This window comes from Corynebacterium atrinae, from assembly GCF_030408455.1.
In the GTDB taxonomy this organism is placed as follows: Bacteria; Actinomycetota; Actinomycetes; order Mycobacteriales; family Mycobacteriaceae; genus Corynebacterium; species Corynebacterium atrinae.
This window is the reverse complement of record NZ_CP046977.1, coordinates 281545-509586: the sequence shown is the minus strand read 5'-3', so window position 1 is coordinate 509586 and position 228042 is coordinate 281545. Positions and strand designations below refer to the sequence as shown.

Here is a 228042-nt window from a genome sequence, read left to right as displayed (position 1 = left end):
ATCGAGGAAGGAGTACTTCTCGTCCTGCTTCGCGGTGCCAGCCGAGCCGGACGGCAGGTACAAGGATGCGACGCGCACGCCTTCGTAGGTTCCTTCGATCCACCGGCCGGAATCGGGGAAGGAACCGAAACCCACGCGGACGTCGATAAGCGGGGAGCGAGAAAGGATTCCGACGCCCGCGCGGCCCTTCGCCGCGGCAGGCGCGCCCACGTAGTGCCAGCCGGAGTCCAGCGCCGGCTGCAAGGCGGCGATCGTCTCCTCGACGGTGGCGCGCACCTCCTGGAGCAGGACGACCTCGGACCGCGTCTGGTTGAGCCAGGCGTGCATGCCTGGGTTGTCCTCGTTGCGTTGTTTGACGGCGGCGCGGATGCCATTGACATTGACGGAGGTGATGGTCAGGCTCATTCCGATCACCTTAGTCGGGACGCCTCAGGCGGGTCGCAGGGATCCAGATGAGGATGGCCAGCACTGCGAGGACAGCACCGGCGATGGCGGGCGCGGAGTAGCCCCAACCAGCCGCGATGACCGCTCCGCCGAGGGCGGCACCGAAGGCGTTGGCCAGGTTGAGCGCCGAGTGGTTAAGCGAGGCGGCCAGCGTTTGAGCGTCCCCGGCGACGTCCATAAGGCGCAGCTGCAGGCTGGGAACGAGGCTGGCGCCGAAGAAGCCGACGAAGTTGAAGGCGAGGGTCCCGGGCACGATCCATGCGGAGGCCCAGGAGAAGATGAGCAGGATGACGCCGATCATGACGAGGGCGAAGAGGATGCCTCGGTCGAGGTTGCGATCGGCCAGGCGACCGCCGAACCAGTTTCCGGCCACGCTGCCCACGCCGTAGGCCATGAGCACCAACCACATCCAGGACACGTCCATCCCGGCGCGCTCGGTCATAGTCCAGGAGATGTAGGTGTAGACGGCGAACATGCCGCCAAAGCCGACGGTGCCCATCGCCAGGGTGAGCCACACTTGGCTGCGGCTCAGCGCGCCCAGTTCAGTACGAACGGAGGTGGTGGGCATCTGGGTCATGTGCGGCATGAGGAACCACAGGGCGGTGACGGTCATGGCCGCGAGGACGGCCACGAGGACGTAGGCGCTGGCCCAGCCGAAGGCCTGCCCGAGGGCCTGGGCGGCGGGAACACCGGCCACGGTGGCCACCGACAGGCCCATGCCGACGAAGGCGATGGCGCGGCCCCGCTGACCGGCGGGCGCCATCGACGCCGCTGAGAGGGCCGCCACGGAGAAGTACGCGCCGTGCGGCAGGCCCGCGATAAAGCGGGCGGCCAGCAGGGTGCCGTAACTATCAGAGACCGCCGCGAGGACATGGCCGAGGGTAAAGGCCGCCATGAGGATGAGCAGCAGGCGGCGGCGAGGAATGTATCCCGTCACCGCGGTGATAAGCGGGGCGCCGACGACCACGCCGAGGGCGTAGGCAGAGATGATGTGCCCGGCTTGGTTCTCGGCGATGCCGAAGTCTGCGGCGATGAGCGGCAGCAGGCCCATGGAGACGAACTCCGAGGTGCCGATGGCGAAGCCGCCGAGGGCCAAAGCAATCATGACGATGATGCGGCGGGGTTCGGATATCTCGGTTTGCCGGGGAATGGGCTGGCGGGTCACATGCACGGGGCGTCACCATACCCGTTCTTGAAATCTTCCAAAACTAGGTAAGGTCATACTATCTTTGCCTAGCCTTACCTATCCCCGCTATGAAAGGGGCGCCGTGCGCGCAGCCATTCCAGTCATCATCGTCGCCTCTGCCCTCACTCTGGCAGCATGCGGCTCCGCGTCGGAGTCCACCTCCTCCTCGGAGAATGCCGACGCCAAGACCACCGCCACCTCGGGTGAGTTCCCCGTCACCGTGGACCACGCCTTCGGCTCCACCACCATCGATTCCCAGCCGCAGCGCTTGGCCACGGTGGGCTGGGCCAACAACGAGGTACCCCTGTCGCTCGATGTGGTCCCCGTCGGCATGTCCAAGGCCACCTTCGGCGACGATGACGGAGACGGTATCCTCCCCTGGGTCGAGGAGAAGCTCGAGGAACTGGGCGGCGACACGCCGGTGCTGTTCGACGAGACCGATTCCATTCCCTTCGAGCAGATCGCCGACACTCAGCCCGACGTCATCCTTGCCGCGTACTCCGGCATCACCCAAGATGATTACGACAAACTGTCCAAGATCGCCCCCGTCGTCGCCTACCCGGGCATCCCGTGGGGCACCTCACTGGGAGAGATGATCACTCTCGACGCCGCCGGCCTCGGCATGGAAGATCAGGGCACAGAGCTCAACACCACCCTGGATACCGAGGTCGCCGATACCCTCAAACAGTTCCCCGACCTCAAGGAGGCGAAGGTCCTGTTCACCGCGTTCGGTGGCCAGAATGACTACTCGAAAATCGGTTTCTACGGCACCAAGGACCCGCGCGCGGGCTTCCTCGCCGACGCCGGAATCGGCGTGCCCCAGGTAGTCCAGGACGAAAGCGGGCAGGCCGAGAGCTTCTGGATCGAGCGCTCCGCCGAGGATGTCGAAGCCTTCAATGACGTCACCCTCATCATCTCCTACGGCTCCGATGATCCGGCGGAGAACGCCAAGACCCTGGCCGAGCTACAGGCCCATCCCCTACTCGGCCGCATCCCCGCGATCCGCGATGGCCATGTCGCATTCCTGGGCAACGGCCCCCTCGCGGCCTCCGCGAACCCTTCACCGCTGTCCATCCCGTGGGGCATCCAGGACTACTTCTCGCTGCTCAACGACACCCTGAAGTAAACCCTTGGACCGTTCACACCCGCGCCGCCTCCTCTTCACCCTCGCGCTCGTCCTCGGACTGTGCGCGATGGGTGTGGCCTCGGTGGCCTTCGGCATGCGCGATATTTCCTTCGCCGATGTCTGGGCCGCTCTCCAGGGCCACACCGACACCGTCGATCAAGCAGCCGCGTACCAGAGGATTCCGCGTACCATCCTCGCGATGATCATCGGGGCCGCATTGGCGGTATCGGGCACCACCATGCAGGCCATCACGCGCAACCCCCTCGCCGACCCCGGCATCTTCGGCGTCCTCGCTGGCGCGGCGCTGGCCGTGGTCATCGGCATCGCGTTTTTCGGGCTGAGCAACCAGATAGCAACATTCTTCGTCGCCATCATCGGCTCCGCCGTCGCCGCCATCTTCGTCTACACCGTGGGATCGCTCGGAGGGGCCGGGGCCACGCCGCTCACGCTCGCCCTCGCGGGTGCCGCGACGGCTGCCGCCGCCAGCTCACTGGTCAGCGCCATCCTCCTCCCCCGCGTGGACGTGATAAACCAGTTCCGGTTTTGGCAGATCGGAAACGTCGGTGGCGCAGACCTCGAGCAGATGGCCCTGGCCGCTCCCTTCCTCATCGTCGGTGTTCTGTTGTGTTGGGGCAGCGCGACGGGCCTCAACGCCCTCGCGCTCGGCGATGACATCGCCACCGGCCTCGGCGCCCGCACAGGAACCACGCGCCTAGTTTCCACCGTGGGAGCCGTCACCCTCTGCGGAGTGTCCACCGCCTTGGCCGGGCCCATCGGCTTCGTCGGGCTCATCATCCCGCACCTGTGCCGGCTGCTCGTGGGTACCGATCACCGCTGGCTCATGCCAATCACGGCGTTGGCGGGCGCGATCCTGCTCGTCGGCGCAGATACCCTCGGCCGGGTGGTCAACCGCCCCAGTGAGGTTGCGGTGGCGGTGCTCACCCCCATCATTGGCGCTCCATTGTTCATCTGGATCGTCCGCCGAACGAAGGCCCGCGAACTATGACCACTGCCGTTCGCGCTAGCCGCGCCGCCCACCGACGCTCCCACCTCCTCACCATTAGCGTTCTCAGCCTCATCCTCGCGTGCCTCGTCGCCACCGCCCTCATGGTCGGTGAGACCTTCTATCCCCCAGGCGATGTCATCGCCGTCATCCTCGGCGAGCGCGTGCCCGGCGCGTCCTACACCGTTGGCGAACTGCGACTGCCCCGCACTGCGCTCGCCGTCGTCGCGGGCGCGTCCTTCGGAGTCTCCGGCGTGGTGTTCCAAACAATGTTGCGCAATCAGCTCGCTTCCCCGGACATCATCGGTATCTCGTCCGGGGCGGGCGCGGCGGGTGTCGTGGGCATTGTCTTCTTCCACCTCAGCCAGGCGACGGTTTCCCTCCTGGCACTCGTGGCGTCCCTGCTGGTGGCCGGTCTCATCTATGCCCTGTCACTGCGCGGCGGCTTCGCGGGCACCCGGCTTATCCTCATCGGCATTGGCATCGCGGCCCTGCTCCAATCGGTGGTCACGTACACGCTCTCCCGCGCCGCGGCGTGGGATCTGCCCACGGCCACGCGCTGGCTCACCGGTTCCTTCAACGCCGCCAGTTGGACGTGGGTGGTGCCGGTGGCAATCACTGCCGGGCTGATGATCCCCCTCATTGTGGTGCTCAGCCACCGCCTCTCCGTCATGCGCATGGGCGATGACCTAGCGTCTGCGCTGGGTATCCCGGTGAAGGCCACCCGCATCACCATCATCGTCGCCGCCGTCGCCCTCATCGCCGTCGCTACCGCCGCGTGCGGCCCGATCGCGTTCGTCGCGTTCATGTCGGGCCCCATTGCCATGCGCCTGACACGATCGGGTTCCTCCCCCGTCGCGGCTGCCGCGCTCGTTGGCGCGCTGCTCGTCCTCGGGGCGGACCTGCTGGGCCAGTTCGCCTTGGGTACCCGTTACCCGGTTGGCGTCATCACCGGCATCCTCGGCGCGCCGTACCTCATCGTCCTGCTCATTCGTTCCCAGCGCACCGGAGGTGCCTCATGACCGCATCCCACTCCATGTCCGCCCGGGATCTCACCCTGGGCTACGGCACCCGCTAGGTCGCCGCAGACCTCAACGTGGACATCGCCCCCGGCGCGGTCACCGCGATCACGGCCCGAACGGCTGTGGAAAGTCCACCCTTCTGCGTGCGCTGTCCCGCCTGCTCAGCCCCGAGTCAGGGCAGGTGCTTATCGACGCCGCCCCGATCAGCACCATCCCCACCCGCGAGCTGGCCCGCATTCTGGGTCTGCTTCCGCAGACCCCCACCGCGCCCGACGGCATCACCGTCGCCGATCTCGTCGGCCGTGGCCGCACCCCGCACCAGGGGTTGTTCGGCCGCTGGAGCACCAAGGATTATGAGGTCGTCGCCGAGGCCCTCTCCGCCACGGGCTTGAGCGATCTCGCCGAGCGCAGCGTCGATGAGCTATCCGGCGGCCAGCGCCAGCGGGTGTGGGTTGCCATGGCGCTGGCCCAGGACACCGACATTTTGCTTCTCGACGAACCCACCACCTACCTCGACGTCGCCAACCAACTCGACATCCTCGACTTGTTGCTCGACCTCAACGCCCACCGCGGCACCACCATCGTCATGGTGTTGCACGACCTTAACCTCGCGGCCCGCTACTGCGATCACCTCATCGCCATGCGAGACGGGGCGATCATCGCCTCGGGTACCCCCGAGGAGGTCGTCACCGCAGAGACGGTGAAAAAGGTCTTCGCCCTCGATTCCCACGTCATGCCCGATCCCGTGTCTTCCCGCCCCATGGTCATGCCCATCGGCCGCCACCACATCCTGAGGTAAATCCCATGAGCTTCCTGCCCTTTGCCGTCCGCGTCCATGCTCTCGAGCGTCTCAGCCCCACCTTCCTGCGCCTGGTCTTGGAAGGCGCTACGCTCCACGACTTCACCATCAACGGCCCCATCCTGGACCAGCGCATCAAGTTCATCATCCCCACCGCTACCGGCCACCTGCCAACGCTGCCCACCGACGGCACCTGGTTCGACTACTGGCGCGGTCTCCCCGAGGACGAGCGCGGCCACATCCGCACCTACTCCGTGCGGGAACTCCAGGATGACCTGCTCACTGTCGACGTCGTCCTCCACCTCAAGGAGGGCGAGTCCGGCCCCGCCGCAACGTGGGCCGCCAACGCCGAGATCGGCGACGAACTCATCGTCATCGGCCCCGGGCCCGAAAGCGAGTACGGCGGCGGCATCGAGTTTTTCCCCGGCAACGCCACCGAGCTACGCCTCATCGGTGATGAGACGGCCGTCCCCGCGGTCGCCCGCATCCTCGAGGACCTGCCAGATGGTGCCCGCGGCGAAGTCCTCCTCGAAGTACCGGCCGCAGAGGACCACCTCCCACTCCAGGCCCCGCCCGGTATCCGCGTGACCTGGCTCGACCGCAACGAGGAGCCGTTCGGCGCACCCTTAACCCGCCACCTGCACATCGCGCTGGACAGCGGCGATTCGGACGAGGTGACGTGGGAGACCCCGACGTTTTCCGCAGCGGGTGAGCCCGTGGACGTCGATAAGCAGCCCGGCGAGGGCATCTACTACTGGATCGCCGGCGAGTCCGGCGTGGTGACGTCCCTGCGCCGACACTTGGTTAAGGAACGCGGCATTCCCCGCCATCAGGTGTGCTTCATGGGTTATTGGAAAGTGGGGTCCCCATGGGCACCTAGCTGGGCAGGTGACACGTATCGGCTACCAAACAGGTATCCTGGTGGATTGACTGTATCGCCAAAACTTCAAGGGAGACTCATGGCAAAGATCATCTGGACCCGTACCGACGAGGCACCGCTGCTGGCGACCTACTCGTTCAAGCCGGTGGTGGAGGCTTTCGTCGGCACCGCTGGTGTCGAGGTAGAAACCCGCGACATTTCCCTCGCCGGACGCATTATCGCCCAGTTCCCCAATCGCCTGACCGATGAACAGCGCATCGATGACGCGCTGGTCGAGCTGGGCGAGCTGGCCAAGACTCCGGAAGCCAACATTATCAAGCTTCCGAACATCTCCGCGTCGGTCCCGCAGCTCAAGGCCGCGATCGCCGAGCTGCAGGCCCAGGGCTATGATCTGCCGGATTACCCGGACAACCCGACCACGGATGAGGACAAGGATGTCCGCAAGCGCTACGACGCCGTCAAGGGTTCCGCCGTCAACCCCGTCCTGCGTGAGGGCAACTCTGACCGCCGCGCGCCGGAGGCAGTGAAGAACTTCGTCAAGAAGCACCCGCACCGCATGGGCACCTGGTCCGCCGATTCCAAGACCAACGTCGCCACCATGGACGCCGATGACTTCCGCCACAACGAGAAGTCCGTCATCATGCCGGCCGCCGACACCCTGACGTTCCAGCTGGTCGACGCCGCCGGTAACACCACCAAGCTCCGCGAGGACCTCGACGTCCTCGCCGGTGAGGTCGTCGATGGCACCGTCATGCGCGCTGCATCGCTGCAGCAGTTCCTCAACGAGCAGGTCGCCCGCGCCAAGGAAGAAGGCGTGCTCTTCTCCGTGCACCTCAAGGCCACGATGATGAAGGTCTCCGACCCCATCATCTTCGGCTACGTCGTCCGCACCTTCTTCGCCGACGTCTTTGATAAGTACGGCGATGAGCTCCTCGCCGCCGGTCTCAACGGCGAGAACGGCCTCGGTGCCATTTACTCCGGCCTCGACAGCCTGGAAAACGGCGCCGAGATCCGCGCCGCGTTCGACGCCGCTCTGGCCGCCGGTCCCGCGCTGGCCATGGTCAACTCCCACAAGGGCATCACCAACCTGCATGTTCCCTCCGATGTCATCGTCGACGCCTCCATGCCCGCCATGATCCGCACCTCCGGCCACATGTGGAACAAGGACGATCAGGAGCAGGACACCCTCGCGGTCATCCCCGATTCCTCCTACGCCGGCGTGTACCAGGCAGTCATCGAGGACTGCAAGGCCAACGGCGCCTTCGACCCGACCACCATGGGCACTGTCCCCAACGTCGGACTCATGGCGCAGAAGGCCGAGGAGTACGGCTCGCACGACAAGACCTTCAAGATCGAGACCGATGGCACCGTCCAGGTCCTCAACGCCGCCGGTGATGTTCTCATCGAGCACGAGGTTTCTGCCGGTGACATCTGGCGCGCCTGCCAGACCAAGGACGCCCCGATCCAGGACTGGGTCAAGCTCGCCGTCGACCGCGCCCGCATCTCCGGCATGCCCGCCATCTTCTGGCTGGACCCCGCCCGCGCGCACGACCGCAACCTCATCTCCCTGGTGGAGAAGTACCTCGGCGACCACGACACCGAGGGCTTGGACATCCAAATCCTCTCCCCGGAGGAGGCCACCAAGGTGTCCATCGAGCGCATCCGCCGCGGCGAGGACACCATCTCCGTCACCGGCAACGTGCTGCGCGATTACAACACCGACCTCTTCCCCATCCTCGAGCTGGGTACCTCCGCCAAGATGCTCTCCGTCGTGCCGCTCATGGCCGGTGGTGGCCTCTTCGAGACTGGTGCCGGTGGCTCCGCCCCGAAGCACGTCCAGCAGGTGCAGGAAGAAAACCACTTGCGCTGGGATTCCCTCGGCGAGTTCCTCGCCCTGGCTGAGTCCCTGCGCCACGTCGCCCGCACCGAGGACAACGCCCAGGCCGCCATTCTGGCCGACGCCCTGGACAAGGCCACGGAGAAGCTCCTCAACGAGGGCAAGTCCCCGTCCCGCAAGGTCGGCGAGATTGATAACCGCGGTTCCCACTTCTACCTGGCTTCCTACTGGGCCGAGGAGCTGGCCGCGCAGACCGAGGACGCCGCACTCGCGGAGGCCTTCGGCCCGATCGCTACCGCCCTCGCCGCCGACGCTGCAGTCATTGACCAGGAACTGATCGACAACCAAGGTCAGCCCGTTGACCTGGGTGGCTACTACCAGCCCAACGATGAGAAGACGAGTGATGTCATGCGCCCGTCCTCGAAGTTCAATGAGATCATTGACGGCCTGAAGTAAATCACACCAAGAAAGGCGCCCTTCGGGGCGCCTTTTTTATTCATACGGTGGCCTGGGCGTTTCCGAGAATTCTAGACAGCTCGGTTTGTTTGCCGCGTAGGGTGATTGCAACCAACCCGAAGGAAGCACACCATGACCAAGTACGACAACACCCAAGCCGCCGAGTGGGCATTTGATACCCGGGCTATCCACGCCGGATCCACGCTGGACGCCGATAACCGTTCACGCAACCAGCCGATCCACCTCACCTCCTCTTATGTCTTCGAATCCGCCGAGCACGCCAAGCAGCGTTTCGCCCTAGAAGACCTCGGCCCGGTGTATTCCCGCCTCACCAACCCGACGGTGGAGGCCTTGGAAAACCGCTTGGCGTCCCTCGAAGGCGGTGTGCACGCTGTGGCGTTCGCGTCCGGCCAGGCCGCGGAGACCGCCGCGATCCTTAACCTCGCAGGTGCGGGCGACCACATCGTGGCCTCCCCTCGCCTCTACGGCGGCACAGAGACCCTCTTCCAGGTCACGCTCAAGCGCCTGGGCATCGAGGTCAGCTTTGTAGAGAATCCCGACGATCCAGCCTCCTGGCAGGCCGCCGTCCGCCCGAATACCCGCGCATTCTTCGCCGAGACCTTTGGCAACCCCATCGCCGACGTCCTCGATATCCCGGCCGTCGCGGAGGTGGCCCACGCCAACCAAGTTCCGCTCATCGTCGACAACACCCTGGCCACCGCGGCCCTGGTCCGCCCGCTGGAGCTCGGTGCCGACATCGTCGTCGCCTCCTTGACCAAGTTCTACACCGGCAACGGCTCCGCCCTCGGTGGCATCCTCATCGACGGCGGCACCTTCGACTGGTCCACATTCGAGCAGTTCACTACCCCGGACCCCGCCTACCACGGACTCCGCTACGTGGATCTCGGCCCGGCCGCGTTCGGCCTCAAGGCCCGGGTGGGCTTGCTGCGCGACACCGGCGCGGCCCTGTCCGCCTTCAATGCGTGGACGACCCTGCAGGGTCTAGACACCCTCTCTCTCCGGGTGGAGCGCCACAACAGCAACGCCGCGGCCGTCGCAAAGTTCTTGTCCACTCACCCGCAGGTCGCCTCGGTCAACTACGCCGGCCTGGAAACCTCCCCGTGGTTCGCAGTCAAGGAAAAGCTCGGCCTCACCCACACCGGCTCGGTGCTCAGCTTCGACCTCACCGGCCCGACTGATGACCACACCCGCGCCTGGGCGTTCATCGACGCCCTCAAGCTGCACTCCAACCTCGCCAACGTCGGCGACGTCCGCTCCCTCGTCGTCCACCCCGCGACCACCACCCACTCCCAATCCGACGCCGCCGGGCTCAAGCGCGCCGGAGTCAGCCAGGCCACCGTGCGCCTGTCCGTGGGCATCGAAAACATCGATGACATCCTCGCCGACCTCGAGCGCGGTTTCCAGGCGGTAAGCTCGTGACCCTTCACCAGGTCACCATCGGCGATCTCCCCACGGAAGCCGGTGCGCTCATCCCTGATGTCACCATCGCCTACCAGCAATGGGGCACGCTGCGCATCAACGACGACGACACTAACAACCTCATCCTCGTCGAGCACGCCCTCACCGGCGACACCAACGTCGCCGACTGGTGGGGCCCGCTGCTTGGCCCGGGAAAGGCCCTGGACACTGATGCCTGGTGCATCATCTGCACCAACGTCATCGGCGGCTGTCAAGGCTCCACCGGCCCCGGATCGCCGCACCCCGACGGTGGTCGCTGGGGGTCGCGCTTCCCCGCCATCAGCATCCGCGACCAGGTCACGGCAGAAAAGATGCTTCTCGACGCCCTCAACATCACCCGAGTCCACGCCGTCCTCGGCGGCTCCATGGGCGGTGCCCGCACCCTTGAATGGGCGTTGATGTTCCCCGAGATGCTTGACACCGCCTGCGTCATGGCGGTCTCCGCCCGCGCCAGCGCCTGGCAGATCGGCATCCAATCCGCCCAGATCTCCGCCATCGTCCGCGACCCGCACTGGCACGGCGGCGACTTCTACGAGACGGGCACCTCCCCCGATGCTGGCCTCGCCGCCGCTCGCCGCATCGCCCACCTGACCTACCGCGGCGAACAGGAACTCGAAGAGCGCTTCGGCGCCCGCCCACAACCCGACGAAAACCCCCTGGGCCCCTACCGCGATCCCTCCCAACGCTTCGGAGTAGATAGCTACCTGCAATACCAGGGCCAAAAACTCGTCGAGCGCTTCGACGCCGGCAGCTACGTCACCCTCAGTGAAGCAATGAACCGCCACGACATCGGCCGCGGGCGAGGAGGCCTCAACAAAGCACTCGCCTCGTGCACCGTCCCCACGATGATCGTCGGCGTCGACACCGACATCCTCTACCCCTACCACCAGCAGGAACACCTCTCCCGCAACATCGGCAACCTTCTAGGAATCGCCCGGATCGTCTCCCCCGTCGGCCACGATGCCTTCCTCGCCGAGTTCCGACAAATGGATCGAATCCTTCGCCGCTTCCTCATCCTCAGCGTCCTCACCGAGGAAGAACACGAGGATGGCTACATCATCTAAAACGGTGTGGGCTAGCGAAATTCGGTGGTCACGGGCTCAAGTAGGAGGAGACAAGACTTTTCTTCATACTCTTTCACCTCCGCGGTGACGCGAAGTGCGTCCTTGACAGCCAAGGTGTCCGGGATATTGGGTCCAGTAAGCTTCAAATCTGAGACGATGTTCACATCTCGGAATTGAAACTCTGGCCCACTGAAGGACGACTCATCGTAGTCCCCTGCATTTATCAGGATGTCATAGCGAGTTTTGTAGTCGTCATGATTGTTCAACGCGCCGATGTACCCGTCAAATGCAATGGTCCTTCCTGCGTACTTGGAAGCAAAATCGGACACCGTTTCACTGCAGTAGTCCCGCACTTGCAGCAACTGAGCGAAATCTGCATTGTCTTCAACGGTGATAATCTCAACGGGTTCAGGGGCAAGAGGTTCTTCTTCGGGCTGAGGGATAGCTACCGCTGAACTCGAAGCAGAACCGGATTCGTTGTTGGGCTTATTACTATCGCCTTCCCCCATCACCCCCATGATCAAGGCAATGGCTAGCAACACTACGGCCATGCCGCCGAGCGCAGCCCACAGACGCCAGGATGTCTTTGGTTTTGGGCGGCGGAAGACCAACGTGGATCGCAGTCGCCCCTGCTCCTGGGAAACCAATTCCCAACCTTCCTGCTGCTTACTCTTGATCGCCTTTGCCTCGCCACCCCTGATCGCCTTGATCTCAGTGAGCTCGTACTGTGGTTCCTCGCTAGTCATGAGTTTTCCTGCCCTTTTGATAAGTGACGAGCCCTACGACTCTTGATGTGAAATCAGTACGGACCGGGCGGCATGACGCGACACGGATATGGCTGCACTAAAGGTTCTGCGAGGCGTTGCAACGCTTACATCTTTTATGTGATGTTACTTGCTTCCTTATGCGCAGTATCAACTATTTTTAGATTTCTGTCATTTCGACTAATTGAGCAAGAACGGCTGCTTGTGATGATCACATCCCGGAGAGCCCACTACTTTGCTACCCGCTAAGAATTGAAGGCCTGGTGGTATGTGAGAGTTTGACGCTCCAGTGGTGGTGCTGGTCATACGATCTCCGGGGGAGACTGTCCGCCGTCGATCACACAACGAACCACCATCAACTTGGGTCGAATTCTGCAAAACAAGATGGGCAACGAAGAACTACCCAGATTCGCATCTATAGGAGTCTCGCGATTTCTTCGTCCGCACCGGCAGAGGTCTCACTTTGACGCGCAAATCGTTCCGCAAGATCACGTCGGTCGCTATCACGTTGCTTCTCGAATTCCAACAGGTCACGCATCCGAATGCGCCGAACGCGCCCGACAGAGTAGAAGTCAATATCCCCACGGTCAAGAAGCTTGTACAGGTGAGTACGGCTCATCCCGAGCTTTTTGGCAGCTTGGTTTGGTGTGACTGACCCATCCTCGCCTACGGCAATGATGTCTTCATCCTCGCGGATAGATGCCACCAAGCTGAGCAACAGGTCACGAACACTGGAGGACACATCGGACTTCGCGAAGGCTTGAATCTCATCGAGATCTTCAGAAGTAAGGGCGGAAGTCGGCAAAGTCTGCATTTCCACTCCTTTTTGCGACTCTTCACATTATGGGGGTCGCCACTGAAGCACTTGCCATACCTGGCACAGATGACATAAATGACACTAGCGTGCTTTATTCTTGGTCACAAGAGTTACTCGGCACTGTTAATCCTCCCCGACCCCCTCCTCAGCAGTTCCTTTTCTGGCCAACCTGAGGTACTCATTTAGGCAATTAGGATTCCAGCGCATCGACTGAGGCCGATAGGAAGGCCATGGTTCCGCCGATGAGGAGGCAAAAGAAGGCGTCGAAACGCCGGGAGCGGACCGCGAATACTCCGAGGACGCGGGAGTCGCAGGTCAGGCGCAACAGGGCCAGCCACAGCATGGAGGCGCCGAGGACGAACGTGGCTCGGCGCCAGTGTTCGGTGGCGGCGAATACGGAAGCGACGATGACCCCCACGACGAAGAGGATCATGCCCGCCCACTGCACCACGCGGGGGATGCGGGAGGGGGGTAGGTCCAGGTCGTGGGGGTTGTCGAGGGCTCCCATCGGATTATTCACCGGCGAGTAGTTCCGCCCTCTCGACGACGTTGCGCACGAGGAACGCGCGGGTCAGGGGGCCGACACCACCGGGGTTCGGGGAGACGAAACCAGCTACCTCCCACACGTCGGGGTGGACATCACCGGCGAGTTTGCCGTCGAGGCGGGAGACGCCGACGTCGAGGATGGCGGCACCTGGTTTGACCATGTCGGCGGTGAGCATGTGGGGGACGCCGGCGGCAGCGACGATGACATCGGCCTCCCGCGTTTCTGCGGCAAGATCCTTCGTGCCGGTGTGACACAGGGTGACGGTGGAGTTTTCGGAGCGGCGGGTGAGCATGAGCCCGATGGGGCGGCCGACGGTGACCCCGCGGCCGATGACGACGACCTTGGCGCCGTTGAGCTCGACGTCGTAACGCTTGAGCAGGTGGATGGCACCGTTCGGGGTGCACGGCAGCGGCGCGGCTTCGTTGAGCACGAGCTTGCCCAGGTTCATCGGGTGCAGGCCATCGGCGTCCTTGTCGGGGTCGATGGCGGCGAGCACGGCGTTTTCATCGAGGTGCTTCGGCAGCGGGAGCTGGACGATGTAGCCCGTGCAGGCGGGATCATTGTTGAGCTCGTCGATGACGGCCAGCAGCTCTTCCTGCGTGATGTCCTCGGGCAGGTCCTTGCGGATGGAATTCACACCGATTTGTTCGCAATCGCGGTGCTTCATCTTCACATAGGAGTGGGAGGCGGGGTCGTCGCCCACGAGCACGGTCGCCAGGCCCGGCACGATTCCCTTCTCTTTGAGGGCGGCCACGCGCTTGGTCAGGCCGGCAAAGATCTCGTCGCGATAGAGCTGTCCATCAAGTTTCGTCGCAGTCACGCACCCCATCCTAGACTCATGGGCATGCCCATCCTGCACGTCATCTTCGATAATCCCGTCATTCCCCCGAATACGGGCAACGCGATTCGCATGTGCGCGGGCACCGGGGCACACCTGCATTTGGTGGAACCCCTGGGATTCGATCTCACGGAGAAGAATCTTCGCCGCGCAGGGTTGGACTATCACGATTTGGCGGATGTCACGGTCCATCCGGACCTTGACAGCTGCTTATCGACGCTCCCCTCCTCCCGCATCTTCGCCTTCACCACCACGTCAAGCACGTGGCACACGGCGATCGACTACCAGGAGGGTGATGCGTTGCTGTTCGGCACGGAGCCCACCGGGCTCCCCGCCGAACATCTAGCTCATCCCCGGATTACTGGTGAGGTGCGGATTCCCATGCTTCCGGGGCGTCGGTCGATGAATCTGTCGAACTCGGCGGCGGTGGCGACGTATGAAGCATGGCGTCAGCTGGGGTTTCCTGGCGGGGTGTAGGGAGCTTGCGCTGGCGCAGGGTATCCACGAGCGTCCGGCCATCCTCCGGGGTGAGGTCTTCACCGGCCATCATGACGGGGCCGGGAACGAGGTCGAAGCGGACGGTGCACAGGCCAAGGGCCTGCTGCAGCGGGCCGCGGGTGAGCGACAATTCCTGGATGTGGGCGGGGGCGACGACCTTGACTCGGCGGGCGAGGCGCCCGCTGTGGACCACGACGGCGTCGATAAGCACAGTGACAGCTTGTTGCTGCAGGTCGATGGGTGACACCCACCGGGCAGAAGGCGGCGACGTAAACGTCGGCGTGGTGGCGCCCTCCGGGCGGGCGGAGGCCTCGATCCGTTCCGGATCAAGCGGACTGACCAGTGCCAAGAGGGCGACGGCCTGCTCGCGGGAACCGACGGGCAGCAAAGTGCTGCTCGATTCCTGCTTGGTATCCACGCCGTAGCCGGCGACGGACACCTTGACGTACCACCAGCCGAAGAAGCGCCACAGGATCGGCTGATGGACTGTCACGCCGTGGATGCGGTGGAGCGGGATGGATTGGCGGCGGCGATCGGCCAGACCGTAGGAGAGGTTGAGGGTGTCGCCGTCGAGGAAGGCGGTGAACTTCCAGCTGCGGTCGATCTGGCCCCACACCGTGGGGAAGATACCGATGATGATCGGCACGGAGGCGGCCCAGGTCAGCGGACTGAGGAGGAAACCGATGATGACGGCGACCGCGCCGATCAGCGAGCCCTGGAGAGCGGCACCGGCCAGCGAGCGGGCGATGGGGATTTCGGGGATGAGGGGCGCGCCGACCTCCACGACCTCCTCCTGAACCGCTACCTCACCCTTGGCCCTAGCCAGCACCTCCACCCGCAGTTCCTCCGCTTCGGCGCGGGGCAGGAAGGCGATCTCAATGACGGAATCGCTGCCACCCGCGGTCTCCACTCGGACCGACGCGAGACCGAAGATCCGCGCGATAACCGATTCGACGACGTCGACAGCCTGGATCCGGTCATAGCGAGCAGTACGCAACTGGCGGCTCAGCACGCCCTTCTTCAGAGAAATCTCCTCATCGGTGAGCCGGAACCCGGTGGCCTTCCACCACACCTGCGACACGAGCCAGATGATCCCGCACAGAGCGATAAAACCGGCGACCCCGAGGAGAATGGGCAAGACGTTCCCATCAGTCAGCCACCCGTAGGCGATGCCAAGTATGGTCGCGTTGATATTGACGGCCGCGACGGCGATGGCAGCCAGGATGACCGTCCAAAACCGCAGCAGCGGAGTCAGGCGATGAACGTGACGGAACTCCTCGTTCACAGGCCGCTCATCCTCTCTCGGGCCTTGATGGCCAGGCGATCGCGCAAGGCATCCGCCACCTCGGCGGGCAACCCCTCGACCGAAGAATCAGAGGTGGCCGATGCCGTGTGCAGCTCCAGGGTCTTCATGCCTAACGGACGATCAATGGGTCCCGCGGTGACGTCGACAAACTGAATGCGGCCATAAGGCACGACGGTAAAGGTGTGCCACAACTTGCCCTTCGTGATCAGCAGCTCATCCTCCGTCTCCTGCCAACCCAACAGCTTGACCTGAGCGGGGATGAGCCACAACTGCCAGAGAAAGAACGCCACAAAAATCCCAGTCCCGATCCACAGCCACGGGCTCAGCAACCAGGCGGCGACGGCAAAACCGATCCCCAGCACAGCAATCCAGGGCAATCGGCTGAGATATCGGGCAGTTACCAGCTTGGGAGAAACGGGATTCATACCTCTCACCTTAACGATCCCTTAACTACAATGATCTCCCGTGACCGCGTTCGAGTACTTTCTGGCCAAGATCCCCACGGGGGCGACGATCGCTGTCGTCATCGCATTCATCTCCACACTGGTGACCCAGGATATGCCGCTGAACATTTTCAGCATCCTCTTCTTCCTGGTCACCTGGGCCACGCTGACCGTCATCGCCTCCGCGATCCTCATGGCCATTGAGCTGATTCGCGATCGGCTCTAGCGGAAGTCCCGCGAACCTCGGCTAAACCACTCCCCGATCGCCAGGGGCTCCAGCCGGTCCGCCACAACACTCGTCGCCCCGGTCGCGTTTTGCACAATTCCGCGCACCACCAGCACCTTCGAGGTCCGCGCGACTACGCGTTGCCGCTTCCACAGCCCCACCGAGACCATGACGTTCATCAACCCGGTCTCATCTTCCATGCCTAAAAACGTCAGTCCCGAGGCGGTCTGTGGTCGCTGTCGATGCGTGACCACGCCCGCGATGCGTACCCGCGTGCCATCCGGCACGCTGCGCAGGTCACAGGCCCGGAGGATGCCCGCCTCGGCTAGCTGATCGCGCACCATCGCCATCGGCTGCGTCTGCGGGGTCACCCCGGTGCTGCTGACATCGGCAACCAGGAGCTCCAGCGAACTCATCCCGGGCAACGCCGGGGCTTCGATGGCCGAGAGCCCCGGCAGCATTCCTTCCCGTTCGGTCGCCGCAATTCCGGCCTCCCACAATGCTTGCCGGCGGTCGATGCCAAAGCAGTCCAAGGCCCCGGCCCGTGCCAGGGCTTCGACGTGTGCCACCGTGAGATCGGCCCGGCGCGACAGGTCCGGGATGCTGGTGAAGGGGGCGGCGGCTTCGATGCGCGCAGCGGCTTCCTTCACGCCGTTGATGAGGTTGAGGCCCACCCGGATCTGGCCGTCCACCACCCGGGCGTGCTCGCCGGATTCGTTGACATCCACCGGCAGTACCTGCACCCCGTGTCGGCGGGCGTCCTGGATGAGCGACTGTGGGGAGTAGAAGCCCATCGGCTGGGCGCGGAGCAGGCCAACGCAGAACTCCGCCGGGTAGTGGTGTTTGAACCACGCCGAGAAGTACACCAGGGAGGCGAAGGATTGGGAATGTGATTCAGGGAAGCCGTAGGCGGCGAACGCGACGATCTTGTTCCAGAGTTTCTCCGCGACGGCCCCATCGATGCCGTTGGTTTCGTGCGCTCCCCGGAAGAAGCGATCGCGCAGCGCCGCCATCCGCTCCGGGGATCGCTTGGAGCCCATGGCGCGGCGCAACTCGTCGGCTTCGGCTCCGCTGAAACCGGCGGCGTCGACAGCCACTTGCATCAGCTGTTCCTGGAACAGCGGGATGCCCAGCGTCTTTCCTAGGGATTTCTCCAGCACGGGGTGGTCGTAGGTGATCTCTTCGAGGCCATCCCGGCGGCGCAGGTAGGGGTGGACGGATCCGCCTTGGATGGGGCCGGGGCGGATGAGTGCGACCTCCACGACGAGGTCGAAAAAGCAGCGGGGTTTGAGCCGCGGGAGGGTGGACAGCTGCGCGCGGGATTCGACCTGGAAGACTCCGACGGCGTCGGCACGGCAGAGCATGTCGTAGACCTCCGGTTCCGCCAGGTCCAGCTCCCACAGGTTGACGCGGCGGCCGCGTTGTTCTTCTACGAGGTCCATCATGTGGTGCAGGGCTTCGAGCATGCCCAGGCCAAGCAGGTCGAACTTGACCAGGCCGACGGAGGCGCAATCGTCTTTATCCCATTGCACGACTGAGCGCTTTTCCATCCGGGCCCATTCGACGGGGACAACGTCGGCGATAGGACGATCACAGATGACCATGCCGCCGGAGTGGATGCCCAGGTGCCGGGGTTGCCCCTTGAACTGGGCCGCCAGCTCCAGTACCTCCGGTGGCGGTTCGGCGGTGCCCTTGCTCCAGGCATCAGCGCTGCCTTGCGGGTACCCGAGGGCGCGGGCGGCGTCGCGAACAGACCCCTTGGTCCGGTAGGTGATGACGTTGGCCACCTGCGCCGCCTTGGTCCGCCCGTGGCGCTCATAAACGTACTGGATGACTTCCTCGCGCCTGCCCGATTCAATGTCGATGTCAATGTCGGGTGGGCCGTCCCGGTTGGGTGAGAGAAAACGTTCGAATAACAGCCCCGCGCTGACGGGTTCCGCGTTGGTGATGCCGAGTGCGAAACACACCGCCGAGTTCGCCGAGGAGCCGCGCCCCTGACAGAGGATACTGCGGTCGCGGCAGAAATCCACGAGGTCGGAGACGATGAGGAAATACCCGGGGAAGTTCAGCTGCTCGATCACGTCCAACTCATAATCGATCTGCCGCCGCGCCCGCTCCTGAATCTCTTCCGGGCGGGAGGCGTACCTGCGCTGCGCCCGCTCCCGCGTCATCTCCCGTAGCCAGGACATCTCGCTGTGCCCGTCTGGGGTGGGAAAGTCCGGCAGCTCCGGGGCGACGAGGTCGAGGGTGAAGGCGCACTCCTGGGCCACAGCGAGGGTTTCCGCCACCAGCGCCTCCCGCCCGGGGAGCAGGCGAAGCATCTGTTCCCCCGAGCGCATCCAGGGCGCACCCATGGGGTGCAAGTCCGGCTCGGCGTCGGGAAGCGAGAGCCGACGGGCCAACGAGCGTTTCGCCCCGGCCAGCCTGGAGTGGGCCCGGGTGGCAGCCGCCGGAACCGCAGTCGCTATCGCCCGGAGGTTGTTCCAGCGGTCGAGGAGTTCGTGGTGGTCAGCGTCTTCCGGGGTCATGGTGACGGCGTATTCCAGGACCACGTTCTCCGACCCAAAGGCGGCGAGCACTGCCTCGATGTCATCGGACCATTCCCATCCGAGCAGCACCAGGCCGTGCCCATCGAGGGCATCGGCCACGCCCTCCAGAGGAGGGTAGGACACCTCGCCTTTCACTCCGGTGATCATGTGCGCATCGCTGATCAGGTGGGATAAACGACGGTAGCCTTCGGGACTGCGGGCCAACACGGTGAGGATGCGATCCCCCATCGTCAGCTCGGCCCCGAAGACGGTGGGCAGGTTCACCGCAGCAGCGGCCTCGGCGAATTTTACTGCCCCGTAGAAGCCATCTCTATCCACCAATGCCACGGCGGACAGGCCAAGCTCGACAGCGCGGGCCACCAGCTCCTCCGGCTCGCTCGCCCCGCCGAGGAAGCTGTACGAAGAGACGGCGTGGAGTTCGGCGAAGGGGACGCGGGCGCGGCCAGCCGGGCGGCGGGGAGCCTCCGTGCCCAGGTGGTCGACGGGGACCGGCGTGGGCTCGTCGCGGCCGGAGAGAATACGCTCCAGCCGCGACCAGTTCAATGGTGCGCCGCCGTTGAATCGCATACCACAAAAATAGCGGAATCGAATGCCTGTACCAACCCCCTCTCCTATCCGCTGAATTCAAAGTAGACAGAGCTGTACGGGCGGTGCTAGGTTGTGCAATCAGCGTTATCACCACCCCAACTGTGTAAGGACTTCAACGACATGAACTTCCGTCGCATTTTCGCGGGCGCCGCCGCAGCCGTCATCGCTGCCACCGGACTCGTCGCCTGCTCCTCGTCCGACTCCGGCTCCGACTCGGCTTCCGGTTCCGACAACGCCCCCATCCGCGTTGGTACCACCGACGCCAGCTTGGGCGAGTGGGAGGTCTTCTCTGACCTGGCCCAGGAGGAAGGCATCAAGGTTGAGATCGTCAACTTCTCCGACTTCACCACCCCGAACGATGCCCTGGCCCAGGGTCAGATCGATGTCAATAAGTTCCAGCACCTGCTGTTTTTGAACAACTACAACGAGGGCACCGGCAACGACCTCGTCCCGATCTCCGCCACCGAGATCTACCCGCTGGCCCTGTACTGGAAGGACCATGACTCCCTCGATGGCATTGAGGGCCAGAACATCACCATCCCCAACGACCCGACCAACCAGGGCCGCGCCATCAACGTGCTCGTGCAGGCTGAGCTGATCACCCTCAAGGAAGAGGGTCTGCTCAACCCGACCCCCGCCGACATCGATCAGGGCGCCTCCAAGGTGACCGTCACCCCGGTGGACGCCGCACAGACCCCGACCTCATACCACGAGGGCTCCCCGGCGATCATCAACAACTCCTTCATCGAGCGCGCCGGCATCGATCCCCTGTCCTCCATCTTCCAGGATGACCCGTCCACGGAGCAGGCCGAGCCGTACATCAACGTCTTCGTCACCACCGCCGCCAAGGCCGACGATGAGAAGATCAACCGCCTCGCCGAGCTGTGGAAGGACCCGGCTGTTGCCGCGGCCGTGCAGAAGACCTCCGGCAACACTGCCGTCGCCGTCGATCGTGACCGCGCGCAGCTCGCCGAGATCATGGACCGTCTGGCAGCCAACAACTAAGACGCTCGTATCTCCATCCCTGCCCCGTCGTCTTTCCAGCGGCGGGGTTTCCCCCATCATGAAGGGCTGTAAAGAAGTGACAGCACCCACTAGTCGACCCACTAGTCGCGGTACGCGCATCGAGTTCCGCGGCGTCGAAAAGGTCTTCCACACCCCGAACAAGACCGAAGTCCGCGCCGTCGACGGCGTCACCCTCACCGTCGAGCCGGGCGAAATCCTCGGCGTCATCGGCTATTCCGGCGCCGGCAAGTCCACCCTCGTGCGCCTCATCAACGGCCTGGATAATGCCACCGCTGGCGAGTTGCTTCTCGACGGCACCGATGTCGTCGGCCTCCCCGAGGCCAAGCTGCGCTCCATCCGCCGCGGCATCGGCATGATCTTCCAGCAGTTCAACCTCTTCCACTCGCGCACCGCCGCCGGCAACATCGAGTACCCGCTCAAGCTGGCGGGCATGCCCAAGGCGGAGCGCAAGCAGCGCGTGGCGGAGCTCCTCGACTTCGTCGGACTGGGCGACCGGGGCGGTTCCTACCCGGAGCAGCTCTCGGGCGGCCAGAAACAGCGCGTCGGCATTGCCCGCGCCCTGGCCACCAAGCCCAGCCTGCTCCTGGCGGATGAGGCCACCTCGGCTCTCGACCCGGAGACCACCCAGGACGTGCTCAACCTGCTGCGCGAGATCAACCGTGAGCTGGGCATCACCATCGTCGTCATCACCCACGAGATGGAGGTCGTGCGCTACATCGCCGACAAGGTCGCGGTCATGGAGAACGGTCGAGTCGTCGAGTATGGCAGCGTCTACGAGGTCTTCTCGCAGCCGCAGACCGACGTCGCCGCCCGCTTCGTCTCCACCTCCCTGCGTAACACGCCGGACCGGGTGGAGGCGGAGGATCTCCTGGCTCACGACGGACGCCTGTTCACCATCGACCTCACCGAGGATTCCGGCTTCTTCGCCGCCGCGGCGAGGGCCAGGGAGGGTGGCGCCCGGATCGGTATCGTGCACGGCGGCGTGACCACGCTCCAGAAGCACTCCTTTGGCAAGGTGACGGTCCGCCTATCCGGACCCGATGAGGCCATCGAGGGCTTTTACACCGACCTCACCCGCACCACCGATATCCAGGAGATCAAGCGATGACCACCACCATTCTCGCCGCGAACTGGGACCGTTTGGGCGGTACCTTCCTCGAGGCGATCGTCGATACGCTCATTATGGTGTCGCTGACCATGGTGGTCGGTGGCCTCCTCGGCCTGCTGGTGGGCGTGCTGCTCTACACCACCCGTTCGGGCGCGGTGCTGCAGAACAAGCCGGTGTATTGGGTCCTCAACCTGCTGGTGAACTTCATCCGCCCGATCCCGTTCATCATCATGATCGCCATGTTCGCGCCACTGACGCTGTCGGTAGTGGGTACCACCATTGGCCGTTCGGCGGCCGTGTTCATCATGTGCATCGCCGCGACGTTCGCGGTGGCCCGCATCGTGGAGCAAAACCTCGTCGCCATCGATCCCGGTGTCATCGAGGCCGCGCGCGCCATGGGTGCCAGCCCGCTGCGGATCATCACCACGGTGATCCTGCCGGAGGCGCTCGGACCGCTCATCCTTGGCTACACCTTCATCTTCATCGCGGTGGTCGATATGTCCGCCATGGCCGGCTACGTCGGCGGCGGCGGTATCGGTGACTTCGCCATTGTCTACGGTTACCGCAACTACGACCTGGAAGTCACCTACGTGGCTGTCATCGTCATCGTGGTCATCGTCCAGATCGCTCAGCTGCTGGGCAACTGGATCTCTCGGAAGATCATGCGCCGCTAGGCTGACAAGCATGAAGATTGCGGCGTTCGACATCGACGGCACGATTTTGTTCCCCGAGGGGATCGCGCCCGATGTCCTCGCCGCCTTGCAGGAGTGGCAGGCCGCAGGCCACCTCGCGGTGGCCGCCACCGGCAAGTCGCGTTCCGCGCTCGATCATGCGTTGCGCCCCTACGGCTTCCGCTTCGATTACGACATCATCTACACCGGCGCCGTCGTCGCTGGCACCCCCTTCCGCGCCACGTTGCCGGTTGCGCTGGTGCGTCGGCTGATCGCCATGCTTATCGACGTCCCCGGGGTCATCGTCTTTGCCACCATGCTCGGCGAGCGCGATGCGCTCTTCACGCAGCTGCCCGCTGGGTCGGCGGACAGCACCATCATCCGCGATTACACGCGAATGGAGCTGGCCGATATCACCGATGCCCACGAATTCGTCGGCATCCCGCTGTTGGTCACCGAGGGCGACCTCCACGAACTCGCCCAGCGTGTGGCGGAGCAGTTCCCCGAGGTGGACGTGGTTACCAACCAAATGTTCGTGGATATCTTGCCCAAGGGCGCGTCCAAGGGCGACGGGCTGATAAACCTCCTGTCGCACCTGGGGCTTGCGCGTTCACAGGTCACCCTCTATACCTTCGGCGATTCCTGGAACGACCTCTCGATGCACGCCATCGCCGATCGCTCCTTCGCCTTCCCCTGGTCCCCCGCCGAGGTCATCGACACCGCCGATGAGGTCATTGATTCGGTTGCGGGGGCATTGCCTCAATTGCGCTAGCCACCCACACCGCGGAGGTCTTCGGGGCATCGCCACAGGAGGAGATGACGCCCGTTACCTCTTTCTTCTCTAGCTCCACCGCCCAGCGGCGACCATCGGCGTGGGTGACCACCACCGGGTCCCCCTCGACGACCGTGAGGTCGCCGTAGCTGAGTCGATCCAGCATCCCCGCCACCGCCACCTCGGCGACCTGCCCGCGCGGGCCATAAAGCCCGCACCCGCGGTTGCCAGGCTGGAACCATTCCCCCTTGATCGCCGCCGCCACCATCGCCGACGCCGCCTCCACATTGAGCCGCCCGAAACTATAACCCCAGGGCATGAGCAGGATGGAGGGGGCGAAGCGGTGGCCTTTGGTGTGCGAGGTCTCCCATACCCCGGGGAAACGGTCGGCCAACTCCGCGGCGAGGGGACGGCCCTTGACCGCGCAGCACACGTCGCGCTTGCCATGGGTGCACACCAACACCAACGGGTCCTCGACCGGCTGACCACCGTTGCGCCCGGGGCCAGAAAGATCGAGGTCGAGGATGGCCTCCGGCCCATCGACCGCCAACAGTTCGGTGCAGGCTTGTTCCACGAACACCAGGTACAGGCGATGCTTGTCCACCTGCCGCCCGTCCCGCCCCGGTTGGCGGATCAGCTGCAGGCCCGCGACCTTGCCCAGCTTCTTTTTCAGCTGCGCCGTCAGTTCCTCCCCGAATACCCCGCCGTCGAGGACGTCACGGCTCCACCCCTGCGGCCACTCCAAAATGACGTACACCCGTTCCGTTTTGGCGGAACCGGGTAGAGGCTCCCCCGTCACATCGGAGCAACGCTGCACTTCGTCCGCCGATTCAGTCTCATCCATGCCACCACAATAACGTTGTCCGGAGGGGGTGCCCTTTTACAACGATTCGTTCACGATCGCCCGTATCAACCGAATCTGACTTCACCCTTGCCCGTTCCTGAGTCTACGGTGAGTATATGACCGTGCTTCACCGCGTTTTCCGCGTTCCGCTGGCTGCCCTCGTGTGTCTGGGCTGCGTTGGCCTGGCCTCCTGCTCGACGGGCCAGCCCACTGACCCCTCGGGATCCTCAGCCACGCCAACGGATACCTTGGCAGCAGCCACCATGGGCACCGGCTCCGCACCTTCCGCCGACGCCGGGATCACCCCGCTCGGCAACGCTGACACCACGATGAAAACCCTCCGCCCCGAGGCCCCTTCCCAGCTGATGGTCTCCGGGGTGCGCGTGGGTAGCCACGAGGGCTTTGACCGGGTCGTCTTCGACCTCGTCGGCGACGGCGAACCCGGGTGGTTCATTGATTACACCACCGCCCCCGCCCAGCAGGGCTCCGGCAAGCCGATCACCTTCGAGGGCCCCATCGCCCTCAACGTCAACATTGATGGCACGACGTACCCCTTTGAACTAGGTAAAGAAGACCCGAACATCGGCACGGTCGCAGGTTCCGGCAACGTCACCCAGGTCATCTCCGAAGGCACCTTCGAGGGCCGCTCCCAGTTCATCATCGGGCTGAACAAGAAGCAGCCTTACTCCGTCCAGGTCTTGCAGGACCCGCACCGCCTGGTCATTGACATTCAGCCGTAGGCTGCCTCGATCCGCCACTCCCCGCCCGCCCAGACGAGCAGCCACGCTCGCGGGTAGTCCTCCTCGTCCGCCTGCCCCACCACCTGCAGGCGGGCGACTTTGTGTGGGGTGCTTCCCCACCAGCCGGTGTCCACGGGCCACGGCCCCGCCCAGGCGGCCACCCAGTAGCGGTGCCGCCCCCACCCCAGCGCATGGGGCGGGGAGCTGAGGAGGGCCTCGACGGTGACGCGGATGTCGCGCCCCTCGGCGTCGATAAGCCGGACCCGGGACGCCGGGTGAGCCAACCGCGCTGGCAGGGGCCCGGGGATGCGGCCCGGCCAGCTGCCGTCAGGCACCGGATCCCGGCTCTCCCCGTAGGGGACGAGATCAATGCGCTCCGCGACGCCGCGGCCACCGACGAGCCGGGGCTGCAGCACGGCATCGATCCCCAGGCTTGATTGCACCCGGCTGATCACCCGCTGGGCATTCTTCTTCTCCTCCGGCGCATAAGAATCGGGGTAGGCCGTCTCCAACGGTTCCAAGATGAGCGAGGCGATCGCCCCCGCCCCGCCCGCCGTGAGCCACCCGTCGAGCTGCCAGCGCACCCGGTCGGCGGTAGCGGCTTCGTCGAGCGCCTCGCGCGTGCGCCAGATGCGTTCGAGGCGGGTGCCATCGCTGAGCTCGGCGATGACGCGGAGCCGGAGGCAGCTCAGGCCGGCCGCCCGTAGGCGTTCGTGGAGCGTCGCGGCCAGCTGACGGGCAGCGAAGGCAGCCGCGTCGACCCGCTCGATGGGCTCCTCCGGGGTCACCGCCACCGAGAGATCCGCCGCCGGCAACTCAGGCGCCACCCGCCGATCCGGGAGGGCCTGAGCGATGCGGTGGCAGCGCATCCCAGCCGCACCAAAGCGGGTGGATACCGCCGTCGCGGGCAACGCCGCCAGCTCGCCCAAGGTGCGCACACCGAGATCCTGCAGCGCGGCGACAACCTCACCCTCGGGCAGGAGCGTGACGGGCTGGCCCGCGAGGAACTGCCTCGATCCCCCGACCGGCACCACCGCGCCGAGGCGCGCGGCGATGAGCGCGGTGGCGATCTCGTCCGCGACGCCGACGAAGGAATCGATGCCGCGACGCGCGGCGGCATCGATAAGCTTCTCCACAGCCGCCCCCTCCGAACCATGAAACCGCCCCGCCGCACCCACATCCACGAGGACCAACCCCGGGCGGAGCACCTCGATGGAGGAGGCGACATCATCCAGGCCAGCGGCAATGGACTCGAACATACGACCATCCCGATCCGGGTCCGCATCGAGGACAACGATCCCGGGACACAACGCCTGCGCCTGACGCACCCGCATGCCCCGGCGCACGCCCGGCACCGAGCAGACCTGCACGCGATGCTGGGCGGCGATGAGGATCTCCGGTGGCAGGCTTTCATCCTCGATCCGGGCCGCCTGCACGGGCCAATCGGGGAACCACAGCGCGGCGACCCGCATGTTCACACCGCCCGCAGCTCAGCGCGGCGCCCCACCGTCATGGTTCCCCGCGTCGGGCGATGCCCCTTGGCCTCAACCTCGACGTGGATATCTAACCCCTGGATCCGCCCCCGACCGAGACCAATGCCGCGAAAGGTGCTCACGGTGGCCCCGATTCGGGCGGCCGGGGAGGCGACCTGGAGTCCGACGAATACGAGGGCGGCCGAGCCCTCGCGGAGCTTAGCCAGCAGCGGGCGCGCCCGAGCCGGGGACAGCTGCCCCGTGGAATGCACGATGACCAGGTCCAAGCCCTCGACCAAGACCGCGGCCACCTCTAATGGGTCCACGCCCGGATCTGGCACGACGATGACGCGCTCCAGATTCCCCTGTTCGCTCACACCGGCGAGCGAGAGTTCCGGCCAGCCCACCACCCCGACGTGTCCACCGGTGGCGGTAGCATGCGAGATGAGTTCCACGACGAGCGCGGGACAATCCGCGATTTCGGTGACAGCCCGGCGGGCCAGGCCACCCTGCGGCAGTAGTCGGCCCAGCTCGGAGGGGACGCCAAGGAGTGCCGTCGGAACAAGCTTGGGGGCACCCATGCGGGAGCGCAGGAGCTCGATGCGCTCGCCGCGGCTCAGACCGGCCAGCTCCTCAGCTCCCACAGCATTCCGAACAGGTGTTCCATTCATAGGGACAAGTATGCGCCGGTTTCCCGGGTAACGTCAACTGGTAGCGTTGGCCAGCATGAACGCCTATTCCAACCTGCGCTCACACGTCACCCCGATCCCCACTCCGGCCATCGTCCGGCTGGGTACCTCACTCCTCATCGGGCTGGGCGTAGCCGTGTTGTCCACGCAACTACCCCGGGGGATTCAGGTTGCCGTCATGGTCGCGGCCATCGCCGCCGGCCTGTTGCTCATGTTCGGCCACCCCTACCGCCGGGAGATGAAGGAATTCCTGGAGAAGCACAATGCCGTGGTCAAGCCGCGCCTCACGCAGGTCATGCCACTATTTTTCGTCTGGCTCGCGCTCATGATCGTGCCGGTGTTCGCGCCGCTGCCCGTGTGGGGCACCGCGCTGATCTGGCTGGCCGTGTTCGGGTGGATGTACTGGGTGTTCCCGCATGTCGACGGCTCGCGGGCGCTGGCCTACGCCTAAAAGTTACGCCTAGAAGTACCCGCCTAGAATTCCTGCCCGGCCTCGCGGGCACGGCGCCCCATGGCGTTGAGCTTGATGTTCGCCCAGTTGTAGAAGGCGTGCATGCCGGAGAAGATCACGAGGATGAGCAGGAAGGATGGCAGCCACCACCCCCAGGAGAGGCCCGCCTGCCAGATGACCAGGCCGGTGAAAATCAGCGCCGCGATGAGCACGCGCCCGGGTTGGAAGGTGTAGCGACGGTCGTCGTCGCGGGCTAGTTTTTCGGCCATATTAATCAAGGTCCCGGGAGTGAGCCCAACGAGTGAGGGCGTGGCGGTTAGACTGCTGCGTCTTGCGCAGAATGTTCGAGGCGTGGGTTTCCACGGTTTTCACGGAGATGAACAGCTCCGTGCCGATCTCCCGGTAGGTGTAGCCGCGAGCCAACAGCCGCAGCACCTCCAGCTCCCGGCGGGTCAAGGCATCGACGACGGGGTCCTCGATGCGCTCGGGCTCGTCCGTGGGGTCTTCCACGACCTCGCCGCCGGCGAAGGCGTCGAGCACGAACCCGGCGAGGCGGGGCGAGAAGTACGCGTCACCGCCATGGACGCGTTTGATGGCTTCGGCCAGCTCCGCGCCGGAAATGTTCTTGGTCACGTACCCGCGCGCCCCGGCGCGGATGAGGGAGATGACGTCCTCGGCGGCATCGGACACGCTCAGCGCCAAGAAGGTGGTGTCGGCGGTGACCCCCTGCACGACGGCGATGCCGCCGCCGTCGGGCATATGGACGTCGAGAAGCACGACATCGGGGACGGTAGCATCGATTCCCTCGATGGCCTCCCTTACTGTGCCGGCATCGCCCACGATGTCGACCTTGCCGCCTAGCTCGGCGCGGACGCCGGAGCGGAACACGGAATGGTCATCGACCAGGAACACCTTCACCATGCCGTTCAGGATACCGGCAGCGCCAGGCTGAGGGAGACTTCCGTCCCCTCCCCGACCGCAGAGCGGATCCGCGCCGTCCCGCCGACCCGCTCCATGCGGGCATAGATGGACTCCCGGATGCCGTGGCGATCCTCCGGGAAAGCCTCCGGATCAAAGCCCGCCCCGCGGTCGCGCACGAAGATGGATAGCTCGCCGCCGAGCAGCTCAGCGTAGACATCAAGCGTATCGACGCCCGCGTGTTTCGCCGCGTTCACCATCGCCTCCCGCGCGGCGAGGATCACCGTCTGCGACTCATCCGTGATCTCCTGGTCCGTGCCCACCGTCACCGGGGCAATGCGGATGCCAAACAAGTCCTCAACCTCACCGCAGGCGGTTTCCACCGCGGCGAAAACGGACTGGGAGTTTTTCTCCTCCGCCTCGAACAGCCACTGACGCAGCTCCCGCTCCTGGCCACGCGCCAACCGCAGAACCTCCTCCGGGTCCTCGCTGCGCTTTTGGATGAGCGCCAAGGTCTGCAGGACCGAATCGTGCAGGCGGGAGGCAATCTCCGCCCGCTCCTCACTGGCCGCCTTCAACGCGCGCTCCTCCGCCAGGTTGTTCCACAACCGCAACAGGAGGGGCCCACCCAGGGCGAGGACGCCACCCAAGGTCAGCAGCACAGCCATGATCGCCGGGAGGAAACCCCCATTCTGTTCATCCAGGAACGACAAGATGAGCACGATGCCCGCAATCATCAGCCCCACGCCCAGGATGATGCTGATGTAACTGCGTCCCGAATTAATCCCCCGGTCATAGGCCTGCCAGGCCAGGAAAGCACCGAGCCCGGCGATGGCGAGGGGGATCAGCGCCCGGCCGGGAATGCCCGAGGCAAACCTCGCTGCAAAGAAGAACCCCACGACGGCGACGATGACGAACGAGAAGTTCACCCACCGGGGCACATTCATCCGGTGGGTCGGGGCGGGCACGTCGGGGGAGGACTTGCTCAGCAGCCAGATCCCGGCGTAGGCGAACAGCCCCACCCCGGAGAGGAAGGCACCCACGAAGAAGGCCAGGCGCACATAAAAGACATCCACCTTGAGGTGGCTCGCCAAACCCGATGCCACCCCCGCAATGACCCGCCCTTGTTGAGAGCGGGCATACACCGGGTACGGCCCGGCTGAGGGACGCTCCTGTGCGTAAGGCACCGTGGCGGAAGAAGTCATGTTTCCGATCTTGGCACGAGGGCCACCCCGATACATCGGGGCAGACCCTGAAATCTGGAAATCAGGGTGGCCCCCGATGTTTTTCGGCCAGCACAGCGCCCACAATGAAGCCATGAGCACCTCGACCGATACCTTCCGCCAGATGTGGGATACCCGCCCACCCCGTATCCCTTCCAGCCAAGGCGGCAACGCCAAGGTGGCCGGCGTCTGTGAGGGCATCGGCGTTCGCTACCAAATCGACCCGACGCTGGTGCGCATCGCTTTCGTCGCCGCCAGCTTAACCTTCGGTGGCGGCCTCGCTGCCTACGCCCTCGCGTGGCTGTGTATGCCCCGCTACGGCATGCACAACTCCCCCCTGCAGGCGGTCATCCGCCCCTCCGACCAGATCCCGGAGGCGGAGAAGGGGGAAAAGACCACCGGTTTCGTCCTCCTCGCAGTCCTGCTGCTTATCCCCGGCCTCATCTGGGGATCCAACGGAGTCGGCTCCTCCGCCTTGCTCGCCATCGCAGTGATGATCATGGCCTGGTGGGCCCTGTATCAGCGCACCCCGGTTCCCCCGGCTGGCCTGCTAGCGGACCCGCCGGTAGAGACCACGCCCATTGATCTCTCCTCCTATGAGCCCGCCGACGGCACCCCGTACCCGCCCGGGCGCACCACCCCTCCTGCTTGGGATCCGCTCGGGGCCGCCCCCTTCGCCTGGGATCTGCCGGAACCGGGCCCTGCTCCGCAGCAGAAGAAGAAAGCGCGCATCTGGCCGTGGGTCCTCGTCGGCATCGGTAGTGCCCTGGCCATCTCTGCGGCCATCGTGGTCGGCATCTTCGGCGCGGTCTTCTACGTCAACAACTCCACCGATGGCACCGGGGACACCACTCATGTCCCGGCCAACGAGACGGAACTGGCGAGCCAGTACGAGGGACTCGTCGGGCAGACCACGGTCGACCTGCGCCAGCTCTCTCCCCTGCAGGAGGCCCGCGATGTCACCATCGACGCCGGCGTCGGCCGGCTCAATGTCTACCTCCCCACGAACGTCCCGGTGGACCTCACGTGCGACACCGGCCTCGGCGAGATGGACTGCACCGACGGCCTGTATAACAAGGACGCAGAGGGGGAAACCCTGACGCTGACCGTCGAGGGCGCTATTGGTGAGGTGTTGGTGCACACCGGCAGCTAGTTAACGTGATGGGCTTCACATTCCCCCGGCTTCCCGCTAGGATTGAGAAAATTGTTCAACAATCCGCGCGATGACAGTGCGGGGGAATGGAGCGCGTCATGGTGTTCATCGACCTCAACGCCGACCTGGGAGAAACAACCGCCGGCAACCCCGTCGCCGACGACGCCTCCATGCTGGAGCTCGTCTCCAGCGCCAACGTCGCCTGCGGCTTCCACGCCGGTGACCCCCACGACATCTCCACCACCCTCTCTTCTGCCGCCGCCCGAGGTGTCAGCATCGGCGCCCACGTCGCCTACCGTGACATCCCCGGCTTCGGGCGCCGCTTCATCGACTACGCCCCCGCCGAGCTCACCGCCGAAATCCTTTATCAGATTGGCGCGCTCGACGCCCTCGCCCGGGCCCACGGCACCCACGTCAGCTACGTCAAACCCCACGGCGCCCTCTACAACGCCATCGTGCACCACGACACGCAGGCCAAGGCCGTCGTGGACGGCATCAAGGCCTTCGGCGGCGACCTCCCCGTTATGCTGCTCCCCGGCGGCGTCGCCATTGACCACGCCGAGCGCGCCGGGCTGCGGGTCATCCGAGAAGCCTTCGCCGACCGGAACTATCTCCCCGACGGCACCTTGGTCTCCCGCAAGGAGGCCAACGCGGTTCTCAGCGACTCAGAACAGGTAGCCAACCGCGTCATCGAGATCGCCCACACCGGCTCCCTCACCGCCGTCGACGGCTCCACCCTGCGCGTCGACGCAGAATCCGTCTGCATCCACGGCGACTCCCCCGGCTCCGTGCAGCTGGCCCGCGGCATCGTCTCCGCGCTCTCGGCAGCCGAGATCGACATCCGGAGCTTCCTGTGACCCCGATCGTGCACCGCGTGGGCACCCGGGCCGTCCTCGTCGAATTACCAGAGCTTATCGACGTCATGGCCTGGCACGCCTCCCTCAGCGCGCAGCCCCTGCCCGGACAAACAGAGGTCATCGCGGCCGCCACCACCGTCCTCGTGAAAACCTCCTCCCCCCGCTCCGCCCAACAGGCCGCCCTCACCCTGCGGGACTACACCCCCACGGTTGACGCGGAGCAGGGTGGGCAGGCCATCAGCATCGACGTGGTCTACGACGGCGAGGATCTCTCCGAGGTCGCCTCCCTCTTATCCATCTCCACCGAGGAGCTGATCACCCGCCACACCTCAGAGACCTGGCTCGCCGCCTTCGGTGGTTTCGCCCCCGGCTTTACCTATTGCGTCCCCACCGTCGGTGAGTGGGACGTTGCCCGGCGCGACTCCCCCCGCACGCAAGTCCCCGCCGGGGCCGTGGGCCTGGCCGGCAACTTCTCCGCCGTCTACCCACGTACCTCTCCGGGCGGGTGGCAGCTCATCGGCCACACCGACACCCCCATGTGGAATCCGGCGAACGATTCCCCCGCCCTGCTCTCACCAGGCGACACCGTCACCTACCGGGCGGTGCGGGAACGAGTAGCCGTGGCCCCCGCTCCCAGGCAGGAGGAGTCGTCGTCCCCTGCCCAGCCCGCGCTCACCGTCCTCTCCCCCGGCCTCCAGACCCTCTTCCAGGATCTCGGCCGCCCCGGCCACGGCGACATCGGCGTCAACTCCTCTGGTGCCGTCGACCGCGGCAGCGCCTGGACCGCCAACAGTCTGCTGGGCAATGATCGCCACGCGACCCTGCTGGAAAACATCGGCGGGTTAAGCCTCGAAGCCCTGGTCGATACCGTCCTGGCCGTCACCGGTGCCCACGCCGAAGTCACCATCACGGATGCCAACGGTGCTTCATCGGCTCGTTCGCTGGCCGCCCCGCTCCAGCTCACTGCCGGTTCCACCCTCACGGTGTCGCCGCCAACCGAGGGCATGCGCAACTACCTCGCCGTGCGCGGCGGATTCGTCGCCCCCGAGACCCTCGGATCCTCGTCCACCGATATTCTTTCCGGCCTCGGGCCGGCCCCCGTCAGCGAGGGCGAGACATTGAGTGTGGGTGATGCGGTGACCACGGCGGCCGTCGGCAAGCAATGCCCCAACCCCCTTCTCACCGGCGACATTCGCTGCGTCCGCGGGCCGCGCGCCGACTGGTTTAGCCGAGAGGAACAGCATCGATTCTCCACCATGGAATGGTCGGTGACCAGCCAATCCAACCGGGTGGGCGTGCGCCTCGACGCCCCCGAACCACTCACCCGCACCCGCGACGGCGAGCTGGCCAGCGAGGGCATGATCTCCGGCTCCATCCAGGTCCCACCCAACGGGCTGCCCGTCATCTTCCTCGCCGACCACCCCGTCACCGGCGGCTATCCGGTCATCGGCACCGTCGTCGCCGAGGACCTCGACATCGTCGCCCAGCTCTCCCCCGGCGCAACCGTCCGCTTCGTTTTCGTTGACCCCGACACCTTTACCGAGGACCCCTCATGACCCAGCTTGCCTCCGTCCTCATCGCCAATCGCGGCGAGATCGCCGTGCGCATCGCCCGCACCGCCCGCGACCTCGGCATCCGCTCCATCGCCGTCTACACCGAGGCCGATGCCGAATCCATGCACGCCGCCATCGCCGATGAGGCCTACGCCATCCCCTCCTACCTGGACATTCCCGCGCTTATCGACGTCGCTCTGCGCACCGGCGCCAGCTGCGTCCACCCCGGCTATGGGTTCCTGTCCGAAAACGCGGACTTCGCCCGCGCCGTGCAGGACGCCGGGCTGGTGTGGGTGGGCCCCTCACCGGAGGCCATCGAGACCCTGGGCAACAAGATCTCCGCCCGCGCACTCGCCCGCGAGGTCAACGCCCCGCTCGCCCCCGGCACCGAAGAGCCGATCAGCGACTGGCAGGACGCCCTCGCCTTCGCCGAAGAACACGGCCTGCCCATCGCCATCAAGGCCGCATTCGGACGCAGCCTCACCGTCGTCCGCGACGTGGGCGACATCGAGCACGCCTTCGCCTCCGCCAGCCGCGAAGCCCAGGCCGCGTTCGGGCGCAGCGAGTGCTTCGTGGAGAAGTTCCTCCCCCGTCCCCGCCACGTCGAGGCACAAGTGCTTGCCGACGCCCTCGGCAACATCATCGTCCTCAGCACCCGCGACTGCTCGGTGCAGCGCCGCTTCCACAAACTCATCGAGGAGGCCCCCGCGCCTTTCCTCAGCGAATGGCACAACTCCGAGATTATCGAAGGCGCCCGAGCCATCTGCCGCGCCGCTGATTACACCGGTGCCGGCACGGTGGAGTTCATCGTCGCCGCCGACGGAACGATCTCCTTCCTCGACTTCAACACCCGCATCCAGGTGGAACACCCCATCACGGAAGCCATCACCGGCATCGATATCGTCGCCGAGCAATTCCGCATCGCCGCCGGCCACCCCCTCTCCGTAATCGAGGACCCCGTCCCCACCGGCCACGCCTTCGAATTCCGCATCAACGCCGAAGACATCGCCCACGGCTTCGTCCCCAGCCCCGGCACCATCACCGCCTTCGAACCGCCCACCGGCCCGGGCCTGCGTATCGATTCCGGCGTGCGCACCGGTTCCCCCGTCTCCGGAACCTATGATTCCCTCCTGGCCAAGCTCATCGTCACCGGCCCCACCCGCGCTATCGCCTTGCTCCGCGCCCGCGACGCACTGAAAGAATTCTCCATCCGCGGCGTCCGGACCACCCTGCCCTTCCACCGGGACATGGTGGAACACCCCTCCTTTGCCGGCTCGGACCTCGCGGTCTACACCGACTGGGTCGACCACAACTACCAACCAGGACTATCCACCGACGTGGAGGATATTGCGTCACTGCACGAGGAGCGGATGTCCTTCGCCGTCGAAGTCAATGGCCGCCTCCACCAGGTAACCATCCCCGCTAGTTCCCTGATGGCCGAGGAGAATTAAACTCAAGTTCATGCGACCCCTCGTGGCCACAGAGCAGCTGCGGCACTCCATTTCCTCCGGGCAGTTCCAGCCCGGACACAAGCTCAACGAGACAGACCTCGCCGCCACCCTGGGGATCTCACGGAACACCCTCCGCGAGAGCTTTGCCACGCTCACCTCCCAAGGCATCCTCACCTACATCCCCAACCGGGGCGTATTCATCAGCTCCCCCACCCTCAGCCAGATGCGCGATATCTACATCAGCCGCGCCCACCTCGAACCCGCCGCCCTCCTCTGGGGCGACCACCTCGATGCAGCCGCCTTAGACGCCATCGTTTCCACCGCTGAGGCCGCCCTCACAGCGGGCGATTTCCGCGCCGTCGCCGACGCCAACCAGCTCTTCCACCGCCAGGTCGTCGACGCCTCCGGCTCCGACATCAGCAACGAATTCATGAGCCGCATCTTGGCCCTCATGCGACTCGCCTTCCTCGGGATCTCCGAGCACATGCCCGACTTCCACGCCGAATTCGTCGCCCAGAACCGACACGTCGCCGACCTCGTCGCCGCCGATGACCGCCCCCGTGCCGCCGACATTCTTCGTTCCTACCTGCTGGAGACCCGCGAACGCCTTGCCTCATTCCTCACCGAGGATCCGGTGTACGGCACCTAATGTCGGGGAACCCAAAACCCGCACTTCCTAACAACTCCGGGGTCAATCCGCCTTCCACACCCCCCAAGTTGTTAGGAAGTGCCGGTTTCGCCGACTCAGTGGGTTAAGGGGCTAGCCACCTACGCCCAGAGGGCGCTGATTCCGCTGAGGGAATTCCAACCCAGGAACACTGTGAGCAGCCAGGCGACGACACCGATGAGGAGGAGCCACGCCGGGTACTTGTAGCCGTTGAGGAGATCGCGGCGCATCCACGCAGCCCACAGGACAGCACCGAAGCCGAAGGGAAGGATGAGCCCATTGAAGGCACCCGCGAAAATGAGCAGGGTCTGGGGAGCCTGGTTGAGGATCAAGTAAGCGACTGCACACACCGCAATGAAGGCGACGGTGAGCAGAGAACGCACGCGGGGAGCAGTCTTCTGCGAGGTGACGAAGGTGATCGATGTGTACGACGCACCGATGACTGAGGTCAGGCCGGCGGCCCAGAGGACGACGCCGAAGACCCGGAGGCCGATCTCACCGGCGGCGGCCTGGAAGGCATCAGCCGCGATGTTGTTCCCCGACAGGGCTACTCCCCCGGCGACGACTCCGAGTATCGCCAGGAAGAGCAGGGTGCGCATGATGCCAGTGACGATGATGCCCAAGACAGACACCTGGGTGATTGCCTTGACGTTCTCAGGGCCGGTGGTACCCGAATCGATGAGCCGGTGAGCACCGGCGAAGGTGATGTAGCCACCGACGGTGCCGCCGATGAGGGTGGTGATGACGAGGAAATCGATCTCCTCCGGGAGGACGGTGTTGCGCAGCGCCTCGCCGACGGGCGGGGAAGAGACGACGGCAACGTAGAGCATGAGGAGGATCATGATGGCGCCGAGGCCGATGACGATGCGGTCGAGCGCGAGGCCGGCCTTCTTCGACAGGAAAATGAAGATGGCGATCGCAGCGGAGATGACGCCGCCGATCTTGGCGTCGATGCCAAGCATGGCATTCATGCCCAGGGCGGAGCCGCCGATGTTGCCGATATTGAAGACGAGTCCGCCGATGAATACCAAGCCACCGATGAACCACCCCAGGCCCGGAAGGATCGAGTTGCCGAGCTCGTTGGCGCGCAGGCCGGAGACGCCGAGGACGCGCCACACGTTGAGCTGAATGGCGATGTCGACGAGGATCGACGCGAGAATGGCGAACGCAAAGGCGGCGCCCATCCTGACGGTGAAGACGCTGGTCTGGGTGATGAAACCGGGACCGATGGCGCTGGTGGCCATGAGGAACATCGCGCCAATGGTGGCGCTGCGGGCAGCTCTCTTGCTCGCAGTGGGTGTGATTGACATCCAGTCACCTTTCCTTAAGTGATGCGAGTCACTTTAGGAGATTGTTCAACGATTTGCAATGCCCTAACGTCACGGGCCCCGCACCAGGAGTTGGTGCGAGGCCCGTGACGGCTGTGCCGTGGGATATTACTCCCACTCAATGGTTCCCGGCGGCTTGGAGGTGACGTCGAGAACGACGCGGTTGACCTCAGCGACCTCGTTAGTAATGCGGGTAGAAATGCGCTCCAAGACGTCATAAGGAATGCGCGACCAATCGGCCGTCATCGCGTCCTCGGAGGACACGGGGCGCAGCACGATGGGGTGACCGTAGGTCCGACCATCGCCCTGGACACCAACCGAACGAACATCAGCCAGCAGGACAACGGGGCACTGCCAGATCGAATCATCCAGACCGGCGGCGGTCAGCTCGGTGCGGGCAATAAGATCGGCGGCCCGGAGGGTTTCCAGGCGATCCTCGGTGACCTCACCAATGATGCGGATGCCCAGGCCAGGGCCCGGGAACGGCTGGCGACCGACGATCGCTTCGGGCAAGCCGAGCTCGCGGCCCACGGCACGGACCTCGTCCTTGAACAGCAGGCGCAGGGGCTCGACAAGCTCGAACTCGACGTCGTCCGGCAGGCCGCCGACGTTGTGGTGGCTCTTGATGTTCGCTGTGCCAGCGCCCCCGCCGGACTCGACGACATCCGGGTACAGGGTGCCCTGCACGAGGTAGTCGACCTGCTCACCTTCGAGGACCCCGGCGACGGCGCGCTCGAACGAACGAATGAACTCCGCGCCGATCGCCTTGCGCTTGGCCTCCGGCTCGGTGACCCCAGCGAGCTTGCTGAGGAACGCAGCGCGCTCGTCGACAGTGACCAAGCGGGCACCGGTGGCAGCGACGAAGTCATTTTCTACCTGCTCGCGCTCGCCCGCGCGCAACAGGCCGTGATCCACGAAGACACAGGTGAGACGATCACCGATCGCCCGCTGCACGAGTGCAGCGGCGACGGCGGAGTCCACTCCGCCGGAGAGACCACAGATGGCGCGGCCGTTGGGGCCGATCTGCTCCCGGACGGCGTCGATAAGCTGTTCCGCAATGTTTGCGGCGGTCCAGTCCGCCTCCAAACCGGCAACCTGGGTGAGGAAGCGGGTGAGCACCTGCTGGCCGTGCGGGGAATGCAGCACCTCGGGGTGGTACTGGACGCCAGCCATGCGCTTGTCCAGCGACTCAAAGGCCGCGACGGGAGCGCCCTCGGAGGTGGCCGTGACCTTAAAGCCCTCCGGGGCCTCAGTGACGGAATCGCCGTGGCTCATCCACACCTTGTGGGTATCCGCCAGGCCGGCGTGCAAGACACCCTCGGCCTCGACAGTGAGGTCGGTGCGGCCATATTCACGGGTACCGGTCTCCGCGACGGTGCCACCCAGGGCGGCAGTCATCGCCTGGAAGCCGTAGCAGATACCGAAGACCGGGAGCCCGAGCTCCAGGATCTCCGGATCGAGGCTCGGAGCTCCCTCGGCGTATACGGAGGACGGGCCGCCAGAGAGGATCAACGCGGCCGGGTTTTTAGCCTTGATCTCCTCAGCGGTAGCGGTGTGTGGAACAACCTCGGAATAAATGCGGGCCTCACGGACGCGCCGAGCAATGAGCTGGGCGTACTGGGCGCCGAAGTCCACAACAAGGACGGGGCGGGGGGTAGCTGAAGTCACGAAACTGATCCTACTCGACCGACAGATTGACCTTTTGGAAGGACTTCAGATCGGTGTAGCCGCACTTGGCCATCGACCGGCGCAAGCCACCAATGATGTTCTGCACGCCGAAAGGCTCGGTCGTGGGGCCGTGGAGAATAACTTCCAGGCTCGGCGGCTCCTTGTCTTCTACCTCGTAGGACTGCGGGGTCTGCACAATGCCCCGCGGGAAGCGTGGGTGAGCGGCCACCGCTGGCCAGAACGTGCCGCGGCCCGGGGCCTCCGCCGCCGGTGCCAGCGGGGTGCCCAGGACGACGGCGTCAGCGCCACACGCAATGGCCTTGGCGACGTCGCCGGAATTCTCGATCTCGCCATCGGCAATGATGTGCACGTAGCGGCCACCGGTCTCATCCAGGTACTCGCGGCGCGCGGCAGCCACGTCGGCAATGGCCGTGGCCATGGGGACCTCAATGCCCAAGGCAAACTCGTTGGTGTTCGTGCCACCACCGACGATGACCCCGGCGGCGCCGGTGCGCATGAGGTGCATGGCGGTGGTGTAATCCGCCACGCCGCCAGCAATGACGGGGACGTCGAGGGAACCAATGAACTCCTTGAGGTTGAGCGGCTCACCGCCCGTGGCGACGTGCTCGGCGGAGATCATCGTGCCCTGAATGACCAGGAGCTCGGCGCCAGCCTTAATCACCATCGGCGCGAGCTCGCGGGCGCGCTGCGGGCTGACGCGCACAGCGACGGTGGCCCCCGAGGCGCGGACCTCGCCGATGCGCTCGGCCAACAAGTCCTCATCGATCGGGGCCGAATGCAGCTTCTGCAGCAAGGCAATGGCCCGCGCACCGGTGAAATCAAGCTCATCGCCGGACATGACCGAGTCAACGACCTGGGAGATCGCGCCCTCTAGGTCAGCCTGGCGGCCCCACAGGCCCTCGGCGTTGATTACACCGAGGCCGCCCTGGCGATCCATTTCGATGACGAACTCCGGGCTGGCCAGAGAATCCGTCGGGTGGGACATGACGGGAATATTGAAGGAGTAGGCGTCAATATGCCACGAGGTGTCCACGTCCTGAGAGGAACGAGTTCGGCGCGAGGGCACAATGGCGACATTGTGCAGGTGGTAGGTACGGCGGGCCTCGCGGCCGACCCCGATCTCAACATAGTCGCGCACGAGGCGCTCCCTTCTTCGGGCGGGTATGACGGTTCCCTACTCTACTGCACGCCCGAAAAATCCTAGTGGTAGTTCGGGGCCTCCACTGTCTGGGTGATGTGGTGCGGGTGGGACTCCTTGAGGCCTGCGGTCGTGATCTGGACGAACTGCTTCGTCTGCAGTTCCGCGATCGTGCCGGACCCGGTGTAGCCCATGGCAGAGCGCAGTCCACCGACCAGCTGGTGGGTGATGGCGTCGATAGAACCGCGGAAGGGAACGCGACCTTCGATGCCTTCCGGCACGAGCTTGTCCTCGCTCCGGACGTCAGCCTGGAAGTAGCGGTCCTTGGAGTAGGAGCGCTTCTCGCCGGACAAGCCGCGGCCCTGCATGGCCCCCATCGAGCCCATGCCGCGGTAGCGCTTGTACTGCTTGCCGCCAGAGACCACGATGTCGCCGGGCGACTCCGTGGTGCCGGCGAGCATGGAGCCGAGCATGACGGTGCTGGCACCGGCGGCCAGGGCCTTAGCGATGTCGCCAGAGAACTGCATGCCGCCATCGGCGATAACCGGAACTCCGGCGCGGTGGGCGGGGACGCTGGCCTCCATGATGGCCGTGATCTGCGGGGCGCCCACACCGGCGACGACGCGGGTCGTGCAGATGGAACCCGGACCGATGCCAACCTTGATGGCGTCCGCCCCGGCGTCGATCATGGCCTGCGCAGCGGCGCGGGTGGCGAGGTTGCCTCCGACGACGTCGATTCGATCCCCAAATTCCCGCTTGACGCGGGAGACCATCTCGAGGACGCGGTTGTTGTGGGCGTGAGCGGAATCAACGACGAGGACGTCGACCCCGGCGTCCACCAGCAGACCCGCGCGCTCCCAGGACTCATCGCCCGTGCCGATACCGGCGGCCACGAGGAGGCGACCAGCCGAGTCTTTGGAGGCGTTGGGGTACTGCTCCGTCTTCACGAAGTCCTTGACGGTGATAAGGCCAACGAGGCGGCTGTTGTCATCAACAATGGGCAGCTTTTCTACCTTGTTGGCGCTGAGCAGCTCCAGCGCCTCCTCCTTGGTCACGCCTTCCTTGGCGACAACCAGGGGCATCGGCGTCATGACCTCCGCCACGCGACGATTGACATCGGCCTCAAAGCGCATATCGCGGTTCGTGCAAATGCCCACGAGAGTGCCGTTGTTATCCACGACCGGCAGACCAGAGATGCGGAAGCGTGCGCACAGCGCGTCGACGTCGGCGATGGTCATATCGGGGGAACAGGTCACCGGATCGGTGACCATGCCGGACTCGGAGCGCTTAACAATCTCCACCTGCTCGGCCTGTTCCTCGGCAGAGAGGTTGCGGTGGAGCACACCCAGACCACCCTGGCGGGCCATGGCGACCGCCATCCGCGCCTCGGTGACCGTATCCATCGCCGCAGAAATCACCGGGACACCGAGGCGAATGTTGCGGGTGAACTGAGTCGAGGTGTCTACTTCACTCGGAATAATGTTGGACTCTGCCGGGAGAAGCAGCACATCATCGAAGGTCAGGCCAAGCAGGGCCACCTTATTCGGATCGTCTCCCCCGGTGTGGACACGCTGATCAGTCATGAATGAATGCTCCTTTACGCACTGTCTGGCTTCCGCAATGCCTTCACTGTAGTGCCTTTTTCTTTTTCGGAGGTAGCCATAAGGAATTGCTCCGTGAAGCCCTCCGCAATAGTGTGGCCAGTGTGAACTACGACTCGCAAATGCCCCTGGACCCGTTCGCCGACGATCCCAACGATCCGGCGTCCTTCCTCGAGGCCGATGAGCCGGCGATCCCGCTCACCGAAGAAGAGCGCTCGCACATGCAATCCGATCTGGAGATGCTGCGCCGCGCCAAGGTCGTGCTTGCGCCGCGGGGAATCCTGGGAGTGTTCTACTTCTGCGAGGACTGCGAGGACCCGCACTACTACGACTGGAACATCATGGAGCAAAACCTCCTAGCCACGCTGGCTGGGGAGCTCCCGCCCGTCCACGAGCCTTCCGCACGCCCCGACATCAACGCATACGTGTCCTGGGACTACGCGGCCGGTTACCTCGACGGGGTCAACGACCGGAGGCTCTAAGGCTGCTGCGTTTGCGGCGGGGAGAGCGTGCCCGGCGCCGGGGTGGTGGTCACCGGGACCGTGGGCTCCGGGGTCGGCAGCGGGTTCTCCGTGATCGGCGGCGGCCCCTGAGTCACCGTGACCGTGGCGACGCTCGTCTCCGTCTCCACCTTCGTCTCCGTCACCGTGGTCGGTGCTGAAGGATCAGCCGACTTGGTGACGGTAGCGGTCACAGTGGTGTCATCCTTGGGCTGCTGCTCCGTCTCGCTCATCTCGCGGACCTGCTTACGGGCCTCCGAGATCAACTCGCGCGCACCATCCATGTCGCCCTGGGCTGCCCGGGAATCGACCTGCTCCAAGGTGCCAGCGAGTTCAATCACCGCAGCGCGATCGCTGAACAAGGTGCTGGAGATCCCCCACAGCGGGGAGCCGGGGGTGGCGTTGAAGATCGCCGTGCCGGAACCAGCAATAACCAAGGTGGCTGCGGCAGCTCCGATGAGGCCGGACAGCAGCGGGCGGGAGCGGCGCGCAGCGCGGCGCTCAGCCAAGGAGATGACCACGGGCTCCTCGTCCGCGCCCTCGATGAGGGGGGCCGGGGGCATCTGGCGTTCGACGTCATCGCGCAGGGCGAGGAACAGGGCGGCGAGTTCGTCTTCGCCGTCTGTGGGATCAATGCCGTGGGAGAGATCAGTGAGGAAGGCATCATCGTTGACCACCGGCTGTAGGTGGTCATTGATGTCGCCTGAGCTGGCGTCACGGAAGCGACGACTCATCACTCTTCTCCTCTATGGTCAAGATTCTTACGCAACGTGGCTAGCGCCCGGTGCTGTGCAACTCGCACGGCTCCCGGTGTGCTTCCTACGATCTCCGCGGTTTCTTCCGCAGAAAGCCCCACGAAGACTCGCAGGATCACAATGTCGCGAGCCTTATCACTTAATGAATCGAGAAGAAGGCGAACTCTGTTACTTCCATCCGCTACCAGTGCATACTCTTCGGGGGTGTCCCGGTCGGTAAAAGAGTCTGGCACGTCGTCGGTGGGGTGTGAATGGTCACGAGCCATAGCCCGATGTGCGTCCGCGACCTTGTTAAATGCGATTCCGTAGACGAAAGCCATGAATGGTCGGCCTTTGTCAACAAAATTGCCGATGGAGGTGGCGACAGCCAAGCAAATTTCCTGCGCGATATCCTCCGGCGTCGGCGAGCGACCGCCGCCCACGCGGGCGCGGGCGTAGCGCAGAACCATGGGATGAATGATCTTCATGATCCGCTGGAGCGCGCGGCGATCACCATCAATGGCCAACGGGACTAACCCCGCTAGTTCCTCTTCGGTATCGCTCACTTAAGTAGCCCTCCACAACAATTCACTCATTGCATCACTCGGATCCAACTTACCCCGTATTCGGCGGACAAGAATTCACGAATCATTAACCTACCCCATTTTGGCTGGTCATGAATGTTTCTTCTCCCAACTCCCCAAAAAAGCACCCGCTGGCCACAATTTGGCAACCAATTGTTCACCGACTGCCTAGACACTGCCAAAGGGCCACTGCTCCACAGTCGGCGCTACTGCATGTTCACTTTATTGAGGAGAAATAACACCATGGCTCAGCCGCATCTGCTTCCTGGACCGAACGCAGACTTCTGGGACTGGCAGCTCCAGGGCGCTTGCCGGGGCGAAGACTCAGAGGTCTTCTATCATCCGGACGGCGAGCGGGGACGTGCCCGCTCCCAGCGAGAGAGCAGAGCAAAGGTGATTTGCCATTCTTGCCCCGTCATCGCCGCTTGCCGCGAGCACGCCCTCGAGGTGGCTGAGCCCTACGGCATCTGGGGCGGCCTGTCCGAGGTGGAGCGCCTCACCGTGTTACGCACCCGCAGCAAGCGCCTGCGCATAGAAGTCAAGGTCTAAACAGCGAAAAAGCCCGGAAACACACGAGGTGTTTCCGGGCTTCGGCATGATGTCCAACGGCGCTTTAGTGGTGGTGACCCGCGTGGGCCTCCGCCTCCTCTGCCGGTTTGTTCACCACGGAAGCCTCGGTGGTGAGGACCATCCGGGCCACGGAGGCCGCGTTGACCACGGCCGAGTGGGTGACCTTCACCGGATCGATGATGCCCTGCTCGATGAGGTTGCCGTATTCCAGGGTGGCGGCGTTGAAGCCTTCCCCGTTTGGCAGCTCAGCGATCTTGGCCACGACGACGGCGCCGTCGACGCCAGCGTTGGAAGCAATCCAGTACGCGGGCTTGGTCAGTGCTCGGGCCACCGACAGGATGCCGGTGCGGGCCTCTCCCTCGAAGCCCTCAGCGAATGCCTTGAGCTCTTCGGCGATCTGCACGAGCGCGGAGCCACCTCCGGCGATGACACCCTCCTGCACCGCAGCGCGAGCGGCGTTGATGGCGTCTTCGACGCGGAGCTTGCGCTCGTTGACCTCGGTCTCGGTGGGGGCGCCGACGCGGATGACGGCGATGCCGCCGGACATCTTGGCTAGACGCTCCTCGGCCTTCTCTCGGTCCCAGGTGGAGTCGGTGGAGGCGATCTCTCGGCGGATCTGCTCGCGGCGGGCTTCCACCTCCTCGGCAGTGCCGGCACCGTCGACGATGACGGTCTCATCCTTGGTCACGGTCACGCGGCGGGCGCTGCCGAAGACCTCGGGCCCGGCTTCGCTGAGGGTGACGCCAACCTCGGGGTCGATGACCGTTGCGTTGGTCACCACTGCGAGATCGTCCATGAATGCTTTACGACGCTCGCCGAAGTACGGGGACTTCACCGCCACAGCCTTGATGGTCTTCCGGATGGAGTTGACCACCAGAGCCTGGAGCGGCTCGCCTTCGATGTCCTCGGCCACGATGAGGACGGACTTGTTCGACTCGACGACCTTCTCCAACAGCGGGAGGAAATCCGGCAGGGAGGAGATCTTGTTGCGCACGAGCAGCACCAGCGGATCTTCCAGCACTGCCTGCTGGGTGTCCACATCGGTGATGAAGTACGGGGACAGGAATCCCTTATCGAAGGTGATGCCCTCGGTCACGTCGAGGGAAGACTCGATGGACTGGGATTCTTCGACGGTGAGGACACCATCCTTGCCGACCTTGTCCATCGCTCCGGCAACCATCTCGCCGACGAGGGGGTCGCGGGAGGAGACGGTAGCCACGTTGGCGATCTCCGTGGAGGAGACGACCTCGGTAGCGCGGTCCTTGAGCAGCTCGACGGTCTTATCAGCCGCGACGGCGATGCCACGGTTGAGCTCGACCGGATTGGCACCGGCGGCAATGTTGCGCAGGCCTTCAGCGATGAGGGCCTGGGCGAGCAAGGTCGCGGTGGTGGTGCCGTCGCCGGCGGCGTCGTTGGTCTGGATGGCTACGGACTTGACCAGCTGAGCGCCGAGGTTTTCGAAGGGATTCTCGACGTCGATCTCGCGAGCGATGGTGACACCATCGTTGGTGACCAGCGGGCCACCGAAGGCCTTGTCGAGGACGACGTTGCGGCCCTTGGGGCCGAGGGTGACCTTCACGGCGTCTGCAAGCGTATCGACGCCGCGTTGGATGCCCTCGCGGGCCTCCTGATTAAAAGCAATGAGTTTCGCCATGTCGCGGGTTACTTTTCGACGACTGCGAGCAGGTCACGAGCGGACAGCAGCAGGAACTCTTCGCCGCCGTACTTCAGCTCGGTTCCGCCGTACTTGGAGAAGATGACGGTGTCACCCTCCTTGACGTCGATGGCGATGCGGGCGCCCTTTTCATCGGTGCGGCCCGGGCCGACGGCGATGACGGTGGCTTCCTGCGGCTTCTCCTTGGCGGAGTCCGGAAGGACCAGGCCGGAAGCGGTGGTGGTCTCGGCTTCGACGATCTGGACCAGGACCTTGTCTTCCAGCGGCTTGATGTTGACGTTTGCCACGATGATTCCTCCGTGTAGTGAAGTGAGTTGTATGTGCCGGTTGTGGTACGCAGCACAGCCGTCGTCGCGGGTGAACAACTGTGGGTCAAGACAACCTGACTGGCACTCTACCCTCGCGAGTGCCAGCCTTCAACAATCAGTCGCTGATACTGAACTCGCCGAGGTTAAGCACGGCCGCCCGCCAGAGGCCATACTCCTCAGGGTTGTCATCCCGGTAGTTCTTCACTGCGCGGATTCCGTCCTTGACGCGGCGGATATCCTCCAGCCCGATATCGTCCCCTTCGGCCCCGACAAAGATGACTGTTCCGGAAATGGCGCGGGCCGGATCAGCAAGGAAGGAACCCTCGCCCGTGGCAGCGGCCTGACGCCCGAGAGAGGCAACCGGGTTAGGCTCCGCACCATTGGCCTTGGCTTCCGGGTTGAACAAGGCCGCGTAGTCCGAACCATCCTCTTGGAAGGACACGGCGACGCGGTCCTCGTTCACTCCGCCGAGGAACTGCGCGGCCTGATCGAGCTCGAAGGTGACAGAGTTGTGGGTCAGGTCAGGGCGGACGAGAAAGCCGGTGATCATGATGGAAGGCTCCTAAGGCTAGTGGGCGCGGTCCCCTCCAGAAATAGCCTGTGCACTGGCTAAAAGCCCGCCGAAACCCAAGTGTTCACCGACTGGTTAGGCGCCGGTTACTTCGTCGGGAACATGGGAGAGGGTGAGGGTCGCGGTGGTCTCGCCACTCTGGAGGTCAATGACAAAGAGCTCCTTGGTGGCGGAGTCGGTGACGTAGGCGGTCTCCCCGTCGATTAGCAGCGTTGGGCGGGGGTCTTGCCACTCGAGGGATTCTTCCCACTCGCCCAGGACGGGGATGGTGCGGGCGACGGTGCCCGACTCGGCGTCGAGAATGTGGAGCGAGCCGTCAGTGCCGAGCACGACCGGGGTGCCGGACTCGCTCATGCCGAGGGAGCGGAAGGTGTAGCTGGTCCCCAGTTCGACGAGCTTGAGGTCACCGGTACGAGTGTCGATGAGCGTCACGCGCGTGGGGCGTTCCAGGTCGGCGTCCTTGTCCACCTTGTAGTCACCCAGCACGATCGGGGAGCTGGGCACGCTAGCCTGGTTGCCGATGCGGCCGTAGGCGTCAGGGGCAGCCACCTTGGATGTGGCGCCGTTCTTCCAGATCAATGCGCCGTCGGTGCAGCCGAAGAGCACCGCGTTGTGTGCCTCAGCAGCGCCGTGGGTGCCGGGACACTCGTGGAAGGCCTGGAGCTCCTTGCCGTTCACGTCGACGACCGCGATGCCGGTGCGGGTCTTCCCGTCGTCACCGACGGTGGTGACGAGGTAGTCATGGCCGGAGGGCACGGCGATCCCGTGGTGCGGGGTCAGAGTGAAGGCACTGGTGACGGGAAGGTCCGTCGCGGCGGTGTCGAGGGTGGTGACTTCGCCGGTGCCGTCGTCGAAAAGCACGACGTGTCCTTCGCCGGCAACTACGTGCCCGGGCTTGGAGGCTTTGATGACGCGGTCGGTGAGGGCGGGATCACCGGCGTAGTGGTGGAAATGGTCATCGTGCCCTTCGGACCATGCCCCCATATCGAGGACCTGAAAGCCTTCCGCGGTGGAGACGAAAACGTGGCGGTCATCGCCCGCGGGGTTGAGGCGCAGGTAGCCCTCGGCGTCGACGGTGGTGAGCTCGCGCGGTTCGGACCCCGGGGTGACATCGACGATGGTGACGCCGCCGTCGTGGGAGACGGCCAAGCGCTGGTGGGCTACGCGGACTTCGACGGGTTCCTTGGCGGCTGAGGTGGCAGTGGTGGCAGTGGTGGCGGTCGCGTCAGCGGTAGCCGGAGAGGAGGTGGATTCCCCCGAGGTGCAGCCAACGAGGAGAGCGGTAAGGGACAAGGTAGCTGCCGGAAGAAGGAGACGGCGCGTTGCGAGGATGGTGGTCATAGTGGGACACTAAACCCTAATGATACTCGTTTTCATAACCAGCACCCCCATGTGGGGATAATTTTCATTAACCCTCTACTAGTGGAATCTCCACCTCGAGGGAAGGATCGGTACCCACCGTCCAGGCGCTCGCGCCCGCGCCCTCGTGAATCAGCTGCGCCGCCAGAGCCGCGATCATCACCCCGTTGTCCGTGCACAAGGAAAAGCGCGGCACCCGCAGCTCAATTCCAGCCTCGGCGCAACGCTGCGCCGCCAACTCACGCAGCCGCGAGTTGGCCGCCACTCCCCCGCCCAGCAGCAACACGCGGGCCCCGACATCCTGGCAGGCGCGCACGGCTTTGAAGGTCAGCACATCGACCACTGCCTCTTGGAAGGAGGCGCAGACGTCCTCCACTGAGATCACCCGCCCCTCCCGCTCGGCGGCCTCGACGTAGCGAGCCACGGCCGTTTTCAACCCGGAGAAGGAGAAATCATGACGGGAGTCCGACTTCTTCATCAGGCCCCGCGGGAAAGCAATGGCCGCGGGATCGCCCAGGGCGGCCAGGCGGTCGATGACCGGACCGCCGGGATAGCCCAAGCCCAGGAGGCGGGCGACTTTGTCGTAGGCCTCCCCGGCGGCGTCGTCAAGCGTGGACCCCAACTCCCGCATGGGCTTGCCCACCGCATCCACCTCGAGCAGCTGGGTGTGCCCACCGGAGACGAGGAGCGCCACCGAATGCGGCAGCGGCTCGCCCTCCAAGTTGGCCACGGCGACGTGCCCCCCGAGGTGGTTGACGCCGTAGAAGGGGACTCCCCAGGCAGCGGCGTAGGCCTTCGCGGCCGACGCCCCGACGAGCAGGGCACCAGCCAAACCGGGGCCCACTGTCGCGGCCACGGCATCGGGCTTGCTCACGCCCGCCTCCGCCAGCGCCGCCCGCATGACGGGTCCCATCTCCTCCAAATGCGCGCGGGAGGCAATCTCGGGGACCACTCCCCCGAAACGCGCATGCTGCTGCATCGATGAGGCCACCGAGTCGGCGAGGATGCGCAGGGTGCCGTCCTCGGCGAGGTCAACAATGCCCACCCCGGTCTCGTCGCAACTGCTTTCCACTCCGAGGACGATCATCGGCGGCTACTCCTTGCGTTTCTCAACATCGTGTAGGCATCGGCGCCTGAGGGTTGGTAGTAGTTTCGGCGGATCCCCTGCCGGGCAAAGCCATACGCTTCGTAGAGGGCAATCGCCGGGTCGTTATCAGTTCGCACTTCCAGGAAAACGCGGCCAGCGTGGGCATCGGCGACGGCCATGAGCTCATCCATGAGCATCCTCGCCAGCCCTTGACGCTGGTGGGAGGGGTCGACCCCGATGGTGTGAATCTCAAACTCGGGATCACCCTCCGGACCCAACCGGGCCATCCCGGCATAAGCCCAAAGGCTGTCGCCCTCACTCACCCCCAGGTAGAGGGTGTGGGGCGCGGCAATCTCGCTGAGAAAGGCGTGTTCCGGCCACGGGTTGTCCCCCGGGAACAGGACCTCCTCCAACTCGGCACAGCGCCGCGAGTCGGCCGCGTCCAACAACCTCAGTTTCACAGTTCCACCTGCGGGATCGCCGGGGACTGCGGGCGCGGCTTCGGTTCCTTCGCGTCCGGTCGTCGCAGGTAGAGCGGCACCACCGGCGCCGGGTCGGCGCTGAGATCAGCCACTGCGACCAGCGAGGCCGCGTCGGGCACGAGGTCATGCTTATCGACGTCCACCTCTACCGCCGCGGACAGTGCAGCCGGCACCGACGCCACGTCGACCTCGTGCGGCAGGACGAGCTCGGCGGGAGCGATCACCTCGGGCCCGTGGGTGCGCTGGCCATCGATATAGGTGGCCCAGTAGATTTCCCGGCGGCGGGCATCGGTGGCCACGAGCGAGCGGCCTGCGGGCAGGCGCTGGGCGATGGCGTCGAGGGAACACACCCCATAGACGGGGATGCCGAGGGCATCTCCGAAGGCCTGCGCGGAGGCCATGCCGACGCGCAGGCCGGTGAAAGGACCCGGACCACAGCCGACGACGATGGCGTCGATGTCGGCGAAGGTCACGCGGGCGTCGATAAGCAATGCTTGAACGGTGGGCGTTAGTTGCTCATTGTGAGCCCGAGTGCCCGGCAGGGGGCGGTCGACGGTGTCGCCGGTGGCGGTGTTGACCAGTCCGGTGACGAGGTCAGGCGTGGAGGTATCGATCGCGAGAACAAGCACGGGTCTAACCTAGCAGCGTCCACGCGCCTTCTTGGCTCTTCATCAGCGGCAGGAGGGACTCGGCGGCGAAGGACGGCTGGGTGCGGATGGCACACAGGTCAACCTCAGAGCGGCTCATCTGATCGAAGACGACCTCGCCCTCCCGGGTGCCCAGCATGAGGTAGTTGGTGTCTTCAGCCACACCATTGGGGCCGAGGTTGAGCTCGGAAGCATCGACGCCGTACATCTGCATCAGGCCCTGTTCGGTGGAATAGGGGCAGACCACGGCGGCCACGACGTACTCCTTACCGTAGAGGTCAGCCGGGGACAGGCCGATCACGCTCAGGCCCTCCGCGTCCGCGTTGGCGACGGCCTTTTCCAAGGCACCGGAGGTAGTAAATTGCGACTCCGCCTTGGCCGGAGCCGTAGCGATGGCCAAGGCGAGGAAACCGATCCACGCGACGAGGATGACGATGATCAGATAAAGACCAGTTTTGGGCAGGCGCATGATAGCTACTCTCCTAGGTACGGCGGCTGAGACGTCTCCTAGGCTACTCGCCGCCTACAGCAACAGAAGCAGCAGCACCTGGCTGGCGATGATCTTTCCCACCATCGCGGTGGGATACACAGTGGCATAACCGCGGGTTGCCAGCTCGGTGCCAGTTTGGCCGTTGAGATAAGAAATGATCGCCGGGTTCGTCGTTGCACCAGCGGCCACGCCCATCGACTCGTCCCACGTCAATCGAAGCACCACCATGCAGATGACGGCGCAAAGCAGGGCGGAAACGAGGGTGATGGCGAAACCGGCGGCCATGTAGTTGAGCGAGGCCGGGTCGGTGAGCGCCTTTTTAAAGCCCGCTCCCGCCGTCGTACCCACACCTGCCAAGAAGAGCGCCAGGCCGAGCGTGCTGACGGTATTGCTGGCGTGGTAGGGCATGGTCCACGTGATCGGGCCCGTGCGATGGACGGCGCCGAGGATGAGGCCAGCGACGATGGGGCCGCCACCGAAACCGAGGGTGAGCACCGAATCGCCTGGCAGCGGAATCGGGATCGATCCCAGCAACAGACCAAACAGCAGGCCCAGGGCGAAGGGCAACAGGTCCGGGGCTGCGAGAGAGCGCTCGGAGTCGCCGAGGTAGTTGCGGACCTCATTCATGCGGTTAGGCGGGGCGACAACGCGGACGCGGTCGGAATAATTGAGCACGTCATCGGCGCCCGGAACCACGTCGGAGTCGCCGCGGCGGATGCGCGCAATATGGAAGCCGGCGTCAACGGTGTTGAGCTCGGAGAGCTTCCGGCCGACGATCCGCGGGTTCGACACGGTCAAGCGGCGATACACCAGGTCCGTGTCCTCGATGCTCACCTCAACGGCCTCGCCGAGGGTCTTCTGCGCCGTCTCGATGGCTTCCTCAGTGCCGTTGATGACGAGCACCATGCCCTCAAACAACTCATCCGTCGGCGACGCCAGCGAATGATCGTGCTCGCCGTGGACGATGCGGGTGGCGATGATGTCCGCGCCCGCCAGCACCGGCAACTGCGCCACGGTGCCACTGATGCCCGGGCCAATGCGCACGCCCTGCCAATCCAGCGGCGCAATGATGAGGCCCTCCTGGCGGGCCTCCTCGATGTGGTCGACCTTGAGCAGCTTCGCCCCGATCGCCGCCACCAAAATGGTGCCCAACACCGCACCGGGGTACGCCAGGGAATAGCCAATGACCGGCTCACCCGTCGCGGAAGGATCAATGTCCTCGAGCACGCCGACGATCGCGGCCATACCCGGGGTCGAGGTGAGCGCGCCAGTAAACATGCCCGCGCCGGTCGTGGCCTTCAGCCCCAGGACCTTGATGAGGGCGTAAGCGACGGCGACCAACGACGTCAGCAGCACAATCATGAACACCGTCAGCCGCCAGCCGCGCGTGCGGAACTCAGCGAAGAATTGCTCACCGGCGGTCAAACCGATCGCGTAGACGAACATGGCCAGACCCAGCTGGAAGACGAGTGGTGGGATCTGAATATTTGGGTCAATTGTCGACAGGGCCAACGCGACGAACAGCACGGCCGCTGCTCCCAGTGAGAGCCCAAAGACACGGACCTTCCCCAACGCCAAGCCCAACGCCAAAATGGCGACGAGAGCGATGAGGGGGTTAGCTGCGAGAAAGCTGAGCACAGTACTGTCCCATTCTGTGTATGCAGTTTGGCTACTTCATAGCCATTGAACTCCCCTAGATTGGAGTTGGGCAAGTGATTGAGATCTAGCCCAAAACTTGCACCCATTTCCAGCCGACGATACGAGCCTCCGATTCCGGGTCGCGGCGGACGGCGGTTTCACGGTCGATGGTGACGTGAAGGTAGCGATCAGAGATCTGTTCCACCAGGCCCCCGCCCCATTCCGCGACGACCACCGCGTCCTCCAAGTCCGTATCCAGATCCAAAGAATCAAGCTCCCCGGTGCCATCCTCGCCCAGGAGCCGGTAAGCATCGACGTGGATGAGGGTAGGCCCACCCACGGTCGAACGGTGCTCCCGGGCGATGACGAAGGTCGGCGACGTGACCCGGCCTTTCACCAGCAACCCCCGGGCCAGACCCTGGGTGAAGGTGGTCTTACCGGCCCCCAAGGGCCCATCCAGGATGACCACATCACCCGCCTGGAGAGTCCTCCCCAGTTGTTCGGCAAAGGCCTGGGTATCAGCGGCCGTGGCCAATTCGATGCTGCCCTCGCTGGGGAAACTCACAGCTCAATACCGCCTTCGTAGTCGCGGGTGGTGCGGCCGGTGGGCCGGCACACGATCTCGTAGTTAATCGTGTCGGTGGCGGCGGCGAGCTCGGTGGCGCTCATGCCCCCCTCGCCGAAGATCACGGCATGGTCCCCGGGCTGGACATTGAACTCATTGGGGCCAAGGTCCACCACGATCTGATCCATGCACACCCGGCCCACCTGCGAGTACAGCTTGCCACCAATGCCCACCTGGAGCTTGCCTTGCCAGGCGCGCGGCAAGCCATCGGCATAGCCCGCCGGAACCAGCGCCAGCCAGCCCGCCTCTTGCGCGGTCCACGTGTGGCCGTAGCTGACGGACTCGCCCGGTTGCACGGGATTGACCGCGATGACCTCAGCTGACCAGGTCATCGCCGGTTTCAGGTCATGCGTTAGCCCCTCGATGGGTTCGAGGCCATAGAGCGCCACGCCGACGCGCACCTGTTCGTGATGAAAATCCGGGCGCGTGAGGGTGCCGGGAGAATTGCAGAGGTGGTTGATCGGCAGCTCCAAGCCAAGGGAACGGCCCAACTCGATGGCTCGGAGCAACGCGGCAGCCTGCTGGTCATTGGCGGGGTTGAAAGGCTCGTCTGCGCACGCCAGGTGTGAAAAAACTCCGGTGACGTCGAGGTGCTCCGCCTCCCGCAACAGAGTAAACACCTCCGCCCAGTCCGCCTCGTCGACCCCGGAACGATGCAACCCGGTATCAACCTTGATGGCCACCTGCGCGGGGATCGCGGCATCCACCAACGCCTGGGCGTGCCGCAGCGACGGCACCCCCAGCTCAATGTTCACAGCGAGTGCCTCGGAAAACTCCTCCTGCGGGGACCAGATCCACACCAAAATCGGCTTATCGACGCCCCCCTCCCGCAGCTCCACCGCCTCCGCCAGGGTGGCTACCCCGAAGGCATCCGCCCCGTTCGCGCCCATGATCCCGGCCACCTCCAGCGCCCCGTGCCCGTAGCCATCGGCCTTGACCACGGCCATCAGCCGCACATCGTCGCCGATGAGGGTTTTGATGGTGCGGGTGTTGTGGGCGATGGCGTCCAGATCAATGCGGGTACTCAGAAGATCCATGGGTGACATTGTGCCACTGCTCTCAGCCCGGCTCTGCCCCGACCAACGCCCGCGTGAGCAACTCAGTGAGGTTCTCGGCCGTGACCGGGCAGGGATTCGACGCCGGGACGGCGGCGAGGGCCTGCTCGACGGCCGCGGGGATGCCGGCAGCGGTGAAGCCAATGTCGCTTAAGGCCCGCGGGGCGTCGAGACGCTTTCTTAAATCTTGCAGGCCCGCCAGGCCGCCGAAGGCCGCGTCCAGGCGTTCCGCGGCTGCGGGGGCGTTGAAGGCGAGGACGTAGGGCAGGACGATCGCGTGCGTCTGGGCGTGCGGCAGGTTGAAGGTGCCGCCAAGGATATGGCAGATCTTGTGGTGCATTCCCGCCCCCGCCGAAGCGAATGCCACCGCCGCGAGGTACGCGCCGTACAGCAGCTGATCGCGTCCGGCCAGGTCATACGGGTCGTGGTGGACCTGGGGCAGGCCGGCGGTTAAGGCCCGGGCCCCCTCCGTGGCTAGGGCGGCGTTGATCGGATCAGCGCGGGGAGCCCACAGCGAGTCGACGCAATGAGCCAGGGCGTTGAGGCCCGAGGCCACCGACAGCTCCACGGGCAACGAGACCGTCAGCGTGGAATCGTAGACAACGGCTGTGGGCAGCACCCGCGGGTCCTGGCCCGTGGTCTTGCGGCCCTGCTCCGTCATCCCCCACACGTCCGTGGCCTCGGACCCGGCGTAGGTGGTGGGCACCGCGATCAGCTCGATCCCGGTGGTCAGCGCCACGGCTTTCGCCGTTCCCACCGCCGAGCCGCCCCCGACGGCGACGAGCAGCTCAATGGAGTGTTGCTTGGCGACGTCCCGCGCCCGCTCCGCCACCTCCACCGGCACGTGCATGGCCACATCCTCGTGCCACACCGCGATGCTCAGATCGGCGAAGAGTTCGCGTGCCCGCCGCATCTCGCGGGGGCTGGCCACCACCATGACTTTCCGGCCGTCGATCTCGGCGGCCACGTATTCGGCTGCCTGATTCGCGCCAAAGAGCACCCGCTGCCCAAGGGTGTCGTGCCGGAAGGTCAATGGGGTGGCAGTCATAGCGGGTTACTCCACCGTCACCGACTTCGCCAGGTTGCGCGGCTTATCGATGTCCTCGTTACCGCAGGCCCGGGCGATATCCGCCGCCAGGTACTGCAACGGGATCGTGGCCAGGAGCGGCTGCATGATCGACGCGGACTCCGGGATAGTGATGAGCCAGTTGGCATAGGGCTCAACCGAGGTATCGCCCTCTTCGGCGATGACGATGGTCTTGGCACCACGTGCCCGGATCTCCTGGATATTGGAGACGATCTTCGAGTGCAACAGTTTCACACCCCGCGGAGACGGCACGACCACGACGACCGGCAGGTCATCCTCGATGAGCGCGATGGGGCCGTGCTTGAGCTCGCCCGCGGGGAAGCCCTCGGCGTGGATGTACGCCAGCTCCTTGAGCTTGAGCGCACCCTCCAATGCCACGGGGTATCCGACGTTGCGGCCCAGGAAGAGCATGGTGCGGACCTGGCCGAGGGCATCCGAAATATCGCGAATCGTGTCGCGGCACGCCAGCACCTCCTCGACCTTGCCGGGGATTTCCTCCAGCGCTTCCCAGATCTCGACGATCTCATCCGGGTACTTGGTGCCCTTGGCCTGCGCAAGGGCGAGGCCGACGATGTAGTTGGCAGCCACCTGGGCGAGGAACGCCTTGGTGGATGCGACGCCAATTTCCGGCCCAGCGTGGGTGTACAGCACCGCGTCAGACTCGCGCGGGATCTGCGACCCGTTGGTGTTGCACACCGCCAGGACCTTCGCACCCTGGGTTTTCGCGTGGCGCACGGCCTCCAGCGTGTCGGCAGTCTCACCGGACTGGGAGATAGCGAGGACCAACGTCCGCTCGTCGAGGACCGGATCGCGGTAGCGGAACTCGGAAGCCACCTCGATCTGCACGGGCACGCGCACCCAGTGCTCAATGGCGTACTTGGCCAGCAAGCCGGAGTGGTAGGCAGAGCCACAAGCCACGACGAAGACCTGGTTGATGGACTTCAAGTCATTCTCCGAAATGTTGGACTCATCCAACACGACGCGTCCATCCTGGAAGTGCCCCGCGAGAGTATCGCGAACCGCGGCCGGCTGCTCGTGGATCTCCTTCATCATGAAGGAATCAAAGCCACCCTTCTCGGCAGCAGCGAGGTCCCAGTCGATGGTGAAAGGCTTGCCCTCGGCGGCGGAACCATCGAAGTTGAGCACCTCGTAGCCATCAGCAGTGATGATGACAACGTTGTCCTGCTCCAGCTCCACCGCATTCTTGGTGAACTCGATGAACGCCGCGACGTCCGAACCGAGGAACATTTCGTTCTCTCCCACGCCGACAATGAGCGGGGTGGAACGCCGAGCGGCGATGATCTCATCCGGGTGATCGGCGTGCATGAACAGCAAGGTGAAGGCACCCTCGAGGCGAGCCAGCACGGCCAAGGCCGAGGCCCGGAAATCGCCCGAGGTCTCCCCCTCGTTGTAAGCGCGCGCCAGGAGGTGCGCCGCCACCTCCGAGTCCGTCTCCGACTTCAGCTCGATGCCCGCCGCCTCCAGCTCAGCGCGAAGGGGGGCAAAGTTTTCGATGATGCCGTTGTGAACAATCGCCACCCGACCGTCATAAGACATGTGCGGGTGCGCGTTCGCATCCGTGGGCCGACCATGCGTCGCCCACCGGGTGTGGCCAATCGCCGTGGTCCCCTCGAAGTTGTCCGCCCCGACTTCCGCGATCTTGTCTTCCAAGTTAGCGAGCTTGCCCGCCCGCTTGACCATGTTGATGACCTGGTCGCCTTCTGCATCGATTCCCGCCACAGCAATGCCTGAGGAGTCGTAGCCGCGGTATTCCATTCGGCGCAGTGCTTCTAGCGCCAGGTTAAGTCCTTGTCGATGTCCGACATATCCAACAATTCCACACATGACGATGACTGTAGCGGACAAGGGCAAACCGGCGGAGTTTTAAGGTCTTAGCGCTCCTCTTCCACTATCGTGGTGGGCGTGTCTGAGAATCTGAAAAAGCACCTGGCCCACCTGTCCAAGCGGGGCCCGCATCGCGTGCTCGTCGGTGACCTCAACTACGCCGGACTGCCGGGAAAGGTCTACACCCCCGCGGAGGGTAAGGGCGTTCCCGCGATCGCGTTCGGGCACGACTGGACCAAGTCGGTGAAAAACTACCACGCCACCCTGCGCCACCTCGCTAGCTGGGGCATCGTCGTCACCGCCCCGGACACCGAGCGGGGCCTGGCCCCCGATCATCGCGGCTTCTCCGCCGACCTGGAAACCTGCCTCCAGATTGCCGCCGGAGTCAAGCTCGGCCATGGCAAGGTCACCGTCTCCCCCGGCAAGCTCGGCGTGGCCGGGCACGGCATGGGCGCGGGCGCCGCAGTTCTCATGGCGGCCAACAACCCGACGGTCAAGGCAGTCGGCGCGCTGTATCCGGCCGTGACCACTCCCTCCTCGACGGAGGCCGCCCGCTTCGTCACAGCTCCCGGTTTGGTCATCGGCTCGGGCCGCAACGATCTTTTCGACGCCGGCAATCCCCCCAAGGTCGCCCTCAACTGGGGCGGCCCTGTCGCCTACCGGGAAATCAACAACGGCAACCAAGCCGGCTTCACCGAAGATGCCCTGTTCCAATTCAGCTTCGGACTCGGCCTGCCCCAGTACTCCGCGCAGGAAACCGCCCGCGGCCTGCTCACCGGCTTCCTCCTCCACGAGCTCGCCGGTGAAAAGAAATACTCCGGCTTCGCTGCTCCCCTGGCCGAGGCTAAGCACGTGCAGTCCTTCGATGGCGAGGAGCTCGCCGAGAAGGCCGCGATCTAAGAGCATTAGTTTTTCCGCAGCACCCCCTGAACCCGGCCGCGAGTGGCCGGCGTCCGAGGGGTGCTGTGCTGTTTCACTACCTGCTTGGGTGCCTCCACCGACTTCTCCACTCGCTCCTGCGCCCGAGCGAGCGCCTTTTCAAACTCCACCATCCGCTGCGCGGTGCGCTCCCGGAACTGACGCGAAAACTCTTCAAAATCCACTACCACTGCCCTGCCTTTCTAGCCCCGCCCGCCGCTGGTTGTTCCACTGGAGTGTTCTGCTTGGGCGGTGGCGGCGGCTCAGGGACCGCAGCGAGGTCCGGTGGCAGATTTTGCTTCGGTGGCGGCGGTGGCTCCGGGGTAGGTTCGGGCTCGGGAGCTGGCTCGGGTATGGGCTCGAGAGTGGGCGTCTCCTGGAGGCAATCAATGATCGCTTCCAGGCACAGCGCCAAGATGCCGATACCGATGAGTCCAAGGATGCCGGTGAAGTCTTCGCCCGACTCTTCCTCTTCTAGGTCCCCAGCGGGCTCCTCAGCGGGCTCCTCAACTCGCTCCTCGGCCGGCTTCTCACAGTCCCGGGCCGGAGCGCAGTCCTCCACCGCCTGCGGTGTCGTCGGCGGCGCTTCGACCGGTGGAACAGCCGTTGGCGGTGTTGACGGAGCCGGAGGAGTAGCAGGTGGTTCAACGGACTGAGGCGTCGTTGGGGGCGGTGCAGAGCCAGGTGCAGCTGGGGCAGGTGGCGGGCTGCTCGTGCCGCCACCGGACGTGCCTCCGCTTTCTCTCCCAGCGGCTGCCGGGGCCGTCGGTACCTCCTCGCAGGTAGCTATGGCAGTCTGGGGCGCGCCAGCGGGCTTCTCACAAACCAATTCGCAACGAGTGAGGAACTCGTCGAAACACTGGCACACGGCCTTATCGCGATCGCGGCACTGCTCGAGGACGGTGGCGCCAGCGGCGTCGATGAGTTCGGAACCTGCGGCAACGCACTCGGAGAACTCACGCGGGAAGGTGGCCGGGTCAATGCGAGAGAGAAACGAGCTCAACTGGGTGATGACGCCGGTGAGCGCGCTGAGGATCTCGGACACACTGAGGTCGGAGTTCCTTTGAATGTCGCTGAGGGCATCGCTCGCCTGCTCCGCCGACTCGCTCAGCTCTTTGGACTTCTGGCGATTGTTCCACCACTCCTGGATCTCCTCGCCGATCTTGGTGGCGATCGCGCCTGCCGCGACCTGGAATAGCAGTTTGCCTATCTCCGGGAGGATGCCCGAGCGCATTGTCGACGCCTCGCTTCCGCCCACCGCCTCCCGGGTATGGCCTAAAAGGGCCGTGGGGTCCAGCCCCTCAGTCGCGGCTAGGGCCTCACTAAGCTCGTCCTCCCCGATCCGTGGGCCCGCGTACAACCCGCGGGAGGATTGCCGCAATTGCCGGACCGCGGCGCCATAGCCGCCCGCCCTCATGCGCCGGCCCCCAGGTCGGCGGCACCGAGGGCGTCTGTGCTCCCGTAGACCCGCACCTGCGCGACGCTGGCTTCGGTGGTGGTCCGCACGGCGTCGATACACTGTGTCCCCGTGAGATGCACCCTCTGCAACGCATGGGCAATCGCCTGCCCCCGGTCGGCGAAGTCGCGCCCAGCGGCGGACACGGGGTAAGACGGCGATGTGGACACGTGCCGCTGGTGCTGCTCGTCCCCGTCTGCCCGCAGGCGCGATAACACAGCCAGCGCTTCCTGCAGGTCGAGATTGATCCCCGACATGAATAGACCCCCTCGTGAAAATCCTCAACTAAAATGTCATCAGTGTTGGACTCTCCGAAGGGGCCAAAGGTTCCCGCTCTTTCTAAACTGACGCCACCACGGCTGCCAGGCGGCCGGCCACCCGGCGGGCCTGCTCGCTGCCCCCGGCCTCGACCATGACGCGGAACAGTGCCTCAGTGCCCGAGGCGCGCAGAAGAACACGGCCGGACTCGCCCAGCTCCTCCTCGGCCGCGGCAATGGCCTCCAAAACTTGAGGGTGATCGACGATGACGGACTTGTCGGCGACGGGAACGTTGATGAGCACCTGTGGCAGGACCTTCATCACCGAGGCCAACTCGCCAAGGGTGCTGCCCGTCTCTGCCATGCGCTCCATGAGTTTGAGGCCGGTGAGAGTGCCGTCGCCGGTGGTGCAGTGATCGGGTAGCACGATGTGACCAGACTGCTCGCCGCCGAGGCTGTAGCCACCGCGGTTTAGCTCCTCCAGCACGTAGCGGTCACCGACCTGGGTCTCCAGCATCGGAATGCCCTGCTCCTTCATGGCAATCTTGAGGCCCAAGTTGCTCATGACGGTCGCCACCAAAGTGTTTTTGCGCAGCTCTGACTTCTCCTTCATGCCAACCGCCAGGATCGCCATGATCTGATCGCCATCAACCACGTTGCCCTCCGCGTCGACGGCGAGGCAGCGGTCAGCGTCACCATCGTGGGCCAAGCCTAGATGCGCCCCGTGCTCAAGGACCGCCTTCTGGGTCTGCTCAATGTGCGTCGAGCCCGAATTGTCGTTGATGTTGTAGGCGTTAGGCCGGTTGTGGATCGCGATGACCTCAGCGCCCGCAGCCGCATACGCCAGCGGGGCGACCTCAGAGGCTGCACCATTGGCACAGTCAACGACCACCTTGATACCCGACAGATCAGTCTGGGCAGAGTCGCGTAGGTGCGCCAGATAGCGGTCCTGCGCATCCGGGGACTCCTCGATGACGCGGCCCACGCCCGTTCCGGTGGGGCCGGTCTCCGGGAGGTGCTCCATCATGGCTTCGATCTCGTCCTCGACGGAATCGGGCAGCTTCTTGCCCCCGGCGGAGAAGAACTTGATGCCGTTATCGGGCATCGGGTTGTGGGACGCCGAGATCATGACACCGAGGTCGGCCCCATAGTCATCGGTGAGGAAAGCGACACCTGGGGTGGGGATCACGCCGACGCGGAGCACGTCCACGCCACAGGAAGCCAGTCCAGCGGCGAGTGCTGCAGCCAACATTTCGCCAGAGACGCGGGGGTCACGGCCGACGACGGCGATCGGACGCAGGTCGCTGGACTTACGATCCGAGGTGAGCACCTGAGCGGCCGCCGCCCCCAACTTCAACGCCATCGAGGCCGTAAGTTCCTTGTTCGCCAGCCCACGAACACCATCTGTGCCGAAAAGTCTTGTCATGCCGTCTATTATGCACTCCCCCACCAACGGCGAACGCCGCCCCGTCCGCAAGAAGCGGTAGGGGCGGCGTCGGCAAGCAAGCTGCGAAATTTAGCGCTTGGAGTACTGCGGGGCACGACGTGCCTTGTGCAGACCAGCCTTCTTGCGCTCGACTGCACGAGCGTCACGGGTGAGGTAACCGGCCTTCTTCAGGGCGGCACGATCAGCCGGGCTGTACAGGTTCAGGGCGCGGGCGATGGCCAGGCGCAGAGCGCCGGACTGGCCGGTCGGGCCGCCACCGGAAATGTTGGCCTTGATGTCGAACTGGCCCTCGCGCTCGAGGAGGGTCAGCGGACCAAGGATGTCCTGCTGGTGGAGCTTGTTCGGGAAGTACTCGTCCAGAGCACGGCCATTGCAGGTGATCTCACCGGTGCCAGCAACCACGCGGACGCGGGCGATGGCGCGCTTACGGCGACCAACGGTCTGGATCGGGCCTTCGAGAACGACCTCGGTGACAACCTCGGTCTCGTCGACGTCAACCTCGGGGGCGACGGCGTCGGCGATGGTGTAGTTGAACTCTTCGGTGGCAGCGGAGGCGGCTTCGATGTCGCCAGCCTCAACCACGGTCAGGTCCTCGTTCTGATTCTGGTCGGTCACTGTGCCACCTGCTTGATTTCGTAGGACTCGGGCTTCTGGCCGGCGTAGGGGTGCTCGGAGCCGGTGAAAACGTGGAGCTTCTTAGCGGAGGAGCGGGAAAGCTTGTTGTGCGGCATCATGCCGACGATTGCTTCCTCAACCACGCGGTCAGGGCGGGTATCCAGAGCCTTACCCAGGGTCATGGACTTCAGTCCACCCGGGTAGCCGGAGTGGCGGTAGCGCATCTCGCGCTCACGCTTGTTGGAGGAGATGTGAACCTTGTCGGCGTTGATGATGATGACGTGGTCACCGCAGTCAACGTTCGGTGCGAACTGGGGCTTGCCCTTGCCGCGCAGCAGGTCTGCCACGTGGGAAGCAAGTCGACCCAGCACCACGTCGGTGGCGTCGATGACGTACCACTTGCGGGTAATGTCACCGCTCTTCGGGTGGAAAGTAGACAAAATGACTCCTTGAAAGTCTGTCTGGGGCTGCCGGCCAGGTGCTGTGCGCGGGGATGAAGCCGCGGCGGCCGGTGGAGACCCGCGGATAATCCGCCGCCCTGACGGTTAAGTCGGGGCAGCACACACAGGGATTTAACTCTAGGTCACCGGGGCTCAGAACGCCAAAACCACCCGCCAAGGAATGACTCCTCGGCGGGTGGTGTGGTGGACAAAGGTCGCGCAGCGGTTAGCCCAACCGCTCGCGGTGCTGGACCCAGGGTGCGTCTGCCATGGTGAACGGGCCCAGCACGCGGTCTGCTATCCCCAGCTGGCGGCGGCTCGACGGTTGACGTCGCTCATCCGCTCATTGCCCTGGGAGACAGTGCGGGAGATGGTGGCGAGAATGGTGTTGAGCTCGGCGGCCGAACGATCCCAGCGGGCCTGCGCCTCCGCGTATGCGGCAGCCGATTCACCTTCCCACGTTGCGGCCATCGGCTGGATCTGCGACTTGAGATCATCCAGCAGGCCGTTGATGCGCCCGGAGGTGGCATTGATATCACCGGCGGCAGCCTCGATGGCCCCGAACTGGTACTTAATAGCATCCATAATCAGTGTGCTCCTTATCAATTCCTCTAAAGCGCCAATCCCTGACCGCCAACGTTGCTAAACGCCTGCGCGTTATCAGCTTCGGTGGAATCAAAGGACTGGGCGTTGTGGCGAATGTTGTCAGAAATGCTGGTCAGCGCCTCGCGCAGCTCGCGGGCAGAGTTGTTCCACCGCTGCATGAGCGAATCAAAGCTGACCTGGGCAGAGCCGGCCCAGTTGCCGCGGACCCCGTCCACGACGCCCTGCAGGCGACCCAATTCCCCCTGTACCTCATTGTTAGTGCTATCGACCCGGCCGGCCGTAGCCAGCATCACATCGGATTCTGTTCTGAACATGCTGCTCATAGTGTGGTTCGCCCCTCCTCGAACGTGGGTACTAGTTGATAGTGGCGCCAGGCTGTTCCCGGCGCTCCCCCGAAAGGCCATCATGCTTTCCTTTCACCTTTGTTGGACTCCGCTTTCCTCCACCCGGTTCCCCGATACAGAGAAGTTTTTAGTAATCCCGGAGCTCGAGGCTATCCAGGGCCATCCGACAGGCCGCTTCCTGCGGGATCGTCGCCTCGGCGCGGGAGTGACAACCCACACTGAACTGGTGCCCGGCCTCCACCCAGGTGTGCCACACCACTTCGGAGCCATCGCCGGGGTCTTCGCGATAGCGAGTCAGCTCTTGCCCACGCGACCCGCTTTGTGGTTCCAAAGCATGCAGGCTGCCATCCTCCGCCACCATCTCGTGCACCCGCGCCAGCACCGCCGCAGCGGGCACGGAATACACCGGATCGGCCGAGAGGTGGATGCGCAGCCCGGGATCCTCCCCCAGCGCCATCAACCCACCATCACGGTCTTCGAGGCGAAACCCACCCGGCGCGCTCAGGCGCAGCCCGGAATGTTCGAGGATCACCTGCTGGGGTGAGGGAGTGCTTATCGACGTCGCCGTGTCCGGCGCCGTCGTCCGCTGCGGGGAGGCTGTCGTGGAGGTTTCCGACATAGGCTCGGCCACCACGGGTATCGGCCCGCTGTCCAGCGCCCACCAGCTCAAGCCGCCGATCGCCAGGACCACCGCCGCGACAACGAAATGGAACGGGCTGACCACTACCCCACCGGGGAGGCGATGGCGGCCGCTGTCGCTGGAGGGCCGGATAACCATGAGCTCTTCCTCCCGGGGACCGGGAAGAGGGGTTTCCCGCAGCGCCTCGGTGGGGTAGGCCGCGACTCCTTTGTTGAGGAAGCTGTGGGTGAGCACTTCGGTGGCGGATTCGTCGGCGTCAATGACGATCTCCACCTCGGGCCATTGCAGGTTGCATAGTTCGCGAGCCTGGTCGAGGACGGCCGGGAGCGCCCACCCGTCGACGATGCCGGTGCCCGGTAAGTCGTAGCGGTAGACCGTGTCGGGCCCTTCGAAGATGGTCGCGCTATCGAGCACGGTGATGGTCAATGTGACGGGGACGGCCGGGGCGCTCATTCTGTTTCCTCCTCACTGATGGCCACGTGGGCGATGCCGACGGTGTCTCCCCGTACCTGCCAGGTGCCGCGGCCGGGCGGTTGGGCGAGAGGTTTGATGCCGAAGATCGCGCCTTCGTCTCGGTCGGCGTCGAGAAGCATGACGGCCGGGGTCTGGTCTCGAACGGCGGAGAGAAAGGGCCCGAACAGGGCTCGCCCGACACCGCCGGCTTTACGGGCGAGCACGAGGTGGAGGCCGATGTCGCGGGAGTGCGGCAACAACTCCAGCAGGGGGTGGAGGAGGTGATCGGCGACGAGGTCGAGGTCGTCGATAAGCACGAAGATGTCGGGACCGGTCCACCAGGACCGGGCGGAAAGGTCCTGCGGAGTGATGTCCGGGCCAGGCAGGCGGGAACGCAGCGTGGTCACGGTATCGTCCAGCGCGGACTTCGTCGCGGGCGAGGTCGCCGAGTAAGCGGCGAGCATATCCTCGTCGAGCGCGCCCAGGTGCGCGCGCCGATGATCGACCACCACCATTCGTGCCTGCTCTGGACCCAGCTGGCTGATGCCCTTTGCCACCGTGCGCAGCAGCGTCGATTTTCCTGATCCCTGCCCACCGATACACACCAAGTGGGGGCTGGTAGCAGGCGCCCAGGCCAGGGTTTCCAGGCGAGGACCACCGACTGCCAGGGGGATGCCCGTACCAGGGACGGGTGCGAGTTCAGCCAGACTGATGCGTTCGGGCAACACCTTCAGGGCGGGGACGGCCGTACCCGAGATGCTGGCGATATGCCCGAGGTCCTGGGAGGAACTCAAGGCGATGAGCATGTTCCGCGCGTCATCGGTTACCCCCCTGCCCGGCAGCGAGGGCAACTTTTGCTGGGCCTTGCGATCAATGAGGGAATCCATCGACTCTCCCAGTTTCAATTCAAAGCGGGTGGTGATGAGGTCACGGATGGCCGGGCGCAGGATGGTCCAGCGCGGGGTGGACACCACGAGGTGCACGCGGGCGGAGGCGCCGTCGGCGGCGATGCGCGTAATCGAGTCCACCAGATCCTCGAAGTCGCCGACCACGCTGTGCCAGCCATCGACCACGAGGAAGGTGTGGCGATCCTCAGGAGCATCCACGAAGCCGGTGACCTCATCGATGATTCGGCGGACTCGTTCCGGATCGTGTCTATTGGCCACGCCGGCCACGTGCGGCAGGAGGGAGAGGTTTCCCAGCGTTCCACCACCCAAGTCGAGGACGTAAAAGCGGATGGCGCCCGTCTCGTGGGTGGCCGCCAGCGATGCGACAACCGTTCGCAGCGCAGTGGACTTGCCGGTCTGTGGTCCGCCGCACACCGCGAGGTGCCCGCCGCCGGTGGAAAAATCAACCACCAGCGGGTCCTGGCGCTGGTGATAAGGCAGGTCAATGATGCCCACTGCAGCCGACAGGAATCCGACATCGTCCGCCACTCCGGCCAGCTCGATGGCTGGTGGCAAGGGTTCGAGCCAGATCTTTCGGCCGCGCTGGCCGCGGGCGGAAGCGGTGGCGCGGGCCTTGTCCACGACGGCGTCGAGAAGCGTCGTGGATTCGTCGAGCACCGTGGGAGTTTCCTCGTCTTCCGCGAACTGCTCCCACCCGGTGAACAGGGCGACACGGCGCTCTCGGTTGCCCGGCAGTGCGGAGACGTCCCGGCGCACCAGGGGGCCGGAGACGTAGGCCGCCTGGAAGCGGGTGATGTCCTCAGCGTCATGTTTGAGGTAACCCGCGCCAGGTGTGCTGGGTAGATGATGGGCATCCGTAATGCCTAAGACCTGGCGCGATTCCGCGGCCGAGAAGGTCTTCAAACCGATGCGATAGGACAAGTGCGAGTCCAGCCCGCGGAGACGTCCCTCTTCGAGGCGCTGGCTGGCCAGCAACAGGTGAACGTGCAGGGAACGCCCGAGTCGGCCGACCGCGACGAAGAGGTCGGCGAAGTCTGGGTGGGCGGCGAGGAGCTCCGAAAACTCATCCACCACGATGAACAGGGCCGGGAGTGGTTCGAGGTCGTCGCGCCCGTTTAGCCGTGCCGCGGTGTAGTCACTGACGTTGGCAAAGTTGCCCGCCGTACGCAGGACCTCCTGGCGCCGATTGAGCTCACCGGAGATCGCGTCATACATCCGCTCGACGAGAATCGCCTCGTCGGCGAGGTTGGTGATCACTGCCGAGGTATGCGGCAATGACTCGCAACCGAGGAACGTGGCGCCACCTTTGAAGTCAACGAGCACGAGGTTAAGTTCCTCCGGGCTGTGCGTCGCCGCCAGCGACACCACGAGGGTGCGCAACAGCTCCGACTTTCCGCTGCCCGTCGCGCCGATGCACAACCCGTGCGGCCCCATCCCGCCGTGCGCGGATTCTTTAAGATCCAACCGCACCGGCACCCCTTGCTCCGTCGTCCCAATTGGCACGACCAGCCGCTGCCGCGACTGCAGTCGCCCCGGCCACATCGTCTCCGGGGTGAGCTGATCGATGTCGGCCAGCCCAATGAGGGAGGTCAGGTCGCGTCCACTGCTTTTCGATGCCCCGTCCGGCCGTCGGTAGCGCGTCATGGCCCGCGCCATAATCGTCGCCTCCCCCACCCGGAGTCGGTCCGGCACCCCCAGCACTTCCACTCCGGCGGCGGTATGCGCGCTCAACTCGGTGGCCGATGCCGCCAGGGAAAAACCCTCGGCCTCCGCCCGCATACCCAGCGCCGTCGTGGCCCGCGATCCGACGTCGATGATGGTGGTCCAGGCGGGATCATCCAGGTAAGGCTCCGTACCGGTGGTGGTCACCGAACTGACAATGAGTATCCGGTGGGCGGCATTCTCCGGCTCACGGGTGTGTGGCAGCCACTTCACCCATTCCCACCCCTCACCGATGACCTCGATGCCAACACGTTCCGGCCCATGCGCGGTGACCAACTGCGCGACGATTGCCCGCGCCAACTCCTGCGAGGCTGGCCCGGAAATGCCTAAGAAGCGGAAGGCCTGCAGCTGGACTGCCACCGGCATGTTCGGGCACACACTCACCGCCCGCACCGTCGACCGCAAACTGACCGCGCACACCGGATCAAGGTCTTCGGCCGCCCCCGAATCCGCCACCTGCACCGGAGTGCACAAACTCGTGTCCCCGATGCCGATCCGCACTTCCAACTCATCCGCATCCCCGGCTCCCTTCTCCCACAGTCGCCGAGTGTCCACCCGCGACCACAATTCACTGGGATCGGGGTGCCGATGAAACTCGTGGGCACGTTGCTGCTCGGCATGAGCCAGGGCCTTGTCGCGCAAGGCACCTAGGTGCCGCAGGTACGTGCGCCTCGTCTCATCAACGTCGTCGCCTTGGGGAGGAGCGAACATCATCACCATGGACATGCCCATCATGAGCGGAAACAGCAACATCATCGGGTTCGCCCCAGCGCCGCCCATAACCATGAGACCAACCATGAGCGCCATTCCGGCAATCATCACGATGGGCATGAGGATCCGCACCAACGGCAACGGCCCCGGGCGATGCGCCGGTGGCACCGCCTCTGCCGCCAACGTGCCCTGCGGCAATGGCGGCGTCGGCTCCCGCTCCGCGAGCGTGAGTGGTTCGACAATGCGCTCCACATCAGTTCCCAGCATTATTCATCCCCCTCTACCGCCCGAGGCCCCCGGTCACCCCAACCAGGAACAGTCGCCGCCTCGCGCGGAATAGCAAGGCTGATCCTAAAACACACGGCCCAAACTCGCAGGACGAGTGCCAGCGGTGGACAGCCCTGGCAGCTTGAGTGATGATGAGGCGACGCCGCGGGGCACACGGGGGTGTGCTCGTACCGCGGCTCGCACTGTCATCTAGCAGCCATCCGGGGGAATGCTTTGTGAGCGTCGACCATATTCTTCGCCTGACCGTCCGTTTCCAGGTCGGGGCTTACCGGCGGGAAGCAGACCTGGCCTTGCCCGCCGGTTCCGCGTTAGCAGATCTCATCCCAGAGATCGTCTCCTTGTGCGGCGCCCCGCGGATCTCCCGGCCGTGGCTGGCGACCACCGCCGCTGGATTGCCCCTCGACCCGGCGATTCCCCTGCATCAGACCTCGCTGGATCATGGTTCGGTGGTGGTATTGAGCCCGCGCCACGAGATACCAGCCCCGGTGATCCGTGACGCCGCCGAGTCGCTTGCCGCCACTACCTCCGGCCCTCGTGCGGAAGGCACGGCGATTGCGGGGACCGTGGCCGGATGCCTCGGCGCAGCGGTTCTGGTATCCCAAGGGCAGCCGGTATCTCATGCCCTGGCGGCCGCAGCCGTCCTGGCGTTGGTCATGCTGTTGTGGCGACGAAATTCAGCGGCATTGTCCCTGGTCGCCATCGGATTCGCGACGGCTGCTGCCGCGGCTTTCGTCGGGGAGACTTCCGCTGACCCCTTTGACTACGCCACCTTGAGTTGGCAGGCATTTGCCGCAGGAGGGGCGTTGGTGCTCACCTTGCTGCTCACCACCTTCATCGGCGGTCCTGGTCCCCGGGTGGCCGCCGTGCTCCTTGCCCTGGTTGCGATGGCATGCATCGCCGCCTCAGCCGCATACCTGCCCTCCCCCGATGCCCCCGCAGCTTTCGTCGCGGCCAGCGGCATCCTTGGGATGGCTCTTATTCCCGGCCTTGCGGTCCGCACCGCGGGGCTGAAAATTCCCCGCCTGCCCACAGCCGGCCAAGACCTTCAGATCGCGGATTCCGTGCAGCCAGACGTCAACCTGCGTGCCGTCCGTGCTCTGCGTATTCACGAGGGTCTGGCGATCGGCACCGCGATGGGCGTGGTACCGGCGTTGCTATACCTCGGCAACCAGGGCGGGGGCTTCGTTCTCGGCTTATGCGTCGCCTCAGCGGGAGCCACGATTCTCCACGCCGGGCGTCACCACCAGGCCGCGGCGGTCTGGGCCTGGCTGAGCGTTGGGCTAGCGGCGCTGGTCGGCGCTTGTTTGGCGGTTAGCAGCTACCCGCTGCAGATTGCCATCGCTCTCGGCCTCGTCGCGGCGGCGTTAAGCGCACCGCTGTGGGCCGCCAAGGTCTCCGAGCTGGAGCCGACGACCGTGGTGTGGTGGGAGCGCGCCGAATCGCTCGCCGTAGCCGCTTCACTTCCGCTGGCCGCCCATCTAGCAGGGCTATTCCTCCTGATCAGGGGGCTGGGATGAGGCTAGCTTTCGCCCTCTTTCTCTTGGCGCTTTCTACCCCGGCCGTCGCTGAGGCCCAAGAGCCCTCGTCCCCCTGTGCCGTTCCCATCGCGGCCGCCGACGCCGAGCCAACGCCCCGCCCCGCCACTCACCGCATTGCCACGGGGGAAGGCGTCGCCGTCGCGATTATCGACACGGGCGTAGCAGCCCACCCCGAGCTCGGCGAGGTTGAAGCCGTCGCCGACCTCGTCGCACGCGCCACGCCCGATCCCCATTTCGATTGCGACGGGCACGGCACCATCGTCGCTGGCATCGTGCGCGATATCGCCCCCGGCGCGCGCATCCTCAGTATCCGCCAGTCCAGTGCGCACTACCGCACCGATCGCGCCGATACCTCGGGAACGCTCGCAGGCCTCGCCGAAGCGATCACCCGGGCGGTCGACTCCGGCGCCCGCGTCATCAACGTCTCCGTCGTCTCCTGCGTCCCCGCCCATCAGGCACCGCTTATCGACGCCCGCGTCCTCGACGAGGCCCTCCATCACGCCGAGTCCGCAGGAGTCATCGTCGTCGCCGCGGCCGGCAACTCAGGCGGCAACTGCCACCCGGGCTCAGTGGTCTACCCCGCACACTCCCCGACCGTGCTGGCCGTTGCTGCCACCCACTCCCACGAGCCGCATTCATCAGCCGAGTATTCCCTCCCCGGTGAGCTCAGCGCCCCAGGCATCGTTGCCGCCGGCCTGTCACCGAGTGGAGAAGGTCGCGCCTCGGGAATGACGACCGGGAACGGGCAGACCTCCGCTTTCGAAGGCACCAGCTTCGCCGCCCCGGTGGTCAGCGGGGCCGCCGCACTTCTGCGCGAGAGGTACCCCGACGACTCGGCCGCCGACATCCGGGATCGGCTCTGGCACGCGGCTGAACCCGGACTCGGAGTGGTGGACCCCCACCGGGTGCTCACCTACTTAGCGGGCCCTCCCCTGCTAACGGCCGCGCGTGATTTCGTGGTCAAGGACCCTGCCCCGCGCGAGATCCCGGCGCGAGAGCGAGCTCTGTCGGTGCTCAGCGTGGTGGCTGGCCTGTTACTCATAGGACTGATCGTCCGACGGCTCCACAATGGCAATTCGAGTTGACCCATTAATCGAGAAGCACGTTCTGGCTACTCGATTAACGGGTCTACTCATATCGCAGTTTTGGCTAGACCGATCAGCGGCCATAGCCAATCTCCGCCATAAAGGAGTCGGCGATGTTAATCATGCCGTTGGACCAGGCGATCATGAACAAGGTGATGAATACGACCCAGATGACGACGATGAGTGCGACCACCAAGCTCACCCGCGTCGTGGAGGATTGCCGGTGGAACCAGGCGAAGAAGCGATCATAGAGGTGCACGCCCTTGCTCAGTAGGTTGTGGGCCCACTTCTGTTCCAAGGAGAGGATGCCCACGCCGACGAAGGTGGTCAGCCAGCCCTGCCCCGGTAGGGGGATGGTGATGAGGCCGATGATGAGGATCGTCCAGCCCAGCACCAGCGTCAGGGGGCGAACGAGGTAGCCGTATTTACCCTCTTTGGTTCGGGCATGGGTGGCGGAGAGCTTCTCCACTCGCTCGGACACCATCTCTCGCATTGTTGCCATACTAAGTAAACGGACAATCTGTCCTGAGAGTTCCCCTACTAGTACGTCGCGGTGAGGGCGGTACTGTGGTCGAGGTCCGGGCCCTGGGGAAGCAACCGGAGGATGGCCCAGGGGGCGGGGCTGGGTTCCGGCAACCCGAGGGCCAGCAACGTCGCCGCATCTGGAACAGGGTGCCGGAGTCCTGTGGCATCAACGACGTGGAAGCCGTGGCCGGAATCGACGGCGATGGCTGCGCCAACGGTGCCAAAGTAGCGATCAGCGATACCCTCCCCCGAAAGCGCGACTCCGCCGTCGTCGCTGGCGAGACGGGTGTGGACTTGCCCATCGTCCGCAGCACACACCTCCACGTCCAAGGGATCGACCCAGACCGGGGCGATGCTCGGCAGGCCCTCGATGACCGGGGCGTCCGCGAAGTCGCCCAGGCTGCTGCGAGACTCGGAGGTGGCTGGGATACCCATGTCCCGCAAGATCCGGGCTTGGGCATCAGTCAGGGGTGTGATCGAGTCGCCGAAGCGCGCCCAGGTTTGGTGCTCGGCGGTAAGGACGGCATCGGGAAGCGGGGACGGCAGGCGCAGCGGGGTGAGCTCGGAGACAGCCCCCAGGACCAACGCCTCTGGCTCCCACCGCGGGGTGTCCGCAGTGATGCCCAGGGCACGGCGCATGACCCTGCCGTCCGGACTGTCAGGATGGGGCAGCTCGGCCCGTCCGTCGTTTGTCAGCAACCACTCTTTGCCCACTCCGATGGCCAGCACTGCGCGGTGGCCGCCGAGCGGCGAGGTCTCGACTCCGGCGAGGACGTCGATCCCCGATGGGCCAGCGCAGGCGGCCCAGGTTGGGGACGCGGGGGCGTCGGCAAGCAGGAGCGGGGCAGGGTGGATCCCCAGGGGCGCGCCGCGATCGTAGGAGGCAAGGATCTGCGCGCCGACGCGGGCCGGCTCCGCCGGGGTGCCCGCAATGAGCCGCGCGGAGGCGAGATTGGCCACGGAATGGACCGTGTCATCGACCCGCACGAATAGCGCGCCGTCGGCGGTTTGGAGGATCGGAGCCTCACCCGGATCGGCGGCGGGCCGCAACCAGGCGAGCAGGCCCGCCCCCACGCTGACGAGCACCACCGCCACGAACCCGAACATGAGGGCGCGGCGACGCGACCCCAGCGGATCGTGGATCATCCGGATATCGCCCAGCACCAGCCCGTGCTCGACGCGGCGCTGCAGGAACTTATGCCCGGAAACTTGCGCCCGGGTGGTGGGCACGACATGCGTCTTCACGCCAATTTCCCCCTCGATGGATCCCCCCGGATCCTCTCAGGGCGAAGCTTAAGGGCGGGTGGCAGGAATCTCAACCGGAGGGGCCCCGCCGGGTACCTCCACCGGGTTGTCGCCGCCGAGATCGGGCTTGGTCGGGCGGTGGAAAATGGGATTGCCGTTTTCATCCATTTTCAGCGGGGGAAGCTGCCACGGGGAGTTGCCCGGCTGACGCATCTGGGTGAGCTGCTCATCGGTGAAGGCTTGATTGACGGCGAAGATGAACACGTTCTCGTCGTGGTAGACGGGTGTCACACCGGGAGCGTGCCAGAGGCCCTCAATGAGGTCGAGGTTGGGAACCTGGAAGTCCCAGAAACTCCCCGGAGAGATGAAGTAGTACGTGAGGCCCAGGTTCTTCGCGGCGGTGTCAACGTCGTTGGTCTGGTCCGGGTCATTGTGGTTGCCCACCCCGAGAAGGTTGCCGTGCCAAAACGCCATCGACGTATCCGAATCCGGTGCGGCATCGGGCCACTGGTAGTGGCGGTTGAGCGAGGGGAGTGAGTTGTAGGCGTACATCCAACCGTGGCCGTCTGCGGGCTCGCCCATGATGAAACCGTCGTAGGCGTGGGGTTGCTGGGCCAGCCAATCAAAGGCGCGCAGATCGACGTCCGAGACCATGCGCTGATCTAGGCGCGGGGCCTGCGCGGCCCAAGCGGCGCCGTCCATCGCCCGGTCGGTGGTGGCCCAGGCGATGGTTCCGGCTCCGGCGCCAATACCTAGGACGATCGAGGCGATGGTCGAGCCGAGGGCGAACTTTTTCACCGGACCCAAAGTGATAAGGCGGATCACCGCAGCGATGCCAATGCCTGCCGCTGCGAAAGTGAACATGGCCACCGGCATGACCAGGCGGTGAGGCGTGGCGTAGTGGAGATTGCCGATTGTTCCGAGCCAGTCGCCCCAGGGCTCGCCGAAGGGCATGAGTGCGTTGGCGGTCATCCACACCGAGAGCACATAGAAGACGGGGGCCCAGAAGTTACGGCGCCAGAACACCAAGACCACGGCACCGATGCCGGCTGCGATGAGCAACGTCCGGACATCAAAATCGGGGAACATGTCCGTGTGTCGAGTCTGCATGAGGAACGAGCGGACCCAGGATTCGCCCCGGGTGACATTCTCCGTCGCGGTGAAGGCAGCCACTTCCTCCGTAGAATCCGAGCCCGATAGCAACTGCGGCAACAGCACGACCGTGCCAACGCCCCCGGCCAGCGCCAGCCAACCAATATCCTTCAGACGGATAAGTACGCGCCCGAGCGCTGTTTCCATGCGGCGGGAAGGCACCCACACGAGGTAGAGCAGCCACCATAGCGCGAGGCCCACGATGACGATGGTGACAGCCGCCGGGTGCATCTGAACCATGCCGCCGAGCGCCAGGGCGGCCGCGAACGCCGCCTGGGGCCGGTAGGGGACGTGCATGAATAGGGCGAGGACGATACCGGAGGCAACCACAGCCGCCAGATAGGGCCACGCGCCGACGTAGGTACCAATCCAATACAGGACCGGGGAGGCGAACACGCCGACGGCGCCCAGGCCCGCGCCGAGCTGCGCCGTGAGGCCGCGGTTGCCCACCATCTTCCACGCGATCATTGCCACCGACAGCGGCAGGAGAATACCCGGAATGATGACGTTGGCTACGTTCAGCGCTGCGATTGGAGTGAGGTTAGCCAGCTCGCCGGCCAGCGCCGCTCCCGCGTGCCACCCCGAGGGGTAATAGAGATTGGCCCCGGTTTCCAAGTTGCGCAACTCGCCCATGCGAGTGGGGTCGGCTATCCCGTCATTCATGATCCAGCGGATCATCGCCCCGTGCCAGTGCACATCCCAGCCCTGCGGAATGTTCTCCAGCTGGTGAGGCACCTCATCGAAGAAGTCGAAGCCGCGCCGGAAGAACAGGTACATGCCCGTCAATGCACCCGCAGCCGGCAGGATCCATCGGGGGTCGAGGATGCCCCCTTCACGGCTGGAGATGAGCAAGCGCTGCTTCACAGACACGTCTGCATCCCGCGTGCGGCGTTGGACGAGGAGGAAACCCACGCGCCACAGGACCGCTAAGGCAATAAAGCCAAGGAAGACCAAGAAGTAGGAACCAACATCAAACCGTTTGTCCCACTGGCCGAGCATCCACGCCGCCAGGCCGATGGTGCCGAAGGTGACCGGCACGGAGGAAGCCAGCGCCCATGGCAGCTTGAGTCCGGAAACCCAGCCCAGCAGGGCACCCGGCGCCGTGTAAAACACGAACGCGATGAGTACCACCTGGTACAGCTCCACCCTCGACCGCCTTTGCTCCCTGGGTTAGGCATGGCTTCGGCCATATGACACAACAAAGTGTAACGAACGGACCCGACATCACCTATCTGGCTCGCCTGTCAGAGAGCTTTGCGACGATCCCGGGTCACCGCCGCCCGCGCCGCCAGCTCGGCGTCATCCGGGTAGTCAACTCCCACCAGGCTCAGCCCCTTCGCCGCCGCCACCGGCACCCGGGAGGAACGAGCGGACTCGGCCAGCAATTCGCTGGCAAAAGCTGCTTCTCTACGCCCCTCCCCCACCGCCAAGCACGTGCCCACCAGTGAGCGCACCATCGACCAACAAAAGGCGTCTGCCGTGACGTGCGCTTCATAGAGCTGCGGCTCCCACGAGGTGGAGACATCGCGCCAGGTGAACTCTTGTAAGTCACGCACGGTCGTCGCGTGGGGCTTGGCTTTGCAAAAGGCGGCGAAGTCGTGCAGGCCCACGAGGAAATCTGCCGTGTCCTGCATGGTGTCTAGGTTCACGCCCTTTGGCCACACGGCGGTGTCTCGCGAGCGCGTGGGCAATGCCCCCCGCGGATGGGTGGTGACCCGATAAACATAGTGCCGACGAAGAGCGGAAAAACGGGCATCAAATCCCTCGGGGGCAAACTGACACCCGTGCACCCGGACATCCTCCGGCAGCATTCGCCCCAAGCGGCGCACGAGACGGGCCGGGTCACCGTCAATGGAACGCTGATCAAGGCTGCTCAGGGGCACATCAAGGTGGGCTACCTGCCCGGCAGCGTGGACACCCGCATCGGTGCGACCAGCGACGGTGAGGGCGGCGTCGATACGCAAGATGCGCGACAGCGCATCCTCCACCACCCCCTGGACCGTGCGAAGCTCAGCGCCATTCTGTGGCTGCTGCCGGGCCCAGCCGTGGAAGTCGGTGCCGTCGTAGGCGAGGTCGAAGCGCAGGCGAGTCGTGGCGGTATCCATGGTGATCAAGAGGATACCGCCCCCGGACTAGCGGTTGGTTTTACAGGTGCTGATACCGAAGACCCGGTAGAGCGGGCAGAAACCGACAGCGGCGGTAGCGCCCAGGATAATGGCCACAATAATTAGGAGAATCCCAAGGAAAGAACTGGGCTTCAAGACGGTGAACGCGAGTATGAGAGCGACGACGGCAAGGGCGGCGCGGATGCCGCGATCGACGCCGGATTCGTTGGTTTTCATGACGGCCTTCCTAGATTTTTGGGTTCTAACCTGGCGCTTTCCATCCTACCCCGGCCAAGGACGCTTGCCAGAAGATGTGAAAAGCGCCCCTCCCGCCGGGGCGGAAAGGGCGCTGCTCAGAGCGAGGGAATTACTTCTCCTCGACCTCAGCCTCTTCGGTGACCTCTTCGGTGGTGGTCTCCTCGACGGGAGCCTCCTCCTCAGCAGCCTGCTTGGAAGCGGCTGCGCGGGTGGCACGGGAAGCCTCGCTGCTCACGGTCTCCTCGAGAACGAGGGAGATCTGAGACATCGGGGCGTTGTCGCCGGAGCGGTTCTCAAGCTTGATGATGCGGGTGTAGCCACCCTCACGGTTCTCAAACTTCGGGGCCAGCTCGTTGAAGAGGTAAGCCACGACGTCCTTCTGCGGGACATCAGCAAGCACCTGGCGACGGGCGGCAACAGAGCCGTCCTTGGCCTTGGTGATCAGCTTCTCCACGTAGGGACGCAGGACCTTGGCCTTGGCGTCAGTGGTCTTGATTGCGCCGTGCTCGAACAGCTGAGCAGCGAGGTTAGACAGAATCTTCTTCTGGTGCTGCGCGGAGCCGCCGAGACGGGCGCCCTTCTTAGGGGTAGGCATGTGAGTACTCCTCGATTACGTATGTGGTGAGCGCGAACGGGCGCTTTACTCAGAATCTTCCGCGTCGTTGTCGACGAAATCGCCGGTCTCAGCGTCGTAGCCCTCCAGGGTGGAGGGATCGAAATCCTCAGGGGCATCCTTCAAAGTCAGACCCAAGCCAGCGAGCTTGATCTTCACTTCGTTGATGGACTTCTGGCCGAAGTTGCGGATATCCAGCAGGTCCGACTCGGTGCACTCTGCGAGCTCACCGACGGTGTGGATCTCCTGACGCTTCAGGCAGTTGTACGAACGAACAGAGAAGTTCAAGTCCTCGATCGGCATGCCGTAAGCAGCGATGTACTCGGTCTCCTGCGGGGAGGGGCCGATCTCGATGCCTTCAGCGGCGGTGTTGAGCTCACGGGCGAGGCCGAAGAGCTCGACGAGGGTCTTACCTGCCGAAGCGACAGCGTCGCGGGCAGTGATGGAGTTCTTCGTCTCAACATCGATGACAAGCTTGTCAAAGTCGGTGCGCTGCTCAACACGAGTCGCCTCGACCTTGTAGCTGACCTTGAGCACCGGGGAGTAGATCTGGTCGACCGGGATGCGGCCGATGTCTCCTCCACCAGCAGTGGTGGCAGCCGGAACGTAGCCGCGGCCACGCTCCACAATGAGTTCGATGTCGAGCTTGGCATGCTCATTGAGAGTCGCGATGTGCAGATCCGGGTTGTGGATCTCCACACCAGCCGGCGGCTGAATGTCGCCGGCGGTGACTGCTCCCGGGCCTTCCTTGCTCAGGTACATGACCACCGGCTCGTCGGAGTCAGAGGACAGGACCAGACCCTTGATGTTGAGGATGATCTCAGAGACATCCTCCTTGACCCCGTTGATCGTGGTGAACTCGTGGAGCACACCCTCGAACTTGACGGAGGTCACAGCAGCGCCCGGGATGGACGACAGCAGGGTACGACGCAGCGAGTTACCGAGGGTGTAGCCGAAACCCGGCTCCAGCGGCTCGATGACGAACCGGGAACGTGCGGAGTCGATGAACTCCTCGGTGAGCGTGGGACGCTGGGAAATAAGCATGAAACTCTCCTTTGTCGGCGTCCGCTATTTGACGCCGTTGGAAAAAGGGATGGTGATGAGGGTGAAGATTCCCGCTGACCGGCGGCAAGCCGGTCGTCGGAAGTATTACTTCGAGTAAAGCTCGACGATGAGCTGCTCCTGCAGCGGAACGTCGATCTGAGCGCGCTCGGGCAACTGGTGCACGAGGATGCGCAGGGTGGTCGGAACGACCTGCAGCCAGGCCGGGACGATGGCGTCGATGAGGTTGTCCTGAGCCTCTTCGAACCAGATCATCTTCCGGGACTTGTCGCGAACGTCAATGATGTCGTACTGGGACACCTGGAAGGACGGGACGTTGACCTTCTTGCCGTTCACGGTGAAGTGACCGTGAGAAACCAGCTGGCGGGCCTGGCGGCGGGTGCGAGCCAGACCTGCGCGGTAGATCACGTTGTCAAGGCGGGACTCGAGGAGAACCAACAGGTTCTCGCCGGTCTTGCCCGGACGACGGTTAGCTTCCGCGTAGTAGCGGCGGAACTGCTTCTCCAGCACGCCGTAGGTGAAGCGAGCCTTCTGCTTCTCCTGCAGCTGCAGGAGGTACTCAGACTCCTTGATGCGAGCACGGCCAGCCTGCCCGGGCGGGTAGGGGCGGCGCTCAAACGCCATATCTCCGCCGACGAGGTCGACGCGGAGGCGACGGGACTTACGGGTTGCGGGGCCGGTATAACGAGCCATAGTAAGTTACTGTTCCTTTCCCTGTTTAGACGCGGCGACGCTTCGGCGGACGGCAGCCGTTGTGCGGCTGGGGGGTCACGTCGGAGATCGAGGACACCTCGAGGCCGGCGGCCTGGAGGGAACGGATAGCGGTCTCGCGGCCCGAGCCCGGACCCTTGACGAAAACGTCAACCTTCTTCATACCGTGATCCATTGCCTTACGGGCAGCGGACTCAGCAGCCATCTGTGCGGCGAACGGGGTGGACTTACGGGAGCCCTTGAACCCGACGTGGCCGGAGGAGGCCCAAGAGATGACAGCACCGTGCGGGTCCGTGATGGACACGATGGTGTTGTTGAAGGTGGACTTGATGTAAGCGTGGCCCTGGGCCACGTTCTTCTTTACGACGCGACGGCCAGTGCGGCGTGCGCCAGAGCGTGTCTTCGGAGGCATGAGTTACTTCTTCTTTCCGGCGATCGTCTTCTTCGGACCCTTACGCGTACGAGCGTTGGTCTTGGTGCGCTGGCCGCGAACGGGCAGGCCACGACGGTGGCGCAGGCCCTGGTAGCAGCCGATTTCAATCTTGCGACGGATGTCAGCCTGGACCTCGCGGCGGAGGTCACCCTCGACCTTCCAGGTGGCTTCGATGACGTCACGGAGAGCGGCAACCTGATCATCGGACAGGTTGTCGGTGCGCAGATCGGGAGAGATTCCAGTCTCTTCGAGCAGCTTGGTGGCACGGGCGGGGCCGATGCCGTAGATGTAAGTGAGTGCGACTTCCATGCGCTTGTTGCGCGGGAGGTCAACACCAGCAAGACGTGCCATGTGGCAGTACCTTTCGGGTTGTTACGGTGGTTTTCTCCCCACCCGTCCCCGCCAAGCGATGCTTTGCCCGGACCGATGACCGGACGATGGATCGTGATTCGCGAGGCTTCAGCCACCGTGGCCGAAGGTAAGTGAGCGCGCAAAGTCGCAGTAAAGCGACCATTCGAGAACGCCGTGGGGTGAGAAGGCGATTGGTTCTTACTTGTAGCGGTAAACGATGCGACCGCGGGTCAGGTCGTACGGAGACAGCTCCACAACGACGCGATCCTCGGGGAGGATACGGATGTAGTGCTGGCGCATCTTCCCACTGATGTGAGCAAGAACCTTGTGTCCGTTGTCGAGCTCGACTCGGAACATTGCATTCGGCAGGGGCTCGACAATGCGACCCTCAACCTCGATGGCGCCTTCCTTAGCCATATCCTCCACATTCCTGGTGTCAATCAAGTGCGACACCTGCATATTTACATAACTACGAACGATGCATCGGCGAACGCCCACACACCAACTGGACACTGTACCTGCTGGAGCGGGAAATACCAAACCCCACCGACGTAGTCAAACCGCCGGTGGGGTTCATCGAGCTTCGAACGCGAGCGAGTATTAGTAGACGTAAACCTTGTCGCCGATGTTCAAGTCAGCGAAGAACTTGGCAGCATCCCGCTCGTTGAGGCGAATGCAGCCGTGGGAGAGGATATTGGGATCTCCCTGGTGGAAGGCGATGCCATTGTAGGTGAAGTACACCGCGTAAGGCATGGGGGCGTTGTTGAACTCACGAGAGATTTCGTGGCGGACCTTGCGGTTGACATAGAAGGTGCCACGCGGGGTTTCGTAGCCAATGCGGCCCGGCCCGTGAAAGACGTCGCCGTAGTAGACCTGTCCGTCACGTTGCAGCCAGGTGCGGCGGCCATTGAGGTCGATGCAGGCCTTAGCGTCCTTCGGACATGATCCGTAGTCAAAGGAGGGCACCGGGGCGGGCGCGGGCGCAGCGACCGGAGCGGGCGCGGGAGCGGTTCGCTCATCGATGAGACCGGGGAAGACACCATTCACGGCATTATCGACGCCGCCGCGGATGGCGTCGGCCGCCTCTGGCGGCAGCCCGTTCACCCCTTGGTGGATGCCATTGCGAGCGTTCCAGGCGGCGTCACGCGCACCGTCCGTTGCTTGCGACGAGGCGTCACTCAGTGGCTGCTGAGCGGAGGCAATGCCCGGAGCGGCGATGATTAAAGTTGCGGCGGTGGCCGCCGCGGCGAAGGCGCCGACAATCCGGCGACGAAGGGAGGAACGCATGGGTGGAGTATATGACACGGCGAAGTAGTTTCTCGACTCGAAGGGGTTGATGTTTCCCAATGTTTACCCTGGTAGTGCCCCATATGCACCGCCAGTCACACCTGTCACTTGCGTGGCGTGAGAATGCGCGGTCCAGCGCCCGTCGCCGCCACCGTATGCTCCCAATGCGAAGAAAAAGAGCCATCGAGGGTGACCACTGTCCAGTCATCATCGAGCACTTCGGATTCAATAGTTCCGAGAGTGAGCATCGGCTCGATCGCCAATACCGACCCCTCCTGGATGAGCGGGCCGCGGCCCGCCCGGCCCTCATTGGCTAGGTACGGTTCCTCATGCAGGTGGCGCCCGATCCCGTGCCCGCCGTAGCCGTCAACGATGCCGAGCTGCACCCCGAACTTCTTTTCCGCCTGCCGGGTCGCCAGCTCGAGCGCGTGGGAGACATCCGTGAGCCGATTGCCGGGGAGCATAGCCTTGATCCCCTCCATGAGTACCCACTCCGTGGCTTGATTGAGCTTATCGACGTCCCCGTCAACCTCACCCACTCCGAAAGACCAGGCCGAATCCCCGATCCAGCCATCGAGGGTGGCTCCACAATCAATGGAGACCAGGTCACCTTCCTTGAGGATGTCCTTCTTGTTCGGGATTCCATGAACAATAACCTCATTGAGGGAGGTACAGATCGAACCACTAAAGCCGTTGTACCCCAGGAAAGTGGGCACGGCACCGGCATCGCGGATAGTAGCCTCAGCAACTTGGTCCAGCTCGAAAGTACTCACCCCCGGCTTCGCCGCCGCCTTCACGGCCTGCAGAGTGGCAGCCACGATTTCCCCGGCCGCCTGCATGGCATCGAGTTCACCGGCCGTGCGAGCCACAATGGCCTTGCTCTTCTTGCGGAATCCCATTGCCTATCTCCTTAAAACTTTGGGCCCACAGGGAAAGGGGCCACTCCCCCTCAGTGAGCGTGACACTGAAAGGAAAGCGGCCCCCACCTTGGGCAGCGAGTCGTACTTACTTGCCTAGGGCTTCCAGGGCGCGAGCGTTAATCTCCTCGACCTCACCCTCAGCCTCGATATTGATGATCTCCTCGCCGTAGTGATCAATCAGCGGGGCAGTTTCATCGCGATAGACGCCAAGGCGAGTGCGGATCGTCTCCTCGTTGTCATCGGCGCGACCACGAGAGAGCATGCGCTCAACCACGACGTCCTCCGCAACCTGGAAGTTCAACACCCCGTCGAGCTTCTGGCCATGACGCTCAAGCAGCTCGGCGAGAATGTCAGCCTGCTCGACCGTGCGCGGGAAGCCATCGAGGAGGAAACCGTTAGCGGCATCCGACTCTGCGAGGCGTGACTCCACCATGCGAGCGGTCACGTCGGTCGGCACGAGCTTGCCGGCATCCATATAGCTCTTGGCCTCTACCCCCAGTGGGGTGCCTTCGCCAATATTCGCGCGGAACAGATCGCCGGTGGAGATGTGGGGCACGCCCAGCTTCTCGGAGAGGAGAGCGGCCTGGGTGCCTTTGCCCGCACCGGGGGGTCCGAGGAGTACAAGTCTCATTTGAGCAGTCCTTCGTAGTTGCTTTGGAGAAGCTGGGATTCAATCTGCTTCACAGTGGTCAGGGCGACAGACACCATAATGAGGATGGCCGTACCGCCAAATGCCGTCATTCCTGCGCTGGTTTGACCGACGCCGAGGTCGAGCGCAATGTTCGGCAGGACGGCGATAATTCCCAGGTAGGCGGCACCGACGAAAAGCAGGCGATTCATCACATAGCCGAGATACTCGGCGGTGGGTCGTCCCGGACGGATGCCCGGGATAAATCCACCGTACTTCTTCATGTTCTCCGCCTGATCGTTCGGGTCGTACTGCACTGAGACGTAGAAGTAGGAGAAGAAGATGATCAAGATGAAGTACAAGACAATGTACTGCCACGAAGACGGCGTCATCAAGTGAGCAATCACATTGCGCTGCCACCAGTTATCCGCCGGAGCCACCGAACCGGAGTTCACGATTTCCGTGATGAGCACCGGCATGTAGATCAGCGAGGAAGCGAAGATGACCGGGATAACGCCGGCCTGGTTGACCTTCAGCGGAAGGTAGGTCGACGTGCCACCATACTGGCGGCGCCCCACCATTCGTTTGGCGTACTGCACCGGGATGCGGCGCTGACCCTGCTCGACGAACACGACGCCGATGACCAAGAGAATGACAGCAGCGAGCACCAGGGCGAACACGACGCCGCCCGAAGTCTGCAGAATGCTCGCGCCGTCGGTAGGCAGGCGAGTAGCAATGCCGGCGAAGATGAGCAGGGACATGCCGTTGCCCACGCCCTTCTCGGTGATGAGCTCGCCGAGCCACATGACGAGCATGGCACCCGAAGTCATCACCGTGACCAAGATAATGAGGTCCCAGAGGCTGCGGTCAGCGACGAGGACTTGGATTCCCTGACCTAGCAGCTGCTCACGATCCGCCAGGGCGACGATGCCCGAGGACTGCAGCAACGCCAGCGCCAACGTTAGGTAACGCGTGTATTGCGTCATCTTCGTCTGGCCGGACTGGCCCTCCTTTTTCAACTCCTCGAAGTGAGGAATGACGACAGTAAGGAGCTGCACGATAATGGATGCCGTGATGTACGGCATGATGCCGATGGCGAAGATCGACAGCTGCAACAGCGCACCACCGGAGAACAGGTTGATTAGCGAGTACACGCTGCCCTGCTCCTGCGTCAGTTCGCGCAGCCGCCCGCTGATCGATGCATAATCCACTCCCGGAGAGGGAATCTGCGCACCGATGCGGTACAGGATGACCATCAGCACAGTGAAGATAATCTTCTTGCGCAGATCGATATCCTTGAATGCCTGGATAATGGCGGACACTAAGCCTCCTGGCCCCACATCCCTGACCACGAACGATCAGGGCACGCGAGGGTTTGACACAATTGACTTGATCAGCCTACCAGTGTGTTGGCGGCCGGTCTCGGACGTGGGGCGATTATATGACCTTTAGAACCGGAACAACCAGCCGAACAGCCACCGTTTGTCTCGAAGAATTCCCCAAATCCGATGTAGACGGCATGTCCAGCGTTTGCCGGCTGCCGTCGGCCTTGAACTTGTTGACCCCCACGAAAGTGAAGTCGGGTACAGTGTCGCGCTCGGCGAGCACGTTGGCGCGGTCGAGCTACTTCTAGCCTTCGTCGGAGGTATTGAAGACGGAAGCTCTCGCGGATAGTCAAGGGTGGGTAGGCCTCTGCCATCTCCCGGATGACGGGGGCGGCGTCGATAAGCACGGTGTTAGTGGCACTCCGGAGGAAGTTGCTGCTGCCATAGTCGAGCACGCAGAAGGTGACCTTGCGGTCGGCGCATAGGCGCGGACGATCAGGGTTTTGTGGGAGCCAGTATGCACGGACCGCGCAAAAGCCCCGGACGTTGCCACGGCCTGCGCAGAGGGGGTACACGTCAAGCCTGGCGCGTTGGCGAGGATGAAGGCGCTCAGGCCGCTGTGTAACAAAAGTGGGCGCAGGGCTCTTACACACAAAGGTCACCGCCATAAAAACTACTGCCCCATTCCGCACAGCGGAATGGGGCAGTAGTTCCTGACCTCAACGGCCAAGTCAACGAGGGCTTAAGCCTCGGTGACGGTGCCTCCGGCAGCCTCGATCTTCTCGACGGCGGACTTGGAGAACTTGGCAGCGGTGACGTTCAGCTTGACGCCGAGGTCGCCGTTGCCCAGAACCTTCACCGGCTGCTTCGGGCGCACGAGGCCCGCTGCAACGATGTCGGCAACAGTGACGTCGCCGCCCTGCGGGAAAGCCTTCTCCAGGTCGGAAACGTTAACAACCTGGAAGTAGACCTTGTTCGGGTTTTTGAAGCCCTTGAGCTTCGGCAGACGCATGTGCAGCGGCATCTGGCCACCCTCGAAAGCGGCCGAAACCTGCTTGCGAGCCTTGGTGCCCTTGGTACCGCGACCAGCGGTCTTACCCTTGGAAGCCTCGCCGCGGCCAACGCGGGTCTTCGGCGTGTTTGCGCCCTTTGCCGGACGCAGGTCGTGGAGCTTAATAATTTCGCTCATGTGTTACTACTCCCCTGCCACTTCTTCGACGGTGACCAGGTGGCGCACGACGTGGATCATGCCACGCACCGCGGGGGTGTCGGGGCGAACCACGGAGTGGCGGATGCGGCGAAGTCCGAGAGACTGCATGTTCTCACGCTGCTTCGGCTTGGTGCCAACCAGTCCCTTGATCTGGGTGATCTTCAGAGCCATAATTTACGCCTCCTGACCTGCGCGGGCGCGCAGCATACGAGCCGGAGCGACCTCCTCGAGGGTCTTGCCGCGGCGTGCGGCGACCTCTTCGGGGCGAACCAGCTGCTTCAGGCCGTCCACGGTGGCGTGGACGACGTTGATGGCGTTGTCGGAGCCGAGAGACTTCGACAGGATGTCCTGAACGCCAGCGCACTCAAGCACCGGGCGGGCAGCGCCACCAGCGATTACACCGGTACCCGGTGCAGCCGGGCGGAGCATCACGATGCCCGCTGCAGCCTCACCCTGAACCGGGTGGGTGATGGTGCCGCCGACCATCGGGACGCGGAAGAAGTTCTTACGAGCCTCTTCAGCACCCTTCTGGATCGCAGCCGGAACTTCCTTAGCCTTGCCGTAGCCAACGCCGACCATGCCCTGGCCGTCGCCCACGATCACGAGAGCGGTGAAGCTGAAGCGACGACCACCCTTGACGACCTTGGACACGCGGTTGATGGTGACAACGCGCTCCAGGTACTGGCTGCGCTCGTCCTGCTGCTGGTTACGACGATCGTCGCGACGTCCGCCGCGGCGATCATTCTTGTTGTTGTTGCTGTTGTCGTCGGCGGAGCGTCCGCCGTCACGCCGTTCACGTCCCGGCATTACGCGATCCTTCCGTTGATGTTCATGGAGTCGGTGATCATTAGAACTTCAGACCACCTTCACGTGCGGCATCAGCCAGAGCGGCAATGCGGCCGTGGTACTTGTAACCCGCACGGTCGAACACGACCGTCTCGATGCCAGCGGCCTTGGCGCGCTCAGCGATGAGCTGACCGACCTTGGCGCCCTTGGCCTTCTTGTCGCCCTCAACGGTGCGAACGTCCGGCTCCATGGTGGAGGCGGCGACCAGGGTGTGACCGGCATTGTCGTCGATCACCTGCACGTGCAGGTGACGGGAGGTGCGGTGCACGACCAGACGCGGCGCCTCGGGGGTGCCACGGAGGGTCTTGCGGATGCGGAAGTGACGGCGTGCGCGGGCCTCGCGGCGGCGGGACGAAATGTCCTTGCCAACCGGGGTGCGCTTGGAGTTCTCTGCAGTGTTGCTCATGCTTACTTACCCGTCTTTCCGACCTTGCGGCGGACCTGCTCGCCTTCGTAGCGGATGCCCTTGCCCTTGTAGGGGTCGTCCTTCCGCAGACGGCGAATGTTGGCGGCGATCTGCCCGACCTGCTGCTTGTCAATACCCGCGATGGAGAACTTGGTGGTGCCATCAACCGCAAAGGTGATGCCCTCCGGAGCCTCGATCAGAATCGGGTGGGAGTAGCCGAGGGCGAACTCAAGGTTCTTGCCCTTAGCCTGGACGCGGTAGCCCACGCCGAAGATCTCCATCTTGATGGTGTAGCCCTCGGTCACGCCGACAACCAGGTTGTTGACGAGAGAACGGGACAGACCGTGGAGTGCACGGTTCTTGCGGTTGTCATCCGGACGAGTAACGAGGATCTCGTTCTCCTCAACGGCAACGGAGATCGGGGCCGGGACCTCGAAAGACAGGGTGCCCTTCGGGCCCTTGACCTCGATGTTCTGGCCGTCGATCGTCGTGGTGACGCCGGACGGGATGGCAATCGGGTTTTTACCGATACGCGACATTAGTCAATCCTCCCTTTACCAGACGTAGGCGAGGACTTCTCCGCCTACGCCCTTCTCGGTTGCCTGACGGTCGGTCAGCAGACCCTGGGACGTGGAAATGATAGCCACGCCCAGGCCCCCGAGGACCTGCGGCAGATTGGTGGACTTGGCGTACACGCGCAGACCCGGCTTGGACACGCGGCGCAGACCAGCGATGGAGCGCTCACGAGACGGGCTGTACTTCAGCTCGAGGGAGAGGGTCTTGCCGACCCGAGCATCCTCGACGGAGTAGCCAGCAATGTAGCCCTCCTGCTTGAGGATCTCCGCGATGTTGATCTTCAGCTTGGAAGACGGCATCGACACGGTGTCGTGGTGCGCATGGTTTGCATTGCGCACGCGCGACAGCATGTCGGCGATAGGATCAGTCATGGTCATGTTAGGTGACCGGTACCTTTCTCGCTGCGGTTCCCTACCCACCGTGGTCGTTTGCCGGGTATTCCGTCGGGCCACTTCACGCTCCCCAAACTCAATAGCCTGGGGCGCTCGCTGCCACTTCCACCCGGTCGCCATGTTGGCGGGGGGCCTACAACAAAGTTGAATGATTTAGTTCTTGGCGGTTACGTGCACCTTTCTCAAGGCACACGAGTCCGACAAGCCAGGGTACCCGTCCAGACCCCCAGCTCAAAATCCCTCCTAGAATGGTCAGAATGAACGCGCACAAAGAAGAGAATCTCGCCTCCGCACACTCCTGGCTAATTGCGGCAGCGACCTCCCTCGACCTAGAACTTTCCCTGGTCAATGACCTCATGCGCGACATTCTCGATCTCACCCGCGACGTCGCCCATGGCCCCTCCCGGCCCGCCGCCCCGGTCACCGCTTTCCTGCTCGGATTGTCCGTCGGACGAGCGACCTCCGACCCCGAGGAGACCGTGACCCTCACGAAGTCCCAGGCGCACGCTCTCCAGATGATGCTGCAGGAACGGTCATAGTGGGAAGGCTTAACCGGACCTTCGCTGTCACCCGTGTCTCCGTCGGGCCTGATGGAGTTGACACCGACACCCGGGCTGACTACGTCACCGCCGAGGAACCTCTCGAGCTTCGCGTCGGCGGCCCCATACTCAATACCACGATGCGCACACCTGGCCACGACATCGAGATGGTACACGGTTTCCTTTACGGAGAAGGCATCATCCGTTCCGCCTCTGACGTCGCCACCGCCCGTTACTGTGCCGGTGCCACCGGCCCCGATGGCGCCAACACCTACAACGTCATCGAGGTCGATCTCGCCTCCAGCGTTCGTGCTCCCGGCCTCGAATCATTTCGCTTATCGACGACCACCTCTGCCTGCGGGGTCTGCGGATCTTCCTCCATCGAACAAATTCTGGGCAAGGTCGCCGCTCCCCCGCGCCGATTTCCCCTCGACCCCGCCGTCGTGGTCCAGCTTCCCGACCTGTTGCGGGATCAGCAGCAGCAATTCCGCCGTACCGGCGGAATCCACGCCGCGGGTGCGTTTACAAGGGACGGCGAGCTCATCGTAGCCCGCGAGGACATCGGCCGTCACAATGCCGCCGACAAAGTAATCGGCCATCTTCTTCTCCAGGGCCTACTCCCCGCTGATGACCTCATCCTGGTCATGAGCTCGCGTGCGTCCTTCGAACTGGCCCAGAAAGCCGTCATGGCTGGGTTCGGAGCGCTCGTCGCCGTCTCAGCTGCCAGCTCCCTCGCCGTGGACCTCGCCCGATCCGCCGGTTTGGCGCTGACCGGCTTCACCCGCGGCAATCGCTTCAACCTCTACGCGGGCGAACTCATCTCCGAGGCATAGAGAAGCACCGTCCCCGCCACAACCGACCCCACAGCCGGCGCCGGCTTCACACCCTCGGGCAAGGCCACCGCGATTGGCACCTTCGTATCGATGAGCAGATACCAAAAGCTCTTCCCCGTCAGTGCATTGGCGCGCAGCTCAACCTGACGGCATCGCCCGGACAGAAATGCGACGGCATTCGGTTGCTGGACACCACCCTGAAGCGAGATCAAGCCAGGCGAAATCAACTGCCCGACGGCGGCGGAATCATCCTCCGCCAGATATGCCTCTTCCGTGGGATACACCCGAAGGTCCTCCACACCTACCGCACTGAGGCGCAGCTCCTGCGCATGATGCGGTTCATCGCTAGCGTATTTCGCTGGGAACTCCACATTGGCCAACACCATGGCATCGCCCATATCCACCCGCGCGGTTGTATCACTTAAGCGCGTCACCTCGGCAGCTTCACTCACCGGACCAGAGACCCCCGCATGCAGGTACGGCTTGCTATCACGCAGACCCACGCTGATTCGGGCGCCCGAAGGATCCACGTAGACCGCGCACAATTGGTAGCCATCACCGCAGTCCTCCTCCCCCATCAGCTCTTGATCAAACACCAAGTCTGAAATCTCACCAGGTTGCTGATCAAATCCGACCGCCAGAAATTCGGGATACATGGCCTTCATCCTAAGTGAGTGCTCCCGACATCCTGATCGCGACCTGAACCCCGCCCCGGCGTGCAAAACACCAGGATGCCCCTCGCCTAGAGGCCTTCCCGTCGCGATCACGCCCGATCCCGACCCCCTGCTCACGACCCGAACCAACCCCAGCACCCAAACCCCCAGGTCGCGCAACCCCGCACACCGCAAAACAGCCTAAAAGTCGCGATCAGCCCGTCGCGATCACAACCCAAGCAGCAGAAAACGCCCCCACCGTCCCCCCAACCGGGGAACAATGAGGGCGTTTCAGACCGAACTGCCTACTTCTTGAAGGGGAAGCCGAGCTCGCGGAGCAGGGCACGACCTTCGTCGTTGTTGGAGGCGGTGGTGACGACAGTGATGTCCATGCCGCGGGGGCGATCGACCTTGTCGACATCGATCTCGTAGAACATGGTCTGCTCGTTGAGGCCGAAGGTGTAGTTGCCGTGGCCGTCGAACTGCTGGTCAGACAGACCGCGGAAGTCGCGGATACGGGGGAGGGCGACGGTCAGGAGACGGTCGAGGAACTCCCACATGCGGTCGCCACGGAGGGTGACGCGGGCGCCGATGGGCATACCTTCGCGGAGCTTGAAGTTCGCGATGGACTTCTTGGCGCGACGCAGCTGCGGCTTCTGGCCGGTGATGAGGGTGAGGTCCTCGAGAGCACCGTTGATCAGCTTGGAGTCGCGAGCTGCCTCGCCGACGCCCATGTTGACGACAACCTTGGTGACGCCGGGGATCTGCATGACGTTCTCGTAGGAGAACTCATCGTTGAGCTTGGTGCGGATTTCCTCGCGGTAGCGAGTCTTCAGACGCGGGGTGTAGTTCTCGCTCATGCTTAGATGTCCTTCCCGTTACGACGCGAGATACGGACTTTCTTGCCGTTCTCGTCGAAGCGGTAACCGACGCGGGTCGGGTTGCCGTCGGAGTCCAGGACCATCACGTTGGAGACGTGGATCGGTGCTTCCTGGGTAACAATTCCGCCGGACTCAGCGCCGCGCTCCGGTGCGGAGTTGGCGACGTGCTTCTTGATGCGGTTGACGCCCTCAACGAGGACCTTTTCCTTCTTCGGGAAAGCCTGAATGACCTTGCCCTTGGCGCCCTTGTCGGGGCCAGAGATGACGAGGACCATATCGCCCTTGTGGATCTTCAACTAAATCACCTCCGGTGCAAGCGACACGATCTTCATGAACTTCTTCTCGCGAAGCTCACGAGCAACTGGGCCGAAGATGCGGGTTCCGCGCGGCTCGTTGTCGGTCTTGATGATGACAGCCGCGTTCTCGTCGAAGCGGATGTAGGAGCCGTCTGCGCGACGGGTTTCCTTCTTGGTACGAACGATGACGGCCTTGACGATTTCGCCAGCCTTGACGTTGCCACCGGGAGTTGCCTCCTTGACGGTGGCGACGATGACGTCACCGATTCCGGCAAAGCGTCGGGTCGAGCCGCCGAGCACACGGATGCACAGGATTTCCCTGGCGCCGGTGTTATCGGCGATCTTCAGACGCGATTCCTGCTGAATCACTTTGGTCTCCTGACCTGGATTAATGTGCGCGAAGATTTCCGGCCTTGCACGCACCTGGTCTATTGTCTTGCTGTTTTCCTTGCTTATCGACGAACGCACCCCACCGGGTGGTCGAAGGGTCTCGGCGTCGCATTCGGAAATGCATGCGGCACCGACCAACTCGGTCAACCCGAGTATTCAACCACAGTCGCCGCTTCGATTCCAAACTCTTTCGCAGGGAGTCTGCCACAATGAATGGGTGAACAACTCATCGTTGGATTCTGTAGTCCACCTGCGTGAGACAGTGGCAGACGCGACCTTCGCCGTCGATGCCTCCGCAGAGGCCGAGGCGAGGGCGGTCATCGACCAAATCGACGACTATATTCTGCCGCGCCTGGCCAACATTGATGCGCCGTTGTTGGCGGTGGTGGGCGGCTCGACCGGGAGTGGCAAGTCGACGTTGGTGAACGCGATCGTCGGCAAGCAGGTGAGCCAGGCGGGAGTAATTCGCCCAACGACTCGGCAGCCGGTGTTGGTGGCAAATCCGGCGGATTCCGCCTGGTTCAACTCGAACCGGGTGCTCCCGGGGTTGGCGCGCGAGCAGGGCGAACCGGGGGCAAATCCGACTGCGACGTCGCTGCGGACGGTGTCGACCGATGCCATCAGCCCGGGGTTGGCGCTTCTCGACGCCCCCGATTTCGATTCCATCGATGACCGTAACCGGGCGCTCGCGTCCCAGCTGCTGGCGGCGGCGGACTTGTGGGTGTTTGTGACCACGCCGTCGCGCTATGCGGATCAGTTGGTGTGGAACTTCCTGCATGAGGCGGCGGGCCGCGATATTGAGGTCATTGTGATCCTCAATCGTGTGGATGAGGATTCGGTTCCCGTGGATCTGCGGCGCATGATGAGCGAGGCAGGTCTGGGCCGCGCGACCTTGTACACGGTGCCGGATGCTGGGCCGGTGGAGGGACTGCTGCCGGGGGAACTGGTGACGCAAATAAGCAAGCATTTGCATGAGTTGGCGGCGGATGCCGCTGCCCGGCGCGCCATGGCTGGCAAGACGGTGCTGGGCGCGGTCAATCGGGTGGGAATGCGCGTGGAGGAGCTGGCTTCAAAACGACAGCGCCAGGAAGAGTTCGGTGAGCAGCTGGCCGGGGTGTTCGATGGCAATTATCAACGCGCGGTGGAGCAGGTGATTGATGCCACGAGCGATGGCAATCTCCTGCGACAGGAGGTGGTGCAGCGCTGGCAGGATTTCGTCGGCACCTCGGATGCGTTCCGCACTATTGAGCGCTGGTATTCGATGGCGGTGGATCGGGTGGGAAGCTTCTTCACTGGTCGGCCGGCGCCGATCCGTGAGGTGGAGAAGGAGATCGAGGCCGGGTTGCACGCGGTGGTGGTCGATTCGGCCGAAACCGCCGCGGTGCGGTCGTGGTCCCACCTCGGCTCCGTCGCGCCTGAGTTGCGGGCGGCATCGTCCCCGGGGTTGGCCGCCGCCAGCCCGGATATCAACGACCAGGCTGCCGAGCTAGTGCGGGAGTGGCAGGCCGGGTTGGTCAGCTACATCCAGGACAATGCTGGGGATAAGCGGATGAAAGCGCGGATTATGTCGTTGAGCCTCAACGTCATCACCGTTGCGCTCATGTTGGTGGTGTTCGCCTCAACGGCGGGCCTGACCGGCGGGGAGATCGCGATTGCGGGCGGTTCCGCGGTGGTGGGACAGAAAATGCTGGAGACGGTCTTCGGTGAGGATAATGTGCGCCGGATGGCCAAGCGGGCCCGCGAGGACCTCAACGATCGCATCGATGTCCTCATGGCCGCCGAGCGGGCCCGCTACGACGAGGTCACGTCGCAGTTGACCGCCGGGGCAACGTCGGATGAGCTTCGCGATGCCGCCCACGCGGCCCAGAGCGACGTTCGCAGGCGGACGGGGGATGAAGGTCGTGTTTAAAAAGAAGAGCACTCTCAACCAGCGTCTCGACGCCCTCGCAAACGCCGCCGCCCTCGGCGCACCGTACCTCTCCCCCGCAGAGCACGAATCCCTCACCCGCATCTCCGCCGCAGCCGCCGAGCGGCGCGCGCTCTCGGGCGATCACACGGTGGTGGGCTTCTTCGGTGCGACTGGTTCCGGCAAGACGTCGCTGTTCAACGCTGTTGTCGGCGAGGACCTGGGTGTCACCGCTGCCCGCCGCCCCACCACGTCTTCTCCCCTAGCCGCGGTGTGGCAACCCGAGGGTTCGGAGGAACTCCTCGATTGGTTGGCCGTAGAGGACCGGCGCAACCGTCCCGGCGAGTTCAGCCCTGGAGCGGGCGGACTCATCCTGCTTGACCTGCCCGATTTCGACTCGGTTGAGCCACGGCACCGGGAGATCGCCACGCGGTTGGCGGGGCAGGTCGATGTGCTCGTGTGGGTCACCGACCCGGAGAAGTACGCCGATTCGATCATCCATGACCATTTCATCCGCCCACACGCCTCCCACAGCTCGGTGACATTGGCCGTGTTGAACAAATCAGACAAACTGAATCCCGATGACCGCCGCCGCGTGGCTTCGTCGCTGCAGCAATTGCTCGCCGATGATGGACTAAAAAAGGTCTCGGTTATCGCCACCTCCGCTCGCACCGGCCTCGGGGTCGATGACTTACGGCAGGCTATCGCCCGCGTCGCTTCCCGCCGCACCGCGCAACAGGCGCGCATTGAGGCGGATATCTCGACGTCGATAAGCCCGTGGGCGAATGCCCCAGGGCTGAAGAAGGTGCCGGATTCCGCGAAACGCGAGCTGGACACCCTGCTTTCCGACGCCGCCGGCACCGAGCAGCTCGCCGCCGTCACCGCCGCCGCCTACCGCAAGCGGCTCGGCCAAAAGACCGGATGGCTGCTGACGTCCTGGCTGCTGCGATTGCGCCCAGATCCCCTGCGGCGGCTTGGTCTCCGCGAGGAAGCAGACGACACCGGGGTGCATCGCACATCCCTGCCCAGCCTCGAGGCTTCCGGCCGAGCTGTGGCTAATCGCGGAGTGCGCGGCTACGCGGCCGCCGCCGCCGAGGGTCTGCCGGAAAGCTGGGCCGGGGCTATCGTCGACCGCACCGAGACGATCATTGACGAGCTACCTGAAAAGCTCGATCGCGCCGCCGCCCGCACCAAACTGCCCGCCCAACCCTCGGGTGCTTGGGGCGTGTTCACCGTCCTGCAGTGGCTGGCACTCCTCGGCGCCCTGGTCGGGGTCGGCTGGTATCTCCTGGCTGCTTTCCTCCCCGGTGCCCTGTACCCACTCATGGACGAGATCATCCCCGAAGTCGAAGGCTGGCCGATCCCCACCCTCCTCATTCTGGGTGGGATCTTGCTCGGGATAGTGCTGGGGCTCTTTACCTCCGTTTTTGGCTTGGCCATCGGCGGCGGAGTGAAGCGACGCACCCGCAAGGCCCTGCGTCGGGAAGTGGCGCAGATATCCACCCAGGAAGTTCAAACCCCGCTGCTGGACATTCGCCAGCGCTATGGGGAGTTCCTTTCCGCGATCAAAACTGCTGGTTATTCGTAGCGCAGTGCCTCGATCGGATCGAGCTTGGCTGCCTTATTCGCCGGGTAGTAGCCGAAGAATAGGCCGATGCCCAGGGAGAAGAACAAGGAGATGAAGACGCCGCTAATGGGCGGGTAGACGAAGGTACCCAACAGCTTCGCGCCGACCATGCCAAACGTTCCACCCAACACGATGCCGATCAGTCCGCCAATGAGGCACACGATCATGGACTCGACAACGAACTGGGTGCGGATGTGGCGTCGAGTAGCTCCCAACGCCTTACGCACACCGATCTCCCTTGTGCGTTCGGTGACGGTGATGAGCATGATGTTCATAACCCCGATACCTCCGACCAGCAGTGAAATGCCCGCGATCGCGGAGAGCGCGATACTCATGGTGCTGAGCATGGTGTTGAACTGCTCCAGCTCTTTCTTCATATCGGTGACCTTGGCCTGGTAGGCCGTGTTGTCCTCGTACCAGCGGTTGACAAAGGTCTGCAAGTCCTGCTTGATGGTGTCGGCATTTCCACCCGCATTCACCCGCACGCTGAGGCTGTCCCAGGTGCCGTTGAAATCCGAGACTCGTTCCTCGGCCAGGTACGGCACGTACAGGCTTGACGGGGTCGACCCCATGGATACCACTCCGCCGCTCTTGGGTTCCTCGTACACCCCGACCACGACGAAAGACGCAAAACCCTTGTCCGTCTCGAAGTCGAACTCCTTACCCAACGCCGCTTGCTCATCGCCCTGGAACAAGTCTTTCACCATGGTGGGAGAGATGATCGCCACGGGACGATCGCCCGTGATGTCCTCCTCCCGCAGCAGCCGTCCCTGACTGAGCTTGACGTTTTTCAGCGTTTGATAGTCCGCGTTGATGCCCTTGAGGCTGGTCCGAGAGGTCCGGCCCTCCCGGCTCGCATCACCGGAATGGGACGAGGTATCGCCGATGGACACGCCCTTGATGCGATCTTGGAATGCGACCTTGAGCTGTTCAACCATCTCCGCATTGATACGGTCGGCGGGATCCTGCGAGGTACTGCCGTAGTACATGCTGGTTTCTTCTTGCTCCGGCTCACCCGGCGCGGGGCGCGGCTGCACCTGAATGGTGAAGTCGTTGGCGCCGGCTTGATCCAGACTCGACAGCGTCTGCGCCCGCAGCGACTGACCCAACGTGAGGATGGTGATCACCGAAGCGATACCAATGATGACGCCCAACAAGGTGAGCAACGAGCGCATCTTGTTGGAGCGCAGGCTGGTCATGGCCAGACCGATGGATTCCCACAAGCTCATGTCAGTGGCCTCCGTCAGTGTCAACGATGACGCCATCGCGCATGGTAACTACCCGGCTGGTCTCTTGGGCCAGCTCCGGGTTGTGAGTAATGAAGACGATGGTCTTGCCATGCTCCTGATTGAGCTCGTGGAATAGGTCCATGACCATGCGCCCGGTGGCGGAGTCGAGGGCGCCCGTGGGCTCATCCGCGAGAATGAGGTCGGGGTTGTTCGCCAGCGCCCGGGCGATTGCGACGCGCTGTTTCTGTCCGCCCGAAAGCTCGTTGGGCAGGTGGTTCATGCGGTCTTTCATGCCCACCATCTCGAGCAGTTCCTCGGCCCGGCGGTTTCTTTCGCGCCCGGACATCCCGGCGTACATCATCGGCATGGCGACGTTGCGAATCGCATCGATGCGGCCAATGAGGTTGAAGTTCTGAAACACGAATCCGATGTTTTGGCTGCGGTAGCGGGCCAACCGATCTTCATCCGCCTCAAGCACGTCGGTGCCGCTGAAAATGTAGGAACCTTCGGTGGGTCGGTCGAGCAGGCCAATGATGTTCATCAGCGTGGACTTTCCAGAGCCGGAAGTACCCACGACGGAGACGAACTCTCCTGGGTCGGTGTAGAAATCGCAACCGTGCAGGACCGTTAGTTCGGCCGGGGTGCCAATGTTGAAGGTCTTGACGATGCCCCGCATGTCAATGACGCGCTCCGGCGCGATGACGCTACTCAGTTGCGTCATTGACCGCGACCTTCTGCCCCTCGTACTGCAGGTAGTTGGAAGGCTGGTTAATGACCCGCTCGCCCTCCTTCAAGGTCCCGCCGGTGACGGCCACGTCGATCTCGTTGGAAGCGCCGAGGGTGACCTCGCGACGCTCCACGACGTACTGGCCCGAGTCCTCGGCGAGGACGAGGACGTACTTCTTGCCCGATTCCTCGATGACGGCATCCCGGGGGACGGCGAGTTTTCCGGTCTCGCGTTCGGTGATGATCTGTGCCTTGGCGGAGCCGCCGATGCGCAGCCCTTCAGTTTTGCCAGTCACCTCAATTTCCACGGGGAAAGCGGCCTTACGGTTAGCGGTGTCCTTGACGGCTCCTTCCGCGGTGCCGCCCGGAGTCGCGGCCACCGGGGAGACGAAGCGAACCTTGCCTTGGAACTCCTTTGTCCCGGTGGTGGGAGTAGTGAAGGTGACCGGCTTTCCAACCGTGACTTGTGGGACATCTACTTCCTTGACCTCAGTTTTGATGATCAGGGCACCCTCGTCCGCGACGGTGAGCAAGGTACCGGCGGCCGGCTTTCCCTTTTCGGCAACGACGGAGGTGACGATGCCGCCCATGGGAGTGCGCACCTCCCGGTTGGAGATGTCCACCAACAGCTGGTTACTCCCCTGAGAGGAAGCGGCCTTGGCGGCCTGTGCCCCGCGCCACGCCTGATCGACGGCAGAGGCATGGGTATCCAACTGCTGCTGTGCCCCGAGGCGGGCCGACTCGAGGGCGATGGCCGCCTCCTTTTTGGCCTCGAAGGCTTGCCCGACGGCCCGCTGCGAGGTGGCCAGCTCCGTATCGACGTTGCCCAGAGTTACCTCGTAGGCTCGTTGATTCTGATCAAGGACCTGGGCCGCGCCGTGCAGGCGATTGACGGAGTCAATTGCCGAGACCACGGTGCCGGCCGCTGCACCAGTGTTATCCGTGGGACTAGTTGCCGTGCCGCCCGGTTTGGAGCCTGCGAGGGTATCGGCAGCGGTGATGCCGCTGCGTACAGCATCCAACGCCGCCGAGATGAGTTGCGTGCGGGAGTTTTCCACTGCGTTGCCCTGCTCACGAATGGCGGTGTCGGTGCCATCGGCACGATGCTTGGCTTTGGCGTCGAAGGCAGCCACGGAATCGACGTACTGGCCATCCGCTGTGCGCAGGGCGGCTTCGGCAGAGATGATCTGCTGGTTCAGCCCCTCATCCAGCCCGGTCTTGTACTGCTGATACTGCTGCTGGGCCTGTTCAACCTGGGTCAGCGCGGCGGCATCGCTCGTCGCCTGCTGGGCACGCTGCGTGTCCAACTCCCGTTGTTGGGCGGAGACATCGATGTGGGCGAGGACTTGCTCCGCATTGACGCGGTCCCCGACCTTGACATCCAGTTGCTCCACCGAGCCGCTCAGGTGCGTTGATAGCACGACGGTGCGCAGGGGGTCGACCGTGCCGCTCACCATCACTCGGCTGACGACGTCTTCTTTCTTCGCCACCCGATAGTCCTGCGACGCCAGCGTCACCGCTGGCCCCTTGGGGAGAAAAAAGAAGATGAGGCCGGCGATCAAGATGACCCCGATCGCTATGGACGGGATGAGGACACGGCGGCTCATAGAACTTTCTCCAGGTTTGTGCGGGCTCAACGTCCTAGCCCTTTAAGTCGTGACGATGTTGACCATCGTTTTCTTTATTGTGATGCCCCCAAACCTAACACGCGACAATTAAGCATGGGCACACTTTTTCCTGGGTAAAGGCTAGGAATAATTCACTTGGCCTATCAGAGTTCACGGGGTCGAGCATAAGAGCACCCGACTTGTCAAGAATGAATGCCCACTTATGTATATGTTTAGGACCCCGAGGGTACTTGCCCGGAGGGCCATCGGGTAACTTTCTTCCCAGAGAAGTTATATACAACCGACCTACCTCCACGACTGGGAGGCGTCAATCCGATGGAGAGTTCGCAAATGTACGCCCAAGGCGGTACCCAAACAGAGGCCTCCCTCACGTCCGCTCGCCGAGCAATACAGCGCTGCTCAACTTTGCCCGTCTTCACCGGCGACACACTTGCGATTTCCATCGCCTTGCTCGCAATTTTCCCCTCGTTCTTCAACGAGCTGACCGCTGGCACTCCTCGGATCACCCCGTGGGCACACATGTCATTCATTTTCGTGGCCTGGCTGTTTGCCCTGGCCATCACAGGTTCTTACGCCCCCCGCACTTCACGGACGGCCTTCGAGCCCTTCAAAAGAGTTGCGCGCACCTCACTGATAACCTTGGGCGCCTTCGCCATCGTCGATGTGGTGTTCCTCAATGCCCTCCCGCCGGCATTGTTCTACTTCACCCTCCCCTTAGGAATTCTGCTAATCTTCGCGTTTCGCCTGGTAACCCACAGAATCAGTAACAAACGGGCCGGGAACAAGGAGACCTACGTGGTCCTGGGGGAAGATGGCAAGGACGATCCCGCCCTCGCCTTGCTGACGGGCTCTTTCCATGGCGATGTGGACATTTCCGGGCATATCTACACACCTGCCGCACTGGCCGCTCCTTCGCCAATCGATTACGTGCTCCAAGAAGTACGTAATAGTGACGCGGGCGGGCTGCTGTTGTCCCCCAATTCGGGTCTAAGCCTTACGCAGATTCAATCTCTGCGCTGGGCTCTGGAAGCGGCGAACAAGAAGATGTCCTTCCTCTTGCCCGTCCACGGCGTCGCGGCCCAGAGAATGCAGATCCAGGCCGGGATCGGACCGACGATCGTTGACCTGGCACCTGCCCAATACTCAGGCTGGTACTTCCAAACCAAGCGTTTGTTGGATGTCGTCCTCGCCGGGTTCGGCATCTTCCTCCTCACCCCGTTGTTGCTGGTGATCTCGCTCATCGTCAAGCTGGGGGATGGTGGTCCGGTCTTCTTTACACAGGTGCGGGTGGGCATGAATGGCAAGAAGTTCACCATGTACAAGTTCCGCACCATGCGGATCGACGCGGAAGAAGCCCTCAAGGACATGCTCGCGCGGATGGAGATGCCGCAAGATTCAGGCAACAAAGTCCTGTTTAAGTTGAAGGACGATCCCCGAATCACCAAGGTCGGAGGGTTCCTTCGGCAGTACAGCCTCGACGAGTTACCGCAGCTCTTCAACGCCTTCCGCGGCGACATGACGCTCATCGGACCACGCCCACCTCTGCCGAAGGAGGTGGCCGGCTATGAAAAGCACGTGCTCCGCAAGTTCATGGTCAAGCCCGGTTTGACCGGTCTCTGGCAGACGATGGGGCGATCCAATCTGTCCTGGGAGGATTCCGTGTACCTAGATCTTTACTACGCGGAAAACTGCAGCCCCCGCCTCGACCTTAAGATCCTGCTGCGGACTTTCAAGGCCGTGCTGTCTAAGGACGGTGCCTTCTAACTTCCAGGCAGATGGGGGTGGGCTCGACCCGCAGGGCCTGCAGCCTCCCCACGTACTCGCGCTGCTTTAGCAGGATACTCACGGCGTCGATAGTGTATCGGCGGAGCAGGCGGCGCGGCTCGTGGAGAATCCTCCACAGCCACCCAAGTCGGAACTTATGTACCCACGCCGGAAAGTACTGTTCCTTGCGGGAGAATTGGTCGATCCAGCCCCCTGAGGTGCAGATGACCGCCTCAGGGAAACGACGATGGAACTCAACGGCTACCTCGTCCTGCAGGCCAGCGCCAAGTCCGAGCACGATGACATCGGGGGAAAATTCCTCCAATTCCTCGGGATTAAAACGCAGCGAGCTGAGTTGCTCGTACCCATCCCATGCGCGCACCCGGTGCCTCGTACCCAGTCGGGCGGCGGCTTTCGCTGCAACACCCGGCGCGGCACCGATGAGCGCAATGGCGCTGTCCGCGGGAAGCACGTCGCGGAAGAGGATAGGCAGGACGAGGTCTGCCGATGTCCTACCCAAGTCGTAGCCCGCTCTTCGCATGAGCAGTTGCAGGAGCGTCCCGTCGATCCCAATGCAGCTAACCTGGCTGAGCGCTCCCCAGTCGGCGTGCTGGATGGACCAGTGGTTTAACCAGGTAGCAACCGTTCCGGGCCGGGCAACCCGGTGTGCCATAGCGGTAGCTTCAGTGTTCACTCGCCAACTACCTCCGCTGACAGCTCGAAGGTGACCGAGGGGGTGGAGCGGTATCCCAGGTGCGTTTCCACCGCAATGCGGTTGGTTCCGGGCTGAAGATCTGCGATCGGAATCCTGATGATGAGTGGATCAGCAATGGCGGCCGCTGTGTTGACGGTGCCTTCCGTAAACGTGTTGTGGGTGATTGGTCCCGCCTTGAGGCGCTTCCGCCCCACTTCCTCACCGTTGATGCGAACGAGGACGCCATCGTCAGCCCGGACCGTGATCTGCAGATATCCTCCCGCAGGGAGGGCTGAGGTGTCGATGTCGACATCCCGCACGAAGTAGGCGGTAGGTGCACGCTCTGCCACGGGGACGTCGATAAGCGTGGCGACGCCCGCGTGTCCCCAACCAAGCGGGGCAGCCCCCTGCGTCCAGGCAGTCACATCGGCGTCCGTATCCCAGCCGACAGGGGGTTCTGCCAGGTCATAGCGGTAGTACCAGTCCGAACCTTCCGCAATGCGGAAGGTAGCTGGTTCCGGAACCTCCGGTTCTTCGGGATCCACGGGGTCCACGGGGTCCGGGACCTCGGGAGCCGGCGCGAAGTCCGTGATGATGAGATTCGCGTCGAAGGACATATTGGGGCTGGTCCGATAGTTGAGGTGGGTCTCAGCAGCGAGGACGTTTGTTCCCGTCTTGAGGAGGGAGGAAGGAATCTCAATACGAGTACGAGCTGCCTGGGCTGCACCCGTCGAGATCGCCGCATGCGCGCGCGTGTCCGGATAGACCGGCCCGTCCGCCATTCGAGTGCGGTGAATTTCCTGGCCGTTGAGGTAAATCACCGCGCCGTCATCAGCGACATAGTCCAAGGTGGCGGTGGTGAAAGCCTTCGGGTCGGCGACCGAAAAATCATGGGCGAACCAGGCGGTGATGGGGCGGGTCGAGCCCGCAGGAGGAGTCAGCGTGGTCGCCATACCCGTCGCACCGTAGCCGATGGGAACAGCGCCTTCGGGCCAGGAATCAAAGCCCAACTCCACGTTCCAGCCGGTAGCGGGCGTCCCCTGATCGTAAGAATAATGCCAGGTCGCACCCTGATCAATGAGGATCGGGGAGCTTGGGTCAACTTCGCCTGCATCCGGTGCCTTAAACACGCTTGTCGACGCCGAGCGGTTCCCGGCGGCATCCACCGCCCGGACGAAGAAGCGGTTCTCACCGCCACGGGGCACGGTGGCCGATCCACCCGCAATGCTGCCATTGCTCGGGACGGTGGCCACCACCCGGTCGTCGCGAAGCACCTCGTAGCTGGTGCTATCGCTGACTCCACTCCAGCGGATGTTAACTGTGTCGGCGTTTCCGCCGTCAGCCCAAACTCGAGACGGGGTTTCAGGTGCGACGACATCCCTGGCGGGGTATCGCACCCAGCCGCCGTTCCATTGCGACCTATCCAGCGAGGTGTTCGATCCGACGAAGTCGCCGCCAACCCACAGGGCACCGTCGGAGGCGACGAAAAGACTCCACGCACCGGCATTGTTCGATTTGAGCAGGTACGGAGAGAATTCTCCTAGTTGCTTACCCGTCTGGGCATCCCAGGCGCCAACCCACTGAATGTTGTCCACACGGGACCAATCCCGGTTCATGGTCGGCCAGTAATAGGCATCTTGGTAGGTGTTCTGCGAGCAATGGCAGCCAGCATAGGTGACACTTCCATCAGAAGCGATCGCCTGGAAATCTCCACCAATCTGCTTGGTGATCGACCCCGAAACCCTATCGAGGGTGGCAGAGTTATAGCCAAACAAAGCATGCTCGGACCCGCCGATAAAGAGCAGCTGCCCGGTATCTTCGATTGCCTGTTGGTAGTTGGTTCGTTCCGAAGCGCTGCCCTGGAAAACCCAGTTGGTGGCCGGAAGCGCCCCTGGTTCCGTGGACAACACCGTCGCCTTCATGGCAACGTTGCTCGCCGACTTAGTAAAGTAACCCGCCGCGTAAAAGCGATCCCCTGCGGACGAGGTATCAATGTCGACCACAGTGCCGTTGAACTCGGGGTTCCAGTACCGGTCGGGGCTGCCATCGAGACGCACGCGCGCCGCTGCGCGCGAATAGGAAGTGCTCACGGTGGCAGATGACAGGTGGGTGAAGTTTCCGCCGATGTAAACGAACTCCCCACCCAAGGCAAGCGACGTGACGCTAACGATGCCCGAGCTCAGTCGACTGGTGATGTCCAGGGTCCAACTCTCGTCGATCGCCCCGGTGGTGGGGTCCACGACCACCGTGCCGCTGTGGCTTTGGCCATTGACGTTTTTGAAGTCACCGCCGACCAACAAACGCCCGTCTGGCAAGGCTTGGAGGGCTTTCACTTGATTATCAAACTCGACGTTGAATCCCTCACGCAGTTCACCCGTGGTCGAATCGAAGGCCGCTAGCGCCGTGCGCGGCACCAGCCGGCTGGCGTTTCGTTGCTCAGCGTGAGTGAAGTTTCCACCCACGAACACCGTGCCGTCGATCTCCGCGAAGGCCTGGACGGTCGCATTACCTTCGGTCGTGCGGCCATTGAGGTTGCCGCTCACACCCCAGCTGGTGGGAGAAGCGAAGTTGGATGACATGGCCCGCTGCTCAGAGGCCGGCGTGCCGCCATCATCGATCCGGGTGAAGTTCTCCTCGGAGGAGATTCGCGGACGTACATACAGCTCCGCGAAGGGTATCGGCGAGTACCCATTTTGAGACCACAGGAAGTTGTTTGCACTAGTGTTTCCGCCGTAGGCGTTGACGCCGTAGCCGAAGCCCCAGTTGTATCCCCGGTTCGCGGTCACCGATAGATCAACTCGGTTCCACGAACTATCAAAACCGAAACTCGTCTGGAACTGACCGCCGGCACGCCAAATTCCGTTGTTGATTCGGTAGGCAGCCACGGGATCTTCCGTGGGCAATGCCCACGACCACGTCGTCATCCTCGTTGGACGAAGATCGAGTGCCTGCCAACGGTTACCAGTGGTGTCGGTTGCCCGCACCACTCGCATCCCCTCCTGCAGCTGGTTGACGTTTGTACCGGACAGCAGCCCATCGATCGTCGCGGATGGCAATTGGACAGGCGAGAAATCCTCCGGGCTACGGCCTCTGGAGAGGAGCCTTTCTGGGTTGCCCTTTCCGTCAGCGAACTTCTCCCAGCCTTCACGTCCCTGTCCGATGAGGACCCAGCCGCCGCCGTCCATGTCCTGATCGCAATAGAACTGCTGCGGAGCCTGCATGGTCGGAGTCAAAAGCCAATAGGAGCCACTCGGCTGGCTGGGGAACTTCTGCTTAATCTCCCAGCAGGATCCAGCGGCAGTGTCCATTGTGCGCCCATCACGCTTGACCACCTCCAGCGTGCGAGGCTGCGGAATGCCGGGGTTCACGGCCTCCTGTGAAAGGGCCGGGACGGAGAAGCTAGAAGCAACGAGTGCGATGAGCACAACACAGACTGCGAGGAGGCGAAACATGCGCAGCGAGGAGAAGGTATTCATGTGTAGATGAGGTCGCCTTTGCGAAAGGATGCACCATCTCAGATGGGGCAAGTGTGTCGATCATTCTTGTACTGACATTTTGACGCATGAAGCCGGAAAATACGCACTTCCGGCTGTGCGATGTCACCCCCGGAAAAGCACCCCGGGGACTAGCCCCGAGAACGCAGCATGGACATCAGGCTCTCCAGCCGCAACGACCGCCGGGCGAACCAACAGGTGCCCAGGAACAGCATCGCCCCTATCACCGCCGCCACGAACAAAGTCCCCACCGAGCGCCCCCAAACATTGCTGATGATTAAGGCGGGTACCGCGCACGTGATCGCGACCAAGGCCAAGGGCCGAATCACCTCCCACAACGGGGCACGGATACCAAGGAAGTAGTGGACCTCCCAGGCGGCCAGGCCGGCGTCGAAAAGCATGCTGAAGGCCCACACTGCCGCTGCACCCTCAATCCCCCACTCGGGCACCACCACAAGGTTTCCCACGACGTTGATGGTCAAGACCATGACTTTGTTGATCGCTGCCCATCCGCTTCGGCCGCTCATGATGAGCAGCGAGTGGATATTGCCCGCCAGAAACGTCACCATGATGCCGATGGCAAGGATGGTCAAGGCAGTAGACCCTTGAGGGAAATCGGGGCCCAGTAGGCCCAAGAATACTGGGGAAAAGATTGCCAGCAGGACGTAGATGGGTGAGGCGATGAGCACGAGCCAGATGGTCGCCGTGACGTACAGGTCGCGCACCGCGTCTGTTTTGCCCTGGTGCAGGAGGGAGGAAAAGCGCGGCGACACCACGACCCGCAAAGCCGCATCCACGATCAGCCCGGCCTGAATGAATCGCGCCGCACCACCGTAGATCCCGGCTGCCTCGTCGCTGAGCAGCCAGCCGATAATGAGAACATCCACCCAAATGATGGCCTGTTCCAAACCGGCCGACGCCGTGCGGGGAGCCGCGAAGCCGGTGATCTGCCGCAGCTGATCCCGGGATGGGAGTACCCGGCCCGGAGTGCCGTTCTCCTCGCGCCGCACGTGTCCGGCGATCATGACCGCAACCACCAGGACCATGAGAGCGAGTGGCAGGGCCCACGCCACCGACACCACCACGACCGAGCCGGTGGCCACAGCGGCTATGGCAACCAAGGGCGGACGCAAGGCCGGGATAGCAATGTTGCTCACCAGCACGTACTCCTTGACCGACCCCAAGGCCCGCAAGATCGCCGCGGCGATGATGACGACCGCACCGAATGGGATGAACACCGCCAACGCCCGCACAGATGCCGAGACGGGGTTGTCAGGGCCGGGCCACAACACCGGCGCCACAAACTGGAGCGCAACGGCGAGCGACACGCTGATGACCCCGGCGATGAGGAGGAAGGCCATGATGGTCGAACGTATCCGGCCAACATCATCGAGCCGAACCCGGGGAAGCAAGTAGATGGCCGTGGAATCCAGCCCCACCTTGGCGAACGCGAGGACCACCGCGAACACACCCGTGGCCTGGAAGATGACTCCGGCGCCTTCGGCGCCCATGAGCTGCGTGATGACGATGGTGAGCAGGAAACCCAGCAGCGCACTGCACGCCGACCCGATGAAGCTCAGGCTCCCGCCTCGGGCTAACTCTCGTCGATTTTCGCGGTTAGTAGCATCCGAACGGACGTCTCCACTTTCCTGATCTGACATGTGCTTACTTCGCCCCCATGACATTATCTAGCCCCGTGGCCACGGAAGTTGCCGGTGTTTGACCAAATTCAAGCACCCTGCTACCCCTGGCGTGTTGTTCAGCGTCCCCGGGTGACAATACAATCAAGTCACCATTAGAACCGACCTTGTCCCACCCAAAGCTTGGAGTCTTCATGCTGCCACAACGCTTATCTGCGGCCCTTCCCGAGAATGGTCGGGCGATTCGCGCGTTCCTCATTGCTGGGATTATCTCCGCCACCGCCTTGGGCTTGAGCGCATGTGATGACAAGCTGAGTTCTGCCTTGTCCTCCTCCGGTTCTTCCTCCGAGTCTAGCGAGGCGGTCGAGCCGTCCCTTGACCCGGCGGAGACACCCACCAGCGCCGTGGAAACCTCCACCCTGGTGGCCCCGACTCCCACGACGCCAGAAGGGATCGACCGAGAACTGGTGGAAAAGACCCTGCAAACCTCGTGGTCGAGCTTCGAGGACCCCGAGGCGGCATTAGACATGTCGGCGCTGCTCACTGGGGTCGCCCTCGAAGACTTTGAGAACCAGCGCCAAGAATGGGCAGTCACCGAGCTGCACCAGGTTGGCAGGGCAGAGATCGTCTCCACCGACATCGAACCAACGGATGATCCCACTGCCGTGGTTGCCCGCGTCTGCGTGGATTCCTCCGGCGTCGAGGTGCGGGACGAAAACGACAACGTGGTCAATGCCGACATCCCGAGAGAAGAGCAACGTTCTCTCATGCTCACCACCTTCCGCCTCGAAGACGGGACGTGGAAGATGGCCGAACGGGCATTCCCGGACGATCCCCGCTGCTAATCACGGTATCGGGGCGCATCGCCAGAGCCACCGCAACTAGCGAGACCATGATGCCGGTCATCATCCCGTAAAACACCGTCTCGACGGCCGTGGCCAGGATGATTCCGCCGAGAACCGCACCAACGACGTCTCGACGGCGAAGGACGACGACACATGCGGCCAGAAGGAACCCGACGAACAACGCGGCGCCGACGAAGCCGTGGGAGTACAGCACCGTCCACAGCTGTCCCTGAGTACCCAGCGATGGGAGCCATGACTGATCGGCCGGGCGGGGCGCACCATACCCAAAGAGCGGGGATTGGAGCACAGCGTCGAAGGTGTCGGTGTACAGAGACTGGCGATCAACCAGGGAATAGGTAGTTTCCACCCGATTGAGCAGCGCCACACCCAACGGGGATATGAGCCACACCAATCCCGCGATGGCCGTTGCCGAAACGGTGAGGGCGGCGATGAAGAACTGCCCACGGCGCACGGTTTGGAGCAAGACCCACAAAGCAACGACGCCCAGCCCGATGAACATTCCGCGGTTGAGGGTGCTCAACGCTGGAATAACGCTGCCGAGGATAACGATCAGGGTGATCCAGCGATAGCGCGTGTGCCACATGAGCCAGAGATGCAGCACAGCCAGCGGAAGAACGAGGGAGTAGACGTTGCCCCACGTGTTGGCGTAGAGGAAAGGTGCCACAGGTCGGACGGCTTGGTCGATCCAGGCCGAGGGGTTCCAATGCGACATGCGGCGAATGATCATCTGCTCGACGAGCTCGTTGCGGGCCAATGCCTCCGGCATGATCCACGACATGGGGGTGCGGATGATGGCTTGGGGGAAAGCGAGCGCCGCATAGCCAACGGCGCTCATCCCGCCGAGGAACCACACCATCGCCCCAGTAACCTTGTGCAACGGCAACGAATGCCGCGCGTTGAAGGTGTGGACAGCCAACAGTCCAGCCGAGGCGTACAGAAGCAACCGATACACAGCGCCAGCGAGCCGTCCGACGTTGTCATTCATCACAAGGGTAACTGCCACCCAGGCGGTGAAAAGGACCCACAGGAACAGCAGCGGAGGCACCTTGATGCCTCTAACTCCGATCCACGACAAGCAAATGATAAATCCAGCGATGATCCAGATGAAGTCGCCGACACCAAGGGCCCACCACAGGATGTACGCGGCAAACGGCAGGACCACGGGTGCTGCCGGCAAGGTCTGAGCAGTTCTCACTCTCATCGCTGACTTCCCACCTGTGATAGAGCGTGACGTCCACGCGACTGCAGGTAAAGCGGAATCCCGACTAAGAATCCCTGCACCTCTTTGCGGCTGAGGACCGAAGGAACATCGTCTTCGCTACCGCTCATGCGATCCGTCCCTGGCCGCACCCTGGCCAGGATGGCGGGAATGCGCCGGAGCAGTGTGACGAGCTCCGTCGGGTGATGGAGGAGAGACTTAAACAGGAGGGCGGCCATGCCGGTACCGTCGCCGAACGTCTGCTGTTCCAGTCCTGCCAGATCTCGTCGGTGCACGTGGTGGACGACGGAGTCGGGGGTGTACACAATGGCAAAACCAGCCCGCATGACGCGCGCGAAGGCATCAAGATCCTCGCCGCCACGGGTGGGAGATCCGGCACCCAGGCACTCATCGAAAGTGCGTAGTGCTTGCAGGGCTGCGCGACTGAAGGCCATTGACACCCCAGCACCGACGCGGGCAGTCGCCAATGGGTACAGGGGTCCTCCGTCGCCGGCTTGTCCCAAGCGCGCGCACTCGGGTGAAATCGGCCGCACGGACCACACGACGGGCTCGAGTCCGTGGGGGAATCCCCCGCGAGATTCGAAAAACCGTTGGGAGGGGCTCTGCAACTCCGCCGCGAAAGCGGGTCCCGTGACGGCCCCTACCTCGCCCGATGGTGCGGAGGCGAAGACATCAAGCATGGAAGACAGCCAGTTCGGATTCACCAGGGCATCATCGTCGGTAAAGGCCACCACTTCACTGCCCTCGGCAGCGTGCAAGCCTCGATTTCGGGCGGCGGAGAGACCTCGGCGCGGTTCGTTCACGATTCGCAGGCGCGGATCGTCCAGGCCGGCGAGGAGTCGGCGCACATCACCCGAAACCGGATCGTTGTCAACAACTATGACCTCGAAAGCTCCATGCGTCTGCGCCAGCACCGCCTTCACGGCCAAGGGGAGCAAAGGGTTCTTCCCCATCGTGCACACAACAACACTCGCCTGGGTGTTTTTCCCGGCTCCGACGGTCCATCCACGGTGTGGTATCCCCTGCGGGGTCTGGTCCAAAGCCTGCTCGACGAACCCCCCAGCCCCGTTGAGTCTGAAGTGCGCCAACGTCATGCCTTGTTCACGGACGAGGATCTCCGCCCGTGGGTCCGCCTCATCGCCGGAGAGCACCGTCACGGCCTGGGTATCGCGCTCCACGACTGCCACGAGGCTTCGCCGCGGATCCACGTGGACCGCCCCCACAGTGTCTCCGAGAATGGAGGGTGAGTTGTCCATCACTACCTCGTGGCTGCTGCCGGGCGCCCAGCACGTTCGTCTACGACGATGGCACCAACCAAGTGGGTTCCCATTCCATCGAGGTCATCGACGAGGCCAAGAAGCTCAGTCTTCTTCCAAGTCGGTGGCAAAACGAGCACAGCTTGCGACTCGCTTCCCAGCTCACGCAGGAGAGTTGCTCGGTCAACTCGAAGATCGAGCTGACGAGTTTCGCCCGCCGCTGCCAGTGCCTGGGCTGCTGCTTCGGCATCAGAGTTGTCTTCGTCGACCAAGACCAACAACGGTGCAGAATCGCCATTGCCGTGATGGGCAATGGTGGCTGCCGCATCCCATCGATGGACCTCCCCGTAGGGCGCCTGCGGACGCAGCAATCGAACGTTGAGCAGACTGCGGATATCATCCGCGTGAGATGCTCCACCGTCGAAAGCGTGACGCAGGGCGGCCATGACGAGGCCGAGGAACAGGCCGGCGAGGAGCCCAAGGGCGATTACGCGCCACATCACTGGTGAAGTCTTCACCTCGTTACTCGACGCTGGGGTGATCACTTCACCTGGCCACGTGTTGATGTCGCTCCACGTCGCCCTTTGTTGCTGGAGGGCTGCGATGGTGGTGTCGATAGTCGCGATACTCACGCTGGGTGCGACACCATTGGTGCTTTCACCCTGGGCAATCCGATTTTTCTCTGCTACATTCTTGGCGATTTTCTCGTCAATGTTCTCGACCATAGATTGGGCTCTGTCGGTCACCTGGTTGCTTCGGGTCACGAGGAAGGCGCGCGCCAAGGCATCGGCGCCCTCAATGGCTCGCAGGCGATCGTGCGCCGAATACGACAGGTCCAGGACGGTGCTTTCCGGATCCCCCGACAAGCTGAGGCCGGATCGCAGCTCGGAGGCGCGCCATCCCTCGCCGAGCTCCTCCAGCGCGCCTTCCGTCGTCAGCGAGGACGATGCCAGTTGACGTTCGGTCGGCATGTCCACCAGGTTGGCGGCTGATCGTCCCTGCGCGACTGGTTCAGTTCCCAGCGCCGCGATGCTGACCCGCGCGGTCGCGGTGTAGGTAGTCGGCGTGATCAGGAGGTAAGCAATACACATCACCAGCCCCATGACCGTTCCGAGGAGAATCCACTTTTTCCGCCGACGCAGAATCGCCGACACAATGTTGAAGTCCATCGATCCGTCGAACTGCCCTTGATGGGGATGGCTGTCTATTGTTGCCATTTTCTTGTTGCTCCTTTAGCGCGGTGAGGTGTCAATCGTTGGTTGAGTATTGTCGGGCCCACTCAATCCTGCGATTGAGCCGCCTGCGCAGAACTGGTTGCGATGCCCGCGGGAGTTCCGCGATAGCGGCGCCGACGAGCTGGTCAAACTGCTGAAGCTGCGGTTCTTTGTCATCCGGTGGCAGCTGAGCAATGGCGACTAGCCGTTTCAGACGAACGCCGGTGATCGTCTCGCTCAGATCCGCGAAAGCTTCCGCCTGGAGGGGATTTGACCAGGACTTGCGGTACCAGTCAGGGCTCGCTGTGCTTTGCTGAGGGTGTGAGCGGTAAACATAGGAATTGAGGGCCAAGCGGCGCATCGCCAGCCCATGGCTGGCCATCCTCATCCACAGGTCATAGTCTTCGGCCGGCACGTCACGGTATCCCCCACTCACCGTAAATGCTTCTCGACGGGCCACGATCGTCGGATGTGACGCGGGATTCCTGAGCAGGAGGTGCACGGGGAAGGCGCGAGGGCTAATAGCACTGGGCACGCCCGGAATGATCACCTTCCCTCGGTTGAGCATCATTTGAGAGAACACCACATCGATGCCACTTTTCAGTGCTTGATAGGAGGTGGAGAACCTCCACGGCAAGTTGATGTCATCGGCATCCATCCGCGACACAAGCTGCGAGTCGGTCTCCTCGAGCATCCAGTTCAGCGCCTTGCCCAGCCCGCCGGAGGGCGGCCGACTCACTACCTTCAGTCGTGGGTCCACGACCCCTCGTCGGGTTCCGGCTTTGACCGCGACCTCAGCGGTGTTGTCCGTCGAGCCATCATCGAGCACGAAAAGTTCGGCATCGCGGGGCAGCCCGCGCAGCGTGGAGCGAACGGCAGTTCTGATGTGGTTCGACGCATTGAGCGCGGGGAGCAAGACAGTCATGTGGGGCACGTCTTACCCCTGACTCGATGCATTATCGAGGGCGGTGAGGTCACGGAAGCGACGCCGCAATGAAATAGCGGAATGAGCCGCCGCAATGGCCGCGAGCACCGGGTAGACCACCGCGAACAGGGGCGAGACGCCCCAGAGGATGAAGGACCAGCACAGAGTTCCCGGATCGGTCGGCAGCAGCACCCACGAGCGGAGGTCTCCTCCGCGAGTCTGCGGGCGGCCGGCCTTCTTTACGAAGGCCTCCGCCAAGATCTGGCTGAGGAATTGTCCGCTGGTGATCAGCGAGTAGGCCAGGGCAACGAGGGCCAGCCACCAGCTGTCCGGACGGTACACCATGACAGCCACGGCCGTAACGAGGTGGATCGCCGGGGAACGGAAGGCATCAACGACGTGATCGATCCACTCCCCCGCCTTGGAGGAACGCCCCGACAGGCGCGCCAGCTGGCCGTCCGCCGAGTCGAAGAGGTAGCCCGCCGCCAGCAGGGCAGCGACAGGAAGACCCAGCCACGCGGCGGGTGGGACTACCAGCAAAAGGACCATTCCCGCCAGCGAAAGGGCGGCTGACATGGCGGTGACCATGTTGGGCGTCCACCCCGAGGCGTAACCGACGGCTGCAACGACCCGGGCTCCTCGTCGGTTGACCCACCGCGTGTATGCCGGGACACCCTGGCCCGTTTTCTGTGCACCGTCGAGGGATGACCGAGCCCACTCGTAGCGGGCCCGCCAGCTTCCATCAGCGTGGTCGTTCATCGAACCTCCTCCGCGTCTTTGAGGAGGAAGTTCCGCAGGATTGAGGACGACGTGGAGGGGGTATACGGCAGATACACCACTTGGGCCCCGACTTCAGCCAGCTCCCGCTCGAGGCGTTCACCCTTGTCGGTGCCTTTCCAATCGTCACCTTTGAAGAGGACATCAAAGTGGCGGCGCTGCCAGGCGAGTCGCTTGTCTTGGTCCAGGTCCTCCACGACCTCATCGACGAAGCGCAGGCTTTCGACCAGCTTCATCCGCTCGGCATGGGGGATAACCGGCATTCGCCCCTTCATCCTCTGGAGAGACTCGTCTGTCGCTACCCCCACGACGAGGTGTGTACAGCGATCGCGAGCCGCGATGAGGATATTGATATGCCCCACGTGCAGCATGTCGAAGCCTCCCGGCACGTAGCCGACGACGGCACGCCCTTGTGCTTCTTGCCCTGTCGGCATGAAACAACTCCCTAACTAATTTTCGGCGAAACAAACTCTAAAATGTGCATAAGTGAAGCTATTGCTTTCCCACCCCCACCGCGATGGAGGCCAAACGTCACAGGAAAATTCGCAATGGCCGCTGGGAAAAGGGTGCTGGCCAGCTAGTCAACAATTGTCAATACCCACTCACTACATGTGCATACTTCTGCCATCCTAGTGCGAAGCTTGACGGAGAAAAAAATTCACCCACACCTGACGCCAGAGGGACGAATGATTCTAGGGAGGCGTCGAAAAGCAAAAATGCCCTGCACCCTCCCCGAAACGGGGAGGACACAGGGCAGGTTGCCGGAGTGAACTACATGAACAGACCGGCGGCCTTCACGGCCGTCTGGAAAAGACCGTAGAACAACGAGGCACCAATGAACAGCGCCAGGATCATGGAGATTGTGGTGTGCAGAGGTCCGGAGTTGCCGCCAGTGCGTCCAGCTTCCTTGGCCTCTACTTCCGCGTCGACGACGGCCTGACGGTCGGCATCGATCTTGGCCTGAACCACCGCCTCGTCTTCGAAGTGTTCCTTGCTCACGGGACGGACGAGAGAGTTTGCGACGAAGCCCACGGCCAGGACACCGGCCATGATGTAGAGGCTGAGCTGATAGAGGTCCGGGCCTTCGAGTCCCTTAGAGGCCTGAGACTCGACGACCATGTTGACGATCAGCGGTCCCGCGATACCAGCAGCCGACCATGCGGTGAGCAAGCGTCCATGGATGGCACCGACCTGGTAGACGCCGAACATGTCACGCAGGTACGCCGGAATGGTGGCGAAGCCGCCGCCGTAGAAAGAGAGAATGATTAGCGCGGCGACGACGAAAAGGAAAATCGACGTGGAACCCATAGTCGCGATGAGCAGATACATGAGCAGGCCCACTCCGAGGTAGACCATGTAGATGTTCTTGCGCCCAATCCAGTCGGACACCGTCGACCAGACGAAGCGACCACCCATGTTGGTCAGCGAGAGCAGGCCAACGAAACCTGCGGCAGCACCTGCGGCGATCTGTGGGAAATAGTCACTGATCATGGGGGCAGCGTTTTCCAAGATGCCGATACCCGCCGTGACGTTGGTAAACAGGACGACCCACAGGAGCCAGAACTGACGCGTGCGAACCGCATTATTAGCCGAAACGCTGCCCTTGGTCTGCATCGCCTTGGGCTTGGAGGTGGACTTATGGAAGCCCTTGGGGCTCCAATCCGGGTGCGGCAGGCGAATGGCATAGGCACCGAGGGAAATGACCACCAGATAAAGCACAGCCAGGGTGAGGAAGGTCTGCGACAAACCGTCGGACAGCTGGGAGGTCTCGTTGCCGCCACCGAAGTGAGCCATGAGCATGTTGGAAGTGGGGCTGGCGATAAGCGCGCCACCACCAAAGCCCATGATGGCCAGCCCAGTAGCCAGGCCCGGGCGGTCCGGGAACCACTTCATCAAAGTGGAGACGGGGGAAATATAGCCAATGCCGAGGCCAATACCCCCGATGAGGCCATAGCCCACATACACCAACCACAAGTGGCCGGTGGAAATACCCAGAGTGGCGACGAAGAAGCCCGTGACCCAGAAGGCGCCCGAGGTGGCCATGGATACCCGCGGCCCAACGCGCTCCACCCAGGTGCCTGCAACTGCCGACGACAGTCCGAGCATGCCGATCGCGAGTGAGAAAATCCACCCTACGGCGACCTCCCGGACCTGAAAGTGGTCCATGAGGGGCAGCTTGAACACGCTGAACGCATACACCTGGCCGATGGACAGGTGGATGGCCAACGCCGCCGGTGGAATGAGCCACCGATTAAATTCCTTGGGTGCGATGATCGCACTGCGGGACATAAAAGACATAAATGAGCCTTACGGTCAAAATGGCGCTAAGAATGTGGTCCCGGTCATACTAGCTGGAAAGTCTGCGTTATGTACAACTTTCTGCACGTCACCCTTGAATCGCCGCAGCCCCGCCGCAACCGAAACGGTTGGGGCGGGGCCGGGGACGAAACCTAGCCGTCGATAAGCAAGTTGTGCTTACTTGGCCTTCTCGACGATCTCCAGGAGGCGGAAGTGCTTGTCCTTGGAGAGCGGACGGGTCTCCTCGATGCGGACGCGGTCGCCGATGCCGGCTTCCTCGTTCTCATCGTGGGCCTTTACCTTGGAGTTGGAGCGGATGGTCTTGCCGTAGAGGGCGTGCTGCTTGCGGTCCTCCAGCTCGACGACGATCGTCTTCTGCATCTTGTCAGAGACGACGTAGCCGGTGCGGACCTTGCGGATGCCCTTTTCCTTCTTATCGTTCACAGTTGCCTCACTCATGATTAAGCCTCAGCTCCCGGGACGACGGACAGGCCCAGCTCACGCTCGCGGATAACAGTGTAAATGCGGGCGATGTCGCGCTTGACCGTGCGAAGGCGGCGGTTGTTGGTCAGCTGACCGGTGGCAAGCTGGAAGCGCAGGTTGAACAGCTCTTCCTTGGCCTCGGACAGGCGAGTCTCGAGCTCAGTGGCGTCGAGCTCGCGGTACTCGAAAGCAGGGGTACCGGTTGCCATTAGAACTGGTCCTCCTTCTTGATGATGCGAACCTTGCAGGGCAGCTTCTGGCCGGCACGGCGCAGAGCCTCGAGGGCGGTTGCCTCGTCGGGGTAGCTCATCTCGAAGAGAACGCGACCCGGCTTGACGTTGGCGACCCACTTCTCGACGGGGCCCTTACCGGAGCCCATACGCACGCCGAGCGGCTTCTGGGTCAACGGACGGTCCGGGAAAATGTTGATCCAGACCTTGCCACCACGCTTGACGTGGCGGTTGATGGCGATACGAGCGGACTCGATCTGACGGTTGGTGACGTAGGCCGGCTCGAGAGCCTGGATGCCGTAGTCACCGAAGGTGATGCGGTTGCCGCCCTTGGAGATGCCCGTACGGTGCGGACGGTGCTGGCGACGGTACTTCACGCGCTTGGGGATAAGCATTCTTAACCCTCCTGCTTCTGCTCGGCGCGCTGGCGACGCTGGCCGCCACGGCGCGGACGGCCGCCACGCTCGTTGCGGTCACCGCGGCCACGGCGCTCGGCCGGGGCGTTGATCTCAGACTCGCGACGACCGCCGACGACGTCACCCTTGTAGATCCACACCTTGACGCCGATGCGTCCGAAGGTGGTGTGGGCCTCGTGGGTGCCGTAGTCGATCTCGGCGCGCAGAGTGTGCAGCGGAACGCGACCCTCGTGGTAGCGCTCGGTGCGGGACATCTCGGCGCCGCCGAGACGACCGGAGCACACGACCTTGATGCCCTTGACCTGCGGCTGGCGCATGGCGGACTGGATGGCCTTACGCATGGCGCGACGGAATGCGACACGGTTGACCAGCTGCTCGGCGATGGACTGAGCCACCAGAGCTGCGTTGGCGTCGATGTTCTTGACCTCGAGGATGTTGAGGGCAACCATCTTGCCGGTGAGCTTTTCCAGCTCACGGCGGATACGGTCGGCCTCAGCGCCGCGGCGGCCAATCACGATGCCCGGGCGGGCGGTGTGAATGTCGACGCGGACCCGGTCGCGGGTGCGCTCGATGACGACGTCGGCGATGCCGGCGCGGTCGAGGCCCTTGGACAGGAATTCGCGGATCTTGATGTCCTCGGCGAGGTAATCAGCGTACTGCTTCTCGGCGAACCAGTGGGACTTCCAGTCGGAAGTGATGCCCAGCCGGAGGCCGTGAGGATGAATCTTCTGGCCCACTACTTGGCCCCTTCCTTCTGGCTCTCAACCACAACGGTGATGTGGCTGGAACGCTTACGGATCTGGAAAGCACGGCCCTGTGCGCGCGGCTGGAAACGACGCATGGTCGGTCCCTCGTTAGCGTAAGCCTCGGAGATGACCAGGGTGCGCGGGTCCAGGCCGAAGTTGTTCTCTGCGTTGGCAGCCGCGGAGGCGACAACCTTGGCCACCGGTTTAGCGGCGTCCTGCGGAGCGTACTTCAGAATGGCAAGAGCCTCGGCGACAGACTTACCGCGAACCAAATCGAGAACGCGGCGTGCCTTCATCGGGGAGGTACGGACGTACTTGGCCGTCGCGCGTGCGGAGGTGATGGTGTCACTCATCGCTATCGACGTCCCTTCTTGTCGTCCTTGATGTGACCCTTGAAGGTCTTGGTGGGTGCGAATTCACCGAGCTTGTGGCCGACCATAGAGTCGTCCACGAACACCGGCACGTGCTTGCGACCGTCGTGAACGGCGAAAGTGTGACCGATGAAGTCCGGCAGAATGGTGGAACGGCGGGACCAGGTCTTGATGACCTGCTTCGTGCCGGCCTCGTTCTGAGCATCGACCTTGTTGAGGAGGTGCTCATCGACGAACGGGCCCTTCTTAAGGCTGCGTGGCATATCGTTTTACCTCCTCTTAGCGCTTCTTGTTGGACCGGCGACGACGCACGATCATGTTGTTGGAGTAGCGGTTCGGGTTGCGGGTGCGGCCTTCCTTCTGGCCCCACGGCGACACCGGGTGGCGGCCACCCGAAGTCTTGCCCTCGCCACCGCCGTGCGGGTGATCGACCGGGTTCATGACAACACCACGGACGGTCGGGCGGACGCCCTTCCAACGCATACGGCCAGCCTTGCCCCAGCGGATGTTGATCTGATCGGCGTTGCCGACCTCACCAACGGTCGCGCGGCAGCGGATGTCGACGCGGCGGATCTCGGTGGAGGGCATACGCAGAACAGCGTAGGTGCCTTCCTTACCAAGAAGCTGGATGGAAGAACCAGCAGAACGAGCGAGCTTGGCGCCGGCGCCCGGCTTCAGCTCGACGTTGTGGATGGTCGTACCGGTCGGGATGTTGCGCAGCGGCAGGTTGTTGCCGACCTTGATGTCGGCGTTGGCGCCGGACTCAATGATCGTGCCCTGCTTCAGGCCCTTCGGGGCGATGATGTAGCGCTTCTCGCCATCGAAGTAGTGCAGCAGCGCAATGTTGGCGGTGCGGTTCGGGTCGTACTCGATGTGAGCGACCTTGGCCAGCACGCCGTCCTTGTCGTTGCGACGGAAGTCGATGACGCGGTAGCGACGCTTGTGCCCGCCACCCTTGTGCCGGGTGGTGATGTGACCGTGGGAGTTACGTCCACCGGTCTTGTGGATCGGGCGCAGCAGAGACTTTTCCGGGGTCGAGCGAGTGATCTCGTCGAACATGGAAACGGAGCTCTGACGGCGACCCGGAGTTGTCGGCTTGTATTTACGAATAGCCATAATGTGTCCTTTTCTCTCGACGCCTTAAGCGGCGGAGCCGCCGAAGATGTCGATGGAGTCGCTGCCCTCACGGAGGGTCACGTAGGCGCGCTTCGTTGCCTTGCGCTGGCCGTAGCCGGTGCGGGTGCGCTTGCGCTTGCCCTCGCGGTTGACGGTGTTGACGGAAGCAACCTTGACGCCGAAGATCTGCTCGACAGCAATCTTGATCTGGGTCTTGTTGGAAGTCGGGTTGACGAGGAACGTGTACACGTCCTGCTCCATCAAACGGTACGACTTCTCGGACAGAACCGGAGCGACGATGATGTCACGCGGGTTGGCGATCTTAGCCATTAGTTCTCCTCCTTGTCCGCAACCTTGTTGCGGTTGATGAGGGCATGCAGAGCCTCAACGGAGAACACAACGTCGTCGGAGTACAGCACGTCGTAGGTGTTCAGCTGGCTGGCATCCAGGATGTGGACACCGGGCAGGTTGTTGGCGCTGCGACGGGCGTTGAGGTCCTCGCGACCAACCACAAACAGGATGTTGCGGCGATCGGTGAGGCGCTCGAAGAAGGCGCGAGCCGACTTAGTCGACGGGGTCTGGCCGGGAACGAGCTCGGTGATCACGTGAATGCGATCGTTGCGTGCGCGGTCGGACAGAGCGCCGCAGAGTGCGGCAGCCTTCATCTTCTTGGGGGTGCGCTGGCTGTAGTCGCGCGGCTTGGGGCCGTGCGAGATGCCGCCGCCGGTGAAGTGCGGTGCGCGGATCGAACCCTGACGGGCGCGACCGGTACCCTTCTGGCGGAACGGCTTGCGGCCACCGCCACGGACCTCTGCGCGGGTCTTCGTGGAGTGGGTGCCCTGGCGGGCGCCTGCGAGCTGGGCGTTGACGACCTGGTGCATCAGAGCGATGGACACCTCGCGGTCGAAAATCTCGGCCGGCAGCTCCACCTGGCCATCAGTCTTACCTTCAGCGGTGTGGACGTCGAGCTTCAGATTGGTCATGCGTGTGCACCGCCCTTCACTGCGGTCTTAACGGTAACGATGCCGCCGCGCGCACCCGGGATAGCACCCTTGATGAGCAGCAGGTTCGCATCGGCGTCAATCTTTTGAACCTTGAGGTTCTGGGTGGTGACGCGGTCATTACCCATGCGGCCAGCCATACGCTTGCCCTTGAAGATACGGCCCGGGGTCGCGGCAGCACCGATGCCACCCACGCGACGGTGAGCAGCCTGGTTACCGTGAGCGGCACCCTGACCGGCAAAGCCGTGGCGCTTCATGCCGCCGGCGAAGCCCTTACCCTTGGAAGTGCCGGTGACGTCGACGAAGGTAACACCCTCGAAGATGTCAACGGTGACGTCCTGTCCAACCTCGTAGCCGGAGACATCGTCCATGCGAATCTCAGCCACGTGGCGGCGGGGGGTAACGCCAGCCTTCTTGAAGTGACCTGCGGCAGGCTTGTTTGCCTTGCGCGGGTCGATCTCGCCGAAAGCAATCTGGATGGCGGTGTAGCCATCAGTTTCCTTGGTGCGAATCTGGGTCACAACGCACGGCCCAGCCTCAACGACGGTCACCGGAATAACGCGGTTCTCCTCGTCGAAGACCTGGGTCATACCGAGCTTGGTGCCCAGGATTCCCTTGATCTCGTTTTCACTCATTATTTATTCTCCGCTGCCAAGTTTGTCGTCGATCACTGAATATTCACGTCGACGCTGGCCGGAAGGTCGATGCGCATGAGGGCATCAACAGTCTTCGGCGTCGGGTCGAGGATGTCGATCAGGCGCTTGTGAGTGCGCATCTCGAAGTGCTCGCGAGAATCCTTGTACTTGTGGGGAGAACGAATAACGGCGTACACGTTCTTTTCGGTGGGCAACGGCACCGGGCCAACGACGCGGGCACCCGTACGGGTGACAGTCTCGACGATCTTCTTCGCCGATGCGTCAATTGCCTCATGGTCGTAGGCCTTAAGCCGAATGCGGATCTTTTGTCCGGCCACGCTTATCCTCTTCCTCGCTTGTCCCACATCACATTTCGGAGCGGTGGGAATTCGCTTCTCGATTTCTCTATAACGTTGTCCGGGCTTAGGGCCTGGGCGCAACGCCAGTTTCTTGACTGCCATGACTAGCCGGGAGGATTCCAGGACGTGAACAAATCAACGCGTGGAAGTGCTCCTGACGGGGTACAAGACCCGTGGCCAAGAAGGAAGGGATCACATCGCGATAAGCGTGGGGCCCTTGCGTACTGCCGCTGTTTATTTGCCATGCCCCTTCTCCGGTCCTCGCGCTCGGGTATGCCAGACCTTGACGGTGACTTTGACCCGATTGCGAAGCCTTCCCAGCCAGTCGGTTCAAGACTGTCTGACGAAGGTGTCATGTTTGCCCTACCAGCAGAGATGTCCGCCAGACCTGCGCCTGGGACATCACCGTGTTAAAGCAACCCATGTATTAAAGCACGCCAGAGCCCAGAAACACAATCGGTCTACTATAGGAATCACGCATTGCCACCTACTGTTGCAGGAGTCACAAAATGTCAGAGAACAATGAGCTGGATCCATTCGAGAACGCCGCCGAGTCAGCTGGGTCAGTAGAAGGCACCAGCCGCGGCGTCACCCGCATCGAGGATGTTGTGGTTGGCAAGATCGCCGGACTGGCTGCCCGCGAGGTGTCCGGCGTGTACGCGCTCGGCGGCGGAGCGGCCCGCATGGTCGGCGCCATCCGCGAGTCTTTCGCCGGTTCCGCTTCGAACATCCAACAAGGCGTCTCGGTGGAGGTTGGAGAGCGCCAGGCGGCGGTCGACGTTGCCATCGTCGCCGAGTATGGCGTGGCAATTCATGAGCTCGCTGATGCCATTCGCCGCAACATCATCAACTCCGTGGAACGCATGACGGGCCTGGAAGTCACTGAAGTAAACGTAACGGTGCATGATGTCCACCTGGATCTGGGCGAAGACGAAGAACCCGGATCCCCTGCTCCGTCTGAGATTGCCCCGCGGGTCCAATAGTCGTGTCTCCCCTCCCCGATCCCATTCCCCAGGACGTCGCCGTGTCTGTCGCCGCGCAACTGGTGACCATCCCCGGCGTTGCGGGTTTGTCGGCCGGCCGGTTCGGCGAGGTGGCGTTGTTATACCCTCGGCACCGCGTCGAAGGCCTGAGCTTGAAGGGCTCGACTGTGTCCATTCATCTCGTCCTCGATCTCACCGCCGGTCGAGCAGTGCGAGAGATCGCGGAGGATGTCCGCCGCCTCACTGCCGCCGCCCTTCCCGGCTTAACCATCGACGTATATTTCTCTGACGCGCAGGAGTCATCATGAGCAACCACACCCTCACCGGCCTCGTTCTTGGCATCGCGATCGCCTTCGCTGTGATCTTTGGTGGCTGGCTCGGCCTCATTTATGTGCTCGTTTTCGGGGCGGTCGGCGCCGCTATCGGCGCACAATTGGATGGCCGCATTGACCTTTCGGCCATTTTCACCCGCGGAAGTCGGGGCTAGCATGACGCTGACCATCACCGATCGGGCTGTGGCCCGCATCGTCGCTATGGCGGCCGCTTCTGTGCCTGGTACCACCTCACTCGAGCGCGGCTTGGATCGGTTGGCTGGCCGCACGTACCCGCGCTATGACGTCGAAGTAGATGAGTATTCCAATTCCTGCAGTGTCGAGGCATTCATCGCCGTGACGTGGCCCTCGCCGGTCACGCTCGTCGCCGAAGCCGTCCGCACCACGATCACCGAATGGGTCCAGGCCCTCACCGGGCTGGCTGTCACGCGGGTCAATGTCGTCGTTGGTCCGGTCGTCCCGGGCGCGCGTATCTCACCAGAGCTTATCGACGCCCACCCTGCTCACCCCACGCCCCGCCCCGTCACCGTCGCCCCGCTTCGCGTGGCTTCCCCGTCGGTTCCTGCCCCGTGCCCCTTGCGTCCTATTACTGTGACCCCGTTGTTGGAGAAGAGGGGCCCTCGTGTCAGCTGATACTCCTCGTGCTACTCCCCTCGCCCGCTATGTCGCTGTTGTGATCGGCCTGCTCCTCATCGCGGTGGCCGTGGTGTGCGGCCGAGAGCTTTACTTGCGCACCGCCGACAATGCTCAAGGTCACAGCTGGGTTGACCCTGTCGTGATGACGATCGGCAATGCCACCTTCCAACCCTGGATGCTCCCGGTCGCCATCGTGGCGCTCGTGGTTGGCGTGGCGATGCTGTGGATTTCCATCCGCCCCCGCACGAAGACCCACCTGGCAATTGACGAAGCGACCGGAATCTGGTTGCGCCCCGTTGATGTGGCCCGCTACCTCAGCGCCGCGGCTCGTTCAGTTCCAGGAGTCGGCAGCGCTCACACGCGGGTTGATCGTTCCAAGGTCCACGTCACCTACAGCGCTCACCCGGGCTCAGACCCGGACGTGGAATCAGCCGCCCGCAGCGCCCTGAACAAGCTCGGCCTGCAACTGGATCTTCGAGTGCACCAGAACTCCGCCCAGCACGAGGGGGGCGAGCGACGATGAATCCTCGCATCGCACTTGTCGACCGGATCTTGGTTTTCCTGCTCGGCGTGGTCATCGTATTGGGGGGTCTGTGGGCAATCGGGTTGTTCTTCAACGTGCCGCTGGCCCAGGGACTCGCCGATAACATCAACTTCGCCGCCTGGCGCTCGGCCCCGGATCAACGCTGGTTCAACGCCGTCCTCACGCTCATACTGGTGTTCTCCGCGGCCTTCGGCGGGTGGCTCATCGCGCTCAATCTACGCCGCTACCGGGTGTCCCGGGTCTACTCACCTTCCTCCTCCCCTGCGGGGGACATCGAAATCAATCTCGCGACCTTGGCCACGGCCATCGCCCATGAACTAGAGGCCGATTCCCGCATCGACTCGGTAGACCACGTTGTGTCCAGGAACTTCGGCCAGACCATCATGACGTTGACGGTATGGACCACACCCTCCGTCGACATGGCAGAGCTGAGCTCCCACCTGCGCTCCACAGAAGGAGATCTCCGGGCGGCTCTCCCCGGCATTGACGTCATTACTCGCTACCGAGTTCACCTTCGCCCACCTCGCTAGCCAAGGCAACTGTTCAGGTCCGTAGCTAGGGCGACTCCAGCCAAGTGATAGAGCAGCTGCCCTAAAGGCTGGGGTCGCGATCAGGAAGTCGGGATCAACAAAAATTCTCTAGAATGTGGAACTGGATTTTCCACGACCTGCAAAAACACTAGATACTATCTTTGATTCTAGAGAATTTTTGTAGGCCGGCTCAGCAGGCGGCCGGAGCCTGAAGGAGATGAACCTCCGCGACCTCGCCCATCGTGACGGGGGCTGCTCCGCCGGGCCGCTGCACGAGGAGCGTTGAGCCGTCGACGGCGAGGTGCTCCCAGGTGAGCTCCTCCCGATGGAGCTCCCGCCGGCCGGAAGAAAACAAGCGCAGGCGATGATCCACTACGACGGTGTCGCCGTTGCTCAGTATCACCAGGTAGGACACATCGCCTAAACTCCGTCGGGTCAGTCCATCCAAGGACAAAGGCACGTCGGCGAGCAAGGTGCACGAGACGAGTACTCCCAGACGGTGGTCGATGCCCTCGGCATCGGTGATCACCAGGGGCTGTCCAACGAAGGCTGGCCGGATTGCCGAGTAGGACCAGATGCCGGGCTGGGCAACGCGACCCGAACGGCGAGTGATCACCTGCGACGGACCGACGGTGACGCGAAAATCGGGGGATTCAGTGACCAGGAGGTAGGGGGAGGTGACGCGGGCGTCGACAAGCGGGAGCCGGCCGGGCTGCACCCTTTCCATCTCCTGCAGGACGGTGAGCAACTGCTCATCGGTGCTGCCCCAGCCGACGCCTTCGTTGGCCAGCATGGCGAACAGTGTCGGGAGGGACAGGTCCGGTTGGCCTTCCCAAGTGCGGCGGAGGGCCTCGAGGATGAAGGGAATGCGTGAGGGATCTTGCAAGGGGCTAGTGTACGAGCGCGTCGCGGGAGCTGAGCGTGCCGGAGCCGGGCACAGGTTCCGCGAGGTCATTGCCTAGGGCGACGATCCGATTGTTGCCGTCGACGTGGACGATGTGCGGAGTGTAGGCGCGGGCCTCCTCCGTGGTGGCCTGCAGGTAAGAAATGAGGATAACAAGGTCACCGGGGTGCACGAGGTGGGCCGCGGCGCCGTTGATGCAGATCTCGCCGGTCCCCCGCGGCCCGGTGATGACGTAGGTTTCCAGGCGGGCACCGTTGGTGACATCGACGACGGAGACTTTCTCGCCCTCGATGAGATCGGCGGCGTCGAGCAGGTCGGCGTCCACGGTGATGGACCCGACATAGTTGAGGTCAGCCTGCGTGACTGTAGCGCGGTGGATCTTCGACCCAAGGATTGTTCGCAGCATGGCTAAGAAGATACCGCCTTGCTACAGAAAACCGAAAAGGGGCCCAGAGGATAATTCCTCCAGACCCCTTCAAGGGTTTTAGATCAAGAAGTGACTACTTGATGATCTTGGTGACGCGGCCAGCGCCGACGGTGCGGGAGCCCTCGCGGATAGCGAAGCGCAGGCCCTCGTCCATAGCGACCGGCTGGATCAGGGTGACGGACATGTCGACGTTGTCGCCGGGCATGACCATCTCGGTGCCCTCCGGCAGCTTCACGACGCCGGTGACGTCGGTGGTGCGGAAGTAGAACTGCGGGCGGTAGTTATCGAAGAACGGGGTGTGGCGGCCGCCCTCGTCCTTGGACAGAACATAGACGGAACCCTCGAACTCGGTGTGCGGGGTGTAAGCGCCCGGCTTGATGATGACCTGGCCACGCTCAACGTCCTCGCGCTTGATGCCGCGGAGCAGCAGACCACAGTTGTCGCCAGCCTCGGTGTAGTCGAGCAGCTTACGGAACATCTCGATACCGGTGACGGTGGTGGTGGTGGACTTCTCCTTGATGCCGATGATCTCGACATCCTCGTTGACGCGGAGGGAGCCGCGCTCAACACGACCGGTAACGACGGTGCCGCGGCCGGTGATGGTGAAGATGTCCTCGATCGGCATCAGGAACGGCTTGTCGGTCTCGCGCTCCGGATCCGGGATGGAGTCATCGCAGGCCTGCATGAGCTCGAGGATCTGCTTGGTCCACTTCTCGTCGCCCTCCAGGGCCTTCAGAGCGGAGATCTGGATGATGGGGGCGTCCTCATCGTAGTCCTGCTCAGCCAGAAGCTCGCGGACCTCCATCTCGACGAGCTCAATCATGTCTTCGTCGACGTCAGGAGAGTCACACTTGTTCAGGGCGACGAGGATGTAAGGAACACCAACCTGGCGAGCCAGCAGCACGTGCTCGCGGGTCTGCGGCATCGGGCCGTCGGTAGCGGCGACGACGAGGATAGCGCCGTCCATCTGAGCAGCGCCGGTGATCATGTTCTTGATGTAGTCGGCGTGGCCCGGAGCGTCGACGTGCGCGTAGTGGCGCTTCTCGGTCTGGTACTCAACGTGGGAGATGTTAATCGTGATACCACGCTCCTTCTCCTCCGGTGCCTTATCAATGGCGTCGAAGGCGAAGGCCTCGTTGAGGTCCGGGTATGCGTCGGCCAGAACCTTGGTGATGGCGGCGGTGGTGGTGGTCTTGCCGTGGTCAACGTGACCGATGGTGCCGATGTTGACGTGGGGCTTCGTACGCTCGAATTTCGCCTTTGCCACTGTATGTCCTCCTGGACTTCATGGTGGCTACGACCTTCGCAGCCACGGTGGTTGACAGTCTCCATCAGGCACGACGCTAATTCGGCGTCGCACCAGATGGTCTCACAATGTGCCAGTTACACGATCCTAGGTTTATACCGCTGTTTTTTCAAACTGCGGCCGGTTGACCCGAGGATCTCCCGCGGGGTAACGGCCGGCTCAATGTTCACATAGTGAGCATTCAGCGCGACCGCTACCCACGCAGTGGGTGTCGGTGCTGCCGTGACTGCTTGTCGACGCCGCGGCACGGCGGCGTCGATAAGCGAAATCCAGTCACGGCTTCGCGACTATCTGCCGGTGTTAGTTACCGGTGCGCTCAGAGATGATCGCCTCAGAGACGCTGTTGGGGACCTCGGCGTAGGAGTCGAAGACCATGGTGTAGTTCGCACGACCCTGGGTCTTGGAACGCAGGTCGCCGACGTAGCCGAACATCTCGGACAGCGGAACCTTGGCCTTGACGACCTTGGCGCCGGAACGATCGTCCATGGAGTTGACCTGGCCACGGCGAGAGTTGATATCGCCGATGACCTCGCCCATGTACTCCTCCGGCGTGACAACCTCAACGGCCATCAGCGGCTCGAGCAGGACCGGCTTTGCCTTGGCAACAGCCTCCTTGAGAGCCTGGGAGCCAGCGACCTTGAAGGCCATTTCCGAAGAGTCAACTTCGTGGTACTGGCCGTCCAGCAGGGTGGCCTTGATGTTGACCAGCGGGAAGCCTGCGAGGTAGCCGTACTGCATGGCGTCCTGGATGCCGGCGTCAACGGAAGGAATGTACTCGCGCGGAACGCGACCACCGGTGACGGCATTCTCGAACTTGTACAGTGCGGACTCGCCCTCTGCCAGCTCGTCCTCGGCCGGAGCGTAGGGCTCCAGGGAGATGATGACCTTAGCGAACTGGCCGGAGCCACCCGTCTGCTTCTTGTGGGTGTACTCGAGCTTCTCGACGGGCTTGCGGATCGTCTCGCGGTAAGCAACCTGCGGGGCACCGACGTTAGCCTCAACCTTGTACTCACGCTTCATGCGATCAACGAGGACGTCGAGGTGGAGCTCGCCCATGCCGCCGATGACGGTCTGGCCGGACTCATCGTCCAGTTCGACGGTGAAGGTCGGGTCTTCTTCAGACAGCTTCTGAATAGCGACGCCGAGCTTCTCCTGGTCGGACTTGGTCTTCGGCTCGATGGACACCTTGATCACGGGGTCCGGGAAGTCCATGGACTCCAGGATGATCGGAGCATCCTGAGCGGACAGGGTGTCACCGGTGGTGGTGTCCTTCAGGCCAATGAAGGCGTAGATGTTGCCAGCGAGAGCCTCTTCGACCGGGTTCTCCTTGTTGGCGTGCATCTGGAAGAGCTTGCCGATGCGCTCCTTCTTGTCCTTGGTGGAGTTGAGCACCTGGTTACCCGGCTCAACGCGACCCGAGTAGACACGGACGAAGGTCAGCTTGCCGAAGAACGGGTGAGCTGCGATCTTGAAGGCCAGTGCCGAGAAGGGCTCGTCGACGGAAGGCTTACGGGTGATGATCTCAGCGTCGTCGCCTAGTGCGTGGCCTTCGACCTCGCCCACGTCAAGCGGGTTCGGCAGGTAGGCAACAACGGCGTCGAGCAGCGGCTGGACACCCTTGTTGCGGTAAGCGGTGCCACAGAACACCGGGTAGACCTCGGAGTTGACGACCATCTTGCGGATGGCGCCCTGGATCTCTTCCTTGGTCAGCTCTTCGCCGCCGAAGTACTTGTCCATGAGGGCATCGTCGGACTCAGCAACCGTCTCGAGCAGCTTCTCGCGGTACTCTGCAGCGCGCTCCTGCAGGTCGGCCGGGATCTCCTCGATGGTGGCTTCGGTTCCGATCTCGGTAACGCCACGCCAGGTCAAAGCCTGCATGTCGATGAGGTCGACGACGCCGTCGAAGTCATCCTCAGCGCCGATCGGCAGCTGCATGACCAACGGCTTAGCGCCGAGGCGATCGACGATGGTGTCGACGGTGTAGTAGAAGTCAGCGCCCAGCTTGTCCATCTTGTTGACGAAGCAGATACGCGGGACATCGTACTTAGCAGCCTGACGCCAGACCTGCTCAGACTGCGGCTCAACGCCTTCCTTGCCGTCGAAGACAGCGACTGCGCCGTCGAGGACACGGAGGGAACGCTCAACCTCGACGGTGAAGTCGACGTGGCCGGGGGTGTCAATGATGTTGATCTGGTTGTTCTTCCAGAAACAGGTGACGGCGGCGGAGGTGATCGTGATGCCACGCTCCTTCTCCTGCTCCATCCAGTCAGTGGTGGAGGCACCGTCGTGGGTCTCGCCAACCTTGCGGTTGATACCCGTGTAGAACAGGATGCGCTCGGTGGTGGTGGTCTTACCAGCATCGATGTGGGCCATGATGCCGATGTTGCGGACCTTGTTTAGGTCCTTAAGCACTTCTTGTGCCACGTTCTTACCCCAACTTGTAAATATGGACGCCCTTGGCTTCTACGCCAATAACGCCGTCGGTGGATAGTTCTCGTTTAATACTGCCACTAAATGGCTGCCTAGGCAGCCCTAGAAGGTCATACACCGAAGGCCCAGGCGATTACTTGCTTTACGACGCCCCGCCTGCCGCACGTTGTGCGGCAGGGTTCGGCGTGAAAAGCACGGTCGCGTGGGCCATAAGTGTTGGACTCGACTACCAGCGGTAGTGGGCGAAGGCGCGGTTGGCCTCGGCCATCTTGTGGGTGTCCTCGCGACGCTTCACGGAAGCACCGAGACCGTTGGACGCATCCAGGATCTCGTTGGCCAGACGATCCACCATGGTGTTCTCGCGGCGCTGGCGGGTGAAGGTGACAAGCCAACGCAGTGCCAGGGTGTTGGAGCGGCCCGGACGGACCTCAACGGGAACCTGGTAGGTGGCGCCACCGACGCGGCGGGAGCGAACCTCGAGGTCCGGGCGGATGTTGCCCAGGGCCTTCTCCAGGGTGCCAACCGGATCGGTGCCGGTCTTCTCACGGCAAGCCTCGAGAGCACCGTAGACGATGCGCTCTGCGGTGGACTTCTTGCCGTCCAGCAGAACCTTGTTCACGAGCTGGGTGACAACCTCGGACTTGTAAACCGGGTCCTTGACGACGGGGCGCTTCGGAGCTGCATTCTTACGCATTGTTTACTTCTCCTTCTTGGCGCCGTAGCGGGAACGGGCCTGCTTGCGATCCTTGACACCCTGGGTGTCGAGGGTGCCGCGGACGATCTTGTAGCGCACACCCGGGAGGTCCTTCACACGACCGCCGCGAACGAGCACCATGGAGTGCTCCTGCAGGTTGTGACCCTCGCCCGGAATGTAGGCGGAAACCTCGATGCCGGTGGTCAGGCGCACACGGGCGACCTTACGCAGAGCGGAGTTCGGCTTCTTAGGAGTGGTGGTGTACACACGGGTGCACACGCCACGACGCTGGGGGGAACCCTTCAGAGCTGCGGTCGAAACCTTGCTCGTCTTATCGTGGCGGCCCTTGCGGACCAGCTGCTGAATAGTAGGCATGAACCGTCTTTCTTTGATGATCGAAGTGATGTCCGGCCGGACATCACCGACCGCGAAAACTCTAAAAGATCTGTACTAGCCCAAGTTTTCCGCTTCCCGCCGCTTGGTGGCGCCCGATGATCCAGGTGCCGTAAACGTGCGAAAACCAGTCAGCCGCTCTCGCTGGCTTACTGGGAGGAATTCTCAAGCTCCCACAGTGGAGACGTGGGACTGATCGCTAACCCTACCTGAGGGAGTGGCCACGGCCCAAATCCCGGGTTTTGGCAGACTGGGAGCCATGAAGACTGCAGGAAAAATACTCGGCGCACTCCTCGCGTTTGCCCTCCTGCTTGGACTGAGTTACTGGGGCATTCTCTCCTACAACCTCCGCCACTACGCCATACCGTCGGAAGCTGGCGACGTGGTGAGCACCGACCGAGATTCCATCCTCCGTGCCCACGGCGGCGAGGCGGTTGATGGGGACTATCTACGCGGCATCCATTACGCCCCCGCGCAGCCTCAACATGCCGGGACCATCATCACCTTCGGCGGTTCGGAGGGTAGTGCCGCAGATTTCCAGGCTCGAGCCCTGAGCGAGCAGGGCTACCACACCCTGGCCCTGTATTTCTTTGGCCAAGACGGCCAACAGCCCACCCTGTCACAGGTCCCACTCGACTTCTTCGATGAGGCGCTGTCCTGGATCGGTGAGCGGGAGGAGCTAACTGCCGGGCCACTGACGGTCATCGGGACATCGAAAGGTGCGGAGCTGACGGCAAACCTAGCCGCCCGCTATCCCGAGATCGACAACATCGTGCTGTACACGCCCGGCGATCACACGTACTCCGGCCTTAGCTTCGATAGCCGGGAACAAGCCAGCAGCTTCACCTGGCGGGGCTCCGAAATACCCTTCGCCGCCTTCCCTTCCGATTTCCGCATCATGGCGCCCATGATGTTCCGGATGGCCCTCGGCCTACCCGTGTCCTACCTGCCCACGTATGAGGCCGCGGCTGCCTCGGCCGACCCGTCCAGCGTCATAGACCTGTCCGGCTTCTCGGGGCACGGCCTGCTCTTCGCCGGCGACCAGGATGCGATGTGGCAGGCAGCGACAGCTGCCCGCAACCTCGCGAACACCAACCCCCGCCTGGAGGCGGTGATCTACCCCAGCGCGGGCCACTTGTTCTCTGAGGATATTGCCGCGACGATCGGCCCCAGTTGGAAAACCATGCTGGGCGGCACCATCGAGGGCAACCGGCAGGCCAGCCGCGACTCGGGCGCCTTGTTGCGCGAGCGCCTTGCCGAGTGGCACTCCTCCCCCACTCAGGGGTAGGGCCCGCGCATGGAAGGGCCCCGCAAGATGCTCCTCCCTTCCCCCTAGACACCACCGCGCTACCCACAACATGTAGTGCCCCAGCGGACAATCGCGAGCAGATGTTGCACCTATCGCCGCGGTCACATTTACTTACAGATCTGTAATTCCAACTTATGGTTGATGCCGTGTCTTCCCATCGCATCGACCCCTCCGCCCTCATCGAGAACTACCTCGACCGCTCCGACTGGCGCGTCAACGCCAACGCCAACCAGGACTATTCCCTCGGCGGAATGATCCTCAACTCCGCTGGCGCGATCACCGCTAACTACTGGTTGGACAATGTCTTCTCCCCCGCCGCTGGCCGCGCGCACCGCGAGGGGGACCTCCACATTCATGATCTCGACATGCTGTCTGGCTATTGCGCCGGCTGGTCCCTGCGCCAGTTGCTGGAAGAAGGGTTCGGCGGGGTTCCCGGCACTACCTCATCGCTTCCGCCCCGGCATTTCACCTCGGCGCTTGGGCAGATCGTCAACTTCTTCGGCACCCTGCAAAACGAATGGGCCGGCGCGCAAGCATTCTCCTCCTTCGATACCTACCTCGCGCCGTTCATCCGGCTTGATTCCCTCACGTTCGAGCAGGTGCGCCAGTTCCTTCAGGAGTTCGTGTTCAACCTCAACGTCCCGTCCCGCTGGGGCACGCAGACCCCCTTCACCAACCTCACCTTCGATTGGGTCTGCCCACCGGACCTGCGAGATCAGGTTCCCTTCATCGGCAACGAGCCGGTTGGCTTCACCTACGGGGATCTCCAAGCCGAGATGGACCTCATCAACCGGGCGTTCATCGAGGTCATGGGCGAAGGCGACGCCGAGGGTCGCCCGTTCACCTTCCCCATCCCCACCTACAACATCACGCCCGACTTCGACTGGGATAGCCCCAATGCACAGGCGCTATTCGACATGACGGCCCGTTACGGACTCCCCTACTTCCAGAACTTCCTCAACTCCGATCTCGATCCCGGCATGATCCGGTCGATGTGCTGCCGGCTCCAACTCGATCTGCGCGAGCTGCTCAAGCGGGGCAACGGGCTCTTCGGTTCCGCCGAACTCACGGGCTCCATCGGGGTGGTCACCCTCAACTGCGCCCGCCTGGGCTACGTCCACGCGGGGGACGAAGCCGCCTTGTTGGCGGCGGCGACGGAGCTGGTGCGACTGGGCGTCGATACGCTTGAGCGACGGCGAGCTTTCGTGGCCGAGGCCCTCGACCGCGGCCTCTACCCGTACACGAAGCGCTGGCTGCCCAACCTGGACAATCATTTCTCCACCATCGGCGTCAATGGTTGCAATGAGATGATCCGCAACTTTACTTCCGGCGCCTACGATCTCACCGATCCGCAGGGGCACGCACAAGTCGCGCGCCTGCTCGATCACCTCAATGCCCTGCTGGTCACGGCCCAGGAGGAGACTGGACATCTCTACAACCTGGAGGCCACCCCCGCCGAAGGCGCGACCTACCGCCTGGCCAAGGAGGACCGCAAGCGCTTCCCCGACATCGTGCAGGCCGGATCGGACGAGGAGCCCTACTACACCAACTCCTCGCAGCTCCCCGTCGCGCACACTCCTGATCCCTTCGCCGCCCTCGCCGCCCAGGAGGACTTGCAGGCCAAGTACACCGGCGGCACCGTCCTCCACCTTTACATGGGCGCAGCCATGAGCTCGGGCGAAGCCTGCGCGGCGCTGGTGCGACGCTCCCTGGAGACCTTCCGTCTGCCCTACCTCACCATCACGCCGACGTTTAGCATCTGCCAAGACCACGGCTACCTCTCCGGCGAGCACCCCGCCTGCCCCTCCTGCGGTGAGCCCACCGAAATGTGGACCCGCGTGATGGGCTACTTCCGGCCGGTCCAAAGCTTCAACATCGGCAAGAAGGGCGAGTTCCGTGAGCGCGTCTACTTCCGCGAGTGACTTGCCGATCGCCGGGCTCATCCCCTTCTCGGCCACCGATTGGCCCGGCCGCCTCACGGCGACAGTGTTCACCCAAGGGTGCCCGCTGCGCTGCACCTACTGCCACAATCCACAACTTCAACAATTCCGTCCCGGCACCGTCTCCTGGCACGACGTCACCCAGCTTCTCGACGCCCGCCGTGGCCTCCTCGACGCCCTCGTCATCTCCGGCGGGGAACCCGTCAGTTCCCCAGCGTTGCCCTCCGCCATCCGCTCCGCGCATGCGCTGGGCTTCCCGGTAGGCCTGCACACCAGCGGCTACTCACCCAGCCGCCTGCGGCGCCTGCTGGCCGACCCCGAGACCACGCCCGACTGGATCGGCCTGGACATCAAGGGACTGCCGCCCGATCTACCGCCAGTGGTCGGCTGCACCCCGCGGGCGGCGGAAGCGATGTGGGAGTCCCTGGCGGTGGTGGCGGCGTCAGGTGTGGAGGCGCAGGTCCGGACCACGGTCTGGCCCGGGTCCGAGCTGGAGGCGCATCTGCCGAACCTGCAGGAACGCGTCGCCGACTTCGGCGCGGCACTGGTCGTCCAATGGGCCCGCGGTTGCGATGCCTCCGGGTTCTACCTAAACAAGACCGTAGTATCGATGGCATGACCGACAATCCGCACATCCGCGCCAGCGACGACGAGCGCAACCGGGTCATCGCCGCGCTCTCCGAGGCTTTCGCCCAAGGCCGCATCGATTACGCGGAGCTCGACGAACGCACCGAGCAGGTGTGGCGGTGCCTCTACCGCGAAGACCTAATCACTCCGCTGCAGGATCTCTTCCCCGATCCCACGGTGGTCCTCGAATCTGCTGTTCCCGCCGTCATACCCCAACGGGCCATCTCCCCGGCGTCCACCCAGGTCACCGACGAATCTGGCGGCAGCGAAATGTCGCTGTCCATGATGGGCGGCAGCGAAAAGTCCGGTGACTGGCTGTGTGCACCTCGGCACACCTCTCTCACCGTCATGGGCGGCAACTACCTCGACCTCCGCTCAGCCCGACTGGCATCTCGGGAAACTGAGATCGTCGCCGTCGCCGTGATGGGCGGAATCAAGATCGTCGTGCCCGAGGATGTCCGCGTCATCAGCAGCGGCCTAGGCATCATGGGCGGATTCGGCATCACCACGAGCAAAGACGTGACCACCCGAATGAACGACCTCCCCGCCGATGCACCTGTCATCCGCGTCTCTGGCGTCGGCCTCATGGGTGGGGTGGAAATCGTCCGCGAACCCAGGAAAGCCACGTAGCCACCGTTCGTGCGGCCCGCCCGAATAGTCCAAAACCCGCACTTCCTAACAACTCCGGGGTGAATCCCCCTTCGAAACCGCCCAAGTTGTTAGGAAGTGCCGGTTTCGCCGACTCAGTGGGCGTGCAACGAAAAGGCCCCACGGCCCCCTCCCGAAGGAGTGGAACCGTGGGGCCTTAAGCAGACCGAATGCAGGCTATGCCAGAAGCCTGCGACTTCCTAGAGCTGGAAATCCTCGTCCAGCGGCACGGATGCGCCGGTGAACTCGGCGTAGCCGTCATCACCGTAGATCGAGTCCCCGTAGGTGGGGATCGAGTAAGCGGCGTTGCGGGCAGCCTCGGTCGGCTTGACGGAGATGTTGCGGTAGCGGGAGATACCGGTACCGGCCGGGATCAGCTTACCGATGATCACGTTCTCCTTCAGGCCGATGAGCTGGTCGGAGCGACGGTTGATCGCAGCGTCGGTCAGGACACGAGTGGTCTCCTGGAACGATGCGGCGGACAGCCAAGACTCCGTAGCCAGCGAGGCCTTGGTGATGCCCATGATCTGGTCGCGCAGCTCGGCGGGCTGGCCGTCCTCGGCGCGGATCGCGGCGTTGACGCGACGTGCCTCGGACAGGTCAACCAGGGTGCCCGGCAGGAAGTCGGTGGAGCCGGCTTCGATGACGGTACCGCGGCGCAGCATCTGGCGAATGATGATCTCGATGTGCTTGTCGTGGATGGCCACACCCTGGGTGCGGTAGACGGCCTGCACTTCGTCGATAAGGTGCTTTTCGACGCCGCGACGACGCAGCACCCGCAGAACATCGTGCGGGTCGGCGGGTCCGCGCAGGATGCGCTCGCCCAGCTTGAGGTGGTCACCATCGCGCAGGGTGCGCTCGATGAACACGCCAGCGTTGTTCTCCATGGCGACGCGGATCTGGGCGAGGCCCTGTCGCTTGGACAGCTTCTCGTAGACCTTCTCCTCGGAACCATCGTCGGAGGTCAGCGTCAACCGGTAGAAATTGCCGTCATCCTCGAGGTGGACCGTGCCGTCGAACTCCGCAATCGGGGAGGCGTTCTTGGGCACGCGGGCCTCGAACAGCTCCTGGACACGCGGGAGGCCGCCGGTGATGTCACCACCGACACCACCCTGGTGGAAGGTACGCATGGTCAGCTGGGTACCGGGCTCGCCGATCGATTGGGCGGCGACAATGCCGACTGCTTCGCCGATATCAACGAGGTGACCCGATGCCATGGACTTGCCGTAGCACTTGGCGCAGACGCCGGTAGGCGTCTGGCAGGTGAGGACGGAACGGACCTTGACCTCGGTGACACCGTTGAGCACGAGCTCGTCGATACGCGCTTCGGTCAGCTCGTCGCCAGCGGCGTAGAGCTGCTCGCCGTCGGCACCGTTGACCTCGGTAGCCAGGACTCGACCGGAGACGGACGTCTCGACCAAGGGGTGGCGGGCGAAGCCGGTGACGGTACCTTCGGCGTCCTTGACCTCGATGGCGACCGGGACGCGAACGCCCTGGCGGGTGCCACAGTCGTCCTCGCGGACGATGACGTCCTGAGCCACGTCGACGAGACGACGGGTCAGGTAGCCGGAGTCTGCGGTACGCAGCGCGGTATCGGCCAGGCCCTTTCGGGAACCGTGCGAGTTGTTGAAGTACTCGAGAACGGAGAGGCCTTCGCGGAAGGAGGTCTTGATCGGTCGGGTGATGTAGTCACCCTTGGAATTCACGACCATGCCCTTCATGCCAGCCAGGGTCCAGATCTGACGCATGTTGCCGGCGGCACCGGACTTCACGATCATCGGAATCGGGTTGTCGTCGGGGTAGAGCTCCTCGACGGCCTTACCCACCTGGTTGGTTGCGTCCTGCCACAGCTCGACTAGGCGGTCGTAGCGGTCGCGTTCACGCAAAGCACCCTTGACCCAGTACTTGTCCTCGATCTCGCGGGCCTCGGCCTCGTAACGCTCGAGGATTTCCTCCTTGTTGGGGAGGACGAGAACGTCGGACATGGCGATGGTGACGCCGGAACGGGTGGCCCAGTAGAAGCCAGCGTCCTTCATCTTGTCCATCGTCTGGGCGACGGTGATCATCGGGTAGGTGGCTGCGAGGTCGTTGATGACGTCGCCGAGCAGGATGTTGCCGGCACCGCCACCCTTACGGACCATGACGCCCTCAAGGTAGGGGTAGTTCCACGGCAGGAGCTCGTTGAACATGACGCGACCAAGAGTGGTCTCCGCCATCCAGGTCTGACCCTGCTCCCAACCGTCGGGGAACTGCTCAGCCTCGATGTCAGCCGGGGGACGCAGGTGCGAGATCCGGACGTGGATCGGAGCCTGCAGACCTAGGACACCCAGGTCGCGAGCCATGATGGCCTCGGCGTAGGACGAGTAGACGCCCTGCTCCGGACCGTTCTCATCGGCCGGCTTGTAGGCGCCCTGGCCACCGATCTCGTTCTCGGACTTACCCATGGTCAGGAAGTACAGACCCGTGACCATGTCCAGGCGCGGCATAGCCAAGGGCTTGCCGGAGGCCGGGGACAGGATGTTGTTCGAGGCGAGCATGAGCACGCGAGCTTCGGCCTGGGCCTCGGCGGACAGCGGCAGGTGGACTGCCATCTGGTCACCGTCGAAGTCGGCGTTGAAGGCTTCACACGCGAGCGGGTGCAGCTGAATGGCCTTACCCTCGACGAGCTTCGGCTCGAAGGCCTGGATGCCCAGGCGGTGCAGGGTAGGTGCACGGTTGAGCATGACGGGGTGCTCGGAGATGGCCTCTTCGAGCACGTCCCACACCTCGGGACGCTGACGCTCGACCATGCGCTTAGCGGACTTGATGTTCTGCGCGTACTCGTTTTCCACCAGTCGCTTCATCACGAACGGCTTGAACAGCTCGAGAGCCATGAGCTTCGGCAGACCACACTCGTGCAGCTTGAGCTGCGGGCCAACGATAATGACCGAACGGCCAGAGTAGTCGACTCGCTTACCCAGCAGGTTCTGACGAAAACGACCCTGCTTACCCTTGAGCAGGTCAGACAGCGACTTCAGCGGGCGGTTGCCCGGTCCGGTGACCGGGCGGCCGCGACGACCGTTGTCAAAGAGGGCGTCGACAGACTCCTGCAGCATGCGCTTCTCGTTGTTCACGATGATCTCGGGGGCACCGAGATCGATCATGCGCTTGAGGCGGTTGTTGCGGTTGATCACGCGACGGTAGAGGTCGTTGAGGTCGGAGGTGGCGAAACGTCCACCATCAAGCTGGACCATCGGGCGCAGCTCCGGCGGGATCACCGGAACGCAATCGAGGACCATGCCAGCGGGGTCGTTGCCAGAGCGCTGGAACGCGGCAACGACCTTGAGGCGCTTGAGGGCGCGCATCTTCTTCTGGCCCTTGCCCTCGTTGATGATCGTGCGCAGCTCCTCGGCCTCGGCGTCGAGGTCGAAGTTGCGGATGAGCGTCTGGATAGCCTCAGCACCCATGCCGCCGGTGAAGTACTCCTCGTAACGGTCGACGAGTTCTTCGTACACGGTCTCATCGATGATCATCTGCTTGGGAGCAAGCTTGATGAAGGTCTGCCAGATCTCCTCAAGGCGGTCGATCTCGCGCTCCGCGCGCTCGCGGATGTGCTGCATCTCCTTGTCGGCGGCGGACTGCACCTTGCGACGGGCGTCGGCCTTGGCACCGGCGGCCTCGAGCTCAGCGAGGTCCTCCTCCAACTTGGCAGCGCGCTCAGCGATCTCAGCCTCGGCGTCAGCCTCGACGTCCTTCTTCTCCAGCAGCATGTCTGCCTCGAGGGTGGACTGATCGTTGTGGCGAGCTTCCTCGTCAACGGAGGTGATGATGTTGGCAGCGAAGTAGATGATTCGCTCCAGGTCCTTCGGAGCCAGGTCCAGAAGGTAACCCAGGCGCGAAGGAACACCCTTGAAGTACCAGATGTGCGTGACCGGGGCGGCCAGCTCGATGTGGCCCATGCGCTCACGACGGACCTTGGACTTGGTCACCTCGACGCCACAGCGCTCACAGATGATGCCCTTGTAACGGACACGCTTGTACTTACCGCAGGCACACTCCCAGTCGCGGGTAGGGCCGAAGATGCGCTCGCAGAAGAGGCCGTCCTTCTCCGGCTTGAGGGTGCGGTAGTTAATGGTCTCCGGCTTCTTGACCTCGCCCTTGGACCAGCGGCGAATGTCGTCGGCAGTGGCCAGGCCGATGCGGAGCTCTTCGAAGAGGTTTACGTCGAACACGTAACTCCCTTTCCCCTCCCGGCTGGGAGGGATTGAATGGCGAATATCGTCGATTGTGGTCTGTTAGCTGACGTCAGCGTCGGAGCGCTCGTCGTGGGACAGGTTGATGCCCAGCGAGGATCCAGCGGAGTCGAGCTCGTCGTCATCAGAACCAGACAGTTCCATCGGGGTGCCGTCGGCGGAGAGAACCTCCACGTTGAGGCACAGGGACTGCAGCTCCTTGAGGAGAACCTTGAAGGACTCGGGAATACCCGGGTCCGGGATGTTCTCACCCTTAACGATCGCTTCGTAGACCTTGACACGGCCGACAACGTCATCGGACTTGATGGTCAGAAGCTCCTGCAGCGTGTAGGCAGCACCATATGCCTGCATTGCCCACACCTCCATCTCACCGAAGCGCTGGCCACCGAACTGGGCCTTACCGCCGAGCGGCTGCTGGGTGATCATGGAGTACGGGCCGGTAGAGCGGGCGTGGATCTTCTCGTCCACCAGGTGGTGGAGCTTGAGGAGGTACATGTAGCCCACCGAAACGGGGTACGGGAACGGTTCGCCGGAGCGACCGTCGAGAAGCATCGTCTTACCGGTCTCGTCGACCATGACGTCGCCGTCACGGTTCGGGCGGGAGTTAGCCAGCAGGCCGGAGAGCTCTTCGTTGGTGGCACCGTCGAAGACGGGGGTCGCGGTGAGCGACCCAGCGGGGACGTCGTAAAGCTCCTCGGGGAGGGTCTTGATGAGCTCGGCGTTCTTCGGATCCTCAGGATCGACGGACCAGCCGGCTGCTGCCAACCAACCGAGGTGGATCTCCAGGACCTGGCCGATGTTCATACGACGCGGGACACCGTGGGTGTTCAAGATGATGTCGACGGGGGTTCCGTCGGCCATGAACGGCATGTCCTCCGGCGGGAGGATCTTGCCCACGACGCCCTTGTTGCCGTGGCGGCCGGCGAGCTTATCGCCGTCCTGGATCTTGCGCTTCTGGGCCACGTAGACGCGGATCATCTCGTTGACACCCGGAGCCAGATCGTCGTCGTCCTCGCGGGCGAAGCGACGCACACCAATGACCTTGCCGTTTTCGCCGTGCGGCACCTTCATGGAGGTGTCGCGGACCTCGCGGGCCTTCTCGCCGAAGATGGCGCGAAGCAAACGCTCCTCCGGGGTCAGTTCGGTCTCACCCTTCGGGGTGACCTTGCCGACGAGGATGTCGCCAGCGCGAACGTCGGCGCCGATGCGGACGATGCCGCGGTCGTCGAGGTCGCGCAGGACATCTTCGGAGACGTTCGGGATCTCACGGGTGATCTCCTCGGCACCGAGCTTGGTGTCGCGGGCATCGATCTCGTGCTCCTCGATGTGGATGGAAGTGAGGATGTCCTCTTCCACCACACGCTGGTTGAGGATGATCGCGTCCTCGTAGTTGTGGCCTTCCCACGGCATGAACGCAACCAGGAGGTTGCGGCCGAGGGACATTTCACCGTTGTGGGTACCGGGGCCGTCGGCGATAACCTGACCGGCCTCGACGCGATCGCCCATGTTGACCAGAGGGGTCTGGTTGTAGCTCGTGCCCTGGTTGGTGCGCTCGAACTTGCGCAGCAGGTAGGTGTCGCGGATGCCCTCATCGTCCATGATGGTGATGACGTCAGCCGAGACATTCTCCACCACGCCAGCCTTCGGGGTGATGACCATATCGCCAGCATCGTAAGCAGCGCGCTTTTCCATGCCGGTGCCCACGTACGGGGCCTCGGCGCGGACCAGCGGCACAGCCTGACGCTGCATGTTCGCACCCATGAGGGCACGGTTAGCATCGTCGTGCTCGAGGAACGGAATCATCGCGGTAGCGACGGAGACCATCTGGCGCGGGGACACGTCAATGTAGTCCACACCGTAACCGTCGGTGACCACGCCGATGGCGCCGTCCTTGAGGCGAACCTCAATGCGGTCAGCGGTGATGACGCCGTCAGCGTCGCGCTCGATGGAGGCCTGCGCAATGGCGTAGCGATCCTCCTCGTCGGCGGTGAGGTACTCGACAATGTCGGTCACTCGGCCGTCAACGACCTTCAGGTACGGGGTCTCAATGAAACCGAAAGCATTCACCCGGGCGTAGGACGCGAGCGAACCGATGAGGCCAATGTTCGGGCCTTCCGGGGTCTCAATCGGGCACATGCGGCCGTAGTGAGACGGGTGAACGTCGCGGACCTCAATGCCGGCGCGCTCACGGGAGAGACCACCCGGGCCCAGTGCGGACAGACGACGCTTGTGGGTCAGGCCCGACAGCGAGTTGTTCTGGTCCATGAACTGGGACAGCTGGGAGGTACCAAAGAACTCACGGATCGCGGCCGAGACCGGACGGACGTTGATCAGCGAGGTCGGGGTGATCGACTCAGCGTCCTGCGTGGTCATGCGCTCGCGGACGACGCGCTCCATGCGGGACAGGCCAACGCGGACCTGGTTTTGAATCAGCTCACCGACGGTGCGCAGACGACGGTTACCAAAGTGGTCAATGTCGTCGGTCTCCACCGGAATGATCTCGCCGGTCGGGGAGGTCATGGAACGCTCGCCGACGTGCAGGCGAACGAGGTACTCCAGGGTGGTGGCAATGTCCTCTTCGGTCAGCGTCATCAGACCGTCGTGGTCGCCGCCGAGGCCGAGCTTGCGGTTGACCTTGTAGCGGCCCACCTTGGCCAAGTCGTAGCGCTTCGCACGGAAGAAAGAGTTGTCCAGCAGGGAACGAGCAAGGTCGCGCGTGGGCTGCTCGCCCGGACGCTGCTTGCGGTAGATCTCCAGCAAAGCCTCATCGGTGTTGGCCACACCATCAGACTCGAGGGTGGACATCATGATCTCGGAGAAACCGAATCGCTCCTGAATCTGCTCAGTGGTCCAACCAAGGGCCTTGAGCAGCACCGTCACCGGCTGGCGACGCTTACGGTCAATACGGACACCTACGGTGTCTCGCTTATCGACGTCGAATTCGAGCCACGCACCGCGGGAAGGAATCACCTTCACAGAGTGCAGCGGTCGCTCCGTGGACTTATCAATCGTCTGGTCGAAGTAGACGCCCGGGGAACGGACGAGCTGAGAGACCACGACACGCTCGGTGCCGTTGACGATGAACGTGCCCTTCGGCGTCATCATCGGGAAATCACCAATGAACACCGTCTGAGACTTGATCTCTTGGGTTTCATTGTTAATGAACTCTGCCGTCACATACAGCGGCGCAGAGTAGTTAATATCTTTGTCCTTGCACTCATCAATAGAGTTCTTCACCGGCTCGAAGCGCGGCTCAGACAGCGACAACGACATATTCTCGGAGTAGTCCTGAATCGGCGACAACTCGTCAAGAATATCCTCGAGTCCACTGGTCAAGCGGGCTTCCGGCCCACGCTCCTCCTGATGGCGGGCACGCCACTCGGGCGTGCCAATCAGCCACGCGAAGGATTCACGCTGCAGGTCAAGAAGACCCGGAACTTCGATGGGCGCGGAGATCTTAGCGAAAGAATATCGCTTCGGGGCTCCGGGAATGTCGGTCACTGACTTGGTCTGGCGGGAGACTGCCAAGATGGGTCCTTCCAGCACCTCACGCGGGTGGCGACTGCTCTGGCTAACAATCGTCGAATCCGCTGGTAAAATTAGCATTCGGTCTGCTGTGGAATGGCCGCCCCCAGGTAGCACAAAATCACCTTGTCAAATCGACTTTTTCAAGCGACTCGATCAAGGTTGAGATGCCTACCAGAGACGAATTCCAGCGCAACGAAGTAGCCTATACCATCATCCACGACTTGTAAAGCGCTAATTTTCAGCCGTGTCGTGAGGGCTATCGGAAGAATTCAGCGGGGACTCTAGCAGAGCCCGGCCATCAACACGATTTACGCGCGGGCGCGTCGCGCCCGGAAGGCCCCCAACAAACCGGCGAGCACTAGGATGGCGCCGACCGCCACGACCCCCCAACGCACAGCCGCGGCGACGCCACGGTCTTTTACCTTTGCCGCCTCGGCGAGGTGATCGTCGATCTGCGCCTGGGACATGGAGCCGTCGAAAAGCAGCACCTGCTGGCGCTTCTCTCCATCGGCGGTTCCGTAATAATCATCGACATCTTCCCGGATTTCCACGACCAACCCGGAGACCTTATCCACCAAGAAGTCCCGCGTGACCGAATGGAAGAGGAAGCCGCGCGGATCCCCCTCCTCTCCCTCGAAAGTGGTCGTGTTCAACGGCGACGCGAACGACTGGGCCACCATCTCCCGCTCAATATCCTGGCGATAGCGGTAGACCGTCCGCCCATTCATCTCCAGCTCCTCGGCGAAAGCTGCCGGACGGGTCGCGCGAAGGGTGGGATCGAAAACTTCATAGGTCGTCTGCTTGGCCTGGGAGGGGAACTTCAGCCAGTAGCCATCAATCGTGACCTCACTGACCGGGCTCGCCAGCTGATCACTGAGCACCGCCGGGCCCTCCACCGCGCCGGTGAGACGATCAACGCTCAACGTCCACACCTCCGCACTGATCAACCGATCAAGATCACCCTGCTGGCTATCCCGCATGAGCGTCTCCCCCACCCGAAGCGACGCCATATTCTCATCAGAAGGATTCTGAATATCCATGTGCAACTGACGAGTCACCGGCGCATCCACCACCCGACCTTCCGGATCAGCCACCAACCTCGACTCCGCCGACGCATCAGTCAACGTCCACGTACTCCCACCCGAGTTCAACGACATCCGAGCATCCAGGTGAACAAACCGCGGCGCAATCAACCCAGCCACGACGAGGGCAACTCCCAAGCCGAACAGCAGGACCGAGACAAGACGCGATTTTCCAAGCATGCCCGTTAGGTTACCTGGCAGTCCACGGCTAGCGAGCACTCTCCGTGTTGATCGTGTTGATATGGAGGCTTTAGAAGCCGACGTGACGGTGGCGTCACCATTGCGGGTGGTTACGGAGACGATGTGATTGCTGAAATCCGACGTTGCAACACTGATGTCAATTGGATACTCCGCGCTGAGCAGACGCAGGTGCACTTCTCCATCGTCCCCATCAACAGAGACCTGATTGAGGAATTCGCAGAACACCAGGTCGACACTCCGTGAGCTGCCTGTCTTGACTCTCTTAGCTTAAGCCGTCGGACCATACGTGCGAGAACTTCTTCGTGGCCCAGGCGCACGTGGACCTGGCCTAGGTCAAAGCTTCTTCGCTAGCTCTAAAGGGACGAAATTAAGCATCAACGACTTAGCCAGAAACTACCGAAAGCGCAATCAGCCGCCGCAATATAAATGAAAAACCTGCTATCACCACTCCGGTTGAACAAATGGGAATCAGTAGTCCGAGCAAGTAGGAGCCATCCATGAACGACAAGGTGTAAAAGAAGACCGAAAAGCCCACACATATGTATGCCAAGTCGAACCAAAATACCTTAATTGGCACCAACAGGAGCGGCAGTCCCATGATAGGCCCAGTCATCCCACCCGCTATTAGAAACATTCCAACGCGACCCACGCCTGGCACACCTTCGGCCCCGAAGATGTACATCGCCACCCCGATCAGAAACGCACAAAGCTCAGGAAGTGGAAGATTTAGGCCGAATATTATTGAAATAGGATCGGATGGACCTACTCCATTTTTATCAACCATCGCTAACTCCAATTCGACTAGATACTATTTCGGCCGACCTGATTGGGCTATTCCGGGAGAAGCTTCCCCACCCTTTGTGGCGAACAGAAAGACGAATAGAAAACTGTGGAGGCTTGACATGTTCCGAACATGGAATTGTACGGAGCTACATCGAGGATGCTGTAGTACTTTTCAGGTTGATAGTACCTGACGCAGATCAATTTGGTGCGCCCCTGGCCGAGCCTTGAGGCCGAGGGCTTCGAGTACACCACGCACATCACCAGGTACAGACGCCCCAGCATGATCACCCAGACCACCGCCATCGTCATAATCACTACCGTCAGATGCTCGCGACAGGAGTCCTGCTTGCGGTGGTAGATCGCGATACCTTTTGGGTTTGACCGGCACTGGTTCGCCGAGCCTTACTGACCCGCTCCCGGATGCCGGCATGGGCAGCTAGGGCCGCGGGTATGTTGTCCCAGAACTCGTTGGTGGCGTCTTAGACCGGCTATCGCACCTCTGAAGATAATTACCCTTAACTCGCGACTGGGCTGTTGGCTGTCTATCCGATGTCCAATCCCCTACGAGGCCGAGGGCTTGGCAGACCTCTTCCAAACCAGGTTCTTCACATAACGGTCCATCATCACCGCCAGCTCGGCGAAAACAAACGCCAACCCAAGGGGAATGAGAAGTGGCGTGAGGATGCCATCGGCACGGTGACAACATAGTAGATGCCCACAGCAGCCGTGACAGCACCAATAATTGCCAGGCTCACTAAAAGCCAGGTCGGAGCCCAAAAAGTCACGATGCTCAGCACGCCAGCTATTCCGAATAACAGCGAGGCGATCATTGCTAGTGCCAGCATGTCCTCATCGACGAATCCAAAGTAGCGAGACAACGCCAACAAAATACAGAAGATCCAAAGCGTAAAAAATACAATGGCAGGAAAATTCAGCCCTCGCCCCACATTGGAGCTCATTCCCTGTGGCTCAACGGGATGTCTAGCTTCGTCCATGGCAAGTTCTCATTTCAGTCAAAGAGCAAGTTGCGGCATTCTATCCCAACACAGGGCTTCCTCGGGCCTTTCTGACCAGCAGATGTCACCTAGACCAGGCACGAAGACAGCGGTCTAACATCACAGCCAGCTCGGCTATAACAACTCCCACCCCTAGCGGGATGAGAGCTGGCGTGAGGATGCCCTCGGGCGCCTCAATGCGATAGTAGATTCCGACAGCGGCAGTAATCGCTCCGACGAATATCAGCCCCACCAAAAGCCAGGTCGGAGCCCTGAACGTCAGGACGCTGACGACGGTGGCAACCCCGAAGAGCGCAAGAAGAATGATCGCCAATGCCAAGGTGTCATCATTGATGAGTCCGAAGGTGTAGGTCCATGCCAACACAACTGAAGCAAACCAGAGTGTGAGAAATACTCGAGCAGGAATATTCCTGCGCCCACCCGCAAGAGGATCCCCTGTCAATTGTCCACCGAACTGCTTAGCTCCGCGCAAGTTAACGGGCTTCCGCCCGGCGACCAACCATGTACACGAGCCAGGCGACGACGAAGCCGACGATGAGGAAGCCAACAAATGAGGGCCAACTGTCGTGGCGCAGGCCAAGGAAGATGCCGTTGGCCAATCCGAGGAAGAATATGACTAGGGCTTTGATGAGCGGTCCGTTTGATGTCTGTTTGTCGGCCATGGTGGGTTCCTCTGGCGGTTACGCTGTCGATGTGGGGTGTGAGTCTTTGCACCATCGTGGCACAGAATCACCACTGATCGCGACGCCCCCCTCGCGACTTTTAGGTTGCCCAAGAAATCCGACCTGGGCTTTCACCGCCGCCGCAGCCCCGAAACAGGGTTCCGGTCGGGATCAGGGGGTCGGGATCACATGGCGGAGAAGCAGGCAACGCAAAACCCCCGTGCGCTGCTGTGAAGCAGTGCACGGGGGCGTCGAAAAGCAAGGGAATTACTTGAGGGTGACCTTTGCGCCAGCCTCTTCCAGCTTTGCCTTGGCAGCTTCAGCGTCTTCCTTGGAAGCGCCCTCGAGGACAGCCTTCGGTGCGCCCTCGACGAGCTCCTTAGCTTCCTTCAGGCCCAGGCCGGAGACGAGCTCGCGGACAGCCTTGATGACGCCGATCTTCTTGGCGCCGGCATCCTCGAGGATGACGTCGAACTCGGACTGCTCTTCAGCAGCGGCAGCCTCGCCGCCAGCGGCACCTGCAGCAGCAACGGCGACCGGTGCAGCAGCGGTAACCTCGAAGACCTCTTCGAATTCCTTGACGAACTCGGAGAGCTCGATCAGGGTCATCTCCTTGAAAGCCTCAATGAGCTCGTCCTTGGTGAGCTTAGCCATGATGGCCATCCTTTCTGTGAACCCTTCCGGGTCCGATAAAAATTGTGGGGTTGTGGGTGCGCAGGAACCTGCGACTTAAGCTTCCTTCTTCTCTGCGAGCGCAGCGCCGAGGCGTGCGACCTGAGAAGCGGGAGCGTTGAACAGGCCTGCGGCCTTTGCCAGGTTGCCCTTCATGGCACCAGCCAGCTTCGCGAGAGTGGTCTCCCGGTTGTCCAGCTCGGCGATGGCCTTCACCTGGTCGGCAGACAGTGCGTTGCCGTCCATGTAGCCACCCTTGACGATGAACGCCTTGTTCTCATCGGCGAACTTCTTCATCACCTTTGCGGCGTCGACTGCCTCGCCCTTGATGAAGGCAACGGCGGTCGGGCCGGTGAGTTGATCGTCAAGACCCTCGATGCCCTTTTCCTGGGCAGCGAGCTTGATCAGGGTGTTCTTGGCGACGGAGTACTGGACGTCGAAGCCGAGAGCGCCGCGCAGCTCAGAGATCTGCGCAACGGTCAGGCCACGGTACTCGGTGAGGACCACAGAGGATGCCTCGTCGAACTTAGCCTTGAGCTCTGCGAGCTCGGCCTGGTTCTTAGCGTTTGCCATTACTTCGCCTCCTTCCAATTACGTGTCGTGTTGATCCGCCGGAGCTTCATCCCTGGGCTAACCATGGAAAAAGCCCCGTGCAAGAGCACAGGGCGCGTCTTCCCCGCGAGGAGGTAAGAGGCTCGAAAGTGTCTCCTGCGTAGGCCGTCCCAGTCGCCTGGGCTCCTTCGATCCTTTCGGATGACCGACGGTCTTCGGTGAAACTTGAGCTCGGCTTTTCAGGGCCGTTCAAACTTCGGTGGTTGACATTAGTGGACCGCCCGGGGTTTAACAAATCGCCCTGCGGTGCCTGACACGTTTCGGGGGATTGTGCATATTTGCCCTTACATTGCGGTGGCAATGTTATTACGGTGAGAGGGAAGGCTTGTCGGATCTGAAAGGGTTTCCCCTGCGCTATGTCATTTCGTAACAAAGTGGTCTACCAGATTTATCCGAAGTCCTTTCAGGACTCGGACGGCGATGGGGTCGGTGACCTGCGCGGATTGATCCAGCGCGTCCCTTACATCGCTGAGCTTGGCCCGGACATGGTCTGGTTCAACCCCTTCTTCGTCTCGCCGCAGCGCGACAATGGCTACGACGTCGCCGACTACCGGGCGATTGACCCCAGCATGGGGACGATGGAGGACTTGCAGGAGCTTATTAGCGCCCTGGCAGCCCACAACATCGGCGTCATGTTCGACATGGTGTTCAACCACTCCTCCACCGAGCACGAGTGGTTCCAGCGCGCCCTAGCGGGCGAGCAGAAATACCGCGATTACTACATCATTCGCCCGCCCGGGCTCGATGGTGGCCTGCCCAACAATTGGGAGTCGAAGTTCGGTGGTGATGCCTGGGCCCCGTTCGGCGATACCGGCGACTACTACCTGCACCTTTTCGATGTCACCCAGGCTGATTTGAACTGGCGCAACCCGGATGTGCGGAAGGAAATGGCGGACATCGTCAATTTCTGGACGGATAGGGGTGTCACGGGCTTCCGCTTCGACGTGATCAATCTCATTTCCAAGGACGAGGACATGGGTTCCTCCCCCGCGGGCGTTGATCCCCGCGTCATGTACACCGATGGCGAGCATGTCGACGAATGGCTCCACGAACTCAACGAGGCCTCCTTCGGCGCGATCCCGGAGCACATCACCGTCGGCGAGATGTCATCGACGACCATCGACCGCTGCGTGTCTTACTCGCGCCCCGATAACCGCGAGCTCGACATGGTCTTCAGCTTCCACCACCTCAAGGTGGATTACCCCGAGGGCCAGAAGTGGGCGCTGGCTCCCTTCGAGCCGATGGCCTTGGCCCACAAGCTCAACGAATGGGCCGAAGGGATGCAGGAGGGCGGCGGCTGGAACGCGCTGTTCCTCAATAATCACGATCAGCCCCGCGCCCTCGACCGCTTCGGCGACGCCCACACGTGGCGCGTCGAATCCGCCACCATGCTGGCCACGATGATCAACCTCCTGCGCGGCACGCCCTTCATCTACATGGGCGAAGAGATCGGCATGACCGATCCCGAGTACGCCGGCATCGGGTCCTACGTCGACGTTGAGGCCCGCAATGCGTTCAGCTTGCTTGTCGACGCCGGCGCCACCTCCGACGATGCCTTCGCCATCGTCGCCGCCCGGGCGCGCGACAACTCGCGCACCCCCATGCAGTGGGACAACTCCCCCGGTGCTGGTTTTACCACCGGCACCCCCTGGCTCATGCCCACCAACCAGGACCGCATCAACGTGCGCGACGAGCTCGCCGAGGGCCGCATTTTCCGCCATTACCAAGAACTTTTCCGCCTCCGGCGCGAGATTCCCGATATCGCCGACGGCTCCTACCAGGCTTGGAATCTGGACCACGATCACGTCTACGCCTACTTGCGCGATTCCGTGTTTGTGGCCTGCAACCTTACCCAGGAGCCGACGAGCATCGAGCTACCCGCAGATTTCCTTCATTCCCGCATCCTCATCGACAACTACCCCGGAGATCTATCGACTACCGACTCCCTGACCCTCAATCTACTGCCCTACCAGGCTCTGGCCTTGATTAAAGGAGAATCATGAGCGAGACAGTTTCAGTTCTGTCCCCCATTAAGGGAACAATCATTCCCATTGACGATGTCCCTGATCCCGTCTTCGCTAAGAAGACCATGGGTGAGGGCTTCGGCATCCAAGACACCCCCGGAGGGGACGTCGTCGCTCCCGTAAGCGGAACAGTCGTCATGGTGGCCAAGACCGGCCACGCCATTGGCATCAAGACTGCCGACGGCATGCAGTTCCTCGTCCACCTCGGCATCGACACCGTTGAGTTGGAGGGCCGTCCCTTCACGATCAGCGTGGCCAAGGGCGATGAGGTCACCGCCGGTGACAAGGTCGCCACCATGGACGTTGACACCATCCTTGAGGCTGGCAAGTCCACGACCACCGTCGTCATCATCACCAACACGAAGAAGAAGCTCGACCACCTCGATGTGACCACCGGCCCCGCCGACCTGGGCACCGAAGTGGCGCAGGCCTTCCCGCTCGTGGCGGACGCCGCCGCTCCGGCGGCGACGGACGTGGCAACGCAGGGCACCGCGGACGTCGATACGCAACGACCCGCCAACCTCACCGGATTCGACGCCACCGCCTGGGACATCATCGACGGGATCGGCGGAGCCGAGAACGTCCGCAGCGTGACGCACTGCATCACCCGCGTCCGCTTCTACCTCAAGGACGAATCCAAGGCCGACGACGCCCACGTGGCGGACCTCGACGGCGTCATCGACGTGGTCAAGGCCGGCGGCCAGTACCAGGTGGTCATCGGACCCGACGTCGAAGATGTCTACAACGCCATCACCGCGCAGATCGGCGGCGGCGACGCCCCCATCGACGACGGCGGCGAGGAACGGGAAAAGCCCACCACCGCCATCGGCTGGGTGAAGTACGGATTCTCCGAGCTCATCGGCGTAATCACCGGCTCGATGATCCCGATCATCGGCCTGCTGGCCGCCTCCGGCATCATCAAGGGCATCCTGTCCCTGCTGCTCACCTTCGACGTCATCACCAACACGTCGAACACGTTCCAGATCATCAACGCGATGAGCGACGCGGTGTTCTTCTTCCTCCCGATCTTCGTCGGCTTCACCGCCGCCCGCAGACTCGGGGCCGATCCCATCATCGTCTCCATCATCGGTGGCGTGCTCTGTTACCCCGCGCTCGTCGAGATGGCCTCCGTCGAGGGCGAAAACTCCGTCCTCGGCATGTCGCTCAACTCGGACTTCTTCGGCATCCCGCTGCACATGGCCAGCTACACCTACTCGATCTTCCCGATCATCGTCGCCGCCTGGCTGGCCAGCATCGTCGAACCGTGGCTGCGCAAGGTCATCCCGAACACCGTGCGCATGATCTTCCTGCCGCTCGCCGAGGTCATCATCGTCTCCCTGGCCATCATCTTGGTGCTGGGCCCAATCGTCATGTTCGTCTCCACGGGCATCGCCAGCCTCATCCAGGGGCTGTACGACCTCTCCCCGACCATCTCGGGCACCTTCATCGGCGGCTTCTACCAGTCGCTGGTCATCTTCGGTCTCCACTGGGCCGTCATCCCGCTGGTCGCCCAGGACATCGCCTCCCAGGGCAACTCCTACCTCAACGCCATCATCTCCGCGACGATGGTCGCCCAGGGTGGCGCGGTCCTCGCCGTGTTCCTCAAGACCAAGCTGGACAAGATCAAGGCCATCTCCGGCCCGGCCGCCATCTCCGCATTCTGTGGTGTCACCGAGCCCGCCATGTACGGTGTCAACCTCAAGTACGGCCGCGTGTTCATCATGGCCTCCATCGGCGGTGCCTGCGGTGGTCTGCTCACCGGCCTGTTCAACGTGAACATGTGGGGCTTCACCGGCTCGCTCATCGGGTTCACGTCCTTCGTTAACCCCGACGGCCTGGACTTCAGCTTCTGGGGCTTCCTCATCGCCTCGAGCGTGGCACTGGGTGTGTCCTTCGTCCTCACCTGGTTCTTCGGCTTCAAGGATTCCGACGTCGAGGCCGTCCGCGAGGTGAAGAAGGTCCGCCTCGGACGCCGCGACCCCGTGGCCAAGTAACAGTAATCTGCCTCCAGGGCCGGCTCCGCGGAGCCGGCCCTTCGGCGATTCTTTTTACGTCCCCTTGACGTTGAGCACCTGGCGCAGCCGGTGCCGCACCGTCACCAGGGGCTCGGCATCCACCATGACCTGGTCGATGTCCTTGTAGGCATCGGGGATCTCATCCACCCAGGCATTACCCGGGCGGTAGACGATGCCGGTCATCCGCTCCGCCAAGTCCTCGGCGGTGTACGCGGCTCGCGCCTGCGTCCGGGACAGCCGACGCCCCGCTCCGTGCGGCGCGCTGGCCAGGGATGGCGGGTAGCCCCGACCGTCCACGACGTAGGAGGCGGTGCCCATCGATCCGGGGATCAACGCAGAGTCCCCTTCCGCGGCTCGGACCGCACCCTTGCGGGTCACCCACACGTTGTGGCCGTAGTGGTCCTCCTTGACGGTGTAGTTGTGGTGGCAGTTGATGCGTTCCTGCTCCACCACCTCTGCGCCGAGGAAATCGGCCAGCGCCGCGCGGAAGCGATCCATCATCTCTTCCCGGTTGAGCCACGCGAAGCGCTGCGCCCACGCCAGGTCCGCCAGGTAGGAATCGAACTCGGGGGTCCCGGCTACGAGGTAGGCCAGGTCCGCGTTCGGCAGGCGGATCCAGTGCTTAGCGCAGTGCTCCTGAGCGGCCCGGATGTGCTGCTGCGCGATCTTGTTGCCTACGCCTCGAGAGCCGGAATGCAGGAACATCCACACGGTGTCTTCCTCGTCGAGGCAGAGCTCGATGAAGTGGTTGCCGCCGCCCAGCGATCCGAGCTGCTGGCGCCACTTCGGGGAGTGCGCCAGGTCGACGCCCGTCGCCTCCGCCAAGGCGGACAGCTCCCGGGTACGCACGTCAGCGGTCGTGCCCGCCAGGGCCCAATCGTTGTAGTTGCCCGGGGACAGCGGGATCGTAGCCTCGATGGCGTCGCGGAGTTGGGTGAGATCCCGTCCCTCCAGATCGGCGGCGGTGAACGTCGTGCGGACGCCGATCATTCCGCAGCCGATGTCCACGCCGACCGCCGCCGGGATCACGGCGTCGATCGTGCCGAACACGGTGCCCACCGCGGAGCCCATTCCGACGTGCGCGTCGGGCATGAGAGCAACGTGCGGGTACACGAAGGGAAGAGAAGCCAGGGCCTTAGCCTGGTCGATGGTGCCCTGCTCGATCACCGTCGCGAAGATCTCTACCTTCGGACGACGGGTGTGCAGATTGCGCAGGGTCGGCGCCTTGGAGCGCCTTCGGGGAGACATAGTGCTCCTCCTTGTCATGTCTGAAAAATGGGACAGAGCGGACAAGGCGAGAGCCGTAAAAAAGGGCCACCGCGATACGAGGGTCCGCCCTGCATGGTCAGGGCCGGCGAACATCCTCGCTATCGGGGGCTAATAGAAGCCGCGGAGAACTCAATCACCGATAGGAGGGCTCGCCTGTTGAGACTGCAAAAAAATCATGCGGTCATATGACATAGCGGCTCCTCCTTCGGATTATTGGTCGTTGTTGTTCGGGCCTGAGGAAAGACCTTAAAGTAGCCAACGAGAGCCTGTCAAGGCTGGCAAGCAAAAAGAAAACCCCGTGGGTACCGCACAGCGGTACCCACGGGGTCGTCGATAAGCAGCAGGCGATTAGGCCTCGCCGGTCCAGTTCTTCTGCACCGACGGGTCAACCGGGATGCCCGGGCCGGAGGTGGAAGACAGGGTGATCTTCTTCATGTAGATACCCTTCGCGGAGGACGGCTTGATGCGCTGCAGCTCCTCGATGAGGGCGCCGTAGTTCTCAGCCAGAGCCTTCTCGTCGAAGGACGCCTTGCCGATGGCGGCGTGCAGGTTCGCAGCCTTATCCACGCGGAAGGAGATCTTACCGCCCTTAACCTCGGAGATTGCCTTGGCAACATCGTTGGTGACGGTACCGGTCTTCGGGTTCGGCATGAGGCCACGGGGGCCGAGGACGCGAGCCACGCGGCCAACCTTGGCCATCTGATCCGGGGTAGCGATGGCGACATCGAAGTTGATGTTGCCCTCGTTGATCTGCTCGATCAGCTCATCGGTGCCAACAACGTCAGCGCCAGCAGCCTCAGCCTCAGTGGCCTTCTCGCCAGCGGCGAAAACGGCAACGCGGACGGTCTTACCCGTGCCGTGCGGCAGGGAGACGGTGCCACGAACCAGCTGATCAGCCTTACGCGGGTCAACGCCGAGGCGGACAGCAACCTCAACGGAAGCGTCGTAGTTCTTGGAGGAGGTCTCCTTGACCAGCTTGGTGGCCTCGATCGGAGCGTAGAGACGACCCTTGTCGACCAGCTCAGCGGCGGCCTTGTACGCCTTAGACTTCTTGCTCATTGTGCAATTCCTGTTCTTTAAGGAGTTGGGTGGTCAACGGGCCGGAGCTGGCCCTGCCACGTGTTATGGGTGAGGGATTAACCCTCGACCTCGATGCCCATGGAACGGGCGGTGCCGGCAACGATCTTGGCAGCAGCCTCGATGTCACGAGCGTTGAGGTCTTCCTTCTTGGTCTCCGCGATCTCCTTGACCTGGGCCATGGTGACCTTGCCCACCTTCTGGGTGTGCGGAACGCCGGAGCCCTTCTGCAGGCCAGCGGCCTTGAGCAGCAGCTTGGCAGCAGGCGGGGTCTTCAGCTTGAATTCGAAGCTGCGGTCCTCGTAGACAGTGATCTCGACGGGGACGACGTTGCCGCGCTGGGACTCAGTGGCAGCGTTGTAAGCCTTGCAGAACTCCATGATGTTGACACCATGAGCACCGAGAGCCGGGCCGACCGGAGGAGCCGGGTTAGCAGCACCTGCATCGATCTGCAGCTTGATCAGGCCAGTGACCTTCTTCTTCTTGGGAGCCATCGAATTACCTTCTTCCGTGTTACCGGGTGACCGCCACGATGATGACAGTTCCCGTCCGGATGCCGAGCCCCGCTACCAGCATCAATCACACTGGGTCTTCACGTATCCCGGCCACCGGGGATGTTGAGTTAATGGGCGTGTAAAAACCTTGCGGCACACGCGGAGGACAATCCTACGGCACCCAAGGTCAGCACCCCAAATCCGGCTTAGTTAACCTTCTCGATCTGATCAGCGGTGAGCTCCACCGGAGTCTCCCGGCCGAAGATCGACACCAGCGCCTGGATCTTGCCAGTCGAATGATCAATCTCGGAGATGGTTGCCGACACCGACGCCAAGGCACCCGTCAGGATAGTGACGGCCTCGCCCACCTCGAAGTCGATGGAGTGCGCCGGCTTCGCCTGCTCCTCCGGCATCGCGATAACCATCTCGCCGTCCGCATTGGTCGCCGCGACCTCCCCTTCCAGGGTCGGCTCCTTCGGCATCAAGAACTTTGCGACGTCCCGGTGCTTCACCGGAGTCGCGTTCCCCTCGTTGCCCACGAAGCTGGTCACACCCGGGGTATCACGAACCACCGACCATGCGGCGTCATTGAGCTCCATGCGGACCAGAACGTAACCCGGCAGCAACTTGCGCTTGACGGTCTTGCGCTTGCCGTCCTTGATCTCCACGACCTGCTCGATCGGAACAACGACGTCGTAGATAAACTCCTCGACCTCCAGGGTCTGAGCGCGCATATCAAGGTTCGTCTTCACCTTGTTCTCATACCCCGAGTAGCACTGAATGATGTACCACTGGCCCGGCTGCTTCTTCAGCTCACGGGTGTACTCACGCAGACGCGTCTTGTACGCCGCCTCCGCGTCCTCTTCATCGGTATCGCCCAAAGCAGCAGCCGCTGCGGCCAGCGTGTCTTCCTCCTGCTGCGCGGCCACCTGCTCGGCCTCAGTCTGCTCCACCTCCGGCACGACCATCTCTTCGGTCTCAACTACGGCTTCAGTGGCGTTCTCGTCGCTCATTCAAATACTCCCAGGTTGAGGATGTCCCATTGCGGCCATCCTAACGAATAATCCCGCCTTACCCTGGCGGGTCCGGCGGGAAGAAAAGCTTGATGTGACTAACTGTACCTAAGGGGAGAGAATCTTCTCAACTCCGGCCCCCGCGAGGAAGTCCACGCCAGAGACCAACACCGTCACCACAATGAGGAAGGCAAACACCACCAACGTGTACGTCACCATCTGACGAGCAGTCGGCCAAATGACCTTCCGCACCTCCGACACGACCTCCGGGAGGAAAGACGTAACGCCGCCACCAGTCTTAGCGCCATCGTTCGAAGCTGGCTTGGCGGCGTTCTTCGCCTCAAAAGAAGAGGTGGTAGTCGTCCCTGCGCCGCTGCCAGCCAGCTGACGCTTGCCCGTCGGGCGGGCTGCCCCAGCGCCGGTCGGGTTCGACAGTTCTTCAGCCACAGCTCTCCTCAAAAAATGCTTACTGGTGTTACAGGTGTTTAGGACCTACCAGAGCCTACCAGAGACCCCGGAATCAGGAACAAGCAAAGAAGGGCTGGCACTGAGCATTACTCAGTGTCAGCCCTTCTTCCAAGTGCAGGGGCGACAGGACTCGAACCTGCAACCTACGGTTTTGGAGACCGTTGCTCTACCAATTGAACTACGCCCCTTGGTCGTCTGCCTTCACAGCAGCACGGTTGTGACCTTACCAGAACGCAAATTCCAGCGTGATCGTGGGAGTGACCTCCCTGGTAGCGATGGCGAGAATTGAACTCGCGACACAGCGATTATGAGTCGCTTGCTCTACCACTGAGCTACACCGCCAGATGGCCGTCGCTTCCACCCCTGGGCCACAGGCGGACAACCGCGGGATAAAAACAACAGAGCCCCCTGTCAGAATCGAACTGACGACCTTTTCCTTACCATGGAAACGCTCTGCCGACTGAGCTAAGGGGGCACAGCCTCTGTGGAATTATGGACTCGATTTCTCTTGCCCGCTCCGTTGAAGCCTCACAAAGGTTAACCCGACTGATAATAGTTACACAAATCGCCAGGTTAAGGTCAGTTTTCGCCACTTCAACTTAGCCTGCTTGAGAGCACTCAATCGGAGCCTTGAGCACCATAGTGCGCCACCTCGATGAGGTTGCCGTCCGGGTCCAGCGCATACAAGGACGTGATCGGCCCCACAGCGCCCGACCGCTGAATGGGGCCCTCGTGGACCTCAATTCCGGCCGCCTCCCACGCCGCCAGCGACTCCTCCACCGTCAGTTCTGTGACGAAGCAGATGTCCAGGGCACCGGGAGTATCCACCTTCGCCGTTCCCCATTCGGGCGCGCCCTGGGGCCGCAGGTTGATTTTCTGCTGGCCAAACACCAGAGCAGTCCGCCCCTCGCAGTACTGCTGCACCTGCATTCCCAGCGCCCGCTGGAACCAGGCGGCCGTCACGTCAACATCGGCGCAATTGAGAACCAGGTGATCAATCCTGCTGACGTTCATCTGCATGCCTCCACCCTACGTTTCCAGCCTGATCGCGACGCCCTCCTCGCGACTTTTAGCCGCTCCCAGAATTACGACCTGGGCTTTCGCTGCCGCCACGGCCCTGAAATGGTGTTCCGGTCGCGATCAGGGCGTCGCGATCAGGGCCAAGTAGCAAAATTTTCCTCGACACCACGCCTGCGCACAAGTGCGATATGACTTCGCCCATTAATCGAGTATCCGCTCTCCATCACTCGACTGACGCGTCAGCTCAAATCGCACTTGTGCACCCACCCACCTGGCCCGGCTGACACACGGCGAAGAGAAACCCAAAACCCGCACTTCCTAACAACTCCGGGGTCAATCGCCCCTCCAACTCCCCCGAGTTGTTAGGAAGTGCGGGTTTTCATCGACTCAGTGGGTATCCAACAGGGATGGCCTACCCGGCACGCAGCAGAAAACCCACCGACCGGATTTCTCCAGACGATGGGTTTTCTTGTGGTGCCAGGTAGAAGATTCGAACTTCTGTAGGCAATGCCGACGGATTTACAGTCCGCTCCCTTTGGCCGCTCGGGCAACCTGGCGCGCACCAGAAGGTGCGTTGAATACTCTACTATGCCGCACCACTACCGAGGCAAATCGGCAGCTCAGCCCATAAAACCGGGCACTATCCTACCCGGCGCATGGTGTAGGTGGTGAGCAGTTTTAAGGCTTCGGTTGCGCGCCCTTCGGGCAGGCGGGCTATCTGCGTCTCCGCTTCAACCAGGTAGCTTTGGACATCCGCCAGGGCCCGCGCACGCCCAGTGGATTGTTCTAACAGGGACAGCGCCAGGGCTACATCCTCATCCGTGGTCAGCGGCCCAACGAGCAGCGCGCGCAGTTGCTCCCCCACCGGAGTATCTTCGGCGAGCGCGTAGAGCACAGGGAGGGTGAACACGCCTTCACGCAGGTCGGTGCCGGGGGTCTTTCCGGATTCGGCGCGGTCGGAGAAGATATCGATGATGTCGTCGACGATCTGGAAGATCATGCCGATCGCACCGCCGAGCCTGGTCAGCGCGTCGACGTGTTCCTCAGACGCCCCGCCATGAACGGCCCCCAGATGCCCGGCTGAAGCGATGAGCACTCCGGTCTTTTCCTCGATGACCTTCATGTAGTGCTCGATCGGGTCACCGTCCTCGGCGCCGATGGTCTCCCGCATCTGCCCCGTGACCAGGTCTTGGAAGGTCTGCGCGAAGTGGGCAACGGTGGCCACGTCAAGCTCGCTCATGAGGCGGGAGGCGTGGGCGAAGAGAATGTCGCCGGCGAGGATGGCCACGGAATTCGTCCAGCGAGAGTTCGCCGATGGCACGCCGCGGCGCAGTTCGGCCTCATCCATCACGTCATCGTGATAGAGGGTGGCTAGGTGCACCAGTTCGAGGACGGTCGCGGCCTTCACCACATTCCTCGAGCCTGCTTCCGGGCCGTATTCGGAGGCCAGCAGCGCCATCATCGGCCGGAAGCGTTTGCCACCAGCCTTGGTCAGGTGCATCACCTTGTCGACGAGGAAATCTTCGCCCTTCGCCAGCTCGACGTCCAGCAGTTCTTCCACAGCCGCAAGGCCGAGGGAGATGCGCTGGTTGAGCTCGGCGTCACCCAGGTCCACGTGCCCGACGGTACGGGGCTGATGGGTAGTGCCGTGGGTCATTGTCGAGTGTCCTTGCGCGCGTGTCAGAGGGTTAGAAATAATCGCACTCAACCGTAGTCCAAAGTGGCCGCCCGCCATACTCCGGGGTGGGGCGACATGCCACAATGGGGTGCGTGATTGACTGTGACGTCCTTGTTGTCGGCGCGGGCCCGGCGGGCTCCGCAGCTGCGATTCACGCCGCGGAGGCTGGGCACGAGGTCGTGCTCATCGACTCCGCTTCGTTCCCCCGCGACAAAACCTGCGGCGATGGGCTCACCCCCCGCGCCATCCATCAGCTCTCCCGCCTCGGGCTATCCGAGCAGGTCACCGGCACCTATCGCAACAACGGCCTCAAGCTGCACGGCTTCGGCGGCTCCGTCACAGCACCGTGGCCTGAAGGCCACTACGGCACGGTTGGCTCGGCCATGCCTCGCCTGCTTTTCGACGCCCTCCTCGCCCGCACCGCCGTCGACCGCGGCGCCGACCTGTGGGAGGGTGCCACGGCGGTCGCCGCGCAACGCGCGGCCGACGGTGCGGTGGAGATGGTGACGGTGAGGCACGGGGGCGTCGATAAGCAGGTGCACCCACGGTGGATCATTGTCGCGGACGGGGTGCGCTCCACCTTCGGCAAACTGCTCGGCCGACAGTGGCACAAAGGCGAGGTCTACGGCATCGCGGCGCGCTCCTACTGCGACACCCCGCAATCGGCGGAACCGTGGATCCACTCCCACGTCGAACTCCGCGATGAAGCCGGCGTGGTCCAGCCCGGATACGGATGGATCTTCCCGCTTGGCGACGGCCGCGTCAACCTCGGCGCCGGCGCCCTCTCCACCGATGCGCGCCCCGCCAAAGTGAACACCAAAAAACTCCTCGCGCACTACGCCGCCCAACAGCGCGACGCTTGGCAACTCGGCCCCGAGCAATCCGTCGCCTCCGCGCTCCTGCCGCTCGGCGGGGCCGTGTCTAACGTCGCCGGACCCAACTGGATGTTCATCGGTGACGCCGCTGCCTGCGTCAACCCCCTCAACGGTGAAGGCATCGACTACGGCCTCGAAACCGCCGAACTCGCCGTCGACCTCCTCGGCCCCGAGCCGCTCACGCACGCCTGGCCCGACCTGCTTCGGGAGAACTACGGCGACGCCTTCCTCCTCGCCCGCACCGCCGCCCGCTTGCTGACGTACCCGCGGTTCCTCCCCCTCGTCGGCCCACTCGGCCTGCGCGGCCCCATTGGCGCGATGGTCATGCCGGCGGCGGCGCGCCTGATGGGCAACTTGGTCACCGACGAGGACCGTGACCTCATTGCCCGCGCCTGGCGCCTGGCTGGCTGGGGAGTGTCGAAGGCGCGGCGGGACTCCCCGCTGTGGTCGGGCAGCGAAAACGGCGTTCGCTAACAACTCCGCGCCCTCGCGACCGCCCGGGAGCCTTAAGTTGTTAGCGAATGCGGCTTTAGCGCCGAGTGCATCGCCACGATGCCGAGGCTCAGGTTCTGCCATCCCGCCTCCGACCAGCCGTTGGCATTGATGCGCCGGGCGAGTTCTTCCTGCCCCGGCCACTCCCGAATGGATTCCGCCAGGTAGATGTAGGCCTCCGGGTTAGAGGACACCGCGCGGGCAATCGGCGGGATGAGCCGCATGAGGTATTCCTTGTACACCGTGGAGAACACGGGGACCACCGGGGTGGAGAACTCGGCGATGGTGAGCCGGCCTCCCGGCTTGGTCACCCGCGACATCTCCCGCAGGGCGGCCTCATGATCCTGGATGTTGCGCAGGCCGTAGGAAATGGTGACGGCGTCGAAGGAGTTGTCCTCGAAGGGGAGATTCATGCCGTCGCCGACGACCTTGGGCACGTTCCGATCGCGCCCCGCGGCCAGCATCCCCTGGGAGAAATCGCAGGCCACGCACCATGCTCCGGATTTGGAGAGCTCGACGGTAGACACAGCGGTCCCCGCAGCCAAGTCAAGGACTCTCTCCCCCGGCTGCAGGTTGAGCCGTTCGCGGGTGCGGCGGCGCCAGCGGCGGTCCTGCCCGAAGGAGAGGACCGTGTTGGTCAGGTCGTACTTCTCACCGACGGCGTCGAACATGGACGCCACATCGAAGGGGTTTTTGTCTAGGTCTGCCTTAGCCACACTGTGAGTCTAGGCGAGAGCCTGCTTTAAGCCACTCGCGCGCCGAGTGCCTTCGCTGCCCAGAGGGGAAGTTCGGGGCGGGGGCCGAAGAAGGTGAGGGGGACGCGCTGGGATTCCTCGAGGACTTCTCCGTAGTAGCCCATGAGCTGGTCGCAGAGCGATTCCCAGGTCTTGGAGCGCACCGAGATTCGGGCGTTGAGCCGGAGTTGATCGTGGCGTTGCGGGTGAAGGAGCCACTCGGCGGCAGCGGGAAGGTCAGTGCTGAAGGTGTCGACGTCGAGAAGCAGGCCGTTGTAGCGCTCCTGGATGAGGTCGACGGGCCCGCCAGCGCGGGGGCCAATGGTGGGGACGCCGGAGGCTTGGGCTTCTTGGATGGCCTGGCAGAAGGTTTCAAATTCGCCGGTATGCACGAAAAGGTCGAGGGAGGCGTAGGCCTGGGCCAGCTCCTCTCCCCCGAGCGCGCCGGTGAAGATGGCGCCGGGCATAAGGGACTCCAGCTCGCCGCGGGAGGGGCCATCGCCGATGATGACCAGTTGGATGTCGCGACGGTTGGCCAGTGCTGCAAGACGGTGGACTCCCTTTTCCGAGGCGAGGCGCCCGACGAAGCCGACGATCTTCCGGCGCCCGCTGGGATCCCACTGACGGCGCAGCTGAGAGGACCTCTTCTGGGGATCGAAGCGCAAGGCGTCGACGCCGCGACCCCAGTGGCGGACATGCTGGATGCCGTGTTTGCGCAGATCAGCGATGGTGAGAGAGGAGGGCGCGAGGGTGCGCTGGCAGGTGTTGTGGATCGTGCGGGTCCAGTCCCAGGCGGCCGCAGCGAGGGGGCTCAGGTGGTACTTGGTGGCGAAGCCAGCGATGTCAGTTTGGTAGACGGCGACGGCGGGCACGCGGAGTTGGCGGGCGGCGAAGGCTCCGGCGGCCCCGAGGACGAAGGGGCTGGCCAGGTGGACAATGTCGGGGCGGAAGGCGCGGAGTTCGTCGGCGACGGTGGTGTTGGGGATGCCCACGGGGAGGGAATCGATGAGGGGGATGCGGACGGTGGGCACGCGGATGATCTCGAAGCCGAGGTACTCGCCGATCTCTTCCTGGAAGTCTCGGGCGCCCGGGGCGATGACCACCGCTTCGTGGCCTTCCCGGTGGAGGTGTTCCAAAACGCGGAGGACGGAATTGGTAACACCGTTGACGTTGGGCAGGAAGGACTCGGCAACTATCGCGACACGCATGCGGCTATCGTTCCTTCCTCAGGCAACGTCGTCTTGAGCGGAGCGTTGACACTTGGCTAACTTTTGGTGAACCGGGGTCGGGTGAAAAAGCTCACCGCCCACCACAATAGTCCGGCAATAAGTACAGAGACCACGGCCAAGCTGAGCGCGGGGATGATGGAGAGGGTCCAGCGGCGGCCCTCAACTTTGACGAGGTCGGGGTCGGCGGTGGAGTAGTTCACCCAGACTCGCTGCCCCTCCCCCAGGCCGGTTGGGTAGAGCAGCCCGGTCGGCGGCGAGTGGTAGATGCCCTCGCTGTCGCGGAAATCGACGGTCGTGCGGAAGGTGGACACGCCGGTCACGGTGGCTAGTGCTCGGCCGGGGTTGGCGTCGATGGCACGGTCGTCGAGCCAGGCCCCGGCCACGAGGCTGGTGCTTCCGAGGAGCGCGGCGATGAACAGCGCCATAACCAGTTGGCGCAGTCGGCGGCGAAGGGTCGCCCTCACAGCCCGACCTGGAGCGCGGCGTGCAGGGCGCGGCGGGAGGCGCGCGTGGTGCGCGCCTCGATGACGCTCAACCCGGAGGGGGTTTCGGTGGTGTCGAGGAGGGCGTCGATAAGCTCTTGGGTGGTGGAGGCCAGGCGGTGGTTGACGCCGTAACCGGCGCAAAGATCGCTTATCGACGCCCCGTGGGGCGTACCGAAGGCACGCTCAAAGTCAGCGCGGAGCGGCTCGGCGCCGATCTCCAAGGTTTCGAAGATGCCGCAGCCATCGTCGTTGGCCACGACGATGGTGAGGTTCTCCGGGTGTGGCTCGGTGGGGCCGATGAGCAGGCCGCCGACGTCGTGGAGAAACGTGACGTCGCCGATGAGGGCGACGGTGCGGGGCGCGCGGGGCTCATCGGGGTGCGCGGCCTGGGTAGCCAGGGCGACGCCGATGGCCTGGGAAACGGTGCCGTCGATACCGGCGGCGCCGCGGGGGGCGTACGTGGTGACGCCATCGAAGGGCAGGCCCACGAAGGAAGCATCGCGGACGGGGTTTGACGCGCCGAGGACCAGGTGGTCATCCGTGCCGAGGGTGTCGGCGACGGCGGCGGCCGCGTGCAGCCCGGTGAAGCCGTGTTCGGGGTCCTCCAGGGCGGTGCGGACGGCGTCGGCAGCGAGATCGGAGGCCGCCTCGCAGATCTTCAGCCACTGCTTGCTCGGCTGCCCGGTGACCTTGACGGTGGTGCCGCGGTGCGAATTGGGGCGCGGATCGGTGAAGTCCGGGGTGCGGCTTAAGGTGATGAGCTCGATGTCCGGGTCGCTCATGATCGCCAGGACGTCGCGGTGCATGGTCGGGTGGCCGACCACGATGACCTGCTCGGGCTTGGTCTGCACTACATAGTCGTTGGCGCTGACCTGGGTCTTGCGGAAGATGGCGGCCGCCAGCGGGTGGATGGGGCGATAGGGCGCAGGGGCGGTCGGCTCGGCGAAGGTGGGGACGTCGTCGAGGCCGTCGACGGCCCAGGCCTCATCGCCGGCGATGACGAGGGTGTTCCGGCTGAGATCCACCGCCACTTCCCCGTGGTCAACCGGGGCGGGCATGGGGGCACGGTGCAGGGTCCAACTCTGGGCCGGTTCGGGGAGCTGGTCGCCCACGAGCGGATTGTCCAGCTCGACGTTGACGTGGACCTGGCCCCGCGAGGTGAAGGCCGCTGCCAGGTCGGGGATGTCCTCGCCCTGGGCGATGGTGATCGTGTCGGCATAGACGCCGAATAAGCCCACCTGGTCGATGGTCTGGCTCGCACCGGTCCCCTGCAGGCGGCGAGGTCGATCCGCGCTGATCACGGCGAGCGGCACGTGGGCATAGTGGGCCTCGATCATCGCGGGCAGGGCGTTGGCCACGGCGGTCCCGGAGGTCATGACCACGCCCACGTGGCGGCCCTGGACCCGGGCCATCCCGAGCGCCAAGAAGGCTGCCGAGCGCTCGTCCAGGCGGACGTGGACCCTGATGTCCGGGCGGGCCAGCAGAGCCAGGCTGAGCGGGGAGTTCCTCGATCCGGGGCAGACAACGACGTCGCTGAGGTGGCGGGATAGTTGCTCGGCGACCCGCTGGGCCAGTTCCATGGACGGAGGATTGATCGACATGGTGGTCTAGTCTACTGAGCTGGCGTGGGCTCGGCCTGACCGCCGGTGAGCGAATCAATCCAGCCGCCGATGTCGGGGAGCTGGGAAGGGATCGCGGTGGGGAGGACGCGCGAGGTCTCCGTCACCGTGGAGGTTTGGGTCTGGGTGACCACGCTGGTCACCGTCACCGGGGGCGGGGTGGTGGGAACGGTGGCTCTTTCCTCGGCAAGGTTTCCGGCCGCGGAGCGCCAGAGGAAGAAGAAGGCCACGGCGGCGAGAATGGCAAGGCCGAATAGGATGCCCAGCAGCATCGAGGTGCCGCCGCGTTGCGGGGCCGGGGCGCTCGGGGCGGGGGCCTCGTACTGAGGGTACTGAGGGGCCGGAGGCTCGTAGTGGTAATCCGGGTCGTGTTCTCCGGGGAAGTATTGGCGCGGCCGCTCCTGCCCAGCAGAGGAGCCAGAGGATGAGCCCGTGGGGCCTAGGTAGCGGGTCTCGTCATCGGGGTTGCGCGGAGTCATAGGGCCAGGTTACAGGTACTGGTGGGCCTCTCGGAGGCGCTCGAACCACCAGTCGCGGCGTTTCACAGGGACCGCCAAGGCTGCGAGGCGGTCGGTCTCAGGGTTGACGGGGGCGACGGAGAGGTGGCCGTCGATCATGGGGCGGGGCGGGGCAACGTCCTCGACGAAGAGCTGTTGGGTGGCTAGGCCGGCGGCAGGGGGTGGGACGTCCATCTCATCATCGTCGTTGAGGAGGGGCAAGGCGGCGACGGCGGCCAGGCCGGCGTTCATGCCGACGGCGGTGTCGAGGGCGGAGGCGACGGTGATGTCCATGTGTCGGGCGCGCAGATCGCGAGCCAGGTCCAGCACCCGGCGCACCCCTCCGAGCGGGGCGACTTTCACCACGGCGACATCCGCGGCCTGCAGCGAGGCCACCAGGTAGGGGTCGTCGGCGCGGCGGATGGATTCGTCGGCTGCGACGCGGGCGAAGATCCCGGAGCGCATGAGTTCGCGCCGCACCTGGGCGAGTTCTTCCACCGTGGCGCAGGGTTGTTCGAGGTAGTCGAGGGGGCCAAGGGCGCGGGCGGCTTCGATGGCTTGGGACACGCTCCAGCCTCGGTTGGCGTCGACGCGGATGACGGCGCCGGGCCGGGCGTCGCGGGCGGCGGCCACGCGGGCAACATCGTCGGCTAACGTTTGCCCAGCCTCCGCGACTTTGACCTTGACCACGCGGCAACCGGGAAAGCGCTCCAACACTGCTGCCACCTCCCCGGCTGGCACAGCGGGGATGGTGGCATTGACCTCCACCGACGAGCGGACGGGCGCAGGGAAGCCGTCGTAGGCGGCTTCCAGCCCGGCGCGCAGCCACGCGGCGGACTCTTGTGGCCCGTAGTCGAGGAAGGGGGCGAATTCGCCCCAGCCGGCGGGGCCGTCGATAAGCAGTGCTTCCCGGGTGTCGACGCCGCGGAACCGCACTGCCATGGGCAGGGCGACGACGTGGGCGCGGTCGAGGATGTCATCGATGTGCATGGCTCAAGAGTAGGTGGGCGGGCCGTAGGCTAGGGGCATGGCTTACAGCACAGACAATCCTTTCGACGCCGCGCAGTGGGAGCCCGTGGAGGGTTTCGAGGATCTCAGTGACGTGACGTATCACCGCCACGTCGGCGGGACTCGTAAAGATGGCATCGTGCGGATCGCTTTCGATCGGCCGGAGGTGCGCAATGCGTTCCGGCCGCACACGGTGGATGAGTTGTATCGCACGCTCGATCACGCGCGGCGGACTCCGGACGTGGGCGTGGTGCTCATTACCGGTAATGGGCCGAGCACCAAGGACGGCGGGTGGGCGTTTTGTTCGGGGGGTGACCAGCGGATTCGGGGTCGGTCGGGGTATCGGTACGCGTCCGGGGAGACGGCCGATACCGTCGACGAGTCCCGCACGAAGGTCGAGGGCGGGCGGCTGCACATCCTTGAGGTGCAGCGGCTCATCCGCACGATGCCGAAGGTGGTCATCGCCGTGGTGAATGGGTGGGCGGCTGGCGGCGGGCATTCGCTGCATGTCATCTGTGATCTCACCATCGCTTCCCGCCAGGAGGCCCGCTTCAAGCAGACCGACGCCGATGTGGGGTCCTTCGATGCCGGTTATGGCTCCGTCTACCTAGCCAAGCAGGTCGGCCAAAAGTTCGCGCGGGAGATCTTCTTCCTCGGCCGCACCTATGATGCCGAGACGATGCAGCGGATGGGCGCGGTCAACATTGTTGCCGATCACGCCGAGCTGGAAAACGAGGCCATCCAGGTCGCCCGGGAGATCAACGGCAAGTCCCCCACGGCGCAGCGAATGCTCAAGTTCGCTTTCAACCTCACCGACGATGGCCTCATGGGCCAGCAGGTTTTCGCGGGCGAGGCCACCCGCCTGGCGTACATGACCGACGAGGCCGTCGAGGGCAAGGAGGCTTTCCTGCACAAGCGCGAGCCCGATTGGTCGGAGTACCCGTTCTACTACTAGCCGCCCATTAGGATGTAGCTCCGTGACTCGCGTTCTTCAACCCCTGCTTATCGACGCCGCCGCCCCCGCCGCCGCGCTCCCCGCGCTGGAGGAGGCCATCGCCGGTCAGCGGGCCCTGCTGCCGGTCCCGTTGCAGGACCCGGCCCGCACGGCGTTGCTGAAGGATTCCCAAGGCGCGGGGCAGGCCATCGCGGAGGACATCGCCGTGGTGGTGGGCACGTCCGGGTCGACGGGCACCCCCAAGGGTGCCCAGCTCACCCCCTTGAATCTGGTGGCCAGCGCCGATGCCACGCACCAATTCCTGGGCGGCGAGGGCCAGTGGGTGTTGGCGATGCCGGCCCATCACATCGCGGGCCTGCAGGTGCTGGTGCGTTCCCTGGTCGCCGGGTGGGATCCCATCTGTGTGGATCTGAGCACCGGGTTCCACATCGGCGGTTTCGCCCGGGCGGCCGCGCAGGTGCGGGGGCAGGCGTACACGGCGCTCACTCCCCTGCAGTTGGCCAAGGCGATGGATTCTTTGCAGGGCATCGAGGCGCTGCGGGTCTTCGACGCGATCCTCATCGGCGGCGCGCCGCTCAACCCGCAGCTCGCACGGGCGGCGGCCGACATGCAGATCACGCTGGTGACTACCTACGGCTCGTCGGAGACCTCCGGCGGCTGCGTCTACGATGGCCGCCCGCTGCCCGGCGCGCAGGTCCGCGTCACACAGGGCCGGATCTACTTAGGCGGGCCGATGGTCGCCCGCGGGTATCGCAATCACCCGGGCCACCCGGCGTTCGCGGAGGAGGGCTGGTTCGCCACCTCCGATGCCGGAAAGCTTATCGACGGCCGCCTCACCGTCACCGGTCGCCTCGACGCCGTCATCGATTCCGGTGGGCTAAAACTCCACCCGGAGGTGCTGGAGCAGGCGATGCTGCGGATCCCCGGGGTGACGGGAGCCTGTGTCATCGGGGTACCGCACCCCCGGCTGGGGCAGGCGATCGTGGCGGCGTACTCGGGGTCAGCGTCCGTGGCGGAGGTGCTTGACGGGCTGGATGACCTGCCCCGCTGGCAGCTGCCGAAGGAACTTCGGCAGGTTGCTGCCCTGCCGCTGGTGGGGCCGGGGAAGGTGGACCGACGAGGCGTCGAGAAGCTCTTTTAATCTTCTTCCGCCGAGGCCGCGACCAGCAAGGCGACATCCTCCGGCGTGTACACCCGGGCGATTTGCTCGTCGTTGCCGCCCATGAGGGTGTTACCGATGACCAGCGCGCCGCCCTGCGTGCTGGGCACGACCGCGAAATTACGGGGATGCGCATACACCTGGCGGATGGGGTGGCCCGAGCGCAGCGCGCAGACGTGCAACCACACGTCATCCGCGCGGGGCGCGAGCTGCTGGAACTGATCCCCCTGCTCCACGACGTGGGAAATGAACGAGCTGGGATACAGCACGCCGGAGACACCCGTGGCGAAGTGGAGGAAAGACGCGCGGCTGGTATCGGCGGCGGTCCACTTGACGTAGGGCAGCAGGCGACCGTGCCGAAGCTCGATGCGATGCGCGCGGTAGGCGATGACCACATCGTTGCGCAGCTCACCGATGAACAGCAGGCGCTGGAGGAACCACTCCGGGTAGATCATGTCGTCATCGACGGTGACCACGCGGGTATCGGTGCCAGCAACCGCGCGGAACTGATTCCAATACTTGGTGTGCGGCCCATAGTTTCCATCCGAACAGCGCACCTGCAGGCCCCGCTTGACCAGCCGTTTCAGGCCAGCGGGCAGCTCCTTATCGAAGTCCCCCTGGTCCAACCACAGCACGATCGGTGCCTGGGCATCACCGCGGGCAATGGATTCCACCGTGAAGTGCGCGCGCTTGAGGCGATCCCCATGCGAGGTCAGCGAGATAAGCACATCGCCGCCCTGGGGGATGCGCTCCCGCGAGAAACGGTTACGCCAGGCCAGGGGGATCATCCGCAGAAGTGTAAACAGGAAACTCACCGCTTGGCCCACCACATAAGACACCCACATCGCTGCGGTCACCCCCATTTATCGTCGGTGGAGAAACTCGTTCCCACCCTACGTTGATACCGGGCCCCCGGATAGGCAAAAGCTGGGCCGATCAAGGACAATGGGGCACATGCTCGAAGATCATCACTCGCCAACAGCCACGCCGCGGGATTGGTGGCAGGCCGCCCGCCCGCACACCTGGCCCAACGCCTTCGCCCCCGTCATCGTCGGTTCGGGTGCGGCGGCCTACGCCGGTGGATTTTCGTGGTGGCGAGCCCTCCTCGCGCTCATCGTGGCCTGGGCGCTGATCGTCGGGGTCAACTACGCCAACGACTATTCCGACGGCATCCGCGGGACTGACGAGGACCGGACCGGGCCGACCCGCCTCACGGGAGGGCGCCTGGCGAAGCCGCAGCATGTCAAGATCGCCGCGTTCCTCGCCTTCGGCGTCGCAGGCGTGGCCGGCATCGCGCTATCGCTGTCCAGCGCCTGGTGGCTCATCCTCGTCGGCGCGCTCTGCATCGCCGGGGCGTGGTTCTACACCGGCGGCAAGAACCCCTACGGCTACCAGGGCCTCGGCGAGGTGGCGGTGTTCATCTTCTTCGGCCTGGTCGCCGTGCTGGGCACCGAATACACCCAATCCGGCTCCGTGAGCTGGATCGGCGTGGCCTGCGCCGTCGCCATCGGGGCGATCTCCTCCTCGGTGAACCTGGCCAACAATCTCCGCGACATCCCCACCGATACCGCATCCGGAAAAATCACCCTTGCCGTGCGCCTCGGCGACCGGAAGACCCGCTACCTCTACACCGCGCTGGCGCTGACCCCATTCCTCATGTCCGTGGCGATGGCGGCGGAACTGCTTCCCCTCCTCCTGGCCATCCTCGCCCTCCCCCTGGCGCTCAGCGGAATCATCCTCGCCCTGCGCGGCGCCCGCGGAATGGAGCTCATTCCCCTCATCAAATCCACCGGTCAGGCCATGCTCATGTGGGCCGTCATCACCGCCGTCGTCCTGGCCTTGAACTCCTAATGACGGGCGTGATCACGGGCTTCGCCATCATCCTGGCGGTCATCGCCACCGGTGCCCTGCTCGCGCGCTTCGGCGTGATCAAAGACGACCGGGAGCGCCTCGTGCTCAACCGGGTGGCGTTCTACGCCGCGTCCCCGGCTCTGCTGTTCACCTCCGTGGCTAACTCCGATGCATCGACCTTAGTATCGCCGGTCATTGCGGTCATTGGCTTATCGACGATCGCGACATCCGCCGTCTATCTCGCCGCTTCAGCGGCGTTCTTTCGGCAGGACGTGCCTACGACGACGATGGGGGCGGCGTCGGCAAGCTATTTCAATTCCGTCAACATCGGCCTACCCGTGAGCGTCTACGTGCTCGGGGAGGCTACCTACGTGGTGCCGGTGTTGGTGCTCCAGATGGTGGTGTTTACCCCGTTCGTGCTCGCCGGGCTGGGGTCGGCGGATGCCGGTGGCCGATCATTGGCGGCAAAGATCGGGGCATCGATGCGCTCGGCGCTGTTCTCCCCCATCGTGCTCGGTTCCCTGCTGGGGCTCCTCGTCGCGGTGGTGGGCGTCGAGATCCCGACCCCCGTGATGACACCGCTGGTGATCCTGGGCGGAGCCTCGATCCCCATGATCCTCATCAGCTTCGGCGCCTCCCTCCGCAACACCGCTCCGCTGAAGACTCCTGCGGACCGGCCGGGCACGTTGGTAGCCACCAGCCTCAAGCTCGTGGGCATGCCCGTGCTCGCCTGGCTCATCGGCCTTGGCCTCGGGCTGGATGACACGCAGCTCTACGCCGCCGTCATCCTGGCAGCTCTGCCGACTGCGCAGAACGTCTACAACTACGCGGCGACGTACCAACGCGGAATGATCATGGCGCGCGACACCGTCTTCCTCACCACCTTCGGGTCACTGCCCGTCATGCTGGCGATCGCGCTGCTCTTCGGGCGTTAGCGGGATTCGAGTTCCCGCTTCACCCATTCCTTGCGGGCCTTACGCTCCTGCGTACGCGCCGCCACCGACGCCGTGGCCTCAATGCGCATGCCTTTGAAAATCAACATGGAGAGCGGGAAAGCTACCAGCAATGCCAGCAGCGCCGACATCATCAGCGGCACCGGGGCATCAATTAGCCACGCTGCGAGCTGGATGACCACCGTGAGGCCCAAGAAAAGCAGCAAACGCGCCCCGCCGTATTTGAGCAGGGCCATGTTGGCACGCCGCGAGACCTCCGGGTCAAGCGCAGGGGGCTGGTTCGAGTTTTCCTGGTCAGTCACACCCAAGAGCTTACTCAACGATCCTGGGGCGGCAGGCAGCCCCCAATCGTGGCACCGTAGAGTGGAGAACAAAGAAGGAGGAACTCATGGGTCGTCTACTACTGCTCCTGCTCATCGTTGCCGCCGTCATTTTGGTGTGGCGGGCATTCGGACCCTCCACCTGGAAGCGCAATCAAGTCGCGGCACCGCCCCGCCAAATCAAGGGCCCGGACGATGACGAAGAGTTCCTGTGGAACATCGAGAAGAACCGCTTCAAACGCCGCCGCGCGCAAGAGGCCGCCTCCAAGGAGGAAGAAGAGCGGATGAAGCGCGCCCGGGAACGCTACCTAGAGCATGAGGACGAGTCGCCGGAAGCGGGCGACAAAAAAGGCAGCGGCGATGAACCCGGGGACCAGCCGGAAGAGAAATAGCCTGACTTAGTAAACTGCGGTGCCGTTGTTGACGAAGGTCAGGCGAAGACCTAACTCCTTGGCCACAGCGGCCACGATTTCCCAACGAACACCCGCGCCACCATGCTCGATCGTGTGCAAAGTCGAACGAGAAACACCCGCTGCCTTGGCCACTTCTTGCTGAAGTCGGCCCGAGGAGCGTCGCTTCTCTGCCAAGACAGCACCCAAAGCTATCAACTCTGGGTCATCGCCCGCCGGTTTGCCGATCTTCTTCCGGGGTACGGATTTTCCAGTCATCCACTCCTCCTTAGAGGTACATGCGTTTCGACAACCTAATGGCCAGCGGCGATACGCCACCTATTGTGGGTACCTTTTATAACTCTGAGCGTAGACCTCTCTGATACTTTTTGTCTGAAAAGTTTTAACCCGTTCTACGCTTGCAGCCCACCAGCCTCTTTTAGTGCTGCCAATAGCACCGGAATATGGCTGCGCTCCTGGTCAGACACCGCGGTCAGCAGCGTTACGATGTTGGCGCTCAGGCTCGCCACGAAGGTTTCGGCCGCCCCGGAGTCTTTGAGTTCCCGCCGGTAACGTTGAGTGAACTCTTCGTAGGTGATCTCACTGCGGTGATAAGCCGATCGCAGTTCGCGGGAGGGAGTCAGCTCTTTTTCCCACAGATCCAGATGGGCCCGCACCTTCGACATCCCCCGCGGCCACAACCGATCCACCAGCACCCGCAACCCGTCGTTGCTACTGGGGGCTTCGTAGATTCGCCTAACCCGAAATTCAGTCATGAGGCCATGCTAATGATCACGGGAGGAAAGGACACAGAACTCGTTTCCCTCCGGGTCAGCGAGAACAGCCCAGGTCACTGCACTCTCGTCCTGTCCAACATTGACCCGCGTAGCACCCAGCCGCAGCAGCCGATCGATCTCCGCCTGCCGATCCTGCGAGGTATGCGGTGCCAAATCGAAGTGGAGGCGATTCTTCGTAGCCTTGACCTCAGGAACCGGTACGAACACCCAGCCCTGGCCTTGCTGCCGCCAGGTGGAGACGTCAGCGATCGGCTCCTCACTCAGATGGGGCGGAACGATGACTGCTTCCTCGGGAGTGTCATAAACCAGCTTCCACTCCAACGCCTCAGCCCACCAGCGGGCAAGCGCCTGCGGGTCGAGACAATCGATGACGACGGAGTACCACTTCAGTGCCATGGTTCAGACTGTGACACACGAAGCTGTGCCGGACAAGGGCTAATTCAACCCAGCGTAGGAGTGCAGCCCGGAGACGACCATGTTGATGAAGAAGAGGTTAAAGACCATCGTGGCCAGGGCGAGAATGTTGATCCAGGCTGCCTTGTGGTCTCGCCAACCCGCCGTCGCACGGGCGTGGAGGTAGGCGGCGTAGAGGATCCACGTGATGAAGGAGACTGTTTCCTTCGGGTCCCAGCCCCAGAATCGACCCCACGCGGCTTCGGCCCAGATGGCGCCGAGCACGACGCCGAGTCCGAAGATGGGGAGGGTGAAGATGGCGGACTTGTAGGCCAGTGCGTCGAGCTTCTTGGCACTAGGCAGGGGCTTGGCCAGCGCGCCGAAAAAGCCGCGTTCTTGACCACGGGGCTGCCAGATGCGCAGCAGGTAGAGCAAGGAGGCGATACCGGAGAGCATGCCGATCGAGGCGCCGATGGAGACGGTGGACACGTGGATCGGGAACCAGAAGGACTGCAGGGCCGGTACGACTGGAGCGGCATCGGAGTAGAGCTTGGTGCCACCGAAGAACATGAGGGCCAGAACGGGAACCAGCAGCCAGGGCCAGACGATGCGCCACTCTTTGCGCTGGATGACGATCGCGGCGCCGACCATGGTGAAACCGGTGATGACGAGGACGTACTCGTAGAGGTTGCCGAAGGGGAAGCGATCGGTGGCCAGGCCACGCATGACGGCGGAGGCGACGTGAACGACGACACCAAGCCACACGAGTGACTGGGTCATGCCACCCCACTTGTTGGCGGCGGCTTCGCGGCGATGGAGCTCATCCTCGGTGATGGTCTCCGCGGTATTTTCAGCGCTCGCCTCGGCAGAATCGGAGCCTCCGGCCCCTACCGAGACCAGCTGCTTAGATTCGACGTTGCTCAGCACCCGGCGGGCATCAACGACGCTGAGCATCTTCACGTAGTAGACCATGGACAGCACGAGGGCGCCCAGGTAGATGATGAGCGCCGTGATGAACGCGGTGTCGGAAAAACTAGCGAGAGTCTGATTGACAGGCATGGACTCTTAAACACCCTCACAGTCGGTGGAGCTAGGCAGATACCTTTGTGAGGCTACCGCACCCCACTAATGGGTTCCAACCCTTGACCGAGACATTGATCCATCTTTTGATGGGCTACCCCCACCGGGGTTAGTCGCGGTCGTCGTACAGCCCATCCTCATCGTCCAACTCATCGGGATCGGGCAGGCCAAGAAGCTCGCGGTGGATCGTGTCGAACTCGCTACCCCAGCCGGCGCGGTCGGTTCGCGCCAGGCCGCCGAGCTCGACGAGCGTGGTGCCATCGGCGGCCGGGCGCAGGCGCACCCAGATGCGGCGGCGCTTGATCACCAGGGAACCGACGAGGGAAATCAGCATGATCGACGCGGTCACCAGCACCCACGGCTGGAAAGGATCGCGGGAGATTTGGTAGTTCGCGAATTCGCTGGCGCCGTCGAAAGTAACCACGGTGCCATCATCAAGCGTGACGGATTCCCCCTGGGTGAGGTTCACGCGCTCAATCTTTTGTAGCTGGCCCGAGTGCAAGAGCGAGGGGTCGAGGCTGAAGATGGACTGGGCGCGGCCGGTGTCCAGGCCGGCGTCGCCACGGTAGACATCGATGGCCACGGCCGGATCGCGCATTGCTGGGTACTGGGAGGTGAGCAATTCACCCTTTTCACCATCCCATTGCGCGGTGGGGGCAAACAATCCCTGGATGGCGATCTGGTTCTGGCGGCGCTCGTAGAGGTCGGGGTACATACCGGCGGGGGGATCGAAACGCATGACGCCGGAGGAGAGGAAGAAGGTCGGATCATCGGGGCGCCACTGGATGGTCTGGGTGCGGGATTCGCCGTCCGGCCAGGTGACGGTGAAGGTCGGGGCGTAGCCGTGGCCCTGGAGATAGATGCGGTCGCCGTCGATGCGCAGCGGGTGGTTGACCTTCAGCTGGTAGTCCTGCCACTGATCCTTCGGGGTGAGGATGTCATCTCCGGCGGCCCAGGAGATGTTCGAGGTGAACATTTCGGCCTGGCCATTGGGGAGGTAGTCCGCGGAGAAGTCGTGGGCGTCGAAGCAGAAGGTGGTCAGTCCGGTGCCGTCGAACAGCGCACCGGCGCGGAAGGAGTCGAAGTTGGCGGTGGAGGTGTTGCAGAACTCCGTGTTTTGGGTAATCTCCGGGGTCTCGTAGTTGCCAGATTCGGTGACCACGATGACTTGGCCCTCGTAGTAGACGAGGCGACCGGCGGCGATGGTGATGAGCATGCCGACCAAGCCGAGGTGGAAGAGCAGGTTGGCGGCCTCGCGGGCGTAGCCCCGCTCGGCGGCGAGGGAAAAGGCGCCAGCCCGGTCTTCCGACGGCTGGTATTCCGAGACGTGCCATTTCTTCAGCAGGCGACGGGCATCGGCGGCCACTTCGTCGAGGGGCTTGTCGGATACGCCGGAGGCGTGCAGGGGCAGGCGGTGAAGGTTCTTCGGCGCCCGGGTGGGCGGGGTGTTCATGGCCTTCCAGTGATCCCAGGTGCGCGGGAGGATGCAGCCGACGAGGGAAATCGTGAGGAGGACGAAGATGGCAACGAACCAGACGGAGGAGAAGACGTCGAAAAGCTGCAGCTTGTCGTAGATCTCAGCGAGGCGGCCGTTGTTGGCGATGTACTCGGTGACGTTCTCCTCGTTGAGGCTGCGCTGCGGCAGGAGGGCACCGGGAATGGCGGCGATGGCCAGGAGGAACAGCAGGACCAGGGCGGTGCGCATGCTGGTGAGCCAGTGCCAGGCCTTGTTGAGGTAGGTGACGACGATCCGCATCGGTTTGTCTTCCATTCCTAGATTGGTTGTTGATCCGCCATGCGGCTAGATCAAGGTTGCGCCGTACTCCACGGTCCACTGCCGCACCCAGTTGATGAACTCCGCCCACGCGCCGGTCACCAGGGCCAGCCCGACGAGGATCATGAGCACGCCGCCGGTGATCTGGATGGCGCGCGAATGCTTGCTCAGCCATCCGATGGTGCGCATCGCCCGGGCCGAGCCCAGCGCTACGAGCAGGAAGGGTAGCCCCAGCCCAAGGCAGTAGCCGATGATGAGGATGACACCCCGGGCAGCAGTCATGCCTTCGGTGCCGGCGGATACGGAGATGATGGCCGCCAGCGTCGGCCCCAGGCACGGGGTCCAGCCGAGGGCGAACACTCCGCCCAGCAGCGGGGCGCCCAGCCACGTGGTCCAGCGTTTCGGCGCCATGCGCGTATCGCGCTGGAGCACGGGCACCAGGCCCATGAAGACGATGCCCATGAGGATGGTGATCACGCCTCCGACCCGCATGAGGGTCTCAGCGTTGAGCGTCAGCGCACTGATCGCCCCGAATACCGTCACCGTGGCCAGCACAAACACCACGGTGAATCCGAGGATGAACAACAATGCGGCACTGGCCACCGCCCATTGCCTTTTCTTAGCGACGACCGGCCCATGTCGGCCGTCCATGGTCATCTCACCGCCAACGATGCCCGCCAAGTAGGACATGTACCCAGGCACGAGGGGAACGACGCAGGGCGAGGCGAATGACACCAGTCCCGCCGCCGCGGCGGCGAGGATACCGAGCAACAGTGGGCCGGAGGCGGCGGCGTCGGCAAATTGTTGTCCCAGACCCTGGGCCAGTACCACGTCGACCACTAGGACTCCTGGGCCAAGGGAAGGGCGACGTCGAGAATATCGGTGGAGGTGACCTCCCGGAGGAAGACGGCGGCCGGGCGGTGTTGCTTATCCAGCACGATCGTCGTCGGAATGACGGACGCCGGCACGCCACCGAGGACGGCCGCGGTCCTAAACGGCGGATCATAGATCGACGGGTAGGTCAGGCCGTTGTCGGTGAGGAAGTCCTGCGCAATGGTCTGGTTGTAGTCGCGCACGTTGATGCCCAGGACGGTGCCGCCCACCTTCTGCAGCTCCTCGTGGGCAACCTGGAGGTCATCAGCCTCGGAACGGCAGGGGGCACACCACTGCCCCCACGCGTTAAGGACGACGACCTCGCCAGCGAAATCATCGAGGCTGATCTCCTGGCCCTCCTGGGTGAGGGACTCGCCGGTGAAGCTCGGCAACGGCGCCCGCTCGGACTCCGGGTAGAAGATCTCTACCTGGCCGCCGGGCGAGTGGAATTGGAAGGTACCACCGACGGCGACGGCATTCTTCGCGGCATCACCATCGGCGGTGCAGGCGCTCAGGGTCAAGGCCGCGGCAAGAACCACGGATACGGTTTTCAGGCGCATCCCGGTCAGATGTCCTTCGCCGGAGTGGAATAGAAAATGTCGGTGATCTCCGCGCCATCGAACACCAAGGAGGTGACGGAGGCGAGGTCGCATTCCCGCCCGGCATGGGCCAACGGCAGCTCCCGAGCGGCACGCTGCACCATGACGATGGGAAGCTGATGGCTAATGAGGATGGCCTCGTGCCCCTCCGCCTGAGCGCGCGCCCGCTCGACGGCCTTCATCATCCGCTCGGCGATATCCACGTAGGCCTCGCCCCAGCTCGGCTCGATGGGGTTGAGCATGAGCGGCCAGCGGACCGGGTTCCACAACTGGGAGCGCCAGCCCTTGGTGCGCAGGCCCTCGAAACGGTTGCCCGCCTCGACGATCCCGTCCACCGTGTCCACCTCGAGCCCAGTGATCTCGGCGAAGGGCTCGGAGGTTTCCTGTGCCCGCTGCAAGGGCGAGGCACCCAGGTAGGTGACGTCGTGGCCCTCGAAGGAGCGGGCCGTGCGGGCAGCTTGGGAGCGGCCCCGCGAGGACAGGTGGTAGCCGGGGATCGTTCCGTACAGGATCTTGTCGGGATTATGGACCTCGCCGTGGCGTACGAGGTGGACGATCGTGGTGCTCATGAAGGTTCCTTTAAGCAGTTGCTGCGGCGGCGGCCTGCGAGGCGGGGACGAGGGCGCTCTCAATCCTCTTGAAATCATCGTCGGTGAGGGCGGTGGACACAAACCACGTTTCATACACGCTCGGCGGGGCGTAGACCCCGTGGTCCAGCAGCGCGTGGAAGAAGGGCGGGAAGCGGAACGTGTCTGCTGCCTTCATCTCATCGAAGTTGTGCCCCTCGCCCTCGGCGAAACGGATGGAGAGCATCGTGGCGGCGCGCTGGATGTGGTGGGCCACGCCCTCCTTATTCAGGGCGCTGGAAATGAGCCCGGCCAGGCGGTCGGCGTTGGCGGTGAGCACCGGGTAGATGTCCTCGCTGGCCAGGCGCAGGGAGGCCATACCGGCGGCCATCGCCACCGGGTTTCCGGAGAGGGTGCCCGCTTGGTACACGGGGCCGTTGGGGGCGAGGTGCTCCATGATGTCGCGACGCCCACCGAAGGCCGCGGCAGGCAGGCCGCCGGAGACGACCTTGCCGAAGGTGGTGAGGTCACCGGCCACGCCATCGACGCCGAACCAGCCGGAGTAGGAGGTGCGGAAGCCGGTCATCACTTCGTCGAGGATGAGGAGGGCGCCGTTGGCGTGGGCCAGTTCCTTCAGCGCCGCATTGAAGCCGTCGCGCGGGGCGACAGCGCCCATGTTGCCGGCGGAGGCCTCGGCGATGATGCAGGCGATCTCACCCGGGTTCTCGTCGAAGGCGCGACGCACGGCGGCGAGGTCGTTGTAGGGAACGACGATGGTGTCGGCGGCCGACGCCCCGGTCACCCCCGGGGAGTCAGGTAGCGCGAAGGTGGCAACGCCGGACCCGGCAGCGGCGAGGAGGGCGTCGACGTGCCCGTGGTAGCAGCCGTCAAACTTGATGATCTTGGCGCGGCCGGTAAAACCCCGGGCCAGGCGCACGGCCGACATGGTGGCCTCGGTGCCGGAGTTGACCAGGCGCACCTCTTCGACGCTGGTCCGGTCCACGATCATCTGCGCCAATTCGGTCTCAGCGTTGGTGGGGGCACCGAAGGAAAGGCCCTTGGTCACCGCCTGCTGCACGGCCTCAACGACCTCGGGGTGGGCGTTGCCGTGGATCATCGGGCCCCAGGAGCACACCAGGTCCACGTATTCGTTGCCGTCGACATCCCGCAAACGCGACCCGGAGGCCGACTCGATGAAGCGGGTTTGGCCGCCGACCGATCCGAAGGCCCGCACCGGGGAATTCACGCCGCCGGGGATGAGGGCGCGGGCGCGCTCAAACGACCGGGCAGACGCGGTGGTGTGGGCGGAGGTCACATCGGCGGTAGTCATGGGAACCCATTGTAGGGGGTACGGCGGGGTAGTCCATAGGGTGGGGGTTACCCCACCACCTTCAGGCCAATAATGCCGCCCACGACCATGAGCAGGAAGAGCACCTTGAGCACGCTGATCGCCTCCTGACCAGTGGAAAAAGAGTACAGCACAGCCAGCGTGGCCCCGACTCCCACCCACACCGCATAAGCGGTTCCCAGGGGGAGGTTCTTTAGCGACCAGGCCAGCCCGCCCATGGAGATAACCAGGGCAACAACGAACACGAGGGAGGGGATGAGACGGCTGAACCCCGCTGACTTATCCAAGGCCACGGCCCAGACAGCTTCGAATGCCCCGGAGACGAGCAGAACAATCCACGACATAGTCACGACACAATCTTTCTGGCCGTCTTGTCGCGACTCCGGGTACGGCTCCCTCGTCCGGGCCCCACCAGGCGGGGCTAGATATCCGGTCAGCCTAGCAAACGGGCGACGGTCGCGCGGGCGTCGGCGATGACCGCCGGGACCCCCACTCCCCCAGCCCAGGCCCCGGTGACCTCGACCCCCGGGACTGAGGCCAGCTCGGAACGCACGGCCTGCACGGTGGCCAGGTGGGTCTCGTCGTAGCGGGGCAAGCCGCCGAACCAGCGCTGGACGTAGATCTCCGCCAGCCCGGCCTCGCGGCCGTCGAAACCAGTAACCGTCTGCAGGTCATCCAGGGCCCAGTCGACGAGGTCGTCTTCGTCGGCGCGCACGATCTCATCGTCGCCGAAGCGGCCGAAGCTGGCGCGCACGAAGGCACCGCCCCGTTCACTCAGGTGGGGCCATTTCTTCGACGACAGGGTAAAAGCCTTGGCCCGCACACCGGGCTCATCGGCGGCGACGAGCACGCCGGAGTTGTCCGGCAGGCCCTCGGCGGAATCGAACTTCATGCCCACGACGACGGAGGAGGCCAGCTTGATGGACTTCAGCGCCGCCGACGCCTCCGGGGACAGCGAACGCAGCAGCATCGCGGTCGTCGGCGCCGGAGTGGCAAAGACGACGCGGTCGTAGGTGCCTTCGCCCGCCCCAGTGATGGTGAAGCCGCCCACTCCGCGGGTCACGCCCGAGACGAAGGCATCAAGGTGAATGTCGGCGCCAGATGCCTCGGCAAGGGCCTCATAGACAACCGCGTACCCGCCGTCGAAGGAGGCGAACACTGGCTTCGGGTCACCACTGCGAGCCGGGCGCTGGGATTCCACCCGCGCCACCGCCCCCGACAACGTGACCTTCTCACCAGCCTCAGCCAGTGCGTCGAAGGCCAACGCCAACTGCGGCACCGTCGCACGCACGCCCAGGTCATCGGCGAGGCAGGAGTACACCCCACCGAGCAGGGAGGACACCACGCGGTCAACGACCTCGTCGCCATAGCGCTCGCGGATCAAAGCACCCAAGTTGAGGTCCCCGCCGACCGGCCAGGTGATGCTGTCCTGGTCCCCTTCGGCGTCGATACGCGAGGCGGTCTCCGCCGAGACCAGATGGGCGATCGGCTCGGAGCTAGACGGAATGCCCATGACGCCGACGGCGGGCAGTGCCCGCGTCTGGCCGCCGGAATAGACGAGCGAGCGCAGGTCCGAGGGGTAGCGCAGCAGCTCACCCAACCCCAGGCCTTCGAAGTAGTCGGTCGCATCCGAGCGGAAGGCGAGGTAGGCCTCGGCGCCCATGTCCGTCGGCCCGGAGGCGAAGGGCACGGTGAACAGCTTGCCGCCAATGCGGTCCTCGGCCTCGAAGACATCGATGGCGGCGTCGGCGTCCGCGCGGCGGATCTCGGTAGCAGTGACGAGGCCGGCGAGACCGGCTCCGATGATGGCGTAGCGCACTAGTTTTCTCCGTGAACGATGGCGACGGCCTCGGTGATGGCCTCCGCCGGGGTGGTGGGCAAGACGCCGTGGCCGAGGTTGAAAATGTGGCCGGTGGCATCACCTGCGGCAATGGCGGCGGCCGCCTCGGACTTAATGCGCGCGACCTCCCGCTCCACCACGCTACGCCCAGCGAACAGCATCGCCGGGTCCAGGTTGCCCTGCAGCACCTTCGGCCCGCTCACCGCGTTGATCCGCGCGGCGGCCTGGTCCAGCGGGACTCGCCAATCCACTCCCATGACCTCGGAACCGGCCTCGCTCATGGCACCAAGCAGCTCGCCGGTACCCACGCCGAAGTGGATGCGGGGAATGCCGGCGTCCTCGATAGCGGCAAGGATCTCGGTGGAATACGGCAGCACGAACTCGCGATAATCGCGCTCGGTGAGGAACCCCGCCCAGGAATCGAACAGCTGCATGGCGTCAATTCCGGCGTCGATCTGCAGCTGCAGGAAGCGAATGATCGTCGGCGTCAGGCGACGCATGAGGGCGTGCCACGTCTCGGGCTCGCTGTGCATCATGGCCTTCGTCTTCTCGTGGTTCTTACTCGGCCCACCCTCCACTAGGTAGCTGGCCAGCGTAAACGGCGCCCCCACGAAACCGATGAGGGCCTGCGAGTCAGTCAGCTCGTCGAGGATGATCTCGATCCCGGCACTCACTTCCGGCACGTCCGCCTCCAGGATGGCCAGCTTATCGACGTCCGCGCGGCTCCGGATGGCACTATCCATCACCGGTCCGCGGCCCGCCACAATGTTCACCCCGACGCCGGCCGCTTTCAGCGGCACGACGATGTCGGAGAACAAGATCGCCGCGTCAACATCGTGACGGCGCACCGGCTGCATGGTGATCTCCGCCAACAGCTCCGGCATGAAACAAGAATCGAGCATGTCGATGCCCTCCCGAACCTGCCGGTATTCCGGCAGGGAACGGCCGGCCTGGCGCATGAACCAGACGGGGGTGCGGGTGGGGGTGCGGCCGGGGACAGCGGCGTCGAGAAGCGGGGCGTCGATGAGGGTGCGGCGAGTCATAGCGTCCATTGTGGTCCATAAGTTGGATACGGCCTAAACGGACGCATTCCCAACTAGCGGCGGAACACTCGCGCCCGGTTCGAGCGCGCCTCAATAATGAGGGAGGAGCCCAGCATGAGGACCGTCGCCGCCATCGGATGAAGCACGCCAGCGATCGAGGCCAGCACAGCCAGGCCGTTGTAGGTCCAGGCGAACACGATGTTGCGGTCAATGATCCGGCAGATACGCCGACAGTGAACGATGAGCTGCGGGATCGCCGTGACATCCGGGCGCAGGACAATCGCGTCGACGTCTGGGTGTTCGGAATGCGCGATGCGATCAACCTGGGCATCCGTTCCCATGAGGATGCCCACGTCCGCCACCCGCAGGGAACTGAGCACCGACGCATCCCCCACCATGCCGACTGTCGCCCCGCGGGTATGCACCGAGCGCACTGCCTGGGCCTTCTTGCCCGGAGCAATGCCCGCGAGAACGTGGTCGATGCCAATGCGGTCGGCAATGCGGCGCGCCACGGGGTAGGTATCGCGGGACAGCATCATCGTTTCAATCCCCATGTCGCTCAGGTCATGGATTGCTTCCTCGGCGTCATCCTTGACCGTATCGCGCAGGGTAATCACGCCCCGATCACGTCCTTTCCAGCGCACGACCAATGGCGTACCGCCGGAGACTGCCGCCGCTGCCAGACGCCCCTGGAGCTGAGACATGTTGAGCGGTCGCCACAACCGGGCCTCCATCGGCTGCATACTCACGTGCCCGCTGTCGTCGGTAACTGGCAGCTCGATGTGTCCGCGGAAGTCTCCCTCGGGCCCGATCTCAAAGTGGCTGACGTCGATCCAGTGGGGGACTTCCTCACCGCCGGTACCGAAGTCGCGGGCCTCGCGTGCCGCCCGGACCAAGGCGCGGGAGACGGGATGATCGGATTCCATGGCCAGAGCCCCGGCCACGCGCAGCACCAGTTCGGGGTTTTCTCCCCGGTCGGCGGTGACCGTCTCCACGGTCATGCCGGTCTCCGCCAGCGTGCCTACTCGGTTGAAGATCACCGTGTCGATGTTTTCAATCACCCGCACGATGCTTCCATCGCGAATAAGCACGCCGTTGCGGGCGGCGGATTCAATACCGTTGCGGATAGCCAAGGCTGGCGACAAAGCAATTGCGACCGGCGCGACCGAAGCAAGCACCGCCAGGGACGTGGCGAAGGCCGCGTTGAAGTTGCCGGCGATGAGCACCCACAACAAGAAATCGAGGACGGCGATACCGAAAGCAGCGGGGATCAGCATTGCGGCGGTACGAGTAGACAGCAACGTTGATTGGATCTGCTTCTGGTTCGCGGCGAAGACCCAGCGGCGAATAGCGGTCAGGCGAGTGCCGTGCCCGGTGTATGCAGCACGCACCTTAATGCGCCCCCGCAGGTTCTTCGTCCCGGCGTAGACGTAGGAATTAACCTTGACGTCCTGAATATCGGCCGGACCCGAGCCGAACAAGCCCGGCGACGCCATGCAGGACCCGCCCACGACCTGGCCGTCGACCGGAATGATCTGGCCCTCTTCGACGCTGATGTCGTCGCCAACATTCACTTCCTGCAGCGGAATCTTCTCTTTGGTTACCCCGGCCACGCCGCCGTCGCCACTGGTGGCTTTCTTCTGCACCACCTCAACCAGTTCATGGGGGCTGGGCCGGCGGGCATCCAGCTCATCGAGCAGGCTGACGCGGCTACGCATGGTGAGCAACCGCCCGACCAGCAACAGCACCGTCATGCCGCAGGCGACGTCGAGGAAGAGCTCACCGTCGACAATGCGGTTGTGGTCGAAGGCGAACCACGACGGCGTCGTCCGCCAGCCGAGATCACCCGCCGGGGTGAAAACCAGCATGACCATCGACCACATCGTGGCGGCGATTATCGCGACCGAGCTCGCAGCGTCCAGCGCGGTCAGACCGCGACGCACTCCGCCAGCCATGGCCCGGTGGAAGGGCCACGCGCCCCACGTCACCACCGGCAACGCCAACCCCAGAGTCACCCACTGCCAGCCATCGAATTGCAGGGACTGGAAGTACGTGAGCAACAGCACCGGCAAGGTGAGCACAAGTGTGATGAACAGCCGGGTGGGTGTGAGCAGATCACGGGCGGTGAACAAAATGTCCTGGCGCCCTTTGGCCTCCGGATCGCGCAGGCTTTCCTGGGAGCTATTCAAGAACCCGGCGCGCCGCGCCCGTTCTTGGATACGTGCCTCTTGCTCCAGATGTCGGCGGAACTTCCACGACATGGATGAACGACGGCGCTTGGGGCGAACCTCAGCCCGTTGGGTCAGCGGCCCTTCCCCCGAGTGGGAGTGCATAATCCGGCGGCGCAAGGAGCTGTCGGTGAGCACGGCCCCCACTCCAAAGCTCTCGATGACGAGGATCAGGTCGTTGGGGTCCACCGTATCGGGAGCGGTCACCCACGCGGTGGCGTTGGGGTAGACCAAGCGGGCGCGCACCCCGTGGATTTGCTCAAGCGCGGCTTCGATGTCGGCGATGTCGGGGGCATTGTCCAAGCCCGTGAGGTCGAAGGCGTAGGACACTTTGGGTCGCTCGGAGGGATCGGCGGGCTGGGTGCGCTCCTCATCGATGTCGTTGAAGCCGGCTGCCCGGGCAGCGGTCCTCGCCTCAGCGATCGCCGAGGAGACGACATCGTCATAGCGGTTATTCATGATTCGAAGACTAGTAGTTCCGGCCGTTGGCGCGGGCAAAGTAGCGATTGGATGCCGGGCGGAACACCAAGAAGGCGGCCACGGCGAGGAGGATAACGATGACAATCATGGCTAGCCCGCCGACCTGGATGGCGAAGGCGGCGACGTTGCAGAAAACGGCCAAAGCGATGACGACGATGAGGACGCGGCGCGAGACGAGGCCCGCGGACTTCAGCTGCGCAGCCAGGGCGGCCACGAGCACTCCGGCGACGACGTTGAAAATGGCCACGAAACGAACATTGCGGTGGAAAGCTTCAATGACCTCGGGTGCGGCTCCGGCCCGATCCTCGACGGGCAATGCGAACATCACCAGACCCGAGAAAGTCATGAAAATGGCCGCCGCGACGCACACCCAGTAACCCCAGCGCAGCACGGGTGGCCAGGACCCATCAGCGGGATCGGAGGCACCGTCGCTTCGCAGGCGCCGGTTCGGATCATCCGGCGAACGATACATTCCAGGGAACATGCTGGGCATACTCGTATCTCAGCTCCTGTCTTTGGCCACGGGCAGTTCGCGAGTCCACTTCAGGGTGTCTTCCTTGAACGTCAGGAACACTCCCATGACGGCGGCGACACCCACGAGGATCTGCACGATTCCATCTACGACATACAGTGCCACGGGTACATTCGTCCCGCCAGGTGTGACCATGAACAGCATCATCACGCGGAACCCGAAGTAGAACCCGAAGACCAGCAGCATCCGGCGGGCCGTCCCGGCGAAGCGGGAGCGCCGCCACAGGGCGAAGATCATCCACGTGAGCAGGCCCATGATTGCCAGACTCAGCGCTCCCATGAACAGCACCGAGCCGTAGGCCGCCAGACGTACGCCGGTGTCCCCGATGGACTCCAACCGCTGCGGGTCCGTCTGCTCCTTGGCCGCGGCGATGAGCGCGGAGGGATCAATGAAGGAGATGGTCACATTGAGGATCTGGTGGAGAACCTCCCCACCTACAGCGAAGGCGAACAACCACACCATGAGCCGCACCGACTCCGGCGGCATGGTCTTCTCGGTCTTCTCAGTCTTCTCAGTGTCAGACATGAAGGGCCCGGGCAGCGTCGGTGGCAAAGTAGGTGAGGATCTGGTCGGCACCGGCCCGCTTAATAGAGGTCAATGATTCCATCATCACTGCCTCCAGGTTGATCCACCCATTGCGACCGGCGGCCTGAATCATCGAGTATTCGCCGGATACCTGGTACGCGGCGACTGGCACCGGGGAGGCGTCCGCCACCGCGCGCAACACATCGAGGTACGGCAGGGCTGGCTTGACCATGACGAAGTCGGCGCCCTCATCGATGTCGAGTTCCACCTCAAGCAGAGACTCACGCAAGTTGGCGGGATCCTGCTGGTAGGTGCGGCGATCGCCCTCCAAGGATGAGCCGACGGCCTCGCGGAAGGGCCCGTAGAAGGCGGAGGCGTATTTGGCGGAATAGGCCATGATGGACACATCCTCGTGCCCGGCACCATCCAGCGCCTCCCGAATCGCCAGGACCTGGCCGTCCATCATCCCCGAAGGGGAAACGATGTGCGCCCCGGCGTCGGCCTGGGCCACCGCCATCCGCTGATACCGGGTCAGCGTTGCATCATTATCGACGACCACCCGTCCCCACCGGTCCTGCGACAGCACGCCGCAGTGCCCGTGGTCGGTGAACTCGTCCAGGCACGTATCGGCCATGATGAGCAGATCATCGCCGAACTCCGCCCGCAGCTCGCGGAGAGCGCGATTGAGGATGCCCTCCTGCTTCCACGCCGGCGAACCCTCCGCGTCCTTATCCGCATCGAGCGGGACGCCGAAGAGGTCAACGCAGCGCACCCCGGCGTCGAGCGCCTCGTGGGCCGCGGCCTTCAAGGAATCAAACGTGTGCTGTTGGACGCCCGGCATGGAAGAAATGTCCCGGGGTGCGTCGATGCCGTCGGCGATGAACATCGGCAAGATGAGGTCCGCGGGACGCAAGGTTGTCTCAGCTACGAATTCCCGCATCGCCGGATTCAGCCGCAAGCGGCGGGGGCGGCGCGCGGGGGCGGGAACGTGCAGGGGGGCAGAATGCTGGTCAGTCACAGCGAGGGCTGAACCTTTCCGGAAGGCGAGTACTTAGACCGCCATCATAGTGCCCGGCGCAAATCAGTCCTTGTCTACTGCCACTGGCTTGCGACGTGCGCGGCGCTTCTTCTTCGGCGGTGGCAACTGCCCCGCCGCACGGAGGTTGGCCACGTGGTTGGCCAGGGCGTCGACAAGATCGGGCACCTCGGCGGTAGCGGGAACTATGTCGACCCGCAGGCCCATCTCCTTCGCAGTGGCCTCCGTCATGGGACCAATGCAGGCGATGATGGTGCGCTGATGCGGCTTACCGGCGATGCCCACCAGGTTCTTCACCGTCGACGACGACGTAAAGCACACGGCGTCAAAGCCGCCCGACTTGATCATTTCGCGGATCTCCGCCGACGGCGGAGCGGCCCGGACTGTCCGGTAGGCGACGACATCGTCGACTTCCCACCCGGCCTCCACCAGGCCGTCGACAAGCACATCGGTGGCGATGTCGGCCCGGGGCAGCAGGACGCGACCCACCGGATCAAGCTCCTCGACATAGTCGGGGAAGACTTCGACCAATCCGGCTGCGTTTTGCTTCGTCGACGGCGGCAGCAGCTCTGGCGTCATACCCAGCTCGCGGATGGCGTCGGCAGTTTTGGAACCGACGGCGGCCAAATGAACGCCAGCGAAGGAGCGGGCGTCGAGGCCGAACTCATTGATCTTCTCCCACACCGCGGACACCGCGTTGACGGAGGTGAACACGATCCACTGGTACCGGCCTTCAACGATGCCCTTGATCGCGCGTTCCATCTGCGCGGGGTTGCGCGGCGGTTCGACAGAGATCGTCGGCACGGACTGCGGAATGGCGCCGTATGAGGACAGGCGCGCGCTCATCGACGCAGCCTGCTCCTTGGTGCGCGGCACCAACACGCGCCAGCCGTACAGCGGGCGGTTTTCCCACCAGGAGTACTTCGTGCGGTCGTCCACTCCCTTACCGAGGGTGACCACCAGCTGGCCACCCAGCTCAACGTCGAGGCGGCCCAAGGTACCCAACGTCGCATCGTGGGTGCGCTGCAAGCGGGTGGTGCCGTTGACGGTGACTGAGACCGGAGTGTCCGGGCTCATGCCGCGGGAAATGAACTCCGTGGCAATCGTGCTCAAGTTCTCATCGGCCGCCTGCAGCACCAGCGGCTGCGGGGCACTGGCCAGCTGATCCCAGTCGACGTTGTTCTCCGTGACATCGGTTTCGGTGTAGGTCGAGCCCAACGCGATACCCGCAAAAGAGGGCACCGTGGACGGCAGAGACATGCCCGGCACCACCTGAAACTCCAGGCCAAGGCCAGCGACAGCGGCGATCTCCGCCATCGTCTGATCCCGGGTCAACGGGTTACCGGTGACGAGGCGGATGACATCACCTTGTTCCTCGGCGAGGGCATCACGCAACTGCGCGGCCACCTCATCGGGGGTAGATCCAACGGGCTCACGAATATCGGCGGCGGTGGGCTCGGCGGGACGCGCGGGACGGCGGCGAGCCCCGGCTTCCTTGGCCTCAGCACAGATGCGCTCGTATTCCCGCTCCGCGGCATCCAGCTTCTCCTGAGGCACTGGCAGAGCAGCAGCCACGACCTCACGCACGCCTGGGAGGACAGCTGCATCTGTGACGGCAATGATCGCCGAAGAAAGCACCTCGCGGGCACGGATAGTGAGCAGATCGGGGTTGCCAGGGCCAGCGCCAACGAAGACGACCTTTCCCGGCTGGGAGGTCTGGGGAGCCATGCTCATACGGATCTTTTCTACAGTCGATGGTTAGTATCACAACAGGTCAAGACACAAATGCGCGCCCATCGCTGCGACCGCCATTCCCATAAAGGGGGCCATATCGCATGCGGGGCGTCCACCGTGTGGTATCTACACCTTAAATTAATAAGGCCAGATTACGAAAACACCCGACTCAGAGGAAACGCCCGAGTTGCTTGGCGTACTCCTCCGCTTGGGTCGTCGAGATGATAATCCGGCTGATCGTCCCGGAACTCAAATCAATGACCACACCGGGGCCGGTGCCATGACACACGGAAAGGACGCTGGCGCGGGAGCCATCGCGGGTGACAAAGGTGCCGGTATCGGTCACCCCTTTGACGCGGGTGCCGGGGGCGTGTCGGTGTCGCTCGAGAGCGGTAGCGAAGGCGAGCGCATCATCCACCACGCGCACCCCGGAGATAGCCCGGGCGGGCACGGTGAGGTGAGAGCGGTGGGCTGCAATCTTTTCCCACCAGTTGAGGGTGACGGTGACCTGACGTTCGTCGATCTGTAGTTCGGCCATAATCCGGTAGAGCTTACCTCGCCATGACCTCGGCGGCGCCGTCCTCGATGAGCTGGCGGGCAATCTGCTCCCCCAGCTCGACCGGGTCGGTCCCGGAGGCACTGTGCTTAAGCTGTGCCGATCCGTCGAGAGCGAACACCCCAGCGGTGAGGGTGATGGTCTCGCCCTCCAAAGTGGAATGTGCCGCGACGGGGGCGGTGCAGCCCGCCTCCAGTCGATTGAGGACGATGCGTTCGGCGATCGCACAAGTGTAGGCGGCGGCGTCGATAAGCGAATCGATGGCGCGGCGGGCCTCCTCGTCGTCGGCGCGGCACTCGATGGCCAACGCGCCCTGCGCGGGGGCCGGGAGGATGACCTCGGGGCTGAAGACTTCCGTTGCGCGGTAGCCCTGCTCGACGCGGGAGAGCCCGGCGTAGGCCAGGACGACGGCATCGAGCTCGCCGGAGGTGACCTTGCCCATGCGCGTATCAATGTTGCCCCGTAGGGGCAGGATCTCCAGGTCAGGGCGGTGCGCGCGGAGCTGGGAGATGCGGCGGGGCGCGGAGGTGCCCACCTTTGCCCCCTCCGGGAGGGTGGCGAGGGTGAGGCCATCGCGCGCGATGAGGGCCTCGCGGGCGTCGGCACGCACCGGGACGATGAGGTGGAAGCGCTCATCGGGGGCCGTCGGCAAGTCCTTGAAGGAATGCACCGCAATGTCGCACTCGCCGGCCACCATGGCCTCGCGCAGCGCCTGCGTGAACACGCCAACCCCGATGCGCTCCACGGGCGCCATATTGACGTCGCCGGCCGTGGTCACGATGTGCAACTCGGCGTCGAAGCCATGGGCAGCCAACGCCTCACGCACGTGGCCGGACTGGGTGGTGGCCAGCTTCGAGCCGCGCGTACCGATCTTCAGGGTCATTTCTGTTCCTTCTCGTTGATTCCGACCTTGCCTTCCGGCAGGTCAGCGACATCAATTGCCACCGCTGGCCCATCCGCGGCCAAGCCAAACAACTCCTGCAAGGCAGACTCATAGGACACGACACCGGACTCGGCGGCCAACTTCTTCACCCGCACCGTCGGCTGGTGCAGCAGCTTATCGACGACCCGCCGCACCGTCCGCGTCACCTCCTCAAACTCCGGAGAATCAATCGCCGGAGTCCGCGCCCGCAGGCGCTCCAACTCCGTGTCCACCAATTCGGAAGCGTGCTTGCGCAATGCGGCCACCGCCGGCACCACATCACGAACCCGCTGTTCAGAGCTATAAGCGTGTAGCTCCTCGGCGACGATCCCCAGCGCCTCCTGATGTCCCGTCGCGTGATCGCCGCGCCCCGACATTGTCTTGTGCAGCCGCTCAATGTTGACGAGGTGCACGCCCTGCAACTGCGCCGTGTCGTCGTCGATATCGCGGGGCATCGACAGGTCAATGAGAGTGAGATTATCCACCCGATCGCGGGGAATATCCGCCGGGGTAATGGTGAAATCATCCGCACCCGTCGCCGATACCGCCAGGTCAACCCGCGACAGCACCGCCGCCCGATCCGCGAAATCCACCACCTCGGCCGGCACGCCGGCCTCCCGCGAATGCTCGGCGAGACGCTCCGCCCGCGATCGCGTGCGGTTGGCGATAATCAGCTTATCGACGCCCAGCTTCCCCAGGTGCGTAGCCGCCAGCGAGGCCATCGCCCCCGCACCCAGGACCAAGGCGGTGCGTCCGGTCAGCTGATCAGTGCCCAGGTGCTCCAGCGCCTCATCCACCGCGACCGACACCATCGACGCCCCGGCGTCATCAATATCGGTCTCAGAATGCACCCGCTTGCCGGTATGCAACGCCGACTGGGCCAACGAATGCAACGCCGGACCGACCGTCCCTTTCTCACTGGCCTCCTGGTACGCCGTGCGCACTTGGCCAATAATCTGCTGCTCCCCCACCACCATGGAATCCAACCCCGAAGCCACGACCATCATGTGCTCCGCGGCGGCGTCGGCGTAGCGAACATAGAGGTAGCCACGCAGAGTATCGATATCCACATCCGAGATCTCGTGCAACACCTCCACGACATCCTGCACCCCAGAATGGAAGGAATTAGTGACCGAGTAAATCTCCAGCCGGTTACACGTGGAGACGATCATCGCCTCGCTGAGCGCAGGGCAATTAATGAGCTTGGTGGTGGTATCTTCCCGCACCGTCTCGTCCATGCTCAGTCGCTCGAGCAACGCCACCGGCGCCGATCGGTGCGACATTCCCACGACGAGCACACTCACGTTAACCTTCACCGCTTTCGACCTGGATCACAATTTCATACCCCGGGGCGTGGCTGGGCGCGCACCTCGGGGCGGATCAAACAAAAGGATACCCCCGAGTGAAGAAAAGTCCGTATCTACCCCCGAGCTAGTGGGCCAAAGCCTCCGCCAGCTCCCCATTGTCCACTTCCCAACAGGCGAATTCCTCACCATCAACCACCACCACCGGCACCCGATCACCAAATTCCATCGCCAGCTCGCGATCATGATCAACGTTACGCACCACCAAGCCCACACCCGCCGCCGCCACGACCGGCGCAATCTGCTTCTCCACCCGCGCGCACGAACCACATGATGTCCGCACCATAAGCTCCACCACCTGCGCCACAGCCCGACTCCACTTCTTCCCAGCTTCTTGCCCAGCGCTGCGAATGCAACGCGCCTACGATGGACACGATACAGAGCAGGCCCCGCACCCCAAGGAAGGCACGAACACCGCCGTGACCCCGCCTAACAGCGAACCAGTTTTCCCCGGTTCCCCGCGAGAATTCCTCGCCAGCTGGAGCGCCACGCGCGGCAACCTCCGCCGCTTCCTCGAAGAACGAGCCCTCCCACCACTGGGCGAAGAACACCAACGCGCCGCCGGCGAAGCCTCCGCCGCCGCCGCCGTCCAAGAAACCTTCGGCATCGAGCTCGACGCATTTTCCTCCGGCGTCGATTCCGTCTCCGGGTCGATCGAGGCCGCTGGCGGCTTCCACATCAACCTGCCCGACCCGGACATCCCCCAAGACGTCGGCGCCGCCGCCTTCTTCGACGTTGACAACACGCTCATCCAAGGCTCTTCGCTAGTCGTCTTCGCTCTCGGCCTGGCACGCAAACGCTACTTCCACCTCCAGGAAGTGCTGCCCATCGCTTGGAAGCAGATTAAGTTCCGAGTCACCGGCTCCGAAAACGCTAACGACGTCGCCGCCGGTCGTACCCAAGCTCTGGAGTTCATCAAAGGCAAAAGCGTCGCCGAGCTCGTCGAGCTTTGCGAAGAGATCGTGGACAGCACCATGATCGACAAGACTTGGCCCGGTACCCGGGACCTCGCCGAAATGCACCTGGCCGCAGGGCACCAAGTGTGGCTCGTCTCCGCCACCCCCGTGCAACTCGCTCAGATCCTGGCCAAACGCTTCGGCTTCACCGGCGCCCTGGGTACCGTCGCCGAGGTGGTGGATGGCAAATTCACCGGACGCCTCGTCGGAGACATCCTCCACGGCCCCGGCAAAATGCACGCCGTGGCAGCCCTAGCCGCCATCGAACAGCTCGATCTAACCCGTTGCACCGCCTACTCGGACTCCATCAACGACATTCCCATGCTGTCGATGGTCGGCACCGCCGTCGCCATTAATCCCGACGCGAAGCTTCGCAAAGAGGCCGGAAAGCATGGCTGGCAGGTACGCGACTACCGCAGCCTTCGCCGCGCCGTCCGCACCTTCGGCCTGCCCGCCCTCGCCACCGCCGCATTCAGCCTGAGCAGCTGGCGAATCTTCCACGGCCGCCGACTAAAGCCAGAATAAGCGACACCGCCTTCTGTTTCCCCAGTGCGGGGAGACGGAAGGCGGTGTAACTACGAGGCTTACTTGCCCAATTTACGACGCTGAACGCGAGTACGGCGCAGCATCTTGCGGTGCTTCTTCTTGGACATGCGCTTGCGGCGCTTCTTGATGACAGAACCCATGGGGTTTCCTCATTTCGGATTGATGTACGTACATGACCTGCCGACTTTTCCACGGACCCCTTTTGGGAGGTCGCAGCGACCGAGGTGCACGCTCGGCGCAAATAGATCGTCGGCACGAATGCGATTCATCATACCGACAGGGCCTAGTAGGGCCAAAAACCGCGTTCGCTAACAAGATAGCCACGTGTCGCTCCAGGAAAGGGTCGAAGTTGTTAGCGAACGCCGGTTTCAAGGGCAACCGGCCCCACCGCTGGGCAAAAGCCGCGTTCGCTAACAACTTGACCCGATTCCGGGCTGGAAAAACCCAGAGTTGTTAACGAACGCCGGTTTCGAGCACCACCAGGCCAAGGCGACGGCGGCGCCCCACCCTCCGGAGAGAGTCGAGCGCCGCCGACGATGGAGCGGGGATCTGGGCCTAACCAGCCTCGTAGTACGAAGACTCGAGGTAGTCCTTGACCGCTTGCTCGTGCACTCGGAAAGAACGCCCGACGCGTACGGCGGGCAGTTCACCGGAGTGAACGAGCCGGTAGACGGTCATCTTGGATACGCGCATGATCTCCGCGACCTCGGCGACAGTCTGGAACGATCCCTTGTCTGCATTAGCCATAATTTATCTAACCCTTCAAGCAGGTGGCGCGCTGCAGGCTTCCCCTCCCGCAGTTCGGTCACGCACGTGCTTGAACTAGCTTAGCGTGAATTGTGTGACTGTTGCGACTTAAGTGCCAGAAAATTCTTCGAGATCCCCCTGCCGGGACACGTTCTTCCCCGAACCCAAATCAGCGGAACGCTGGGCGCACGCCTCCGTTGCCCGGAAGAAAGCACCGCGAATTCCGGATTCCTCCAGCTCACGCAGCGCGGCGACGGTGGTGCCCGCCGGCGAGGAGACGTTCGCCCGCAAGGTCGCCGGATCGACCCCAGATTCCGCGAGCATGACCCCCGCGCCAGCCGCGGTGGTGGTGACGAGCTTTTCGGCGATGTCCCTGGTGAGGCCGAGGGAAACGCCAGCGTCGATTAGCGCCTCGGCAACGAGGAAGAAGTAGGCGGGCGAGGAGCCAGCCAACGCAGTGACGGCATCCATGTCAGATTCCTCGACGGGGACGACCTCACCGACGGTGCCTAACAGGTTAGTGACTTCGGCCAGCTGCTCATCGCTAACGAAGCGGCCGGTAGCGACGGCGTTCATGCCACGTCCGACCAGCATGGGGGTGTTCGGCATGACCCGGACGACGGGGGTGCCTGCGACGGAGGCGTCTTCCATTGCGGCGAGGGGAATGCCCGCGGCCATGGAGACCAGGACGGTGGTGGCGTCGTTGTCTTCAAGGGTGTCGGAGATCTCGCCAATGAGAGAGGTGATGTCCTTTGGCTTCACGCAGAGGAAGACGACTCCCGCACCTTCCACCGCCTGGCGGTTATCCGTTAGGTCACGCACCCCGTACTTTTCGCGGAGTTCCACGCCGCGCTCAGGGCGTCGATTGGTGACGGTGATGGTCTGCGGGTCGGCGCCAGCGTTGATGAGGCCGGAGATCAAGGCCTCGCCGATTTTGCCGCCGCCAAGGACTGCGAGATTTCTCATGGCCTCCACCCTGCCACACGCTGGAGCGCCACCCAAGGACACCGGGCAGGCCACCTGAAGAGAAACAAAACACATGAGAAAGTGCCGTCTCACCTTTGTTCCCAATTAGCTTTTTCTCAGTAACTTATTCATTTGCAGTTAGCTAACAACGGCATCGACCGCCATTGCATACAGCCAACTGCCAGCTACCCGGCTCTTCTTTACTTATTCTGCCACCTTCCCTCCCAGCTCATTCCAGCTTTTTTACAACTTGAGTTTCCATACTCGCTGATATCAACACCTCGTACTCGCTATTGAAAGGAACTCATTCCCATGACTTCGCCCGCGATGATGATCTTCGTAGATCTGATGGCAATTCTGGTTCTGGTGTTTGGCATTTACTTTCCCCGCCATCGCCGAAGTGACTTGGCGGTCGCCTTTTTGGGCGTCAACATTGGCGTTCTGGCGGTTTCTCAAATCCTGGCAACCTCCTCTGTGGGGGCAGGCTTGGGTCTGGGACTGTTTGGAGTGCTCTCCATCATCCGGCTCCGCTCCTCCGAAATCAGCCAGCGGGAGGTGGCTTATTACTTCGCGTCCCTGGCCATCGGTTTGATCTCGGGCCTGGCCACCGTGTCATTGCTCAGCACCACCATGATTGCGCTCATCATCGCGGTCATCGCGGTGGCCGATACCTCGCTAGTAAATAGGCGGGGCGTGCAGCGGCAGCAGATTCAGCTCGATCGGGCCATTGCCCAGGAGCGCGAGTTGCGCGCCGAGATCGAGAACCTCACTGGCCAGCAGGTACTGACGGTGAGTGTGCTCAAGCTCGACCTGGTCAATGACCTCACCCTCGTCGAGGTCGGCCTCCAGCCCCGCGCGCACTCCACTACCCCGGTGGAAAATCCCCTGCGTGAGGCCATCGATGCCTAGCTTTTACTCCGCACTCGCCCCGATCAGCCTCGAGGAGCTGGTGTCCGAGGCCGAGATGCTCACCCGGGTAGACCGCAAATACGTCCTCCACCGCCGCGAACTCGACGCCGCCCTCGGCGGCTTGGATCCCCGCACTCGGGTCTTGCGTATCGACGGCCGCGTCCCCCAGCCGTACCGTTCCACCTACTTCGACACTCCGGACTTGCGGAGCTTCCACATGGCGGCACACCCGCGGCGTCGGAAGTTCAAAGTTCGCACACGAACCTACCTCGCATCCCGGACCTCCTTCCTCGAGGTCAAGGCCGTGGGTCCCCGCGGGGTCACCGTTAAAGAGCGGATCGCCTGCGACTTTGACGACGCCATGCAGGCGCGACTGAGCGACGAGTCGGCGGCCTGGCTGGAAGGCCGCCTACTGGCGGCCGGCCAGCCGCCGGACACCGGCGCGCAGCTGGCACCGGACCACCTTGCTCATGGCGGATGGAACGGGACGGGCGACCGTCGATACGCAGCTTGATTGGGCCAGTCGCGATAGCTACCTCGAGCGGCCTGACATGGCCGTGGTGGAAACCAAGTCGGGCTCCCGCCCCTCCGAGGTCGACCGGCTGCTCTGGGCATCCGGCCACCGCCCGGCGCGAATATCCAAGTTCGGCACCGGCATGTCCGCCCTCAACAGCTCGCTGCCCCGCAACCGGTGGAACCGCGTGCTCAACAACTACTTTTCTTAAGGAACAACCACCATGAAAATCACGAAACCTGCCCTCACTGCCGCCGTCCTCGGCTTGAGCTTGTCCATTGCCGCGTGCTCCCCCGGCGCCGGGAGCACCGGAGCGACGACCACGCCGACCGCCACCGCAACCTCCGGTTCCTTCAGTACCGTCAACCCGCCGACGGCCACGGAGGCGCTAGCCGAGAACCACGACGCATCCACCTTTAACGAGTGGGACGCCGCGGATGCCCAGGACCTCAGCGGCAGCGACATTCAGATCACCAGCGGCGGCGTGTACCGGCTGAGCGGCGACATCGAATCCGTGTCCATCGATGCCCCCGACGCCCAGGTCGTCCTCCTGCTCAATGACGCCACAATTGCGAAGGGCATCACCGCGACCAACGCCGAAGATGTGGCCATCGATTCCACCGGTACCAACACCGTCACTGGCCCCATCGACATCGCCGCCGACCTCACGTTGTCCGGCTCCGGCACCCTCGACGTCACGGCGGAAGGCGAAGGCAACGATGGCATCACCGCCAATGACGACCTCGCGGTCCTGTCGGGCACCTACCGCGTCAAGGCCGCCGATGATGGCATCCAGGGCAACGATGCGCTCGTGATCAAGGGCGGAAGCCTCACCGTCGAGTCCGGGGGCGATGGCCTGAAGTCCGACAAGGACGACGACCCGACCAAGGGGTACGTGGACATCCAGGGCGGCACCCTCACCGTGACCTCTCAGGGAGATGCCATCGACGCGTCCACCGACCTCATCGTCAGCGACGGTGACCTCACGCTGACGGCGGGTGGCGGGGCGTCGGCAGGCAAGACCGATACCTCCGCCAAGGGTCTGAAGGCGGGCACCTACGTCATCGTCGAAGGTGGCAACACCACGATCGACTCGGGCGACGACGCCGTCCACTCCAAGGGCGCGCTGCGGCTGAGCGGCGGCGAGATCACCGCAAAGACCGGCGACGATGGCGTCCACGCCGAGGTCGCCGCGGTACTCGACGGCGCCACCCTCACTATCGCCGAATCCAACGAGGGCATCGAGGCCGGACTGATCACTATCTCCGGCGGAGACATCAACGTCACCTCGACCGACGATGGCGTCAACGGCTCCGGTTCCACCACCGCCGAAGCCGGGCTCGCCGCCACTTCGGAAGAAACCACGTCCGCGACGCAATCCAACCAGCCGCCCATGGGCAGCACCGGAGAGCAGGTGACCATTACCGGCGGCACCCTCACGGTCAACGCGGGTGGCGACGGCCTCGATTCCAACGGCGACCTCCACATCAGCGGCGGCACCACCACCGTGTGGGGTCCGACGGACAACGGCAACGGAACCTTGGACACGGAAGGTGAGTTCACCCTCACTGGCGGCGAGCTCATCGCCGTCGGCTCCAACGGCATGCCCGTCAACCCGACGTCCACCGACGGCCAAGGGTGGATTGCCGCCACCGCCAGCGGCCGGGCAGGCGATGAGATCATCGTGAAGGACTCCTCCGGGGCCACCATCGCGACCTTCACCGCCGTCAAGGACTTCGGCTTGGTCCAATACTCGAGCGCGGCGATCGCTAACGGTGAGCAGTACACGGTGACGGTCAATGGCACCGACACTGCCGTCACCGCAGGTCAAGGCGTTGCAGGTGCAGGCCCCGGTGGCATGGGTGGCGGCATGATGCCCGGGAACGGTCAGCCCCCGGCGCGGCCGATGGGTTAGCCGGGAACCGGTTGATCGCGACGCCCTCCTCCCGACTTTTAGCCGAGCCGGGAAACGCGACCTGGGCTTTTAGCTCCGACCTCACCTCGCGAGCGCGTTCCGGTCGCGATCAGCCGGTCGCGATCACACAAAAAACTGCTCCCCCTCGCACGGAGGGGGAGCAGTTGTCTGTGTGTGCTTAAAGCATCACGATGAGCAGCGGCCCAAAGGTCATGACCAGGCCAACCACGGCCGCCAGGAACATCGACAACCCATCGTTGGAGGTACGTAGCGCCCGCACCACGCCCACCATGACGCCGGTGACCACGATGGCGAGAGCGGCGACAATCGGCCGGCTCAGGTTTTCCCACAGCAGCTCGAAGCCCTTGAACACCACGACCCCCAGGACGACGCCAATGACCGCCATGAGAATAATGCCGGTCATCGAGGTCTTCTCCTCGACTTCGGCCTCAGTCTCTTCCACGACCTCTAGCTCAGCCTCCGGCTCCGGCTCGTCCTCGACAGCAATCGCCGGGATCTCGCCGGTGGCGGCCTCCTCTTCGACGATCACGGACTGCTTAGCGACGTCCGCGTCCGCATCGTCCGCATCAATCTTCTGGAAGATGACAGTCTGGTCGGTCGCGGGGGTCGGAACCTGCGGTTCCACCACCTCGGTAGCTTCCGTGACCTCGACCTCTGGCTCTACCTCAGGCTCTGACTCCGGCGGATCGATCGGCACGGAGGAATGCTTCGACTCGGCCGGCTTCTCCTTGACCGCGGGGATGGAACCGGTCAGCTCAGCGACCGAAATACCACCATCTTCGAGGCTCCGGCGCCGACGACGACGCGGCACGTCGGTCGCAGGACCCTCCTTGGCCGCGCGCGCAAGCAGCTCGGCGACGGTTAGTTGTTTGTCGCTCATGGTCACATCCTATCCTGGTCAGCCGAAATTCCCAGGTCCTCCTGGGTAAGTCCCTTATCAATTCGGCGCAAGATGACGCCTTCCCGCAACGCCCAGGGGCAGATCTCGATCTTTTCCAACCCGAGGGCCCGCATGCTGGCCTCCGCGACCAAAGCGCCAGCGACAATTTGATGCGAACGATCCGAGCTGATGCCTTCCAGCTCAGCCCGGTCAGCAGCAGTCATGCGGGAGATAAAGGCGATGAGTTGGCGCAGACCTGGTGCGGTGAGCGTGCGTTTGACGTAGGGGCCCTCTGCACTCGGGGCCGCACCGGTGAGGCGGGCCAGCGTGCGGAAAGTCTTCGAGGTGCCGACGGCGACCCCGGCGGTTCCGTAGACCCGGATCTGGCGGGCAGCATCGACCAGCTCGGCGTCGATGTAGTCGCGCAGAAGGTTGATCCGCTTGCGTTCCGGCGGATCGGTATCGAACCACTGGTGGGTCAGGCGCCCCGCGCCCAGGTCGAGGGAGACGGCCACGTCTGGGGTCTCATCCGAGCCGGTGGACAGTTCGAGGGAACCTCCGCCGATATCGAGGTTGGTGATGCGCCCCGCGGACCAGCCGTACCAGCGGCGAACCGCCAGGAACGTGAGTCGGGCTTCGTCTTCCCCGGAAAGAACTTCCAGTCGGACGCCGGTTTCCTTCTCCACGTGATCGAGCACGTCATCGGAATTGGTCGCGGAACGCACGGCCGAGGTGGCAAACGGCATGATTTCCTTGCACCCGAGAGTGCTTGCCAGTTCCGCCGCCTCTCCGACCGCTTTGGTCAGTTTGCGCAGACCTTTATCGTCGATAGCGTCGTCGCCGTCGATGAGTTCCACGAGTCGCAGCGTCGTCTTCCAGTCACTCATGGGGGTAGGGTGACCGCCATTGCGGGCATCCACTGCCACGAGGTGGACAGTGTTGCTGCCCACATCCAATACACCTAGTCGCACATGTATCAGGGTAGACGGTCTAACCTGTTCAAGTGTGAACCGCCCGCGTCCGACCCAGGTTTTTCTGGGTTTCCCAGAATCCTCCCCCGCCGGCCGCCAAATCTTGGCTGGCCGCGAAGTCGCCCCTGATTTTCCTCGCGAGTGGTTTGAGTTTTATAACCCCGAGGACCCGCAGCACATTTTTCAGATTGACCTTACGTGGCTGGAGTCTCGCTGGAGCTGCCAGTTCGGTACTGAACTCTGCCCCGGTATCGATGCCGCGAAGCCGGATGTGGGCTGTTGTGTCCATGGCGCCTACCTCGCCGATGAGACCGATCGAGACCAGTTGTATAACGCCGTCTCCGAAATGCCCGCCCATTACTGGCAACACCGCCCCGTCGAGGTGGACGGTTTCCTCCGCGAGGCCGATCCGGTGCAGTTGGAGCCGTGGCTGGTGTGGGACGAACTTGATGATGACAATGGTGAACCCGAGCCCGCTTTGAAGACCAAAATCGTCGACGGGGCGTGTTTGTTTGCCAACCGGCAAGGTTGGCCGACTGGACCCGGATGTGCCATCCACCAGTGGGCGGTGGCGGAGGGACGTGACCTGACCGTCGAAAAGCCGGAAGTGTGCTGGCAGGTACCCCTGCACCGCGACGAGGCCTACGAGGACCGCACGGACGGCGTCGAGATCCTCCGCACCGTCATCGGGGAGTATCACCGTCGCACGTGGGGCGGTGGCGGCGAGGACTTTGATTGGTACTGCACCGAGGACTCCTCTTGCCACACGAGCCCGGTACCCATGTGGCAGTCCTACGAAAACGAGCTGGTGGCGCTCATGGGCCGGGCATCTTTCGACGTGTTGGCGGAGCATTGCCAGCGCCGGGCTGCCGCCGGCTTCCGGTCCGCTCCACACCCGTGCAGTACGGCGTGAGCAGACACTCTAGTGCCACGATGCTGAAAGTTTCGTGGCGGTCAGCTGTCACCTACCGGGGTCGCATGGTGCTGACTTTCATCTCCGTGGTGCTGGGCACTGCTTTCATCTCTGGATCGCTCTTGCTCACCAACGCGATGGAACGCTCCTTTGACTCGATCATCGACGCCGGAGTCGATGGGGTGGACATCGGCTTGGTCGGCAGCTCCACCTCACAACAGGGTGTGCCTTTCGAGGTCATCGCCGAGATTCAATCCTGGCCCGAGGTCCGGGCCATCAACATCGTCGGGGACGGGCCCGGAACCCCAGGCGGTATCCGCGCCGCGGGGAACTCCGGGATCATTGTGATCCCGCCGAACGGCATACCCATGCAGGCGGGGTCGTCCGGCGCCCACCCGGCCGCGGTGTACCCCGAAGACCAGGTCGTCGGGCCCAGTCCCGAACTCATCGCCGGGGAGCTACCCCGCAAAGGGTATGAGGTCCTGCTCAATTCCTCCGCCGCCGACCGGGCGCACGTCAGCGTGGGCGAGTGGCTGCAGGTAATCACCCCCAGGGAGCATCTGCGCGTGAAAGTGTCGGGAATTTTCGATTCCTCCCGTGACACGGCCGGGTGGATCAGCGTCATGTTCACCTCCGACCGTTACCTGCAATTGTTCACGGAACTCGATCACGCCTCGCAAGTGGTCATTTCGACGCAACCGGGCGTGGACCCGATGGTGGTGCGCAACCGGATCGGATTGGCCTGGCGGGACCTCACTCCCCTGCTGCCCGAGCAGATTGTCGAGCACATCAGCGGCGCCGTCCTCCAACAGATGGAGTTCGTCCGCTACGTGCTGGTTATCTTCGGGGCCGTAGCTCTGCTCGTGGGTGCTTTCAACATCACCAACACCTTCGCGATGGTCGTCGGCCAGCGCACCCGCGAGTTCGCCCTCTTGCGTTCCATCGGTGTTTCCACCGTTCAGGTGGCCTATTCCGTTCTCACCGAGGCGTTCCTCGTCGGCCTCGTGGGATCTTTTGTCGGTATCTCAGCGGCTTTCATCTTCGTCGCTGGGCTCTTGGCCGCCTTCAATTACGTCGGCGGGGAGCTCGCCTCCATCGACTTCACCTGGACGAACGAGGCCATCGCCTTGCCGCTAGCTTTTGGCGTCATCATCACGATGGCATCCGCCCTGGCCCCTGCCCGCCGGGCCGGGATGCTTCCCCCGGTCCAAGCTTTCGACCTTTCCGACGCCCGCCGTACCCGAGCACCGCGCCTGCGACTCCTCATCGCCGGAGTTTTGATGTCCCTCGGAGCAGTGCTGGTGGCGGGTTCGGCGCTGATTAATTCCGTCAACGAGGTTGCTCCCGACGTCGAACAACGTCTAGCTTTCACCGGCATCGGCGTGGTCATCGTTTTCCTCGCCATTCCGCTCATCGGCCCCACCCTCGTGGTTGCCGCGGGCCAAACTCTCGGCCGAGCACTGACGGTCCCCCTGGGTGCGGTGGGCACTCTGGCACGTCGAAACGCAGTTCGCAATCCCCGACGCTCGGCATCCTCCGCGCTAGCCCTGGCGCTGGGAGTCGGCCTCGTCGCCTGCGTTGGCACCATCGGCGCGACCACGCGGGCCAGCGTCTTCGGCATGCTCGAATCCAACGTCTCCGTCCCCGTCGTCCTCGACAGTCTCGGCGGAAACAACTTTTCGACGCAGGCCGGTACCTCTACCCTCGGGTTGCCAGAACAAACCACATCCCTAGTCATGGCGACCCCGGGCGTGGCACGCGCGGGCACCCTCATGTCCGCGCCCTTACAGGTGGATAACTGGGACAACCTCACCACCACCGTCGTCGATGATGACTTCTCCCAGTACATCGACGTCGGGCTCATTTCGGGGAGCATGAACAACGCCCTGGAAGGTGCCGCCATCTCGGCGGAGTATGCCTCCCAGGCCGACCTCGGGGTCGGCGACCTCATTGGGATCAATGCCTTCCAGGGCGACTTCTACACCGAAATGTTCATCCCCATCACCGGCGTCTACACCGACTATTCCACTTTGGGCCACATCACGGTGAGCCTCGCTGCAGCGGCGAAGGTGCTGGACAACCTGGACTCAAGCCTGCATCGACAAGCAATCTTTGTGACCGGTGACGGATCGGTGTCCGATGCCCAATTGCGGGACAACCTGGCGGCGGCGACCGCGTCGCTGTTGGTGGTTCAGGTGAAGACGAAGGCGGAATACGGCAACACGCTGGGAACCCAGATCAACCAACTACTTCTCATCATTTACGCCCTGTTGGCGCTGGCTGTCATCATCGCGACGTTGGGCATCATCAACACGCTGTTGCTGTCCGTGGCGGAACGAACCCGCGAGCTCGGCATGCTCCGCGCCGTCGGCGTGCAGCGGCACCAGCTGAGGAAAATCATTCAGATCGAATCCCTCATCATTTCCATCCACGGCGCGGCCGTCGGCATCGTGCTGGGTACCGCCGCAGGGTGGTCCGCAGTGCGGGTGCTGGGCTCCAAGGGAATGGCGAGCCCCGAAATCCCCTGGGTGCAGATCATGATCATGGTCGCGGCCTCCGTGCTGGTCGGAGTGATCGCCGCACTCATCCCGGCGATCAAAGCCTCCCGCACCCCGCCCCTGGAAGCGATCGAGCGCTAAGCCTCGAACTTGTACCCCAGGCCACGCACGGTCACGAGGTGCTGGGGTCGGGACGGTTCTTCCTCGATCTTGGAACGCAGCCGCTTGACGTGGACGTCGAGTGTCTTGGTATCACCGACGTAGTCGGCACCCCAGATCCGGTCGATGAGCTGGCCGCGGGTGAGCACGCGGCCGGCGTTGCGCAGCAGGTATTCCAGGAGGTCGAACTCCTTGAGCGGCATGGGCACCGGCTCACCGGCGACGGTCACCGTGTGTCGCTGCACGTCCATGCGCACCCGACCACCCTCGAGGATTCGCTCCTCGAGTTCGTCGAAGCCACCGTTGTCCGAGTCCGTTCCGCGGCGCAGGACGGCGCGGATGCGGGCGATGAGCTCGCGGGAAGAATAAGGCTTGGTCACGTAATCATCTGCGCCGAGTTCAAGGCCGACGACCTTGTCGATCTCGGAGTCGCGGGCCGTGACCATGATGACGGGTACCGAGGACGTCGAACGCAGCTGCTTGCACACGTCGGTGCCGGACATGCCCGGCAGCATGAGGTCGAGCAGGACGATGTCGATGTCGTTTTTGTCGAACTCCACCAACGCGGTCGGACCGTCACCAGCGGTGATGACGTCGAATCCCTCCTTGCGGAGGAGAAAAGCCAAGGGATCGGCGAGCGATTCCTCATCTTCGACAATGAGAATGGTCGTCGTCATGTTGCTTTGTCCTTTCGACGTGTGGCCACCCGCGACACCGCCTGGCGAAGCGGGCCGTTGGCCGCCGGATTCTCTTCTTCCCCTACTTCGGCCGGCACGTCCGGGGAAGGATCAGGGCGGTAGATCGGCAGTTCAAGGGTGAAGGTGGAGCCGGTACCGGGCCGGGACCATAGTTTGATGTTACCGCTGTGGTTGGCCACCACGTGCTTGACGATGGCCAAACCTAGCCCCGTCCCTCCGGTGGAACGCGAACGCGCCTTGTCCACGCGGAAGAAACGCTCGAACACGCGCTTTTGGTCCTCCGGGGACATGCCGATGCCCCGGTCGGTGACGCGGATGAGCACGACGTCATCGCTCGTGACCTTTTGGGACACGGAGACCGGGACGGAATGGGGCGAGTAGTTAATGGCGTTGGAAATGAGGTTGGACACGGCGGTGACCAGCAGAGACTTGTCACCCAGGACGAGGACACCGGAGTCCGCGCCCTTGGTCAACGTGATGTCCGCGGTATCGGCGGCGACCTGGTTGCGGGCGAAGGCCTCCGCGATGACATCGTCGATGAGGACCGGCTCCATCTCCGGCAGGGCCTCCGCGCCTTGGAGTTTGGAGAGTGAAATGAGCTCGTTGATCATGTCCGCCATGCGGTGGGCCTCACGGTGCAAGCGAGTACCGAAGTACTCCACCTGCTCCTGGTCGTCGACGGCCTCCATGAGGGCCTCGGCTAGCAGAGCCATGCCACCGACGGGGGTTTTCAGTTCGTGGGAGACGTTCGCGACGAAGTCGCGGCGGGCGGATTCCATCCGCACGTTTTCGCTCTCGTCGCTGCCGTAGACGATGACGAAGCGATCGTCGACAAGCGTCAGGGGTTTGATCAACGCGCGCACGGAGGACACGCGGTTGCCGGTTCGCCGCTTCGGCACGGAAATGTCGAGATTGCGGGGTTCCTTGTCCGCGTAGACCTCTTCGGCGACCCGCCACACGGTGGCGTTGACGGTGCGATCGTGGACGAGATTCATCTCGTGCGCGCGGGCGTTGGAGAGGATGACCTCTCCACCCCGGTCCAGCACGGCCAGACCGGTGGGGGAACCCTGAATAGCCAGGTGAAGCACTTGGCTGACGGTGGTGACCTGATTGTCCTCCAGCGTGGCCGAGGAGCGGTAGCGCTGCAGGCGCTTACGACCCCAGATCAAGGCCGGAAGGGCGACGCCGGTGACGGCGACGCCCAACAGGAACGAGAGAACAGCGGACACGCGCTAGTGGCTACTTACCACCCTGTGCCGCAACTGCTGCGGCACCGGCCGCAGCGGCCTCGGGATCAAGGTAGGTACCGCCGGGGTTGAGGACGGTGCCGTCAGCGGACAGTTCGTAGACCAGCGGAATACCGGTGGGGATGTTCAGAGCCGCGATGTCCTCATCCGAGATGTTGTCGAGGTGCTTGACCAGCGCGCGCAGGGAGTTGCCGTGCGCCGCGATGAGGACGGTCTCGCCCGCCTTGACCCGGGGGAGGATCTCCTCGGTGTAGTACGGGATGAAGCGATCGACGACGTCCTTGAGGCACTCAGTGCGCGGCACGGCCGGCAGGTCTGCGTAGCGCACGTCCTGGGACTGCGAGTACTCAGAGTCATCGGCCAGCTCCGGCGGCGGAGTGTCGTAGGAACGGCGCCAGGACATGAACTGCTCCTCGCCGTACTTGTCCTTGGTCTCGGCCTTGTTCAGGCCCTGCAGTGCGCCGTAGTGGCGTTCGTTGAGGCGCCAGTCGCGGACGACGGGAATCCAGTGGCGATCAGCGTGATCGAGGGCGATGTTCGCCGTGCGGATCGCACGACGCAGCAGCGAGGTGTACAGCACGTCGGGCAGCAGGCCCGCTTCCTTGAGGAGCTCGCCGCCGCGCTTGGCTTCGTCCTCTCCCTTGGTGGTCAGGTCGACGTCAACCCAGCCGGTGAATTGGTTGGACTCGTTCCACTGGCTCTGGCCGTGGCGTAGGAGAATCAGCTTTCCGTTACTCATGTCCCCCAATATGCCACTTTTGGGGCCGTAGCGCTGGTGGAAGAGATACAGCGCACGAATTTTCTCGGAGAGTTACGCTCCGGCGCGGCGCGGATAGCAGCCGCTGTGATCGATGCTGAGGGCCTCGTTGTAGACGGCCGCCAATTGTGACGCCGTGGATGCCCAGGAGAAATTCGCGGCGTGGGCGACGGCTTCCTCGGCCATCCGCATCCGGGTGTCGTCATCGTCGAGGAGCGCGCCGAGGGCATCGGCCCATTCTTCTGTCCCGTGGCCGTCGACAAGCACTCCGGTCTCGCCCTCCGCGACGGCGATGGGCAGGCCGCCGACGCGGGCGGCGACCACCGGGGTGCCGCAGGCTTGGGCCTCCATGGCGACGAGGCCGAAGGACTCGTTGTAGCTGGGGACCGCGACGATGTCCGCCGCCTGGTAGATGGTCACCAGCTCTGAGGGCGGGCGCGGCTCGAGGAAGCGGATGCGGCGAGCGATGCCGAGGTCGCGCGCCAGGTCGGCGTAGATCTCGGTGCTTGCCGACGCCCCCGAGGCACCACCACAGATGATGACGCGCAGGTTGCGCTCGGGGTTGCGGTTCATCAACTCTGCGGCCGCCCGGATGAGCACCTGGGGGCCTTTGAACTGCTGTAAACGCCCGACGAAGGCGATGACTTGCGCGTGGAGGGGGATGCCCAGTTGGCGGCGGGACAGCTCGGTGTTGCGTTCGGTTCCCGGGGTGAACAGCTCCGTGTCGGTCCCGGGCGGGACGACAACGACTCGCTCGCGGTTAGCGTCATAATGGCCGACGAGGTCATTGGTCTCCTCGTGGGTATTAACCACCAGGAAGTCAGCGTTGTCCACCAGCTGCTGCTCACAGATGCGGCGGGCCTCTGACTCCGGGGAATCATCTTCGCTCCGGTGGGCATTCTTCACGGCGGCCAGGGTGTGAGAGGTGTGCACGAACGGAACCTCCCACAGATCGGCGAGAAGCCAGCCGACCTGGCCCGATAGCCAGTAGTGGGAATGGATGAGGTCATACTCGACCGGGTGACACTTTTTAAACTGCACGATGCCGCCCGCGAACGCCGCTAGCTGGGTGGGCAGGGCCTCTTTTGCTAGGCCGTCGTAGGGGCCGGCGACGATGTTGATAACGCGCAGGCCCGGCGCGACCTCGACGATTTCCCCCTGGCTCGGGCGGGTCGCCCGGGTGAAGATATCTACCTCGACTCCCTGGCGCGCGAGCTGGAGGGCCGTGTTGAGGACGTAGACGTTCATGCCTCCCGCGTCGCCCACTCCGGGCTGCTGCAGCGGGGAGGTGTGCATGGAGATCATGGCAACTCGCATGATCTTCATAGTAGAGGCCCAACAGGAGTGGCAGGGCACTCGTTATACTGGTTTTCACCTCATAACCAATTGAAGGGAACTTTTCTATGTCGGCATACGAGGACAAGGCTTGGCTTAAGTATTACGACGAGTGGACGCCCCACTCGCTGGAGTACGACGACACCACCCTGTTGGATGTCTACGACAACAATCTCGCGCTCAACGCAGACAAGTCAGCCACCTGGTTCTTCGGCCGCAGCCAGACCTACGGGGAGCTCGATCGCCAGGTCCGCCGCGCTGCCGCTGGCCTGCGCGCCTTTGGCGTTCGCCCGGGCGACAAAGTTGCCATCATCCTCCCGAACTGCCCGCAGCACATCGCCGCGTTCTACGCGGTGCTCAAGCTCGGTGCGACCGTCGTGGAGCACAATCCTCTCTACACCGCGCATGAGCTCAAGGCACCCTTCGCCGACCATGGTGCCCGTGTGGCCATCGCGTGGGACAAGGCTGCTCCGACGTTGGAGAAGCTGCGCGGAAGCACCGCACTGGAGACCATCATCTCGGTGAACATGGTCGAGGCGATGCCCAAGTTCAAGCAGTTGGCCCTGAGCCTGCCGCTGAAGAAGATCCGCGAATCCCGCGATGCGCTGACGGCGCCTGCCCCCAACACGGTGCCGTGGGAGGCCCTTATTGGTTCGGCCATCGGCGGCGACGGTGAGGACATCGTCTCAGAGCCGAGCGTGACCAAAGACACCACTGCCCTCATCCTCTACACCTCCGGCACGACGGGCACCCCGAAGGGAGCGCAGCTCTCGCACGGCAACCTCTTTGCCAACTGCCTGCAAGGTAAGAACTGGGTGCCGGGCCTCGGCGAAGAGGACGAGCGGATGCTCGCTGCCCTGCCAATGTTCCACGCCTATGGCCTCACCATGGTGGGCACCCTCGCCTTCTACGTCGGCGGCGAAATGGTCCTGCTCCCGGCACCCAGGGTGCCGTTGATCATGGACGTGATGAAGAAGCACACCCCGACCTGGGTGCCGGGTGTGCCGACGCTCTACGAGAAGATCGTCGAGGCCGCCGAGGCCGAGGACATCAGCATCACCGGCGTTCGCAATTCCTTCTGTGGCGCCGCGACCCTGCCGGTGTCCACGGTGGAGAAGTGGGAGCGCCTCACCGGCGGCCTGCTCGTCGAGGGCTACGGCCTCACCGAGACGTCCCCGATCATCGTCGGTAACCCGATGAACAAGAACCGCCGCCCGGGCTATGTGGGTATCCCCTTCCCGGACACGGAGATCCGGATCGCCAACCCCGAGAACCTCGACGAGACTCAGCCTGATGGCACCGAGGGCGAGATCCTAGTCAAGGGTCCGCAGGTCTTTTCCGGCTACCTCAACCAGCCGGAAGCCACCGAAGCCAGCTTCCACGATGGGTGGTACCGCACCGGTGACGTGGGAGTGATGGAAGAGGACGGCTTCATCCGCCTCGTTGCCCGCATCAAGGAAGTCATCATCACCGGTGGCTTCAACGTCTACCCCATTGAGGTGGAGGAGGCCATGCGCGAGCACCCCGACATTATCGATCTGGCGGTCGTCGGTCGTCCCCGCGCCGATGGCTCCGAGGATGTCGTCGCTTGTGTCACCCTCAGCGAAGGTGCCGCCCTGGACCCGGAGGGCCTCAAGGACTTCGCCCGCGAGCGCCTCACGCGCTACAAGGTCCCGCGCACCTTCTATCACTTCGAGGATCTGGCCCGCGACCAGCTGGGCAAGATTCGCCGCCGCGAGGTCCAGCAGGATCTGCTGAAGCTGCTGAACCGCTAACGCGCCTCGGTAGGCGCACGCCCCAACCCCACTGCCCGCACTAGTCGGCAGTGGGGTTGTCTCGTTCCGCGAAGACCTCCCGGGCGACGAAGGTGGCGTTGAGGGCGCGGGGAAAGCCTGCATAGACGGCGGCGTGGAGGAGCGCCTCGACGATCTCTTCGCGGCCGATGCCGACGTTGAGGGCGGCCCCAATGTGAACGCGCAGTTGTGGTTCGCATCCGCCGAGGGCAGTGAGCACGCCCAGGGTCACGAGCTGACGACTGCGGGGGTCGAGGCCCGGGCGGTCGTAGATGTCACCGAAGGCAAAGGCCGCGATGTGGTGGCCGAGGGCGGGGCTGATGTCGGCCAGGGAATCGATGACGGCATCCCCGAGGTGTCCATCGATGCGGGAGAGTACGTCGAGACCTTTCCGGCGGCGGGCGAGGTTGTCAGCGGAGTCGATGGAGTCGATGTCGTGCTGGGGCGTGGTCATGGCTGGGGGCCTTCCTCGTAGGTGGCGAGTTTGAATTCCGTGGCGGCCAAGGCGAGTTGTAGCTGGGCGATCTGGTCGCGGAGGGTGTCTCGGTGCTGACGCAGCAAGCGGACGCGGTCGGGAATGGTGCCCTCGCCGGCATCGACAAGCTCGACGTAGCGCGTGAGATCCCGGATGCTCATGCCCGAGGTGCGCATCCTGGTCAGGAACACCAGGCGGCGCACAGTCGCGGCGTCGAAGCGGCGGTGTCCGGCGCGATCCCTCGGGATGGACACCAGGCCCGCTCGCTCGTAATAACGGAGAGTGTGGGCACTGACACCGAGATGATCGGCGGTCTCTGCAATGCTCCAGGCCGCTGACCCATCGGGGCGCGTTAGGCCCTGTAGCGCGTCAAGGTTGACGCCTCCCGGCGGATCGATGGCCAGCCGGAGTGCGTGTTCCAGGACCCGCTTGTCTCTCATGCTCCCCACGGTAGAGGTGTGAGCGCACTCAAAGGCAAGCCCCGCCCCCACACCACGAAGTGTCAGGAATCACAGACACCAGATCCCGCAGGTTAGGCCCCCAAATCTAACTACCCTCCCGCCCCGGACGTAGACCAGAAACCAACGCAAGCGTAGGTTACTAACTCGTAAGTTACGGATAGGTAACTATTCCCCACGAGAGGTCCATCTACATGTCTTTGACACCCCTGCTCTCCCTGCGTCAGCCCGCGGTCTTGTTTGCGGGACAGGGCTCCAACTGGCAACTCGCTCTCAGCCACGCGCACTACGAAGGCCGCCTTACCAGCCTCCTCATGAGTGCCCGCGCGCTCACCGGACCCGTTGCCCGGCAGATCGCCTCCACCGTGCCCGGCGCATTCGCCCGGCTCGAAGAACTGGCGCAGCACCTGGCCACCTCCGACACTCCGCCGGAGCCGAGCGAGCTCGATGCCTACCCGGCGGTGTCCGTTCCGGGCATCGTGTTGGGCCAAATCATCGCCCTGGACCAGCTCAAGGAGTTGGGCCTCGACCTCGACCAGGTCGAGCTTGTGGGTCATTCACAGGGCAGCCTCGGCGTCGTCGCCGCACGCCACCCCGAGCACGCTCTCGCCTTCGCGCTCCTGCTGGGCACCGCCGCGAGCCAGGAAGTCGGGTCGAGTGACCACCGCCCCCGCATGCTGAGTGTGCGGGGGGTGGACCGCGCGGTCGTCGAGAAGCATGCGGCCGGCGCGGAGCTGGCCGTGACCAACGGCCCGCGCCACTTCGTCCTCACCGGGACTCCGGAGCAGCTGGCCGCCGCCCAGCGTGAGATCAGCGCCGCTGTCGATGAAGCTAACTCCAGCCTCGCGGCTCGCGAGCGCGGCGGCGACGAGATCACCCCGCGTTTCGACGAACTGCCCGTAGCCGGGTTCTTCCACCACTCCGCCATGCAGGCCGCCGCCGACCGCGCCGCCGCCTGGGCGAAGGAATGTGGGCTTGACCTGGGAGATACCACCCCGCAGGAGCTGGCTGATGCCATCCTCGTGCAGCCGCACGACTGGCCCAATGAGGTCGCCAGCCTGCGAGCCAAGGGTGTCACCGAGGTCCTGAGCCTCGACCGTTCCCTGTCCACCATCACCGCCAAGTTGCTGGCCGGTTCCGGCATTGCCATCGTGCCCGCCACCACCCCGGCCGAGCGTGACCTCCTGGGCACTCCGGGAGCGACGCTGCCCACTGCGGCCGACTACTCCGACTTCGCGCCGCGACTGATCACCTTGCCCACCGGCGAGACCGTCACGCAGACGCGCTTTTCCACCCTCACCGGCCTATCCCCGGTCATGCTCGGCGGCATGACGCCGACCACCGTGGACCCGGGCATCGTCGCCGCGGCCGCCAACGCCGGCTTCTGGGCCGAGATGGGCGGCGGCGGCCAGTACTCGGAGGAGGTGTTCAACCGGAACAAGGACGGGCTGGTCGAGCAGCTCGAGCCGGGCCGTTCCGCGCAGTTCAACTCCATGTTCTTCGATCGCTACATGTGGAACCTGCAGTTCGGCGTCACCCGTATCGTGTCCAAAGCCCGGGCCGCCGGTGCGGCGATCAATGGTGTCACCGTTTCCGCGGGCATCCCGGAGGTGGAGGAGGCCACCGAGCTCATCGCGCAGCTGCACGATGACGGCTTCCCCTACGTGTCCTTCAAGCCGGGCACCTCGAAGCAGATTCGTGATGCCCTGGCCATCGCCGATGCGAACCCGAACACGGACATCATCATCCAGGTCGAAGACGGCCACTCCGGCGGGCACCACTCCTGGGTCGACCTGGGCGACATGCTCGTGGACACCTACGCGGAGGTCCGCCAGCGCCCCAACGCCTACCTCGCCGTCGGCGGCGGCATCCACTCCCCGGAGCGCGCCACCGAGTACCTCACCGGTTCCTGGGCGCACGGTTACGGCCTGCCGTCGATGCCGGTCGACGCCGTCATCCTCGGCACCGTCGCCATGGCCACCAAGGAAGCAACGACGACGCCGCAGGTCAAGCAGCTCCTCGTCAACACCCCCGGCATCAGCCCGGACGACAACAAGGGGTGGGTCGGCCGCCTCCAGTGCGCCGGTGGCGTCACCTCCGGGCAGTCGCATCTGCTCGCCGACATGCACGAGGTGGACAACGATTTCGCCGCCGCCTCTCGCCTCATCACCTCCCTCGACATCGAGGAGTACGCCGAACACCGCGATGAGCTCATCGCGGCGCTGAACAAGACCTCCAAGCCGTACTTCGGCGACGTCGATACGATGACGTATGCCCAGTGGCTGCAGCGCTTTGTCGACCTGGCCTTCCCGTGGAAGGACCCGACCTGGCCGGATCGTTTCCTCGATCTGCTCCACCGCGTCGAGGCTCGCCTGCACCCGGTCGATCACGGCGAGATCCCCACGTTGTTCGACAGCATTGACGATTGCGAGGACGCCCAGGGCTGCGTGGATAAGCTCGTGGCGGCATATCCGCAGGCAGTGGAGCTGACCGTCACCCCGCGCGATGCCGCGTGGTTCGTCGGCCTCAACCGCAAGCACCACAAGCCCATGCCGTGGGTGACTGCCATCGACGGCGATCTGAAGACCTGGTTCGGCCTGGATTCCCTGTGGCAGGCCCAGGACGAGCGCTACCCGGCCGAGGCCGTCCGCGTCATCCCCGGCCCCGTGTCCGTCGCCGGTATCAAGCGCGTCGACGAGCCCGTCGCCGAGTTGCTGGCCCGCTTCGAAGCGGACTGCACCACGTCGCTTATCGACGCCGCCGTCACCCCCACCGCCCGCTTCTCCCGCTTGGCGGAAGCCGCGGACGCCGCGGAGTTCCTCCGCGCCGCCCCCACCATCCAGTGGCACGGCCACCTCATCGACAACCCTGCCCACGTGTTGCCGGACAGCGCCACCGAGCTCGTGGATACCGACGAAGGCTGGGTCATCCGCGTCCACTCCGATTCTTATTGGGATGAGCTGCCCGCCGAGCAGCGCCCCTTCTACGTCGAGCACGTCGATATCCCCCTCGACCTGCCGTCCTCCACCGCCACCGGTGCGAGCCCCGTCGTCTCCGACGAACGCCTGCCGAAGGCCGTGTTTGACCTGCTCGCCGGTGTCGCCGGGGTCGGTTCCACCTCCGAGACCGGCGATGAGATCACCGATCTCCCCGTCGCCGATGCAGATGGCACCATTCATTACTCCTTTACCCTGCCGGCCTCCCTGCTGCCCGCCCACTCGGCGGTCAGTGGCGCCGCGCTCGGCTCCGTCGCGGCCGGCACTCCCGATGCTCTCGTCGGCCCCTGCTGGCCCGCCATTTACGCCGCGCTGGGCACCGGCCGCCTCGCCGATGGCTACCCCGTCATCGAGGGCCTGCTCAATGCCGTCCACCTCGACCACGTTATTGACCTGCGCGTCCCGCTCGAGGAGCTTGCCGACGGCCGCCGCATCGACGTCGAATCCCGCTGCGCCTCCATCGCGGAATCCGCCTCCGGGCGCATCGTCACCGTCGAACTCACCCTCTACTCCGAGGGCGAGATCGTGGCCACGCAGATGCAGCGCTTCGCCATCCGCGGCCGCGCCAACGGCACCGACATGCCCGTGCCCGCCCCCGAGTGGGGCGGCGGGAAGTCCGCCACCAAGGTCGAGGCCACGGCCCGCTCCTTCGTCGACCGCGCCATCGTCCACGCTCCTTCCGACATGACCCCCTTCGCGCTGGTCTCGGGCGATTACAACCCGATCCACACCTCCACCAACGCCGCCGGGCTCGTCGGCCTGGAGGCCCCGCTGGTCCACGGCATGTGGCTCTCGGCTACTGCCCAGCACCTCGCGGGCCGCCACGGCCGCGTCGTCGGCTGGACCTACTCCATGTTCGGCATGGTCCAGCTCGATGATGCCGTCGAGATCACCGTCGAGCGCGTCGGCCGCAAGGGCATTCACCGTGCCCTCGAAGTCACCTGCCGGATCGACGGCGAGGTCGTCTCCCGCGGTCAGGCTCTCCTGGCTCAGCCCCGCACTGCCTACGTCTACCCCGGCCAGGGCATCCAGGCCGCTGGCATGGGCCGCGGCGACCGCGACTCCTCCCCCGCCGCCCGCGAGGTGTGGCGTCGAGCCGATCAGCACACCCGCGCCACCCTGGGCTTCTCCATCCGCCACATCGTCGATGACAACCCCACGGTGCTGAACGTGCGCGGGACGACCTTCCGCCACCCGAAGGGCGTGCTCAACCTCACCCAGTTCACCCAGGTCGCGCTCGCCGTCGTCGCCTACGCGCAGACCGAACGCCTGCGGGAGAACAACGCCATCGGCTCCGATGCGATGTACGCCGGACACTCGCTCGGCGAGTACACCGCCCTGGCCTCCCTGGCCAACATCTTCGCCCTGGAAGACGTCATCGATATCGTCTACTCGCGCGGCTCTGCCATGCACGGCCTGGTCCCCCGCGACGAGGCGGGACGCTCCAACTACGGCATGGGTGCCTTGCGCCCCAACATGATCGGCGTCGCCGCCGAGGACGTGGAGGATTACCTCGCCGGGGTCGCCGCGGAGACCGGCGAATACCTCGAGATCGTCAACTACAACATCGCTGGCCAGCAATACTCCATCGCCGGCACGATCAAGGGCCTGGCGGCACTGTCCGAGCACGCCAACTCGATCACCCCCCGCGCTTATGTCACGGTGCCGGGCATCGATGTGCCCTTCCACTCTCGGGTCCTGCGCCCGGGTGTCCCGGCCTTCGCCGCCAAGCTCGACGAGCTGCTGCCTACCACCGTGGACCTGGACGCGCTCATCGGCCGCTACGTGCCCAACCTCGTCGCCCGCCCCTTCGAGCTGACGCAGTCCTTCGTCGACTCCATCCTTGAGGTCGTCCCGTCCGAGCGCCTCCAGGGCATCGACGTGGCAATCGCGGATGAGCAGACCCTCGCCCGCGATTTGCTCATTGAGCTGCTGAGCTGGCAGTTCGCCTCCCCGGTGCGTTGGATCGAGACCCAGGCCCTGCTCATCAGCGAGGTCGAGCAGATCATCGAGGTCGGCCTCGCCGCCTCCCCGACGCTGACCAACCTCGCCTCCCGCACGATGGACATCCTGGGCTCTCATCGCCCGGTGTTCAACGTGGAACGCGACCAAGATGCCGTCATGCTCAATGACGTGCAGCAGCCCCCGGCGGTGGAAGAAGTCGCCGAGGAAACTGTGGAGACTGCGCCGGTGGAGAGCGCCCCCGAGCAAGCAGCCGCTGCACCAGCCCCGGCCTCCGTGGCCAGTGGTGGCAGCGCACAGGATGCCCCCGACCTGCCGTTCAGTGCCGGCGAGGCCATCATGGTGCTCTTCGCCTTCCAGAACAAGATCCGCCCGGATCAGATCAACGGGTCCGACACCGTCGAGGAGCTGACCAACGGCGTGTCCTCGCGCCGCAACCAGCTGCTCATGGACATGTCCGCCGAGCTGGGTGTTCCGGCCATCGATGGCGCGGCCGATGCCGACGTGACCACCCTGCGTGAGCGCGTGCGCACCGCCGCCCCCGGCTACGCCCCCTTCGGCACCGTCCTGGGCGAGGCCGTCACCGCCCGCCTGCGCCAGCTCACCGGCGCCTCCGGTTACAAGCCCGCCCACGTCGCCGAGCGCGTCACCGGCACGTGGGGTCTACCCGCCGGCTGGGTTGGCCACGTTGAGGCGGAGATCCTCCTCGGCTCCCGTGAGGGCGACTCCGTTCGCGGCGGCTCCCTGTCCACCATCCCCACGTCCGCATCGTCGAAGGCGGAGGTTGATGCGCTTATCGACGCCGCCGTCCAGGCCGTCGCCGCCACCCACGGCGTCTCCGTGTCGCTGAGCGCCGGTGGCTCCGGTGGGGGCGCTGGCTCCGTCGTCGACTCGGCCGCGCTCAACGCCTACGCCGACTCGGTGACCGGCCCCGAGGGCATCCTCGCCGCGCTGGCTCGCACCACCCTGAATCAGTTGGGCATTATCGACGAGGTCGCCGAGGTGGCTGTCTCCGACACCACGCTCCTCGACACCGTCGAAGCCGAGCTCGGCGCCGGCTGGCTCAAGACCGTCACCCCCACCTTCGACGCCACCCGCGCCGTGCTTTTCGACGACCGCTGGGCATCCGCCCGCGAGGACCTCGCCCGGGTCGCCCTGGGCGAACTCGCGCTCACCCCCGCCCGCTTCGCGGGAACCGGTGAGGTCATTGCGGAGCAGGCCACCTGGTGGGCCGCCAACGGCGGCGCCGACCCGGCGCTGCTGCGCGAGATTGCTCGCGCGGCCGTCGATAAGCCGGAACAGCGCTACCTGGGCGAGGTTGCCCTGGTGACCGGCGCGGCGCCCGGGTCGATCGCCGCTGCCCTCGTCGAGGGCCTGTTGGCCGGCGGCGCGACCGTCATCATGACGGCCTCCAACGTCAGCCAAGCGCGCAAGGAATTCGCGCGCCAGCTCTTCGCCCGCCACGCCTCCGTGGACGCGGCCCTGTGGTTGGTGCCCGCGAACCTCTCCAGCTACCGCGACGTCGATGCGCTCATCGAGTGGATCGGCAACGAGCAGCGCGAATCCGTGGGCAACGAGGTGAAGATCCTCAAGCCGGCGCTCACGCCGACCCTGGCGTTCCCCTTCGCCGCCCCGAGCGTCTCCGGTTCCCTCGCCGACGCGGGCGCGGCCGCCGAGAACCAAACCCGCCTCCTGCTGTGGAGCCTCGAGCGCACCATCGCCGGGCTCTCCCAGCTGGCGCAGAACGACCCCGGCTTCCCGGATACCCGCTGCCACGTCGTCCTGCCCGGCTCCCCCAACCGAGGCATGTTCGGCGGCGACGGAGCCTACGGCGAGGTCAAGGCCGCTCTCGATGCCATCCTGGCCAAGTGGTCCGCCGAAGCTGGCTGGCCTGAGGGTGTCACCCTCGCCCAGGCGAAGATCGGCTGGGTGTCCGGCACCTCGCTCATGGGCGGCAATGACGTCCTCGTCCCCGCCGCCGAGAAGGCCGGTATTCACGTGTGGTCGCCCGAGGAGATCTCCTCCGAGCTGCTCGACCTCGCCTCCCCCGAGGCGAAACAGCAGGCCGCGCAGGCCCCCATCGAGGCCGACCTCACCGGCGGGCTCGGTTCCTCCGCAGTGTCCATGTCCGCCCTGGCGGAGGCCGCCCGCGCCGATGCCGAGTCCGCAGTCCTGGGCACCGATGCCGAGGCCGACACCACCATCAACGCCCTGCCCAACGCCGCTCATCCCACCCAGCCGGGTGAGGTTACCGTCGGCGAGGTCACCCGCGACCTCGACGACATGATCGTCATGGTCGGCCTCGGCGAGGTCTCCTCCTGGGGCTCGGGCCGCACCCGCGCGCAGGCCGAATACGGCATCCAGCGCGACGGCAGCGTCGACCTCACCGCCGCCGGAGTCCTGGAACTGGCGTGGATGACCGGCCTCATCTCCTGGGCCGAGGATCCCCGCCCGGGCTGGTACGACGCCTCCGGCGCCGAAGTCCCCGAGGACGAGGTCTACGAGCGCTTCCGCGACGAGGTTGTCGCCCGTTCCGGCATCCGCCGCCTGAGCGATAAGTACTTCCTCACCGATGGCGGGTCCATCGACGTCACCGAGGTCTTCCTGGACAAGGACATCACCTTCACCGTCCCCTCCGAGGCCGAGGCCCGCGACATTGAAACCGCCGATCCCGACAAGACGCGCGTCGCGCTTATCGACGGCGAGTGGACCGTCACCCGCGTCAAGGGTGCCACCGCACGCGTCCCCCGCAAGGCCACCCTGACCCGCTCCGTCGCCGGTCAGATGCCGGAGGGCTTCGACCCGGCACGCTGGGGCATCCCCGCCTCCATGATCGAAGGTCTGGACCGCATTGCGGTGTGGAACCTCGTCACCGCCATCGACGCGTTCATTTCCGCCGGGTTCACCCCCGCCGAGCTGCTGCGCGCCGTCCACCCGGGTGACGTGGCGTCGACCCAGGGCACCGGCATCGGTGGCATGGAGTCCCTGCACAAGGTGTTCGTGTCCCGGTTCCTCGGGCAGGAGCGCCCCTCCGACATCCTGCAGGAGGCACTGCCCAACGTCGTGGCCGCGCACGTCATGCAGTCGCTCGTGGGTGGCTACGGCTCGATGATCCACCCGGTCGCCGCCTGCGCTACCGCCGCCGTCTCTATTGAGGAGGGCGTGGACAAGATCGCGCTGGGCAAGGCTGACTTCGTGGTCGCCGGTGGCATCGACGACGTTCAGGTCGAATCCCTCACCGGCTTCGGCGACATGAACGCCACCGCCGAGACCGCCGCCATGACGGCGAAGGGTATTAGCGACCGCTTCATCTCCCGGGCCAACGACCGCCGCCGCGGCGGCTTCCTCGAGGCCGAGGGCGGTGGCACGGTGCTGCTGGCCCGGGCGTCCGTCGCCGCGGAGCTGGGCCTGCCGGTCCTCGCCGTGGTGGCCCATGCCGCCTCCTATGGCGATGGCGCTCACACGTCGATCCCGGCCCCGGGCCTCGGCGCCCTGGGTGCCGCCCGTGGCCGCGAGAACTCCCGCCTGGCACGCTCCCTGCGCTCGCTGGGTCTGACCCCGGATGATGTGCGGGTGGTGTCCAAGCACGACACCTCCACCAACGCCAACGACCCGAACGAGTCGGAGCTGCATTCCCGCCTGTGGGAGGCCGTGGGCCGCACGGAAGGCAACCCGCTGTTCGTCGTCTCGCAGAAGTCGCTCACCGGTCACGCGAAGGCTGGCGCGGCGCTCTTCCAGATGGGTGGACTGGTGGACATCCTGCGCACCGGCAGCCTGCCGGCCAACGCGGCCCTGGATTGCGTCGATCCGCTCATCGCCCCGAAGGCCCGCCCGCTAGTGTGGTTGCGCTCCCCGCTCGCACTCGGTGAAGGTGCCGTCAAGGCTGGTGTCCTCACGTCCCTGGGCTTCGGCCACGTCGGTGCCGTCGTGGTGCTCGCGCACCCGGCAGTGTTCGAGGCCGCCCTCGCGCGCTCTGGCGGCGACGTCGCGGCCTGGCGCGAACACGCCACCACCCGTCTCCGCGCCGGAGCGCAGCACTTCGAGGCCGGCATGATCGGTCGTGCGGAACTGTTTACCCAGGTGGAGGGCCGTCGCCTCCCGACCGTGGGTGAGCACGAAGCCGAGATCGCCTTGCTGCTCGACGAAAATGCCCGTCTGGGCGAGGACGGGGTGTACCCGAGGGTCTAACAGCCCGCTCTCGCCATGGCCTCGCGGATCGTCGAGGCAGACGCTGCCACCAGCGTCTGCTCCTCGGCGGTGATCCGCGGGGCCAATCGCGTGCGCACTCCACCCGCACCGATGACGCAGGGCAGGGACAGGGCGACGTCGGAAAGCCCGTACTGGCCGGTCAGGGGCAGGGTGACGGGGTATACGCTGCGTTCGTCGAGCAGCACGGCGCGGGTCAGCAGGACGGCGGATTGGGCGACGCCCGCATTCGTCCACCCTTTGGCGTTGAAGACCTCGTAGGCGGAGGAGACGACGGCCTCGGCCAGCTCTCCGAGTTGATAGGGCTCGCCGAGGCCGAGCTCCTCCGGTGGCATGCCGGACACGTTGACCTGGCTGAGCGCCGGGACCGCCGAAAGGCCGTGTTCGCCGAGCATGACCCCCGTGACTGAGCTGGGGTCAATGCCGTGGCGGTCCGCGATGAGCCGGCGCATGCGGGCCGAATCGAGCATCGTGCCCGTGCCAAAGACCCGGCCGTCCGCGAAGCCGAATTCCGTGGCCGCGATGTACGCGAGGGTATCCACCGGATTGGTGATGATAATGACCACCGGCTCCGTGGTCACCGCCGCGATGTCCCCCATCACCTGGCGGATGACCTGCGAATTATGCTCGGTGAGCAGGGTGCGGTCGGGCGGGCCGTCGGGACTATCGGGATCGGGGATGATCGAGGGCCCCGCCGCAATTGATGATGACGTCCGCGCCCGCGCAATCCGCATACGTCCCGGCGTGGATCCGGGTGTTAGTGCGGCTGAGCAGCGCCGTCGCGTGATGCTGGTCTAGCGCCTCGCCGTGGGCGACCCCCTCGTCAACGTCGATGACGGCGATGTCGCGAAAGAGCCCGGAGGAGGCGGCGTCGGCCAGGACGTAGCTGCCGACGTGCCCGGCGCCGATAACAACGAGTGAATTACCCATGCGGGCTAGTCTATTGCGACCCCAACCCACACCGGCTCTGGCACCAAGATGACCTGGAAGGCCGCCTGCACCCCATCTCGAACCTCACGTGCCAACGCCACCACGTCCGCCGTGGTCGCCGACCCCCGGTTGGTCAACGCGAGGGTGTGTTTGGTGGACAACCTCGCCGGAGCGCCCTCGCCGGGGAAACCCTTGCCAAAGCCCGCGCGGTCAATGAGCCACGCCGCCGAGAGCTTGACCTTGGCGGAATGCTCACCTCCCGCGGGGAAACGCGGCATACGCTCGGCGTCCTCGGCCCCCCGCACCTCGCGCACCCGGGCCTGGACCTCATCCGCCAGTGCCACGGGGACAATGGGGTTGGTGAAGAAAGAACCCGCGGACCACGTGTCGTGGTCCGCCGGGTCGATGACCATGCCTTTCCCGTGCCGCAGCTCCAGGACTGCCGCACGGACATCGGCGACCGGGTGGCGTTCCCCAGCCTCCGTCGCACCGAGGCGGCGCGCGAGCTCCCCATAACGCAACGGACCCGAGAGACCGTCGGTGGACAGCTGCAGCTCAATGGCCAGAACGACGGCGCGGTTGCTGAACTTTAGATTGGAATAGCGATAAGCCAACTCCAAGGAGGAAGCAGGCACCCACTCCATTTCGCCCGTCGTGCGATCGAGGAGAAGGACCTGAACCAGGACATCGGAAATTTCAGCCCCATACGCGCCGACGTTTTGCACTGGCGTCGCCCCGGCCGAGCCCGGGATCCCCGACAGACACTCGATGCCGCCGAATCCCGCCTCGACGGACGCGAGGACGACGTCGTCCCACACCGCGCCCGCCCCGGCGCGCAGCACGCCCTCGGTGGTGAGGGAAATCTCCCGGTTTTCCAACACCACGGCCACGAGGTCCAGCTCGCCGTCCGCCACAATGAGGTTCGAGCCCCCGCCGACGATGAGGAAATTCATCTGGAGGGCGTCGAGAAGCATGACAACCTCCGCGACAGCGGAGTCGGTGGCACAGCGCACCGTCAGGCGTGGTCGGCCGCCCACGTGAAGGGAGGTCAAGTCAGCAAAAGTCGCGTCCGCGTCGAGGGTGACGCTGTCAATTGCCTGGAGATGCGCGTACAGGTCCGTGGTGCTTGATGGGTCAGTCACGTATTTAACGGTAGTCTGTTATCCATGGCATCCCGCAGTGAGAACACCGTAACCATCAATCAGCCGGCCGAAAAGGTCCACGCAGCGCTGACCAACGCCGATTACTGGGCGTACATCGCCGAAAACCTCTCCCCTGAGCCGGGCGAGGTCAACGAGTTCACCGCGACCGAGGGCGGCGCCGTGGCCACCCTGTTTGAGGTCCTGCCGCTGGACATCCTCCCCGAGGCCGTCCGCGCGGTGATCTCACAGGCTCTGAAGGTCAAGCGCGTCGTCACCGTCGGACCGCTCACCGATGGCGCCGCGCACATCACCTACACCGCTGACGTCAAGGGCACCCCGGTGGACTTCAAGGGCGACATCAACCTGACCGGTGATGATTCGACCACCACCCTCGCCTACGCCAACGAGGTCTCCGTGAACATTCCGTTCATGGGCCCGGCCATCGAGCCGAAGGTCGGCGAAGCCCTGGGCGAGCTGTTTAACAACGAAGGTGAGCTCACCAACACCTGGATCGCCGAGAACGCTTAACGCGCCTCACTGTCTTCCACCATGGCCGATCACGCCCACAACCTCCGCGCGGAGGCCGGGACTGGTCGGCCATTTGGTGTTATTACCCGCGGCACCACCGGATTCAATCGGCTACGGCGCTCCGACCGGTGGCTTATCCACCACCCGCGGGTCCGCTCCCTGCTGCTTGGCGCTGCTAGACCTTTGGCGGTCGATGTCGGGTACGGCGCCTCCCACGCCACTACCGTCGAGTGGGCCACCCGCCTGCGCAAGGTCAACCCCGGCGTGGAGGTCGTGGGCCTCGAGATCGACCCAGAGCGGGTCCTTCCTCCGCGCGACGGAGTCCGCTTTGAGCTCGGCGGCTTTGAGCTTGCCGGGTACCGGCCCCAGCTGGTGCGCGCCTTCAACGTGCTGCGCCAATACGACGTCGACCAAGTGGCGGTGGCGTGGGCCAGCGTCCAGGAGCGGCTCGCCCCTGGCGGTCTCTTCCTCGAAGGCACCTGCGATGAACGTGGTCGCCGCGCCACCTGGATTCTCCTGGACGCGACTGGCCCACAGTCCCTCACCCTGGCTTGGGATCCCTTCGACGTGGAACTGCCCTCAGATGTGGCGGAGCGTCTGCCCAAGGCGCTCATCCACCGGAATGTCCCCGGCGAGAAGATTCACGCGCTGCTCAGCGCCGCCGATAGAGCGTGGCAGCGCAACGCCGGATGGGAGCCCTACGGCCCGCGGGTGCGGTGGCGCCAGGCGCGCGCGATGATGATCGCTGAGGGGTGGCCGCTGCAGCTGATCCGGCGGAAAATCCGTGACAATCTTCTCACCGTCCCCTGGGAGCTGGTTGCTCCCGACTCCTAGGTGAGGAACACTAGTGGGCATGCCTCGTTCCTCTGGTTCTTCGCTCGTATGGAAAATTCTCCTCGGAGTCCTCGTCGCCATCATGGTTGTGCTGTTGGTGGCGGAGTTCGGTCTGCGCTGGTTCATCGGTAACCAGCTCCGCGAGGGCTTCCGGGAAGATGCCCAGGCCAATGGCGTGGAGGTCACAGAGGAACCCACCATTTCCTTTGGCGCGACCCCGCTGGTGTTCACGGCGCTGTCCGGCAACGTCAAATCCGTGGAGATTGATACACCCTCCACCGTCGAGATCACCAACCAAGGTGACCTCCCGGAGATCAAGGGCCAGCCAGCTGCCCAGCTGTTCTTGACGGACCTAGATATCTCCGACCCGAACAATCCCATTGCCGGCAGCCTGCGCACCACCTCCGAGGTGTCCGATGATTACCTGCTAGCCACAGTTCAGATCTCCATGGCTGAACAAATGGCCTCCAGCGACAGCAACGTGGGCACCCAGCTGATGCAGCAGCTGATCAAGGTCACCGACATCACCTCGAACCCCAGTGACAACACCATCGACGTCGAGTTCACCGATGGTGCGGCGCAGCTCAGCCTGCGACCGATCCCCCAGGACGGCGCGCTATCCTTCGAAGCCATCGGCGCGACGCTGTTCGGGTTCGAGCTGCCCGCGCAGGTGACCACGATGATCACCGACGCCCTCAAACAAGCCCTGTCTGATTCGACGGTCGAGGGTATGCAGATTGAGAACATCGAGGTCCTCGACGGCTCCGTCCGCCTGACGCTGACTGGCCAGAACGTCAAGCTCAGCGAGATTTCCGGCGGCGCGGTTTCAGGGATCTAGCAAGATCGCAAGATCGCCGACCGCGACCCGGTCGGCACCACTTTCCAGCGCGCCAAGCACCTCATCCAAGGTGTGCAGTCCAGTCACGGTCAGCCGCACCTCCGGGGGCAGGCTTATCGACGCCCCCGTCCCCGGCCACCAGCCACTCCCCGTCACCAGCCGATCGGCCCCCGCCAGCGCAGCGGCCTGCGCCACCGCCTGGCCGGCCGCCGCATCCCGCAGTCCGGTTTCCGCCACGATGCTCAACTGCACCGGCGGCGGCACGGCCTCGCGCAGGGCGACGAACTCAGCCAACAGGGTATTAGCATCGCTGGCGCTGATATCCGGGCTCACCCACACCTCCGTCGCGCCCTGAGCGACCGCCAGGCGGGCCTCTGCGGCCTTGACCAAGCTGTGGTGCCGCCCAGTGGGAAAGCCCACCACCGCGGCCACTGCGAGATCGTCTACTTCCCCCAGGGACGCTAGATGAGCCGGCGACACCACCACCCCGGCGAGACCGTTGTCCTGCGCCGCAGCGACGCCGCGGCGGACGGCGGCGGTGTCCACCGCGACGTCGATAAGCAAAAGAAAAGCGTGGCCGCGAAGCCACGCCCCATCGTCTTGCTGCACGGACTTACCAGCCGCCAGCGCCGCTGATGATTCGGCGCAGATGCGGGAGAACGTCGAACCAGAACACGCCGATCGCGACGATGCCCACCCACGACAGGAAGGGCACGCCCGTAGCCACGACGAGCGCGGAGCCAACGAGAATGGCCACCCACATCAACTTGGACTGGCGATCCGCCGCCGCGTAAGCATCATCGCGCGTCGTCCCCGCGAAGATGGCGCCGACGACGCCGGCCAGGGCGATTCCTAGGAACAGCACCTGTTGAAAAATGCCAAAGCCATAGATCAGCGTTTGAGAAATGTCCATGATGAGCTATTAAACGTCCTTGTGATCCGGATCGGTGTCAACGACTTCGCCGTCGATCATAGGCGGTGCCGCAGCGTCCTCCTCGGCCGGGGCGCTCTCTGACTCCGGCGCGGCAGCCTTGGCCCGCCCAATGAGGTCGTCCAAACGTGATCGCAGGTCGTCGAGGATCGACTCCTCATCGGCGTCGCTATCCCGGCGGGAACGAGCCTTGGCCACAGCGTCATCGAAGGACTCCTTCACCGAAGACACTGCCGAGCCGAAAGCCGCCTTGGCGTCCGCGACAGCCGCCGAATCCTTCGTATCTTCGGCGACACGGCGAGTAGAGGCCGCCACGTCACGCAGAATTTCCTCCGCACGGCCAGCGAAAGCCGCGGTGACCTTCTTGTAATCCTCGGTGCTCGAGGCGGCCGATAGCCCCTCACGCGCTTCCTGGGAAGCCGCCTTGAAACGGCCAACTGAGTCATCCACATCGGCCTTCTCGCGGTCTTCCTTAAAACGATCCGCGAAGTCACTCACCACATCACCGAGGCGCGAGCCGGCGGTCACCCACGCTTGGAATGGCTCGCGCAAATTATCGAGCAGGGAATTGTTCTTGTCGTCCGGGGTAGTCATATCGCTGCGGCCTCCTGAAGTGGCGCTGGATTTCTCGGTTTAAGCTCCGAAGAGCAAGTGATTCACAGTGTAAATAAGAAGTCCGGCCAGTGCACCGACGATCGTTCCGTTGAGGCGAATAAACTGCAGATCCTTGCCCACCATGAGCTCAATTTTGTCGCTAGCTTCCTCGGCATCCCAACGCTCAATCGTCTCCGAGATAATCGCCGTGACCTCGCCCGCATAGTTGTCAGCGAGGAAGGCAGCGGCCCCCGTGATTCGGCGGTCCAAGCTGGCCCGCAGCGCTGGATCAGTCCGAATGTTCGTGCCCCACGTCAGGCACAGCTCCTGAACCTTGTTACGCAGCAGCGAATGCTCGTCCTCCGCCGCCTCGATGAGGGAAGCGCTAGTCTGCGCCCATATGGTCGCCGCCGCGCCCCGCAGCGGCGTCGAGCCCAGCAGGTCCTGTTTCATGCCCTCAACGCGGGCGATCATTGCCGGATCGTGTTGCAGATCATCCGCCAGCTCCCCGAGGAAACGACGGATGGAATGGCGCGCCTCATGGTCTGGGTCAGAGGCTACCGCGGCAGTGAAGCTCACCAGCTCCTTGTACACCTTGGCTCCCACCAGATCCTTGGCGAACTTAGGCGCCCAGGTAGGCATGCGCTCATCGATGAGCGTGACCACCGAATCCTCCATACCCAGCACCTTCTTGTGCGCCCACGACACCACTTCCTGGACAACCGGCTCCGTCCGCCCATCTTCAACGAGGTCGGACAGCAAACGCCCCGCCGGTGGGCCCCATTCCGGATCTGTGAGCCTGTCGATGAGCTGGGATTGAATCAACGCCTCCGCATCCTTCGGGTCCATCGCCCGCAACGCATTGGCTGTGAGCTTGCCCGCCTCCCGCGACACTTTGCGGGCATTGTCCTCCTCCGACAGCCAGGCGCCGATCTTCTCAGGGATGTTCGCCGAGCGGACTTTATCCGTGATGAGCTCAGCGTTGAGGAAATTCTCCCCCACGAACTCCGAGAGCGTATCCCCCAGCTGATCCTTCTTGCGTTTGATGATCGCGGTGTGCGGAATCGGGATACCCAACGGGTAGCGGAACAGAGCAGTCACCGCGAACCAGTCCGCTAACCCGCCGATCATTCCGGCTTCCGCGCCCGCACGCACGTAACCCACCCACACGGGTGCGCCCTCCGGGCGACTCTGCCACCAACTGCACGCCAAGAAGATGATGGCGGCGACGACCAGAAGTCCGGTGACAAAGATCTTGTGATTACGCAACGTCCGGCGGCGTTCCGCCTCGACCTCGGGGCTGGGGCCCGGGACCTGACCGGATAAGACCTGCGTGGCGGGGCTTGTGGTGTGTTTACCCATGGGCTCCATTATGAGACTTCGGGACCGGTCACTGTGACCTGGGGTTGCCTGACCTTCACTCGGACTCACAATAGTTCGAGTGCATAGGGCAGGAGACTGAGGCTGCTGATGAGCACGATGAGGCTAACCAGAATGATGATGAGATTTCTGCGCACACCCGCCAGCCTACGTGGACTAAGGAGCAGAAACAGGGCGACCACACTCACCGCCGTGAAGCAAGGGTCAGCGGTTCGTTTCCGATAGATGGCTGTAGCTGCATAGTGAGCACCCTCGACAACTTGCGCGCACTGACAGCGCAAAGTGCGATATGACTTCACCCATTAAACGAGTGCCCACATGTCCCTACTCGATTGACGCGTCAAGTCATATCGCACTTTTGGCACCCACCCCGCCTGGCCCCACCAACACGCCCGGGCCACACACATATTGCTACTTCACCCGCCAACGTGGACGCCGCACCAAAACGGCAGAACCCGCCTCGCTGCACGGAAGGTGCAGGGGCGGGTTCTTATGGCCGAGAGACGTTAGCGATGAGTGCTAGTTTCGGCGACCAGTGGTGGTGCGGTACTCGCGGTAGTAGCGACGCCCGCGGTGGATCAAGAGAGCACCACCGATGACGCACGCTGCGGCAATGGCCACGCCAATCCACAGGTACATGGCGAGGTTGTAGTCAGATACCGTCACACCTTCCGGCCAGAGATACGTAGCGGCGACCCAAATGATGATGCCAAAACCAGCCAAAGAGGTGAGGAGCAGACCCATGCCCAGCCAGGTGGAGGTGCGCTCAAGCGAGGAGTGCGCCGCGCCCAGCGATACCGGGTCATAGCCCTCGATATAAGAGTCCTGGATCTTCGCAGAGTAGTTGGGGAAACTCTCGGATGCCTGATCAGCAACTGCGAAGTTGTTGGATGACATTGCTTTACTCGCTTTCGTCTCTCGAAACTCGTTTTCCAACGAGCCTAGTCGTCCTTACCGCGGAAGGCGGCTCGTGCGCGTTCCTTGGTGATGGCAGCAACGGCAGTCAGGGGGACGCCAGCCGGGCAAACATCGGCGCACTCACCGTAGAGGGAGCAGTGGCCGAAGTTGGTCTCCAACTCGTCGACCATCTTGCGGGCGCGGCGGCCGCGCTCTTCCTTACCCAAGGGCATGAGGGAGAGGTGGACCAGCTTAGCGCCGGTGAACAAGTGCGCAGCACCGTTCGGGCAAGCAGCGACGCAGGCGCCACAACCGATGCAGGCAGCATGGTCAAGCGCGAACTCCGCGGTCTCGTGGTTCTGGTGCAAGGTGTCAGCATCCGGAGCGGTGCCAGCGTTGATGGAGACGTAGCCACCCTTTTCCATCACGCGATCAAGGGCGGAGCGGTCGACGACCATGTCCTTGATGACGGGGAAGGCAGCGGAACGCATCGGCTCCAGCTTGATGACATCGCCGTCATGGTACTCGGTGAGGCGCTGCTGGCACGCAGGCGTGTTCTGCATGGCACCGTGGGGGCGGCCATTGACGGTGAGACCACAGGTGCCACAGATGCCTTCACGGCAGTCCGAAGCGAACATGTACGGGTCTTTGTTCTCTTCGATCAGTCGGTTGTTGACGTGGTCGAGCAGCTCCAGAATCGACATCTGAGCCACTGCATCCGGGACCTCGACGGTCTCGAAAGCACCCTCATGAGTCGGTCCGGCCTGACGCCAGATCTCAAGTGTCAGCTTCATTACTTGTAGTTCCTTGTCTGCAGCGGGATCGATTCGAAGTAGAGGGGGTCAGCGTGGCGAATGAACTTGCCCTCACCGGCCGGCTCCCATGCAGAGACGAAGCACCAGTTCGCGTCATCACGCTCGGCCTCGCCTTCCTCGGAGAGGTGGTCATCGCGGAAGTGCGCACCACAGGACTCATCGCGGTCGAGGGCATCGACACACATGAGTTCGCCCAGATCGATGTAGTCAGCCACGCGAGCGGCGTACTCGAGGGCCTGGTTCATGTAGTTCTGCTCACCGGGGACCTGGACGTTGGCCCAGAAGTCGGCGCGCAGCTCACGGATCTTGACGATGGCATCCTGCAGGTCCGGGACGTTACGAGACACACCGCAAGCGAAGTAGAGGATCTCGCCGAGAATGCGGTGGTAGTGATCCGGGCCGTGCGGGTCCTCGCCCTTGATGTTCATCAGACGGTCGATGCGGGCCTGGGCACGATCGACGGCCTCCGCAGCCTCCGGGGAGTCTGCCGGCAGAACAGGCTGGCCGAGGTAGTTGGCCAGGTAGTTCGGGATGGTGAACGGCAGGGTGAACCAGCCGTCAACGGAAGCGGACAGCAGCGAGTTAGCGCCTAGTCGGTTCGCACCGTGGTAGGTCCAGGAGGCTTCACCGGCACAGAAAAGACCGGGGATGGAAGTCATCTCATTGAAGTCGGTCCACAGGCCACCCATGGTGAAGTGGCAGGTCGGGGCGATACGCATCGGGCTGGAGTACGGGTCCTCACCGATGGCCTCCTCGTACATCTTAAAGAGGTTGGAATAACGCTCGCGGATCGTATCCTGACCAAGGCGCTCCATGGCGTCGCGGAAGTCCAGGTAAGCAGAGTTATGCAACGGGCCCACACCGAGACCGGCGTTGATCTGCTGGGAGATGGCACGGGAAGCCACGTCGCGGGGGACGAGGTTACCGAAGGCCGGGTAGCGGCGCTCCAGGAAGTAGTCGCGCTCCTCCTCCGGGATGGTGTTCGGGTCGCGGTCGTCCTTGGGCTCCTTGGGAGACCAAATGCGGCCGTCGTTGCGCAGCGACTCGGACATGAGGATGGTCTTCGACTGCCAGGTCGCGTTGACCGGCAAGCCGGTCGGGTGGAACTGGATGAAGGCCGGGGAAGCGAAGTAAGCGCCGAGCTCGTAGGCGCGCATGATGGCGCCTGCATTCGAGTTCTTGGCCAGCGTGGACATGTGGTAGACGTTGCCGTAACCGCCGGTGGCCAGGATGACCGCGTGACCGGTGAAGGGGGTGATCTCTCCGGTGATGAGGTTACGGGTGACGATGCCCTCGCAGCGCTTCTCCCCGTCACGCTCGGTAACGATGAGGTCAACCAGGTCTGCGTGGGTGAAGATCTCCACGTTGCCCAGGCCGATCTGGCGGGTCAGAGCGGAGGCGGTCGACAGCTGCAGCTGCTGGCCCGTTTGTCCACGGGTGTAGTAGGTGCGGGACACCTGAACGCCACCGAAGGAACGGGTAGCAAGGGTGCCGCCATACTCGCGGGCGAAGGGAGCGCCAATGGCGTTCATGTGGTCAATGACGCGGACAGACTCGACGGCCAGGCGCCAACAGTCGGACTCGCGGCAACGGTAATCGCCGCCCTTGACGGTGTCCTTGACGTGGCGGTAAGCGCCGTCGTTGTCGACCTTCTTGCCGCGGGCGGAGTTCACGCCACCCTGGGCAGCGATGGAGTGCGCACGGCGAGGGGCGTCGTGGTAAGTGAAGACCTTGACGTTGTAGCCCAGCTCACCGAGGGCGGCCGCAGCAGCACCACCGGACAGGCCGGTGCCGACGACAAGGACCTCGAACTTGCGACGGTTGAGCGGAGAGACCAGGTTCATGTGGTCCTTCTGCCAATCCCACATGTCCTTGGTGGGCACACCGACGGGTTCTGCGTTGGCGAGGACTCGACCGGGGACGACCCCTTCAACAACGGAGGCCGGGTGCTGGAACTCGGGGCGAGGAGCAGTCTCGATATGGTTCATGTTTTAGATTCCCTTCCGGACTTAACCGAGCCAGCCAAGTGCAATGGACAACGGCATCGAGATGTTGCCGATCATGACAATCGCCGGAACCAGGTAAGCAATGACGAGCATGATCTGACGTGTGCGCTTGCCTGTGATGCCCAGGTCAGACACAGCAAGGTAGATGCCGTGTGACAGGTGCAGGAACAGGACAACCATCGCGAGGATGTAGAAGAGGGCCACGGGCCAGCGGCTGAAGCTCGCGATGAGGTTCGCGTAGATATCACCGTGCACGAAGGCATCCGGCGCAGCCGGGGCGACACCCATGGTCAGGTCCAAAACGTGGAAGATCACGAAGAGGAGCAAGACGATGCCGGTGACCAGCATGGTGCGGGTGGAGAACGAGTTGATGCCACCCATGAGGTTGGTGCGGGCGAACTTACCGCGAGAGGTGCGAGAACGGCCGTGCAGCGCGAAGGCGCCATGCACGTGCAGAACCAAAGAAACCAGCAGCACAATGCGGAAAACCCACAGGATCGTCTCTTGCGGGAAGATCGGGGCGCCCATGGTACGGAGGAAATGTCCGTACTCATCGATGGCGGGGACGCCGCCATGATCGGGCATGTAGATCTTCAAGTTACCGACCATGTGAACAAGGACATAAAGTCCGAAGATCAGGCCAGTGATGGCCATTACGAGCTTGATTGCCCAGCTCGGGTAGGACGGCCGCTCGCGCAGCGGCTTCTCTGTAATCTTGCCGTGGACGATTGCGTCCCGGTCTGCGTTTTTAACAGTCATGGCACCTCCAGTGTCGCTCATACTTTACGGCTTCTCCCCCGGTCGGAACCACTTTTCGGCATCCAGATTCGGCTCCCATGCCCGTTCGGCAGGCCAGGGGTGCAGACTTTTAGGCAAGGGTGCCCTAAATCTAAATTTGTGAATATTGCCCCTGCCACCACGCTTGCAGGCATAATGTGCGGAAGGCACTACTTTTTAGCCAGTCTGTGAAGTTGATCACCAATCACACCCCTTCCACACCCACCTACCCCGTAAGGTGTCAAACTTTCGTCGAGACTCCACGGATGCCCGGACAAATTCCCCCGCCGACGCAAGCTTTGCGGGTTGCTCGATGTTTTCCACACAAAGTTTGCAAATTAGCCATTTAGTGAATCAGATCACGCTAGTATGTGGCCCATGGGAAAGACCTACGTGGGATCGCGGCTCCGCCAGCTGCGACGTGAGCGAGACCTCAGCCAGGCCTCATTGGCGGCAACTCTCGGCTTATCTGCCAGCT

225 protein-coding genes, 4 tRNA genes, 3 pseudogenes and 1 riboswitch (2 of these 233 cut by a window edge) are annotated in these 228042 nt (G+C 63.8%); of the genes and pseudogenes, 63 read left to right on the top strand and 169 right to left on the bottom strand.

The annotated features are described in order from the left end of the window. Positions 1-405, bottom strand: the 5' portion of a protein-coding gene (locus CATRI_RS02595; RefSeq protein WP_290219428.1) for an exodeoxyribonuclease III. It extends 495 nt beyond the left edge of the window; the window shows 405 of its 900 coding nt (coding positions 1-405); its start codon is at positions 403-405; its stop codon lies beyond the left edge, outside the window. A gap of 10 nt (positions 406-415) precedes the next feature. Next, positions 416-1615 carry an MFS transporter gene (locus CATRI_RS02590; protein WP_290219426.1) on the bottom strand — a complete coding sequence of 400 codons (1200 nt, stop codon included), beginning with the start codon at positions 1613-1615 and terminating at the stop codon, positions 416-418. Positions 1616-1712: 97 nt separating this feature from the next. On the opposite strand from CATRI_RS02590, the gene CATRI_RS02585 reads away from it, so the two are divergent. From CATRI_RS02585 to metX, 8 genes and pseudogenes are all read left to right on the top strand, one after another. Continuing rightward, complete coding sequence (locus CATRI_RS02585) at positions 1713-2756, top strand: iron-siderophore ABC transporter substrate-binding protein (RefSeq protein ID WP_290219424.1); 1044 nt, start codon at positions 1713-1715, stop codon at positions 2754-2756. Positions 2757-2823: 67 nt separating this feature from the next. Further along, positions 2824-3762: a FecCD family ABC transporter permease gene (locus tag CATRI_RS02580; RefSeq protein WP_290220925.1), complete on the top strand. Its 939-nt coding sequence runs from the start codon at positions 2824-2826 to the stop codon at positions 3760-3762. Further along, a complete protein-coding gene (locus CATRI_RS02575; protein ID WP_290219422.1) occupies positions 3759-4781 on the top strand; it encodes a FecCD family ABC transporter permease in 1023 nt (340 codons plus the stop codon). The genes CATRI_RS02580 and CATRI_RS02575 overlap by 4 nt, the downstream gene beginning before the upstream one ends. Beyond that, positions 4778-5580 (top strand): annotated as a pseudogene (locus CATRI_RS02570) (ABC transporter ATP-binding protein). The gene CATRI_RS02575 and the pseudogene CATRI_RS02570 overlap by 4 nt, the downstream one beginning before the upstream one ends. Positions 5581-5585: 5 nt before the next feature. Beyond that, a pseudogene (locus CATRI_RS02565) lies at positions 5586-6428 on the top strand (siderophore-interacting protein); the annotation flags it as partial. 111 nt (positions 6429-6539) lie between these two features. Beyond that, positions 6540-8753 (top strand): NADP-dependent isocitrate dehydrogenase, encoded by a 2214-nt coding sequence (locus CATRI_RS02560; protein WP_290220922.1) that lies wholly within the window; start codon positions 6540-6542, stop codon positions 8751-8753. A 132-nt stretch (positions 8754-8885) separates the two neighbouring features. Beyond that, positions 8886-10193, top strand: coding sequence for an O-acetylhomoserine/O-acetylserine sulfhydrylase (locus tag CATRI_RS02555; protein ID WP_290219421.1), 1308 nt, complete (start codon positions 8886-8888; stop codon positions 10191-10193). Next, positions 10190-11296: a homoserine O-acetyltransferase MetX gene (gene metX / locus CATRI_RS02550; protein ID WP_290219418.1), complete on the top strand. Its 1107-nt coding sequence runs from the start codon at positions 10190-10192 to the stop codon at positions 11294-11296. Before CATRI_RS02555 ends, metX begins: the two co-directional genes overlap by 4 nt. Before the next feature lie 11 nt (positions 11297-11307). Here metX and CATRI_RS02545 read toward each other — a convergent pair whose 3' ends face one another. The 4 genes from CATRI_RS02545 to CATRI_RS02530 all read right to left on the bottom strand — a co-directional run bounded on the left by CATRI_RS02545 (position 11308) and on the right by CATRI_RS02530 (position 14244). Next, positions 11308-12042, bottom strand: coding sequence for a DUF4839 domain-containing protein (locus CATRI_RS02545; protein WP_290219416.1), 735 nt, complete (start codon positions 12040-12042; stop codon positions 11308-11310). Positions 12043-12475: 433 nt separating this feature from the next. Then, the gene (locus CATRI_RS02540; protein WP_290219414.1) at positions 12476-12874 is read right to left on the bottom strand and encodes a helix-turn-helix domain-containing protein; all 399 of its coding nucleotides are present in this window, start codon (positions 12872-12874) and stop codon (positions 12476-12478) included. Positions 12875-13067: 193 nt separating this feature from the next. Further along, complete coding sequence (locus tag CATRI_RS02535) at positions 13068-13385, bottom strand: DUF3017 domain-containing protein (protein WP_290220920.1); 318 nt, start codon at positions 13383-13385, stop codon at positions 13068-13070. Between the two features lie 4 nt (positions 13386-13389). Beyond that, positions 13390-14244 carry a bifunctional methylenetetrahydrofolate dehydrogenase/methenyltetrahydrofolate cyclohydrolase gene (locus tag CATRI_RS02530; protein ID WP_290219412.1) on the bottom strand — a complete coding sequence of 285 codons (855 nt, stop codon included), beginning with the start codon at positions 14242-14244 and terminating at the stop codon, positions 13390-13392. Positions 14245-14268: 24 nt separating this feature from the next. On the opposite strand from CATRI_RS02530, the gene CATRI_RS02525 reads away from it, so the two are divergent. Continuing rightward, on the top strand, positions 14269-14739 hold the full coding sequence (locus CATRI_RS02525; RefSeq protein ID WP_290219410.1) for a tRNA (cytidine(34)-2'-O)-methyltransferase: 471 nt from the start codon (positions 14269-14271) through the stop codon (positions 14737-14739). Here the strand turns inward: CATRI_RS02525 and CATRI_RS02520 are convergent. Both CATRI_RS02520 and CATRI_RS02515 read right to left on the bottom strand, forming a co-directional pair. Then, the gene (locus tag CATRI_RS02520) at positions 14621-16045 is read right to left on the bottom strand and encodes a PH domain-containing protein (RefSeq protein ID WP_290219408.1); all 1425 of its coding nucleotides are present in this window, start codon (positions 16043-16045) and stop codon (positions 14621-14623) included. The genes CATRI_RS02525 and CATRI_RS02520 overlap by 119 nt on opposite strands. Beyond that, positions 16042-16491, bottom strand: coding sequence for a PH domain-containing protein (locus CATRI_RS02515; RefSeq protein ID WP_290219406.1), 450 nt, complete (start codon positions 16489-16491; stop codon positions 16042-16044). Before CATRI_RS02515 ends, CATRI_RS02520 begins: the two co-directional genes overlap by 4 nt. A gap of 40 nt (positions 16492-16531) precedes the next feature. On the opposite strand from CATRI_RS02515, the gene CATRI_RS02510 reads away from it, so the two are divergent. Continuing rightward, complete coding sequence (locus tag CATRI_RS02510; RefSeq protein WP_047252408.1) at positions 16532-16735, top strand: hypothetical protein; 204 nt, start codon at positions 16532-16534, stop codon at positions 16733-16735. On the opposite strand, the gene CATRI_RS02505 is transcribed toward CATRI_RS02510, so the two are convergent. Beyond that, entirely contained in the window at positions 16732-19851 is a 3120-nt protein-coding gene (locus CATRI_RS02505; RefSeq protein WP_290219402.1) for an error-prone DNA polymerase, read from the bottom strand. The genes CATRI_RS02510 and CATRI_RS02505 overlap by 4 nt on opposite strands. A gap of 141 nt (positions 19852-19992) precedes the next feature. On the opposite strand from CATRI_RS02505, the gene CATRI_RS02500 reads away from it, so the two are divergent. The 4 genes from CATRI_RS02500 (at position 19993) to CATRI_RS02485 (ending at position 23449) form a co-directional block, all read left to right on the top strand. Continuing rightward, positions 19993-20877, top strand: coding sequence for a MetQ/NlpA family ABC transporter substrate-binding protein (locus CATRI_RS02500; protein WP_290219400.1), 885 nt, complete (start codon positions 19993-19995; stop codon positions 20875-20877). A gap of 76 nt (positions 20878-20953) precedes the next feature. Beyond that, positions 20954-22006, top strand: a complete 1053-nt coding sequence (locus CATRI_RS02495; protein WP_290219397.1) for a methionine ABC transporter ATP-binding protein — start codon at positions 20954-20956, stop codon at positions 22004-22006. After that, positions 22003-22680 carry a methionine ABC transporter permease gene (locus CATRI_RS02490; protein WP_290219396.1) on the top strand — a complete coding sequence of 226 codons (678 nt, stop codon included), beginning with the start codon at positions 22003-22005 and terminating at the stop codon, positions 22678-22680. Before CATRI_RS02495 ends, CATRI_RS02490 begins: the two co-directional genes overlap by 4 nt. Positions 22681-22690: 10 nt before the next feature. Beyond that, the gene (locus CATRI_RS02485) at positions 22691-23449 is read left to right on the top strand and encodes an HAD hydrolase family protein (protein ID WP_290219394.1); all 759 of its coding nucleotides are present in this window, start codon (positions 22691-22693) and stop codon (positions 23447-23449) included. On the opposite strand, the gene CATRI_RS02480 is transcribed toward CATRI_RS02485, so the two are convergent. Continuing rightward, positions 23409-24293: a ferredoxin family protein gene (locus CATRI_RS02480; protein ID WP_290219391.1), complete on the bottom strand. Its 885-nt coding sequence runs from the start codon at positions 24291-24293 to the stop codon at positions 23409-23411. The two genes, CATRI_RS02485 and CATRI_RS02480, sit on opposite strands and share 41 nt — an antisense overlap. A gap of 116 nt (positions 24294-24409) precedes the next feature. On the opposite strand from CATRI_RS02480, the gene CATRI_RS02475 reads away from it, so the two are divergent. Further along, a complete protein-coding gene (locus tag CATRI_RS02475; RefSeq protein WP_290219389.1) occupies positions 24410-25033 on the top strand; it encodes an AMIN-like domain-containing (lipo)protein in 624 nt (207 codons plus the stop codon). Here the strand turns inward: CATRI_RS02475 and CATRI_RS02470 are convergent. Both CATRI_RS02470 and imuA' read right to left on the bottom strand, forming a co-directional pair. Further along, positions 25024-26505 (bottom strand): DNA polymerase Y family protein, encoded by a 1482-nt coding sequence (locus tag CATRI_RS02470; RefSeq protein ID WP_290220916.1) that lies wholly within the window; start codon positions 26503-26505, stop codon positions 25024-25026. The genes CATRI_RS02475 and CATRI_RS02470 overlap by 10 nt on opposite strands. A 2-nt stretch (positions 26506-26507) precedes the next feature. Further along, the gene (imuA', locus tag CATRI_RS02465; protein WP_290219387.1) at positions 26508-27176 is read right to left on the bottom strand and encodes a DnaE2-dependent mutagenesis accessory factor ImuA'; all 669 of its coding nucleotides are present in this window, start codon (positions 27174-27176) and stop codon (positions 26508-26510) included. A 55-nt stretch (positions 27177-27231) separates the two neighbouring features. On the opposite strand from imuA', the gene CATRI_RS02460 reads away from it, so the two are divergent. Beyond that, positions 27232-27645 carry a hypothetical protein gene (locus CATRI_RS02460; RefSeq protein ID WP_290219385.1) on the top strand — a complete coding sequence of 138 codons (414 nt, stop codon included), beginning with the start codon at positions 27232-27234 and terminating at the stop codon, positions 27643-27645. Between the two features lie 23 nt (positions 27646-27668). Here CATRI_RS02460 and CATRI_RS02455 read toward each other — a convergent pair whose 3' ends face one another. Genes CATRI_RS02455 through CATRI_RS02445 form a run of 3 tightly spaced genes read right to left on the bottom strand, consistent with a single transcriptional unit; the run spans position 27669 to position 29768 of the window. After that, positions 27669-27914, bottom strand: a complete 246-nt coding sequence (locus CATRI_RS02455) for a hypothetical protein (RefSeq protein WP_290219384.1) — start codon at positions 27912-27914, stop codon at positions 27669-27671. Position 27915: 1 nt separating this feature from the next. Beyond that, complete coding sequence (locus CATRI_RS02450; protein WP_290219382.1) at positions 27916-28566, bottom strand: response regulator; 651 nt, start codon at positions 28564-28566, stop codon at positions 27916-27918. A 5-nt stretch (positions 28567-28571) separates the two neighbouring features. Further along, a complete protein-coding gene (locus CATRI_RS02445; RefSeq protein WP_290219380.1) occupies positions 28572-29768 on the bottom strand; it encodes an ATP-binding protein in 1197 nt (398 codons plus the stop codon). 112 nt (positions 29769-29880) lie between these two features. Here CATRI_RS02445 and CATRI_RS02440 point away from each other — a divergent pair, with 112 nt between their 5' ends. From CATRI_RS02440 to CATRI_RS02420, 5 genes are all read left to right on the top strand, one after another. Next, positions 29881-30939, top strand: a complete 1059-nt coding sequence (locus CATRI_RS02440; RefSeq protein WP_290219378.1) for a PspC domain-containing protein — start codon at positions 29881-29883, stop codon at positions 30937-30939. A gap of 86 nt (positions 30940-31025) precedes the next feature. Next, complete coding sequence (locus tag CATRI_RS02435) at positions 31026-31796, top strand: LamB/YcsF family protein (RefSeq protein WP_290219377.1); 771 nt, start codon at positions 31026-31028, stop codon at positions 31794-31796. Next, positions 31793-33352 (top strand): 5-oxoprolinase subunit B/C family protein, encoded by a 1560-nt coding sequence (locus CATRI_RS02430; protein ID WP_290219375.1) that lies wholly within the window; start codon positions 31793-31795, stop codon positions 33350-33352. Before CATRI_RS02435 ends, CATRI_RS02430 begins: the two co-directional genes overlap by 4 nt. After that, positions 33349-34800, top strand: a complete 1452-nt coding sequence (locus CATRI_RS02425) for an acetyl-CoA carboxylase biotin carboxylase subunit (protein ID WP_353959731.1) — start codon at positions 33349-33351, stop codon at positions 34798-34800. The genes CATRI_RS02430 and CATRI_RS02425 overlap by 4 nt, the downstream gene beginning before the upstream one ends. A gap of 10 nt (positions 34801-34810) precedes the next feature. Continuing rightward, complete coding sequence (locus CATRI_RS02420) at positions 34811-35449, top strand: GntR family transcriptional regulator (protein WP_290219373.1); 639 nt, start codon at positions 34811-34813, stop codon at positions 35447-35449. Positions 35450-35568: 119 nt separating this feature from the next. On the opposite strand, the gene CATRI_RS02415 is transcribed toward CATRI_RS02420, so the two are convergent. The 4 genes from CATRI_RS02415 to guaB form a co-directional block, all read right to left on the bottom strand. Beyond that, positions 35569-36777, bottom strand: coding sequence for an NRAMP family divalent metal transporter (locus CATRI_RS02415; RefSeq protein ID WP_290219371.1), 1209 nt, complete (start codon positions 36775-36777; stop codon positions 35569-35571). Between the two features lie 126 nt (positions 36778-36903). Further along, the gene (guaA, locus tag CATRI_RS02410) at positions 36904-38463 is read right to left on the bottom strand and encodes a glutamine-hydrolyzing GMP synthase (RefSeq protein ID WP_290219369.1); all 1560 of its coding nucleotides are present in this window, start codon (positions 38461-38463) and stop codon (positions 36904-36906) included. Between the two features lie 10 nt (positions 38464-38473). Next, positions 38474-39622: a GuaB3 family IMP dehydrogenase-related protein gene (locus CATRI_RS02405; RefSeq protein ID WP_290219368.1), complete on the bottom strand. Its 1149-nt coding sequence runs from the start codon at positions 39620-39622 to the stop codon at positions 38474-38476. Positions 39623-39684: 62 nt separating this feature from the next. After that, entirely contained in the window at positions 39685-41205 is a 1521-nt protein-coding gene (guaB, locus tag CATRI_RS02400; protein ID WP_290219366.1) for an IMP dehydrogenase, read from the bottom strand. Between the two features lie 122 nt (positions 41206-41327). Between guaB and CATRI_RS02395 the strand changes: the two genes are divergently transcribed. After that, a complete protein-coding gene (locus CATRI_RS02395; protein ID WP_290219363.1) occupies positions 41328-41705 on the top strand; it encodes a DUF5319 domain-containing protein in 378 nt (125 codons plus the stop codon). Here CATRI_RS02395 and CATRI_RS02390 read toward each other — a convergent pair. Continuing rightward, positions 41702-42457, bottom strand: coding sequence for a hypothetical protein (locus CATRI_RS02390; RefSeq protein WP_290219361.1), 756 nt, complete (start codon positions 42455-42457; stop codon positions 41702-41704). The two genes, CATRI_RS02395 and CATRI_RS02390, sit on opposite strands and share 4 nt — an antisense overlap. Next, positions 42457-43023 (bottom strand): sigma-70 family RNA polymerase sigma factor, encoded by a 567-nt coding sequence (locus CATRI_RS02385; protein WP_290219358.1) that lies wholly within the window; start codon positions 43021-43023, stop codon positions 42457-42459. Before CATRI_RS02385 ends, CATRI_RS02390 begins: the two co-directional genes overlap by 1 nt. A 261-nt stretch (positions 43024-43284) precedes the next feature. On the opposite strand from CATRI_RS02385, the gene CATRI_RS02380 reads away from it, so the two are divergent. After that, complete coding sequence (locus CATRI_RS02380; protein ID WP_290219356.1) at positions 43285-43590, top strand: WhiB family transcriptional regulator; 306 nt, start codon at positions 43285-43287, stop codon at positions 43588-43590. Positions 43591-43654: 64 nt separating this feature from the next. Here CATRI_RS02380 and groL read toward each other — a convergent pair whose 3' ends face one another. The 13 genes from groL to glmS all read right to left on the bottom strand — a co-directional run bounded on the left by groL (position 43655) and on the right by glmS (position 56480). Further along, positions 43655-45265 carry a chaperonin GroEL gene (gene groL, locus CATRI_RS02375; RefSeq protein WP_290219354.1) on the bottom strand — a complete coding sequence of 537 codons (1611 nt, stop codon included), beginning with the start codon at positions 45263-45265 and terminating at the stop codon, positions 43655-43657. 8 nt (positions 45266-45273) lie between these two features. Then, positions 45274-45573, bottom strand: coding sequence for a co-chaperone GroES (groES, locus tag CATRI_RS02370; RefSeq protein WP_290219352.1), 300 nt, complete (start codon positions 45571-45573; stop codon positions 45274-45276). A 136-nt stretch (positions 45574-45709) separates the two neighbouring features. Then, positions 45710-46144 carry a hypothetical protein gene (locus CATRI_RS02365; RefSeq protein ID WP_290219350.1) on the bottom strand — a complete coding sequence of 145 codons (435 nt, stop codon included), beginning with the start codon at positions 46142-46144 and terminating at the stop codon, positions 45710-45712. A 96-nt stretch (positions 46145-46240) separates the two neighbouring features. Further along, positions 46241-47506, bottom strand: a complete 1266-nt coding sequence (locus CATRI_RS02360; protein WP_290219348.1) for a hypothetical protein — start codon at positions 47504-47506, stop codon at positions 46241-46243. Between the two features lie 67 nt (positions 47507-47573). After that, a complete protein-coding gene (gene tsaD, locus CATRI_RS02355; RefSeq protein WP_290219346.1) occupies positions 47574-48611 on the bottom strand; it encodes a tRNA (adenosine(37)-N6)-threonylcarbamoyltransferase complex transferase subunit TsaD in 1038 nt (345 codons plus the stop codon). Further along, the gene (gene rimI / locus CATRI_RS02350) at positions 48608-49072 is read right to left on the bottom strand and encodes a ribosomal protein S18-alanine N-acetyltransferase (protein ID WP_290219344.1); all 465 of its coding nucleotides are present in this window, start codon (positions 49070-49072) and stop codon (positions 48608-48610) included. The genes tsaD and rimI overlap by 4 nt, the downstream gene beginning before the upstream one ends. Then, on the bottom strand, positions 49069-49722 hold the full coding sequence (gene tsaB / locus CATRI_RS02345; RefSeq protein WP_290219343.1) for a tRNA (adenosine(37)-N6)-threonylcarbamoyltransferase complex dimerization subunit type 1 TsaB: 654 nt from the start codon (positions 49720-49722) through the stop codon (positions 49069-49071). Before tsaB ends, rimI begins: the two co-directional genes overlap by 4 nt. A 4-nt stretch (positions 49723-49726) precedes the next feature. Beyond that, entirely contained in the window at positions 49727-50209 is a 483-nt protein-coding gene (locus CATRI_RS02340) for a hypothetical protein (protein ID WP_290219341.1), read from the bottom strand. A gap of 54 nt (positions 50210-50263) precedes the next feature. Continuing rightward, positions 50264-51868 carry an aspartate:alanine exchanger family transporter gene (locus CATRI_RS02335; protein ID WP_290219339.1) on the bottom strand — a complete coding sequence of 535 codons (1605 nt, stop codon included), beginning with the start codon at positions 51866-51868 and terminating at the stop codon, positions 50264-50266. Between the two features lie 85 nt (positions 51869-51953). Further along, positions 51954-52433, bottom strand: coding sequence for a tRNA (adenosine(37)-N6)-threonylcarbamoyltransferase complex ATPase subunit type 1 TsaE (gene tsaE / locus CATRI_RS02330; RefSeq protein WP_290219337.1), 480 nt, complete (start codon positions 52431-52433; stop codon positions 51954-51956). Then, positions 52430-53530, bottom strand: a complete 1101-nt coding sequence (gene alr / locus CATRI_RS02325) for an alanine racemase (protein ID WP_290219335.1) — start codon at positions 53528-53530, stop codon at positions 52430-52432. The genes tsaE and alr overlap by 4 nt, the downstream gene beginning before the upstream one ends. A gap of 22 nt (positions 53531-53552) precedes the next feature. Continuing rightward, positions 53553-54596 carry a maleylacetate reductase gene (locus tag CATRI_RS02320; RefSeq protein WP_290219334.1) on the bottom strand — a complete coding sequence of 348 codons (1044 nt, stop codon included), beginning with the start codon at positions 54594-54596 and terminating at the stop codon, positions 53553-53555. 6 nt (positions 54597-54602) lie between these two features. Then, positions 54603-56480: a glutamine--fructose-6-phosphate transaminase (isomerizing) gene (gene glmS / locus CATRI_RS02315; RefSeq protein ID WP_290219332.1), complete on the bottom strand. Its 1878-nt coding sequence runs from the start codon at positions 56478-56480 to the stop codon at positions 54603-54605. Positions 56481-56558: 78 nt separating this feature from the next. On the opposite strand from glmS, the gene CATRI_RS02310 reads away from it, so the two are divergent. Further along, positions 56559-57380 (top strand): poly(ethylene terephthalate) hydrolase family protein, encoded by an 822-nt coding sequence (locus CATRI_RS02310; RefSeq protein ID WP_290219330.1) that lies wholly within the window; start codon positions 56559-56561, stop codon positions 57378-57380. A 5-nt stretch (positions 57381-57385) separates the two neighbouring features. Here the strand turns inward: CATRI_RS02310 and CATRI_RS02305 are convergent, their stop codons facing one another. The 10 genes from CATRI_RS02305 to eccCa all read right to left on the bottom strand — a co-directional run bounded on the left by CATRI_RS02305 (position 57386) and on the right by eccCa (position 67264). Beyond that, complete coding sequence (locus tag CATRI_RS02305) at positions 57386-57583, bottom strand: hypothetical protein (protein WP_290219328.1); 198 nt, start codon at positions 57581-57583, stop codon at positions 57386-57388. Beyond that, positions 57583-58815 (bottom strand): hypothetical protein, encoded by a 1233-nt coding sequence (locus CATRI_RS02300; RefSeq protein WP_290219326.1) that lies wholly within the window; start codon positions 58813-58815, stop codon positions 57583-57585. The genes CATRI_RS02305 and CATRI_RS02300 overlap by 1 nt, the downstream gene beginning before the upstream one ends. Next, a complete protein-coding gene (locus CATRI_RS02295) occupies positions 58812-59111 on the bottom strand; it encodes a hypothetical protein (protein ID WP_290219324.1) in 300 nt (99 codons plus the stop codon). The genes CATRI_RS02300 and CATRI_RS02295 overlap by 4 nt, the downstream gene beginning before the upstream one ends. Before the next feature lie 82 nt (positions 59112-59193). Next, the gene (gene glmM / locus CATRI_RS02290) at positions 59194-60537 is read right to left on the bottom strand and encodes a phosphoglucosamine mutase (RefSeq protein ID WP_290219321.1); all 1344 of its coding nucleotides are present in this window, start codon (positions 60535-60537) and stop codon (positions 59194-59196) included. A 90-nt stretch (positions 60538-60627) separates the two neighbouring features. Then, positions 60628-61173, bottom strand: coding sequence for a 30S ribosomal protein S9 (rpsI, locus tag CATRI_RS02285; RefSeq protein WP_290219320.1), 546 nt, complete (start codon positions 61171-61173; stop codon positions 60628-60630). Continuing rightward, positions 61170-61613 carry a 50S ribosomal protein L13 gene (rplM, locus tag CATRI_RS02280; RefSeq protein ID WP_047252365.1) on the bottom strand — a complete coding sequence of 148 codons (444 nt, stop codon included), beginning with the start codon at positions 61611-61613 and terminating at the stop codon, positions 61170-61172. Before rplM ends, rpsI begins: the two co-directional genes overlap by 4 nt. A 297-nt stretch (positions 61614-61910) precedes the next feature. Then, positions 61911-62198: a WXG100 family type VII secretion target gene (locus tag CATRI_RS02275; protein WP_290219315.1), complete on the bottom strand. Its 288-nt coding sequence runs from the start codon at positions 62196-62198 to the stop codon at positions 61911-61913. A 26-nt stretch (positions 62199-62224) separates the two neighbouring features. Next, positions 62225-62542 carry a WXG100 family type VII secretion target gene (locus CATRI_RS02270; protein ID WP_290219313.1) on the bottom strand — a complete coding sequence of 106 codons (318 nt, stop codon included), beginning with the start codon at positions 62540-62542 and terminating at the stop codon, positions 62225-62227. Positions 62543-62690: 148 nt separating this feature from the next. Next, positions 62691-63656, bottom strand: a complete 966-nt coding sequence (locus CATRI_RS02265) for a type VII secretion-associated protein (RefSeq protein WP_290219311.1) — start codon at positions 63654-63656, stop codon at positions 62691-62693. Beyond that, positions 63653-67264 (bottom strand): type VII secretion protein EccCa, encoded by a 3612-nt coding sequence (eccCa, locus tag CATRI_RS02260; protein WP_290219309.1) that lies wholly within the window; start codon positions 67262-67264, stop codon positions 63653-63655. The genes CATRI_RS02265 and eccCa overlap by 4 nt, the downstream gene beginning before the upstream one ends. 236 nt (positions 67265-67500) lie before the next feature. On the opposite strand from eccCa, the gene eccD reads away from it, so the two are divergent. Further along, entirely contained in the window at positions 67501-68802 is a 1302-nt protein-coding gene (gene eccD, locus CATRI_RS02255) for a type VII secretion integral membrane protein EccD (RefSeq protein ID WP_290219306.1), read from the top strand. Then, a complete protein-coding gene (locus tag CATRI_RS02250) occupies positions 68799-69908 on the top strand; it encodes a S8 family serine peptidase (protein ID WP_290219304.1) in 1110 nt (369 codons plus the stop codon). The genes eccD and CATRI_RS02250 overlap by 4 nt, the downstream gene beginning before the upstream one ends. Positions 69909-69981: 73 nt before the next feature. On the opposite strand, the gene CATRI_RS02245 is transcribed toward CATRI_RS02250, so the two are convergent. The 21 genes from CATRI_RS02245 to rpsH form a co-directional block, all read right to left on the bottom strand. Next, positions 69982-70410, bottom strand: coding sequence for a TIGR02611 family protein (locus tag CATRI_RS02245; protein ID WP_290219302.1), 429 nt, complete (start codon positions 70408-70410; stop codon positions 69982-69984). A 38-nt stretch (positions 70411-70448) separates the two neighbouring features. Beyond that, positions 70449-71678: a type VII secretion protein EccB gene (gene eccB / locus CATRI_RS02240; protein WP_290219300.1), complete on the bottom strand. Its 1230-nt coding sequence runs from the start codon at positions 71676-71678 to the stop codon at positions 70449-70451. Between the two features lie 48 nt (positions 71679-71726). After that, on the bottom strand, positions 71727-73976 hold the full coding sequence (locus CATRI_RS02235; protein ID WP_290219298.1) for a DUF6541 family protein: 2250 nt from the start codon (positions 73974-73976) through the stop codon (positions 71727-71729). A 98-nt stretch (positions 73977-74074) separates the two neighbouring features. Then, positions 74075-74935: a tRNA pseudouridine(38-40) synthase TruA gene (gene truA, locus CATRI_RS02230; protein ID WP_290219296.1), complete on the bottom strand. Its 861-nt coding sequence runs from the start codon at positions 74933-74935 to the stop codon at positions 74075-74077. Between the two features lie 27 nt (positions 74936-74962). Continuing rightward, positions 74963-75172: a YgaP family membrane protein gene (locus CATRI_RS02225; RefSeq protein WP_290219294.1), complete on the bottom strand. Its 210-nt coding sequence runs from the start codon at positions 75170-75172 to the stop codon at positions 74963-74965. 130 nt (positions 75173-75302) lie between these two features. Then, positions 75303-75788: a 50S ribosomal protein L17 gene (gene rplQ, locus CATRI_RS02220; RefSeq protein WP_290219292.1), complete on the bottom strand. Its 486-nt coding sequence runs from the start codon at positions 75786-75788 to the stop codon at positions 75303-75305. Between the two features lie 45 nt (positions 75789-75833). Next, positions 75834-76850 (bottom strand): DNA-directed RNA polymerase subunit alpha, encoded by a 1017-nt coding sequence (locus CATRI_RS02215; protein WP_047252356.1) that lies wholly within the window; start codon positions 76848-76850, stop codon positions 75834-75836. A 105-nt stretch (positions 76851-76955) separates the two neighbouring features. Beyond that, positions 76956-77561: a 30S ribosomal protein S4 gene (gene rpsD, locus CATRI_RS02210; RefSeq protein ID WP_290219288.1), complete on the bottom strand. Its 606-nt coding sequence runs from the start codon at positions 77559-77561 to the stop codon at positions 76956-76958. A 25-nt stretch (positions 77562-77586) separates the two neighbouring features. Further along, positions 77587-77991: a 30S ribosomal protein S11 gene (gene rpsK, locus CATRI_RS02205; protein ID WP_047252354.1), complete on the bottom strand. Its 405-nt coding sequence runs from the start codon at positions 77989-77991 to the stop codon at positions 77587-77589. 3 nt (positions 77992-77994) lie between these two features. Beyond that, on the bottom strand, positions 77995-78363 hold the full coding sequence (gene rpsM / locus CATRI_RS02200) for a 30S ribosomal protein S13 (protein ID WP_290219284.1): 369 nt from the start codon (positions 78361-78363) through the stop codon (positions 77995-77997). 198 nt (positions 78364-78561) lie between these two features. After that, positions 78562-78780 (bottom strand): translation initiation factor IF-1, encoded by a 219-nt coding sequence (gene infA / locus CATRI_RS02195; RefSeq protein WP_003854422.1) that lies wholly within the window; start codon positions 78778-78780, stop codon positions 78562-78564. A 183-nt stretch (positions 78781-78963) separates the two neighbouring features. Continuing rightward, positions 78964-79650, bottom strand: coding sequence for a L,D-transpeptidase (locus tag CATRI_RS02190; RefSeq protein WP_290219282.1), 687 nt, complete (start codon positions 79648-79650; stop codon positions 78964-78966). A gap of 104 nt (positions 79651-79754) precedes the next feature. Then, positions 79755-80549 (bottom strand): type I methionyl aminopeptidase, encoded by a 795-nt coding sequence (gene map, locus CATRI_RS02185; protein WP_290219280.1) that lies wholly within the window; start codon positions 80547-80549, stop codon positions 79755-79757. A 106-nt stretch (positions 80550-80655) separates the two neighbouring features. Continuing rightward, positions 80656-81201: an adenylate kinase gene (locus CATRI_RS02180; RefSeq protein WP_290219278.1), complete on the bottom strand. Its 546-nt coding sequence runs from the start codon at positions 81199-81201 to the stop codon at positions 80656-80658. Beyond that, positions 81198-82520 carry a preprotein translocase subunit SecY gene (gene secY, locus CATRI_RS02175; protein ID WP_290219277.1) on the bottom strand — a complete coding sequence of 441 codons (1323 nt, stop codon included), beginning with the start codon at positions 82518-82520 and terminating at the stop codon, positions 81198-81200. The genes CATRI_RS02180 and secY overlap by 4 nt, the downstream gene beginning before the upstream one ends. Positions 82521-83265: 745 nt before the next feature. Continuing rightward, a complete protein-coding gene (gene rplO, locus CATRI_RS02170) occupies positions 83266-83712 on the bottom strand; it encodes a 50S ribosomal protein L15 (protein WP_047252347.1) in 447 nt (148 codons plus the stop codon). Between the two features lie 6 nt (positions 83713-83718). Continuing rightward, on the bottom strand, positions 83719-83904 hold the full coding sequence (gene rpmD, locus CATRI_RS02165; RefSeq protein WP_290219274.1) for a 50S ribosomal protein L30: 186 nt from the start codon (positions 83902-83904) through the stop codon (positions 83719-83721). 3 nt (positions 83905-83907) lie between these two features. Then, on the bottom strand, positions 83908-84540 hold the full coding sequence (gene rpsE / locus CATRI_RS02160) for a 30S ribosomal protein S5 (RefSeq protein ID WP_047252345.1): 633 nt from the start codon (positions 84538-84540) through the stop codon (positions 83908-83910). A 40-nt stretch (positions 84541-84580) separates the two neighbouring features. After that, a complete protein-coding gene (gene rplR, locus CATRI_RS02155; RefSeq protein WP_047252344.1) occupies positions 84581-84985 on the bottom strand; it encodes a 50S ribosomal protein L18 in 405 nt (134 codons plus the stop codon). Positions 84986-84987: 2 nt separating this feature from the next. Further along, positions 84988-85524 (bottom strand): 50S ribosomal protein L6, encoded by a 537-nt coding sequence (gene rplF, locus CATRI_RS02150; RefSeq protein WP_047252343.1) that lies wholly within the window; start codon positions 85522-85524, stop codon positions 84988-84990. A 15-nt stretch (positions 85525-85539) separates the two neighbouring features. After that, entirely contained in the window at positions 85540-85938 is a 399-nt protein-coding gene (gene rpsH, locus CATRI_RS02145; RefSeq protein WP_290219272.1) for a 30S ribosomal protein S8, read from the bottom strand. Between the two features lie 272 nt (positions 85939-86210). Between rpsH and CATRI_RS02140 the strand changes: the two genes are divergently transcribed. Beyond that, a complete protein-coding gene (locus CATRI_RS02140; RefSeq protein WP_290219271.1) occupies positions 86211-86492 on the top strand; it encodes a DUF6457 domain-containing protein in 282 nt (93 codons plus the stop codon). Continuing rightward, complete coding sequence (fdhD, locus tag CATRI_RS02135; RefSeq protein ID WP_290220914.1) at positions 86489-87325, top strand: formate dehydrogenase accessory sulfurtransferase FdhD; 837 nt, start codon at positions 86489-86491, stop codon at positions 87323-87325. The genes CATRI_RS02140 and fdhD overlap by 4 nt, the downstream gene beginning before the upstream one ends. Here fdhD and CATRI_RS02130 read toward each other — a convergent pair. From CATRI_RS02130 to rplN, 4 genes are all read right to left on the bottom strand, one after another. Then, entirely contained in the window at positions 87295-87981 is a 687-nt protein-coding gene (locus CATRI_RS02130; protein ID WP_290219270.1) for a hypothetical protein, read from the bottom strand. The two genes, fdhD and CATRI_RS02130, sit on opposite strands and share 31 nt — an antisense overlap. Before the next feature lie 302 nt (positions 87982-88283). After that, positions 88284-88838: a 50S ribosomal protein L5 gene (rplE, locus tag CATRI_RS02125; protein WP_047252338.1), complete on the bottom strand. Its 555-nt coding sequence runs from the start codon at positions 88836-88838 to the stop codon at positions 88284-88286. A 2-nt stretch (positions 88839-88840) separates the two neighbouring features. Further along, complete coding sequence (gene rplX / locus CATRI_RS02120) at positions 88841-89155, bottom strand: 50S ribosomal protein L24 (protein ID WP_047252337.1); 315 nt, start codon at positions 89153-89155, stop codon at positions 88841-88843. Beyond that, on the bottom strand, positions 89156-89524 hold the full coding sequence (gene rplN, locus CATRI_RS02115; RefSeq protein ID WP_047252336.1) for a 50S ribosomal protein L14: 369 nt from the start codon (positions 89522-89524) through the stop codon (positions 89156-89158). It lies immediately after the preceding gene. A gap of 238 nt (positions 89525-89762) precedes the next feature. On the opposite strand from rplN, the gene CATRI_RS02110 reads away from it, so the two are divergent. Both CATRI_RS02110 and CATRI_RS02105 read left to right on the top strand, forming a co-directional pair. Then, positions 89763-91454 (top strand): dynamin family protein, encoded by a 1692-nt coding sequence (locus CATRI_RS02110; protein ID WP_290219268.1) that lies wholly within the window; start codon positions 89763-89765, stop codon positions 91452-91454. Next, on the top strand, positions 91447-93039 hold the full coding sequence (locus CATRI_RS02105; protein ID WP_290219266.1) for a GTPase family protein: 1593 nt from the start codon (positions 91447-91449) through the stop codon (positions 93037-93039). Before CATRI_RS02110 ends, CATRI_RS02105 begins: the two co-directional genes overlap by 8 nt. Here the strand turns inward: CATRI_RS02105 and CATRI_RS02100 are convergent. The 3 genes from CATRI_RS02100 to CATRI_RS02090 are packed head-to-tail and all read right to left on the bottom strand — an operon-like array spanning position 93030 to position 96640. After that, a complete protein-coding gene (locus CATRI_RS02100) occupies positions 93030-94307 on the bottom strand; it encodes an ABC transporter permease (RefSeq protein ID WP_290219265.1) in 1278 nt (425 codons plus the stop codon). The genes CATRI_RS02105 and CATRI_RS02100 overlap by 10 nt on opposite strands. A gap of 1 nt (position 94308) precedes the next feature. Further along, the gene (locus CATRI_RS02095; protein ID WP_290219264.1) at positions 94309-95028 is read right to left on the bottom strand and encodes an ABC transporter ATP-binding protein; all 720 of its coding nucleotides are present in this window, start codon (positions 95026-95028) and stop codon (positions 94309-94311) included. Continuing rightward, the gene (locus CATRI_RS02090; RefSeq protein ID WP_290219262.1) at positions 95012-96640 is read right to left on the bottom strand and encodes a permuted SH3 domain-containing protein; all 1629 of its coding nucleotides are present in this window, start codon (positions 96638-96640) and stop codon (positions 95012-95014) included. Before CATRI_RS02090 ends, CATRI_RS02095 begins: the two co-directional genes overlap by 17 nt. A 336-nt stretch (positions 96641-96976) precedes the next feature. Between CATRI_RS02090 and CATRI_RS02085 the strand changes: the two genes are divergently transcribed. After that, the gene (locus tag CATRI_RS02085) at positions 96977-98425 is read left to right on the top strand and encodes a sugar transferase (protein WP_290219260.1); all 1449 of its coding nucleotides are present in this window, start codon (positions 96977-96979) and stop codon (positions 98423-98425) included. Here the strand turns inward: CATRI_RS02085 and CATRI_RS02080 are convergent. From CATRI_RS02080 to CATRI_RS02070, 3 genes are all read right to left on the bottom strand, one after another. Beyond that, positions 98406-99119 carry a WecB/TagA/CpsF family glycosyltransferase gene (locus CATRI_RS02080; protein WP_290219257.1) on the bottom strand — a complete coding sequence of 238 codons (714 nt, stop codon included), beginning with the start codon at positions 99117-99119 and terminating at the stop codon, positions 98406-98408. The two genes, CATRI_RS02085 and CATRI_RS02080, sit on opposite strands and share 20 nt — an antisense overlap. Next, positions 99116-102595, bottom strand: a complete 3480-nt coding sequence (locus CATRI_RS02075; protein ID WP_290219255.1) for a fibrinogen-like YCDxxxxGGGW domain-containing protein — start codon at positions 102593-102595, stop codon at positions 99116-99118. Before CATRI_RS02075 ends, CATRI_RS02080 begins: the two co-directional genes overlap by 4 nt. A 149-nt stretch (positions 102596-102744) precedes the next feature. Further along, positions 102745-104274 (bottom strand): flippase, encoded by a 1530-nt coding sequence (locus tag CATRI_RS02070; RefSeq protein ID WP_290219252.1) that lies wholly within the window; start codon positions 104272-104274, stop codon positions 102745-102747. Between the two features lie 173 nt (positions 104275-104447). On the opposite strand from CATRI_RS02070, the gene CATRI_RS02065 reads away from it, so the two are divergent. Further along, positions 104448-105098: a hypothetical protein gene (locus CATRI_RS02065; protein ID WP_290219250.1), complete on the top strand. Its 651-nt coding sequence runs from the start codon at positions 104448-104450 to the stop codon at positions 105096-105098. On the opposite strand, the gene CATRI_RS02060 is transcribed toward CATRI_RS02065, so the two are convergent. The 18 genes from CATRI_RS02060 to rpsJ form a co-directional block, all read right to left on the bottom strand. After that, entirely contained in the window at positions 105025-106320 is a 1296-nt protein-coding gene (locus CATRI_RS02060) for an O-antigen ligase family protein (protein WP_290219248.1), read from the bottom strand. The two genes, CATRI_RS02065 and CATRI_RS02060, sit on opposite strands and share 74 nt — an antisense overlap. After that, complete coding sequence (locus tag CATRI_RS02055; RefSeq protein ID WP_290219246.1) at positions 106317-107594, bottom strand: glycosyltransferase family 2 protein; 1278 nt, start codon at positions 107592-107594, stop codon at positions 106317-106319. The genes CATRI_RS02060 and CATRI_RS02055 overlap by 4 nt, the downstream gene beginning before the upstream one ends. A 2-nt stretch (positions 107595-107596) precedes the next feature. Next, positions 107597-108811 (bottom strand): Wzz/FepE/Etk N-terminal domain-containing protein, encoded by a 1215-nt coding sequence (locus CATRI_RS02050; RefSeq protein ID WP_290219244.1) that lies wholly within the window; start codon positions 108809-108811, stop codon positions 107597-107599. 31 nt (positions 108812-108842) lie between these two features. Then, complete coding sequence (locus tag CATRI_RS02045; RefSeq protein ID WP_290219239.1) at positions 108843-109733, bottom strand: glycosyltransferase family 2 protein; 891 nt, start codon at positions 109731-109733, stop codon at positions 108843-108845. Positions 109734-109745: 12 nt separating this feature from the next. Beyond that, entirely contained in the window at positions 109746-110492 is a 747-nt protein-coding gene (locus CATRI_RS02040) for a CDP-alcohol phosphatidyltransferase family protein (RefSeq protein ID WP_290219238.1), read from the bottom strand. Continuing rightward, entirely contained in the window at positions 110489-110944 is a 456-nt protein-coding gene (locus CATRI_RS02035; RefSeq protein ID WP_290219237.1) for an FAD synthase family protein, read from the bottom strand. The genes CATRI_RS02040 and CATRI_RS02035 overlap by 4 nt, the downstream gene beginning before the upstream one ends. Before the next feature lie 337 nt (positions 110945-111281). Beyond that, positions 111282-112808, bottom strand: coding sequence for an OFA family MFS transporter (locus CATRI_RS02030; RefSeq protein WP_290219236.1), 1527 nt, complete (start codon positions 112806-112808; stop codon positions 111282-111284). 177 nt (positions 112809-112985) lie between these two features. Next, on the bottom strand, positions 112986-113267 hold the full coding sequence (gene rpsQ / locus CATRI_RS02025; protein ID WP_047252319.1) for a 30S ribosomal protein S17: 282 nt from the start codon (positions 113265-113267) through the stop codon (positions 112986-112988). Positions 113268-113269: 2 nt separating this feature from the next. Beyond that, complete coding sequence (gene rpmC / locus CATRI_RS02020) at positions 113270-113500, bottom strand: 50S ribosomal protein L29 (RefSeq protein WP_290219233.1); 231 nt, start codon at positions 113498-113500, stop codon at positions 113270-113272. Further along, positions 113500-113916 (bottom strand): 50S ribosomal protein L16, encoded by a 417-nt coding sequence (gene rplP, locus CATRI_RS02015; protein ID WP_047252317.1) that lies wholly within the window; start codon positions 113914-113916, stop codon positions 113500-113502. The genes rpmC and rplP overlap by 1 nt, the downstream gene beginning before the upstream one ends. A gap of 2 nt (positions 113917-113918) precedes the next feature. After that, positions 113919-114674: a 30S ribosomal protein S3 gene (gene rpsC, locus CATRI_RS02010; protein WP_047252316.1), complete on the bottom strand. Its 756-nt coding sequence runs from the start codon at positions 114672-114674 to the stop codon at positions 113919-113921. Then, complete coding sequence (gene rplV, locus CATRI_RS02005) at positions 114674-115036, bottom strand: 50S ribosomal protein L22 (protein WP_047252315.1); 363 nt, start codon at positions 115034-115036, stop codon at positions 114674-114676. The genes rpsC and rplV overlap by 1 nt, the downstream gene beginning before the upstream one ends. Before the next feature lie 2 nt (positions 115037-115038). Further along, a complete protein-coding gene (gene rpsS / locus CATRI_RS02000; RefSeq protein ID WP_047252314.1) occupies positions 115039-115317 on the bottom strand; it encodes a 30S ribosomal protein S19 in 279 nt (92 codons plus the stop codon). Between the two features lie 16 nt (positions 115318-115333). Continuing rightward, entirely contained in the window at positions 115334-116170 is an 837-nt protein-coding gene (gene rplB, locus CATRI_RS01995) for a 50S ribosomal protein L2 (protein WP_290219230.1), read from the bottom strand. A gap of 24 nt (positions 116171-116194) precedes the next feature. Next, positions 116195-116500, bottom strand: coding sequence for a 50S ribosomal protein L23 (rplW, locus tag CATRI_RS01990; RefSeq protein WP_047252312.1), 306 nt, complete (start codon positions 116498-116500; stop codon positions 116195-116197). Then, positions 116500-117153 carry a 50S ribosomal protein L4 gene (gene rplD / locus CATRI_RS01985; protein WP_290219228.1) on the bottom strand — a complete coding sequence of 218 codons (654 nt, stop codon included), beginning with the start codon at positions 117151-117153 and terminating at the stop codon, positions 116500-116502. The genes rplW and rplD overlap by 1 nt, the downstream gene beginning before the upstream one ends. Further along, positions 117150-117806 carry a 50S ribosomal protein L3 gene (rplC, locus tag CATRI_RS01980; protein WP_290219226.1) on the bottom strand — a complete coding sequence of 219 codons (657 nt, stop codon included), beginning with the start codon at positions 117804-117806 and terminating at the stop codon, positions 117150-117152. The genes rplD and rplC overlap by 4 nt, the downstream gene beginning before the upstream one ends. Before the next feature lie 32 nt (positions 117807-117838). Then, positions 117839-118144, bottom strand: a complete 306-nt coding sequence (gene rpsJ, locus CATRI_RS01975; protein WP_003848085.1) for a 30S ribosomal protein S10 — start codon at positions 118142-118144, stop codon at positions 117839-117841. A 530-nt stretch (positions 118145-118674) separates the two neighbouring features. On the opposite strand from rpsJ, the gene CATRI_RS01970 reads away from it, so the two are divergent. From CATRI_RS01970 to CATRI_RS01945, 6 genes are read left to right on the top strand one after another with little or no spacing between them, the layout of a single operon-like run. Then, entirely contained in the window at positions 118675-119148 is a 474-nt protein-coding gene (locus CATRI_RS01970; protein ID WP_290219224.1) for an Asp23/Gls24 family envelope stress response protein, read from the top strand. A 2-nt stretch (positions 119149-119150) separates the two neighbouring features. Then, positions 119151-119456 (top strand): hypothetical protein, encoded by a 306-nt coding sequence (locus CATRI_RS01965; protein WP_290219223.1) that lies wholly within the window; start codon positions 119151-119153, stop codon positions 119454-119456. Continuing rightward, positions 119453-119635 carry a hypothetical protein gene (locus CATRI_RS01960; RefSeq protein ID WP_290219221.1) on the top strand — a complete coding sequence of 61 codons (183 nt, stop codon included), beginning with the start codon at positions 119453-119455 and terminating at the stop codon, positions 119633-119635. Before CATRI_RS01965 ends, CATRI_RS01960 begins: the two co-directional genes overlap by 4 nt. A 1-nt stretch (position 119636) precedes the next feature. Next, positions 119637-120113, top strand: coding sequence for an Asp23/Gls24 family envelope stress response protein (locus CATRI_RS01955; protein ID WP_290219219.1), 477 nt, complete (start codon positions 119637-119639; stop codon positions 120111-120113). Further along, complete coding sequence (locus CATRI_RS01950; protein ID WP_290219218.1) at positions 120103-120639, top strand: DUF6286 domain-containing protein; 537 nt, start codon at positions 120103-120105, stop codon at positions 120637-120639. Before CATRI_RS01955 ends, CATRI_RS01950 begins: the two co-directional genes overlap by 11 nt. Further along, positions 120636-121190 carry an Asp23/Gls24 family envelope stress response protein gene (locus CATRI_RS01945; protein ID WP_290219215.1) on the top strand — a complete coding sequence of 185 codons (555 nt, stop codon included), beginning with the start codon at positions 120636-120638 and terminating at the stop codon, positions 121188-121190. The genes CATRI_RS01950 and CATRI_RS01945 overlap by 4 nt, the downstream gene beginning before the upstream one ends. A gap of 190 nt (positions 121191-121380) precedes the next feature. Here the strand turns inward: CATRI_RS01945 and CATRI_RS01940 are convergent, their stop codons facing one another. The 6 genes from CATRI_RS01940 to rpsL all read right to left on the bottom strand — a co-directional run bounded on the left by CATRI_RS01940 (position 121381) and on the right by rpsL (position 127326). After that, positions 121381-122076 (bottom strand): hypothetical protein, encoded by a 696-nt coding sequence (locus CATRI_RS01940; RefSeq protein WP_290219214.1) that lies wholly within the window; start codon positions 122074-122076, stop codon positions 121381-121383. A gap of 4 nt (positions 122077-122080) precedes the next feature. After that, positions 122081-122500 carry an aspartate 1-decarboxylase gene (panD, locus tag CATRI_RS01935; protein WP_290219212.1) on the bottom strand — a complete coding sequence of 140 codons (420 nt, stop codon included), beginning with the start codon at positions 122498-122500 and terminating at the stop codon, positions 122081-122083. Between the two features lie 94 nt (positions 122501-122594). Continuing rightward, positions 122595-123788, bottom strand: coding sequence for an elongation factor Tu (gene tuf / locus CATRI_RS01930; protein WP_290219210.1), 1194 nt, complete (start codon positions 123786-123788; stop codon positions 122595-122597). Between the two features lie 339 nt (positions 123789-124127). Then, the gene (gene fusA, locus CATRI_RS01925; RefSeq protein WP_290219209.1) at positions 124128-126251 is read right to left on the bottom strand and encodes an elongation factor G; all 2124 of its coding nucleotides are present in this window, start codon (positions 126249-126251) and stop codon (positions 124128-124130) included. 232 nt (positions 126252-126483) lie between these two features. Continuing rightward, positions 126484-126951, bottom strand: coding sequence for a 30S ribosomal protein S7 (rpsG, locus tag CATRI_RS01920; RefSeq protein ID WP_047252300.1), 468 nt, complete (start codon positions 126949-126951; stop codon positions 126484-126486). Between the two features lie 3 nt (positions 126952-126954). Next, complete coding sequence (gene rpsL / locus CATRI_RS01915) at positions 126955-127326, bottom strand: 30S ribosomal protein S12 (RefSeq protein ID WP_047252299.1); 372 nt, start codon at positions 127324-127326, stop codon at positions 126955-126957. A 277-nt stretch (positions 127327-127603) separates the two neighbouring features. Between rpsL and CATRI_RS01910 the strand changes: the two genes are divergently transcribed. The 4 genes from CATRI_RS01910 to CATRI_RS01895 all read left to right on the top strand — a co-directional run bounded on the left by CATRI_RS01910 (position 127604) and on the right by CATRI_RS01895 (position 131850). Beyond that, positions 127604-128632, top strand: coding sequence for an alpha/beta fold hydrolase (locus CATRI_RS01910; RefSeq protein ID WP_290219204.1), 1029 nt, complete (start codon positions 127604-127606; stop codon positions 128630-128632). 167 nt (positions 128633-128799) lie between these two features. Continuing rightward, positions 128800-130575, top strand: a complete 1776-nt coding sequence (locus CATRI_RS01905) for a ribonucleoside triphosphate reductase (protein WP_290219201.1) — start codon at positions 128800-128802, stop codon at positions 130573-130575. Beyond that, positions 130550-131212 carry an anaerobic ribonucleoside-triphosphate reductase activating protein gene (locus CATRI_RS01900; protein WP_290219199.1) on the top strand — a complete coding sequence of 221 codons (663 nt, stop codon included), beginning with the start codon at positions 130550-130552 and terminating at the stop codon, positions 131210-131212. Before CATRI_RS01905 ends, CATRI_RS01900 begins: the two co-directional genes overlap by 26 nt. Beyond that, positions 131209-131850 carry a DUF1707 SHOCT-like domain-containing protein gene (locus CATRI_RS01895; RefSeq protein ID WP_290219195.1) on the top strand — a complete coding sequence of 214 codons (642 nt, stop codon included), beginning with the start codon at positions 131209-131211 and terminating at the stop codon, positions 131848-131850. Before CATRI_RS01900 ends, CATRI_RS01895 begins: the two co-directional genes overlap by 4 nt. Before the next feature lie 218 nt (positions 131851-132068). Here the strand turns inward: CATRI_RS01895 and CATRI_RS01890 are convergent, their stop codons facing one another. From CATRI_RS01890 to rplJ, 9 genes are all read right to left on the bottom strand, one after another. Beyond that, complete coding sequence (locus CATRI_RS01890; RefSeq protein ID WP_290219193.1) at positions 132069-136079, bottom strand: DNA-directed RNA polymerase subunit beta'; 4011 nt, start codon at positions 136077-136079, stop codon at positions 132069-132071. Between the two features lie 63 nt (positions 136080-136142). Next, the gene (rpoB, locus tag CATRI_RS01885) at positions 136143-139646 is read right to left on the bottom strand and encodes a DNA-directed RNA polymerase subunit beta (RefSeq protein ID WP_290219190.1); all 3504 of its coding nucleotides are present in this window, start codon (positions 139644-139646) and stop codon (positions 136143-136145) included. A gap of 290 nt (positions 139647-139936) precedes the next feature. Then, the gene (gene pgfA, locus CATRI_RS01880) at positions 139937-140890 is read right to left on the bottom strand and encodes a cell envelope lipid trafficking protein PgfA (protein WP_290219187.1); all 954 of its coding nucleotides are present in this window, start codon (positions 140888-140890) and stop codon (positions 139937-139939) included. Between the two features lie 403 nt (positions 140891-141293). Continuing rightward, on the bottom strand, positions 141294-141695 hold the full coding sequence (locus CATRI_RS01875; RefSeq protein ID WP_290219184.1) for a hypothetical protein: 402 nt from the start codon (positions 141693-141695) through the stop codon (positions 141294-141296). 622 nt (positions 141696-142317) lie between these two features. Then, positions 142318-142689, bottom strand: coding sequence for a hypothetical protein (locus CATRI_RS01870; protein WP_290219181.1), 372 nt, complete (start codon positions 142687-142689; stop codon positions 142318-142320). An 85-nt stretch (positions 142690-142774) separates the two neighbouring features. Next, positions 142775-143029, bottom strand: coding sequence for a hypothetical protein (locus CATRI_RS01865; RefSeq protein ID WP_290219179.1), 255 nt, complete (start codon positions 143027-143029; stop codon positions 142775-142777). Positions 143030-143183: 154 nt separating this feature from the next. Beyond that, positions 143184-143372, bottom strand: coding sequence for a hypothetical protein (locus CATRI_RS01860; RefSeq protein WP_290219177.1), 189 nt, complete (start codon positions 143370-143372; stop codon positions 143184-143186). A 267-nt stretch (positions 143373-143639) separates the two neighbouring features. Further along, positions 143640-144026 (bottom strand): 50S ribosomal protein L7/L12, encoded by a 387-nt coding sequence (gene rplL / locus CATRI_RS01855; protein WP_290219173.1) that lies wholly within the window; start codon positions 144024-144026, stop codon positions 143640-143642. 75 nt (positions 144027-144101) lie between these two features. Beyond that, positions 144102-144617 (bottom strand): 50S ribosomal protein L10, encoded by a 516-nt coding sequence (gene rplJ / locus CATRI_RS01850; protein ID WP_047252290.1) that lies wholly within the window; start codon positions 144615-144617, stop codon positions 144102-144104. A 395-nt stretch (positions 144618-145012) separates the two neighbouring features. On the opposite strand from rplJ, the gene CATRI_RS01845 reads away from it, so the two are divergent. Together CATRI_RS01845 and CATRI_RS01840 are read left to right on the top strand one after the other, a co-directional pair. Further along, on the top strand, positions 145013-146659 hold the full coding sequence (locus CATRI_RS01845; RefSeq protein ID WP_290219170.1) for an alpha,alpha-phosphotrehalase: 1647 nt from the start codon (positions 145013-145015) through the stop codon (positions 146657-146659). Then, the gene (locus CATRI_RS01840; protein WP_290219168.1) at positions 146656-148674 is read left to right on the top strand and encodes a PTS sugar transporter subunit IIABC; all 2019 of its coding nucleotides are present in this window, start codon (positions 146656-146658) and stop codon (positions 148672-148674) included. The genes CATRI_RS01845 and CATRI_RS01840 overlap by 4 nt, the downstream gene beginning before the upstream one ends. Positions 148675-148728: 54 nt before the next feature. Here the strand turns inward: CATRI_RS01840 and CATRI_RS01835 are convergent, their stop codons facing one another. The 11 genes from CATRI_RS01835 to CATRI_RS01785 all read right to left on the bottom strand — a co-directional run bounded on the left by CATRI_RS01835 (position 148729) and on the right by CATRI_RS01785 (position 155693). After that, positions 148729-149943 (bottom strand): RtcB family protein, encoded by a 1215-nt coding sequence (locus CATRI_RS01835; protein WP_290219165.1) that lies wholly within the window; start codon positions 149941-149943, stop codon positions 148729-148731. A 369-nt stretch (positions 149944-150312) separates the two neighbouring features. Then, positions 150313-151023: a 50S ribosomal protein L1 gene (gene rplA / locus CATRI_RS01830; RefSeq protein ID WP_290219163.1), complete on the bottom strand. Its 711-nt coding sequence runs from the start codon at positions 151021-151023 to the stop codon at positions 150313-150315. A 77-nt stretch (positions 151024-151100) separates the two neighbouring features. Beyond that, a complete protein-coding gene (gene rplK / locus CATRI_RS01825; protein WP_290219160.1) occupies positions 151101-151535 on the bottom strand; it encodes a 50S ribosomal protein L11 in 435 nt (144 codons plus the stop codon). A gap of 206 nt (positions 151536-151741) precedes the next feature. Further along, positions 151742-152548 (bottom strand): transcription termination/antitermination protein NusG, encoded by an 807-nt coding sequence (gene nusG / locus CATRI_RS01820; protein ID WP_435384177.1) that lies wholly within the window; start codon positions 152546-152548, stop codon positions 151742-151744. Positions 152549-152656: 108 nt separating this feature from the next. Further along, positions 152657-152995: a preprotein translocase subunit SecE gene (gene secE / locus CATRI_RS01815; RefSeq protein WP_290219158.1), complete on the bottom strand. Its 339-nt coding sequence runs from the start codon at positions 152993-152995 to the stop codon at positions 152657-152659. Between the two features lie 136 nt (positions 152996-153131). Then, positions 153132-153204 (bottom strand) — tRNA-Trp (locus CATRI_RS01810). Positions 153205-153283: 79 nt separating this feature from the next. Further along, positions 153284-153358 (bottom strand) — tRNA-Met (locus CATRI_RS01805). A 60-nt stretch (positions 153359-153418) separates the two neighbouring features. Further along, a tRNA-Thr gene (locus CATRI_RS01800) sits at positions 153419-153491 on the bottom strand. A gap of 143 nt (positions 153492-153634) precedes the next feature. Continuing rightward, complete coding sequence (locus tag CATRI_RS01795) at positions 153635-154036, bottom strand: VOC family protein (RefSeq protein ID WP_290219156.1); 402 nt, start codon at positions 154034-154036, stop codon at positions 153635-153637. A 472-nt stretch (positions 154037-154508) separates the two neighbouring features. Further along, positions 154509-154593 (bottom strand) — tRNA-Tyr (locus CATRI_RS01790). An 83-nt stretch (positions 154594-154676) separates the two neighbouring features. Next, positions 154677-155693 (bottom strand): polyprenyl synthetase family protein, encoded by a 1017-nt coding sequence (locus CATRI_RS01785; RefSeq protein ID WP_290219154.1) that lies wholly within the window; start codon positions 155691-155693, stop codon positions 154677-154679. A 104-nt stretch (positions 155694-155797) separates the two neighbouring features. Here CATRI_RS01785 and CATRI_RS01780 point away from each other — a divergent pair, with 104 nt between their 5' ends. After that, positions 155798-157063, top strand: coding sequence for a geranylgeranyl reductase family protein (locus CATRI_RS01780; protein ID WP_435384176.1), 1266 nt, complete (start codon positions 155798-155800; stop codon positions 157061-157063). Positions 157064-157095: 32 nt separating this feature from the next. On the opposite strand, the gene CATRI_RS01775 is transcribed toward CATRI_RS01780, so the two are convergent. Genes CATRI_RS01775 through CATRI_RS01750 form a run of 6 tightly spaced genes read right to left on the bottom strand, consistent with a single transcriptional unit; the run spans position 157096 to position 162635 of the window. After that, positions 157096-157797 carry a demethylmenaquinone methyltransferase gene (locus CATRI_RS01775; RefSeq protein ID WP_290219150.1) on the bottom strand — a complete coding sequence of 234 codons (702 nt, stop codon included), beginning with the start codon at positions 157795-157797 and terminating at the stop codon, positions 157096-157098. Positions 157798-157823: 26 nt separating this feature from the next. Further along, complete coding sequence (locus CATRI_RS01770; protein ID WP_290219147.1) at positions 157824-159023, bottom strand: glycosyltransferase family 4 protein; 1200 nt, start codon at positions 159021-159023, stop codon at positions 157824-157826. 56 nt (positions 159024-159079) lie between these two features. Further along, positions 159080-159469, bottom strand: a complete 390-nt coding sequence (locus tag CATRI_RS01765; RefSeq protein WP_290220906.1) for a DUF3592 domain-containing protein — start codon at positions 159467-159469, stop codon at positions 159080-159082. Between the two features lie 35 nt (positions 159470-159504). Continuing rightward, positions 159505-161130 (bottom strand): 2-succinyl-5-enolpyruvyl-6-hydroxy-3-cyclohexene-1-carboxylic-acid synthase, encoded by a 1626-nt coding sequence (gene menD, locus CATRI_RS01760; RefSeq protein WP_290219145.1) that lies wholly within the window; start codon positions 161128-161130, stop codon positions 159505-159507. A gap of 11 nt (positions 161131-161141) precedes the next feature. Then, entirely contained in the window at positions 161142-161627 is a 486-nt protein-coding gene (locus tag CATRI_RS01755) for a hypothetical protein (RefSeq protein ID WP_290219142.1), read from the bottom strand. A 9-nt stretch (positions 161628-161636) separates the two neighbouring features. Continuing rightward, positions 161637-162635: an o-succinylbenzoate synthase gene (locus tag CATRI_RS01750; RefSeq protein WP_290219139.1), complete on the bottom strand. Its 999-nt coding sequence runs from the start codon at positions 162633-162635 to the stop codon at positions 161637-161639. 37 nt (positions 162636-162672) lie between these two features. Between CATRI_RS01750 and CATRI_RS01745 the strand changes: the two genes are divergently transcribed. After that, positions 162673-163608, top strand: coding sequence for a 1,4-dihydroxy-2-naphthoyl-CoA synthase (locus CATRI_RS01745; protein WP_290219136.1), 936 nt, complete (start codon positions 162673-162675; stop codon positions 163606-163608). A 22-nt stretch (positions 163609-163630) separates the two neighbouring features. Beyond that, positions 163631-164749, top strand: coding sequence for an o-succinylbenzoate--CoA ligase (gene menE, locus CATRI_RS01740; RefSeq protein WP_290219134.1), 1119 nt, complete (start codon positions 163631-163633; stop codon positions 164747-164749). On the opposite strand, the gene CATRI_RS01735 is transcribed toward menE, so the two are convergent. Further along, entirely contained in the window at positions 164746-165612 is an 867-nt protein-coding gene (locus tag CATRI_RS01735) for a glycosyltransferase (protein WP_290220904.1), read from the bottom strand. The genes menE and CATRI_RS01735 overlap by 4 nt on opposite strands. Positions 165613-165721: 109 nt before the next feature. Here CATRI_RS01735 and CATRI_RS01730 point away from each other — a divergent pair, with 109 nt between their 5' ends. After that, entirely contained in the window at positions 165722-166618 is an 897-nt protein-coding gene (locus CATRI_RS01730; protein ID WP_290219133.1) for a 1,4-dihydroxy-2-naphthoate polyprenyltransferase, read from the top strand. Continuing rightward, on the top strand, positions 166618-167553 hold the full coding sequence (locus CATRI_RS01725; protein WP_290219131.1) for an AEC family transporter: 936 nt from the start codon (positions 166618-166620) through the stop codon (positions 167551-167553). Before CATRI_RS01730 ends, CATRI_RS01725 begins: the two co-directional genes overlap by 1 nt. Here the strand turns inward: CATRI_RS01725 and CATRI_RS01720 are convergent. Further along, positions 167550-167873, bottom strand: coding sequence for a DUF4229 domain-containing protein (locus tag CATRI_RS01720; RefSeq protein ID WP_435384175.1), 324 nt, complete (start codon positions 167871-167873; stop codon positions 167550-167552). The two genes, CATRI_RS01725 and CATRI_RS01720, sit on opposite strands and share 4 nt — an antisense overlap. 86 nt (positions 167874-167959) lie before the next feature. On the opposite strand from CATRI_RS01720, the gene CATRI_RS01715 reads away from it, so the two are divergent. Then, the gene (locus tag CATRI_RS01715) at positions 167960-168283 is read left to right on the top strand and encodes a hypothetical protein (protein ID WP_290219129.1); all 324 of its coding nucleotides are present in this window, start codon (positions 167960-167962) and stop codon (positions 168281-168283) included. Between the two features lie 6 nt (positions 168284-168289). Here CATRI_RS01715 and CATRI_RS01710 read toward each other — a convergent pair whose 3' ends face one another. The 21 genes from CATRI_RS01710 to CATRI_RS01610 form a co-directional block, all read right to left on the bottom strand. Continuing rightward, a complete protein-coding gene (locus tag CATRI_RS01710; RefSeq protein ID WP_290219127.1) occupies positions 168290-168559 on the bottom strand; it encodes a helix-turn-helix domain-containing protein in 270 nt (89 codons plus the stop codon). A gap of 134 nt (positions 168560-168693) precedes the next feature. Then, positions 168694-169056, bottom strand: a complete 363-nt coding sequence (locus tag CATRI_RS01705; protein ID WP_290219126.1) for a DUF488 domain-containing protein — start codon at positions 169054-169056, stop codon at positions 168694-168696. Between the two features lie 9 nt (positions 169057-169065). Next, entirely contained in the window at positions 169066-169473 is a 408-nt protein-coding gene (locus tag CATRI_RS01700; RefSeq protein WP_290219124.1) for a VOC family protein, read from the bottom strand. Between the two features lie 39 nt (positions 169474-169512). Continuing rightward, complete coding sequence (gene ccsB, locus CATRI_RS01695) at positions 169513-170529, bottom strand: c-type cytochrome biogenesis protein CcsB (protein WP_290219123.1); 1017 nt, start codon at positions 170527-170529, stop codon at positions 169513-169515. A gap of 130 nt (positions 170530-170659) precedes the next feature. After that, the gene (locus CATRI_RS01690) at positions 170660-172306 is read right to left on the bottom strand and encodes a cytochrome c biogenesis protein ResB (RefSeq protein ID WP_290220899.1); all 1647 of its coding nucleotides are present in this window, start codon (positions 172304-172306) and stop codon (positions 170660-170662) included. A 45-nt stretch (positions 172307-172351) separates the two neighbouring features. After that, entirely contained in the window at positions 172352-173164 is an 813-nt protein-coding gene (locus CATRI_RS01685; RefSeq protein WP_290219122.1) for a cytochrome c biogenesis CcdA family protein, read from the bottom strand. After that, complete coding sequence (locus tag CATRI_RS01680; protein WP_290219119.1) at positions 173164-173757, bottom strand: TlpA family protein disulfide reductase; 594 nt, start codon at positions 173755-173757, stop codon at positions 173164-173166. The genes CATRI_RS01685 and CATRI_RS01680 overlap by 1 nt, the downstream gene beginning before the upstream one ends. 5 nt (positions 173758-173762) lie before the next feature. Continuing rightward, entirely contained in the window at positions 173763-174365 is a 603-nt protein-coding gene (locus CATRI_RS01675; protein ID WP_290219117.1) for a histidine phosphatase family protein, read from the bottom strand. A gap of 10 nt (positions 174366-174375) precedes the next feature. Next, positions 174376-175692, bottom strand: a complete 1317-nt coding sequence (gene hemL, locus CATRI_RS01670; RefSeq protein WP_290219115.1) for a glutamate-1-semialdehyde 2,1-aminomutase — start codon at positions 175690-175692, stop codon at positions 174376-174378. A gap of 47 nt (positions 175693-175739) precedes the next feature. Beyond that, positions 175740-176054 (bottom strand): DMT family transporter, encoded by a 315-nt coding sequence (locus CATRI_RS01665; protein WP_290219113.1) that lies wholly within the window; start codon positions 176052-176054, stop codon positions 175740-175742. Between the two features lie 17 nt (positions 176055-176071). After that, positions 176072-176136, bottom strand: a riboswitch (guanidine-III (ykkC-III) riboswitch). 7 nt (positions 176137-176143) lie between these two features. After that, positions 176144-177529 carry a protoporphyrinogen oxidase gene (locus tag CATRI_RS01660; protein WP_290219111.1) on the bottom strand — a complete coding sequence of 462 codons (1386 nt, stop codon included), beginning with the start codon at positions 177527-177529 and terminating at the stop codon, positions 176144-176146. Next, positions 177529-178593 carry a uroporphyrinogen decarboxylase gene (gene hemE, locus CATRI_RS01655; RefSeq protein ID WP_435384174.1) on the bottom strand — a complete coding sequence of 355 codons (1065 nt, stop codon included), beginning with the start codon at positions 178591-178593 and terminating at the stop codon, positions 177529-177531. The genes CATRI_RS01660 and hemE overlap by 1 nt, the downstream gene beginning before the upstream one ends. A gap of 53 nt (positions 178594-178646) precedes the next feature. Then, a complete protein-coding gene (locus CATRI_RS01650; protein ID WP_290219105.1) occupies positions 178647-181280 on the bottom strand; it encodes a heavy metal translocating P-type ATPase in 2634 nt (877 codons plus the stop codon). A gap of 10 nt (positions 181281-181290) precedes the next feature. Then, complete coding sequence (locus CATRI_RS01645) at positions 181291-181785, bottom strand: hypothetical protein (protein ID WP_290219103.1); 495 nt, start codon at positions 181783-181785, stop codon at positions 181291-181293. Between the two features lie 18 nt (positions 181786-181803). After that, complete coding sequence (locus CATRI_RS01640; protein ID WP_290219101.1) at positions 181804-182358, bottom strand: hypothetical protein; 555 nt, start codon at positions 182356-182358, stop codon at positions 181804-181806. Next, complete coding sequence (gene hemB, locus CATRI_RS01635; protein WP_494337461.1) at positions 182351-183376, bottom strand: porphobilinogen synthase; 1026 nt, start codon at positions 183374-183376, stop codon at positions 182351-182353. The genes CATRI_RS01640 and hemB overlap by 8 nt, the downstream gene beginning before the upstream one ends. A gap of 63 nt (positions 183377-183439) precedes the next feature. Next, on the bottom strand, positions 183440-185128 hold the full coding sequence (locus CATRI_RS01630) for a bifunctional uroporphyrinogen-III C-methyltransferase/uroporphyrinogen-III synthase (protein ID WP_290219097.1): 1689 nt from the start codon (positions 185126-185128) through the stop codon (positions 183440-183442). Positions 185129-185297: 169 nt separating this feature from the next. Further along, positions 185298-185666 (bottom strand): hypothetical protein, encoded by a 369-nt coding sequence (locus CATRI_RS01625; protein ID WP_290219094.1) that lies wholly within the window; start codon positions 185664-185666, stop codon positions 185298-185300. A gap of 13 nt (positions 185667-185679) precedes the next feature. Next, positions 185680-186567, bottom strand: a complete 888-nt coding sequence (gene hemC, locus CATRI_RS01620) for a hydroxymethylbilane synthase (RefSeq protein WP_290219091.1) — start codon at positions 186565-186567, stop codon at positions 185680-185682. Beyond that, positions 186564-187910: a glutamyl-tRNA reductase gene (locus tag CATRI_RS01615; RefSeq protein WP_290219089.1), complete on the bottom strand. Its 1347-nt coding sequence runs from the start codon at positions 187908-187910 to the stop codon at positions 186564-186566. The genes hemC and CATRI_RS01615 overlap by 4 nt, the downstream gene beginning before the upstream one ends. Before the next feature lie 127 nt (positions 187911-188037). Further along, entirely contained in the window at positions 188038-188256 is a 219-nt protein-coding gene (locus CATRI_RS01610; RefSeq protein WP_290219088.1) for a glutaredoxin family protein, read from the bottom strand. Between the two features lie 64 nt (positions 188257-188320). Here CATRI_RS01610 and CATRI_RS01605 point away from each other — a divergent pair, with 64 nt between their 5' ends. Further along, entirely contained in the window at positions 188321-189451 is a 1131-nt protein-coding gene (locus CATRI_RS01605) for an HAD-IB family hydrolase (RefSeq protein ID WP_290219086.1), read from the top strand. A 59-nt stretch (positions 189452-189510) separates the two neighbouring features. Here the strand turns inward: CATRI_RS01605 and CATRI_RS01600 are convergent, their stop codons facing one another. From CATRI_RS01600 to proC, 3 genes are all read right to left on the bottom strand, one after another. Next, a complete protein-coding gene (locus CATRI_RS01600) occupies positions 189511-189612 on the bottom strand; it encodes a 30S ribosomal protein bS22 (protein ID WP_003855542.1) in 102 nt (33 codons plus the stop codon). A 415-nt stretch (positions 189613-190027) separates the two neighbouring features. Then, the gene (locus tag CATRI_RS01595; protein ID WP_290219084.1) at positions 190028-190219 is read right to left on the bottom strand and encodes a helix-turn-helix domain-containing protein; all 192 of its coding nucleotides are present in this window, start codon (positions 190217-190219) and stop codon (positions 190028-190030) included. Positions 190220-190327: 108 nt separating this feature from the next. Further along, positions 190328-191185, bottom strand: a complete 858-nt coding sequence (gene proC, locus CATRI_RS01590) for a pyrroline-5-carboxylate reductase (RefSeq protein ID WP_290219083.1) — start codon at positions 191183-191185, stop codon at positions 190328-190330. A 312-nt stretch (positions 191186-191497) separates the two neighbouring features. On the opposite strand from proC, the gene CATRI_RS01585 reads away from it, so the two are divergent. The 4 genes from CATRI_RS01585 to CATRI_RS01570 are packed head-to-tail and all read left to right on the top strand — an operon-like array spanning position 191498 to position 194523. Further along, positions 191498-192094: a DUF4956 domain-containing protein gene (locus CATRI_RS01585; RefSeq protein ID WP_290219081.1), complete on the top strand. Its 597-nt coding sequence runs from the start codon at positions 191498-191500 to the stop codon at positions 192092-192094. Next, positions 192087-192608: a VTC domain-containing protein gene (locus CATRI_RS01580; RefSeq protein ID WP_290219080.1), complete on the top strand. Its 522-nt coding sequence runs from the start codon at positions 192087-192089 to the stop codon at positions 192606-192608. The genes CATRI_RS01585 and CATRI_RS01580 overlap by 8 nt, the downstream gene beginning before the upstream one ends. Next, positions 192565-192819: a CYTH domain-containing protein gene (locus CATRI_RS01575; RefSeq protein ID WP_290219079.1), complete on the top strand. Its 255-nt coding sequence runs from the start codon at positions 192565-192567 to the stop codon at positions 192817-192819. Before CATRI_RS01580 ends, CATRI_RS01575 begins: the two co-directional genes overlap by 44 nt. Positions 192820-192831: 12 nt before the next feature. Continuing rightward, entirely contained in the window at positions 192832-194523 is a 1692-nt protein-coding gene (locus CATRI_RS01570; RefSeq protein ID WP_290219077.1) for a carbohydrate-binding domain-containing protein, read from the top strand. Between the two features lie 178 nt (positions 194524-194701). Here CATRI_RS01570 and CATRI_RS01565 read toward each other — a convergent pair whose 3' ends face one another. After that, a complete protein-coding gene (locus tag CATRI_RS01565) occupies positions 194702-195424 on the bottom strand; it encodes an Rv0497 family membrane protein (RefSeq protein WP_290219076.1) in 723 nt (240 codons plus the stop codon). Between the two features lie 2 nt (positions 195425-195426). After that, the gene (locus tag CATRI_RS01560) at positions 195427-196395 is read right to left on the bottom strand and encodes a Ppx/GppA family phosphatase (RefSeq protein ID WP_290219074.1); all 969 of its coding nucleotides are present in this window, start codon (positions 196393-196395) and stop codon (positions 195427-195429) included. Between the two features lie 34 nt (positions 196396-196429). Between CATRI_RS01560 and CATRI_RS01555 the strand changes: the two genes are divergently transcribed. Both CATRI_RS01555 and CATRI_RS01550 read left to right on the top strand, forming a co-directional pair. Continuing rightward, positions 196430-197308 (top strand): DUF3109 family protein, encoded by an 879-nt coding sequence (locus CATRI_RS01555; protein ID WP_290219072.1) that lies wholly within the window; start codon positions 196430-196432, stop codon positions 197306-197308. Positions 197309-197373: 65 nt separating this feature from the next. Beyond that, positions 197374-199947 carry an ABC transporter permease gene (locus tag CATRI_RS01550; protein ID WP_290219070.1) on the top strand — a complete coding sequence of 858 codons (2574 nt, stop codon included), beginning with the start codon at positions 197374-197376 and terminating at the stop codon, positions 199945-199947. Here the strand turns inward: CATRI_RS01550 and CATRI_RS01545 are convergent. The 4 genes from CATRI_RS01545 to mshA all read right to left on the bottom strand — a co-directional run bounded on the left by CATRI_RS01545 (position 199944) and on the right by mshA (position 203984). Then, positions 199944-200642 (bottom strand): response regulator transcription factor, encoded by a 699-nt coding sequence (locus tag CATRI_RS01545; RefSeq protein WP_290219068.1) that lies wholly within the window; start codon positions 200640-200642, stop codon positions 199944-199946. The two genes, CATRI_RS01550 and CATRI_RS01545, sit on opposite strands and share 4 nt — an antisense overlap. Continuing rightward, a complete protein-coding gene (locus tag CATRI_RS01540) occupies positions 200639-201892 on the bottom strand; it encodes a sensor histidine kinase (RefSeq protein WP_290219065.1) in 1254 nt (417 codons plus the stop codon). Before CATRI_RS01540 ends, CATRI_RS01545 begins: the two co-directional genes overlap by 4 nt. A 10-nt stretch (positions 201893-201902) precedes the next feature. Further along, the gene (locus CATRI_RS01535; RefSeq protein ID WP_047252241.1) at positions 201903-202649 is read right to left on the bottom strand and encodes a phosphoglyceromutase; all 747 of its coding nucleotides are present in this window, start codon (positions 202647-202649) and stop codon (positions 201903-201905) included. Positions 202650-202721: 72 nt separating this feature from the next. Then, positions 202722-203984, bottom strand: a complete 1263-nt coding sequence (mshA, locus tag CATRI_RS01530; protein ID WP_290219063.1) for a D-inositol-3-phosphate glycosyltransferase — start codon at positions 203982-203984, stop codon at positions 202722-202724. Between the two features lie 86 nt (positions 203985-204070). Here mshA and CATRI_RS01525 point away from each other — a divergent pair, with 86 nt between their 5' ends. Beyond that, positions 204071-205777, top strand: a complete 1707-nt coding sequence (locus tag CATRI_RS01525) for a long-chain-fatty-acid--CoA ligase (RefSeq protein WP_290219061.1) — start codon at positions 204071-204073, stop codon at positions 205775-205777. 40 nt (positions 205778-205817) lie between these two features. On the opposite strand, the gene CATRI_RS01520 is transcribed toward CATRI_RS01525, so the two are convergent. Further along, positions 205818-206249: a carboxymuconolactone decarboxylase family protein gene (locus tag CATRI_RS01520; RefSeq protein WP_290219058.1), complete on the bottom strand. Its 432-nt coding sequence runs from the start codon at positions 206247-206249 to the stop codon at positions 205818-205820. Next, positions 206246-206710, bottom strand: coding sequence for a MerR family transcriptional regulator (locus tag CATRI_RS01515; protein WP_290219055.1), 465 nt, complete (start codon positions 206708-206710; stop codon positions 206246-206248). The genes CATRI_RS01520 and CATRI_RS01515 overlap by 4 nt, the downstream gene beginning before the upstream one ends. Positions 206711-206922: 212 nt before the next feature. Between CATRI_RS01515 and CATRI_RS01510 the strand changes: the two genes are divergently transcribed. Further along, on the top strand, positions 206923-215874 hold the full coding sequence (locus tag CATRI_RS01510) for a type I polyketide synthase (RefSeq protein ID WP_290219053.1): 8952 nt from the start codon (positions 206923-206925) through the stop codon (positions 215872-215874). On the opposite strand, the pseudogene CATRI_RS01505 reads toward CATRI_RS01510, so the two are convergent. Next, positions 215871-216822: pseudogene (locus CATRI_RS01505) on the bottom strand (lactate/malate family dehydrogenase). The gene CATRI_RS01510 and the pseudogene CATRI_RS01505 overlap by 4 nt on opposite strands. A gap of 5 nt (positions 216823-216827) precedes the next feature. Beyond that, on the bottom strand, positions 216828-217964 hold the full coding sequence (locus tag CATRI_RS01495) for a UDP-N-acetylmuramate dehydrogenase (RefSeq protein ID WP_435384173.1): 1137 nt from the start codon (positions 217962-217964) through the stop codon (positions 216828-216830). A 24-nt stretch (positions 217965-217988) separates the two neighbouring features. On the opposite strand from CATRI_RS01495, the gene CATRI_RS01490 reads away from it, so the two are divergent. From CATRI_RS01490 to CATRI_RS01480, 3 genes are read left to right on the top strand one after another with little or no spacing between them, the layout of a single operon-like run. Beyond that, entirely contained in the window at positions 217989-218492 is a 504-nt protein-coding gene (locus CATRI_RS01490) for a DUF2505 domain-containing protein (protein WP_290219045.1), read from the top strand. Positions 218493-218513: 21 nt separating this feature from the next. Continuing rightward, positions 218514-219326 (top strand): class I SAM-dependent methyltransferase, encoded by an 813-nt coding sequence (locus CATRI_RS01485; RefSeq protein WP_290219042.1) that lies wholly within the window; start codon positions 218514-218516, stop codon positions 219324-219326. 19 nt (positions 219327-219345) lie between these two features. After that, positions 219346-220164 (top strand): LmeA family phospholipid-binding protein, encoded by an 819-nt coding sequence (locus CATRI_RS01480; RefSeq protein WP_290219040.1) that lies wholly within the window; start codon positions 219346-219348, stop codon positions 220162-220164. Here the strand turns inward: CATRI_RS01480 and CATRI_RS01475 are convergent. The 8 genes from CATRI_RS01475 to CATRI_RS01440 all read right to left on the bottom strand — a co-directional run bounded on the left by CATRI_RS01475 (position 220153) and on the right by CATRI_RS01440 (position 227546). After that, positions 220153-220773, bottom strand: a complete 621-nt coding sequence (locus CATRI_RS01475) for a 2-deoxyribose-5-phosphate aldolase (RefSeq protein WP_290219038.1) — start codon at positions 220771-220773, stop codon at positions 220153-220155. The genes CATRI_RS01480 and CATRI_RS01475 overlap by 12 nt on opposite strands. A gap of 4 nt (positions 220774-220777) precedes the next feature. Further along, positions 220778-221077, bottom strand: coding sequence for a DUF2516 family protein (locus tag CATRI_RS01470; protein WP_290219036.1), 300 nt, complete (start codon positions 221075-221077; stop codon positions 220778-220780). A 9-nt stretch (positions 221078-221086) separates the two neighbouring features. Next, positions 221087-221689, bottom strand: coding sequence for a CGLAU_01105 family protein (locus tag CATRI_RS01465; protein ID WP_290219035.1), 603 nt, complete (start codon positions 221687-221689; stop codon positions 221087-221089). 39 nt (positions 221690-221728) lie between these two features. Continuing rightward, positions 221729-223051: a DUF445 domain-containing protein gene (locus CATRI_RS01460; protein ID WP_290219033.1), complete on the bottom strand. Its 1323-nt coding sequence runs from the start codon at positions 223049-223051 to the stop codon at positions 221729-221731. A gap of 537 nt (positions 223052-223588) precedes the next feature. Then, positions 223589-223966, bottom strand: coding sequence for a hypothetical protein (locus CATRI_RS01455; protein WP_290219031.1), 378 nt, complete (start codon positions 223964-223966; stop codon positions 223589-223591). A gap of 44 nt (positions 223967-224010) precedes the next feature. Continuing rightward, complete coding sequence (locus CATRI_RS01450; RefSeq protein WP_290219029.1) at positions 224011-224760, bottom strand: succinate dehydrogenase/fumarate reductase iron-sulfur subunit; 750 nt, start codon at positions 224758-224760, stop codon at positions 224011-224013. Beyond that, entirely contained in the window at positions 224760-226769 is a 2010-nt protein-coding gene (locus CATRI_RS01445; protein WP_290219026.1) for a fumarate reductase/succinate dehydrogenase flavoprotein subunit, read from the bottom strand. Before CATRI_RS01445 ends, CATRI_RS01450 begins: the two co-directional genes overlap by 1 nt. Positions 226770-226790: 21 nt before the next feature. Then, on the bottom strand, positions 226791-227546 hold the full coding sequence (locus CATRI_RS01440; protein ID WP_290219023.1) for a succinate dehydrogenase cytochrome b subunit: 756 nt from the start codon (positions 227544-227546) through the stop codon (positions 226791-226793). A gap of 396 nt (positions 227547-227942) precedes the next feature. Here CATRI_RS01440 and ramB point away from each other — a divergent pair, with 396 nt between their 5' ends. Further along, positions 227943-228042 carry the start of an acetate metabolism transcriptional regulator RamB gene (gene ramB, locus CATRI_RS01435; protein ID WP_290219021.1) on the top strand. Its footprint extends 1331 nt past the window's final position, so the window shows 100 of its 1431 coding nt (coding positions 1-100); its start codon is at positions 227943-227945; the stop codon falls past the right edge of the window.

Coding starts and splice junctions, on each gene's coding strand:
- CATRI_RS02360 (WP_290219348.1), bottom strand. CDS start 47,506: ATGACCACCATCCTCGCAACGCGCCGTCTCCTTCTTCCGGCAGCTACC.
- rpsE (WP_047252345.1), bottom strand. CDS start 84,540: ATGCCGGGACGTGAACGGCGTGACGGCGGACGCTCCGCCGACGACAAC.
- CATRI_RS02575 (WP_290219422.1), top strand. CDS start 3,759: ATGACCACTGCCGTTCGCGCTAGCCGCGCCGCCCACCGACGCTCCCAC.
- rpsQ (WP_047252319.1), bottom strand. CDS start 113,267: ATGAGTGAGGCAACTGTGAACGATAAGAAGGAAAAGGGCATCCGCAAG.
- CATRI_RS01875 (WP_290219184.1), bottom strand. CDS start 141,695: ATGGTTGATAAAAATGGAGTAGGTCCATCCGATCCTATTTCAATAATA.
- rpsH (WP_290219272.1), bottom strand. CDS start 85,938: ATGACCATGACTGATCCTATCGCCGACATGCTGTCGCGCGTGCGCAAT.
- menD (WP_290219145.1), bottom strand. CDS start 161,130: ATGTCGATCAATCCTCCGTCCATGGAACTGGCCCAGCGGGTCGCCGAG.
- CATRI_RS02455 (WP_290219384.1), bottom strand. CDS start 27,914: ATGGCCGAAAAACTAGCCCGCGACGACGACCGTCGCTACACCTTCCAA.
- CATRI_RS01960 (WP_290219221.1), top strand. CDS start 119,453: ATGAGCAACCACACCCTCACCGGCCTCGTTCTTGGCATCGCGATCGCC.
- CATRI_RS02380 (WP_290219356.1), top strand. CDS start 43,285: ATGGCTCAGCCGCATCTGCTTCCTGGACCGAACGCAGACTTCTGGGAC.
- eccCa (WP_290219309.1), bottom strand. CDS start 67,264: ATGCTGGGAACTGATGTGGAGCGCATTGTCGAACCACTCACGCTCGCG.
- CATRI_RS01725 (WP_290219131.1), top strand. CDS start 166,618: ATGACGGGCGTGATCACGGGCTTCGCCATCATCCTGGCGGTCATCGCC.
- tsaD (WP_290219346.1), bottom strand. CDS start 48,611: ATGATCGTCCTCGGAGTGGAAAGCAGTTGCGACGAGACCGGGGTGGGC.
- CATRI_RS02555 (WP_290219421.1), top strand. CDS start 8,886: ATGACCAAGTACGACAACACCCAAGCCGCCGAGTGGGCATTTGATACC.
- hemE (WP_435384174.1), bottom strand. CDS start 178,593: ATGACTCGCCGCACCCTCATCGACGCCCCGCTTCTCGACGCCGCTGTC.
- rplC (WP_290219226.1), bottom strand. CDS start 117,806: ATGAGTGAAAACGAGATCAAGGGAATCCTGGGCACCAAGCTCGGTATG.
- CATRI_RS01455 (WP_290219031.1), bottom strand. CDS start 223,966: ATGTCATCCAACAACTTCGCAGTTGCTGATCAGGCATCCGAGAGTTTC.
- rpsG (WP_047252300.1), bottom strand. CDS start 126,951: ATGCGTAAGAATGCAGCTCCGAAGCGCCCCGTCGTCAAGGACCCGGTT.
- CATRI_RS02490 (WP_290219396.1), top strand. CDS start 22,003: ATGACCACCACCATTCTCGCCGCGAACTGGGACCGTTTGGGCGGTACC.
- CATRI_RS01970 (WP_290219224.1), top strand. CDS start 118,675: ATGTCAGAGAACAATGAGCTGGATCCATTCGAGAACGCCGCCGAGTCA.
- rplR (WP_047252344.1), bottom strand. CDS start 84,985: ATGAGCAACACTGCAGAGAACTCCAAGCGCACCCCGGTTGGCAAGGAC.
- CATRI_RS02270 (WP_290219313.1), bottom strand. CDS start 62,542: ATGAGCAGCATGTTCAGAACAGAATCCGATGTGATGCTGGCTACGGCC.
- CATRI_RS02475 (WP_290219389.1), top strand. CDS start 24,410: ATGACCGTGCTTCACCGCGTTTTCCGCGTTCCGCTGGCTGCCCTCGTG.
- CATRI_RS02435 (WP_290219377.1), top strand. CDS start 31,026: ATGGAGCGCGTCATGGTGTTCATCGACCTCAACGCCGACCTGGGAGAA.
- rplB (WP_290219230.1), bottom strand. CDS start 116,170: ATGGCTATTCGTAAATACAAGCCGACAACTCCGGGTCGCCGTCAGAGC.
- rpmC (WP_290219233.1), bottom strand. CDS start 113,500: ATGGCAACCGGTACCCCTGCTTTCGAGTACCGCGAGCTCGACGCCACT.
- CATRI_RS02100 (WP_290219265.1), bottom strand. CDS start 94,307: ATGAGCTTGTGGGAATCCATCGGTCTGGCCATGACCAGCCTGCGCTCC.
- CATRI_RS01750 (WP_290219139.1), bottom strand. CDS start 162,635: ATGCACATCGATGACATCCTCGACCGCGCCCACGTCGTCGCCCTGCCC.
- rplL (WP_290219173.1), bottom strand. CDS start 144,026: ATGGCTAAGCTCACCAAGGACGAGCTCATTGAGGCTTTCAAGGAGATG.
- CATRI_RS01550 (WP_290219070.1), top strand. CDS start 197,374: ATGGTGCTGACTTTCATCTCCGTGGTGCTGGGCACTGCTTTCATCTCT.
- proC (WP_290219083.1), bottom strand. CDS start 191,185: ATGAGAAATCTCGCAGTCCTTGGCGGCGGCAAAATCGGCGAGGCCTTG.
- CATRI_RS02365 (WP_290219350.1), bottom strand. CDS start 46,144: ATGATCACCGGCTTTCTCGTCCGCCCTGACCTGACCCACAACTCTGTC.
- groL (WP_290219354.1), bottom strand. CDS start 45,265: ATGGCGAAACTCATTGCTTTTAATCAGGAGGCCCGCGAGGGCATCCAA.
- CATRI_RS01715 (WP_290219129.1), top strand. CDS start 167,960: ATGGGTCGTCTACTACTGCTCCTGCTCATCGTTGCCGCCGTCATTTTG.
- CATRI_RS01835 (WP_290219165.1), bottom strand. CDS start 149,943: ATGTCTCCCCGAAGGCGCTCCAAGGCGCCGACCCTGCGCAATCTGCAC.
- glmS (WP_290219332.1), bottom strand. CDS start 56,480: ATGTGTGGAATTGTTGGATATGTCGGACATCGACAAGGACTTAACCTG.
- CATRI_RS02225 (WP_290219294.1), bottom strand. CDS start 75,172: ATGAAAACCAACGAATCCGGCGTCGATCGCGGCATCCGCGCCGCCCTT.
- CATRI_RS02470 (WP_290220916.1), bottom strand. CDS start 26,505: ATGCGGGTCGCCGCGCTGTGGTTCCCCGATTGGCCCGTGCAGGCGGCC.
- CATRI_RS01445 (WP_290219026.1), bottom strand. CDS start 226,769: ATGAACCATATCGAGACTGCTCCTCGCCCCGAGTTCCAGCACCCGGCC.
- pgfA (WP_290219187.1), bottom strand. CDS start 140,890: ATGCTTGGAAAATCGCGTCTTGTCTCGGTCCTGCTGTTCGGCTTGGGA.
- CATRI_RS02065 (WP_290219250.1), top strand. CDS start 104,448: ATGCTGCCACAACGCTTATCTGCGGCCCTTCCCGAGAATGGTCGGGCG.
- rplQ (WP_290219292.1), bottom strand. CDS start 75,788: ATGCCTACCCCTAAGAAGGGCGCCCGTCTCGGCGGCTCCGCGCAGCAC.
- rplA (WP_290219163.1), bottom strand. CDS start 151,023: ATGAGCAAGAAGTCTAAGGCGTACAAGGCCGCCGCTGAGCTGGTCGAC.
- panD (WP_290219212.1), bottom strand. CDS start 122,500: ATGCTGCGAACAATCCTTGGGTCGAAGATCCACCGCGCTACAGTCACG.
- CATRI_RS02525 (WP_290219410.1), top strand. CDS start 14,269: ATGCCCATCCTGCACGTCATCTTCGATAATCCCGTCATTCCCCCGAAT.
- CATRI_RS01735 (WP_290220904.1), bottom strand. CDS start 165,612: ATGTGGGTGTCTTATGTGGTGGGCCAAGCGGTGAGTTTCCTGTTTACA.
- rplD (WP_290219228.1), bottom strand. CDS start 117,153: ATGACCAATCTGAAGCTCGACGTCCACACCGCTGAAGGTAAGACTGAT.
- rpsD (WP_290219288.1), bottom strand. CDS start 77,561: ATGGCTCGTTATACCGGCCCCGCAACCCGTAAGTCCCGTCGCCTCCGC.
- CATRI_RS01605 (WP_290219086.1), top strand. CDS start 188,321: ATGCAACGCGCCTACGATGGACACGATACAGAGCAGGCCCCGCACCCC.
- rpmD (WP_290219274.1), bottom strand. CDS start 83,904: ATGGCTCTGAAGATCACCCAGATCAAGGGACTGGTTGGCACCAAGCCG.
- CATRI_RS02060 (WP_290219248.1), bottom strand. CDS start 106,320: ATGAGAGTGAGAACTGCTCAGACCTTGCCGGCAGCACCCGTGGTCCTG.
- CATRI_RS01645 (WP_290219103.1), bottom strand. CDS start 181,785: ATGTTCCCTGGAATGTATCGTTCGCCGGATGATCCGAACCGGCGCCTG.
- CATRI_RS01845 (WP_290219170.1), top strand. CDS start 145,013: ATGTCATTTCGTAACAAAGTGGTCTACCAGATTTATCCGAAGTCCTTT.
- CATRI_RS01795 (WP_290219156.1), bottom strand. CDS start 154,036: ATGCAGATGAACGTCAGCAGGATTGATCACCTGGTTCTCAATTGCGCC.
- CATRI_RS01460 (WP_290219033.1), bottom strand. CDS start 223,051: ATGGGTAAACACACCACAAGCCCCGCCACGCAGGTCTTATCCGGTCAG.
- rplO (WP_047252347.1), bottom strand. CDS start 83,712: ATGAGCGAAATTATTAAGCTCCACGACCTGCGTCCGGCAAAGGGCGCA.
- CATRI_RS01745 (WP_290219136.1), top strand. CDS start 162,673: ATGGCTTACAGCACAGACAATCCTTTCGACGCCGCGCAGTGGGAGCCC.
- mshA (WP_290219063.1), bottom strand. CDS start 203,984: ATGCGAGTTGCCATGATCTCCATGCACACCTCCCCGCTGCAGCAGCCC.
- CATRI_RS01840 (WP_290219168.1), top strand. CDS start 146,656: ATGAGCGAGACAGTTTCAGTTCTGTCCCCCATTAAGGGAACAATCATT.
- rplJ (WP_047252290.1), bottom strand. CDS start 144,617: ATGGCAAACGCTAAGAACCAGGCCGAGCTCGCAGAGCTCAAGGCTAAG.
- CATRI_RS01630 (WP_290219097.1), bottom strand. CDS start 185,128: ATGAGCATGGCTCCCCAGACCTCCCAGCCGGGAAAGGTCGTCTTCGTT.
- infA (WP_003854422.1), bottom strand. CDS start 78,780: ATGGCTAAGGAAGGCGCCATCGAGGTTGAGGGTCGCATTGTCGAGCCC.
- rpsS (WP_047252314.1), bottom strand. CDS start 115,317: ATGCCACGCAGCCTTAAGAAGGGCCCGTTCGTCGATGAGCACCTCCTC.
- CATRI_RS02580 (WP_290220925.1), top strand. CDS start 2,824: ATGGGTGTGGCCTCGGTGGCCTTCGGCATGCGCGATATTTCCTTCGCC.
- CATRI_RS01755 (WP_290219142.1), bottom strand. CDS start 161,627: ATGACTCCGCGCAACCCCGATGACGAGACCCGCTACCTAGGCCCCACG.
- CATRI_RS02140 (WP_290219271.1), top strand. CDS start 86,211: ATGAACGCGCACAAAGAAGAGAATCTCGCCTCCGCACACTCCTGGCTA.
- CATRI_RS01955 (WP_290219219.1), top strand. CDS start 119,637: ATGACGCTGACCATCACCGATCGGGCTGTGGCCCGCATCGTCGCTATG.
- CATRI_RS02500 (WP_290219400.1), top strand. CDS start 19,993: ATGAACTTCCGTCGCATTTTCGCGGGCGCCGCCGCAGCCGTCATCGCT.
- CATRI_RS01895 (WP_290219195.1), top strand. CDS start 131,209: ATGACCGACAATCCGCACATCCGCGCCAGCGACGACGAGCGCAACCGG.
- CATRI_RS02190 (WP_290219282.1), bottom strand. CDS start 79,650: ATGCGTTCCTCCCTTCGTCGCCGGATTGTCGGCGCCTTCGCCGCGGCG.
- CATRI_RS01860 (WP_290219177.1), bottom strand. CDS start 143,372: ATGGCCGACAAACAGACATCAAACGGACCGCTCATCAAAGCCCTAGTC.
- CATRI_RS01770 (WP_290219147.1), bottom strand. CDS start 159,023: ATGCGTGTCGCGATAGTTGCCGAGTCCTTCCTGCCCAACGTCAACGGT.
- CATRI_RS02215 (WP_047252356.1), bottom strand. CDS start 76,850: ATGCTTATTTCCCAGCGTCCCACGCTCACCGAGGAGTTCATCGACTCC.
- rplE (WP_047252338.1), bottom strand. CDS start 88,838: ATGAGCGAGAACTACACCCCGCGTCTGAAGACTCGCTACCGCGAGGAA.
- CATRI_RS01675 (WP_290219117.1), bottom strand. CDS start 174,365: ATGAGCACCACGATCGTCCACCTCGTACGCCACGGCGAGGTCCATAAT.
- CATRI_RS02445 (WP_290219380.1), bottom strand. CDS start 29,768: ATGACTTCTTCCGCCACGGTGCCTTACGCACAGGAGCGTCCCTCAGCC.
- CATRI_RS01700 (WP_290219124.1), bottom strand. CDS start 169,473: ATGGCACTGAAGTGGTACTCCGTCGTCATCGATTGTCTCGACCCGCAG.
- CATRI_RS01650 (WP_290219105.1), bottom strand. CDS start 181,280: ATGAATAACCGCTATGACGATGTCGTCTCCTCGGCGATCGCTGAGGCG.
- CATRI_RS02460 (WP_290219385.1), top strand. CDS start 27,232: ATGAACGCCTATTCCAACCTGCGCTCACACGTCACCCCGATCCCCACT.
- glmM (WP_290219321.1), bottom strand. CDS start 60,537: ATGACAAGACTTTTCGGCACAGATGGTGTTCGTGGGCTGGCGAACAAG.
- CATRI_RS02085 (WP_290219260.1), top strand. CDS start 96,977: ATGGAGAGTTCGCAAATGTACGCCCAAGGCGGTACCCAAACAGAGGCC.
- CATRI_RS01470 (WP_290219036.1), bottom strand. CDS start 221,077: ATGGACATTTCTCAAACGCTGATCTATGGCTTTGGCATTTTTCAACAG.
- CATRI_RS02070 (WP_290219252.1), bottom strand. CDS start 104,274: ATGTCAGATCAGGAAAGTGGAGACGTCCGTTCGGATGCTACTAACCGC.
- rpsK (WP_047252354.1), bottom strand. CDS start 77,991: ATGCCTCCGAAGACACGCTCTGGCGCACGCCGCACTGGCCGTCGCGTC.
- CATRI_RS01520 (WP_290219058.1), bottom strand. CDS start 206,249: ATGACCACGCCCCAGCACGACATCGACTCCATCGACTCCGCTGACAAC.
- CATRI_RS01765 (WP_290220906.1), bottom strand. CDS start 159,469: ATGGCGCTGTTCATCGCCGCGCTCCTCGGAAGCACCAGCCTCGTGGCC.
- CATRI_RS01640 (WP_290219101.1), bottom strand. CDS start 182,358: ATGTCTGACACTGAGAAGACTGAGAAGACCGAGAAGACCATGCCGCCG.
- rplP (WP_047252317.1), bottom strand. CDS start 113,916: ATGCTTATCCCCAAGCGCGTGAAGTACCGTCGCCAGCACCGTCCGCAC.
- CATRI_RS01680 (WP_290219119.1), bottom strand. CDS start 173,757: ATGCGCCTGAAAACCGTATCCGTGGTTCTTGCCGCGGCCTTGACCCTG.
- CATRI_RS02265 (WP_290219311.1), bottom strand. CDS start 63,656: ATGAGCGCCCCGGCCGTCCCCGTCACATTGACCATCACCGTGCTCGAT.
- rpsM (WP_290219284.1), bottom strand. CDS start 78,363: ATGGCACGTCTTGCTGGTGTTGACCTCCCGCGCAACAAGCGCATGGAA.
- hemC (WP_290219091.1), bottom strand. CDS start 186,567: ATGACCCTGAAGATCGGTACGCGCGGCTCGAAGCTGGCCACCACCCAG.
- CATRI_RS02560 (WP_290220922.1), top strand. CDS start 6,540: ATGGCAAAGATCATCTGGACCCGTACCGACGAGGCACCGCTGCTGGCG.
- rplF (WP_047252343.1), bottom strand. CDS start 85,524: ATGTCGCGTATCGGTAAAAACCCGATTGCCATCCCGTCCGGCGTCACC.
- map (WP_290219280.1), bottom strand. CDS start 80,549: ATGGGATTCCGCAAGAAGAGCAAGGCCATTGTGGCTCGCACGGCCGGT.
- CATRI_RS02540 (WP_290219414.1), bottom strand. CDS start 12,874: ATGCAGACTTTGCCGACTTCCGCCCTTACTTCTGAAGATCTCGATGAG.
- CATRI_RS02180 (WP_290219278.1), bottom strand. CDS start 81,201: ATGAGACTTGTACTCCTCGGACCCCCCGGTGCGGGCAAAGGCACCCAG.
- CATRI_RS01510 (WP_290219053.1), top strand. CDS start 206,923: ATGTCTTTGACACCCCTGCTCTCCCTGCGTCAGCCCGCGGTCTTGTTT.
- CATRI_RS01480 (WP_290219040.1), top strand. CDS start 219,346: ATGCCTCGTTCCTCTGGTTCTTCGCTCGTATGGAAAATTCTCCTCGGA.
- CATRI_RS02250 (WP_290219304.1), top strand. CDS start 68,799: ATGAGGCTAGCTTTCGCCCTCTTTCTCTTGGCGCTTTCTACCCCGGCC.
- CATRI_RS02090 (WP_290219262.1), bottom strand. CDS start 96,640: ATGAGCCGCCGTGTCCTCATCCCGTCCATAGCGATCGGGGTCATCTTG.
- CATRI_RS02515 (WP_290219406.1), bottom strand. CDS start 16,491: ATGAATCCCGTTTCTCCCAAGCTGGTAACTGCCCGATATCTCAGCCGA.
- CATRI_RS01910 (WP_290219204.1), top strand. CDS start 127,604: ATGAAGACTGCAGGAAAAATACTCGGCGCACTCCTCGCGTTTGCCCTC.
- CATRI_RS01595 (WP_290219084.1), bottom strand. CDS start 190,219: ATGGCTAATGCAGACAAGGGATCGTTCCAGACTGTCGCCGAGGTCGCG.
- CATRI_RS01570 (WP_290219077.1), top strand. CDS start 192,832: ATGAAAATCACGAAACCTGCCCTCACTGCCGCCGTCCTCGGCTTGAGC.
- CATRI_RS01580 (WP_290219080.1), top strand. CDS start 192,087: ATGCCTAGCTTTTACTCCGCACTCGCCCCGATCAGCCTCGAGGAGCTG.
- truA (WP_290219296.1), bottom strand. CDS start 74,935: ATGGATACCGCCACGACTCGCCTGCGCTTCGACCTCGCCTACGACGGC.
- alr (WP_290219335.1), bottom strand. CDS start 53,530: ATGGATCTTCTGAGTACCCGCATTGATCTGGACGCCATCGCCCACAAC.
- rplV (WP_047252315.1), bottom strand. CDS start 115,036: ATGAGTGACACCATCACCTCCGCACGCGCGACGGCCAAGTACGTCCGT.
- CATRI_RS01730 (WP_290219133.1), top strand. CDS start 165,722: ATGCTCGAAGATCATCACTCGCCAACAGCCACGCCGCGGGATTGGTGG.
- guaB (WP_290219366.1), bottom strand. CDS start 41,205: ATGACTGATCAGCGTGTCCACACCGGGGGAGACGATCCGAATAAGGTG.
- CATRI_RS01515 (WP_290219055.1), bottom strand. CDS start 206,710: ATGAGAGACAAGCGGGTCCTGGAACACGCACTCCGGCTGGCCATCGAT.
- CATRI_RS02130 (WP_290219270.1), bottom strand. CDS start 87,981: ATGTATCCCGAATTTCTGGCGGTCGGATTTGATCAGCAACCTGGTGAG.
- CATRI_RS01545 (WP_290219068.1), bottom strand. CDS start 200,642: ATGACGACGACCATTCTCATTGTCGAAGATGAGGAATCGCTCGCCGAT.
- CATRI_RS02390 (WP_290219361.1), bottom strand. CDS start 42,457: ATGAGTCGTCGCTTCCGTGACGCCAGCTCAGGCGACATCAATGACCAC.
- CATRI_RS01440 (WP_290219023.1), bottom strand. CDS start 227,546: ATGACTGTTAAAAACGCAGACCGGGACGCAATCGTCCACGGCAAGATT.
- CATRI_RS02245 (WP_290219302.1), bottom strand. CDS start 70,410: ATGGCAACAATGCGAGAGATGGTGTCCGAGCGAGTGGAGAAGCTCTCC.
- CATRI_RS02440 (WP_290219378.1), top strand. CDS start 29,881: ATGAGCACCTCGACCGATACCTTCCGCCAGATGTGGGATACCCGCCCA.
- CATRI_RS02095 (WP_290219264.1), bottom strand. CDS start 95,028: ATGACGCAACTGAGTAGCGTCATCGCGCCGGAGCGCGTCATTGACATG.
- CATRI_RS01485 (WP_290219042.1), top strand. CDS start 218,514: ATGGCCGATCACGCCCACAACCTCCGCGCGGAGGCCGGGACTGGTCGG.
- CATRI_RS02295 (WP_290219324.1), bottom strand. CDS start 59,111: ATGTCGGGGATCAATCTCGACCTGCAGGAAGCGCTGGCTGTGTTATCG.
- CATRI_RS02300 (WP_290219326.1), bottom strand. CDS start 58,815: ATGAGGGCGGGCGGCTATGGCGCCGCGGTCCGGCAATTGCGGCAATCC.
- CATRI_RS02535 (WP_290220920.1), bottom strand. CDS start 13,385: ATGGGAGCCCTCGACAACCCCCACGACCTGGACCTACCCCCCTCCCGC.
- CATRI_RS02485 (WP_290219394.1), top strand. CDS start 22,691: ATGAAGATTGCGGCGTTCGACATCGACGGCACGATTTTGTTCCCCGAG.
- CATRI_RS02075 (WP_290219255.1), bottom strand. CDS start 102,595: ATGAATACCTTCTCCTCGCTGCGCATGTTTCGCCTCCTCGCAGTCTGT.
- CATRI_RS01610 (WP_290219088.1), bottom strand. CDS start 188,256: ATGGTGCGGACATCATGTGGTTCGTGCGCGCGGGTGGAGAAGCAGATT.
- CATRI_RS01780 (WP_435384176.1), top strand. CDS start 155,798: ATGGGGTGCGTGATTGACTGTGACGTCCTTGTTGTCGGCGCGGGCCCG.
- CATRI_RS01710 (WP_290219127.1), bottom strand. CDS start 168,559: ATGACTGGAAAATCCGTACCCCGGAAGAAGATCGGCAAACCGGCGGGC.
- CATRI_RS01450 (WP_290219029.1), bottom strand. CDS start 224,760: ATGAAGCTGACACTTGAGATCTGGCGTCAGGCCGGACCGACTCATGAG.
- CATRI_RS01690 (WP_290220899.1), bottom strand. CDS start 172,306: ATGCGGATCGTCGTCACCTACCTCAACAAGGCCTGGCACTGGCTCACC.
- CATRI_RS02415 (WP_290219371.1), bottom strand. CDS start 36,777: ATGTCAATCACACCCACTGCGAGCAAGAGAGCTGCCCGCAGCGCCACC.
- rplK (WP_290219160.1), bottom strand. CDS start 151,535: ATGGCTCCCAAGAAGAAGAAGGTCACTGGCCTGATCAAGCTGCAGATC.
- CATRI_RS01785 (WP_290219154.1), bottom strand. CDS start 155,693: ATGACCCACGGCACTACCCATCAGCCCCGTACCGTCGGGCACGTGGAC.
- CATRI_RS02050 (WP_290219244.1), bottom strand. CDS start 108,811: ATGGCAACAATAGACAGCCATCCCCATCAAGGGCAGTTCGACGGATCG.
- CATRI_RS02275 (WP_290219315.1), bottom strand. CDS start 62,198: ATGGATGCTATTAAGTACCAGTTCGGGGCCATCGAGGCTGCCGCCGGT.
- CATRI_RS01575 (WP_290219079.1), top strand. CDS start 192,565: ATGGCGGATGGAACGGGACGGGCGACCGTCGATACGCAGCTTGATTGG.
- CATRI_RS01465 (WP_290219035.1), bottom strand. CDS start 221,689: ATGACTACCCCGGACGACAAGAACAATTCCCTGCTCGATAATTTGCGC.
- CATRI_RS01625 (WP_290219094.1), bottom strand. CDS start 185,666: ATGGCCGAACTACAGATCGACGAACGTCAGGTCACCGTCACCCTCAAC.
- rpsL (WP_047252299.1), bottom strand. CDS start 127,326: ATGCCTACTATTCAGCAGCTGGTCCGCAAGGGCCGCCACGATAAGACG.
- hemL (WP_290219115.1), bottom strand. CDS start 175,692: ATGACTACCGCCGATGTGACCTCCGCCCACACCACCGCGTCTGCCCGG.
- CATRI_RS02320 (WP_290219334.1), bottom strand. CDS start 54,596: ATGACTGCCACCCCATTGACCTTCCGGCACGACACCCTTGGGCAGCGG.
- CATRI_RS01665 (WP_290219113.1), bottom strand. CDS start 176,054: ATGTCGTGGATTGTTCTGCTCGTCTCCGGGGCATTCGAAGCTGTCTGG.
- CATRI_RS02030 (WP_290219236.1), bottom strand. CDS start 112,808: ATGTCTTTTATGTCCCGCAGTGCGATCATCGCACCCAAGGAATTTAAT.
- CATRI_RS02045 (WP_290219239.1), bottom strand. CDS start 109,733: ATGACTGTCTTGCTCCCCGCGCTCAATGCGTCGAACCACATCAGAACT.
- CATRI_RS02425 (WP_353959731.1), top strand. CDS start 33,349: ATGACCCAGCTTGCCTCCGTCCTCATCGCCAATCGCGGCGAGATCGCC.
- CATRI_RS01600 (WP_003855542.1), bottom strand. CDS start 189,612: ATGGGTTCTGTCATCAAGAAGCGCCGCAAGCGCATGTCCAAGAAGAAG.
- CATRI_RS01490 (WP_290219045.1), top strand. CDS start 217,989: ATGGCATCCCGCAGTGAGAACACCGTAACCATCAATCAGCCGGCCGAA.
- CATRI_RS02420 (WP_290219373.1), top strand. CDS start 34,811: ATGCGACCCCTCGTGGCCACAGAGCAGCTGCGGCACTCCATTTCCTCC.
- CATRI_RS01870 (WP_290219181.1), bottom strand. CDS start 142,689: ATGGACGAAGCTAGACATCCCGTTGAGCCACAGGGAATGAGCTCCAAT.
- CATRI_RS02040 (WP_290219238.1), bottom strand. CDS start 110,492: ATGAACGACCACGCTGATGGAAGCTGGCGGGCCCGCTACGAGTGGGCT.
- CATRI_RS01565 (WP_290219076.1), bottom strand. CDS start 195,424: ATGAGCGACAAACAACTAACCGTCGCCGAGCTGCTTGCGCGCGCGGCC.
- CATRI_RS02545 (WP_290219416.1), bottom strand. CDS start 12,042: ATGACTAGCGAGGAACCACAGTACGAGCTCACTGAGATCAAGGCGATC.
- CATRI_RS01585 (WP_290219081.1), top strand. CDS start 191,498: ATGACTTCGCCCGCGATGATGATCTTCGTAGATCTGATGGCAATTCTG.
- nusG (WP_435384177.1), bottom strand. CDS start 152,548: ATGAGCGACGAGAACGCCACTGAAGCCGTAGTTGAGACCGAAGAGATG.
- CATRI_RS01705 (WP_290219126.1), bottom strand. CDS start 169,056: ATGACTGAATTTCGGGTTAGGCGAATCTACGAAGCCCCCAGTAGCAAC.
- CATRI_RS02480 (WP_290219391.1), bottom strand. CDS start 24,293: ATGGATGAGACTGAATCGGCGGACGAAGTGCAGCGTTGCTCCGATGTG.
- rplW (WP_047252312.1), bottom strand. CDS start 116,500: ATGGCTAAGATCGCCAACCCGCGTGACATCATCGTCGCTCCGGTTCTG.
- CATRI_RS02340 (WP_290219341.1), bottom strand. CDS start 50,209: ATGCGCCTGCCCAAAACTGGTCTTTATCTGATCATCGTCATCCTCGTC.
- CATRI_RS01535 (WP_047252241.1), bottom strand. CDS start 202,649: ATGAGTAACGGAAAGCTGATTCTCCTACGCCACGGCCAGAGCCAGTGG.
- CATRI_RS02055 (WP_290219246.1), bottom strand. CDS start 107,594: ATGGACAACTCACCCTCCATTCTCGGAGACACTGTGGGGGCGGTCCAC.
- CATRI_RS02035 (WP_290219237.1), bottom strand. CDS start 110,944: ATGCCGACAGGGCAAGAAGCACAAGGGCGTGCCGTCGTCGGCTACGTG.
- ccsB (WP_290219123.1), bottom strand. CDS start 170,529: ATGCCTGTCAATCAGACTCTCGCTAGTTTTTCCGACACCGCGTTCATC.
- CATRI_RS02450 (WP_290219382.1), bottom strand. CDS start 28,566: ATGGTGAAGGTGTTCCTGGTCGATGACCATTCCGTGTTCCGCTCCGGC.
- CATRI_RS01945 (WP_290219215.1), top strand. CDS start 120,636: ATGAATCCTCGCATCGCACTTGTCGACCGGATCTTGGTTTTCCTGCTC.
- imuA' (WP_290219387.1), bottom strand. CDS start 27,176: ATGAATGGAACACCTGTTCGGAATGCTGTGGGAGCTGAGGAGCTGGCC.
- CATRI_RS01525 (WP_290219061.1), top strand. CDS start 204,071: ATGTCGGCATACGAGGACAAGGCTTGGCTTAAGTATTACGACGAGTGG.
- CATRI_RS02505 (WP_290219402.1), bottom strand. CDS start 19,851: ATGCGATTCAACGGCGGCGCACCATTGAACTGGTCGCGGCTGGAGCGT.